The organism is Kingella oralis, from assembly GCF_014054985.1.
GTDB lineage: Bacteria > Pseudomonadota > Gammaproteobacteria > Burkholderiales > Neisseriaceae > Kingella_B > Kingella_B oralis.
The window spans coordinates 228,029-448,728 of sequence record NZ_CP059569.1 but is presented as its reverse complement, the minus strand read 5'-3'; the positions used below and the strand labels follow the sequence as shown (position 1 = coordinate 448,728).

Here is a 220,700-nt window from a genome sequence, read left to right as displayed (position 1 = left end):
GTTCGCAAAGACGATGCCCAAACCCTCGCCCTGCTGAACGACTCGCTCGCCAAAGTGCGCGCCAGCGGCAAATACGCCGAAATCGAAGCCAAATACTTCGCTACAGGCAAATAAGCCCGTTTCCCATTAAAAATCGGCGCGACCGCAAGGCTGGTTTATTCCCGGCCCGCGCAAAAAACAACGCAGCAGCCCTATCAACGAGATAACAATCCATGATAATTGCCGATACGCGTTTTTAAACCCAAACCTTTTGACGGCTTGCCCCCGTCAAAAGGTTTCTGCGTTTCCCCAAGCAAGGGATTTTCAGGCTGCCTAAACAGCCTGTGGGATGAAACAAGCATAAACCCGCGCAGCCGCATACAAGGCAGCCTGAAAACCGCATCCGCCGCCATCCGCTCCTTAGTCTCGCGCGCAAGAAAAATGATAGTGCGTGCAAACACCGCTTCATACCTAACAACCGCAGCCTGAAACGCCAAAAACCTTTTCAGGCTGCCCTTGCAATTCCCAATCCCAACCACCATATCCCCGAAAACTTTTCGCCTGAAAGCCAAATGCGCTATCGCAGGCAAAACCCGCTATCCGCCCCCATTGCTGCACCAAAGAAGCAGAGCATCCCCTATCCAACACGCGGATAAATCACCCTTATCGAGTGCCCCCTATGTCTGAAAAACACCTCCCCGAACAAGAAAACGAAGAAACCCTCAGCAACGACAACCGCCCGCTCACCCCAGAAGAGCAACGCGAACGCCTGCGCCGCTTAATCATCCAAGGCAAAGAGCGCGGCTACATCACCTACGCCGAAATCAACGACGCCCTGCCCGACGACATGTCCGATGCCGAGCAGATTGACAACATCGTCAACATGATTCAAGGCTTGGGCATCCAAGTAACCGAAGAAGCCCCCGATGCCGACAGCCTGCTGATGAACGACAACAGCACCGCCATCACCGACGAAGATGCCGTTGCCGAAGCCGAAGCCGCGCTCTCGCAAGCCGATTCCGAATTCGGGCGCACCACCGACCCCGTGCGCATGTATATGCGCGAAATGGGGCAAGTGGATTTGCTCACCCGCGAAGACGAGATCAAAATCGCCAAAGAAATTGAAAACGCCTTGAAAAACATGATTCAAGCCATTTCAGCCTGCCCCGGTTCAATCGGTGAGATTTTAGATTTAATCAACCAAATCAAAAAAGACGAAATCAAAGTGGACGAAGTGGTGGAAGCCATCATCGACCCCAACGAAGTCTTGCTCAACGAACTGGGCTTAGGGCATCTGGAAAGCAGCCTGAACAGCCATCAAGCCGCATCCGGCGATGAAAGCGACGAAAGCGACGGCGACGAAAGCGGCGATGACGACGACAGCGAAGGCGACAGCGCCGCCATAGAAAGCCAAAACTTGGAAGAACTCAAAGCCCAAGTTTTAGACCACTTCAAACAAATTGAAAAAAGCTACAACCTGATGATTCGCGCGTTAGACAAAAGCGGCAGCAGCAGCGCAAAATACTTGGAACATCGCGGCAACATCGCCAACAAATTGCTTGAAGTGCGCTTTTCCACCCGCCAAATTGAAAAATTGAGCGACAGCCTGCGCTCGCGCGTAGAAAAAATTCGCAAGCTAGAACGCGAAATCCGCGACATCTGCCTAGACCGCGTGAACATGGACAGAGACCATTTCATCGCCCACTTCCTGCCCAACGCCACCAATTTGGACTGGATTGAAGAAGAAATCGCCAAAAAACGCGCATGGAGCGAAACGCTCGACCGCTTCCGCCATGCCATTTTGGAAAAACAAACCGAAATGGCCGAGCTGGAACAGCACGCGCGCGTATCCATCGCCGAGCTGAAAGACATCAGCAAAAACATGGTGAAAAGCGAAAAAGAAACCGCCGCCGCCAAGCAAAAAATGATTCAGGCGAACTTGCGTTTGGTAATTTCCATTGCCAAAAAATACACCAACCGCGGCTTGCAGTTCCTTGATTTGATTCAGGAAGGCAACATCGGCTTGATGAAAGCGGTGGACAAATTCGAGTACCGCCGCGGTTATAAGTTTTCCACTTATGCCACTTGGTGGATTCGCCAAGCGATTACGCGCTCCATCGCCGACCAAGCGCGCACCATCCGCATCCCGGTTCACATGATTGAAACGATTAACAAAATGAACCGCATTTCGCGCCAATATCTGCAAGAAACAGGCGAAGACCCCGATTCTGCAAAACTGGCGGAATTGATGGAAATGCCCGAAGACAAAATCCGCAAAATCATGAAAATCGCCAAAGAGCCGATTTCCATGGAATCACCGATTGGCGACGATGACGACAGCCACTTGGGCGACTTTATCGAAGACGTGAACAATGTTGCGCCTGCCGAAGCGGCGATGTATTCGAGCCTGCGCGAAGTAACCGCCGGCGTATTGGAAAGCCTGACCCCGCGCGAAGCAAAAGTGTTGCGGATGCGCTTTGGCATTGATATGAACACCGACCACACGCTGGAAGAAGTGGGCAAACAGTTTGACGTTACGCGCGAGCGCATCCGCCAAATTGAAGCCAAAGCATTGCGCAAATTGCGCCACCCTACGCGCTCCGATAAGCTGAAAAGCTTCTTGGACAGCGAAGAAGGAAAATAATCGCGCAGGGTTGCGGATTCTCAGAACCTGTATTCATAATGTGAATACAGGTTTTTTGTTTTTCATTCTTACCGAAGGAGCAAACCATGAGCGCATTCACTCAAACGCTGACCCTTGCCAACGGCACCGCCATCCCGCAACTGGGCTTTGGCACATGGATGATTGACAACGCCGATGCCGGCCCTGCCGTTCAGGCTGCCTTAGCGGCGGGCTACCGCCATCTAGACACCGCCCAAGATTACGGCAACGAGCAAGGCGTGGGCGCAGGCATTCGCGCCAGCGGCATCGCGCGGGAAGAGATTTTCCTCACCAGCAAATTGCTCGCACAGCATAAAAATTATGCCGATGCCCAAGCCGCGCTGGCGCAATCGTTTGTGGATTTGGATGTGGATTACATAGATTTGATGCTGATTCACGCGCCGCAGCCGTGGACGGATTTTCGTGAAAGCAATCATTATTTTGAAGGCAACTTAGCGGCATGGCAAGCAATGGAAGAGCTGTATCACGCAGGCAAAATCCGTGCCATCGGCGTGTCTAATTTTGAAGAAGCCGATTTGCAAAACCTGCTAGACCATGCCGAAGTGCAGCCTATGGTGAATCAGGTTTTGGCGCACATCAGCAATATGCCGTTTGCGTTGATTGATTTTTGCCGCGCCCGCCGCATTGCCGTGGAAGCCTATTCGCCGCTGGGACACGGTGTGATGCTGCGCAACCCCGCGCTTGCCGATATCGCCGCGCATTACGGCGTATCCGTTGCCCAGCTGTGCATCCGCTATTGCTTGCAGCACGGCTTAATCGCCCTGCCCAAAACCGCCCATCCCGCTAAGATGCGCGAAAACGCAGCCGTAGATTTTGAGATTAGCGCGGCGGATATGGCGGCGTTGGATGCGCTGCCCGCCATTGAACATTACGGCGAAGTCGCCACCTTTCCCATTTACGGCGGCAAAAAGCATTTGGACGGGACTTATACGGCGCGGTATTTTAATCGGCGGGATTTGTTGAAATAGCGAAAAGGCAGCCTGAAAACACCCAATTCTGTTTTCAGGCTGCCTTTTGCTATGTATCAGTATCAATCCCCCATCGCCGCCAACAATTCCGCCTGATGCTCGGCAATCAGCGCGCTGGTGATTTCGTCCATATCGCCGTCCATCACAAAATCCAGTTTGTGCAGGGTGAGGTTGATGCGGTGGTCGGTAACGCGGCCTTGCGGGTAGTTGTAGGTGCGAATGCGCTCGCTTCTATCGCCGCTGCCGATGAGCGATTTGCGTTCGGCGGCTTCTTTGGCGTGGGCTTCGCGTTTTTGAATGTCGTTGAGCCGCGCGGCGAGCACTTTTAGGGCTTTTTCTTTGTTGGTGTGTTGGCTGCGCCCGTCTTGGCATTCTACGACCAGCCCTGTGGGCAGGTGGGTGATACGCACGGCGGAGTCGGTTTTGTTGATGTGTTGCCCGCCTGCGCCTGATGCGCGGAAGGTGTCTATGCGTAAGTCTTTGTCGTTTAATTCTATTTTGGCGAGTTCATCGGCTTCGGGCATCACGGCAACGGTGCAGGCGGAGGTGTGGATGCGCCCTTGGCTTTCGGTGGCGGGAACGCGCTGCACGCGGTGGCCGCCGCTTTCAAATTTAAGTTTGCTGTACGCGCCCAAGCCGACGAGGCGCACGATGACTTCTTTGTAGCCGCCGAGGTCGCTTTCGCTGGCGGAGACGATTTCGGTTTGCCAACGGTTGCGCTCGGCGTAGCGGGTGTACATGCGCAGCAGGTCGCCTGCGAACAGGGCGGCTTCGTCGCCGCCTGTGCCTGCGCGGATTTCTATAAAGATGTTTTTGTCGTCGTCGGCGTCTTTGGGCAGTAGCAGTTTTTGCAGCTCTAAGTCCAGCCGCTCGATGGTGTCTTTGGCAGCCTGAATTTCCTCAAAGGCAAAGTCTTTCATTTCGGGGTCGGACAGCATTTCTTGTGCGTCTGCCAAGTCGCTTTGCGCTTGGGTGTAGGCGTGGTAGGTGTCCACGATGGGCGTGAGCTCGGCGTGCTCTTGGTTGAGCCGGCGATAGCTGTCCATGTTTGCAGTGGCTTCGGGCGAGCCGAGCAAGGCGGTTACTTCTTCTAGGCGGTGAGATAGGTTTTGCAGTTTGGATTGGATGGATGGTTTCATGATTGGAATCTGGTTTTCAGGCTGCCTGAAAAGGGTTGAAAAAACGGCGAATTATACGGTAAACAGCGGATATTTGCTTTTCAGGCTGCCTATCTCGCGCAGCGCATAACCGCCCTGCCCTGCGGCAGCCTGAAAACGCAGCCCATCACCATGCGCCCATTTTTAGGCTGCCTTTGCCGCTGCTATCAAGGCAGCCTGAAACTCACTATAATAGCCCCCATTTTCAAACGCTTAACACAAACCGAATTCATGAAAACATCTGCCGCTCTGCTGCTCAGCATCGCCCTACTCGCGCCGCAAATCGCCCCCGCCGCCAACGAAACACCCGCCAATGCCAACGCCCAGCTAGACACCGTGCGCGATGCCATCGCCGCCACGCAAAAAGACCTCGCTGCCAAGCAAGCCGCACAACGCCGCGCCGCGCAAATCCTGCGCGAAACCCAAATCGCCATCGCCAAAGCCCGCCGCGAGCTCAACGAGCTTACCCAGCGCGAACAAGCCGAATGGCAAAAACTCACCGCCCTGCAAACCACCCTATCCCAGCTGCAAACCAACATCAGCAACACCAAAGCCCAAGTTGCCCAACTGCTTGCCAACAACTACAAAAACCCCCAGCCCGCCGCCGTAGCCCTGCTGCTCAAAAGCAGCGATGCCAACCAAAAAAGCCGCTTTCTCACCTACACCCGCCACATCAACCAAGCCAACAAAGCCCTGATTGACAAACTGGTACAACAGCAAACCGAGCTCAACACCCAAGAGCAAGCCATCAACACCGAGCTCAAACGCATAGAACAACTCACCGTCCAGCAACGGCAAAAACTCAAAAAACTCGGGCAAACCCAAAGCCAAGCCCAAGCCAACAGCAACCAATTAAGCAAAGACATCACCGCCCGTCGCCAGAAACTTGCCCAACTGCACGCCAACGAACGCCAGCTTAACCAAGTGATTGCCAACATCGTTGCCAAGCAAAACGCCCAACGCAAAGCCGAAGCCGAACAGCGCGCGCAAGAAGCCCGCAAACGCGCCCAAGATGCCGAACAACACGGCGGCAAGCCCAAATCCACGCTCACGCGCGAAGATTTAAACCTGCGCCCCAATCAATCCAGCCGCGCCGAAACCCCAGCCGAAGCCGCCAAACCTGCCGCCCAAAAACCCCTGCGCGGCATCATGCCCGCATCGGGCAACATCATTGGGCGCTTTGGCACCGCCCGCCCCAGCGGAGGTACATGGCGCGGCATTTTCATCGCCACCGCGCCCGCGCCCGTGCGCAGCATCGCCGCAGGCACGGTGGTTTACACCGCCAACCAAGCGGGCTACGGCAATATGATGATTATTGACCACGGCAACGGCTATATGTCGGTGTATGCAGGCTTATCCAGCATCAGCGCCAGCAACGGCAGCCACGTTGGCGCAGGGCAAACCATCGCCACCAGCGGCACGCTGCCCGCAGGCGAGCAAGGCTTGTATTTGGAACTGCGCTATCGCAATAAGATTATGAATCCGCTGGTTTGGCTGCGCTAGGCGCGCATGGCAAAGGCAGCCTAAAACGGGATGAGCGTTTTCAGGCTGCCTTTATTGCGTCGTGTTTTGTGTATCGTTGATTAAAATAGGCGGCAACGAGAGCCGTGTACGAATAGTGCATACGGGCATTGGCAACGCCGTATCATGGTCTGTTTAATCAACTGTATTTCAAGTTTCGTCATAATCAATCGTTACCGTTTGCAGCGTTTCATCAGCAAATTCAACCATCAAATAAGCATCGCCCAAATAAACATCGCCCGCGGTAACGGTGGTAACGATGCGCCCGCCGCCGCAGTCAAACACCAGCGAATACACTTCCAGCGCGTCAAACCAATCTTCATCCGCTTCCTTGTCGCGGTATTCGGCAAAGCTCTGCACCAACGCCAAACACGGGCTGTCGTTATATGCCGCCATCAGTTTTTCCGCAGGATAGTCCGCCAAACGCCGTACCATCTCGGCAACCCGCGCCAAATAGGGCGTGGCAGGTTCATCGGCATGGATAAAAATTTCCACTTCGCTGCCGCGCACGGTTTTGTTGAACACGGTAACGGCGCAGTTCAGATGATAGCTTGCGCCGTTGTCGGCGGTGATGAAGTTGTCCATGCGCGAGCGCACGGCGGGAATGCGGCGGCGCAGGGTGCGGATGTCTTTGTGTAACCGCGCGCTCGTTTTGTCATCATTTTGCATTTATTTTGTCATTGTGGCGTATGCCAAAATAAGTGCAAATTTGATTGATGCAATCACAATAAAAAAGCCCCTTTCGTGGCTTTTATCACAAGAACTTGCTGATTACAATTAATGCTGCTACTGCGGTTATTAAGCCTGTCGCAATCATTATCGGCTAATAATTCATCACCACCAACTCTCCGCGCTTGCCTCTGCTTTCAGCTTGCCTGCCCACCGAATACGCCAGCTCCAATTCCACCACCTTAAATTCAGCAAATAAAGCACGAATATCAGGGTGGTCGTTGATGCTTAACATCATTTTGCCCTGCATACTGCGCATGGCTTGGGCAAGCTGTTCGTATTCTGACCAATCAAACCCGCGCCCATAGTCTGCGGTTTGCCAGTAAGGCGGGTCGGCGTAGAAAAAGGTGTGCGGGCGGTCGTAACGTTTCAAGCAGCTTTGCCATGTTTCGTTTTCCACAAACACTCCGCCGAGCCGTTGCTGCGCGGTGTACAATTTTTGTGCCACGGTGGCGGCATTCCATGCTTTGCTGGTGGTGGCTGTGCCATAGTGTCGCCCAAATGGTTTTTTACCAAATGTATTGTATTGCAGATAAAAGAAACGCGCCGCGCGTTGAATGTCGGTTAAGGTATCGGGCGGCGTGGCTTGCAGTTGAACAAAGATTTGGCGGCTGCTCAACTGCCATGCGAACTGGCGCACAAATTCGTCAAAATGATGCTGCACCACGCGATAAAGATTCACCAAATCGCCGTTGATGTCATTCAACACTTCGCAGCGGGCAGGTTTGTCGCGCAGAAAAAACAAAGCCGCTCCGCCTGCAAACAGCTCCACATAACAACTATGCTCGGGAAATAACGGCAGCAAATGCTTGGCTAAACGGCGTTTGCCGCCCATCCACGCGATAATGGGCATGGGTTTAGTGTCTGTCTGTCTGTCTGTCTGTCTGTAAAAATTGTTGCATGCTGTTTTCCCTTGTCAAACGGTTTTTCTAAATTTTGTTGCATAAATTGCCTTTCTCGTTGCTCAAATTTCCTGATGTCAGGACTTTTCTTTTGTTGTTTCAGGCTGCCTGAAATAAATCCGCCAACGCCTGCGGGCTATACTTTTAAGGCTGCCCCAATGCCTTTTGACGATAACCCTCCAACTGCCAAAGTTTCTCAAACGCATTGTTGTAGGCAATCTCACGCCCGATTTGCGCGTCAAAATTTTCAGGGCTGATACAAGCACTTTCGCCTGTTACCACAAATCCGCTTTTCAACGTCAAAACACAAATCGTCAATGTGGAATTTTCATGGCGGATATATTCTGATTTTTCAATCAAATTTTCCAAATAAGTTTTAGTCAATGTTTTCATGGTTAATCTCCAAATAAAAGTTACTTAAACAAAGTTCAATCTTGCTTGCAAAAAGCAAACGATTGATTTAAAAAGTTTTTACAGTTGCCGAAACACCTTGCTTAAAGACATTCAGCTTTTCCAGGCAGCCTGAAATAAATCCGCCAACGCCTGCGGGCTATACTTTTCAGGCTGTCCCAGCCCCAACGCTTTGGCGCACCACTCCGAGCAAAACCATCTCTGCGCAACCTGCCGCACGGGCAACACCACGCCCAACGCGCCGATATAGTCATATTTCGCCCCTTGCGTGGTTTGATACAGCGCCCACACTTTTTCATGCGTCTCCGCATCGCGGATGGGGATTAAATCCCATTTGTCGGCAGGCAGCAGCATGGTTTTGCTGCGCACGCCGCCGTCGCGCAGGCTGGCGGAATAGCAGTGATAGTCATCGGTAAAACCATGCTTAACGGCAATCTCGCAGTGGCTGTACTGCCCGCGCGTGGCGATCCGCACCGCCCAATCCATCAACCGCTGCCACAACTCGCGCGGCGATGTGCCGCGTTTGCGCCCTTTGTAGAGTGCCAAATAAACTCGCGTCATCGCCTAACCTCCCATTTCAGGCAGCCTGAAAGTCAGCTCAATCGCCGCTAAATCATCCAACGTTTTTGCCTGCTCAATCAGCACTTGCAACGCCTGCCGTTGCCCCGCCACGCCCGCCGCCAGCGTCTCATACTGCTGCGTTTTGCGCAGCGCGGCACGAATTAGCGTGATGCGGTCAATGCCGCGATGCTGGGCGATGCCATCCAACACAGGGGTCGGCGCGTTGTCATCATCTGCCCATGCTCGCGCTTCAGCTCCCTGCATCGCCCACGTTTCCTGCTCAAAGGCGGGGACAATATCGGTTTTGGCGTACTTATCCACAAACGCCTGCGCTGCGTTGGCAAGTTCCGCCAGTTTCGCATTTTGGGCAGCCTGAAACGCCGCTTGAACCGCTTGGGCTTGCTTGGCTTTGTCCACCACCCAAGCCTTGCCGTTCCATGTATGCGCAGGCGATGGGCGGGGAATAATGGATAAATCCGCGCCAATGTGCGCCCCCGTGTTGAGCGCATCCAACAACGCCTGATGCTGTTGCGCATCAATTGCCTGCGCGTCCTCGGGTATCTGCGCCGCGCTGTGGATTTGGTCGTCAAAAAACGCCTGCGCGCTGTGCGAGTAATAAATCATGGTTAATCTCCCGTAAAAACATCAATGTCCGATGGCAAACCAAAACAATTCCTGCTCGCCAAACGTGCCGTTTTCGGAAAAGCCAACATGGATGGAGCTGTTTTCCAGCCAAGCCACATGCGCCGATGCCACGTTATTGCCCTGCACAGCGCCGCCGATGGAAATAGTCGCCTGCGCGTTAAGGTTGGCGTTGGGAAATGAGATGGGCATCCATACCCTGTAAAAGCCGTCGCCCTGCACCCTTAATCTGCCCCATTGCAATATCAGCCCACCCGGCAAACGCTGATAGCCGTTTTGCCCGAACGAATTGCTAGCAAAATGCCCGTCAAACACAAAATCGCCCAAGTCGGTGCTGTCCACCGTGGCTTTGAGCCGGTTACCGCTCCACCCGATTTTGACTTGGTTGCCCGCGTTTTGCCCGATGCCCGCACCGCTGCGCACAAAGCCCTCGTGCAGCCAGCCGTAAGCATTGGTCCACACGGCATGGTTGTACACGCTCAATCCGCTTATCCTGCGGTCGGCGTTGGTCGCACCGGGTGGCGTAACCGAAAAGCGCAGGCTGTATTGCCCGTTGCCGTCGGAAACCACCTGTATGCCCCCGCGCGGAATGTCGCGCACATAAGCGTCAAAAAAGACGTTTTTGCCCTCGGCAGGCTGGTTGGCGATAAAGCCCACCCAGTCGTTGGCGTACTGGACTTTAATCGGCGCGCCCGAGCTAAGCCCCTGTGCGAAATCTTTATAGCCCGTGATGGTTTGATTGGTAGATAAAGTAACGCCGCTGTTGCCGTCCAGCTTGCTCTCGGCAAGCACCTTGCCCTGCGCGGCGGATAAAGCGGCGGTGGTATCATTGCTGTTGAGCGCGTCGATGAGCCTAACCACGCCTGCCAGCGTGTCGGTGGCGCGCTCAATTTTATGGGTATGCCCTGTTGCGCCATTGGCCGTTTGGTTTTCGGTATCGCCCGACAGCGTGGCAGGGTTGGTGGCATCGTTTGTCAGTTTTTTAAGCGCGTTGAGCATTTGGTTGCGCTGCGCCTTATCGGGGGTCAAGCCGCCCGCGCGCACCACCTCCAATATTTCCGCCTGCACTTGGTTGAGCCACCAAGCGGGCAGAATGGTGCCCAACTCGGTCGTGCCGTTGCCGTCATGAAATTCGTTGTCTTGGGTCTCAATTGCTAACATGCTTATCCAATCCTTTGTTTTATAAAATTTAATTAACCTGTATAGGTAAAACGCACGAAACTGTGCGCGGGCTTTAAATCCTCAAACACGCGCTCGATGACGTTGTCGCTAAAACTGCTCAACCGCTCGCCCGCGCAGCTCGCCCCCGCGCAAAACCGCCACACCGTCTGCGTGCTCGCCGCCACATTGACCACCCACACCCACATAATCTCTTCGGGAGCAAGCCGTTCGCCCGCTCGGTTGATGCCCACGCGAAACGGCTGCGGCTCGTCAATCGTAATCGTGTAGCCCGCGCTTTGCGCCAGCTGGATAAAATAGGGAATGCTCAACCCGCCTACCGCGTTGATTTTGAGCAACACCGCCGATAGCCGCGCCGCATAAGGCTTGCCTGCATTGGTTGTCTCCAAGCCCAACACCCGTTCCCAATCCGCCAGCAACGCGCCCGATGTGTCGGGCAAACACGCCCCTACCACCGCTCCCGCGCTGCGTGCCACCCCATCCAACACCTGCGCATCAATCTGCGCCTGCTGTCGCACCCGCGCCCCACCCCGCGCATAAGACACAGGCGGCAGCAAGCCCAGCAACACTTCCTGATAATTCATGCCATCCGCTCCATGTTCAGGCTGCCCAATTTAAACCATTCAATCTTGTTCACCGTGTCGGCGGTCAAATTGGCACGCGGTGCCAGCAACACCCTATCCACCACCCCCGCAGCATTGCTGATTACCGCTTCCAATTGCGACACCACCACGTCGTCGGCGGGTATCAGCGCGTCAAAATAAGCGTCCAAGGCAGCCTGAATTTCGCGCTGCGCCGCCGCCCAATCCGCGCCAGCTAGCTTAACCCGCACGCGCACATCCACCCGCGTAATATCAGGCGCAAGCACGCGCACATTTTTGGCGGTAACAGGGCGCACCGCATCAATATAGTTTTGCACCGCCGCCAAGGTTTCCGCGCTGGGCAATTGATTGGCTGATGTAATCGCCACATCCACCGTGCCCAAGCCGCGCCGCAGCGGGTAAACATAGGCGCTGGATACGCCATCCACACTTAACGCCCAGTTTTTATAATCGTGCCGATTACCACCTGCGGGCGGACGGCGGATGCGCTCCAACAAGCGCGACAACAGCGAAGCATCGTTTTCCACATCCGTGCCGCCTGTCGCCGATAGCATCACATCGCTGCTGATGCCCGCGCTGGCTGCCATCAATTGCCCTGCGGTGGTGTCGCAATTGCCCTGCTCGCCCGCCTCTGCCGCCGCAATCGGCACACGCGCGCTTAAATCGCTGCCAATAGTCGCCTCGGCGGTGGTGGCGTAAAAACGGTTGCCCAGCTTAATCTGCACCCCCGCTGCCAATACCGCGCCCGCTGTGCCCGCCAGTGTTGCCGTGCCGCCTGCGCGGGTTGCCGCACGGCGCGTAATCCCGCGCAATACCGCGTGTCGCTCCAAATAATCGGTGTCTGCCGTGTCGGGGAAGATTTGCCGCGTTATCCACGTTTGATGCGCGTATTGCCCCGCCGCGCAAGAAGCCAAGCGCGAAGCGTGCACATAATGGTCGCTATCGGCGCTGATGTCGGCATCGGGTATCAGCGATTGCGTGTCGCGCAAAATCGCCGCGCGAATGGTGTCAAAATCAGGGGGTGTAAACATGGGTTTAAAATCTTTTTAAAAACGGTTAAACAGGCGTTTTCAGGCTGCCCTACACAATCGGCACACGGTGGTTATAATCAAAGCCGCCTTGTGCCGTCTCCACGCGGATGCGCAGCAGCAACCAGCCATTGTGCGGCTGCGTGGCGGATACGCTGATTTGCCGCGCTCGCCCATCGTCCACAATCGGCTGCAAGGCTTCCATTGCATACTGCTCTGCCAGCAACCCCACCCGCGCCACATCTTTTTCTCGCTGCAAAAGGTGCAACAGCGAGCCAATGCTTTTATCCGCCCACCATGTGCCCAGCGGCGTGCGCAAGCGGATATACACCGCGTTTTGCAGGTTTTTAACGGCGCGCCCCGTGTAATCGCCGGTTAAAGGGTTCAATTCTTTATCCATACTGGCATCATACGACGCAGCAAAGCAGGGCAGGCAGGCGCACCGCTTCGCCCCAAAAAAAGGCAGCCAAAACGAATAAACCGTTTCAGGCTGCCTCTGCTTGTTTCCATCCATGCGCTATTGCGCCGCTCCCGTTGTGCCACCGCTGTCGCCCGGATGCGTGTGTTGCTGCACCGATATATCCCCCGCCACCACATCGCCCGTGGTTTTCAGGCTGCCCTCGATGCGCACCGCATCGCCGCCTTCGCCGCCCGAAATGGCTAAACCGTTTTGCCCTGTGATTTGCCCTTTTGCTAACACCTGCGCACTTGCCTCCACCAGCGGGCTATCAATCCGCACCTTTTGGCTGGCGCGAATCACCAAATTATCGCAGTCCATCTCAATCAACCGCCCCTGCTTCAACACAATGCTGCTGCCCGATTGGTCATACACCGCCACCTCGCCGCCTTGCAAATTTTTCACCCGAAAACTGCCATGCTCGCTGGCAATCACAATGCCATGCGTGGTATCGCCGCCCAAAGGCAACACAATCATCTCGCTGCCAGTAGGCGCATGGCTGGTAAAGCCAAATTGCTGCAATTGCTCCACATCTTGCAGTGTTTCATCGGCTAAACCCTGCACCTGCACGCGCTGAATCGGCTCGCCCGATTGCGTTGCCGCCACCTTGCCGCGAAATGCCTGCCGAATCCCATCTTGCACGCCCCGCGCCACCTGCGCGGTTCGCTTTGCCAATTTTGCCAAACTCATCTGCTTTTCAACTCCTCGCCCTTATCCTTGCCCCGCGCCGTTTTGCGCTTGCCCTTGCGTTTGCGCGCCCGCTCCGCTTTTTTCGCATAGGCATCGGGTGTCCACACGCCATCTTCTTTTAGCCGCAGCTCCGTTTGCGTGCCACCCATGCGGCTCAACATCAAACGCCGCCCCATCACAAAGAAAATCGCATCAATGCCTTCTTCCTCGTCAATCAAATGCACGCGCTGCCCCGCCGCCCACAACACGCCCGCCACCGTTTTGTGGTCGCCCACGGTAACCGTAATCGTCAAGCCTTCCAGCTTCCAATCTGAAAGCTGTTTTTTCGCCTGCCGTTTCAAGGCTTCCAAATTATCCGCATCCGCCACCACCACCGTTTTCGGCTTGTGTAAAGGCATAGACGGGTCTTGCCACACCCATTTCAAATCATGCTTCGCCGCATTGCCGCTTCTGCCGTGCGATTGCGCCAAAAAGGTTACTTCCGAAAAGCGATTGTCCACATCGCGCTCAATATTGATGCGCTCCACATTGCGGCGGTTATCGTTTCTGCTCCAACACAAGGTTGCCACAGGTTCAGACGAATAATCCGCCCCGCCCACCGCCAGCGTGCCATCCGCTTCCAGCCATACATGCAAGCCCACCGAGTTCGCCACATGGCTCAACGCCTGCCACGCGCTTTCGCTCGGCTCAATATCCACCTTATCCAGCGTGGGGTTGTTTTCCGCTTTCAATACCACGCGGGGCAGATATTGCCTCCACGGCGCAACCAGCTTTTGCACCGCCGCCAGCACCGTCATGCCTTTTACATTCACTTGCGGCGCAGAACAATCCACCAGCAAGCAAGCCAAATCGCGCCCTGTTAAGCGCAGCGAGCGGCTGCCCTTGTCTTTCTCATCGCGCTGGTTGCCGATAATGCCTGTGAGCACCGTTTCGCCGTTAATCACCACTTCGCAGCGTTGCCCTGTTAAATCGGGGATTTGCCCCTGTGTTGCCGCCACGCCCAGCTCAAAATCAAAGCCATCGGCAGGAATCAAAAAATCGCTGTCAATATCGTAGCTTTGCCATGTGCGATGCTCCATGCCGCCAATGCGCAGCACAATTTGGTTGTCATACAAATTATTGGGCGTAGCCATTCATGATTTCTCCTGTTTGGATAAAGCAAGGATGGCGCAGCTGCGGATTAAGCCGTATCAGCTCATCCGCGCGATTAATCTCGCCATACCAAGCAAACGCCAATTGATGCACCGTACCGCTTAACGGCGCAGGGCGCGCAATCAACGGCGGTTTTTGGTTCAGCACGGCAATCGCCAGCAGGTTTAAATGCGCCGCCGCATCACGCAGCGTTTCCACCACGGCATACACCGCATCATAAGCCTGTGTCTTGTCGGGCATCGCCGCCAGCGTGGTGCGCAAGCGGGCAATTTCCGCCGCCGTGCGCTGCCGCACCGCGCGGTTGATGTGCCACACATCGGGCGCGGTCATGCGCTCGCCATCGTGTTCCAGCAGCAACAAGGCAGCCTGAAACATCGTGTCCAACGCCATCAAGCGCAACACTTGCCCCACCTGCGCCCGCTCTGCCCAATCGCTGCCACGGCGTGTGTTGCTGTTTGCAGCCACTGCCATGCGCTGCTCCACCGTCGCCACCGCATCCGCCGCGCGCAGCAGCGCATCAAAACGGCTTTTCGCGCTGCGCACATCCGCCGTGTGCACCGCGCCATCTGCGCCAATCGCGGCAGCCTGAAACAAGCCCGCCTGCACCATATTGCGCATATCGCGCCACAGCCTTTTACTGCCTGCGCCATCGCCCGCGCCGCCGCCCTCGTGCCCGCCTAATCCCAAACTCCCCACATCAAACAAATCGCGCAACGCCGCCCACGCGCCCCTTGCCGCGCCGGCAAAGCCAAACGTGCTGCCGATTAGCGCGCCGACGCTTTGTTTTGCCATGGTGAGCGCATCAATCCAGCCATCCAATGCCGCGCGATAAGTGTCAATCCGCGCGATTAGTCGTTCAATCGCCATCAAAAAGGCGTTTTCAAACACAAAAATCTTTTGCGGCTCGCCGCTTTCGCGAAACGTGATGCTCAACGTGGCATAGTCCACATTGTCTGCGTCGTGGTGAAAGTGCCAGCTCGCTGCCATCATGTTTTGCAGCCGCCCCCACACAGGATGCACCAACACCCCCGCGCCGCGTTCCATCAACGCCTCCACCAGCGCATTCAAGCGGCTATGGTAGCCCTTGCCCCAAAACACCGCTTCCACTTGCACCTGCCGCCCCGTGCTGCCCATGTCTTCCAGCCACACGCCATCGGTAAACGGGCGCGCGTGTTCCACCAACGCCTTGCCGTCTTGCTCATCCAATGCCACCACATCAAAGTGCACATCCCGAAACGACGCATCTTGCAACACCGTATGCCACATACTCATTGTCCCGCTCCTCGGTTAAACATATTCACTTGATGGCGCGACACGTTTTCCGCAATCACGCGCCCATCCAGCTGCACATGCACATTGTTTTGAATGGTTTGGTTCAGCCCGCCCAGCGTGCCGTTAATCGCATCCAGCTTGCCGCCCACCGTCGCCGTATCCGCCGCCAAGGCAGCCTGAAAGCTCGCCGTTTGCGCCTGCGTGGCGGTTTGATATGCCGCCGTTTGCTGGCTAATTACCGGCGCAAGTTTTTCCGCAGATTCGGCGCGCGCGGCAGCAGCGTTATTCGGCTGCCCAAAGCGGATCACATTAGGCTGCTTGCCTCGCTGCGCCTGTGCCCGTGCTAACAGCTCGCTTTCGCCCGCGTTCAGGCTGCCTGAATGCAGCAGCAAGCCTGCTGCGCCCCATTTGCCCAGCGTGGTCGGATTGCCCGCCACCGCCCCCGCCAAGCCCTTGCCCGCATTGCCCAGCCAACTGCCCGCGCCGCGCACCACGCCGCCGATTGCCTGCCCTGCGCGTGTTGCTGCCACCGAAGCCTGCGCCCCACGCGCGGCAAACCAACCACCCACGCTTGCCGCCGCCCCGCGTAGCCAGCCGCCCATGCGTCCCATCGCCCCACCTGCGCCGCCGCCACGCCCCAGCATTGCCATTGCCCCTTGCGCCAATGCCGCCGCGCTCGCTGCCGCTGCCAATGCCTTTAACGCCTCGGTGGCAACAGGAAACTGCGCCGTCAATTGCGCCAGCTTGGTTTCGCCCTCGGCAACGGTGGCGAAAAACTGCGAACTTTGCAGGCTCAATTCCTTTTCCGCCTGCGCCTTTTCCTGTTTTGCCGCCTCGCCCAACGCCATAAACTGGTTTTTGCCGCCGATCACATCGGTTTTATTGCCCATCAAGCCGTCAAAATACTGGCGCATCTGCTCGGCATCCATCATCGCATTCAAGCCCGCCCGCGCCTGCATATCAGGCATCAGTTTGCTCACCATAAACGCCTGCATGGTCGCCATTTGCTGCTGCGCCAGCTCGTCGCCCTTATCCGCCCGCGCTTTGACAGCCTGAAAGCCCTTGTCCTTGCTCAACAGCGTTTGGGCAAAATCCGCCAACACCTGCACTGCGTTTTTGCCCTGCTTTTGCCCTTCCAACACCATCTTTTGCCAATCCGCCTTGCTGCCCGACGTTTTCAGCAACTTGTCCATGCGTTTGGTGGTGTCGGCGGATAAGGCTTTTTGCAACACGTTTTTAACATTGTTCGCCGCCTCGTCGGGGCTGCCCGCCTTGTTGGATGCGGATTGCAGGGCGGAGAGCAGATACGCCAAGCCCGCTTCGCCGCCAAAACCCGCCGCCTTGGCATCGGGCAGCAGCGCGGGCAAATCGCGCACCATGTTGGCAATCTCAAACGTGCCCTGCATGCCCGATTGCGCCGCCATTTGCGATGCCTTCGCCACATCCAGCCCGTTATCAGCAAAGGTTTTCGCCAGCTTGGCGGCGGCTGCGCCATCGTATTGCCCGTTTTCGCCTGCCGCGCGTGCCATCGCGTGCGTTGCCGCTGCGTTTTTTTGCACATCCGCCCAGCTCATGCCGTTAGCCAGCATCCCCGATAGCGTATCCAATGCCAAATCGCTGCTGCCACCGTTTTGCTGCACCAATGCCAGCGCAAGGGCTTTGGTTTGCGCCATGCCCTCGCGTTGCAGCCAAGCCGTATCCGCGCCGCGCGTTTCGCCATGCGCCGCCCAAGTAACCTCGCGCAAGCGCATATCCAAAGCCTTATAGCGTTCTACTTCGGGGCGCACCGCCGCATAAGCTGCCGCGCTGCCCGCCGCCACCGTTGCCGCCCCGCGCCCAAGTGCGCCCATTCGGCTGCGCCAGCCGCCCGCGCCCTGCCGCAGCTCATCGTTCAGCTCGCGGATGCGGTTGCGCGTAGCCGTTGCCGCGCGGGCTAAATCGTTGTGCGAAGCGCGCCCTCTGCGGGCAAGGCGGTTATAGGCGGCTTGGGTTTGGGCGATTTCACGGCGAATCTCGCGCTCGGCGCGCACGCCTGCGATTTCATAAGGGCGATTGGCGCGATTGCGGGCAGCTTGCGCCCTGTTAAGCCGCGCCAATTCCTCTTGTGTTTGTTGCAATAAGCGTCTTGCCCCGCCATCGCGCGCCGATAGGGTCAACGACAAATTCATATTGCCATTTGCCATAAAAAATAGCCTTTAAACTTAAATTAACTCATGGTTAATTATCGTTTAAAGGCTAGATAGGGATAGATGGTAAAGGCTTCGCCCCGTGCGCCCAAAGGCTTACGCGCTAGGTTTTGGCAGCCGCCGCGACACAATCACTTCGCCGCCTGTGGGGCTGTGAATGCCCATGCTGGCAAGCAAGTCTTGCAGCCATGCCGTTAGCTCGGCGTGGCACATGGCGCGCACGTCCGCCGCGCCCAGCCCCGCGCGTGCCAGCATAATCACCGCTTGGCGGTATTGTTGATGGGCGGTTTGGCTGCTGCGCGGGGTCTTCAGGCTGCCGCTGCGGGGCGCGCGGGGGCTTCCGTAGCGGCGGTGGATTTTGAGCGCAGGGTTTCCATTTCGTCCACCAATTGGCTGTAATCCGCGCCGCTCAAATGGTTGAGCAGATAATCGGCGGTGATGATGTCTTGCGGGATGCCGTCAATGGATAATTGCTGCGCCCAATAAATCAGCGTCTCTTGCACCGCGCGGCGCGATTGCTGCGCTTCGCTCGGGTTTTCGGGCAGCGCGGGCAGGGCATCAATCGCATCCATCGCGTTCAACTCACCGCCGATGGTCAGCGGCTTTAAGGCAGCCTGAAAATGGGTCTCGCCATTGTATTCCAAGCCGTATTGCAGGGTAAAACTGTGCTTCATGGGTTATCCTTACTCTACAATTTTATGCAGCGCAATCAATTCAATATCAATGCGCGCTTCGTTGTCTGCTTCGTATTGCTCGCTGATTTCGGTGCTGAAACAATCCAAATACGACACGCGCTTGTCTTCCTTGTTGATGGGATAAATGGTGATTTTGGCGCGGGTGATGTTGCCCCAATCAATCTCTGTGCCGTCAATCGGAATGGCGGCGGTCGCGCTCAATTTATGCTCGGTGATACCGTCGGCATAGCCCATCACGCGCCCTTGGCGGTTCATGGTTTTCACGGGCTTGCGCCCTGTGGTGGTTTGCGGTTTCAGGCTGATGATTTCCACATCGCGCCCGTTCACTTCCATAATAATCGCGCCGGCATAGGTGGCATCGCTCATGGTGTTGTCCTTATGTTGGGTTAAGATAAAGGGCAGCAGCGTGCCACCCTTGCTGTTCAAATTTCAGGCTGCCTTATAGGATTAAATCAATCCGCCCTGCGAATACATGCAAGCCATTAACCACATCGGCAGGGATGGCAGCATTCACGCGGTTGGCATCTTGCAAGCTGCGGCTCACCACCAATTTGCCCTTATTGGCTTCGGCGTTTTCAATAATCTCGGCTTGTTCCAGCTTTAACAGCACATCCAAAATCTCGCTTTTCACTTTGGGCAGCAAGCGGTCGCTCAACTTGTCGCGTGGGAAACGCAAGGCAATGCGCTCCTTAATCGCGCGGCGCGTGTAATCCAGCGTGCGGATGGTGGTGATGTCCAACAGCGCGGGGTCATCCACATTCGCCGCCGATTTGGTGTAGGTGGACACCGCCCGCATAATCTGCACCTTGCCCGCCACCACCGTTAGCGGTGTTAAGCCGTTATACAGCGCGTTGTTGCATTCGTTAAACAGCGGCCATTGCGCATCGGGCGTAATGTTCAACCCCTTAATTTCCAGCGTGTTCAAAGGTCGCGCAGGGTCTTCTTCAAACGCCAACACCGCCGCATAGCCCGCCGCAATAATGCCGCACGCTTCGGCTGCGCCCTTATACCAAGCGCAGGTAATGCGCCCGTCGTTTAGCTGGGCGGTCAGGCTTGCGCCCTGCGGCATCGTGCCGCGCTGGGCAATCACGCCGATGCAGCCGCGTTGTTCAATGGCGTTGGACACTTGGGTAATGTGTTGGCTCAACGCCTTGGCATTCGCCGCATCGCTAAACGGCGACACGATAATGTGGTAATGCTTGCCCGCCACCTTATCCAGCGCGGCGGCAATATCGGCATTTTGTGCGCCATTTGTCATAGCCGTAATGCTGCCTGAAAAGCCGCTTGTGCCCATATCGCAGGCAAGGCTGATTTCGTTGCCGATTGCGCCTTTGCTGCGCGCGGTCAATTTCAGGCTGCCTTGCTCGGCGGTGGCGGATACGGGCAAGGTTGCCGCATTCACCGCCGCCGCCAGTTTTTCCACCGCCTCCGCCGCGCTTTGGTTGGCAGACACCGCAACCGCAACCGCCACGCCGCCGATGGTGATGCTGATGCTGGCGGCAGTTTGCGCCGTGCCATCTATTTTCAGGCTGCCTGTGGCGGCTACGCCCGCGCTGTGGTCGGGCAAGCCGATCACGGTTAAATCCAAATACGCATTGTTGTTAAACGCTTGGCGCACCATCAATTGCGCCCACGAGCCGCGCCCAAACAAATCGCCCGCCTGCGCATCGCTAAACAATTGCACAGGGGTTAAAGGCTCGTGCGTGCCGCTTGCCAACATCGGTGCCAGCAGCAGCACCGATTGTGGGTTTTGCGGCAAACCTTGCACCGCATTGCGCGTGTTAAATTCAATATACTGCCCAGGCACGCGGATGCTGCCGGGGATGGTGTCAAAGCTAATGTATTCTGCCATGGTTATTTGCCTTTCTTCGCGTTTTGGCTTTCGCCCAAACCTGCAAGCCCGTTTTCAGGCTGCTGATTAGACTGCTCGGCAGCGCTCGGCGCATCGTTGCTCAAAATCAGCAAATCGCCATCCACAATGGCGCGGCGGTAATACACATCGTCGCCATCCACCGCCACAGGCGTTTGCTCAATATATTCATGCGGGTTATGCGCCAGCGGCACACGCAAGCCCACTTCTGCTACGACCATGATTTTATTCATGCGGTTTCCTTCAAGGTTAAGCGGTTAATCTTGCCAAAATTGCGCCGTTAGCGGGATTTTGGCGTTTTCGGCTTGGGGGTCAAAAATCAAACCGTCCAAATATTCAAACGGCGGATAAGGCGCGCTCGTCTCGCCCTGATAGCGGGTAAACACATAATCAGGATGCGTGCTGTCGCTTTGCGGCTCGGGGAAACGGTCGTTTTCCAAAGCATGGCGGTTCAAGCGCAGGGTGTATTCCAGCGCATACACGCTCACCGCCGCCTGCTGCACCAGCGTGTGGTTGGCAATCGCGCGGATGGCTTTGGGAACTAGCCCCCTGCTGTCGGCAGCGGGCAGCCCCAAGCGTTGCCCATCCAATAAGCGGCGCACCGCATCAATCAAATCGTTGCTGCCAATCTCTTGCAGCACCACGCCGCCTTGCCGCTGCGCCACTTCATTGCGCAAGCTGCGCGTGGCGCACATCACGGCAAACGTGGCGGTGTCTTGATAGCGATTGCCGCCGCTGATGGTTTCCACACGGCTGCCGCCATAGGTAACCCACACCGCAGGCAGGGTTTTGATTTGCGCAGCAAGGTCGTCCGCCTCGCCGTTGTAGCTTTTAACGGTGCGCACCATGCGCCCCAAGCCGCGTTGCAGCCGCAGGCAAATGGCTTGCTCAATTTGGGTGGTTATCATGTGGCATCCCGTGCAAAGATTCGGTTTTTGTTGTTGGTAAACACCACGCCGCTATCCGATGTCGCCACTTGCGCCCCTTCGCTATCCAGTCCAAGTTGCACGTCGCCGCGCGATAAGGCTTTAAGCAGCTCCAACACGTCAATTTTGTAGCGATTGCGGATTTCGTCAGTAATCAACACGCCCGATGTGGCGGTTAAACGATAGCGGGCGATGTCGCACGCCAAGCGGCGCAAAATCGGCGGCGTTTCGGTAAACGGCTGTTTAAACCGCCCCAAATACGCATCAATTTCCGCGCTGGCATCGGCAAGCGCCACCGCCACCACATCTGCGTCAATCACGCCATCGGCATCGCGGTCGGCAATCTGCAACACCTCCAACTCGCCAAAGCGCACAATCATGTCGCCCATATCGGCATAAACAGGGTTATGCGCCATGCTCATCCGCCGCTTTAATGCGCAAGCGCGGCTCGTTCACAATGCGCTGCCAAGCCTCTTCGCCCACCGCGGCGCGCTCAATGCGCTGCCATTCGTGGTTAAACAACACGCCGCCGCGCCAGAATTCCACGCCGTCCGCGCTGCACGCCAAAATGGCTTGGCGTGGGTCGGCATCGGGGTTTTCGGGCTGCGTTGCGCTTGCTTGGGCGGCTACTTGTTGCGCCGCCAATAACGCAGCTTGCGCCGCATTGCGCTCGGCTGTTAAGGCAGCGTTTGCTTCGCGCAGCGCGGTGATTTCTGCCTGCAAGGCGGCGTTTTCCGCTTGCAAGGCAGCCTGCGCTTCCTGCTCAGGGGTAGTTGCGCTTTGCTCAACCTTATCCGCTTCGTTTTCAGGCTGCGTTGGGGTTTGGGGTGTGTTTTTTGCCATAGCTTTTTCCTTATAGTTTAGGGGCGCGGCGGCTGCCGCTTCCCCGCTCGGTTTTCAGGCTGCCTGCGCCATCACGCCAAATGCACGCTCACATGCAGCTTTAAACGCCCTTTAAACGTGTTGGTGGTGCCGTTGATTTTGTCGGCTTCCAACAATTCGCGCGCAGCGTCTTCCAATTGCGGCGGCACAACCAGCAGGCTGGGCTTCACGTTCAGCACATAACCGCCGTCTGCCTTAATCGTCATCATCTGCGCGATGATTTTTGCCAAATTGGCGCGATTCAGCGCGGTTTTTTCCGCCATGTGCGCCAGTTGCCACAAGCCAAAGCCCGCGTTGCAACGGCGGCGGCTGCCGTATAAATACACATCCTCCATAAACACCTTGTCCGATTTGGCAGGGTCAAACTTGGTTTCAAACTCGGGCGCGGTGCGCTCTTGGAAAATCAAAGGCTTCAAGGTTTTGGTGTCATCCACCACATACCAAGTCGGCGCATCGTTGTCTGTGCCCGTGGTGATGTTGCTGGTGGGGGTGTTTGCCCCCGTGCCATCGTTGTTGGCAAACACAGGGTGGTCGGAATCAAAAAAGTTCTGCCCGTCGTAGCACAGCGTGGTTTTGCCCTTGGGCAACAAGCCCCACACCAAATCATCAGCCAGCGTGGCAGCCGATTCGCCCATCGCCTGCATCATCGGGCGATACATGCCCACTTGGTCGTCTTCGATATCGGTGCGCTCCACGCCCACCGTGGCTTCAAATTTCTTGTTTTCCAAGCTCATCGCCTGTTTCGCCATCTTGCCGATTTGGCGGCTGCCCACCCATTCGCGCATTTTCGGGAATTTGCCCAGCCACGCATAAGTGTTGGTGGCGGTGCTGCTGGGGATGGTCATGGCAATGGCAGAAAAACTGGGCTCTACGCTCGCCAAACCATTTTGAAACTCTTTGCGAAACTGCGCGGTCAGCGCGGTTAAAATCGCGGCTTTATCCATGTGGATTTCCTTGTGTTAAAGGTTAAAAATTGCTTATTGTTTTCAGGCTGCTTTATTTTCAGGCTGCCTTATCGCCGTTTGCACCGTGAATCGTTTGGGCAAAATCGGCTTCGCTCATGCCCAGCATCTTGGCGGCGGCTTTTTGCTCCGCCGTTAAAGCGGCGATTTTGTGCGCTTCGCCCGCGCCCGCTGCTTGCGTTTGCGTGTTGCCTGCCAGCGCGGCAATCGGCTGCGCTTGCTCAATAAAGCCAGTCAAAAACGCCAAGCCATTAGGCTGTTTCAAGCAACCCTCTGCCCATTCTTTTTGCGCAGGCAGCAATTTGCCCGCCGCCAGCGCAGCGGTAATCAGCTCCGCGCCCTTGTCGGCATCGCGCTGGGCGGTCAATGCCGCAATCTGGCTTTGCAATTCCTGCACCACGCTCACCGGCGCATATTGGGTTAGGTCGGGCGTGTTGGCAGGCGTGTTTTGCGCCTGCGCCACTTGCGCTGATAACGCTGCAATCTTTTCATCCTTGCTGGCAAGGTCTTGAAACGTTTGCGCGCTCAGGGCGACGGTTTGGGGTTTGGCTGCCAAAAGCGCAGTTAAAGCGTCTTTCAATTGGTCTTCGTTTGCGTTTGGCAAGCCAAAAAGCTGTTGCAATAAGGTATTCATGGGGTTTTGCATCTCCATTGGGGGTAAAAATTGCGCGCTGGCGGCGGCGAGCACCTCGTCCATGCCGTCCAAAGCGGGATAATTGGTTAAAGCGGCGTGCAAAAGTTTGCGCACATAGCCTTGCGTGTCATAAGCAAACACCGCCGAAATGTAGCGATATTCGCGGTTGGCAATCAGGCGTTGGGCGTTGTCGGTCCAGTCCACCTCGGCAAACAAGCCGCGTGGGGTAAACTCCAGCCACGTCATCCAGCCCGCCGCTGGCGCAGGTTGCCCGTTGGTTTCCTTGTGCAAGGTTTGGTGTTCGTAATCCACCACCAACTGCGTGCGCGCTTGATTGGCTAATGCCGCCACATCGTGCCCGTTCTCCTCGGTTAAAAACCAAGCGGGCGCATCGGTCGGTCGTCCGTCAATCGCGCGAAACTCGCCATAAGGCAAAAGCTGGATGCGCTTGCCCATTTGCCCCAACACCTCAAAGCTGCAAGCGGCTAACGCCAAATGCTGATTTTTGCGTTTCATGGGTTGTCCTTTATGGGATGGCGGCATTATGAGCGCATCAAAACAAGACAAAGAGTGGCACGGCTGCGCCCCCGTTTTGCCTGATTGCGCCGCGCAAAAAAGGCAGCCTGAAAGCTATTTTTCAGGCTGCCTTAGATAATGGCGCAGCAATAGTGTTTAAAAGGCGTTTAAAACGCGCGAGAAACGCGATAAGAGAATAAGGATAGGGATAGATAGCACCCGCGCAAAAAAAACGCGCCAAACGCGCGTTTTTGGGGTTATTCAGTTTTAGCTGATTAAGCTGGCAAAATAATCCTGCACATCATCCATCAAATCCTGCTTGTCCTCGTTGGTTAATTGCAAAAACGGACGCGCAGGGATATAGACTTTGCGATTACGCCCCGCCCAGCCGCCAAATTGGTGGATAGCAGCGTAAACCATATTCGTGCCCACCAGCGCGGTGTCGTTATCCGACAGCTCGTCTATGCTTTGCCGCAGCGCGCCCGTGTCGTTCAGCGGAATGCCGCTGCGATACTTCAATGCCAGCCATTCGGGGCGGCCGCCTTGTTTAAAATTCTGCGCCACCGCATAGCGCATCGTACCCGCCAGCCGCCGCATCAGCAAATAGCGGTTGTCGCTCATGCCGCGCGACAAGCGTTCTATTTGGTTTTGCACCATAAAAAGGTTATCTATTTGGATTTCAATCATCTTGTTTCATGGGTTTAAATGGGGTTAAAATGCCAACAGCAAGGGGTAGTTTCCAAATGGTAACGGTTACGGCGCAACAGCTTGCGTTAGTATTATGTGGGTTCGAGTCCCAACGCCCCTTGTAGCGTAAGCAGGAGTTTCCTATGCTCAACCGTAAGGTCAGAGCGAGCCGCGCATCGCGCGGTTGCGGCAAAAGGTTAGCGTTGCTATGGCAGGGCTATGATGTGGGTTCAAGTCCCACCACTGCTTACTTTAAAGCCCGATTAATTCGGGCTTTTTCATTTAAAATTTCTTACCGCTAATATGGGTATAACTTCCCCATTGCATTCCCGACCTATCTATCTTTGTCCCTGTATCCAAAGCATTTAATATTAAATTTTCTCGTTGCCCATTGTTTGGATTTTTGCTGCGCTTAAACCCATCGTAATCCAATGTTAAAACTACTTTGTACAGTTTATTTTTATCATTTGGGTCGGAGTAAAAATACAACAGCGCACCTTTTTCATCATAGTAAACGGCTTCGGGCTCGCGCAAATGGTCGGCAATGTTTGCCCAAAAATCTTCGGGCAGCGTTTTACCTACGCCCGCTTTCACATCCCGCAGCGCATGGCGCAATAAACTATCGGATGAAGCGATAAGCGCGTTTTCAGGCTGCCTTAAATTAGCCGCCGCCATCGCATCCAGTATGGTCAAAGGCAACGCACCCACAAAAATAGGCTGATTGGTAGGGCGATTTTGGGTTCGCAATATTTGATAGGCTTGTGTCAAATAGTCTGACACCGCCTTTCTCAACCGCTCATCTTTCAACGCCTCCTCCACCGCCATGCTCGCCAGCCGCGGCGGCAAATCCACCGCCCGCTCCATCTGCAACTGCCCAAGCTGCGCCAAATGGCTTTTGCCCACATTGTGGTCAAAGCCCCTGTCGGGTGTGAAGCTCCTGCCATCATCCAGCGTGATGCGCGTGCGCGTGTGGCTTTGCCCCTTGCGGTTAGTGATGGTGATTTCGCTAAACTGCTCGGGCTGGCTGTGGGATACAGTCAACCCCGAGCGCGCCACATCGCGTGGTGCTAACGCCACTACATAGCAGCGGCAGCGAAAGCCGTTGGGTGGGTAAAAATAATCCCAAAAGGGGTCGTCAATCGGATACACCACATTATCCAACGCCCGATGCGCGGGGCGCGTGCGCGCATCGTTAATGGCGCTGTATTGCAAATAGGGTCGGGCATCTTTGTTCTCTTGCAGCTTTTGCCAAAGGCTTGCCATGCGTGCGTTGGTCATTTGGGTTTGAAAAATGGTTTGCAAACGATGGCGCGTTAAGCCCGTGCCCACCACTTCGCCTGTGCCTTGTTGCACCATATCGCCCGCTTTGTCCAAAGCCAGCCCGCGCTCGCGCAGCATCGTCAGCATATTTTTGCGCCATGTGGCAAAGGGTGTGCCCTCCGCCGCGCTTTGGCGCAAGCTGTTCAATAAATCGCCCACAATCTCTTGTTGATAAATCCCCGCAATGCTGCGCGCCTTGGTCGCCGCTTGGGCAACGGCTTCGCTGGCGTTGGCGGGTAAGGGCAGGTTTAGGCTATCAAAATAGCGCAATGCGCCCTCGGGCGGCAGGTTTAGGGCTAGGGAAAGATTGGGTTGCATGGTTGTGTTTCATTCAAAAAAGGGTTTCAGGCTGCCTAGGAGTAAAAGATTACGGCTGCGCGCGCCCCCACAAATCCGCCACAAACAGCACCCGCGTTAAAGCCTCCTGCAAGCGGCGTGTGTCCAGCGTGGGATAGGCAGCGATTAAGCGAGTTTCCACTTCCTCATAATCCTCGCCCTCTGCCAGTGCGCGCCCCAAATCTTGCAACATCGGCTCAAGCTGGGCAGCAAACTTCGCCTCGCGCAAATAATCTTCCACGCCGTTTTCAAACGCCACATCCCAAGCAGGGGCAACTTGCCCTTGCGCATTCAGGGCAACATGGCGGTAGTTCAATGCAGCAGGCGGTTTGTTGTTTTCAGGCTGCTTTGGCGCGTCTTTCGCGCCTTTTTTGTCATCTGATGCCCGCCCCAGCAGCATCTCGCCGTCCAGTGCATCAGGAATCGCCAGCTTGTCCCGCGCCCAGCGCTCGGGGATTTGCACGCCCACATCCACCAATTTCGGCAACGCCTCGGCAATCGCCGCCAAATCCGCCGCTTCGCGCGTGTCAAATTCAAACTGCGGCAGGCGGGTATCTTCGTCGATGGCAAAATTCACCCGCAAAAAGGGTTCTAAAATCTGCCGGTTAATCGTTTGCGCCAAACGCCGCGCATCGGCCACCAGCAAATCATGGCGCACTTCGTTGTGAATCTGCCCCAGCGCGTTGGTACTGGCGCGCCCGTCCGCCCCGCTGGTTAGGGTTTGCCCCAAAATCAGCCGCGTGGCGGATTTTTCGCACCATTCAATCATGGTCATAAACGGGTTATTGCCCGCCGTTGTGCCCGATGCCGCTTGGTGCAGCTCAATCATCATGCCCTCGGGCATAATGCCCGCCGCGTTGTGCCCGATTTCGGCAACGGCGCGCAGCAGGGTTTGTTTTTCCTTTTCGGTCGCGCCCGCGCCATATTTGCCGATGCGAATCGGCATGCCGTAAAGCTCCAAAAACTCGGCAAAATCGTGCGCCGAATAGTGCTTAAACATATACAACCAAGCCAGCGTGCGAAACAGCCCGCCCCGCGCCGCCTGCACGCTGCGGTTTTTATGCCGATGCACCACCCAGCCCATCGCCCACAACGGCTCGCCTGTTGGATGGTCGGGGGTTTTGAGCAGCAAGTTGTCGTGGTCGTCCCAGCGAAACCAGCTTTGCGGGGTGGGAGTAAACCGCGCGGGACAATTCAGGCTGCCTTGCAGCTGCCATGCAATTTCCAGCGCGGCAAAGCCATGCCCCACCGCATCCATCAAATCCATCAGCAAATCATCCAAATGGGCAAGGTTGTCAAAATAGCTTTGCGCCGCCTCGGCAAGCTGCTGCTCGGCAGGGTTCGCCCCGCGAGGCTCGGTAACACGCCAGTCCAGCCCCAGCACTGCCATCTTGCGCGTGGCAAGCGCAGCGGCAATCGCACTGTCGCGCTCTTCCATATCGGCAAACAGCTCATGCTGCGCCTGAATGTCGTTGCCCTCGGCATCCTCAAACAGCGCGCGCAGTTTGGCAGGCGTGATAAAGGTGGAAGGATGCTCCGCAATCACCCGCCCGTTGGCGGTAATCCGCGCCTCTTGCGTTTGCCGCTGAGCTTCTGGGGTGGGCTTTTGCGCGGGGGTTTTGGGGTTAAATTTCGCTTTTTTTGCCATGTTTTATGCCGTGTTTAAAAGGGGGGTTAAACACCAAGGGTAAATGCTTTTTCAGGCTGCCTTAACGCGCCCATTTGCTTTTCCATTCCCTATCATCAAAATCATCATCTGCCGTGCTGTGCCATTCAATCGGCGCAGCGTTGCTGGTTGCGCCCGCCCAAAGCATTTGCAGCGCATCCGGTCCATCATCATGCGCCGCCTTGGGGAAATGGCGCAGCTGCTCAATCAGCGTAGCTTGCGTGTCGTGCAGCCAAATCAAGCCGTTTGCCATGTGCGGCTGCAAGGTTTCAATCCGCAGCAGCTTATCCGCAATCGGCTTCACCGCCCGCGCAGGCACAGGGCAGCCCCGCGCCGCGCTGCGTTTCACCAGCTCGTCTTTTAAAAACTCTTGAAACTGCACCGTCTCCACAAACCACAACGCGCAGCGGTATTGCTGATGCAGCCGTATCACATCTTCAATAATCAAATCGGGCAGCCGTTTTTTAATCTGCGCCGCCACCACAAACAGCTTGCCCGTGCTGCGCTGATAGCCGCCCACCAAAATCGCGCTCGGGTCGCGGCTTGCGCCTGCTTTGCCCAAGCTCGGGTCCAGTGCGCCGAAATACACCAAATCAGGCGGCAGCTCCGTCCAAAACTTCATCGCGTTGGCAAAAGGCGCGTTTTCGCTGGACACAGGGTCGTTTTGCAATTCGCTATCAAACGCTTCATGCCCGTCGCGGGCGCGGATTTTCATCAAATCCAACACCCCACGCGCCGCCCAGCTTGTTTGCGCCCCGCGCTCCATCTCCGCCTTATTGGCTTCATAAAACGCCTGCGCCATCGCCGCGCCCGCATTGCCGTTATTGCGCAAAATGGCTTCCCATTCGTCCCACAAATCCATGCGCTCGGGAAACGCCAACATCGCCTTAAATTTCATGCTGTGCCACATCGGATTGTGCAAAGTGCGGTTGAGCACGCTGTCGTAGTGCAAAATCGTGCCGATATACACCACGTCAAACTTCTGTCCCACTCCGCCCAAATGCAGCACCGCCGATTTCAGCCATATTTCCAGCTTGTCGCGCTGGGCAGGGTTGCGCACCTGCTCATCGTTCTCAATATCGTCCAGCACCACCAAATCGGGGCGGAACGCTCCGTGGCGCCTGCCGCGCAGTTTCTTGCCGCTGCCTGCCACCTGCACTTTGATGTCGTTGGCAGTAACCACCGTCCCCGCCTGCCATACACGCCCCTGCCCGCACACATCGGCAAAATCCATCGCCAAGCGTGGGTTAAATTCCAGCTCCGCCTTAATTGCTTCCAGCATCGGATAAGCTTGGTCTATGCTGTCCATCACCAGCAAAATATAGTGTTTGCGATGGGTAACAATGCACCACAGCGTAAAAAGCTGCGTAACCAGCGTAGATTTCGCTTCGCCACGCGGCGCGGCAATTGCTTCTTGCTCGCTTTTTTCCGATGCCAGCATTTGCGGCAGTATGAAAAACAAATACTCATGCAGCTGCGATTTATGCGGACTGCGCACATAGTGCGGAAAATACGTCTGCACAAAAAATTCAAAACCGCCCACAGGGTCAAACACACGCGCCCGCCGCTCGGCAATCGCCGCAGGGTCGTTGGCAAAGCCCATCACTTCGGCTTCAATCGTGCGCTGCAACTGCGCCGCCAGCTGTTTGAGCGACTGGGTAAATTCTTTCAACTTCATGCCAATTTATCCTGCATATACGCGCCAAAAGGCTCCAATAGCTCGCCAATGGCAGCAAGGTGGTTGGGGTATTTTTGCGCGGTAAACTCCGCCAACAGGTTGAGCACGCGCATCGCCGTTGCCAGCTCGCTGGTTTCGGGCAGGATTTTCTTATTCGCTGCCACCATCTTGTTATACGCATCGGCAAGGCTGCCCAAAGCCTGCACCCGCGCAATCGGGTCAATATCCGCACCGCCACCGTTGAGCTGCTCAAACGTGGCTTGGTATTGCACCAAAAAGCCCGCCATAATCAGGCGGTTCACATCTTCCAAGCCGCCGCCCGCCATAAAATGCGCGGCGCGCACCTTGTCCCAATCATCGCCTGTTTCCTTGGCGGCATATTTCCAGCTGCGCGCCGTAGCAACCGGCACTTGGGCAAAAGCCGCCGCCATTTCCAGCGGGCAGTTTTCAAACACATAGCGGCGGCGCACCTCGTCGCGTTTTTCTTGCGGATGCGCCATATCACAGCCCGAACTTCGCTTTAATCAACAAAATGCCGGTGGACACCAAGCCGCCCGCCGCCCCGCCTGTAATCGCCGCCACGCGCCGCGTGTCTTGCCTAATCTCGTCCATCTCGCGCTCCATGCGGTTTTGCTGTTCCAATGCCAAATCTTGCTTGGCTTCAATCCGCGCCAGCGCGGCTAAAATCGGGTCTTTTTCCAGCGTCATGCTTTGTCTGCCTTTTGGTCTAATTTGTCGTTCAATTTGTCTAGTTTAGCTTCCAAGCGCTCCAACGATTTCATCACATTGCTGCTGCTTGCCGTGGCTTCCGCCTTGGTGGCGTAATCCAGCTTCACCTTGTTCAATTCGCCCTGCACGCGCTCGTGCTTGGCTTCAATCGCCTCAAATTTTTCATCCAACACGCGGATAAAATGCCACAGCAGCGCAATCAGAAAGCTGGTCAAGATGCCAAACGCCCATTCCATGGTTAAAAAATTCTGCGTGTTCATTTCAGGCTGCCTTGCTGCTGCCGATACCACGCCTGCCAGCCTGAAACTTGCGCTTGCAGCTTTTGGCAGTAGCCGCCATAGCGCACCGCGTGGTCTAGCAAATGTTGGGGTGAACCGCTGGCGGGACGCTCGGGGCGTTCGTGATTTGCCAGCAGCTCGGTAGACACAGGCGGGATTTCAGGCTGCCTAATCAGCGGCGTAGCCAAAGGCGCGGTTGTAGAGTTGCAGGCTGTGGTTGCCAATGCCGTTGTAAACAGTAGTGCCTTGATTATCTTGATGCGTGGCATGGGGGATTTCCTTGTTCAGTTCGTGTTGCCGTTGTTCTAATTGGGCGCGGGTGGCGGCAAGCTGATCGCCTTGCTGTTGCGCCCATTGCACCGCCGCTTGCTGTTTCGCCAGCGCATCAGCCAGCGCGGCGGCATAGGCTTGCTGGGCTTTCAGTTTTTCGTCGGCGTATTGGTTTTTCAGCAGCAACGTTGCCGCGTGGCACGCGCTTTGCGCCACGGCATAGCCCGCCCACGCGGATAAGGCGCACGCCAGCGCAAAACCCACGCAGGCAGCCTGCAAACGGTATTTACTCCAAAGCATCCGCAGCATCGCTTTGTCCTTTTTTGATTTCTGCCACCTGTGGCACGGCGGCAATGCCGCGCTTAATCAGCGCATAGCCGCCCACCATGCCGCCGTATGCCCACCACAGCCACTCGGGCGCATCAGGTGTTTGGATAAATTTGTAGGTCATGCAGGCGGCGGTGATGTTTGCCCAGAGTTTAGTGTGGCTGATTTGTCCCGTAGCGGGGTTGGCGATTAAGCCCGATAGCCATTTGAGCAGCTTCATTATCGTTTCCCTTTGCGTTTAGCCCGCCGCGCCGCTGCTACGCCGCTGTGGCGATGTTTACGCAGCGCAACACCGCCCAATGGGTGCGGCTGCGGGCGCGGTCGGCTGGGTTTTTTTAAAGTCAGTTCAGGCGATGGCGGCGCAAGACTGGTTAGGCTTAATGCCACCAGCGCACCCAATACAACAGAGTGCCGTTTCATTTTTAGGCGGCCTCCTAGCGTTCGTTGCGCGAAACTTGCCCATTGCTGTCCAACAACGGCAACTCAAAGCGTTCAGGCTTGGGCGCAGATTTGCGTCCATCTGCCCAATCCAGCCACACATAGCCCGCCACGCGGCTCATCGCAAATGGCTTAATGTTCACCGCATTGCCCTGATTGCCGCCCAGCACCATCAAATTGCCCTGCTTGTCCTTGCCCACCACAAAGCCCACATGCCCGCCGCCCGCGCGGTCAAAAACGACTACGCAGCCATAGGCAGGTTTATCCAAGCGCGTGCCTGTGTTCAGCCAGTCTTTGGCGCGATACCAATGCTGCGGCAAAGCGCGTTTCGCTTCGCGTGCGCAATGGGCAACGAATGTGCCGCACCACGGCATTTCGTCATCTTGCCACCATGCGTTTAGGCTAATTAGCCAGTTGCGGATTTTGCTGTTGTGTTCTTTGCCCGCGATTTCGCGCGTGCCGATTTCGCGGCGGGCGATGGCAAGCCATGCCAGTTCGGAAGGTTGTGTATTCATGCTTATTCCTTTTAGGGTTTAATGATGGTTTCAGTAGGTTGCCATCATGCCCAAACCGCAGCCGCACCAGTCAGACGCAAGGCTTCGCCCCACGCAAAAAGGCAGCCTGAAACCCCAAGCAAGGTTTCAGGCTGCCTATTTATTTCACGCCTATTTTGTCATAGCAAAAAACCGCCCAACGCGCTGCCACGTTAAACGGTTTTTAAATACTCTTCAATCAAACAACGCCCCCTGCACCGCCACCTCCTCCCGCTCCGCCAAAATCTTATCCGCCGTGCGATGCGACAGCCCAAATTGTGGGCAAAGCTCGGTTAAAGCCATCGCCTTGCTGGTTTTGCCGCCATCGGTCAAAGCCATAAATGCCGCCCGAAACCGCCGATTGCGCACCTTGCGCAGCTGCACCGTGCAGCGCGGAATATACAACTCATCCCCGCCAAACACCGCCGCCAGCTTGTCCGCGCCCGCCTTGCCCACCGCTTGGCGCAGCAGCTTCATGCGCGCGGTGTTGTGCCGCCCCTTGCCGAACTTAAACCGCGCGCCCCCAACCGCCCGCACCAATCTTTCCGCCCCGTCCAGCCCGATTACCTCCGCAATCTGCTGCATGCTTTCGGGCAAACAATCCCAATCGTCTTTTTGCATCCAACGCTCCGTATTCTGTGTTAAAATTCAAATTGATACTGTTTTTTTGAATACGCCTGCGCCCGATGCGCGGGCTTTTTTTTGCCCGCCTTGTCTGTTTCAGGCTGCCTTGTGCGCCTCGCGCTTCGCCTGATAATTCAGCGCCGCCAGCACCTTGCGCATCTGTTCGCCGTCGCAGCGCTGCACCGTCTCCACGCCAAACATCTTGCGCGCGATGCCGTGCGCGTATGCCCAGCTTTTGCCCATTTGGGTGAGCAGTGCGCCCATTTTGCGCATCATCGCGCCCTGCTCGGCAAAATGCAATGGCGTGCGCTGATAGGCTTTTGCGCCTACATTCGCGCCAAAGCCTTTTTGCTGCAACAGGTTGAGCACCGCTGCCAGCTCGTTGTCCATCATATCCTTGCAACTGCGTTTGCCTGTGGCTTGCGAGAGCAGGTCGCGATACACATCATCGTCTAGCCCCAGTTGTTGTTGGGCAATATGGATTTTGCTTATCATTTTTTGGCGATAGGCGGCATGGCTCACGCGCTTTCTCCTTGAATTTCCAAGTAAAATAAGCCGAATTATACCAACAAAGGTGGCGCAAGCTGAATGTACAGCTTTACCATAAAAACAATAAGTTACAAAATAACCATCTCTATGCAATAAGGCAAAAAAAACGCCCAAAAGCGGAGGGCTTTTGGGCGTATAGGATTTTTGGGTTCTTTTACTTGTATTCGGTTTCTTGGCAAAAAATACAACAAGTATTTATTGTTTAATTGGACGTATTTTGTTTTTGTAAAAACGCTTCGTACAAACATAATCCCTCACGAACAGCATTTTGATAAAGCGTATCCGCTGCCTTTGGCAATAAAGCCTGTTCAAATAAACCTTGAATTTTTATTTTAGCTTTTTCCTTGGCTGCACGAGTTTTATAATTTTCAATTTTGTTCATCAACGCTTGTATTTGCCCTAAATAAAAATGCGTTGCCAATAGCCTAAATTCATGTGCCCCTATTGGGCTATCATTGCCCATCCCTTGATGTTTTAGATAGATAAGGTGGATACGCGATTCCATGGTTTTCTCATTGTGGCTTTCCAAAACAATGCGTATAGATTCCCAAAGTATTTGTTCATCGCGGGATTGATAATTATCAAAGCATTTCTCAAATGCCATATCATAGAGAAACGCTCTTGCTTCGCTGTATCCTTGCAGCGTTTGGCATATTTTTGCCGCTTCGCGATTACGCCATGCCTCACGCTCAGCCCGCTCTTGTTCTATTTTTACAGCTTTCGCACGCAATTGAGCATGAAATATTTTGATTTCTCGCTCTTTTTGTTCATGCTCTAACAACTCTTTTGCTTCTTTATTTTTTACCCAACTGTTCTTTATTTCTTTACACACAAAAATAATCATACAGACTATGACAAATAGCCCAATTCCAATAAGCGAGCCTTCCATATAAAAACACCTCTAAAAAAGTACTGTAAAATATCATACAGTATTCATTATAGAGAATAAATCACAAACTAAAGCGGGCTATCAAATTTGATAGCCCGCTTGGATTTGGGATTTAATGCTTGGTACTGATTTCACTTTCCGCAAACGCCGCCGCAAGCTCAAACTGCTGCGCCGTTTGCTTCACCCCAGCCAGCAATTCAGGCTTATCTTGGGCGGCTGCTTGCGCCGCTGCCAAAAACCACCGCACGCCGTTGCACATCCGCGGCAAGCTCCTGCGCGGTGCGCCTTGCTGAATGGCATCCACAAGGGCAGGCAAGCCTGCGATGGCGAGATTGCACACATTCAGCATATCCACAGCAGGCTGATGCCATCCACGTTTATATCGCCCCCTGCGCTTTGGTTGGCATGCACTTTAATTTCGTTTTCCATGCTCACACCCCGCTCAACTCTTGGTCATGCGGCTCAATCACAAAAAATTCTTTGCCTTCCACAATCTTTAAGCCGGGCACTTGCCCTTGGTCAAACAGCACGCGCTCGTTGAGCACGGCATCTTTGTTAATCTCTTCTTTGGTGCGGATAAACCGCACCAGCTCGGGGTCGGCATTCAGTAGCGCAATCACGGCATCCACGCCTGTTATGCGCACGCTGGGCGGGTTGTTGCGCCATTTCACAATGCCGGTTACCAAATCGGCAAACTTCACGCGCCCATTGTCGGTGAGCGCATCGCGGTTGGCTTCGCACCAAAGCTGCACGGCGTTTTGCAGCTCGTCCAAGCGTTGATTATGCGGGGCGGATTGGTCGGCGTATTGCTGTTGCAAGGCGGCAATGCCGTCGTTCATGGTGGCTTCTAGCCGTTTCACTTCGCGGCTCACATCGCCCATTTCGCGGATAAAGGCAATCACGTCGTCTTTGCTTTGCGCGGCAATTTGCGCGGTGGTTTTAATGCGGGTTTTGGCAGGTTTTGCCATGATGGTCTCCTTAAAGGTGGGTTAAATTAAGTTGAATAGGTTGCTTGCGTTTCAGGCTGCCCCGCGTGCGCGGCAGGCTTGTTTCATCGCTAGGCATAGCTCATGTGCGCGTGCCTTTTGTTCCGCGCTGGGCGCTTTGCCCGCAGGCGGCGGAGTGGGCTTTGGGATTAACTGCGTGCCATCGGGATAGCTGCTGTTTACGGCATGGGGCGCGGGCGATGGGCTGGGCGCATCGGCTTCAAATGCGTTTTCAGGCTGCCGATGGGCTTGCTGCGCCCGAGCAGCGGTTAAATAATCTTCCAAAGGCAAATGGTTGGTCAGCGGCATTTTCAGGCTGCCTGAAACCTTATCCGCCAACATTTGCCGCAAGGCGGCTTTCCACTCGGCTGCCGTGCTGTCGTTAAACATGGCTTGCACGGCGGCGAGATGCGCGGCAATCTGCTCAAAGCTCAATTTGCCATTGGGCGGGGCAAACCAGCCGATGTATTGCATCAACAGCTTGGCAGACTCGCCGCCCATCTGCGCCACCGTCCAGATGGCGCTGCGGGCGTAGCGCAGTTCGGTTTCCAGCTCTTCGGCGCTCATGGCTGCGCCCCTTTGCGCCGCAAGGCAACGGTGAGTAGGCGGATAACGATATCGCGGCGTATCACTTGCAAGCCGTTGGCGGCGGCAAACATGGCCAGCAGGCAGGCGAGCAACAAGGCGACATCGCGTTGGCTGTCAATCTTCATCCCGATAACAAGCCCGCCGTTAAGCATTATCTGCAGCGCATATAAAACTATCTTGGCGCGCTCCTCTGTGCGTGCCAATCGCCATGTGCTTTTAAAACTCATTTTTAGGTTCATATTTACACTCCGCTGCTTTCAGGCAGCCTGAAAAGTTGTTTTCCAACGCCAAATGATGCAAGGCTTGATAAATCGCATCCGCAGGCGAGGCATACGCGGTTTGCGCCTCGGGGCACAGCGACTCGCCCGCCTGATTGCTCACCGCGCAGCCGTAGCGTTTGCTTTGGCGGTCATAATGCACATGGATTTGCACGGTGTAGCGGTTAATCACTTCGCTCATGCTGCCTCCAAAAACGCGTTGGGATACTGCTGTTTTACGCTGTGCATCGCTGCCGCCACGCTGTAAAACGTTTTTTCTTTGCTACCATCCAGCCGCAACACAGCTTGGTTACTGGCGGGGCGGTGCTCAATCGTGCCAATCGGCAAGGCATCGTGCGTGTAGCTGGGCAGGTAAACGGTGTAGCGGGTCATGGCTCGCCCTCCTCACTCGCTGCCGCCCATCTATCCACCAACGCTTCCGCCTCATCGCATTGATAGCGCGCCTCCTGCTCCGCCGCGTTTAAATCCGCATACGGCGTGTTCCACAGCGCATCGCAGTTCTTTTCCACCATCACGGCGGGCTGGGACACGGGCGGTTTGGCGTGCGAAACCGCCGCCGTCATCATCGCGCCTGCGGTCATTCCCGCCGCCAGCATCGCCATATCGCGCCAAAATCCGCGCAGCAAATAATCGTTGTTCATTTTTGTATTTCCTTTTAAATCAAATAGTTACTAAAAACAATAGGCAAAAAAAATATCACCCGCAGCGTTTGGCGCATTTTTGACACGCCAGCCATTGCTGCATTTTCATCGGATTGTGCGTGGGTGCTTTGCCCTGCGCCGTGCTGCGGCATTCATGCAGCGGTATGGTTTTACCTTGATACGGGCACGCCACCGTTTCATACCGCGCCGCCACCGCAGCCGCCACGCGGTCGGTTTTGCCCGCATACTTGCCATGCACAATCAGGCTTAACGTTGTGCCGCTATACCCCAGCTCCGCCGCCACTTGCCGCAAGCTCGCCGCCGCAATCCGCGCTTTAAGCAGGGCAAACCAGCCCTCATTCATATAATCTTTAAACACCTTTTAAACTCCCTGTGTATGCCATCCGCTAATCATAAAATCCGCGCTTTTTCCTTTTTCAGGCGGGGCAATTTTTGCCTGTTTGGGTTTGGTGGGTTTGGTTGTTTTAGCCGCCGTGCGTTTTACTCTGCCCAGCTGCCGATAAATCGGCGCAGCCGCAGGCGCATTCACCGCCAAGCAAAACCGCCCATCGCCCGCCTTGCACAGCAAGCTATGCCGCAATAAAGTGTTCACATAGCTGCCAATCTTCACCCGCCCCACCTTATGCGTCATCGCCACATAAGCGTGCAACTCCGCCTTGCTAAACGCGCCCAGTATCTTCATCGTGCGCCAAATGGTGCATTCAATCGGTTCAGTATTCATGCTTTCACGCTCCGTTTCGGGCTTTCGCCCTTGTAAAACTCAAAGCCGCCTAGGCTTTTCAGGCTGCCCAGCTCCACCGCATCAAGGTTATTCATCGCCGCCGCCTCGGCAAGGTTCACCAAATTCACCGTAACCCGCCGCACGCTGCCGTGCGCCAGCTCCACCAAATGCCGCAGCACATCATCGCCCAGCTGCACATTGGGCGCATAAGCCTCCGCCAGCAGCCGTGCATCCTCCAAGCTCACTGGTTGCGCAGGAATCCAGCTCAACACCCGCCCATGAAACCGCTCAAAGCGTTTCAGCTTATTGGGCATCTGCTCTTCGCCCACCAGCAATATCGGCGATTGGCTGCCCTCATACACATCACGCACCAGCTCCACCATGCCATTTTTGCCCACCAGATAATCCGCCTCGTCCAAAATCAGCGGGCGTTGCGTCGCCGCCAGCTGCTCGCATATCGCATCCAAACACGCCGCCGCCGTTTTCGGCGCAGCCAGCCCCATTTCAAAACACAGCTTTTCCAGCAGCGTTTTTTTGCTCCACGCGCTGCGCAGCTGCACATAATAGGCTTGCGTTTTGTTGGCAATCGCCACCGTTGCCGTGGTTTTGCCAAAGCCGCTCGGACCATACAACACGCCCAAGCCGGGTAAACCATCCTGCCGATTCACCAGCCGCGCCATCGCCACGGCCACCAAAGATAAATTATTGATATTGGCTATTTTCATAGCGTTTACACTCCTGTTTGTTTCATCAAAAACCTCAACCAAATTTCAGCATCTGTTCCAGCTCCGCGCATTCGCGCATCACCAACTGCCCTTTCGGGCTTTCACACCATGCCAAAAAACCTTGCTGCGCCGCGCTCAAAGCCTCATACGGCAAGGCTTTCAGTCGGTTATACGCCGCATACTGCGCATTCGGTAGCGTCGGCACTTGCCAATCCTCCGCCTCCGCTGTTGCTGCCACCTTTTCAGGCTGCCGCCCCAGCTTCAACATCTTGCCATCGCCAGCCGCCCCATCCGATACCCGCACCATCGCCGCCATTGCCGCCTCCCCTTGCGCTTTTAGCTGCGCCCCATCCAGCCGCAAGCCCCCCAAATCCACGCTGCTGGCGTGTTCCAACACCGGCGCACCGCGTGTGCCATCCAACAGCGCAATCTTGCCCTCGTACCGCTTGATTTGCGCGTCCACCCGTTTTTCCTTGTCTTGCAACAACACCGATTTCGGGAAAAAATCGCGCTGATTCGCGTTCCACTCCATCCGCCCGATATACCGCCCATCCTCATCAAACAGCCATACAAACCGCGCATCATGCTCGTTATAAGCCACGCGCACCTCCTTGCCCTCCCAATCCGCCAAAGCAGCATTAAAGTAAATGTTATTGCGCAACCGCACCTCGCAGCGGCTAAATCGGCGCACCACCTGCGGCAAGAATAAATACATCTGCTCATCCGCCGCCACAGGCATAGGGCGTTCCCCCTCAGGCATCAACAGCCACTTCTCCGCCCAGCATTCATTTGGCGTTTTGCGCCGCGCCGCCCCGCTCACATCCAACACCATCTCCATGCTGCGATGCGGCGTGTTGTTATACTCATCAATCGCCTGCGCAATCAGCGCACGGCATTCCGCAAACGTCGGCAGCAAACGCGGCTTCGTGCTCGCAATATTCGCCAAAGCAGGCACCCCCGCCCATTCCGCCGGCACATCCCGCCCCGCCAAAGCCAGCTGCGCCTTTTGCGCCTTGCGCGTCGCCTTATGCACCGCACGGCTCGCCTCCCCATCCATATCCTTGCCAATATAAGTCGGCATCCGCTTCGCCGCCTTTACCAAAATCGTCTTATGCAGCCGCTCAATCACCCCCCGCGCCTGTGAGCTATAAGGCGCAGACAAATGCAACGTCATCCCCACCCGCCCCAGCAAGCCCGTCGCCTCATCATTTAACAGCTTATTGGTATAACCCTTGCCGTTATCCGCATAAAACGCATCCGCCACCCCAAAAGTCGTCATCATCTGCACCATCGCACTGCGCACCGCCCGCCCACTCTCCGCCAAATCCATCCCAAAGCCCACCACCCGCCGCGTGCCCACATCCACAATCAGCGTAATCTCAGGACGAATCGGCGCATGCGGATTATCAGGATGCCCACACTCCGCATCAAAACACTGCCCATCCGCACACACCACCTGCAAAGGCAACAAATGCTTCCACCCCCGCCGCACAAATCCCTGCTTGCTCTTCAACGCCCGCGCCCCCATCCGCCCCTTCTGCCGCGCCAGCTCAGGCATCTTCTCAATCAACCGCCGCACCTGATGCACACTCGGCAGCGCAGCAGCAGGCTCACGCCCCAATTCCCCCCGCGCAAACACCTCATAAGCCGCCTGCACGCTCAACTTCTGCGGCGTTTGCCACACCGCCAAAAACCGCCCAAACCATTCAGGCTGCCCCGCATTCGCTTGCGGCACTTTCGGCATCAAGCTCCCCGCCTTTTCCGCCGCAAACCAACGCATAATCGTCCGACTGCTCGGCAACGCCCCGCCGCCCCCGCGCGCATCATTCGCCAAACGCAGCATCAACCGCGCCTGCGCATAATCATCATTCGGCATCTGCGCCATCGTCAGCAGCGTCGTAATCGCCGCCTCCTTGCCGCAACCACTTTCCGCCATAATCCGCTCCACCAACCGCAACACCCCAATTCGCGCCCCCTCCCGCCCACGCTGCGCCGCCGTGCTACCATTCAAACGCCCCGCATCCAACACCTCGCCCTGATAAGCCGCCCCCGCAACGCAAGGTTCAGGCTGCCCATAAGCCCCCTCCGCCACCGCCGCCGCAGCACGCCGCTGCCAAATCGCATCCAACACCGCAGGCGGCAGCGCATATTCACGCTTCACCCCGCCCTTGCCGCCTTGGCAAGGCGTTTCACGGAATAGCCAGTTTTCTTTTTTTGCCTTGTAATACAAACCCTGCACAGTATTTGGAAGTATTTCCAAACCCATTTCCAAAAGCTCGGAAATAGCAAAATGTGTTTTTCTCATACCGCCGCCTCTTCATATAAATACCGATAGCGCGGGCGTATCCGCCTACCATCTTGTGTCCATCGTTCGGGAAACAGCTCATGCAGCGATTTATTCAAAAACGTTGCAATCGCTTTTTCTCCCGCTAAACTGGGCTGCTTCAATGCCATACTCACCACCTTGGGCGATACGTCATATAGCCTAGCCAAATCTGTTAAGGTCTTACCGCGCATCCTAATTTCCGCGCGAATTAACTCTGGGTGCATATCCATTCCTTTCACATAGAAATCACTCAATCGGCAACCCGAAACGGTTTCAGGCTGCCTGTTCAGTAACCTCCAATCTTGGGGAACAAACCGTCCCCATTTACTCGGCTTTTTTTCCAAATTGTTAAAGAGCGGGTTCAATCGGTATAATGTTTTAAACATTCCGTTTTGAAGTTGTAAACATTATAGCTTTAAAGAAAAAACTTTCAAGCTATTTAGCCCTTGTTTTCGCCTTATTTCAGCTAAACAACTGATTTAAAAGAAAACAAAACTTAAAAGATTTTTAAAAGTTTTCTTTAAAGCTGCGCAGTTTTAGCTTTAAAGATAAAAGCGAGACCAAAATGGAAAAAACATACCGGAAAAGTGCCGCAGAATTAGTTGAATTAGCCAAGACACTGGCAACAGAAAACAGCGAAATACGCCTGCCTACTACACCAGCAGGTATTGCCTATCGTGTTGAGAAAGAAAATTGGGATTATGAAGAAGCCCCCACCCAAGGCGGCAAAGGGGGCATGAAGAAAGTGTATTTTTTACCTGACTATCTTATTGATGAAATTAAAGAAAAAGGCTTGTTGCATCTGCTCACGGGCGAAAAATCCAGCGATGCCACCCAGCTCAAGCCGCGCCGTTCGCCGTCTGCCGCGTCTGCCGTGGGGGTGCCATTTTTCATGCGCGCCATGGTGGCAGAATACGCCGATTGGGCAGCGGCGCAGCATACCGATGCCATTGTGCCCGTGCGTTATCATGTAAACGTGTTTGGCAGCGCAGGCAACGGCTATCAGGTTAATGAGCCAGTGGACACCGAAGCCATGTGGTTTCGCGCCTCGTTCTTTGATTATCTAGGCGTGCCACCCTCGCACTGCTTCTGCACCCGCGTGCGCGGCGACAGCATGCACCCCACGCTGATTGACCGCGGCACCGTGCTGTGGAAAATGCAAAACGGCTACACCCGTGAAGGCATCTACCTGTTCCGCCAAGTGGACGAGCTGCGCATCAAACGCTTGCAGCGCACCAGCCGCAGCGTGTACCGCATCATCAGCGACAACAGCAACAAAGACATCTACCCCGTTGAAACGCTGGATTTAGCGGAGCTAGGGGAATATGACTTTGAGATTTACGGCTTCTACCTATGGGATTGCGGCATAAAAGAATAAGCGCTCATCATTCCTGCTAGGTTTTTAATCGTTCTATGACAAAAACCGCGTGAAAGTGATGGTTTTTTGCTCACTTTTTCGCGGTTTTTCTCATTTTTGGGCGGCGGTGGGATTATGGGGTTTGTGTTTGATTGAATTGGAATTTTTGCGAGTCCGTCCGCTCACGCAGCTATGACAAAACTATCACTCCCCCACACTTTGAGCGCAAATTTGTCTTGCTTGTAGCTGGCGTTGTCGCGCAGTTTAAACAGCTTGGTTTGGTCTTTGCGGTCGGTAGCATCGGCAAACGGCTCAAACGCGCGCAATGCCGACAGATGCAACCCCACCAGGCTGCACACGGCAGACAGCATTTCGGCTGTTTCGCGGTTTTCAGGCTGCCTTTGCAGCGCGGCTTTGAGGTCGTAGAGCTGAGCGATGGCTTCGTGGTTATGCTGGTTGGGGCGGCGGCGGAAAGCGGCGGTGGCTTCTTTGTATTGTTGTTTGATGTCTTTCATATTCGGTTTCCTGTGTCAAAAAGCAGCCTGAAAGCAGGGTTCAATATTATTGCGCTCGTTTATTCTTTGGCAACGAACCATCGCCGCGCCATTTGGGTTTTCAGGCTGCCTATCGCAATGCAAAGGCAGCCTGAAAAACTATTTCGCCGCATTCGCCAACATCTCCGCCGCGTGTTGCCGCGTGGTTTCGGTGATGGTTTCGCCGCCGAGCATGCGGGCGATTTCGTTCACGCGGGTGGCATCGTCCAGCACGCTGATTTCGCTGATGGTTTGCTCGCCCTCGCTGTGTTTGGCGACTTGCCAATGGTGTTCGCCGCAGGCGGCAACTTGCGGCAGGTGGGTGATGGCGAGCACTTGGTGTTGCTTGCCCAGCGTGCGCAGGGCACGCCCGACGGTTTCGGCAACGCCGCCGCCAATGCCTGTGTCCACTTCGTCAAAAATCAGCGTGGGCACTTGGGTGTATTGGCTGGTTACTACTTGAATGGAGAGGCTGATGCGCGCCAATTCGCCGCCTGACGCGACTTTATTGAGCGGACGCAACGGCGTGCCTTTGTTGGCGGCAACTTGGTATTGGATGTGTTCCAAGCCGTGCGCGGTGGGGCTGCTCGGTTGCAGTTCTATGTGGAATTTCGCGCCTTTCATGGCGAGTGTTTGCATGTGTTCGGTGGTTTCGTGAGCGAGCTTGCTGGCGGCTTTGTGCCGTGCGCTGGATAGCTGCTGGGCGATTTGCATATAGGCATCTTGCGCTTGGGCAACGTTTTTTTGCAGCGCTTCAATATCGGCGGCGGCTTCTAGCTGTTGCAAGGCAGCCTGAATTTCTGCCAACTTGTTGGGCAGCTCTTCGGGCCCTATGCGGTATTTGCGGGCGATGCTCATCAGCTCGCTGATGCGCTCTTCTTTGGCGTGCAATTCGTTGGGGTTGATTTCTATGTCGCTTAACACGCCGCTAAGGTTGCGGCTGATTTCGCTTAATTCGGCTTCTATGCTGTCTAGCATTTCTAGGCTTTCGGCAAAGCGCGGTTCTATGTGCGCCAGTTTGCCCAGCGTGCGTTGGCTGCGGCTGATTTGGCGGGCGATGCCGTTGTCGTTGTCTATATAGTCTTGCACTTCGCTGGCGGCTTGCAGCAGTTCGGCGGCGTTGGCAAGGCTGTCGTGGCTTTGGTTTAGGCTTTCCCATTCGCCTGTTTCGGGGGCGATTTGGTCTAGCTCGTTGTATTGCCATTCTAGGCGTTCGCGCTCGATGGCGATGTGTTCGGCTTGGGTTTGCGCTTCGGCAAGCGCTTGCTGCGCAGTTTGCCATGCTTGGTAGGCGGCTTGGGTTTGCTCAACCAGTTTCAGGCTGCCTGAAAAGGCATCTAGCAATTGGCGTTGGGCGGATTCTTGGTTTAGGGAGTGGTGGGCGTTTTGCCCGTGGATGTCTATCAGCTGCGAGCCGATGTGTTTGAGCTGGGCAAGCGTGGCGGCTTGGTTGTTGATATAGCTGCGGCTTTTGCCTTTTATATCAATGGTGCGGCGGATGGCGAGTTCGCTGCTGTCGTCATCCAGCAGGCCTTGTTCGCGCAATTCGGCTTGCAGGGCGGGGTGTTCGCTGATGTCAAACAAGGCGGAGAGCTGCGCTTCGTTTGCGCCTGTGCGGATTTGGCTGTAATCGGCTTTGTCGCCGAGCAATAGAGCGATGGCATCCAACGTGATGGATTTGCCCGCGCCTGTTTCGCCTGTGAGCACGGTGAAGCCGTTTTGGAAGTTTAGGTTGAGTTTTTCTACGATGACGAAGTTTTGCAGGGAAAGGGCGAGGAGCATTTTGGGGATGACCTTTGTGGTGAAATGGTTGGGCGTATTGGGGCGCGATATTACTGCATTTGAGGCAGCCTGAAAACGAGTGAAGCGTGTTTCGGCGAAGCCAAAACGAGTGAAACGCGGTTGGGCAAAGCCAAAACGAGTGAAGCACAGTTGGGCGAAGCCAAAACGAGCGAAACGCGTTTCGTTGGCATAACCCAAAAATCGTATAATCCACCCTTTCCCCTTTTCAGGCTGCCTCTATGCCCCACTACATCGGACGTTTCGCTCCCAGCCCCACAGGTTTGCTGCACATCGGCTCGCTACTTACCGCCGTCGCATCCTACGCCGACGCACGCGCCCACGGCGGCGCATGGCTGGTGCGCATGGAAGACCTAGACCCGCCGCGCGAAATGGCAGGCGCAGCGGATAACATCTTGTTCACATTAGAACAATTCGGCTTTGAATGGGACGGCGCAGTGGTGTATCAAAGCCAACGCCACGCGCTGTATCAAGCCGCATTAGGCAGCCTGAAAACCGCAGGCTTGGCGTATCCCTGCTATTGCAGTCGCAAAGATTGGCACGCCGCCGCGCAAATGGGCGCCGATGGCTTTGTGTACAACGGCGCGTGTCGCCCCAACAGCGTTTTCAGGCTGCCTCATGATGCCCACAAAGCCCCCGCATGGCGCATCATTGTGCCCGATGAAACCATCGCCTTTGCCGATGAAATTGTCGGGCATTACGCGCAAAACCTCGCCCACGACATCGGCGATTTTGTGCTGCTGCGCGCCGATGGCTATTGGGCGTATCAGCTGGCGGTGGTGGTGGACGATGCCGCGCAGGGCATCACGCATATTGTGCGCGGGCAAGATTTGCTGGTTTCCACGCCGCGCCAAATGTATTTGCAACGCAGCCTGAAAATGCCCACGCCGCATTACGCGCATCTGCCGCTGCTGGTGAATGCGCAAGGGCAAAAGTGGAGCAAGCAAACGCTCGCCCCCGCGCTGGATTTAGCCGCCAAAGAAGCCCTGCTGCGCCAAGTGTGCACCTATCTCAACATCCCGCCCGCGCCCGAAGTGAACCGCCCGCGCGATGTGTTGGATTGGGCGGTGGCAAATTGGAACATGGCGCGCGTGCCGAAGCAGGCGATTTGCACGGAGTAGGGGTTTTCAGGCTGCGTTTAGGGGATGCGGTTTTCAGGCTGCATCAATGATTATTAAACAGCTATGCCCTGCCCTATTCCAAAGGCAGCCTGAAAAACAACCCAATAAAGCGTCGGCGGCTCGCCGACATTTCGCATCTTGGCAAACCAGCCATGTTCTATTTAATAAACTGTTGGCAACGAGCCGTCGCCACTCCATACCCGGTTCAGGCTGCCACAAAGCCTAACCTAAAAAAGCAGCCTGAAAAAAGTAGAAATCCCATTTTCAGGCTGCCTTTATTGGTTAATCCATCACAAATGTTTGGCGCTACTACCTTCCCCTACGTCCAGCCGAACGCAGCATTCTTTTTTCGGAAAAAAGCGTGCGCCTGCCCGACGGCGCACGAAGTGCGACTAGTTCGCACGCGCCGAAAAAAGGATGCGGAGTGAGGGAAGTCTGCGAAGCAGACCTGCACGTCGGGGTCGCCTTTCTTTTGCTTACTTTTCTTTGGCGAAGCAAAGAAAAGTAAGTCGCCGCGCCGCGATTAGGCGCAAAGGTAAACACCACACCCAAAGCTAACCACAAAGCGCAACCCCATTTTCAGGCTGCCTGAAAGCTCCCCCAATGGAGCGTCGGCGGCTCGCCGATATCTTGGCAAACCAACCATGCTTTGTTTGAAGCTGTTGGCGACGAGCCGTCGCCGCTCCATACCCATTTCAGGCTGCCTTACCAGTTAGCAAAAATCCACTCCCTACCCTGCCCTCAAAGGCAGCCTGAAAACCAAAATTGCCAAGCAAACCACACCCCCCAAAAAAATCCCACACACAAAAAAGCAGCCTGAAAAAGCAATGCTGCACTTTCAGGCTGCCTCAAAAATCTATTTCACATTACTTCGCAAACTTCTCCAACGCCGCTACGGCTGGCAATTCCTTGCCTTCCAAAAATTCCAAAAACGCGCCGCCGCCTGTTGAGATATAGCTGATTTTATCGGTTACGCCAAACTTAGCAATCGCCGCCAGCGTGTCGCCGCCGCCCGCGATGGAAAACGCATTGCTCGCGGCAATCGCTTCGGCAACGGCTTTGGTGCCGCCTGCAAAGTTGTCAAATTCAAACACGCCCACGGGCCCGTTCCACACAATCGTGCCCGCGTTTTGCAAAATTTCCGCCAAGCGCGCGCGCGATTGTTCGCCGATGTCCAAAATTTGCTCGTCCTTGCCGATTTGGTTCACATCACGCAGCAGCGGCGCGGCGGTTTCGGAAAACTCGGTTGCCACAATGCAATCCACAGGCAGCGGAATCGGATTGCCGCGCTGCGCCATTTTTTCCATAATCGCGCGCGCTTCGTTCACCAAATCGGCTTCCACCAACGATTTGCCCAATTCTTTGCCCTGCGCCAGCAAGCAAGTGTTGGCGATGCCGCCGCCCACAATTAGCTCGTCCACCTTGTCCGCCAAGCTGTTGAGAATGGTGAGCTTGGTGGACACTTTGCTGCCCGCCACAATCGCCACCAGCGGACGGGCGGGGTTTTTCAGGGCTTTGCCCAGCGCGTCCAATTCCGCTGCCATCAAAATACCCGCGCAGGCAAGCGGCGCGGCGGCGGCAACGGCTTCGGTAGATGCTTGGGCGCGGTGCGCGGTGCCAAAGGCATCGTTCACAAAAATATCGCACAAAGCGGCGTAGGCTTTGCCCAGCTCGGGGTCGTTTTTCTTTTCGCCTTTGTTAACGCGCACGTTTTGCAGCAGCGCAACTTCGCCTGCTTTCACACTGGGCGGATTGTCGCGCCAGTCGTTCAACACTTTAACTTCCTTGCCCATCAGTTTGCCCAAATGCGCGGCAACGGGGGCAACGTCGTCTTCAGGGTGGAATTCACCTTCGGTGGGGCGGCCCAGATGCGTCATCACGATGACGGCTGCGCCGTTGTCCAAGCAATATTGGATGGATGGCAGCGAAGCGCGAATGCGGGTGTCGTCCGAAATTTTGCCGTCTTTAAAGGGCACGTTTAAATCGGCGCGGATGAGCACGGTTTTGCCGTTTACGTTTTGGTCGGTGAGTTTGAGGAATGACATGGGGAAGTCCTTTACAAGGGGTTGGGAAAGGGGTTTCAGGCTGCCTCAATTGGAGAAGCGGGCTGATAATAGCTACCGTATTCCTGCTCTATTTGCTGCAATAAGGTTTTAGCAGGCAGCGGCAACCAATCTGAAGAAAGATTAAATTCTGGCTGGCTAAGAAATGCTTTGTGTTCATGTGGCGGGATGTTGGCAAGATACAGCCTGGGGTGTTTGAGTTTAATGGTTAAGCCGTGTGAGCAAGGAAATTCAGAAGACAATCGTATATCGTCAACATCTTGCCATGCGATTGTGCCAAGCTGCGAAGCGGTTAAGCCGTGTTCATCAAGGCGAAACAGATAATAGCTGCCATATTCTTGCGCGATTTGTTTCACTAATTTTTTAGCAGGTATGGGCAACAAGTATCGGGAAATTTGCAAGACAGAAAACTTCTGGAATGATTTGCGCTTGTGCGGTTTGATTTTGGCAGCATAAGGCTCAGGTTTTTTAATTTTGATTTCAATACCATAAACATAAATGAAACCCTTGTTGGATTCCAAATAGGGCTGTATATATTCAATATCTTGCCATGCGATGGTGCCGACGGGGGCGTAGTTTATGCCCTGCTCATCAATCACAAGCAGCGATTCTTGGCGATAAGTCTCTAATACATCAAATACATAACGAAAAGACGTGCCAACCATAAACATAAAGCATAAAACGCAAAAAATCATTACCCCAAGGGACGAAGCGTTGAATGCTTGGTACAAAATAAATAGCGGAATAGATAACCAAACCAGCAATGACAAGGTAATAAGCAAGCGGTTAAACGGTATAACAAGGGGCTGGTGCATGGTTTTTTCCTTTTCAGGCTGCCGAAAAACAGAATAACAAGCCACGCAATGATACCCGAGAACCACGCCAAAAGGCAGCCTGAAAACGGGCGGATACTCGTTTTCAGGCTGCCTTTTTCAGCGCGCCAAACTATGCCGTGATGGCTGTTTAGGCGGCGGCAAACAAATCGTTCAACCCTTCGGCAATGGTGGGATGGGTGAAGATTTGGTTTTTGATGTAGCTGGCGGGGATTTTATGGTCTATCGCCATTTTAAACAGGTTGATGATTTCGTGCGATTCGGCGCAAAACAGGGTTACGCCGAGAATTTCGCCGCTTTCGCTGTCTACAATCGCTTTGAGCAGACCATCGGTTTGTCCCAAAATTTTGGCTTTGGGGATGGCTTCAGTTTTCAGTTTCAACACCTTATAGCTGCGCCCTGATTGCGCAGCAGCGGTTTCGGTCATGCCGATGTGCGACAGCGGCGGCTCGGTGAAGGTGGTGGTGGGGAAGGTGGCGCGGTCGTTGCGGCTGCGCGTGCCGTTGCCAAGCAGTTGGTCGCGCACAATGCGGTAATCATCCAGCGAAATGTAGGTAAACATGGGGCTGCCCGCCACGTCGCCCATCGCCCAAATGTGGTCTTTTCCCAGCACGCGGCATTGGGCATCGGTGGCGATAAAGCCGCGCTCGGTGGTGGCGATGCCTGCGTTTTCCAGCGCGAGCGCAGCGGTGTTGGGCTGCCGTCCAATCGCCACTAACACGGCATCGGCGGCAAAGTCACCCTGATTGGTTTGCACCACCACGCCATCGCCCTGCTCGGCAAAGGCGTTGATGGCAATGCTTTGCACCACATTGATTTGGCGGCTATTTAACACGCGCAGCATTTCTTCGGCGATGTCGCGGTCTTCGCGCGGCAGGAACACGGGGCTGTTGTCTAAAATGGTAACTTGGCTGCCAAATTGTTGATACATAAAGGCAAATTCTAGCGAAATATAACCGCCGCCGATAATCACCAAACGCTCGGGGCGTTCGGCAAGCGACAGCATTTCGGTGCTGTAATGCACGCGCGGATGGTCTGCGCCTGCAACGTTAAGCGGGTTAGATGTTGCGCCCGTGTTGATGAAAATGCGCTCGGCGCGGATAGTTTGCTCGCCTTGTGCGCCGCGCAGGATAACGGTGTGCTCGTCTTGAAACTGGGCTTGGGCATGGATCACTTGCACGTTTGCCATGTTGTCTAGCTTGGCGAAATTGGCGGCGCGCAGCTTGGGGATTAGGTTGTTTTTGGCTTGCATGGCAGCCTGAAAATCGTGCTGCTTTGCGCCCTCTACTAGCAGTTTTTTGCTGGGAATGCAGCCGATGTTGATGCACGTTCCGCCGTACATTTGATCGTTTTGTTCTACTAAAACAACGCTTTGCCCGTGGTTGGCTAAATCGGCGGCAAGCGTTTTGCCTGCTTTGCCAAAGCCGATGATGAGATTTTGTGTGTGCATGGTGGTCTCCAAAATAAAAAAACAAGATGCGGATGATAGGGGCATCTTGTTGGCAAGTATGGTGTAAACGGCGCGTTTTATGGTGAAAAGGGCTGATTTGGGCGCTTGGCGGTTTTCAGGCTGCCTTAATCTACATCGTAGTCGCGCATTTTGCGTTCTAGGCTGTCTAAGCGGCGGTTGGTGTGTTCTATTTGGCGTTGCAGGTTGCTAAGCTGCTGTTGGTAGTCGTTCAGCTGGTGGGCGAGTTGGTTGTATTGTTCTTGATTGATTGGGCTGCTGGGGCTGTTTGCGGCAGCCTGAAAACCGAAAGTTTCAACGGAGTTAGAACGGAAAAATTGCCCGATGTTTTGCAGGGTTTGCCCGATTTGCTGGGCTTTTTGCGCGAGCGCGTGGGCTTGGTCTTCGCCGAAGATGCGTTGCAAGTCTTGCTGCGGCGTGTAGCGCAGCTGGCTGCAACAGGATAGCAGGTTGATGCCGATGGTGGTGTCGCCTTCTATGGCGAGATCGCTGAATTGGGGCATTGCGCCGCGCAGGATGTTGGGCAGGGCGTCGTTGTGCAGAATCAACGTGCTGTCGGGGCGTTGTGTACTGGCTTCTAGCAAGCCTTGGGCGTTGATGCGCGCGATGATGTTCAGGCTGCCTGTTTGCAGGGCGATGGTGATGCCGTTGTAGCCTGCGAGCTGGGCGCAGACTTCGGGGTTGTGCGACAGGAGATGGTTGATGAGTTGGATGGAGAGCATTTGGCTATGGGTTTCAGGCTGCCTAATGGTGCAACAGGGCAGCCTGAAAATAGGATTGGGATGTTTTGAAAAGGAAGGAACTTGGGTTGATGGCGTTTTCAGGCTGCCTTTGGCGGGCGCATTAGGCAGCCTGAAAAGGCGTTGCATGGCTGATGCTGCTAGCCAATGCTAATGCTGCTGCTGATGATGATGCAAAAACCGTTTTCAGGCTGCCTTTGCCGTTCCCAAGGCAGCCTGAAACTTCATACTTCGGATGATTACGCCTTGGCTTGCCAAGTATCTTTCAGCCCCACCGTGCGGTTAAACACAGGCTGTTGCCCTGTTTTATGGTCATAACGGTCGGTAACAAAATAGCCGATGCGCTCAAACTGCCAATGGCTTTCGGGTGGCAAATCGTTCACCGCGCTTTCGGCATAAGCGGTGATTTCGCGCACCGAATCGGGGTTGAGAAAATCGGTAAACGGCAGGTATTCGCCATCGTCGCCGCGCACCGCATCGGGGCGTTCCACCGTAAACAAGCGGTCATACAGCCGCACGGTAATCGGCGTGGCATGCTCGGCAGACACCCAATGAATCACGCCTTTCACTTTGCGCCCTTCGGGATTTTTGCCCAGCGTGTCGTGGTCTATCGTGCATTTGAGTTCCACAATTTTGCCGTTCGCATCTTTCACCACTTCATCGCAGCGCATCACATAGCTGTGGCGCAGGCGCACTTCGCCGCCCAGCGTTAAGCGTTTCCAGCCCTTGGGCGGCTCTTCGGCAAAATCGTCTTGCTCAATATAAATCGTTGCGCCAATCGGCACATCGCGCTCGCCAAACTCGGGATGGTTGGGATGGAACGCGGCGGTGCGGCTTTGGGTAACGCCCGCTTGGTAATTGGTGAGCGTAACTTTCAGCGGGTTTAACACCGCCATCAAGCGCGGCGCGGCGTGTTCCAATTCCTCGCGGATGGCGCCTTCCAGCACGCTCATGTCCACCACGTTTTCCGATTTGGAAATGCCGGCGCGTTTGGCAAACAGGCGCAGCCCCTCGGGCGTGTAGCCGCGGCGGCGCATACCGGAGATGGTGGGCATGCGCGGGTCGTCCCAGCCGCTGACGTGTTTTTCGGTAACCAGTTGGTTGAGCTTGCGTTTGGACGTGATGGAATACAGCAATTCCAAGCGCGAGAACTCGTATTGATGTGGGCGCGTGGCGTGCGGCGCGGGAATGTTGTCCAACACCCAGTCATACAGCGGGCGGTGGGCTTCAAATTCGAGCGTGCACAGCGAGTGGGTGATGCCTTCGATGGCGTCGGAAATGCAGTGGGTGTAGTCGTACATCGGGTAGATGCACCATTTGTCGCCGGTGTTGTGGTGGTGGGCGCGGCGAATGCGGTAGATGACGGGGTCGCGCATGTTTACATTGCCCGAGGCCATGTCAATTTTCAGACGCAGGGTTTTGCTGCCGTCTGGGAACGCGCCGTCGCGCATTTTATAAAACAAATCAAGGTTTTCTTCCACGCTGCGCTCGCGGTAGGGGCTGTTTTTGCCCGCTTCGGTGAGCGTGCCGCGGTATTCGCGCATTTCTTCGGGCGTAAGATCGTCCACATAGGCTTTGCCGTCTTTAATTAAACCAACGGCGTAATCAAACAGTTGGTCGAAATAGTTGGAGGCATATCGCGCTTCGCCCGCCCAATGAAAGCCCAGCCATTCAACGTCTTCTTTGATGGAATTGACGTATTCGTCGTTTTCTTTTTCGGGGTTGGTGTCATCGAAACGCAGGTTGCATTGCCCATCAAACACATACGCCAAGCCGAAATTCAGGCAGATGGATTTGGCGTGTCCGATGTGCAGGTAGCCGTTGGGCTCGGGGGGAAAGCGGGTGTGGATGGCGGCGTGCGCGCCCGTTTTGAGGTCGTCTTCGATGATGGTGCGGATGAAGTGGTTGTCGGCAAATTGGTCTTTGGTCAGCATGGTGGTCTCACAAATGATTTTCAGGCTGCCTTTGAACTGTGATGCAGCCTGAAAACGGTCAATGAAATGGGAGCGAATTGTACCCGAAAGCAGCCGTTTTGTGGGCTTGGCAAACCGCTCTAAAATAATCTGCGCCGGATGCGAAAAACCGCTTGCGTTGCCCCCTGTTTTTGCGTTTAATCGCGCCTGTTTTCCAAGCCTTTTATTGACCCTAGGCGTGCTTAAAACCACGCCCTTTTTATTTAGGAACCAACATGAACAAAACCCTGCTTGCCAGCATGCTCGCCGCCTTATTCTTGGGTGCGTGCAGCGGTTCGGACAACCAAGACCAGTCGGCTGCTGTCGCGTCCGAATCCGCGCAAAAGAACAACGCTGCCACCAGCCAACTGAATCTTTACGTTTGGTCTGATTATGTAGACCCCGACACCATCACCGAATTTGAAAAAAACAATTCAGTTGAAGTAACCCAAGCGTTTTATGACAGCAACGAAGTATTGGAAGCCAAGGTTTTAACCGGCAAATCAGGCTTTGACCTCGTCGCCCCATCCATCGCCAACGTCGGACGGCAAATCAAAGCGGGCGCGTATCAGGAAATCGACAAAAGCCAAATCCCCAACTACAACAACATCGACCCCGAGCTGCTCAAACTGATGGCGCAAGTGGACGCGGGCAACAAATACGCCGTTCCCTATTTCTGGGGCATCAACACTCTGGCCATCAACAAAAAACTCGTCGCCAAAGCCCTCGGCACAGACCAACTGCCCGCCAACGAATGGGATTTGGTTTTCAACCCCGAATACACCGGCAAGCTCAAACACTGCGGCATCAGCTTTTTTGACAGCCCCACCGAACAATTCCCCCTTGTGCTCAAATACATCGGCAAAGACCCCAACAGCAACGACAAAGCCGACCTGGAAGCCGCCGCCGAAACCATGCGTAAAGTACGCCATGACGTGCGCCTGTTCAGCTCGTCTGGCTACATCAACAATCTCGCGCAAGGCAATTTATGCGTTGCCATCGGCTACGGCGGCGATTTGAACATCGCCAAACGCCGCGCCGCCGAAATCGGCAACAACGACATCCAAGTGCTCACCCCCAAAACAGGCGTAGGCATCTGGATAGATTCGTTCATGATTCCCAAAGACGCCAAAAACATTGCCAACGCGCATAAATACATCAACTACACGCTCGACGCCAAAGTCGCCGCCAAAAACGGTAATTTTGTAACCTACGCCCCGGCCAGCCAAGGCGCGCGCGCCCTGATGGACAAAACGCTTGCCGACGACCCGTCCATTTTCCCCAGCCCCGAAACCAAAGCCAACAGCTTTGTGGTGCTGCCCAAAACGCCCGAAACCGTCAAACTGCAAACCCAGCTTTGGCTCAACCTCAAAACCAAACGCTAAACCGGCCCAGCAGGCATCTTGCGACACAGATGCCTGTTTTGCCTGTGTTTAGGCAGCCTGAAAACGGGTTTTGTTCATCTCAACCTCGTCGAACTTCGTTTCAGGCTGCCTCATCCTCCCCAACACCGCCATGAATCCCCTCATCACCCACCTGCGCCCCGCCAAACACGAAGACTGCCACACCATCTACGAACTGCACCGCCTATCCGTGCGCCACACCTGCATCAAAAGCTACAACCAAGAAATCCTAGACGCATGGCTCAGCCAACTCAACCCCAACGGCTACGCCGCCGCGCTGGACAACCCGCACAAAACCATGTGGGTAATCGAATACAAAAACCGCATCGGCGGCTTTTTCCTGCTGGACACCCAAGAAGCCCTGCTGGACGCGCTCTATGTCCATCCCTTCTTACAAAACAACGGATTAGGCACAGCCATGCTGCAACGCGCCGAAAAACTCAGCACCGCCGCCAATTTAAGCGTGCTCAAAGTGTACGCATCCATGAATTCCGTTAATTTCTACGCCCTTAACGGCTACGAAGCGCTTGGCGAAGCCATTATGCCGTTTAACCAAAACATCGCCACACGCTGCATGCTGATGAGAAAATTTCTACAATAAAAACAAACCAATCTTTGCGAACCACAAGCGCCAAGATTGACAAAACCTAACCGCACCTATATCATCGCGTACTTTCCTTCTTGGAGTAATGGCTGAGAGGCTGAAGGCACACCCCTGCTAAGGGTGCATGTGGGCTTAAACCTGCATCGAGGGTTCGAATCCCTCTTACTCCGCCAAATATAAAACGACGCTGGTTTATTCAGCGTCGTTTTTGTTTTGCCTAATCCAAAATTTCGCCCGCGATGCTTTTCAGGCTGCCTCATTGTCATATAGATATAGGCAGCCTGAACCCTTATTTATTATCTTTATTTATTGCATCTGCACCGAGCCGCGCACCGTTTGCCGCACCGTCCGCACGCCCGCATCCAAGTCCATCGGCATCGCCGCATCCATTGCCTTCGCGCTGCGCGCAAAACTTTCCGCCATCATGGGCGCTGCTGCCACGCCCTCCTCCCCATTTTCAAACGACTGATGCAATTCCACGCGCACAATCTTGTAATTTGAAAAACCCAGCGTGCGGCTCACCTTCTGCGCCCGCGTGCGAAACGACCGCAACGCCTGCTCGCTTGCTTCGTCCACCGCCGCCGCATATTTTTTCGGCGACACGCTAAACGACACGCCGCCCAGCATCGCATCTTGCTGGCTATCTGCCACCAGCTTGCTCAACGCCGCAAAATCCGTGCTTTTCACATAAATATCCGCCGAATCCGTCCAGCCCTTAATCCCCACGCGTTTTTCATCGTATTCAGGATAAACGCTGCGGCTGCCCGATTCCACCTCAAACGCGCGATTTGCCTTGGCGCGCGCCAGCACCGCGTTCACACGCTTGGTAACCTTATTGCTCACCGCCTCGCGCGAAGCTCCCGATTCCACCACGCGCAGCGTAACCGACATCGTGTCGTTGGGCACGCGCACGCTCGCGCTTTCCGAAAACTCCGCCACGTTGTAATGCAATTCTTCCGCCATCGCGGGCGCAGCCAAAGCCGCAGCCGCAAGCAAAACCCATTTCTGAAACATCATCAAACACTCCTAATAAAGATACAAAAAAGCCGTTTAGGCAGCCTGAAAAGCACAAAGTTACAACGAAACGCATTATACAAAGCGAAACCGCCAAAAACCATACAGTGCATTCTGAAAACATGATATTATCCGCCGCTTCAAAATTAAGCGCTCCGCTAAAACAAAAGGATAACAACCATGGCAAAGCTCACCGAAAAAGACATTCTCGCATGGGACGGCCCGGAAGAAGACTACATGAACGCGCAGCATCTGGAATTTTTCCGTAACCTGCTCAGCCAGCAGCAAGACGAAATCATCAACAAAGCCGATGCCACCACCGACCGCATGCAACACGACACCGCATCCGCCGCCGACCCCGCCGACCGCGCCAGCCAAGAAGAAGAATACGCCCTAGAACTGCGCGCCCGCGACCGCGAACGCAAACTGCTCGCCAAAATCCAAGCCGCGCTGCGCGAAATCGACGAAGGCGAATACGGCTTCTGCCACGACACCGGCGAACCCATCGGCTTAAAACGCCTGCTCGCCCGCCCCACGGCAACCCTATCCGTTGAAGCGCAAGAACGCCGCGAACGCTTAAAAAAACAATTTGCCGATTAAGCCCACACCCGATAACGCGATTATCGGGTGTTGTGTTTTCGCCTCGCCAAACTGCGTTTCAGGCTGCCGAACCCTGTTTTGATTAAGCCTGAGGCAGCCTGAAAACGAAGTTACAAAGCCAAACCCATCCGCACAACAAAAATCCCAACAACAACCATGACCGCACCCAACCACTACGAAAACTTCCCCGTCGGCTCCATCCTGCTCCCGCGCCACCTGCGCCGCCCCATCCACGCCGTTTACGCCTTTGCCCGCACCGCCGACGACATCGCCGACGAAGGCAACGCCACCCCCGCCGAACGCCAAGCCCAACTCGCCGCGCTCACCGCCGAGCTAGACCGCATCGCCGCCAGTCAAGCCCCGCACACCCCGCTGATGCAACGGCTGCACCGCGAAGCCATCGCCCCCTTCGCCCTGCCGCTCAAACCCTTCTACGACCTACTCTCCGCCTTCCAGCAAGACACCGAAAAAACGCGCTACCAAAACTTCGCCGAGCTGATTGACTACGCGCGCCGCTCTGCCAACCCCATCGGGCGCATCATCCTCCAGCTTAACGGCACCACCGACCCCTATCACCTTGCCCAAAGCGACGGCATCTGCACCGCCCTGCAACTCATCAATTTTTGGCAAGACATCGCGCTAGACTGGCAGAAAAACCGCATTTATCTGCCGCAAGACGACTTGATGAAATTCCAAGTGCGCGAGCAAGACATCGCGCAAGGCAAAATCACCCCGCAACTGCGCCAACTCATCGCCCACCAATGCAGCAAAACGCACAAAATCCTGCACGCAGGCGCGCCGCTGGGCAAAGCACTCACGGGGCGCATCGGCTTTGAAATCCGCATGATTATTTTAGGCGGCAACCGCATTTTGGAAAAAATCGCCGCCAATCAATACGATGTGTTTCAACACCGCCCCACGCTGGATTGGAAAGACTGGCTGCACATTGTGAAACGCGCGTGGCAGAAAAAATAAACCGCCTGCAAAATGGGCTGGATGGCATGACCCAAACGGGCGAAGCTGAAACAGCGTTAAACGGCTGTTCCGGCTTCGCCCGTTTTCAGGCTGCCGCCATGTCGGATAAATATACCCCAAAAGCAAACATTCATGTATGTTGATATATGCCTACACCCCCGCAATCCACGCAACAAAAGCATAAAATATTGTATTTCAATAAAATCAGCAACAAATTTAGCATAATCCACCCCGTTACCAGCTTGACAGATATGAAATAAAAATACATAATACGCCCCATCCAGTCGCACATGCGGTTGGATATTTCTCCTCTATTTTCTCCTTTGTAGATTCGCGCTCGTTGCAAAACGAGCGCATTTTTTGCCTGCATGACAGCAACAAGGCAGCCTGAAAACGGGTTCGCATGCTTCGGCGAAGCAAACCCGTTTTCAGGCTGCCTTGGGCTTTTTGGGCGCAATCCCGCGCCATACCCGTTTTTCAATATCTTGCCATATCAGGCTCAATTTCCTGCGCCCACGCCGCTATGCCGCCCGCCAAGTTATACAGTTCTTCAAATCCTGCGTGTTCCAAAAAGCGGGCAACGTTTAGGCTGCGCAAGCCGTGGTGGCAATAGACGATAATCGTCACGCCGTCGGGCAATTCGTTTTGCCGCAGGGGGACGAGGTTCATGGGGATGTGCGTGCTGTTGGCGATTTGGCAGATTTGCGTTTCGCCCTCTTCGCGCACATCTAGCAGCAGCGTGTCGGGGCGTTGTTGCAATAGGGTTTGGACTTGTTGCGGAGTCAGTTGGATAATCATAAGGCAGCCTGAAAAGCGTAAAAGGGGGCAAGTTTAGCGCAAAAGGGGCGCGAAATCTGCGTTTTTTGGCGTGCGCGATGGTGCGCGGTAACAATGGTTCGGGCTGCGAACCGCCGCTCCGTTTTCGGTTTCAGGCTGCCTTTATATCGCGCGGATTGAGGCAGCCTGAAATGCGTATTTGCATCCCAAAAAACGCTTGCTGCTCTGAAAACAAGGCGATGCCACTTTTTTAGCGCAACATTTGCCTATCCACCATGGTTTAACGGTTTTCAGCGGCAGGATTTGTTGATAACATGCCAGACTACATCGCACTACATTTCAGGCAGCCTGAACCGCCGTACAGCGCAGCCAAACCGAAAACCATCACGCGCAAGGAGCACTTCATGTCTTCATCTACCCTTATCCCCAAACTGCAAGAAATCGTCGGCAGCCAATATGTGCTAACCGACCCCGCGCAAACGCTGCCTTTCCGCGAAGGCTACCGCTTCGGCTCGGGCAACGCGCTCGCCGTAGTGCGCCCCGCCACGCTGCTGGAACAATGGCGCGTGTTGCAAGCCTGCGTGGACGCTGGGGTCATCGTTATCAGCCAAGCCGCCAACACAGGGCTAACAGGCGGCTCCACCCCCAGCGGCAACGATTACGACCGCGACATCGTTATCATCAACACCATGCGCAACGATGCCATTCAGCTTATCAACAACAACGAACAAGCCGTTTGCCTACCGGGTTCAACGCTCAACAAACTGGAATTGCTGCTCAAACCGCTCGGGCGCGAACCGCACAGTGTCATCGGCTCATCGTGCATCGGCGCATCTATTGTGGGCGGCGTGTGCAACAACTCGGGCGGCGCGCTGGTGCAACGCGGCCCTGCCTACACCGAAATGGCGTTGTACGCCCAAATCAACGCAGCAGGCGAATTGGAATTGGTGAACCATTTGGGGATTGATTTGGGCGACACGCCCGAAGAAATTTTAACCAACCTGCAAGGGCATCACTACCAACGCAAAGACATCAGTGCAGGCGGCAAAGGGCACGACCACGCCTATTGCAACCATGTGCGCGAAATTGATGCCGACACGCCCGCTCGCTTCAACGCCGACCCCGCGCGGCATTACGAAGCATCGGGCAGCGCGGGCAAGCTCGCCGTGTTCGCCGTGCGCCTAGACACCTTCCCCGCCGAAACGCAAACCGCCGTGTTCTACATCGGCACCAACGACACCACCGTGCTCACGCAAATCCGCCGCGATATGCTCGGCAGCTTCAAAACGCTGCCCGTGTCGGGCGAATACATCCACCGCGAAGCGTTTAACATCGCCGAAGTGTATGGCAAAGATATGTTTTACGTGATTAAACACGCGGGCACGCACAACCTGCCCAAACTCTTTGCCGCCAAAGAGAAAGCCGACCGCATCGCCAAAAAAATCCCCTTCCTGCCGCAGCATTTTGCCGACCGCTTTTTGCAACTTGCGTCCAAACTCTTGCCGCAGCATCTGCCGCAAATCATGCTGGATTACCGCGACCGCTACGAGCATCATTTAATCGTAAAAGCGGGCGGCGACGGCGTAGCCGAAACGCGCGACTATTTGCGCCAATTTTTCAGCGACCCGAGCAAAGGCGGCTATTTTGAATGCGATGCCGCGCAAGCGCAGGCGGCGATGCTGCACCGTTTTGCCGTAGCCAGCGCAGCCGTGCGCTATCGCGCCGTGCATCACGATGAAGTGGAAGACATTGTTGCGCTGGACATCGCGCTGCGCCGCAACGACCGCGACTGGCTGGAAGTGCTGCCTGAAAGCATCAACAGCAAGCTCAGCCACAAGCTGTATTACGGGCATTTCTTCTGCCACGTTTTCCACCAAGATTACATCGTGAAAAAAGGCAACGACTGCATGGCGCTGGAACACGAAATGTGGCGCTTGCTGGACGAGCGTGGCGCACAATACCCTGCCGAGCATAATGTGGGGCATTTGTATGTGGCCAAACCCGAGCTGAAATCGTTCTATCGCCGGCTTGACCCGACCAACAGCTTTAACGTGGGCATCGGGCAAACCAGCAAGAAAAAGGGCTGGGACGAATAGCGCGATGCGGTTAAAGCAGCCTGAAAACGGTATTTTGTGTTTTCAGGCTGCCTTAGCCCGTTTGAATGATGATGAAAGGCAGCCTGAAACGGCTGCGCCCCACCAACAAAAACAATCCAAACAAAAACAGCCAAAGCGCATTGCCTTGGCTGTTTTTTTAACGAAGATTAATGGGCCGCAGGGGCTTGCGGTGCGGTTTTTACTGCGGGCGCGGCTTGTTGTGGGGCGGGGGCAACGGCGGCGGGCGCAGTTTCCATGGTTTGTGGCGCGTCTTGGACAACAGATTTGCCTTTGGCGGCTTTGCCTTTCAGGGCTTTGCCGTGTGTTTTTGCAACTGCCGGGTTCGCGCCTTTATGCGGTGCTTTGCCTGCGTGTGCGGCAACGGGCGCGGCAACGGCGGCAAAAGAAGCGGTGAGTGCTAAGAGTGCGAGAACTTTTTTCATAAGTACATCCTTAATATGAGTTTTCAAAAACACTTGACCTTGATGAGCATTAATCCCAATCAAGGCCAAGTGCAGGCAGTCTAACAAGGCAAATCCGCGCTGTCAGCCCACTTTAAAAAATCAAACGTTTCTTTTCAGGAATTAATCACTGTAAAGACGGGCGAAGCGCAACAGCTTGTTTACAAGATAACGCATTGAAATACGAGAAACAAAAGGCAGCCTGAAATGTTAGGCCGGGCGCAAAATGCAGTGAGCTTATATAAGATGTGCAAACCGCTGCGTTTTGCCCGCAAAAAAGGGCGGAACAATCCACCCTTTTGCGTTTTCAGGCTGCCTATTTTGCTGTCGGCTGCCCTTTCACAATGCTCAACCCTGCGGAAATCAAGCCGCCCAAATCCGCCACGTTGGCGGGCATGATGACGGTGTTGCTTTCTTTGGCGAGCTTGGCAAACGCTTCCACATATTGCTCCGCCACTTTCAGCTTCACGGCTTCATCGCCGCCCGGTTCTTGGATGGCGGCGGCAACGGTGCGGATGGCATCGGCGCTGGCTTGGGCAACAAGGCGCAGGGCTTGCGCTTCGCCCTCGGCGCGGTTGATTTGCGCCACTTTTTCGCCCTCGGAAGCGTTCATCGCGGCTTGCGCTTCGCCTTCGGATTTTTTGATTTCGGCTTCGCGCTCGCCCGTTGCCAAGTTGATTTGCTCAATTTTCAAGCCTTCGGATTGGGCGATGCGGGCACGTTTTTCGCGCTCGGCGGTGATTTGCGCCTGCATGGAGCGCAGGATTTCTTGCGGTGGCACCAAATCTTTGATTTCGTAGCGCAATACTTTCACGCCCCACGACACAGCGGCTTCGTCCAGCGCGGCGACTACGGTGCGGTTGATGTCGTCGCGCTCTTCAAAGGTTTTGTCCAATTCCATGCGCCCGATAACGGAGCGCAGCGTGGTTTGGGCAAGCTGGGTGATGGCGAGAATGTAGTTGCTTGAACCGTAAGACGCGCGTTCGGGGTCGGTTACTTGGAAATACAAAATGCCGTCCACCGTAAGCTGGGTGTTGTCGCGCGTGATGCAGACTTGGCTGGGCACATCCAGCGGGATTTCTTTGAGCGAATGGCGGTAGGCAACGCGGTCAAGAAAGGGCACGAGGATGTTTAGTCCCGGGGCGAGCGTGGCATGGTATTTGCCCAGCCGCTCAACAATCTGCGCTTCTTGCTGCGGCACAACTTTAAACGCCTTGAAGCCGATGATAATCAGGGCAATCAGGATAATAACGGGGAGCGTGAGGGTGGTGAGTGGCATAAGGTTTCCTTTCTTGGTTGGGGGTTGGGGGATGAGGAGCTGTTTATATGATTTTCAGGCTGCCTTTAAGCCCTGTTTCAATGCCCATAGGCAGCCTGAAAACGCATTGGCGTTGATTAAGAAGCTGTATTCACATTTTCATAGGCAGATTTGATGGCATAAAAGCGCAGCAAGGTTGGACACCTTGCGGGCATTTTTAACGCGGTTGCCGCGTTTTAGGGCACAAAAGATACCTATGAAAATAGTGAATGCAGGTTCTAAGCCAACGGTTCAATCAGCAAAGTGATGCCGTCTTTGCCACAGATGCGCGCGTTGTCGCCCATTTGAAAATCGGCATGCGGGCGCACGGCGCGGGCTTCCCATGTGGTGCCGCGGTAAAACACGCGCCATGCCCCGCCCGACAGCGGCTGCTCAATTTGCACCACGCTGCCGATGTCCAAATCGTTGCCTTGGTGCAATGTTTTGTTTTTGGGCGATTTGCCGCGCAAACGGTAAACATACAGCGTGCCCACCGCCGACAAAAACGCCGCCGCCAGCATGCTCGCCACCGCGCCGGCGTTAAACAGCCAAGCCGTCAGCCCTGCGCCTGCCAACGCGGCGGAGAGCACCAGCAAATACACCGTGCCGCTGAACAGTTCCAACACAAAAACGGCAACGGCGGCAATCAGCCAATAAGTCCAAAGAGCCATGATTTTTTCCTTTTTGGATTGCGTTGAGATGGGGTTTCGCTTGGCAAACGCGGCAAACCCGTTTTCAGGCTGCCCTAGTGCGTAGATATTAGGCTTCCGCCACTTCCACGCTGTGCGTAATCGGCGCGATTTTGCTCATCATCACACACGCCGAGCAATCGTGCGCCAGTGAATCGGCGATGATTTTGTTCACTTGCGCCGCATCCAAGCCGCGCCCCAGCACCTTGTAATGCACATGAATTTTGGTGAACACCTTGGGCGCGGTTGCCGCGCGTTCCGCTTCCACGCTCACGATGCAGTCTGCAAAGCCCGCCTGCACTTGCAACGCGGCGGCAACATCCACGCTGGTGCAGCCCGACATCCCCATCAGCATCACTTCCAACGGGCTTGCCCCGCGCTTCCAGCCCTCTGCCGCCGGCGTGCCGTCCATCACAATGCTGTTGCCGTGTTCGTTGGCGGATACAAATGTTTTGTTGCTTAACCATTGGGTGGTAATTTTCATGATTTTTCCTTTTAAACAAGATGATAAGTGTGAACCATGCGCCGCATAGGCAGCCTGAAACGGCAAATGGTTGATAGCGGGCTATCGTGGCTGCGCGGTTTTCAGGCTGCCTTTTCCGCCGCACTCAGCAACATAAACGTCAGCACTAAGGGGAAAACAGGTCCCACCAAAAACACCAGCAGCCACAGCATCAAATTATCTGCCAGATTGCGCAGCAGCTTGAAATAACCCCACGCATAAAGCCCCGTAATCACGCCGCCAATAATCATCCCCAACAGCGATGTGCCGCCACCAAGCAAAAACGCAATCACACCATAAGCCAACGCCCATTGCCATGTGCGCGAAGTTTCCTGAAATGTGTCTTGCAGCTTACCAAAAATTAACAGAATCAATGCACCAAACATTTCGTTCTCCTTATTCGCTTGACTGCCATCTCAGCCAAGTGTAATTTAACACAAATTCACATAGTTAGGCAGCCTGAAAGCCTAACTTTACAGTATTTTTCAGGCTGCCTCGGCAAACCACAACCCATTGTTCCCATTAGGAGAAAACCATGTCTCAATCATTTGACGTTGCCGTTATCGGCGCAGGGCCGGGCGGCTACATCGCAGCGATTCGCGCCGCGCAGCTGGGCTTCAAAACCGTGTGCATAGACGCGGGCAAAAACAAAGCAGGCGATGCCCCCGCGCTGGGCGGCACTTGCCTGAACGTGGGCTGCATTCCGTCCAAAGCCTTGCTGCAATCGTCCGAGCATTTTCACGCCGCGCAGCACGATTTCGCCGAACACGGCATTTCGTTTTCAGGCAGCCTGAAATTTGATGCCGCCAAAATGATTGAACGCAAAGATGCGATTGTGAACAAGCTCACAGGCGGGATTAAGTTTCTGTTTCAAAAAAACAAAATTGAAAGTATTTTTGGGCGTGCTTCGTTTGCAGGCAAGCAAGGTGATGAATGGCTGTTGAATGTGGACAATGGCGCGCAAATCGCCGCCAAGCACGTTGTGATTGCCACAGGCTCTGCGCCGCGCGGTTTGCCCAATTTGGTCAAAATCAGCAATGTGAACGTGTTGGACAACGAAGGCGCGTTGAACTTAACCGCCGTGCCCAAAAAATTGGGCGTGATTGGCGCGGGCGTGATTGGCTTGGAAATGGGCTCGGTGTGGCAACGCTTGGGCGCAGATGTGCATATTTTGGAAGCCGCGCCCGCGTTTTTGCCCGCCGCCGACCAGCAAATCGCCAAAGAAGCGTTTAAATATTTCACCAAAGAACAAGGGCTGGCGATTGATTTGGGCGTGAAACTCAACCAAATCACCGAATACAAAGACGGCGTTTCGGTGGCATACGAAGTGGCGGGCAAGCAACACACCGCGCAGTTTGACAAACTGATTATCGCCATCGGGCGCGTGCCTGTTACGCAAGGCTTGGGCGCGGAAAACGTGGGCTTGGCGATAGACGAGCGCGGCTTTATTGCGGTGGACGATGAATGCCGCACCAATTTGCCCAATGTGTGGGCGATTGGCGACGTGGTGCGCGGCCCGATGCTGGCGCACAAAGCCAGCGAAGAAGGCGTGGCGGTTGCTGAGCGCATCGCAGGGCAAAAACCGCAGGTGGATTTGGGCAACGTACCGTTTGTGGTGTACACCGACCCCGAAATCGCATGGGTGGGCAAAACCGAAGAGCAGCTAAAAGCCGCAGGCATCGCGTATAAAAAAGGCACATCAGGCTTTGGCGCCAATGGGCGCGCGCTGGGCTTGGGCAAAGCCAAAGGCACGATAAAAGTGTTGGCAGACGCGCAAACCGACCGCATTTTGGGCGTGCACATGATTGGCGCGATGACCAGCGAACTCATCGCCGAAGCCGTTGCCGCGCTGGAATTTAAAGCCAGCAGCGAAGACATCGCGCGCATCATCCACGCGCATCCTACGCTGTCGGAAGTGTTGCACGAAGCGGCGTTGGCGGTGGATAAGCGGGCGTTGCATGGTTAGCGTGGGGTGAATGGAAGGCAGCCTGAAACGGGGAAAACCGATTTTCAGGCTGCCTCATTTGGATTTTGAACAGGGAACAAATATGACAAAAGAGCCCTTGAAAACAATAATTAAGAATTGGTTTTCATCCCGAGAAGGCGTGGGGATTGCCCTTATATCAGTCGTTTCCACATCGTACTATTTTATTGCCTCATCCAATTTCCCATTGACGTTTCCTTTTTTTCAGCCCCGTTTTATCCATGCGCAAGAAATCAAAATAAACCAATGGAGACAAACCAAATCTGGCGACGCGATTGCTTTCGTGCACAACAATCTGCCTTACGCCGTACCCTGCTATCGCGCCGAGAAAAAAGAATTGACCGCTTTGTGCGACACGGTAAGGTTTAACGGAGTGGCAGTCGTGAAAAACATGGTTTTCTTGCAACCTTATTCAGGTGCAACAAATGTTTTGATTACGCAAGGCACATTGTCGCAACCGCAAAGCGAAACGCCGATTGCCATCAGCCAAGACAGGCAGAACAGATTTGTGCGCTTGGAGCAAATTTGGTTTCAAATTTTCCTTGCGCTTGCGCTATGCAGTGTTGCGTATCTAGCCGCGCATATTTACATTGTGGTGCAAGACATACGGCGCGAACGCTTGTGAACGCGCTTGCCCTGCAAAAGGCAGCCTGAAAGCCGCCCCAACAAATTTTCCCCAACCCTAGGAGTTCATCATGAGCAAAACCGTTATCCACACCGACCAAGCTCCCGCCGCCATCGGCGCATACAGCCAAGCCATCCGCACAGGCAACACCGTTTATTTAAGCGGACAAATCCCGCTTGTGCCTGAAACCATGCAGCTGGTAAGCGAAAACTTTGAAGAACAAGCGCACCAAGTTTTCAAAAACTTGCGCGCCGTGTGCGAAACCGCAGGAGGCAGCCTGAACGACATCGTTAAGCTCAACGCCTACCTCACCGATTTGTCCCACTTCGCCACCTTCAACGCCGTGATGGAACAATACTTCGCTGTCCCCTACCCTGCTCGCGCCGCCGTTGGCGTGGCATCGTTGCCACGCGGCGCATTGGTGGAAGCCGAAGCCGTTTTGGTTTTGCCTTGATGTGATGCCAAAGCCGTAAACAAGTAAACAGGCGGATTTTATTTCCGCCTTTTTTGCACCAACACGCAACGGCATGATGGTTTATTTTGTTTTCAGGCTGCCTCAACGCTTTGCCAAATCCAAAGAGGCAGCCTGAAAATCAAAAGCGGAACGACAACGGCTCGCTGCCAAATGGCGTATTTATTTCGCATTAAATAGGGCATGACCGGTTAACGGAATATTGGCAAGCCACCGACACACCATCGATTGCCCATTAAACAAACGTTTCAGGCTGCCCACGATTTTTTCCAAGACCCAACCCCAAAGGCAGCCTGAAAACCAATCTACTCAACAAAAACCGTTTAGCCCAATACCAACCGACTTGGCTTTTTCAGGCTGCCTCTATCCCCCAGCCACAAAAAAACACCGCTATGCCTGTACACATAACGGTGTTTCTTAACATCACCAACAGCGACTAGCCGCCCAATTCATCCAGCAGCTGTTGCGCTTGCGTTTGAATTTCGCCATGGGATTCGGTAACCAATTCGCGCAAGGTTTCGCGCGCTGCCACGGCATCATCAATTTCCAGATACATTTTCGCCAATTCCAATTTCGCTTCCAAAGGCTCGGTCAAGCCCACCGCCTCGGAAACAAAACCTGCATCGTTATGCGCCGTTTCAGGCAATTCTTCAATATCCCAAGAAGCCAAATCGTCCACAGCGTGTTCAACCGCAGGCGCAGCAGGCTCGTCAAATGACAAGTCGTCAAACGAAGGCGCGGACACGGCAGGCTGCTCAAACGACAAATCATCAAATGCAGGCGCAGCAACCGCAGGCTCTTCCAAAGACAAATCGGCAAATGACTGCCCGGCAGGTTCAAACGCGGGCGTTTCAGCAGCAAAATCGACCGCAGCGGGCTCTGCCACAGCAAAATCCAAGCCGTCGTCCAATGCCGCATGAGCCGCAGGCTCGGCAGGCGTTTCAACCGCAAAATCATCTAATGCGAAATCCATTGCATGGTCAACCGCTGGCGCTTCAACGGCAGGCGCATCAACGCTGAAATCATCCAACGCCACTTCGGGCGCGGTAAAGTCCATTGCAGGCTCGGCAATCGCAGGCGCATCTAAATCGGCGGCAAATTCAGGCACTTCGGGCGCATCCAACACAGGCGCAACTTCTTCAACCGCAGGCGTATCCAGCGAGAAATCATCAAACGAAACTTCAGGCGCGGCAACATGGGAAGCGGCTGCGGCAACGGCTGCGGTTGCTGCGGCAGGCGCAACAATATCGCTTGCGTCAAAATCCAAGAAGTCATCGCTTGCAGCGGTTTCTGCCGGCGTATCGACAATATCGGGCAACGCGTTGTTAAATGCGTCCAAATCAAACGTTGTTTCTTCGGCAGGCGCAGGAATAATATCATCCGCCTGAATCGAATCATCAAACGATAAGAAATCATCGGCTGCGCTCACAGCGGTTTCAGGCTGCCCAATCGGCGTATCATCGATAACGAAATCATCGGCGGCAACCGCATCACGGCTGCTGAGCGAATGCGCAGGCTCTGCAACGTCCGGTTCAACTGAAACGATGTCATCCACTTGCCAATCATCCGCGTCAAACGATGTGGCATTTTCTGCCACCAACAACGGATTGGCATGGGCATGCGGTTCTTCTTCAACCGATAGCGCCCATTCATCAGAGCTGTCATCAAACTGCTCGGGTTCAAAGTCATCCAAATCAAATGTTTGGCTGGAAGCGGCAGGCGCAACATCAGTATCGACAGGCGGCAAATCAAAGAAATCATCGCTGCTGTCGTCTGCTTTTGCGACGCCGGTATCCCGCATCCAATCGTCCGTCTCGGGGCTGGCCGTGCCATCAAATTGAATGTCGCTGCCATCAAATTCTTCGTCGCCGGCTGCGTTGTCGTCATCAAATGAATCGGCACGCGATTTTTTGCGGCGGCCCAACAAATAAGCCGCGCCTCCGCCCAATACCGCCACACCGGCCAAGCTTCCGCCAATCAATGTCCAATCTAAGCCTTCGTCTGTGGCCGGTTCTTCCGCAGGCGGTGTGGGTTGCGGCTCGGCAACGGGTTCGGTTTTTTCTTCTGCAACAGATGCGGCTTCAGCGGATGCCGTTTCAGCAGGAGCCGTTTTGCTTTCGGAAGCGGCAACGGTGTTTTCAGGCTGCATCTGTTCAGCTTGCGATGCTTCCGGTTGAACGGGTTTGGTTTCTTCAACCGCAGGTTTGGATGCCTCGGGTTGCGCGGGCGCTACGGGTTTCGCTTTTTCTCCCACCGCTTTTTCTGCAACAGGCGGTTCTTCAGCCGCTTGGTCTTTTGCCTTGGGTTTAATGGGCTCAACAAGTTTTTTAACCGGCTCAACTTTTACAGGAGGCGGCGTAACCACTTTGCTGGGTGTTTCTTTGGGTGTTTCTGCCGTATCGGGTGTGGTATTTTCTGTTACCGCGGGCGCAACAATTGCCGCGCCGCGAGAAATGCGCGGTGTTTGAGATTTGCGTTGCGCCGATTTAGCGTAAGCGTGGAATTGCGATGCGGTGGGGATATACAGCGTTACATTGTGATACATCCTGCCGTTGCGGAATGCGCGTGGGTTGGCTGCCATCAAAGCACGCACGGCACGCTGCACGCTCATGCCCTGCGGGCGGTAACGGGCGGCGATAGAAGCCAAACTTTCGCCCGCTTGCACACGGTGGTAGCGCGGGCTGGTTGCGTATGTTTTTTCTGTGCGCGGGGTTGCTTCACGCGTTTCTTGTTGGATTTCAACATCATCGTTTGCAACGGCATGATGTTGCTGCTGCGGTTTCAGCTCAACCGCTTTACGCGTGTCGCGATTAGAACGCGCCTGTGACGGATTAGGGCGATAGTGCGAAGGATTTATCATGGCGGTATATTGGCGAGTTTGATTGCCCGCGCGGACAGTGAAAGTCAAAATGGGGTCGTTTACAACGGAATTGGAGCGAAGACGAATAATAGCATTGCCATCGCCATGAGGGGCAACGGTGCCGCTGATGCCGTTGCCCGATACGCTTGCGCCGTTTTGCAATACCGCTTTGGCTTCCTGCCCTGTTACCACGATGCTGCCTGAAAAAGGCTCGCCCAGATTAGATTGCACGTTCACGCCGCCAATGCCTGCCACTGCGCTAAACGATGTGATTAGCGACAGCGATACTGCAATCATTTTTGTATTCGTTTTCAAAATTCATCTCCCTATCCGTGCGAACGCCCGCAAGCGGATTGATACAAAGCTTAACAATTCTTAAAGCATTATGATAGCCGTTTATTCTCGTTTCTGCCAAGCAGAACCGCATTAAACCGCCCGGAATATAGCCTACTTACCACAACTTAACGCAACGGCGCGTTCCCGCCCCCTTTTAGGCAACCTGAAAACATATTATGATGCGCTTTTCTTACTCTTTTTAACGAAAGCGAAAACATGAAAGTTTTACTATTGGGCGCACCGGGCGCGGGCAAAGGCACGCAAGCGCAATTTATCACGCGCGAATTTGGCATTCCGCAAATTTCCACGGGCGACATGCTGCGCGCGGCGATTAAAGCGGGCACGCCTTTGGGCTTGGAAGCGAAAAAAATCATGGACGCGGGCGGCTTGGTGCGCGACGACATCATCATCGGCATGGTGAAAGAGCGCATTGCGCAGCCCGATTGCGCCAACGGCTTTTTGTTTGACGGCTTTCCACGCACATTGGCGCAAGCCGAAGCAATGGTGGCGGCAGGCGTGGATTTGGACGCGGTGGTGGAAATCGACGTGCCCGATGCAGCGATTGTGGAGCGCATGAGCGGACGGCGCGTGCATTTGCCGTCAGGGCGCACTTATCATGTGAAATACAATCCGCCCAAAGTGTCCGGCAAGGATGACGAAACAGGCGAAGATTTGGTGCAACGTGATGACGACAAAGAAGAAACGGTGAAAAAACGCCTTGCGGTGTATCACGAGCAAACCGAGGTTTTGGTGGATTTTTACAGCAAATTAACGGGCGAACACGCGCCGCGTTATATCAAGGTGGACGGCACGCAACCTGTTGAAACCGTAAAAGAAAATGTGATTACGGCGTTGCAGCGCTAATTCAGCCATCATGAGGCAGCCTGAAAACACGTTTACCCGTTTCAGACTGCCTTAAACCATAGAAAGGATAGAAAGGACGCAAACGATGAAAAAACTTCTGCTTGCCGCGCTGTTGTGCGGCGGTTTTCAGGCTGCCTTGGCGGATGGCTCGGACTATTTGGACCAACGCCAACAAATTTTTATGCAAAACCTGCCCGAATACAACAAAGAATTCAACGAGATGGATGTGCCGCTGCCTGCCGTGCCCAATCCGAACGAGGGCGATTGGTTTGAGCTGTATATTGACAATCTATATAAAGGCAGCCCGCGCATTTTGTTGAGCAGCATCACGCAAGCGCCCGACGGCAGCGTGCGCTATGTGTTCAATAACCGCTCCGAAGCTGGTTACGACAACATTACCGCCGAGGGGATGCTGTGCGTTACGGGAACGAAGCTGCTGGATTCGGAAGGCTCCAAGCTGAAAACCTACGGCTATGCCGATTTGGTGAACCATCGCTGGATTGAGCCGCGCAACGCGCAGTGGACCACGCTGGGCGGCAAACGCAATGCGACCGACCGCGTGCGCCGCGTGTTGTACGATGCGTTTTGCTTGGATACCAGAGCGCGCAGCAGCGACGAAACACTGCGCGCGCGGATTCGCACCCAAGGGAAAACGGAAAAACGCGAATACGGAAAATGATTTTCAGGCTGCCTATTGCATTGGGCAGCCTGAAATTGCATGATGGTTGCCGAACAGCGTTTCAGGCTGTCCCAAGCCGAGTAAACAAAGCAAACCGCTTCATTTCACAAAGGATTTTATTATGATGGTACACATCGCTCCGCCCAACATCGCCCCCTATCGCGCCCACGCGCAGCAATATTTCCCCAGCCTGCTCAACCCGCGCCCCAACAACAGCCACAAAGGTACGTTTGGCACGGTGGGCGTGGTTGGCGGCGGCGAAGGCATGGCGGGCGCGGCATTGCTGGCAGGGATTGCCGCTTTGCAAACGGGCTGCGGCAAAGTGTTCATCGGCTTCAACCAAGCCACGCCGCCCAGCGCGGCTTATGCCTACCATCCCGAATTGATGCTGGATACCGCCGCGCGAACCGTGCAGCGCGACAACATCAACACATGGGTGGTCGGTTGCGGGTTGGGACAAAACGAATCCGCCGCGCGCGCTTTGCACGCCGTGTGGAACAGCAACCACCCGCAATTGGTGTTAGACGCGGACGCGCTGCATTTGCTGGTGAACCATCCCAAATTGTTCCCGCCCGCCAAACACCCCGATTTAGTGCTCACGCCGCACCCTGGGGAAGCCGCGCATCTGCTGGACGTGAGCACAAGCCGCGTGCAAAGCAACCGCGCATGGGCGGCGCGCGAAATCGCCAACCGTTATCGCGCGTGGTGCATCCTGAAAGGACACGAAACCGTGATTTCATCGGCGCGCGGCTTTTTGCATGTAAACAAAACGGGCAACGCAGGCTTAGCGACCGCAGGCAGCGGTGACGTGTTATCGGGCATTGTGGGCAGCCTGTTGGCGCAAGGGATGGCGGCGGAAGAAGCGGTGCCTGCGGCGGTTTGGTTGCACGGCGCGGCATCGGAAATTCTGGCGTATATGCAAGTGGGGCCGATTGGCTTGCTGGCGGGGGAAATCGCGGAAACGGTGCGCTGGCTTAGAAACCGCCTGACGGCGAATATTTGAACGGCATGCGCCATGGAGGCAGCCTGAAAACGGTCAGGCAGGGATGCCCTTTCTGCGGTAAAGCCATTTTCAGGCTGCCTTACTGCCAAAACAAAAAACCGTATCTCAAAAAGATACGGTTTTCTTCATCAGCAAAACTTAATAAACGTATATCAAGCAGCGAAGGCTTGGTCCACGCGCTCGCGCAATTCCTTGCCGGGTTTGAAATGGGGCACGCGCTTTGCGGGCACTTCCACTCGTTCGCCTGTTTTCGGATTGCGCCCAACGCGCGGCGGGCGGTAGTTCAAATCAAAACTGCCAAATCCACGGATTTCAATACGCTGACCTTTTGCAAGCGAGCGGGTCATGGTGTCCACCAAAACCTTTACGCCGTATTCAATGTCTTTGGCTTGCAGCTCAGTGCCTTCATTGTTTTCAATAAACAATTCGGCCAAGCGAGCCATTAACTCTGATTTGGTCATTGTGTTTTACCTTCAGCTTTTGTTCAAAGATGCTTTGAGCAAATCGCCCAAGCTGGTGGTGCCGGCATTGGCAGCACTTGCGGCGTTGATGGATTTCAACGCATCTTGGTCTTCTTTGCGGTCTTTGGCTTTGATAGACAATTTGATGCTGCGGTTTTTGCGGTCAACCGACAAGATGATGGCTTCTACTTCATCGCCTTCGTTCAGCTTGGTGGTCAAGTCTTCCACACGGTCAGCAGCAAATTCAGATGCAGGCAAGTAGGCTTCCACTTCGTCTGCCAAGGCAACCACTGCGCCTTTGGCTTCAACGGATTTCACTGTGCCTTTTACCAACGCGCCTTTGTCGTTCACAGACAAGAAGTTGTTGAACGGGTCGCCTTCAAGCTGTTTGATGCCCAAAGAAATGCGTTCTTTTTCAACATCAATCGCCAACACAACGGTTTCCACTTCTTCGCCTTTTTTGTATTTGCGAACGGCTTCTTCGCCTGATTCAGTCCAAGACAAATCAGACAAGTGAACCAAACCGTCAATGTTGCCCGGCAAGCCAACAAACACGCCAAAATCGGTGATGGATTTAACTGTGCCTTTAAGTTTGTCGCCTTTGTTGTAGTTGGCTTCAAATTCTAACCAAGGGTTAGCTTGACATTGTTTCATGCCCAAGCTGATGCGGCGTTTGTCTTCATCGATGTCCAAAATCATCACTTCCACTTCGTCGCCCAGTTGCACGACTTTGCTTGGGTGTACATTTTTGTTGGTCCAATCCATTTCGGAAACGTGAACCAAACCTTCGATGCCTTGTTCAATTTCTACGAATGCGCCGTAGTCGGTGAGGTTAGACACTTTGCCGAACAAGCGTGAGCCTTGTGGGTAGCGGCGTGCCAAACCTTCCCATGGGTCTTCACCCAGTTGTTTCAAGCCCAAAGACACGCGTTGTTTGTCTTGGTCAAAGCGCAATACTTTAGCTTCCACTTCTTTGCCCACTTCCAACACTTCGCTTGGGTGTTTTACGCGACGCCATGCAAGGTCGGTGATGTGCAGCAAGCCGTCGATGCCGCCCAAATCTACGAATGCGCCGTAGTCGGTGATGTTTTTCACGATGCCTTTTACGATGGTGCCTTCTTGCAGGGTTTCCATCAGGGCTTTGCGCTCTTCGCCCAAAGTGGCTTCCAGCACGGCGCGGCGTGATACGACTACGTTGTTGCGTTTGCGGTCCAATTTGATGACTTTGAACTCAACTTCTTTGCCTTCAAATTGTGAAGTGTCTTTGATGGGGCGCACGTCCAACAAAGAACCGGGCAGGAAGGCGCGGATGCTGTTCACCATAACGGTTAAGCCGCCTTTTACCTTGCCGTTAATCACGCCTGACAGGATTTCGCCGTCTTCCATGGCTTCTTCCAGAGTAATCCAGTCGGCGGCGCGTTTGGCTTTTTCGCGGGACAGTTTGGTTTCGCCGAAGCCGTTTTCTACGGATTCGATGGTTACGGTTACGAAATCGCCTACTTTAACTTCCAGTTCGCCCAAGGGGTTTTTGAACTCGGCGATGTCAATCAGCGATTCTGATTTCAAGCCTGCGTTCACGATGACAAATTTGTCGGTGATGTCTACCACTTCGGCGGTAATCACTTCGCCATAGTTCATTTCTTGGGTGTTAGAGTATTCTTCCAATAACTGGGCAAAATTTTCCATGTTTGGTTTTGCTTTCTATGCACCGCCAAGGTGTGCGGGGTTGGGTTGGTTGATTTGTTTATGCCCTTGGCTCATAAACAAGGTGATTTCAGGCTGCCTATGCAAGGCTGCACTGGAAAAGGAAAACGGCGCATTATACGCGATTTTTGGCGTTTGGGTAGGGTAGAGGGCTGTTTTTTGTGTGTTTTTTTGCTGTGCGGTTTGCGGGAACTAGGGGCAGCCTGAAAAGGGGTAATGCGAAATGGGGGCAAGGATTTTTGTGAACAGGGGTAAAACACGTTGGCGGTGGATTGAGGCTTGGGCGTTGTCAAACTGCGTTTCAGGCTGCCTTTGGCGTTGGGCGGTTGCGTGTGCGTGAGGCAGCCTGAAAAGGGGGGATGAGCCGCGTGAGTGCTGGCTTCTCTTGCATGGGATTTTTATTTTCAGGCTGCCTTTGGGCTGGCTTGATACCAATCCAATACTTGCTGCACGGTTTCTTCTATGCTGCGATGGGAGGTGTCTAGCAGCTTGGCATCGGGCAGTTGCTGCAAGGGGGCGACGGGGCGGCTGCGGTCGGCTGCGTCTCGGGCTTGGATGTCGGCGAGGATTTGGGCAAATGCTGCGCCATCCAGCGGCACGCCGATTTGTTTGGCGCGGCGTTCGGCGCGGATTTGTGCGCTGGCGGTAAGAAAAATTTTGAGCTGGGCTTCGGGAAACACGGTTGAGCCCATGTCGCGCCCGTCTGCCACCAAGCCTTGCGCGGTTAAAAAATTGCGTTGGCGTTGCAACAGGGCTTGGCGCACAGCGAGCAGTTTGGCGACGGCGGATGCGCCCATGCCGATGCGTTCGCTGCGGATGGCTTGGGTTACGTCTTGCCCGTCTAGCCACACGGTTTGACCGCGAAATTCGGCGGGCAATTCGGCGGCAAGCGCGGCGACAGCGGCTTCGTTTGCCCAATCTATGTTGTGATTTTGCGCGTGCAGCGCGGTAAGGCGGTAGAGCGCGCCTGAGTCTAAATATGCCCAGCCGAGCGCGGCGGCAACGCGGGCGGCGATGGTGCCTTTGCCTGAGGCGGAGGGGCCGTCTAGGGCGATGACTTTTTGCATGGTGGTTTCCTTGTGGTGGGCGATGTTTTTTGAATGTTTAGGCAGCCTGAAAAATAAGAAATGCCGTCATTTCCGCGCAGGCGGGAATCTTGTTTGATATTCAGAAATTATTGTAAAAACAAACTGTTATTTAATATTAACCAAGATTCCCGCCTACGCGGGAATGACGGAACTTTAACTATTTCTTGTTTCATTTTAGGTTGTGCAAAGGTTTCAGGCTGCCTTTAAATGATAGGGCAGCCTGAAACGGTCATTTCATCCACGCACGCAAAGCGTGGGTATGGCGGCGCAACGCCATGAGAACGGTTAAACCACATAAAAGTTTTTTCAGGCTGCCTTAGTGATGATGCAGCCTGAAAACGGATAAACGCGCCAAAACGGTTTGAGCTTCGCAGCAGCGCGTAGCCGCGTTTTCAGGCTGCCAATGGGGCGAGCAGCTTGGCAAAGGCTTCTTCAAACTGCTTCAAGCCGTCGTTTTGCAGGCGCGTTGCCAGCGTTTCCACGTCTATGCCCAATTTTTCGGCTTCGGCAAGCTGAGCGAGCGCGGCGGGGATGTTTTCGGGCAGGGTGCGCGCGGCGGTGCCTGTGGCGATGAAGGCTTTGAGCGTGGCATCGGGCACGGTGTTCACCGTGTGTTCGCCGATTAGCGCGTCCACATACAGCGTGGCGGGGTAGTCGGGATTTTTCACGCCGGTGGATGCCCACAGCAGCGACACGCGGTGCGCGCCTTGCGCGGCGAGGACAGCAAACTCGGGGTGGGCGAAATAATCTTGCCAGTCTTGGTAGGCGGCTTTGGCAAGGGCGATGGCGATTTTGCCGCGCAGGTGTTCGGGCAGCGTGCCATCCAGCGCGTTGTCGATGCGGGAGATAAAGAAGCTGGCGACCACTTGAACTTGCGCCAGATTGCCGCCGTTGGCAGCGAGTTGGGTTAAGCCTGCGGCGTAGGCGGTGTAGGCTTTAAGTGTTTGTTTACGCGAGAATAATAGCGTGAGATTGACGTTGATGCCGCTGGCGACGAGGGCGGTGAGCGCGGTTAAACCTGCGTCGGTGGCAGGGATTTTTATCATGGCGTTGGGGCGATTGATGGCTGCACACAGGCGTTGCGCTTCGGCGATGGTGCGCTCGGCATCGTGCGATAGCTCGGGGGAGACTTCCAAGCTCACAAAGCCTGTTTTACCGCCCGTGCTGTCGTATTCGGCGCGGCACACGTCGCAAGCGGCTTGCACGTCGGCGATGGCGAGGGTTTCGTAGATTTCTTGCGGACTTTTGTGTTGTTGTTTCAGGGTTGCAATTTCGGGAATATAGAGCGCGTCGCCGGAAAAGGCTTTTTGGAAGATGGCGGGGTTGGAGGTTACGCCACATACGCCGTCGGCAAGAAACCGGGCGAGTTCGCCGCTTTGCACCAGGCTGCGCGATAGATTGTCCAGCCAGATTTGTTGTCCGAGTTGTTTGACTTGTTTGATGGTGGTCATGCTGTTTTCCTTTGCTGTGGCGTGAAAAGGGGCAATCGTAAAGGTTTTTTTACAGTTTGGGTAGGGGCGGTTGGGGGAATGTTTTTCAGGCTGCCTCAGTGAGACACAATAGGCAGCCTGAAAACGGTAAAGCGCAAATAAAAAAGCGTTTCGCAATGATTGCAAAACGCTTTTTATGCTGCGGGGTTTAGCGAACGCCTGCGGCTTTCACATCGGCGATGTAGCCGTGGTCGTTGAGGCGGATGTGGCGGAACAGCCAGCCATCGCACATATCCAGCACTTCTTGCAAGGCGGTGATGTCGCCGTTTTCAAAACGCCCTTGCAATTCGCCCATTTTTTTGATGAAGTTGGCGTGCACTTTTTTGTGCGGCTCGGTCATGCGGTAATGCGCTGCTTCCAGCATTTTTTCTTCTTCGCCAAAGTGGAAAATGGTGTAGTCAATCAAATCTTGTAGCTCTTTTTTGGTGGCTTCATAGTCGGCTGATTTGAACGCGTCATCCAGCTTGTTGAAGTGGTCAACCAAGATTTGATGTTGTTCATCTACGTCGGCAAAGCCTGTGTTCAGGTCTTGTGTCCAATATACCAGTGCCATGATTTTGTCCTTTAATATTGTATGGTGAGTTAAACGGTTTCCTATCTCCAAAATTATAGGAAAATCACTGTTTTACGGTGATTTCGTTATTATCATCCAGCCGTTGTATTCATACAATATTATTTTTTAGGCATAGGCTCTAATCTACGCTATATGGTTGTTTTGCTTTTGATTTTTTGCGGGCGAATTTTTGCTAAACTGTTGTGATAAAATCTTGTTTTTAGTCAAATAATTCTCATTTGGAACAGCAGATTGGTGTATAGCAAATGATATTAAGTTTCGCTAACGCTATTTGGTGGTTTTAAACGAATGGATATAAATAGAGGTAGCAATGGTTCATCAGTATCTTTTATGGGCGCGCGAGGCGTTGGCAAGCGAGGCGGCGGCGATTGGGGAAGTATCGGCGGGGCTGGGGGCGGATTTTGTGCGCGCGGCGGAGGCGGTGTTGGCTTGCCGCGGGCGGGTGATTGTAACGGGCATGGGCAAATCGGGGCATATCGGGCGCAAAATGGCGGCAACGCTGGCTTCCACGGGCACGCCTGCGTTTTTTGTGCACCCTGCCGAGGCGGCGCATGGCGATTTGGGGATGATTGTGGATGGCGATGTGGTGCTGGCGTTGTCCAATTCGGGCGAGAGCGATGAGATTTTGGCGATTTTGCCGGCGTTAAAGCGCAAGGACACGGTGTTGATTGGGGTGTCGTCGAACGCGCAATCCAGTTTGGCGCGGTTTGCCGACATTCATATTCGGGCGGCAGTGTCGCACGAGGCTTGCCCGCTCAACCTTGCGCCCACTTCCAGCACCACGGCGGTGTTGGCGCTGGGCGATGCGTTGGCGATTGTGCTGCTGCAAGCGCGGCGTTTTACTTCGGAAGATTTTGCGTTGAGCCATCCTGCGGGCAGCTTGGGGCGGCGTTTGCTGCTCACGGTGGGCGATTTGATGCACTCGGGCGCGGAACTGCCTGCGGTGGCGGAGCGAACGCTGCTGAAATCGGCGATTGTTACCATGAGCGAAAAGGGCTTGGGGATGCTGGCGGTGGTGGACGTTTCAGGCTGCCTGAAAGGCGTGCTAACGGATGGGGATTTGCGCCGTTTGTTTGAACAGCGCGATTCGTTTGCAGGGCTTACGGTGAACGATGTGATGAAGCGCGAGCCGAAATTTATCGCACCCGATAAACTGGCGAGCGAAGCTTTGCGCATGATGCAAGAGAAGCGGATTGGCGGGCTATTGGTGTGCGATGAAGGGATGCATTTGGTGGGCGCGTTGAATATGCACGATTTGCTTAAAGCGCGCGTGGTTTAAGGGTTTTCAGGCTGCCTATGATGAGCATTAAGGCAGCCTAAAAAACGGAATACGATTTCTGTGAACAAGATAGGATGAACGATACAGGCACTGATACTCGGCGCAACGGGCGCAACAGGACAAGCACTCACGCAGCAGCTTTTGGCGGATGCGCGTTTTCAATCGGTAGCGGTTTTTGCACGCCGCGATCTAGCGTTGGCGCACGATAAACTCACCACGCATATTGTGGATTTTCGGCAGCCTGAAACATGGCAAGACAAGGTGCGCGGCGATGTGTTGTTTTCTTGCTTGGGTACAACCATCAAAGCTGCGGGCAGCCAAGAAGCGATGTGGGCGATTGACCACGATTTGCAGCTTGCCTTTGCCCAAGCTGCGCAACGCAACGGCGTGTCGCGTTATGTGTTGGTGTCGGCGCAGATGGCGGATGCCAACGCCCACGCGTTTTATTCGCGCATGAAAGGCGTGTTGGAGCAGGCGGTAACGGCGTTGGGCTTTGCACACACGGCGATTTTGCGCCCGCCTGTGCTGTTGCGCCCCGATAGCGATCGCGCGGGGGAAATTTGGGCGACAAAAGCGTTGGCGGTGTTTAATGCGCTGGGCTTGCTGCGCGCGTATCAACCGCTGCGGGTGGAAGATTTGGCGGCGGCGATGATTGCGGCAAGCCTGCGCGATGAACGGCTGCGGATTTGGGAAGCGCGGGAGATTCGGGACGTGTTGTTGGCACAGGCAGCCTGAAACGCCGTCCCGCCCCGTTCAACCAGCAGCCGCAAAAAAACACGGTCATCATCCGATAACCGTGTTTTTGTGTTGCGCCGCGCCCGACAAACGCGCCAAACGGTGTTTCAGGCTGCCTAAGCGCGCGGTTTTACCACCCGCCACGATAACGGCGAGGGCGGCGGCGATAGCCATCGTCATAATCGCGGTAACGGCGGTAGCCGTTGCCATAGCGCATATCAATGCGGGTGTTGTCGTTGCCCCAGCCGTAGCGGATATTGAAGCCGTTGTCGGAATCGAAGGTGTAGCCGTAATCTCGGTAGCGGCGATTGTCGCGGCGGTAATCATCATAATCGCGGTAACGGCGGTCGTAGCGATCATAACGGTCGTAGCGGCGGTCGTAGCGATAGTCGTCATCGTATCGCCCGCGCCGTTCGTATGCGCGGTCGCTGCGATCAATGCCTATTCTGCTGCGGTCAAGCTCAATTCTGGGGCTGTCGTCGCCGTAATACATTAATTCTGCGCTGGCGGCGGTGGCGAGCGTGCCCAGTAGCAAGGCGAATAGGATTTTTTTCATCGTGCGTCCTTTCGGAAAAATGGGGGTGCTTTGAATAACCACGGCGGGCATTGCGGCGAACTGCGTCTTTATCGCAAAACCTGCGTTTGCAATCATCGTGTGCTTGTAAACGCAGGTTTTAACAGCAAAAGGGGGCAAACAACGCCCGCCAAAGTTATCCAAAAGCGGTTTTATTTTAGCGCAAGCCGTTTTCAGGCTGCCTGAAAATTACATTTCATTACGCGGGATAACGTTCAGCCTTGCGCCATAAACCGCTTGATTGCGCCCATTTGCCGCTACATTTCGCCCTGTTGCAGCCGCGTGAGCAGCACATCGCAGCAGGCGGTAAGAATATCGCGCGTTTCGTTGAAATTGCCTGTGTACCACGGGTCGGGAACGTGGTCGTAGCCGCTGCCTTTGGGCAACAGGTCGGTGATTTTGAAGATTTTTTCAGGCTGCCTGCCGAAGAATTTTTCGGCATCGCGCAAATTGCTGTCGTCCATCACGATTAAGTAATCGTAGTCGTTCAAATCGCTTTTTTTGATTTTGCGGCTGACAAAATCTTGCGAGGCGATGCCCAGTCCGTCCAACACGTCGGCTGTGCCGCAGTGCATCCCTTCGCCGTCGTGCCAGCCTGATGTGCCTGCGCTGGCGGTGTGCACGGGGATGCCGCGCTCGGCCGCCATGCTGCGGAAAAGGTATTCTGCCATCGGCGAGCGGCAGATGTTGCCCAAACAGATAAAGAGGATTTTTTTCATCACGCGGTTTCCTAAATGCAAAATAGTTGGCATAAATTGTAAATGTATTTAAGGCAGCCTGAAAAACCTTTTTGCGCTACAATCGTGGCTTTCTTGCTCAACTTCATAAGGATAAAGCCATGTCTTTGCAACAGATTATTGAAACCGCTTTTGAAAACCGCGCCGAAATCACGCCTGCCAATGTGCAGCCCGAGGTGAAAGAGGCGGTGCTGGAAACCATGCGCCAGCTAGACAACGGCTCGCTGCGCGTGGCAGAACGCCGCGGCGTGGGCGATTGGTTGGTGAACGAATGGGCGAAAAAGGCGGTGTTGCTGTCGTTTCGCATTCAAGACAACGAATTGGCGGATGATGGCGTGAACCGTTATTTTGACAAAGTGCCGACCAAGTTTGCCAACTGGTCGCAGGCGGATTTTCAGGCTGCCGGTTTTCGCGCCGTGCCTGGGGCGATTGCGCGCCGCGGCAGCTTTGTGGCGAAAAATGCGGTGTTGATGCCGTCTTATGTGAATATTGGCGCGTATGTGGACGAAGGCACGATGGTGGACACTTGGGTTACGGTGGGCTCGTGCGCGCAAATCGGCAAAAACGTGCATTTGAGCGGCGGCGTGGGCATTGGCGGCGTGTTGGAGCCGTTGCAAGCTGCGCCCACGATTATTGAGGACAACTGCTTTATCGGCGCGCGCAGCGAGATTGTGGAAGGCGTGGTGGTGGAAGAAGGCAGCGTGATTTCCATGGGCGTGTTCATCGGGCAATCCACCAAAATTTACGACCGCGAAACGGGCGAAATTCATTATGGGCGCGTGCCTGCTGGCTCGGTGGTGGTTTCAGGCAGCCTGCCCAGCAAAGATGGCTCGCATAGCTTGTATTGCGCGGTGATTGTGAAAAAAGTGGACGCGAAAACGCGCGCCAAAACCAGCGTGAATGAATTGTTGCGCGGGGTTTAATCTTTTGCGCTTTGCTGTTTGATTGTTTTCAGGCTGCCTTACCGCGTTGAGGCAGCCTGAAAATTATTTTTACCCCCATTCCCACCATGACCCGCTACGCCCTTACCCTATCCTACAACGGCAGCGCCTTTTTCGGCTTCCAAAAGCAAGCCGCTGGCATCCCCACCATTCAAACCGCGCTGGAACACGCCCTCGCGCAAATCGCGGGCGAGCCTGTCGCCATCACCGCCGCGGGGCGCACCGACACAGGCGTGCACGCCACGGCGCAGGTGGTGCATTTTGACAGCCACGCCACGCGCCCGCTCACGGCTTGGGTGCGCGGCGTGAACGCGCATTTGCCCGATGGCATCGCCGTATTGCACGCCCAAGCCGTTGCGCCCGATTTTCACGCGCGCTTTGATGCCTGCGGACGGCATTACCGCTATCTGCTGCAATCTGCGCCTGTGCGCTCACCGTTGCTGGTGGGGCGGGCGGGCTGGACGCACTATCCGCTGGATATGGCTGCCATGCAAAAAGCGGCGGCTTTGCTGCTAGGCGAACACGATTTTTCCAGCTTCCGCGCCGCCGAGTGTCAAGCCAAATCGCCCGTGAAAACGGTGTATGCGATTGCGTTTTCAGGCTGCCCTAGCTTCATCAAAATAGATTTTCACGCCAATGCGTTTTTGCATCATATGGTGCGCAATATTGTGGGCGCGTTGGTGTATGTGGGCTGCGGGCGGCTGGCGGTGGGCGAGTTTGCCGAAATGTTTGCCGCGCAAAGCCGCTTGACCGCGCCGCCCACGTTTATGGCGGATGGCTTGTATTTCACGGGCGTGGACTATCCTGAAAAATGGGGCATTAGGCAGCCTGAAATGCCTGAATGGTTGTGAAGCGGTTGATGGGTTTTCAGGCTGCCTCACCATTATCCGAATAACCGCGTCCCGCCACGCAAATCGGTTTACAATCGCCCCTTCCCCTTTCAGGCAGCCTGAAAACATGAACTGGACATTCAACCCCGTTAGCATCTTGCTGATTGTGTTTATCGCGCTGGGCTATTTCAGCAAAAACGGCGCAATTTGGATTTCTGCCAGCGTGTTACTGGTGGTGCAACAAACCGTGCTCACGCGCTATTTGCCGCAAGCCGACCGCCCGCTGATTAGCTTGGGCATTTTGATTTTAACCATCGGCATTCTTGCGCCGCTGGTATCGGGCAAAGTGCAATTGCCGCCTGTTTCCCAACTGTTTGACCTGAAACTGCTGGTTGCCGTGCTCACCGGCATTTTTGTGGCGTGGCTGGCGGGGCGCGGCATCGGCGTGATGCAGTCGCAGCCCAACCTGATTATCGGCCTGCTGGTGGGCACGGTGATTGGGGTAACGTTTTTCAACGGCATCCCTGTTGGGCCGCTGATTGCAGGCGGGTTGCTGTCGCTGATTTTTATGAACAACAAATAACCGTTTTCAGGCTGCCTTGTGCCAACAACCCAGAGGCAGCCTGAAAACCTGTAAACAAACTTAAACCCCATCATGCAACTCACCCCCCTATTCCAACCCACTCCGCTCACATCGCTGCCCCCGCTCTCGCTCTACATCCACATCCCGTGGTGCATCCAAAAATGCCCCTATTGCGATTTCAACTCGCACAAAATCAAAACCACGCTAGACGAGCGCAGCTACATCCAAGCGCTGATTGCCGACTTGGAAACCGAGCTGCCGCACATCTGGGGTCGCCCGATAGAAACCATCTTCATCGGCGGCGGCACGCCCAGCGTGTTCAGCGCACAAGCCATCGACAGCCTGCTATCCGCCATCCGCGCGCGCGTGAAAATCCAGCCCGAAGCCGAAATCACACTGGAAGCCAACCCCGGCACCTTTGAGCGCGAAAAATTCCAAGGCTTCAAAGAAGCAGGCATCAACCGCCTGTCCATCGGCGTGCAAAGTTTTAACGATGCCCACCTTGCCGCCATCGGGCGCATCCACAACGCCGCCGAAGCACATGCCGCCATCGCCGCCGCCGTGCAGATTTTTGAGCGCGTGAACATAGATTTAATGTATGCCCTGCCGCATCAAACCCCCGCCCAAGCCCAAGCCGATGCGCAAGCTGCCATCGCCCACGGCACCACCCACATCAGCGCCTACCACCTCACGCTAGAACCCAACACCCCATTCGGGCACACCCCGCCGCAAGGCATCCCCGACAGCGAAAGCGCGCAAGACATCGAAGACGCGGTGCACGCCGCCCTCGCCGCCGCAGGCTACGCCCAATACGAAACCAGCGCGTTTGCCACCGCCCCCAGCCAACGCGCCCGCCACAACCTCAACTACTGGCAATTTGGCGACTACATCGGCATCGGCGCAGGCGCGCACGGCAAAATCAGCTACCACAGCCACATAGAACGCACCAGTCGCAGCCGCCACCCCAGCGAATACCTTGCCGCCATGCAAACGCAGCCTGAGGCAGCCATCCGCCGCCAGCCCATCGCCGCGCAAGATTTAGCAGGCGAATTTATGATGAACGCCCTGCGCCTAATCGACGGCGTGCCCAGCGCTTTCCTGCCCGAGCGCACCGGCATCAACGCCGCCCAAATCAGCCGCGCCATCCAGACCGCGCAACAAAAAGGGCTGCTGGACGGCAACCCGCTGTATTTCCGCCCTACCCCGCTCGGGCAGCGGTTTTTGAATGATTTGATTGGATTGTTTTTGTGAATGGCATGGCGCGGGGATAGTGTTCGCATTGTGAGGCAGCCTGAAAACGAGTGAAGCGCGTTTCAGCGAAGCTAAAACATTGTTAGCGGCTGTTTTTCGCTTTTTCAGGCTGCCTATTGCACTCTGGCAATGTTGCCTAAACGATTTCATCCTTGTAAACACGATGGCGCAGATTAAAGGCAGCCTGAAAACACAGTTCAGCGTAGCCAAATGGAACAGCAACGGCTCGTCGCCACCACATCGCGCGTAGAATTAGGAGTGGCGCATCGTTTTCCCGAAAATGTCGGCGAGCCGCCAACACACCATCTATCGGCTGTTGATAGAATAAACAAAGGCAGCCTGAAAACGAACGCAGCGAGTTTCAGCGAAGCTAAAACGTTTTTTTAACCGCCATTTTAGGTTTTCAGGCTGCCTCACTTGCCCCGCCCCCAAATCCCCAATAAAGCCAACCATGACCCCCCAACCCGCCCCCCACCGCCTGCTCCCCCTGCTCCTTGCCACCGCCGTCTTTATGCACATGCTGGACGCCACCGTGCTCAACACCGCGCTGCCCACCATGGCAGCCGACCTGCACGAATCGCCGCTGCAAATGCAATCCGCCGTGGTTTCCTACGCGCTCACGCTTGCGCTGCTGATGCCGTTAAGCGGCTGGTTGAGCGACCGCTTCGGCATCCGCCAAGTGTTTTTTGGCGCGATGCTGGTTTTTGTGCTCGGCTCCGCCCTGTGCGCCGCCGCCGCCAACTTGCCGTTGCTGGTTGCCGCACGCGTGGTGCAAGGCATTGGCGGCGCGATGATGACCCCCGTGCCGCGCTTGGTGATGGTGCGCGCCTACGACAAAACCCAGTTGATTAACATGATGAATTATGTGGTGATGCCCGCGCTCATCGGCCCAATTATTGGCCCGATTGTGGGCGGCTACTTGGTGGAATACGCTTCTTGGCATTGGATTTTTTTGATTAACCTGCCCGTGGGGCTGGCGGCGGCGTATCTCACGCTCAAAATCATGCCCGTGTTCCCGCCCGTTGCCGCGCCGCGCCAGTTTGATTTGGCGGGGTTTCTGCTATTCGGCATGGGCGCGGTGGGGCTGAGCGTGGCGGTGGAAACGCTGCAACGCGCCGATGAAGCATGGCTGGCGGGCAGCCTGATACTGCTGGGCATCGCCTCGCTGGCGGGCTATGTGTGGCACGCCAAGCGTACCGATGCGCCGTTGTACGACAAAAACCTGCTCAAAGTCCGCACCTACCGCTTGGGGCTGCTGGGCAACCTGTCGGGGCGCATCGGCATGAGTTCGCTGCCGTTTATTCTGCCCCTGCTGCTGCAAGTGGGCTTTGGGCACAGCGCCACCGTGTCGGGCTGGGCGTTAGCGCCGATTGCCGCCGCGTCTATTTTCGCCAAATCGCTGGTAAAACCGCTGGTTACGCGCTTTGGCTACCGCAAAATGCTGATGAGCAACACCGTTATCATCGGCGCGATGATTATGCTGCTGGCTCTGCCCAACGCCCACACGCCGCTTTGGCTGCTCACGCCGCTGCTGCTGCTTTTGGGCGCGTGCAACTCCATTCAGTTTACCGGCATGAACACCATCACGCTGGCGGATGTGCGCCCCTACCAAGCCGCCAGCGGCACAAGCCTGATGTCGGTAAACCAACAGCTTGCCGTGGGATTCGGCACCGCCATCAGCGCGGCTTTGCTGCATTATTTCTCATCGCTGCCCGCCGTTTCGGGCAACGTGCAAACCGCGTTTCGCTGCACCTTTTTGGCGATTGGCGGCTTTACCTTGTTTTCGGGCTTGATTTTCGCGCGACTGCATCGGCTGGATGGCGAAAATTTGATTGAGCGGTAGGCAAGGATGCGAACCAAGGCAGCCTGAAAACGAGCGAAGCGGGTTTCTCGCCATTTGCTCGTTTTCAGGCTGCCTTTGCAACAACCATAGGGAACGTCGGCGTTCGTTGCCAACGCGCCATCATCAGTTCCAACCAGCCGCACACGCCCCAAACCATACAACGGCAGCCTGAAACCGCATCCCCCGTTTTCAGGCTGCCTTTTCCCGTTTCATCTGCAACCCAACGCCATACAAAAACACCAGCACGCCCAGCCACACCAAGCCGTAGCCTATCAGCCGCGCCCCGCTCAATTGCTCGCCAAACGCCAGCCCCAGCAGCAGCTGCGCGGTGGGCGACAAATTTTGCAAAATGCCCAGCAGCGACAGCGTAATCCGCTTGGCGGCGGCGGCAAAGGCAAGCAGCGGCAGCGTGGTGGCGGCGCCCGATGCGAACAGCACGGTTTTTTGCAACGGCGTCAGCTCGCCGAACACCAGCGTGTTTTGCATGCCGCACCATGCCAAATAGCCCAGCGCAAACGGCAGCAGCATCAACGTTTCCAGCGTGAGCCCCGCCAGCGGCGGCATGGGCGCGAGCTTGCGCACCGCGCCGTAAAACCCGAACGAAAACGCCAGAAACAGCGAAATCCACGGGATTTGCCCCGCAGGCACCGCCAGCCAAGCGATGCCCGCCAATGCCAGCGCGATGGCGGCGATTTGCCACGCATTAAGCCGCTCTTTAAACAGCACAAAGCCCAACAGCACGTTAAACAGCGGGTTGATAAAGTAGCCCAAGCTCGCTTCCACCACATGATGGTGCACAATCGCCCAAAGATAAATCAGCCAGTTTGCCGCAATCAGCAGCGACGACAGCGCAAACATCGCCAGAACTTTGGGCTGCCTGAACGCGACAACCAACGCCCTGCCCTGCGAAAACGCCAGCAGCAGCGCCAACGCAAACACGCTGGACCACACAATGCGTTGCGCCAAAATTTGTTCCGCAGGCATGGCGGAATGGTTGAGCGGATACCAAAACAGGGGGAACAAGCCCCAAATGCCGTAGCAAGCCAATGCCAGCCAGATGCCTTTGCGTTGTTCGGATAGGGTGGATAGAGACATAGCCAAATCGCCAAAAAAGCGCAATGGTACGCCTGCGCGGCGATAGCCGTAAAGCGGCAAAATCCGTATAATCCGCGCTTCGCTCTTTAACTGATTTCACTAAATGCGGCAGCCTGAAACCGTTTTCAGGCTGCCTCATCATCTCAATAGGAAACCCCATGGCCCAACAACTCAACCCCGCGCTCAACGTTGCATTCAAAGCCGCCCGCAAGGCAGGCGACATGATGCTGCGCGCCAGCAACAATCTTTCCAGCATCCGCGTCGACAACAAAGCGTTTAACGATTTCGTTTCCGAAGTGGACCGCCAATCCGAAGCCATCATCATCGAAACCTTGCAGGAAGCCTATCCGCACCACCGCATTTTGTCGGAAGAAGCGGGCGTATTGGGCAACGAGCGCGCCGAATTTGAATGGATTATTGACCCGCTGGATGGCACCACCAACTATCTGCACGGGCATCCGCAATACGCCATCAGCATCGCGCTGCTGGAAAAAGGCGTGTTAAAAGAAGCGCTGGTTTACGCGCCCGCCCGCAACGACCTGTACACCGCATCGCGCGGACAAGGCGCATTGCTCAACGACCGCCGTATCCGCGTATCCAGCCGCGTGGAGCTAAGTCAATGCTTGATTGGTACAGGCTTCCCCGTGGTAGAGCAATCCATGCTGGATACATATCTTGCTATTTTAAAAGCCTTTATTGAAAAAACCGCAGGTGCACGCCGCGAAGGCGCAGCATCGCTGGATTTATGCGCCCTCGCCGCTGGGCGCGTGGACGGCTTTTTTGAGTTCAACTTAAAACCGTGGGACATTGCCGCAGGCGCGTTGATTGTGCAAGAAGCGGGCGGCATCGTTACCGATATGCACGGCGAGCAGACTTGGCTGGAAACGGGCGACATTGTGGCGGCGAACCCCAAAGTGCTGGCGCAGATGCTGCGGATTATTGGCGCGCACGTTTAACGCCTTATCCGCCGCCATCGTGCAAACATGTTTTCAGGCTGCCTTATCTCGCGTAGGGCAGCCTGAAATCCGTTATCGCCAACCATGCAGCAAGCTATTTCAGGCTGCCTCATTCTCCGCCGCCACCCCGCGCCCAATCTCCCGCGCCAACGCCACCTCGTTCCACTCGCCCAACTGCGCCCGAAACGCCTCAAACGGCATCAACTGCGAGCCGAAACGCGCCAAATGCGCCGTGTCCTGCTGGCAGTCAATCAGGCGGATGCCGCAGCGCGCCAGAAACGGCACGGCGCAGGCAAAGGCGATTTTGGACGCATCGGCGCGGCGGGCAAACATGGATTCGCCGTAAAACACGCTGCCGATTTGCACGCCGTACAGCCCGCCCGCCAGATGCCACCGCCCCGCCGCGTCGGGCAGCCAGCATTCAAAGCTGTGCGCGTGTCCCAAGCGGTGCAGCGCGGTGTAGGCAGCCTGAAAATCGGGCGTAATCCAAGTGCCGCCCTGCTCGGCGCGGGGGATTTGCGCGCAGGCGGCAATCACTTCGGCAAAACAGGCGTTCACGCTGACGCGGTAGCTTTTGCGGCGCAGGGTTTTGGCGAGCGAACGCCCGATGTGCAGCCGCTCGGGCAACAGCACGGCGCGGGGATGCTGCGCAAACCAGTAAAACAAGCCGTGCTCGCTGAACCACGGGAAAACGCCCTTGCGGTACGCCGCCAGCAGCATTTCAGGCGTGAGCGCGTCGCTGACGCAAACCAAACCGTCGTGCTTGTCGTGCGCGGGGGAATATTCGGGGAAAACGGGGCGGGCGGCGGAAATAAAGGGGATGGGGTTGGGCATGGTTGGCGTTGGGGTGGAATAATGGTTTTCAGGCTGCATTTTAACGTTTTCAGGCTGCCTTAGGATGGGTGGGCAGCCTGAAAATGGAGTGGCAACGGCTCGCCGCCAAGCGGGGGTTGAACTGAATGGTATGGGTTGCCGAGATACCGGCGAGCCGCCAACGCCCCATTGCGGGTTTTCAGGCTGCCTTTGTTCACACGATAAGGCAGCCTGAAAACCAATCTATCCGGCAAAGAACCGTTTGGTAAAACACCGAGCGGTTTTGTTGTTTCAGGCTGCCTCATCCAAACAATAAAGCAGCCTGAAACACCACAATGGCGTACCGGCGATTATCCAATGGCGAACCGCCGCTGCGCCCTTTCGCTTCACTGCACGCCATTTCAGGCTGCCTCACCCCGCCCCGAAACTGCTAAAATCCCCGCACCCCATCACTCCCCACCACCCCGCCATGCTCAACACCGCCGCCCCCTTTTCCCCTTGGCTGCAACGCCAACTCGCCAACCAAACCCTCAACCTAGACATCCTAACCCAATGGCTGCCGCGCCCGCTCACGCCCAACGATTACGCCCAATTTGCCCACTGGCAACAGCTGCAAGCCGATGGCAACGAAGCCGAAATCGCCCGTCAGCTTCGCATCCTGCGCCGCCATGTGCTCGCCCACATCATCGCGCGCGACATCAACCGCCAATCCCCCCTCGCCGAAGTAACCCGCACCATCACCCAATTCGCCGACTTCGCTATCAACACCGCGCTGGATTACGCCCACGCCCACTATCAAGCCCTCTACGGCACACCAATCGGGCGGCACAGCGGCGCGGCGCAGCATTTGACCGTCATCGCCATGGGCAAAGCAGGCGGCTACGAGCTCAACGTCTCCTCCGACATAGACCTCATCTTCATCTACCCCGAAAGCGGCGACACCGACGGCAAACGCGAGCGCAGCAACCAAGAATTCTTCACCAAAGTGGGGCAGAAACTCATCGCCCTGTTGGGCGACATCACCGCCGACGGGCAAGTGTTCCGCGTGGATATGCGCCTGCGCCCCGACGGCGACAGCGGCGCGCTGGTGGCCAGCGAAACCGCGCTGGAACAATACCTCATCACCCAAGGGCGCGAATGGGAACGCTACGCATGGTGCAAAGCTCGCATCGTAACGCCCCATGCCAACGACATCGCCGCGCTGGTGCGCCCCTTCGTGTTCCGCAAATATTTGGACTACAACGCCTACCACGCCATGCGCGAGCTACACCGCCAAATCAAGCAAGAAGTGCAAAAGCGCGGCATGGAACACAACATCAAGCTCGGCGCGGGCGGCATCCGCGAAATCGAATTTATCGCCCAAATTTTCCAAATGATACGCGGCGGGCAAAACCCCGGCCTGCAATTGAAAGGCACGCAAGAGACGCTGGCGAAACTGGGCGAGCTGGGCATCCTGCCCGAAGACACCGTCGCCCGACTGCTCGCCGCCTACCGCTTCCTGCGCGACACGGAACACCGCCTGCAATACTGGGACGACCAGCAAACCCAAACCCTGCCCGACAATCCCGAACAGCAAACCCAACTCGCCATCAGCATGGGCTTTGCCGACTACACCGCCTTTTTAGGCAGCCTGAAAACCCAACGCGATTTTGTAAACCAACAGTTCAACCAAATCCTCAACCCGCCCGAGCAGCCCGACAGCGAAGCGCAACACCCGCTTGCCGAGCTGTGGGACAACGCCGCCCCCAATCGGCAGCCTGAAAACGGGCGTGGCGAATTTCGGCGCAGCCAAAACGAGCTAGCCGCGCTGGGCTACACCGACAGCGCCCGCATCGCCGAACGCCTCGCCCACATTCGCCAAGGCAGCAAATACCGCCAACTCTCCGCCCAAGCCCAGCCGCGCTTTGATGCCATCGTCCCCCGCATGATAGAAGCCGCCGCCCGCCGCCCCAACCCCGATGCCACGCTGCTGCGCCTGCTGGACTTTCTCGACACCGTCAGCCGCCGCTCCGCCTACCTCGCCTTTTTGCAGCAATACCCCGCCGCGCTCAACCAAGTCGCCGAGCTGATGTCGCAAAGCGCGTGGGCAGCCGAATACCTGCGCCAACACCCCATTTTGTTAGACGAACTCCTATCTGCCCAACTGATGCAGCCCTTAGACTGGGCAGCGTTAGAAAACGAACTTTCAGGCAGCTTAAACGCCCAAGACGACACCGAAAGCAAAATGGACACCCTGCGCCGCTTCCAACACGCGCAAACCTTCCGCCTGTTGGTGCAAGACCTCGCCGGGCAGTGGACAGTCGAAGCCCTGAGCGACGAACTCTCGCGCCTTGCCGACATCGTCTTGCGCCAAACCCTGCACCACGCATGGCACAGCATCCCCAAAATCCACCGCCCCGACCCGCAATTCATCATCATCGGCTACGGCAAGCTCGGCGGCAAAGAACTCGGCTACACCTCCGATTTAGACCTCGTGTATCTGTATGACGACCCCCACCCCGAAGCCGCCAGCCTCTACACCAAACTCGCCCGCCGCCTGACCACATGGTTATCCAGCAGCACAGGCGCAGGCAGCCTTTACGAACTGGACCTGCGCCTGCGCCCCAACGGCGACAGCGGCTTCCTGGTCCACAGCCTCGCCGCCTACACCCAATACCAGCAGCAAAACGCATGGACATGGGAACACCAATCGCTCACCCGCGCCCGCTACATCTGCGGCAGCGAAGAGCTCGGCGCACAATTTGAACAACTGCGCCGCCAAATCATCGCCCAACCGCGCAACATAGGCAGCCTGAAAAGCGACATCCTCGCCATGCGCCACAAAATCACCGCCACCCACCCCGCCGATGATGAAAACGTCAAATACGCGCGCGGCGGCGTGGTGGACGTAGAATTTATCGTGCAATACCTCGTGCTGGTCCACAGCCATGAAGCCCCCGAGCTGCTGGAAAACTACGGCAACATCGCCCTGCTGGGCATGGCAGCGCAGCGCGGCTTTATCCCCGCCGAGCAAGCCCGCGCCGCCCAAAACGCCTACCGCCGCTACCGCCAAATCCAACACAACAAAAAACTGCGCGACCTCGCCCGCGCCGCCGTAAACGAAATCCTGCTCGCCGATTATCAGGCGGTGAAAACGCTGTGGGCGGCGGTGTTCGGGGAAGCGGTTTAATTTGTTTTCTATGCCGAAGGCAGCCTGAAACCATCCTCCTATTTTCAGGCTGCCTAACGCTTCACAACTGTTTGATGCTGCTGCCCCTCCCCTACGTCCAGCCGAACGGAGCATCCTTTTTTCGGGAACAAGCGTGCGCTTGTTCGACGACGCACGAAGTGCGGCTAGTTCGCACGCGCCGAAAAAAGGATGCGCAGCGAACCTGCACGTCGGGGTCGCCTTTCTTTGCTTACTTTCTTTGGCGAAGCAAAGAAAGTAAGTCGCCCGCGCCGCGATAAGGTGCAAAGGCAAATGCATCACAAATGTTAGCCGAAGCACAATGAACAGTATATTGGCTTCGCTAAATTGGGTTTTCAGGCTGCCACAAACCACCGCGCGCCAGCCCCGCCCCAAAACTATGCGATAATCGCCCCCGTCACGCTTTTCAGGCTGCCTCATCAACCACACCCAAGGCAGCCTGAAACCTTTGCAAACCGCAGTACCACCCATGGCGCGGCGGCATCGTTCCAACCCATAAAATCCTATTGAACTGCCATTGGGTAACGAGCCTCCGCCGCCGCTCCATATTCAGATTTCAGGCTGCATCAGCGGTTTGGCAAAAATTTCCGCCTGAAACCACCGCACCACAAGGACACCCCATGCTTATCCATCCCCAATTCAACCCCGTCGCCCTGCAACTGGGCCCGCTCGCCATCCGCTGGTATGCCCTCAGCTACATCGTCGCCTTCGCCCTGTTTATCTGGCTGGGGCGGCGGCGCATCAAACAAGGCAACACCGTGTTCACCAAAGAAATGCTGGACGACCTGCTCACTTACGGCGTGCTCGGTGTGATTTTGGGCGGGCGCATCGGCTACATCCTGTTTTACAACCTCGGCGAATACCTTGCCCATCCGCTCAATATGCTCAAAGTGTGGGAAGGCGGCATGTCGTTTCACGGCGGCTTTTTGGGCGTGCTCTTTGCCATGTGGCTGTTTGCCAAGCGGCGCGGCTTGCGCTTTTGGCAAGTGATGGATTTTGTTGCCCCGCTGGTGCCGACAGGCTTGGCATCGGGGCGCATTGGCAACTTTATCAACGGCGAGCTTTTGGGGCGCGTAACCAGCCCTGGCAACTTCTGGGCGATGGGCTTTCCGCAAGCCGCCGAAGCCGACCGCGCCCTTGCCGCGCAAAACCCACAATACGCCGAATGGCTGCTGCAATACGGCAGCCTGCCGCGCCACCCCTCGCAGCTTTACCAATTTGCGCTGGAAGGCATCGCGCTGTTTGCCATTGTGTGGCTGTTTTCCAAGAAAAAACGCCCCGAAGGGCAAGTGGCAATGGTGTTTTTGGGCGGCTACGGCTTGTTCCGCTTTATCGCCGAATACGCGCGCCAGCCCGATGCCCAGCTTGGCTTGCTCACAGGCGGGATGTCTATGGGGCAATGGCTGAGCCTGCCGATGCTGATGCTGGGCATTATTGGTTTTGTGTATTTTGGCAAACGCAATCGCACGGCTTAACCCGCCTTTTTATCCACCCTTATTCAGAAGAACATTCCATGTCTTATTTCAAAACCACCACCGCTTGCGCCGCCTTGCTATTGCTTACCGCCTGCACCAGCCATATCCCCAACACACCGCGCAGCAAAGCGCAAATTCAAGCAGGCACGCGCGCGCAAACCTATAAAACGCTGCTCCACGAAAACACCGCGCCCACCGCAGGCGGCGGCTCCATGCGCGTGGTAACGTATGCCGACAAAGAAACCCCCAATGCCAACCCCTACAACGGCAACCAACTCTATCTTATCCGCCCCTCCGACAGCAGCAAAATCGTTGCCCTAAAAACGCTGAAACTGCTCGCCACGCTCACCTCAGGCGGCTCGTATCAAAGCTCGGACAAGGAAGAGCTGGTGGGCACGCCCACGCAAATCCCCATCCAAGCCAGCCAAACGCTGCACAATTTAATCAAAGACGATTTATTCAAAACCTACCGCACGCTGCCCGCCGCCACCGAACAATACGACTTTATGATTGATTGGAAGCGCGTGTATTTGGTTTACGAAAAATACAACAACCAAGGCGACAAAGGGCTGTATCGCTTGGTGCAAAAAATCCGTTTCAGCAAATATTACGAAAGCGAAGACAACGTAGCCCATCCCCGCGCCTTTACCTACCAATGCGAACAGCGCAGCGCAGTGAAGCCGCTGAGTGAATGGCAAGCCAACCATTATCAAGCCGTGCAAACCGCCGCGCAGGCTTACGCACAAGAATGCGCCCAAGCGTTGTTGCACACCATTGCGCAGCAAGAAAACACCCCGCTTTATTAGCCCCCAGAGGCAGCCTGAAAACGAGTGAAGCGAGTTTCAGCGAAGCTAAAACGCCCTACCCCACTTTCAGGCTGCCTTTCGCCCGCGAGACCAACCCCCATGAACACCCTCCTCGTGCGCCTATCCAGCATGGGCGACCTTATCCACACCCTGCCCGCCATCACCGACCTCGCCCGCCACCGCCCCGACGTGCAACTAGACTGGCTGTGCGAAGCCGCCTTTGCCGACATCGCCCGCCTGCACCCCTTTATCCACCGCGTGCACGAGATGCGCTGGCGACATTGGCGCAAACACCTGTTTCAGGCTGCCACCCGCCAACAAATCCGCAGCCTACAACGCACGCTCAAAGCCGCCCACTACGACCGCGTGTTAGACAGCCAAGGGCTGATTAAATCTGCCCTATTCGCCAACTTCGCCGCCGCCCCCGTGCACGGGCTAGACAAACACAGCGCACGCGAACCCCTCGCCGCCCTGTTCTACCAACACCGCTACCCCGTTGCCAAAGACCAACCCGCCGTAGAACGCAACCGCCAACTGTTCGCCCAAGCCTTCGGCTACACTCCCCAAGGCACGCCCGATTTCGGCATCGCCATCCCCGCCGAAGCCGCAGGCAGCCTGAAAGATTTGCCTCCCTGCTACCACGTCGCCCTGCACGCCACCAGCCGCGATAGCAAACTCTGGGCAAGCGAAAACTGGCACGCCCTGCTCACCCAACTGCACGCCGGCGACAGCCTGCCCGTGCTGCTGCCGTGGGGCAACGAAGCCGAACGCGCCCGTGCCCAAGCCATCGCCGCCCAGCTTCCCTTCGCCCAAGTCTGCCCCCCGCTCACCCTGCTGCAAGCCGCCCACCTGCTCGCCCACGCCCAAGCCGTCATCGGCGTGGACACAGGCTTGCTCCACCTCGCCAACGCCACCAACCGCCCCACCATCGGCATCTACACCGACAGCAACCCCGCCAAAACAGGCGTGCAAGAAAGCCCGTGGGCAGCTAATCTCGGCGGCATCGGGCAACCGCCTAGTGTGGACGAAGTATTCAACGCCTTGCAACGCTGCTTGCAGAATAAAGAGGCAGCCTGAAAATCATTGCTAGCCGTAGGGTGAGCAACTCATTGCCCACCACGTTTGCTAAAACAGCGTTTTCCCATTTTCAGGCTGCCTCTCCTTGTCCCAAAGGCAGCCTGAAATATTTTGTCGGATACGCAAAAAAGAAAACACATCATGCCCAATCAAACCAGCAAAACGGAAACGGTTTTATTCTTTTGCCAAGCAGTTGCAAGAAATCATTAAAAATGGGATGTTTTAATGATTTCAGGCAGAGTGGATTAAAAATAGCAGCAAAAAAGCAGCCTGAAAAACGCCAAACCGCATTTTCAGGCTGCCTTAAAAAATAAAAACAGACTAACGGCGCACGCCGCCAAGTACCGCCATAATCAGCACCGCACCAAATACCGAAGCCACAAAGCCCGCAGGCTCGCCGATGGTGTACCAGCCCAGCTGCTGCCCCAGAAAACCCGCCACCACCGAGCCGAGTATCCCCAACCCCGAAGTCAGCCAAAAGCCCATTTTATTGTTGCCTGGCAAAATGGCACGCGCCACCAAACCGACAAAAAAACCGATAATAATCATACCAATAAAACTCATTTTATGCTCCTGTGCGGTGTGTAGAAACGCACACTATAAAGCAAAGCACCCCCCAGCGCAAAGGTAGCCTGAAAATCCGTCCGCATTGCAGATGCCCCCAAACCATGAAACTCCACCTCCTCTCCGACACCCCGCACCCTGAAGCCGATTTAATCGTCCACGCGGGCGACTTCGGCAACGGGCGCAGCGGCGCACAAGCCTTTCAGGCTGCCTGCCGCCGCGCGAACGGCGCATTGAACCCGCCGACTACATCGTCCGCTACGAAGCACAACTGCGTTTTATTGAACGCTTCCGCCACCAGCTGCGCACCATTGTGCTCACCCACTTCCCGCCGCATCCCGCCTGCATCGCCCCGCAGTATGCCGACTCGCCGCTCAACCCCTATTTCATCAACGATATAGACCTGAACGGCTTTGCCTACTGGCTTGCAGGGCACACCCACCAAGCCTTTGACGGCGAACAAGACGGCTGCCGCATCATCATCAACCCGCTGGGCTACCTGAACGAAATCGGACAAAACGGCTACCGTGACGGCTTGCTGCTGGAACTGCCCGATTAGTCAAAGGCAGCCTGAAAATGGATTTTCCCGTTTTCAGGCTGCCTTTAAGCGTTTTTGTTATAGTCGCTCCACACAGTCTTATACAAGGCGGCGAGCCGCAGATAGTACAAGTAGTACAGCAAGGCGAGCCAACGCTGTATAAGGCTGTGTGGAGCGACTATATTCCCAGCGCAGGCGTTTCGCCGCCTACCACGAGCAGGGGCAAGCCCCTGCACCCCGCGCAACATCAACCTTTGCCGCCATCTTTCCCATAGCCTAAAAGCCACCTGCGTAACACAGCGAAGTTGCCAAGCTAAAACCCCTTTTCAGGCTGCCTCCGCCGCACCAAAAAATCCCGCGCCGCTTCATCTGCCCCTCCGCCCGCTCCGCCGCCGTTGGGCAAGCCGCAATCCGCTCCGCCGCCCGCACCGTCTCCGCCCCCGCGCGATAATCCAACAAGCCCGCCAGCAGCGACACTTTCCAAACCGCATCCTCGCCGCGCAACACCGCCGCCAACTCCGCATCAAACGCCTGCTGATGCGGGCGCAAAACGTCTGCCAGCGGCGCGGCAATCAGCCAGTTGGCATCTTGCAGCCATGCCAACAAGTCGGGCAGCAGCGGGCGCAACGTTGCCCCATCCACGCCCGCCAGCGCCGCAACGGCATCAAGGTCAAATTTATCTCGGGGCGGTTTTATTTCCATTTTCAGGCTGCCTTGTATATTCAAAGCTCCACAAGGGGCATCATATCTGACAGTATCTTAGGCAACAAGCCATCATACGCCGCAAGGCTGATAGCCCCTTACTTAAAAGAGTTAAGGGGCTTTTCTTATGAACATCGACTTATCCGTCCAAATCAAACGCAACGCCGAAAGCCAAAACTATCAGCTAAATATGCTAGTTATTAACGCAACGAATACAGGCGCAATAGAAACCCAAATCTGCCAAACCCTAGCCGAAGTCTGTCAAAAAATCGCCCAATTTGAAGCCAAGCATCTAAACGTTTTTGAACACGCGATTGAGTACGAAAAAACCGACTGGCGACAACTTGCCCGTCAAAACCAACAAGCAGCAAAGAGAGCCGCAAAATGAACACCTGCCAAATCACCCAAAACGAACAAGGCAAGTTTGATTTATACATCAACGGTCAATTCATCCGCAGCTACACCCGTAAAGCCGATGCCAAACGTGGCTTCACACGCCTAGAAAAACAAGCCGCAGATACAGCAGCGAGCGGTTGCGACGACGTGGCGGCAAGCAGCCGTCAGGCGATTGCAGACACGGCGGCGCAAAGCGCCCCCGCTAGTAACACGGGGGGACAAAACGGCGCAGCTTGTGAAACGGCGGACAAAAGCAGCAAAGCCCAAAAACCCACCCTACACGCCCACAGCACTAAAACCAGTCAATTCGTCATGGTAAACGGCAAACTCAAAGAAATTCCACTACGTCAAGGCAACGCAACTGCAGCCCACATAGACACACTCACATTTACCTTTACCCAAGACGTATTAGTTGAACCCGACCTACCCATAGACGGCCAACACCCCGAAAACATCCGCCAGCTTGCCGAAAAACTCTCCGAACTCATGCACACCCTAATGGGCTTCGGCATCTACCAACAAAAAAACGGCATCAACGGCTACAAATACAGCTTTCTAATGGGTACGGAAACAGCCAAATACGGCGTTATCGCCTTTGGCGGTCTCAACCAAAAAGATAGCATCATGATACACCTATACGGCGACGGCTTAACCGCAGCCCAAGACGGCTGGGAAAACCGCCTATATAGCTGGCTAGAAGTATTCGCCCCCTTTGCCAAAATCACCCGCATAGACTTAGCCCACGACTTCATCAACGGCGAATTCACCCCCGACCAAGCCAAAACCGCATGGGAAAGCGGTGGCTTTGACAACAAAGGACAACGCCCAAGAGCAAGGCTACACGGCTACGACTGGCTAGACGACAAACGCACAGGCAAAACCTTTTACGTAGGCACACCCAACAGCAGCCGTATGGTACGCGTTTACGACAAAGGCTGCGAACAAGGCGACAACAGCAGCCCATGGGTACGCTTTGAATTACAGCTCCGTAACCGCGATTACATCATCCCACACGATATTTTAATCAGCGCAGGTAGCTACCTAACCGCCGCCTATCCCATCTGCCAAGACCTATTCAGTCGGTTTCGCGAACAACTCAAAAAAGCCGAGCGCATCAAAAAAACCGAAATGATTAACCTAGAACACGTTTTAAAGTACGCAAGCCAAGCCTGCAGCCCCTGTATTAACGCACTGGAACGGTTTGGCTTTGACGACGAAGAAATCAAAGTTTTGTTGAAAGGGGGCAAAACCAAACTACCCAAACGCCTAGGCGCAGACAAACACGACTGCCGCCAAGCCAACGTCCAATACATCCACCAAATGAAAACCATCGCCAACCAGCATAACAGCGAAGTCAAAAACTACATGAACGAAATAAGCGAAAGAGAGCGGCAAGCCAAATTCCATCAACGAATGGACAAGTTAGCCGAGCAAGCAAAATTATTTCGTATACAACAATCATTTGACAACAGCTGGCAAGCAGCATGGTATGACCAACTTTAACCAACCGCCAAGAAAGGGCAAAACATGAAAAAGCGAACTAAGCATGAAAAGTTTGTAAAAGCAATCAAAGAAGCCGAAAAGCGCGCAAAGCAGTTTATTGAGCATTGCGAAGCCAAAGGTTTAGAGCCGATTGATATTTTTATTCTTTTGGCAGAACAGCAAAAGAACAAAAATGAAAACAAACAACAATCCCGCGTCTATGAAAAAACCGATAGCCAAGAAGCTAACGGCTGGCAACGAATGGAAGTTCGTTTCGGTGCAAGAAAAAACAAACGCAAAAAATCAAAGTAAAGAATAACCGACTAACCTATTTTTAACCTCCGACCTGAAAGGCAAAAACATGAAAGCAAAACTAACACGAATCCGCTGGAACAAAGGCGTAATGGACAACGGCACCGAGTATGACTACACCCGCCTAACGATTGAGCTACCCATTTCCGAAACCAGCGCAAATGAGTTCGGCGTTGACTATCTGGAATGCGAATATGGCGATGAAGCCAAACACGCTGAATTATTGCATTTCAAAGGCAAACTGCCATGTGAAATTGAGTTTGACATGCGGCAGACAATGAAAAAAGGCAAGTTGGTAAATGAAATTTACCAAATCAAACCAGTAGCAGCAGCAAAAGCCACTGCATCTTAAAAACTTTACCGCGTGCGGGCGGTCGCGCGGATAAAAGCCCCAATAACCGCCCATTTTATTAACAACTTTTTAAGGAGTTCATCATGAACAAATTAACCACTCGCTTTAATGCGAAAAAAGCAGCACTCGCATCCGTGATGATGAGCGCAGTTGTAGCCGCACAAGCTGCCATTCCTGAATCTGTAAAAACAGAAATCGGCACAGCAAAAACCGACGTTACAGAGCTAGCAGGTTTGGTTCTGGGCGTATTGGTTGTAGCGTTCGGTTACAAAATGATTAAACGCTTCTTGTAATGACGTTGCATTCAGCATAGTAGCTCTAAGGTAAGTTTTTTACTTTATAGCTGCTATGCTGAAATTAACCTAAGGATAAAAAAAACCATGTTGCAAGAAGCATTAACAGGCGGATTAAGCGAAACGCTTAAAGATGTAAAAGAAATGGCAAGCATTGCTTTACCTATCTTTGTCGTCATGTTCGTCTTTCGTATTGTTGCCGATATTTTAGATAGCAAGAAAAAGAAGCAACGTGAACAAGACAAACAAAAGCATCAACAAATTAGGTTAGAAATAGACGAAATACGCTTAAAACTCGCGCAAATACGTTTAGCAAGAGAAGAAGCCATAGAAAAGGCAAGAGAAGAGCATGAGCAGCGTATAGCACAAATGGAAGCTGAAAAAGATGAACAGGAAGCACAGAAACAAGCCGAATGGGAAACCGATTTAGCTGCCATTGTCCAGGAGCTAGAAGATGAAGAGAAAGCATTAGAACAAAAGTTATTAGACGCACAAAACCAAAATTAATCACCATATGATAAAGGGGCAATCATGGGCTATCAAATCGGCAATCAATGTTTCAGCGATAAAAAAATCGCAGAAAACCATTATTTCTCACAAATCATTCCCACCATAACCGCAGATGGCAAACTATATCAGCCCACCTACACTAAAACGCAAGGTTGGCAATATGAAGGTAAAAGCATACAAATTTCACTACCTGAATGTAGCCCCGAGCAGAATTTTAAAGACGGTTTAGAAGTAGGCTCACTCTTTCTTGTAATTGCAGTTGTACTTTGGGCAACGTCAAACATTGGTGGATTATTAAATAGGCTCACATCATGATGGATTTTTATTTCTTTCTCGGCATCGCACTAATGGCAATGGTTATTTACATCCTCTTTATGAAAAACTGAAACCATGAAACAGCTTATAACACTGATTGCACTATCCTTTTCAATATTGGCTATCAATGCAAGAGCAGAGAACATTGTCCAGTTCACAGGTGGCAATTACATTTACGCAGAAAATGGTCGGCTCACATTCAACCTCAATCCCAGCGTTATTAAAAACAGAAATTGGCAATATAACGCCCAAACCGATTTATTCCGTACCACCTTTACCACTAAGCGATTAGATTTCAAAACCAAGCATGCAAGTGATTTTTATGCCTACGAAAACGCTGCTTTTAATTCTAGCCCTAGTTTTAATCCTTATTATGCTGGAAATTATGTTTACCCCGTCTATCGCCCAAATCAACAACAATTTACTGCTCAACCAGTATTTCTTCCTGCTCTAGCTGGGATAGTGGTTCGGGTGGGGGCGATTGTGTTAAGGAATGTGATTCCGCCACTCGTTACCAAATGTATTACAAATGCGAGATGTGCCGCTACTGTTGGCGGTACTGTAATTGGTGGGGGTGTTCCTATTTGTATGCTTAACTATGCTGGATTAATGAATGCTTTGCCATCTGGCATCTGCTCCCAAGCCGAGCAAGCGGGCTTTGAGAAAGACAAAGATGGCAAATATAAGCGCAAAGTGAAATATCATGCGTATTCTCATGGTGATAATTTAAACAAAGCAAATGTGATTAGTAAATATTTTGTAACAGAATCACAAGCAATAGAAGCAGCAGAGAGAGCTTGTAAAGCAGCTGCACCAAATGCTTATTCTAGCTATAAACCAGAATTTGAAAGTTTTGAAAAATCACAAAATAGTAAAGATGATTTAATTGTTTTTGATTGCAAATGGTCATTTGAAGACTTGGGTACGAAAAAACGTAGTGTAGGGGGTTTTCAATACATTATTAAAAAAATATCAGAGAAAGAAGAAGAGTTAACAATCGTAGATATTTCAAACTTTGCTGCCGAAGATAGCAAAAAAAATCCCAACGACTATATTAATCACCCTGTGATAGGCAAAGATATTTTGGCGACAGCCAAGCCAGACGAAGCCGATTTCCAATGGCAAGCAGGCAGCGGCTTCTCCGTTATCAGCAGTCCATACCGTGATAACAATGGCGAAACCAAGCAAGACGTTGTGAATATAGGCGCACCTAAACCCGAGCCAAATCCCAAAGCAGGTGGCAATGCAGGCAATCCAACAGCAGGCGTATCCAATGTTTACAACAATGTAACGGTAAAAAATTTACCGCGCCCAGACAAAGAAGACGATTCAAAGCCAAGTGAAAACAATAGTCCCAATGGCAATAACAGCCCATTAGGTTCAAATAACGGTTCTGATGATGACAAAAAAGGTAACGGCGGCAACTGTGAAGAGCATCCTAATTCAGTCGGTTGTGTACCAATGGGTGATATAGAGGATAACGGCTCCAATCCGTTTGGCGATGCCATAGGCAAGCATGAAGATAAAACAACGTACTCACCTGATAATTTTTTGCCCGGTGATGGTTCGTGCCCGCCGCCTAAACAAATGGTTTTGATGGGGCGCACCTATGATTTCAGCTATGACTTATTCTGTCGTTATTCAGGAATGATACGCGCCCTTGTGATTGCCGTAGCCTTTATGACAGCAGGGTTTATTATTTTTGGTAAAAAGAACGCATAGAAAGGCTTAATTATGAATGCACTGATACCGTTGTTTCAAAAACTATTGGTATGGGTTGGCTCCCGCGTTCTGCTTGCATTAGGTATTTCACTGATTACCTACACGGGCATTACGCTTTCACTCAACACGCTTAAAAACTACTTTATGAACAGCGTAAACAGCATTCCGTCCGACGTATTTAATTTGCTGATGATGGCAGGGCTAGGGCAAGCAATCGGCATTATCTTCGGTGCATTTGCCTTTAAAGCGGCAATGGCTTCCGCTTCCAAATTGCAAGCAGGAATTATGAACAAAATGTAGTGAAGTAAATCAAAAAGGGGCTTAAATGATTATTCTGCAAACAGGCGTTCCGGGTTCGGGTAAAACCGCATCCATCGTGAATATCCTAATGACGGATGAAACCTATACCCATTTCACAGACAAGGATGGTGTTAAAAAGAAACGTCCATTGTTTGTAAACGGCATCAATGAGCTGCAAATTGAGCATCAAGAATTAACTGATGAGCAAATTAAGGACCAACCCTTTCAAGACTTCTTACCCTATGGCTCGTTGGTAATCATAGATGAAGCACAACGCCTTATGGGCAATCGCCCGGCAGCTAGCAAAGTACCCGCTTTTATTCAGGCATTAGCCACGCATAGACATCATGGATTGGATATTGTGCTGATTACCCAGCATCCCAGCTTTCTTGATCCATTTGTACGTAAGCTGGTTCAACGCCACATGCACATCAGCATCAAACCCATAGGTAGAAAGCTGTATGAGTGGAATGAGTGCGTTGACCAACCTGAAAATCAAATCAATATAGCGCGTGCCATTGAGCGACAGTTCACTTTACCTAAAAAAGTGTTCGGCACATATAAATCCGCAGAGATTCATACCAAGGTAAACCGCCGCATTCCGCGCATTATGATATTCATGCTGTTGTTTGTACCATTTATGCTTTGGTTCGGTTATCACGTTTGGGGCAGAATGAAAGAACGCTATATTTCGCCAAACCAAGAGCAACAAATTAGCCAAAGTGCCAGTGAAGCGGCAACAAGCAATAACGGCAATTATCCAACCAATGCCATAGAGCCCAATCAAACAACAAGCATGAACCCCTCTCTTAACGCGCAAATGTACGTGCCTACGCTACCCGAAAAACCCGAAAGCAAACCACTTTATGACAACGTGAGACAAGTCAAACAATATGAACGCATTGCAGCGTGTATTAAAGGCGGAAAAACAGGCTGCACATGTTACAGCGACCAAGCCACCAAACTCAAAGAGGTACCCAAAGAATTGTGTTTGAAGTATGTAGAAGACGGCTTGCCGTTTGACCCATTCCGAGAGCCAAACGACAACAGGCAGACTGAACATTACAACAGAGCAGCCCGCAATGTAGAGTCGCAACAGCACGCACAATTGGGCAGCGAATAGGCAAAACAATAACCAATCTTAACAAACGGAAAGGATGCAGCTAGAATTGGCATTTTTACGTTTGGAGATTGGAAAATGGCTCTGATTGTTTCGCAAGAATGTACAAATTTTGAGCATAAATTGATTTTTATTGCTGCTCTTGCTGCGCTATCACTTGCGTTATATATATTTTCAACTGATTTAAAGGAAGATAAAGAAACAGGCAAAGTGCATACAGGTAGTTTAATATATAGAAATTTATCTGCGATTGGTTTTTGCACTGTTTCATATATGTTATATAAATTTTGCATATAACCACATAATAGAACAAAGATGCCCACGTCCTTAACTGCACGACACCCGCAAGACTGCCTTGGTTAAACCATTGAGAAAGATTGGTGCGTGCAGTTTTTCTTTTGACACAAAACATAACAGTATCATTGGCAAAAGCCATTATTGCAAGGATTGCAACACATGCACTATCTAGGATTGGACATTTCAAAGCATACGATAGACACTTATTCAGACATCTGCGGGCATTGCAAAATTGATAACACTATTCAAGGTATTCAAGGTTTATTGGGGCATTTGCAAGCAAATGGGTTAGGCAAAGAAAACACGCATATCTGCTGCGAAGCAACAAACGTGTACTACCTGCTTGTAGCGACAACGCTACATCAGAATGGCTATGCTGTATCAGTGGTTAATCCGCTCGCAATCAAAGGCTACGCCAAAATGCAGCTAAAACGCATAAAAACAGACAAACAAGATGCCAAGCTAATCGCAGATTTTGCCAAAAAAGAAAAACCGCAATGCTGGCAACCAAATAACCAAACCGGAAAAGCCATACAATCACTACATCGTCGAACAGAGCAGCTAAATAGCCTACTTGTCGCAGAGAAAAATCGTCAAGAAACAGCCGATGAGTACACCAACGCATCTGTTGAAAAAATGATTGCAGCCTTGGAAGAAGAGCTGGAAAACATCAGAGAGCAAATCCAAGCCATTATTGAAAGCGATGAGCAGCTAAAAGCAAAACAAAAGATACTGGCTACCATTCCCGGAGTAGGCAAAAACACTGCCCAAATCCTGCTATCCGTCCTCGTTGATTTGGACAAATTTCAAACGGCGAAACACTTAATAAGCTACTTAGGTCTATCGCCGATTATCAGAGACAGCGGCAAATACAAAGGCGCGCAAAAAGTGTCCAAGATGGGCGATAAAACCCTACGCAAATCATTATATATGCCCGCAAGGGCTGCCTGTACCCGCAGCAAATTATGGCGCGGTTGGTTTGATGCGCAAGTCGCAAGGGGTAAACATCCAAAGCAAGTTTATGTCATGATGATGTGCAAAATACTACGCTATGCCTACACCTGCCTGAAAACAAACGCGCCCTTTGATGCCACCCTGCACAAAAAGGCGGATAAGGCAGAGCGGAGCTGGAAAACCGTCAAGGGGGAAGCTTTGTAAAGGCGCAGCCTTTACGAATACCCCCTTGACGGTTTGGAAGCGACCCCACACTCTGCCGAAAGGGCAAGGTGAAAGGGCGAAGCCCGCCCCCTTGCCCGCGCGGCGTCGCAAGTGAGACTGGGGGTGTGGGGGCTAGCCCCCGCAAAGCGTCAACCCCACAGCAAAGCCGATTCAAAGCCCAGCAAAAAGCGTGGGTATGGCGGCGCAACGGCATGCATTGGCAAAACATTAACAAAATTTGACGCAACTCAACAATTTTTGTGTTTTAGCCTTGACGTGAAATACAGTATCTTTCTCTATTGTTCTTACCCAATTTTACAAAAGAATCCCCGCCTCCGCTAAAATCCCCCTTTCAGGCAGCCTGAAACGCAGCGAATAGGTAGGGCATTGATGCCCGACAAACAAACTTTTCCCCCACCCCGCAAGAAGCAACCCATGCAACAAACCCTCCGCTACACCGACCCCAAATCCGACAAATTCTGGCGCATAGAAACCCTAGCCAACCAATTCGTCGTGAACTACGGCAAATACGGCACCAACGGGCGTTACGAAATCAAAGAATTTGACAGCCCCGAAGAATGCGAAAAACAAGCTGCCAAACTCGCCGCCGCCAAGCAGAAAAAAGGCTACGCCCCCGCCGAGCTGCCCGCCGGCCATCTCTATTTTGACGACGAAGAATACGGGCTCAACCCGCTCACCAGCCACCCCGTGTTCCACCGATACTTCGCCGACGAAGCCGTCTATTACAGCGAATGCGACGAAGAAACCGCCTTCGGCAGCGACGACGGCGCAGACACCTTGTGCAGCCTGCAAGAAGCCTTCCGCAAAGCCCGCCCCGTGCTGCAAGACTTTATCCGCCATGTGATTGAAGGCGAATGGGGCTTCCCCTGCCTGCCGCCCATTGCAGGTCAAAGCGATGCCGATTTGAAAGCCCAAGCCCAGCAAGAAACCGACGGCTTGGAAGGCGCGCACTACCTGCTCGCCCACGACCGCGCCACCCTCGCCACCGTGCTGGGCGCAATCAAAATCAGCGGGCGCGTGGACAGCCGAACCGACATCGCCGCCGCCCTTGCCGCTCTCAACCGCATCGACCGCCTCGCGCAACTGCTGTGGGACGCGCCGCCCTCCGAAATCCTCGCGCAAATCCGCCAAGACTTAACCCGCTTTGCCGATGAAACCTTTGCGGGGTAAAGCGCAAAAGGCCGTCTGAAAAGCGTAGCGGCGTTGCGAAGCTAAACCCGTTTTCCCGTTTTGGCTGCGCAGAAGCCCGCGAACTCGTTTTCAGGCTGCCTCAAACCGCGCAACAGCCATATCAGCGTTTAAATCCAAAGCAAAGGCAGCCTGAAAAACAAAATCCCGCTTTCAGGCTGCCTAATGCTTCACGGCTGGTTGATATACTGCTGCCCTCTCCCCATCGTGCAGATGGCGAATGCAGGTTCTTATCTTTGGCGAAGCAAAGAAAGTAAGTCGCCCGCCGCGATAAAGCGAAAGGGCAATCCCATCACCCATATCAAACGAAGTACAGCCAACGTTGTTTGAGGATTTTGCAAAGGCAGTCTGAAAACCGTTATTGCTTTTCAGGCTGCCTTTCTCAACGCCCAATCAACACACTTTCAACCCGCCGCCCATTTATCCCGTGCCGCTTCCCCCGTATCATCCGCCCCATCTGTTCACCCCAACCCTAAGGAGCCCACAATGTCCCGCATCCTCATCATTTCAGGACACCCCGATTTATCCGCCTCCGTTGCCAACGCCGCCATTCTGGCGCATGTTGCCCGCGAGCTGCCCGAAGCCGAAATCCGCCGCTTGGACGCGCTGTATCCCGATTACCAATTTGACATCGAGGCCGAACAATCCGCCCTGCTCGCAGCCGACATCATCGTGTTCCAATTTCCGTTTTCATGGTATGCCCTGCCCGGGCTGATGAAACTGTGGCTGGACAAAGTGTTCCTACACGGCTTCTCTCACGGCAGCAAAGGGCGCTTGGGCGGCAAAAAGCTGCTGCTTTCGTTCACCACCGGAGCGCCTGCCGTCGCGTATCAGAAAGACGGCGCGTTCGGGCATACGGTGGAGGACTACCTGCCGCAGTTTGCCACCACCGCCGCGCTGTGCAATCTGGATTACCAGGGCGCGATGTACACCAACGGCGTGAGCTACTCCGCCCGCGACGACGAAGCCAAAATCAACGCGCAACGCGAGCTGGCTGAAAACCACGGCGCGCGTTTGGTGGCGAAACTGAAAGAATTGGCGGCATAGGCCGTTTTCAGGCTGCCCAAACAGGCAAAGGCAGCCTGAAACAGAAAATGCGTTTTCAGGCTGCCGCTCCGCCCAACCCATTTATAGGAAACCGAAAAATGTATCTCATCACCATCACCGTCAATCCTGACCTATCCGCCGAACAACACGAGACCCTGTTCCCCCAACACGTCGAGTGGTTCAAAAAACACTTTGCCGCAGGCACCTTTCTGCTCACCGCGCCGTTTACCGATACCCAAGCGCATCAGGGCATGATTTTCGCCCAAGCCGAAAGCCGCGAAGCCCTGCAAGCGATTTTGGCAGAAGATTGCTATTACCCGAACCACGCGCAATACGACATCCGCGAGTTCGCGCCCAAGCTGATTGCGGCGAACCTGCCCGAGTTTGCGGGGAAATAAAACCGCCGCCTGGATACTGGTTCAGGCAGATTTTTCATTTTCCCTTTTCAGGCTGTCTCAAACCCCATCAAACAAGGACACCCCATGACCGAGCAACAACTGCAAGACTTCCTCCACCGCTGCATCCCCGCCACTGCCGCGCTGCACATCCGTGTCGTTTCCTGCGGCGCAGACGGCGTGGCGCTTTTGATGCCGCACGCGCCCAACCGCAACCACAAAAACACCGTGTTCGGCGGCAGCACCGCGCTGGGCGCGACCGTGTGCGGCTGGGCGCTGGTGCATCTGAACTGCCCCGAAGCAGCGGGCAACATCGTCATCCAAAGCAGCGAAATCCGCTACACCGCGCCCGCGCACGGCGATTTGCTGCTGTCCGTCCGCAGCCCTGATGCCGCCGAATGGGCGCATTGCCGCGAAATGCTGGCTCGGCGCGGCAAGGGCAAAATCAATTTGGCGGTGAGCGGTTTTTCGGACGGCGTATTGGCGGCGGAATGGGCGGGGCGATATGTGGTTTTGGCAGCCTGAAAATCCAAAACGGCAATCCAATCAAACGCATTTCCGCGCTGTTGCAAAGCCCAAATGCCAAACGCCGCTGCAAAATAATCACAGCGGCGTTTTTTTACGCGCAAGCGTTTTAGCTTCGCTAGGCAGGCTGCCTTGGCTGGCGCGGGTTCAGTGTGTAGGTCGGGCATTGATGCCCGACAAATTCTGGCTATTTATCTGCATACAGCACAACTAAAAACGTCGGGCATCAATGCCCGACCTACTTGGTTTTACAAAGGTTTCAGCCTGCCTTCACAAACGTCAGCGCGTAAAACCGTCCGTCCCACAAGATATGCGTCTGCCGTTCGGCGGCGTTGGCGGGCAAGGCGTTTTCTATGGCGGAAACGTCCACCCGCGCGTTCTGATAGGCGGCTTGGGTGAACGCGCTTTTTTGGTATTGCTGCTCCACCAAATCCTGCGTTTCGTCGGCGACCATCAGATTGGTGCGCGGCTTGGCGACGCGCAGCATTTCGGCGAGGGCGCGGGGTTTGTCGGAAAAGAAATTGATGCCGCCCACATGAAACACGATGTCAAAGCTGTTGTCGGCAAAGGGCAAATCTTCGGCGGCGCAGTGCACGAGCGAGAGATTGAGCCGCCGCTGCCAGTTTTTCTGCGCGCGGCGCAGCATGCCGAGCGACAAATCTGCGCCGACGATTTTCAGGCTGCCTGCGTTTACCGTATCGGGGAAATAGCGGAAATCGGTGCCCGTGCCGACGGAGACATACAGCACGCTTGCGCCGTTTTGCCAGTCAAGCAGGCGCATCATTTCGCGGCGCATTTTGGCGATGCCGCCGCCGTATTTGAGCCGCGCGAGCCATTCGCCGAGGTTGTACAGCGGGGCGAGGCGGTCGTAGAGCTTGTTGTATTTGCCGTTGTCGCCGGCCAAATCGGCGGGGTTGAGGTCGGGGCGGAGCAAGGGGGCGAGGTTGGGGTTCATGGTTGTTCTTTCCGATGCTTGGGTGTTGGCAATCACTGTTTTCAGGCTGCCTGAAAACGGTGTGGCTCTTTCAGGCTGCCTTTGGCCGGTGCGGATTCAGGCAGCCTGAAAAACGTCTGGCGCGGTCAAGCGTGTTGGGCGGCAAACGCCTGCATCAGGCCGGACAAGGCGGTGTCGCCCGTATTGACGGCCAAGATTTCCGAAATATGGCTGTGGCCGGCCAGCAGATAGTGCGGCACGCCGAGCCGCTCGGCTTGCTGGCGGAACTCGGGCGGGTCCAGCTCGGCGGCGGCAATCAGCAGCGGCACGCCGCATTGCAGCAACCCCGCTTGGGCGGAGCGGGCGGCGATTTGGGCGCGGTCGCTGCCGAAGTAGGCTTGGCGGGCGGGGCTGTCGCCAAACGCGACGGTGTCGTAAATGCCGGACACCAGTATTGCGCCGCGCACGCCGTCGCTGCCCAGCCGCAGCGTGGGATGGGCGAGGTATTGGGCGATGTGCGCCGCGCCGGCGGAATGCCCGCACAGGATGATGCGCTGCGGATCGCCGCCATATTCTGCGGCGTGGCTCTGCGCCCACAGCAGGGCGGCGGCGATGTCTTGCTGCGCGGCGGGCCAGGGGTGCTCGGGGGCCAGGCGGTAATTGATGTTGATGCCGAGCAGCCCGCTGCCTGCCGCCCACAGCATGATGTTGTCGTAAAACGGGCTGCCTGCGCCGCGCTTGTCGCCACGCACAAAGCCGCCGCCGTGCACAAACAGCAGGATGGGGCGCGGTGCGGCGGCGGGCGGTGCGGGGGCGAAAACGTCCAGGCGTTGCAGCGGGTGGCTGCCGAAGGCTTGGTCGCGGGTAACGGTGGCGTTATCGTAGGGCTCGCGCGGGTGCAGCGGGGCGTACAGCGGCTCGGTGGCAAGCGGATTGATAACCGCGCCGAGTTGGCGCAGCGTGGCGGCGACGGGGGCGGGGATTTGGGCGGGAAGGATGGTGGGTTGCATGGTGATGGCTCGCAATGAAAAGAAAGGAGTGGAGACGGGGCAGTCTGAAAACGGGTTGTGCCGTTTGGGTTGCGCCGAAACGTGCTGTGCGGGGTTTCAGGCTGCCTCTGCCGCCTAGTCCAGCCAACGGAACGCGCGTTTCAATTCGGCGACGGCGTCGCGCTCGTAACAGCGCCCGTGCGCCAGAATAATTTTTTCAGGCTGCCACGCCAGCATCTGCGCGAGGCTGGCGCGGGCGGCGGCTTTGTCTTTAAACGTGGCGCGCCAGTCGGCGGGAGTTTTGCCGTCGGGGTCGGCGATGCCCGCCAGCTTCATCACGCCTGCCCAAAAGCGACCGGGGAACTGCGAGGTTTCAAAGTTTTCAATTAGGTCGGTGAGAATCAGCGTGCGGCTGGGGCGGTGGAAAAACACGGTTTCGGTCATCACGCGGCTGCCTGAAAACGGCATCTGCGCCAAATCGTCTGCCCATGCGCCGGGCGCGGTATCGCCCAAATCGGCATCAAACGCCACGGCGATGCTCTGCGCCGCCGCCCGTTCGCGCACGCCCGTGCTTGCCCACGCCGTTGCCTGCGGGTAGCGCGCTTTCCACGCCGCGATGTGGGCGTAGTGGATTTTGTTGGGCGACACCAAATGGCGCACTTCGCCCAGCGCGTCGATTTGCGCGAACAACTCGGGCGCGGGGGCGACGGGCGAATGGCACCACAAACCGCCGTCTGAAAGCCGCACCACGGTCATGCGCGTGCTGAACGGGATTTTGACGCCGAGCGGAAACGCCATGCGGATTTCGCCGCCGTCGGCAATCCAGATGTTTTCGCCGAAGGGTTTGAGGATGTTGAGCGGGTAGTAGAGGTGGATGGCGGTCATGATGGCTTCTTGCGGGGGGCAGCCTGAAAACATGTTCCCAATGCCGTTTTGGCTTCGCCTGTTTTCAGGCTGCCAGAATGGTAGCGCAGGCAGCCTGAAACGGGCAATAGCGTTTCAGGCTGCCTTTGGGCGATGGGCAGCCTGAAACACCCAAACGCAGAACCAACCCAAACGCTGCTGACACATTCTGACACCCGCCTCGTGTATCATCACGCTTTTCCCAACCGCGAAAGGCAATGCCATGAAAAAACTCACTTTTTACACCTACCCCAAATCGCGCGGCATAAGCGTGGTATGGATGCTCAAAGAATGCGGCGCAACGTTTGACACCGTGCTGCTGTCCTACGGCGACACCACCCAATCCCCCGACCACCTCACCGTAAAATCCGCCGACTATCTCGCCGTCAACCCGATGGGCAAAGTGCCCGCGCTCAAAGCAGACGACACCGTCATCACCGAAGCCGCCGCCATCGTTACCTTCCTTGCCGAGCAGTTTCCCGAACGCGGTCTGATTCCCGCCGCCGACAGCTTGGCGCGGGGCGAATACTACCGCTGGCTCTGCTTCGCCATCAATTTGGAATACGCCGCGTTTGACCGCCGCGACCAAACCACCAGCGATGCCGAACGGCACAAACGCATCGGCTACGGCGATTTGGATACCGCCTTCGGTGTGTTGCGCGAGCATCTGGCGCGGCACGACTTTATCGTCGGCAACCAATTTTCCGCACTGGACATCTACTACACCATGCTGCTGGTGCAGTTCACCCGCGTGATGCCCGTGGAAGGCATCGCCTGCGATGTGTTTGATGCCTACATCGCCCGCCACACCGCCCGCCCCGCCTTTGGCGAAACCATGGCTTGGGTGGAAGCGGAAATGGCGAAAATGGCGTAGAACGGAGTAAGCCGGATAGCAAATAGGCAGCCTGAAAAGCGGAATTTGGCTTTTCAGGCTGCCTTTGCATTTGGCGCAACGTATAATCACACCGCTTTCATTCCAACCCAAACGCAGGCTGCCCTGCCCATAAAGGCAGCCTGAAATCCGACCCCCAACGTAAAAAGGAATCCCCATGAAATCCTTGAAAACCGCCGTTCTAGCCGTTTCCCTAATACTCGCCACCGCCACCCACGCCGAAGGCAATCCCTACCGCCAAAGCTACGGAACATGGGAACAAGACACCCCCGCAGGCGCAGAACGCTTTGTGATTGGCAAACACGGCTTTGAAGCATTTGCCCAAGTCGCGCCCAACTGCCGCAACAAGAAAAACGGCTATGCACACCAAGCCGACTGGATAAACGGCAAAGAACTCGCGCAAAGCATTCGCGCCAGCATAGCAGACGATGCAGGAGACGAAGCCTACGCCCGCCCCTTGCGAAATATGCTGAAAAAAATCAGCCCCAACAAAAAATACCTGCGGATTGGTTTATCGTTAAGCTGCGCGGACGGCTTCACCGCGTTTATCCAAATCACGCCCAACGAAGCGTTGAAACTGGAAGCCGCGCCCGATGATTTTTACACCCCCGTGCGGCGCATGAAATAACGCATTTTGCAACCGCCGTGCAAACCAAAAGCAGCCTGTGCACTTGGCACAACGTATAATGCCAACCTTTCCATCCCCTACCAACGCGAAGGCAGCCCCGCCTCAAAGGCAGCCTGAAAATGCCCACCACCCCCCTTGGCGAATTTGACTTCATCCGCCGCCACCTCGCCCTCCCCCAGCCGCCCGACCCCGACCTCCTGCTCGGCATAGGCGACGATGCCGCCATCATCCGCCCCCGCACAGGCTTTGACCTCTGTTTCAGCAGCGATATGCTGCTCGCCAATCGCCATTTTTTCCCAACCGACCCGCCCGAAGCCATCGCCCACAAAATCCTCGCCACCAATATCTCCGACATCGCCGCCATGGGCGGGCAACCGCGCTGGGTATTATTAAGCGCCGCCCTGCCCGAGCTGAACGAGGCGTGGCTGCAAGCCTTTTCAGGCAGCCTATTTGCCACCCTGCGCCAATACGGCATCACCCTTATCGGCGGTGACACCACCCGAGGCAACCTAGCCTTCAACGTCGCCATCACAGGCGAACTCCCCGCAGGCAAAGCCCTGCGCCGCAGTGGCGCGCAACACGGCGACGACATCTGGGTATCAGGGCAAATCGGGCTGGCAGCCGCCGCCCTGCACCACATCTGGGGCAACATCACCCTGCCCGAACACCTATTCGCCCAATGCGAAGCCGCCCGCCTGCGCCCCACCCCGCGCGTCGCCCTTGGGCAAGCCCTCCTCCCCCTCGCCACCGCCGCCCAAGACATCTCCGACGGGCTTGCCCAAGACCTCGGACACATCCTTGCCGCCTCCCGCGTGGGCGCAGAAATCCATGCCCATGCCGTGCCCACCCTGCCCGAGCTGCGCCAAGCCCTGCCTGAACACATCGTGCACGAGCTCACGCTCGCCGGCGGCGACGACTACGAACTGCTCTTCACCGCCCCGCCAGAAAATCGCCGCCAAATTCAGGCTGCCGCCCAAACCGCGCAAACCCCCGTGCACCGCATCGGCAAAATCAACCATTCAGGCAGCCTGAAAATCCTCAACGCCCAAGGCAACGAAATCCATCTGCCCCACGCAGGGTTTGACCATTTTGCCCAATCTTAATTTTCAGGCTGCCTCAAACCACCAAGGCAGCCTGAAAAACACAAAACAGCCGTTTGTTTATCGCAAACGGCTGTTTCCCATTCAAACAACGATTAATCCTCGCCCCAAACTTCGGCAGCGATTTCTTCCACCAGCTTCACTTTCGCCCATTGCTGCGCTTCGGTCATGATATTGCCCTCTTCGGTGGAAGCGAAACCGCATTGCGGCGACAGCGCCAGTTGTTCCAATGGCACGATTTTTGCCGCTTCGGCGATGCGTGCTTTGACGGCAGCTTTGTCTTCCAGCTCGGGGAATTTGGATGTAATCAAGCCCAGCACGATGCGTCCTTTGTGTGGGTTATCGTTGAAGTATTTGAGCGGTTCAAAGCCGCCTGCGCGGTCGGTGTCGTATTCCAAAAAATAGCCGTCGTAGGCGGTTTGCCCGAATAGCTCGGGGGCAACGGGGTCGTATGCGCCGCTGAGCAGGTAGGATGATTTATAGTTGCCACGGCAAACGTGGGTGGTGATGGTCATGTCGGCGGGTTTGTCTGCCAAAATGGCTTGGATGTTTTCCAGCGCGATTTTTTTGCTGCCTTCAAAATCAAAGTCTGCTTTGCCGTAGTTGTTGCACAGCGTGCCCCAGTACACATCATCGATTTGCAGATAGCGGCAGCCTGCGTTGTAAAACGCGCGGATGGCGTCTTTATAGGTTTGGCGCACGTCTTCGGCAAAGGCTTGCTTGCTGGCATACACGCCTGTGTCCCAGATAAACGGATACATCAGCTGGTTGGGGCTGGGGATGGTGTATTTTACGATGCCGCGGTTGCCGACAATTTTGGCCAGCGATTGATAATGCTGGATAAAGGGGTGGTTTTCGTTCCACGACACTTTGCCGCAGCAGCGCGTGTTGTATTTGCGAACTTCGGTGTTTTTAAAGGCATAGGCTTGCTCGGGGATAAAGCCTTCAATGCCGTTTAGGTTTTCTAGGAAATCTATGTGCCACCACGAGCGGCGAAATTCGCCATCGGTGATGACTTGGATGCCTGCATCTAGCTGGTCTTGCACCAGTTTGGCGATTTCTTGGTCTTCAATTTGGGTGAGCGCGTCGCGGCTGATTTTGCCTGCGGCGAAGTCGGCGCGGGCTTGTTTGAGCGCGGCGGTGCGCAGGTAACTGCCAACGGTGTCGGCGTGCAGGGGCAGGGTTTTGCTCATGCGGCGTTCCTTTTTATGGTTGGGTTGGGTAAACAAATTGAGCCAGAATGTTAAAACAAGTTAAGCCTGTTCGCAAATGGTTAGGCGGAATGGTTTGGGCTTGGAGGCAGCCTGAAAACGCTATGGGGGCGTTTTCGTTAAGCCTAACCGCGCATCTCAAACTGCGTTTTCAGGCTGCCTGATGCTATCGCTGGTACAATCCCATTCGTCTTAGAACCTGTATTCACTATTTTCAGGCTGCCTCAGCCTTTTTCTCCGCTCGCAAAGGAACGCATCATGAAACGCCTCTCCACTCAATCGCCCCAATTTCAGCAAGAATTGCAAGCGCTGCTTGCTTTTGAAACCGTGCAAGACCCCAAAATTGACCAAATCGTTGCCGATATTTGCGCCGATGTGCAACGGCGTGGCGATGCGGCGGTGATTGCATACACCAACCAATTTGACGGCACGCAAGCGCAAACGATGGCAGATTTAACCCTGTCGCAAGACGATTTAAAAGCCGCCTTTTTCAGGCTGCCTGAAAATGTGCAAACCGCGCTGCAAACGGCTGCCGAGCGTGTGCGCAGTTATCATCAACACCAAAAACAAGAATCGTGGCACTACACCGATGCCGATGGCACGCTGCTGGGGCAGCAAGTCACGCCGTTGGATCGCGTGGGGATTTATGTGCCAGGTGGCAAGGCGGCGTATCCCAGCAGCGTGATTATGAACGCCATGCCTGCTCATGTGGCGGGCGTGCCCGAAATCATCATGGTTGTGCCCACGCCGCAGGGCGAGCGCAATGATATTGTGCTGGCGGCGGCGTATATCGCAGGCGTAACCAAAGTGTTCACCATCGGCGGGGCGCAAGCCGTTGCCGCGTTGGCGTATGGCACGCAAACCGTGCCGCAAGTGGACAAAATCACTGGGCCGGGCAATGCCTTTGTTGCCGCCGCCAAACGCCGCGTGTTCGGCGTGGTGGGGATTGATATGGTGGCAGGGCCGAGCGAAATTTTGGTGATTGCCGATGGCAGCACGCCTGCCGATTGGGTGGCGATGGATTTGTTTAGCCAAGCCGAGCACGATGAAATCGCCCAAGCGATTTTAATCGCCACATCGCCCGATTATTTAGACGAAGTTCAGGCTGCCATGCACCGCCTGATGCCCACCATGCCGCGCCGCGCGATTATTGAAGCCAGCCTTGGTAACCGCGGCGCGATGATTCTGGCAAAAGACCTAGACGAAGCCTGCGCCATCGCCAACTACATCGCGCCCGAGCATCTGGAACTTTCCGTGGAAAACGCCGCCGCATGGGCGCAAAAAATCCGCCACGCCGGCGCCATCTTTATGGGGCGCTACACCAGCGAAAGTTTGGGCGACTACTGCGCCGGCCCCAACCATGTGCTGCCCACCAGCCGCACCGCGCGGTTTTCATCGCCACTTGGGACATATGACTTCCAAAAACGCAGCAGCCTGATTCAAGTTTCCGAACAAGGCGCGCAACAATTAGGCAAAATCGCCAGCATTTTGGCGCACGGCGAAAACCTAACCGCCCACGCCCGCTCGGCAGAATTGCGCTTGAAAGACTGATTTTCAGGCTGCATCAATCCACCCCCAAAACTCTTTTCAGGCTGCCTGCGCTACATCAACAAAGGCAGCCTGAAACTTGCCAAGCCTCAACCCAAAGAGTATCTTCACGCTTTTTAACAAACCCTGTTCACAAACCCGAAAGGAACCCACATGGCACGCGAAGTCCCCGCCGTATTTGGCAGCGTATTCCACCCCGAAATGCCCGTTCTCGCCTTTGAAAACGGCGCATGGCAGCCAACCCGTTGGCAATCCAGCAGCGAATTTACCCTCGCCCCTGGCGCGCATAGCTTGCACTACGGCAGCGAATGTTTTGAAGGGCTCAAAGCCTTTCGCCACGCCGACGACAGCATCCACCTATTCCGCCCCGACATGAACATCGCCCGCATGCGCCAAAGCGCGCGCCTGCTGCATTTGCCCGTGCCCGAAACCGAGGCTTTTCAGGCTGCCCTGATTGAACTGGTGCGCCGCGCCGCCGACATCATCCCCGATGCGCCCGCCTCGCTCTATCTGCGCCCCACCCTCATCGGCACCGACCCCGTTATCGGCAAGGCCGCCACGCCATCTGCCAACGCCCTGCTCTATATTCTCGCCTCCCCCGTGGGCGATTATTTTAAAACAGGCGCGCCCATGAAACTCTTGGTGGAAACCGAACACGCCCGCTGCGCACCACACATGGGACGCATCAAATGCGGCGGCAACTACGCCTCCGCTCTCGCATGGGTGCTCAAAGCCAAAGAAGAACACGGCGCAAACCAAGTGCTGTTCTGCCCCAATGGCGACGTGCAAGAAACCGCTGCTTCCAACTTCGCGCTGATTAACGGCAACGAAATCATCACCAAACCGCTCACCAGCGAATTTTTGCACGGCGTAACCCGCGATTCCGTGCTCACCATCGCCAACGATTTGGGCTACACCATCAGCGAGCGCAACTTCACCGTAGCCGAGCTCAAAGCCGCCGTGGAACAAGGCGCGGAAGCCATCCTAACAGGCACCGCCGCCGTGATTTCGCCCGTTACCAGCTTTGTAATCGACGGCAAAGAAATCCCCGTTGCCAGCACTGAACGCGGCACCGCCATCCGCAAAGCCGTTACCGACATTCAATTTGGCTTGGCAGAAGACAAATACGACTGGTTAGTGCGCGTGTAAACCGTTCAACGCCATTAACCAACGCCATAAAGGCAGCCTGAAAACGGAAAACACCGTTTCAGGCTGCCTTTAAGCGCAAAATGGCGAGAAAATTGCTGGAAAACAAACTTTGCTGCGCCCAATAGCAAGCACATTTTTTCACCCCACAACGGCAGATGCCGCCCAATTTTTATAGAAAGGCGATTTCAAAATGTTTACGCACCCATTTTTTAAACCACAAATGAGCGCAATATGGGCGGCATTACTGCTGGCAACCGCCGCGCCTGCTTGGGCGGATAACACAACGCAATTTGAACAAGCTGCGGCAGCTTATCAAGCTGGAAACTATAAGCAAGCGTTTCGCCTATGGCAGCCGCTGGCACAGCAAGGGGATGCTGAGGCGCAATTTAATTTGGGCGTGATGTATGAAAAAGGGCAAGGCGTGGCACAAGACTATCAACAAGCGATAGCATGGTATCAAAAAGCTGCCAATCAAGGAGATGCTGAGGCGCAATTTAATTTGGGCGTGATGTATGAAAAAGGGCAAGGCGTGGCACAAGACTATCAACAAGCGATAGCATGGTATCAAAAAGCTGCCAATCAAGGAGTTGCTGAGGCGCAATTCAATTTAGGCGGAATGTATTACAACGGTCAAGGTGTGGCACAGGACTATCAACAAGCCTTGGTGTGGTATCAAAAAGCAGCGAATCAAGAATATGCCGCGGCGCAATTCAATTTGGGTGTCATGTATTCCAAAGGCCAAGGTGTGGCACAGAGCTACCAACGAGCTTTGGCGTGGTATCAAAAAGCCGCTCATCAAGGACTTGCTGCGGCGCAATACAATTTGAGTAGGATGTATGAAGATGGTCGTGGTGTAGCGCAAGACTACCAACAAGCCTTGGCGTGGTATCAAAAAGCGGCTAATCAGGGGTATTCTGATGCGCAATTCAATTTAGGCGTGATGTATGACGAAGGTCGTGGTGTAGCACAAGACTACCAACAAGCCTTGGCATGGTATCAAAAAGCGGCTAATCAGGGGGATGCTATGGCGCAATACAATTTGGGCGTGATGTATTACGAAGGTCGTGGTGTAGCACAGAACTATCAACAAGCCTTATCATGGTATCAAAAAGCTGCTAATCAAGGAGTTGCTGGGGCGCAATATAATTTGGGTTTGATATACGCTACTGGTCAAGGCGTGGCACAAGATTTCCAACAAGCCAAAGCATGGTGGCAAAAAGTGCTGGCACAACCTGATACAGAAGAAAATGCCGAAGCCAAAACAAATGCCCGCACTGCTTTGCAAACTTTAAAAGAAATAGGCATTCGCTAACCGCCCTCAATATTGAGGCAGCCTGAAAACGGAAAATACGTTTTCAGGCTGCCTTTTTGCGCACGGTTAAACCGCGCGACTAAACCATTTGCCAAACGCCCAATCTCCCCAACCCGCATCATAGCCACCCATGCCATTCCCCACCCAAAACCGCGTGCGTGCCTGCGGCTCACACCCTACTCCCCGCCAACGCAGCCTGAAACCCAGTAGGTCGGGCATTGATGCCCGACAAGCACCGACAAAAAAAGCGTCGGGTATCAATGCCCGACCTACTGCTAACCGCCCCCAATATTAAGGCAGCCTGAAAACGAAAATCCCGTTTTCAGCCTGCCTTTATCTTGTTAACACTACTGCCCCCGCAAAAACAGCCCATCCAAATCCGCCAGCGTCAGTTTCACCCAAGTCGGTCGCCCGTGGTTGCATTGGTTGCTGCGCGGCGTGGCTTCCATATCGCGCAGCAGCGCGTTCATTTCGGGCAGGGTTAATTGCCGCCCCGCGCGGATAGAACCGTGGCACGCCATGGTGCTTAAAATCTGATTTTCTTTGGCTTCAATGGTTTGGCTGCTGCCCACCGCCGCCAATTCGCGCAACACATCGCGCGCCAGCGCGGCAACATCTGCCTTGCCCAGCATCTGCGGCACGGCGCGCACGGCAATTTGCCCGTTGCCCAAATCCGCCAAATCCAAGCCATATTGTGCCAACTCGGCGGCGTAATCCGCGCGCGCGGCAAGCTCGGCATGGCTGGCTTCAAAGGCGACGGGAATCAGCAGCATCTGCGTTTTCAGGCTGCCTTCCGCATCGCGCTGCGCTTTCATTTTTTCGTAGTTCACGCGCTCGGCAGCGGCGTGCATATCCACCAAAATCAAGCTGTCCGCTGCCTGCGCCAACACATAAATGCCCAGCAGCTGGGCAATGGCAAAGCCCAGCGGATAAGCGTTTTCAGGCTGCCGCACCTGCGCCGCCTGCGGTTCAAACGCCGCCAAATCGTCATCCTCTCGGTAGAGCTCGGCATAGGCTTGCAAGGCGGCGCGGTTTTCGTTGAGCGACAGCGGGCGTTGTTGCGGCGCACGCGCGGCGGCTTGGTAGGGCATGGGCGCGGATTTTGGGCTGCCTGAAAAGGCATCCGCTGCGGGGATTGCTGTTGTCATACCATTGAAGCCTTCGGTTTTCAGGCTGCCCAAAAACAGGGTTTCATCAGGCGCGGCAGGCTGAGGCACAAACCGCTGTTGCAAAAGCGCGCCCGCATTGCTCACACTCTCGGTTACATCGGCGCGGGTTTCGGCTAACGCCTTGTTTAGCGCGTGAAAAATCATCTGATGCACCGCTTGGCTGTCGCGGAAACGGATTTCGGTTTTGGTGGGATGCACGTTCACATCCACCTGCTCGGGCGGCAAATCCAAAAACAACACAAACGCCGGCGTGATTTGGTTGTGCAGCACATCGCGATACGCCTGCTTCACCGCGTGCAGCATCACTTTATCGCGCACAAAGCGGTTGTTTACAAAGAAAAACTGCTTGTCGCTCTTGCCCTGCGCAAAGGTGGGCTTGGACACAAAGCCGCGCAACGCCATCTCGCCCGCTTGGCTGTCAATCGGCAATGCGGCAGCCTGAAACGCCGCGCCCATAATCGCCGCCACACGCTCGCTCAGGGGTTGCGCGGGGTAGTCAAACACCGTTTTGCCGTTGTTTTTCAACGAAAAAGATACGGCGGGGTTTGCCAACGCCAGCCGCTCCAACATGGTGGCGCAATGCGCGTATTCGGTGTTTTCCGATTTGAGAAACTTGCGCCGCGCGGGCGTGTTGAAAAACAGCTCGGCGATTTCAATCGTGGTGCCGACGGGGTGCGCGGCGGCGGCAACCTCGCCCAACGCGCCATCCACCGCGCGGATTTGGTGCGCGTGGGCATTGTGCGTGGTGCGACTGGTGAGCGTGAGCCGCGATACCGATGCGATGCTTGCCAGCCCTTCGCCGCGAAAGCCCATGCTTTGCACGCGTTCCAAATCAGATAAGCTCTTGATTTTGCTGGTGGCGTGGCGCGACAGCGCGAGCGGCAAATCGTCCGCTTCCATGCCACAGCCGTTGTCGCACACGCGCAAAAGTTTGATGCCGCCGCCCACGATGTCCACGCTGATTTGCGTTGCGCCCGCGTCTAGGCTGTTTTCCACGATTTCTTTGAGCGCGTTGGCAGGGCGTTCCACCACTTCGCCTGCGGCAATTTGGTTGATGAGATGGCTAGGGAGAAATTGAATGCTGGGCATGGTGAGAATAAGCGTTGAAATAAGTGGGCGGATTATAGCAAAGGCAGCCTGAAACCACCTTTTGGATGCCGTATCGGCTCGGCAAAATCCGTTTCATGCGTTTTCAGGCTGCCTTCGCGGGCAATCTTGTAATTTCATAAAACAAAATCTAATCCTTTTGGCGGTATCACGCTCCACCGATTAGCCATTTTTCACCAATCATTCCGCCTATCCATGCCAACAAACACCCGATTACCATCACAATCTGCCGTAAAATCCGCGCTTTGCAAAAAAATATCCCGCCGTCTTGCCGATTAAAATTCAGTAAACAAAGTCTAACAAACATTAACAAACCATCTTGACAGACTACATGTAACTACAATACATTACCCCGCACGGCATCCCGCCGTTTCTACTATCAAAAAGAAAACAAACCATGAACACAAACACCACCTATCCGCGCGATGTCTATTTCTTTGGCACGTGCATCTTAGATATGTTTATGCCCCAAGCAGGCATGGATGCCATGACGCTGCTGGAATCTCTGGGCATCAACGTTCATTTCCCCATGGAACAAAGCTGCTGCGGGCAGCCCGCTTATTCGTCCGGGCACGAAAAAGAAGCGTTTGCCGTTGCCAAAGCGCAGCTGGATTTATTCCCCGAAGATTGGCCCATTGTGGTGCCGTCGGGCTCATGCGGCGGCATGATGAAGCTGCATTGGCCCACCCTGTTTGCGGGCAGCGAATACGAAGCGCGCGCCAACGAACTCGCCAGCCGCGTGGTGGAATTCACCCATTTTCTGCTCAACATCGGCTATCAGCCAGAAGACAAAGGCGAGCCGATTAAAGTCGCCGTGCACACCTCTTGCACCGCGCGCCGCGAAATGAACGTGCACCTTTCGGGCTGGAAACTGATAGACAGCCTGAAAAACGTGGAGCGCGTGGTACACGACCACGAAAGCGAATGCTGCGGCTTCGGCGGCACGTTCTCGGTGAAACACGCCGACATTTCAGGCGCAATGGTGAGCGACAAAGTTGCCGCGCTCAAAGAAACCGAAGCGGTGGAAATTGTGAGCGCGGATGCAGGCTGCATGATGAACATCGGCGGCAAAATTGAAAAAGACGAACCCGCCATGCCGCGCCCCAAACACATTTCCACCTTCTTGCTGGAACGCACGGGGGTGAAACAATGAGCGCGCGCGAAAACATCTTAGCCAAGCTGCGGCAAGCCAATGCCTATCCGATGGCAGAGCCGCAAACCCATGATTATTACCAAGAAATGTCGCCCACATGGGACAACGAAGTGGCACGCCTGAAACATTGGGCGAAAACCATGCGTGCGGTGAAAACCGAGATTTTTTGGGTACGCGAAAACGATTGGGAAAACACGCTGGTGGAAGTGGCGCAGCAAAAAGGGCTGAAAAATATGCTGCTCTCGCCGCAAACCGCGCACGGCAGTCGCGCCGAAAAAGCCCTAACACAAGCTGGCTTGGCAACGCGCGGTTTTGAGCAAAAAATTGACGATTGGAAAGACGATTTTTTTGCCAACGTGGACGCGGGTTTTACCTCTTCGCTGTGCGGCATTGCGCACACGGGCACGGTGATGCTGGTGTCATCGCCCGAAGAGCCGCGCAGCCAAAGCCTTGTTCCCCCCGTGCATTTTTGCTTGTTTGACACCCGCAAACTGTACGACACGTTTTACGCCGCCTTAACAGGCGAAAAATTGGTTGATGAGATGCCCACCAACATCATCTTGGTTTCGGGGCCGTCCAAAACCGCCGACATCCAGCTCACATTGGCGTTTGGCGCGCACGGGCCGCGCGATTTGGTGGTGCTGGCGGTGTTGCCTGAACACATCAACCCTGCCGATTTGGAGGAACAAGCATGACCACGCAAGTAATCAAAATCCACCCGCGCCCCGAAACCTTCAAGCAAAACACCGAAGCCGCGCTTGCCGACAAACCGCTGCGCAAAAGCCTGCGCACCGCCATGGATATGCTGATGACCAAGCGCAAACTGGTGTTGTCGGACGAAGAGGAATTGCAAATGTTGCGCACGCTGTGCGAGCACGTTCGCCAACACGCGCTGTCTAAACTGCCCGATTTGCTGGAACAGCTGGAAAGCAATCTCACCCGCCTTGGCGTGCGCGTGCATTGGGCGGAAACCGTTGAAGAAGCGCAAAACATCATCTACGGCATCATGGAAACGCACAAAGCCAAGCTGATGGTGAAAGGCAAATCGATGGTGAGCGAGGAAATTGAACTCAATCACCATTTGGAAAGCAAAGGCATGCGCGCGGTTGAAAGCGATTTGGGCGAATTTATCGTGCAAATGGCGGGCGAAAAACCCACCCATATCGTGATGCCCGCCATTCACAAAACCAAAGAGCAAGTGAGCCAGCTTTTCCACGACAACTTGGGCACAGAACTCACCGACGATGTGGACAAGCTCACAGGCTTTGCCCGCCAAGCCCTGCGCGATGTTTACCGCACTGCCGATGTGGGTTTGAGCGGCGTGAACTTTGCCGTTGCCGAAACAGGCACGCTGTGTTTGGTGGAAAACGAAGGCAATGGACGCTTGTCCACCACCGTGCCACCCGTGCACATCGCCATCACGGGTATTGAAAAAGTGGTCGCCAAGCTCACCGATGTTGTGCCGCTATACAGCCAACTGCCGCGCACCGCGATTGGGCAAAACATCACCACCTATTTCAACATGATTACCGGCCCGCGCCGCTGCGAAGAGCTAGACGGTCCGCAAGAAATGCACCTTGTGCTGCTGGATAATGGGCGTACCCAAGCCTACGGCGAAGAGCAAATGCGCCGCACATTGCAATGCATCCGCTGCGGCGCGTGCATGAACCATTGCCCTGTTTACACGCGCGTGGGCGGTGCTGCTTATGGCACAACTTATCCCGGCCCGATTGGCGAGATTATTTCGCCGCATCTGATGGGCTTGGACAAAACGCGCGATTTGCCCACCGCCTGCACCATGTGCGGCGCGTGCGTGGAAGTTTGCCCCGTGAAAATCCCGATTACCGAGCAGATGCAGCGCCTGCGCCAAGAAGCGCAACGCTCGCCCAGCGAGCAGGTACCCTACCCCATCAAAGGGCAAGGCGCGTCGCACAGCTTGGGCGAGAGCATGGCTTGGCGCGTGTTCAGCGGCTCGTTTGGCAAGATTAAGGCATACCGCACGCTGGGCTGGGCGGCGACCACGTTCCGCAGCCTAACGCCGCCTTGGCAAATGGGCTGGACGAGAAACCACGCGCCGATGCGCCCTGCGGCAAAAACCTTGCATCAGATGATGAAGGAAAAGAATGAGCGCAAAGTTTAAATGACCGCGCTAATACGTTGAGGCAGCCTGAAAACGGGAAATACCGTTTTCAGGCTGCCTTATCCTTATTGTTTGCGGCAAAGATTGGCGGCGGCGTGCGATGGCTTTTCAGGCTGCCCTGCCCTGTCTTGCGGTAATCCCTTAGCCCGTTAAACGGAGGCAGCCTGAAAACCCATCCGAACCTTTTGCAAACCTGTAAACCCATGGCGCATCCAAGGCTTGCCGGCATCTTTGCCAACCCGCGAAGCCCTATTGCATGCGCCATTTGGCCACCCGCCGTCGCCGCTCCATTGGCCGATTTCAGGCTGCCGCAAAGCATCAAGGCAGCCTGAAACGCGGTTTCTCGGTTTCAGGCTGCCTTTGGGTGTCGGGATGGGCGTTATCGCGGTTTACAAAGTCGCATTCAACGCTTGGTCCAAATCGGCATAAATGTCGTCCACGTCTTCGATGCCGATGGATAGGCGCAGCAAGCCGATTTTGATGCCCAAGCCTGTTTTCACTTCATGCGCCATGCCGCTGTGCGACTGCGAATAGCAATGGTTCACCAAGCATTCCACGCCGCCCAAGCTGGATGCCAGCGTGAACAGTTTGCTGTGCGCGATAAACCGGTTTACGGCTTCGCGCGTGTCGTTTTTCAGGTAAACGGTTACCACGCCGCCGAAGCCGCGCATTTGGCGTTTGGCTAATTCGTGATGCTCGTGGCTGGGCAGGGCGGGGTAGAACACTTTTTCAATGGCGGGGTGGCGGCACAGTTTTTCGGCGATGATTTGCGCGTTTTCCAAATGCTGTTTCATGCGCACGGCAAGCGTTTTGATGCCGCGCAACACCAGCCAGCAATCCATCGGCCCTGCCACGCCGCCTGTTTCCACCATCATGTTGGCAAAGGGCTTGGCAAGCTGAGCATCTTTTAACACGGCAACGCCCATCAACACATCGGAATGCCCGCACAAATATTTGGTGGCGGAATGGAACACGATGTCGCAGCCCAAATCCAGCGGGGTTTGGCAATAGGGCGTGGCGAAGGTGTTGTCCATGCCAACGATTGCGCCGTGGGCTTTGGCTTTTTGCGCCAGCAATTCAATGTCCACCAAGCGCAACAGCGGGTTGGACGGGGTTTCCAGCCACAGCATTTTGACTTGATGCTCGGCAAGGATGCGGTCTAGGTTTTCAGGCTGCGTTAAGTCGGCAAAGATGACGTTTACGCCCCATTTGGCGTACACATTGGTGAGCAAATCGTAGCTGCCGCCGTAGATGTCGGACACGGCAACGATGGTGTCGCCCTGTTGCAAATAGGTGCGGAAAATGCAGTCTATCGCCGCCATGCCGCTGGCAAAGGCAAAGCCGTGGGTGCCGTGTTCCAGCGCGGCAACGGTGTCTTCCAAAATTTTGCGCGTGGGGTTGGCAAGGCGCGAATAGCGGAAGGGGATGTTTTCGCCCAATTCGTGCATGGCGAACATGCTGTTTTGGTATAGGGGCGGCATCAGCGCGCGGTTGTGCTCATCGGGGTTGTAGGCGGAATGGATGGTTTGGGTGGCGAATTTCATGGCGATTCCTTTGCGATGGGAGATGGGTTTTCAGGCTGCCTGAAAAAGGGAAAATCAAAGGTGGCGATTGTATTTCAAAACAGGGCATAGTGATATACTTGCGCCGCTTTCGGGCAGCCTGAAACCGCCGTTGCAGCCTGACAGTTATTTCAGGCTGCCACAGGGTTCAGCCGCCCGCCTTGCCAAACCAATTTTAAAATTGCCTACACCCATCAAGGATACTTCAATGACTTCTATGCCCGATGTGCAAAGCACCCCCGACGTGCGAAACATCCCCATCGACCAAGTCGGCATCAAAGACTTGCGCTTTCCCGTCCGCATCCGCAGCCAAGCGGGCGAGCAAGCCACCGTTGCCCGCATCAGCATGACCGTATCGCTGCCCGCCGAGCAAAAAGGCACGCACATGTCGCGCTTTGTCGCGCTGATGGAAGAACACCGCGCCGCGCTGGATTTCGCCACGCTCGAAGCGCTCACCGGCAATATGCTGGCGCGGCTGGAAGCCAACGCGGGCAAAATCAGCATTGCCTTTCCCTTTTTCCGCCAAAAAGCCGCGCCCGTTTCAGGCTGCCTCTCGCTGATGGACTACGATGTAACGCTTATCGGCGAAATGCGCGAACACGCCTTTATAGGCAGCCTGAAAATCGTCATCCCCGTAACCAGCCTTTGCCCCTGCTCCAAAGAAATCTCCGATTACGGCGCGCACAACCAACGCTCGCACGTTACCCTCACTCTGCGCTGCCGCGAAGCCGTCGCCATCGAAGAAGCAATCGACTGGGTGGAAAACCAAGCCTCCTGCCAGCTTTATGGTTTGCTCAAACGCCCTGATGAAAAATTTGTAACCGAACACGCCTACGAAAACCCCAAATTTGTGGAAGACATGGTGCGCGACATCGCCACCGTGCTCAAACAAGACCCACGCATCGCCGCGTTCACCGTGGAAAGCGAAAATTTTGAATCCATCCACAACCATTCGGCTTACGCGCTGGTGGCGTTTCCCTAGCCGCACAGCGTTTTCAGGCTGCAGCAGCCCGCGCCGCATTCATCAGCCATCGGCAGCCTGAAATGCCGTTCGGCGCAACCCCAACCCGCCTGCCGACCGTTTTGCAACACCCCGCCCCATTTTCAGGCTGCCTATTTGCCAAGCCGCCCGCGCCTCGTTATATTCCCCACTTTCCCCACTCCACAAAGGAAGCATAATGAAACCCCAACTCAAATGGCTCGCCGCCGCCCTATTGCTCACCAGCAGCCTTGCCGCCACCGCCGAACCCCAACGCATCGCCACCGACGACGAACAAAACGCCATCCGCATGGCAAAACGCATCTCACACGGCGGCCTGCTGGTTTCCACCGATAAAGACTGGTTCAACTGGGACGTGAACATTTTGAGCGGCTGCACCTATTACCGCATAGAAGTGTCGCATTCCACAGGGCAAGTATCGAGCGTTAAAAAAGACAAACTGTGCGGCAATCCCGAAGCCCTGCGCGAATTGCGTGCCCAAGCCGCCGAATTCCGCCGCACTACTAACTATTAACAAGGAACATCCATGACCTACCCCGCTTGCCCACAATGCCGCTCCCATCTCACCTACCACGACGGCAGCCAGCTCGTTTGCCCCGAATGTGCCCATGAATGGCAAGAAGGCGACACCGCCGCCGATGCCGATGAAAACGCCATCGTAAAAGATGCCCACGGCGCAGTGTTGCAAGACGGCGATAGCGTAGTGCTGATTAAAGATTTGAAAGTGAAAGGCAGCAGCCAAGTCATCAAACAAGGCACGAAAGTAAAAAGCATTCGCTTGCAAGAGGGCGACCACAACATCGGTTGCAAAATCGACGGCACGCCGATGAATTTGAAATCGGAATTCGTTAAAAAAGCGTAAAGCGTTTTCAGGCTGCCTAAGAATGCGCAGGCAGCCTGAAAATGCGTATCGCCGCAACAATAAAGGCAGCCTGAAACCGCACCAAACGGTTTTCAGGCTGCCTTTGGCATGGGCGGCTGCCGATTGCACGGCGCTTTTTATAGTCGCTCCAATTAAGCCTTATACAGCGTTGGCTCGTCTTGCTGTACTACTTGTACTATCTGCGACTCGCCGCCTTGTATAAGACTTAATTGGAACGACTATAACACGCAAAACCCGCCGTCTTTTTGAGAGGCGCAGGCTCGTTTGCAGATTTCAGGCTGCCCCCATCACCATAAATCGCCACAACCGCTTACAATCCATTACAATCCAACCTTTCCATCCTACCTTTCCATCCTACCTTTCCATCCGCACAACCACACCATGAATATTCTGACGCAAGCGGCATCCTTTATCGTGAGCCGCAGCATTTTTTTACTTGTTTCGTTTTTAACCGGCATCCGCGCCAAATTTGAAGGCGACATCGCCTTTACCCCCGAGCGCAAAGTCTATTTTGCCAACCACAATAGCCACGCCGATTTCATCATGGTGCAGCTTGCCCTGCCAAAACGCTGGCGCAAAGCCGCCCGACCCGTGGCAGGCGCGGATTACTGGCTTAAAGGCGCGTTTCGCCGTTTTGTGAGCAAACACGTGTTCAACAGCCTGCTGATTATGCGCAATGGCAACGACCCCAAAGCCATCACCCAGCAAATGTCGGATGTGCTCGCCACCCAATCCTCGCTCATCATCTTCCCCGAGGGCACGCGCAACACCGACGACAACACCTTGCTGCTGCCTTTCAAAAGCGGCATCTACCACCTTGCCCGCAGCAATCCCGACGTGGGCTTCGTGCCGATTTGGATTAACAACATCAACCGCGTGCTGCCGAAAAACCAAGTCGTCCCCGTGCCGATTTTGTGCGATGTCATCATCGGCGAGCCGCTGTATGTGCAAGCCAACGAAGAAAAAGAAGAATTTTTGCAACGCGCCCGCCAAGCCATGCTCGCGCTGGTGCCGCCCGCCAAAATCGCCGAATACGCGGAGCAAGCATGATGAACACCGCTTTTTATCTGCCCGCTTTGGTTGGCATCGTGTTTTTTGGCATTTTTTGCGCGCTGGCACTCGCTTCGCTGGCAGGCAAGTATTACGAGCGCAAACAAGGCTTTGACGTGAGCAACATGGTGAAAGAATGGAACGCCCGCGTGGCATCGTGGTGGGTGATTACCATCCTGCTGCTGGTAACGTTTTGGATTGGGCGCGGCGGCATGATTGCGCTGTTTGTTGCCGCCTCGTTTGCCACCCTGCGCGAATTCATCAGCCATGTGTACCGCAATCGCGCCGACCATCTCACCATCGCGCTGTGTTTCTATCTGCTGCTGCCCTTGCAATATTATTTTGTGCTGATTAACTGGTTCAGCATGTTTACCGTGCTGATTCCCGTGTATGCCTTTTTGCTGCTGCCCATCATCCGCAATATGGCGGGCGACAACAGCCAGTTTTTTGACCGCACCGCCAAAATCCAATGGGGCGTGATGATTACCATCTATTGCCTCTCGCACGTGCCCGCCTTGTTGAGCTTGGAAATCAAGGATTACGCCTCGCCCAACATCGTGCTCTTGCTGTTTATGCTGGTGGTGGTGCAAAGCGGCGACGTGTTCGCCTATCTGTGGCGGCGCGCGGGCAGCAAAATTGCCCCGCCGCGCACGCTGCCCAGCGCGTATATCAGCATCCCGCTTTCCACGCTGCTGGCGGCCAGCCTCTATTGGATAACGCCGTTCACCCTGTTTCAGGCTGCCTTAGCGGGCTTGATGATTAGCCTGATGGGCTTTTTCGGCAACGAAGTAATGCGCGCCATCAAACGCAGCCTCGGCATCCGCCATTGGGGGCACGCATTCAGCACCCACAGCGTGTTAGACCGGCTGGACAGCCTGTGCTTTGCCGCGCCCGTGTTTTTCCATGTGGTGCGGTATTATTGGACTTAGGCGGCACAGGCAGCCTGAAAAACCATTCGCAATCCGTTTTCAGGCTGCCTCAACGCAATCAAGGCAGCCTGAAAACACCAAACCCTGCAAACAGCTTCCAATTCTGTTTACAGGGTTTGATTATGTGTTCGGCCCGTCAGCCTTTTTTCGTGTAAATCGCTTCCAAGCGGTGGCGTTGCGGTTCCAAGTCAATATTGGCAAGGCTAGCAGCTTTAATCAGGCTGTTCACTTCCACGCCGCGGCGCGCTTGGTTCAACGCCCAAAGCATGCTGGAACGCGTGCCCGTGCGGCAATATGCCATGATGGGCGCTTCGGAATTGGCAACGGTGGCTTGGAAATGATCCAGCGTTTCGTCGGTGATGCCGTCCATCACCACGGGCATGTAAATCACCTGTTCGATGCCGTTGGCATTGAGCCATGCTTTCACTTGCTCAAAGCTAGGCTGGTCGGGGGCTTCGCCGTCGGGGCGGTTGCAAATCACGGTCTTGATGCCGTATGACGCGGCGCGCTTGGCAAAACGTTCGTCTTTAAGCTGGTCGGACACATACAAATAATCGGCGATTTTTTCTATCATTTTTGGTTTCCTTAATGGGGTGTTGTTTTTGTTAAGAGTGGCTATTTTAAACTGTTTTGCGGCAGCCTGAAAATGGGTAAGGGTTTTTCAGGCTGCCTTTATCGTTGCTTTAACTCCTTGTCATCCATGCTTGTAGCCGTGCGCTGTCCACAATTTTTAAATAGGCAGTGTTGGCAGCAGCGGCTTGCACGGTAAGCGTAGTTTGGTGCAACACGCCGTGGCGGAAGTAGTGGACGGTGTGGCGGTCGCCGATTTGGGTTTCGGTTTGGGCGATGAAGTCGGTGCAGGCGTAGCCGTTGATGGCGATGATGCTGTCGCCTGCTTTGAGCGCGGCGTGTTCTGCGCTGCTGCCTGTAAACACATGGCTGATAGTGGCGCGGTCGGTTTGTTGTTTGGCGCGGCAGCCGATGTCGGGGGCGGGTGTGTTTTCGGGAAACTCGGTTACCAGTTTGCCCAAATCGCTGCGCGGTGTGCTGTACCAGCGCAGTTCTATGCCCAGCGTTTTCAGGCTGCGTTCTAGCGGCAAGTCGTCGGTGCTGTGTAGGGCAGCCTGAAAAAAGTCGGTAAGGTTAAACTGGGCGATGTCTTGCACAAATTTTTGCCACTCGCTAGCGGTGTAGTAGGTGCGGTTGAGGCGCGTTTGCATATAGAGGCTGCGCATCATAAAGTCCAGCGGCGGGCGTTGCTGTTGGCGCAGGTGGGCATCGAGGCAGAGGGCGGCGAGTGCGCCTTGTTGGTAATAGCTGGTGATGGCGTTGGGGCTGTTTTCATCTTGTTTGTAGTATTTGTGCCATGCGGCGAAGCTGGATTGGGCAAGGGTTTGCTGCTTGCGCCCTGCGTTGCGGTGCACGCGGGTGATGGTTTGCGCCAATAGGTTGAGATAGGCTTCGGGGCTGATGACTTGGCTGCGGGCGAGCATCAGGTCGTCATAATAGGATGTGATGCCTTCGTATGCCCAGAGCTGCTCGGTGTAGGCTTCTTGGTCTAAATCGTAGGGCGCGAATTCGGCGGGCTTGATGGTTTTCACGTTCCATGCGTGGAAGTATTCGTGCGAGATTAAGCCCAGCAGCGTGGCGTAGTCGGCGGTGGGCTGCGCCATGTTGCGCGGTGGCATGGCTTTGCGGTCGGCGTGCAGCGCGGTGCTGTTGCTGTGTTCCAAGCCGCCGTAGATGTTGTCGCCCAGATGCAGCAAAAATAGGTATTCGCTAAACGGGGCAAAATCGGCAGAGAACAGGGCAAGCGCGTGTTCGCAGATTTTTTGGCAATCGGCAAGCAGCCGCTGGCGGTCAAAATCGGGGTAGTGTCCGCTTAACGCGATGCGGTGGGGGATGCCGTGCGCGGTAAAGTGCAGCGTTTCAATGTGTGCGCCCAATTCAAACGGGCAATCGGTGAGCTCGGCGTAGTGGGCAGCCTGAAAATGGTTTTTCTGGTTTTCAGGCTGCCTTAATGTGGTTTCAATGCGCCAGCCCTCGGGCAAGTCGTTAAATTGCACTTGGCAGGCTTCGTCGCGCCGCTCGGGCAAATAGAGGAACAAACACGCGCCGTCAATAAAGCCGCGCTCGTTGTCCAGCAAGCTGGCGCGCACCGACAAATCGTTGGCATACACGGTGTATTCAATTTGGTAATCGCCGCTTTGCGCGGGGGTTTGCCATTCGTTTTTGCTGATTTGCGCCAGCGGCACGGGATGGCCGTTGCAGGTGGCTTGGATGCGGATGATGTGTTTGCAAAAATCGCGAATCATATAGCTGCCCGCCACCCAGTTCGCCAGCTTGATGCTTTGTGTGGCATTTTCGCTGTGGTGAAATGTAAAAATGATGTGCCATTGGTGGGCGTTGGGGCGGGGTGTGAGGGTGTAATGCAACATGACTTGGGCTTTCTATTTGATTTTAAAAAAGTATTGAGTATGGCAATAATTGATTTAGCTTTTAGCTATTTACATCTAAAAGTAGATTGTTTGATGCTAATCAGGTAACATTCCGCTGCTTTTGGTAACCTTACGATAAATAAGGTTTTGATGTTTTAAGATGTGTTAATTTATTTTATTTTAACAGCTAGGGACATTAAGAGTAAGACAAGCGATGGCGGTTTTCAGGCTGCCTTAAAGGGTAAGGCAGCCTGAAAAACAGTCAATCGCAGAATAAGAAATATTTTCAACGTATGGAGTTGTTATGGAAACGCAAACCTATAACTATAAAGTGGTGCGCCAATTCGCCATTATGACGGTGATTTGGGGCATCATTGGGATGTTTGTGGGCGTGTATGCCGCCGCAGAATTGCGCTGGCCCGCGCTGAATCTGTCGGACGTTGCGCCTTGGTTTCACTTCGGGCGCATCCGTCCTTTGCACACCAATGCCGTGATTTTCGCCTTTGGCGGCTGCGGCTTGATTGCCACGTCTTATTATGTGGTGCAGCGAACCTGCAATGCGCGGCTGTTTGGCGGCAATTTGCTGCCCGCGTTCACCTTTTGGGGCTGGCAGCTGGTGATTGTGCTGGCGGCGATTACCCTGCCTTTGGGCTACACCCAAGGCAAAGAATACGCCGAGCTGGAATGGCCAATTGATATTTTGATTACCGCCGTGTGGGTGGCTTATGCCATCGTGTTCTTCGGCACCATCGCCAAGCGCAAAATGAAGCATATTTATGTGGCAAACTGGTTTTACGGCGCGTTTATCCTCGCCGTTGCCCTGCTGCACATTGTGAACAACATTTCCATTCCCGCAGGCGGTTTCAAATCCTATTCCGTTTACTACGGCGCGATTGATGCCATGGTGCAATGGTGGTACGGGCACAACGCGGTGGGCTTTTTCCTGACCGCAGGCTTCTTGGGCATGATGTATTACTTCGTGCCCAAACAAGCCAACCGCCCTGTTTACTCTTACCGCCTATCGGTAGTTCACTTTTGGGCGCTGATTTTCACCTATATGTGGGCCGGTCCGCACCATCTGCACTACACCGCCCTGCCCGACTGGACGCAATCTTTGGGCATGGTGTTGTCGTTGATTTTGTTTGCCCCCTCTTGGGGCGGCATGATCAATGGCATCATGACCTTGTCTGGCGCGTGGGATAAATTGCGCACCGACCCCATCTTGAAATTCTTAATCGTGTCGCTGTCGTTTTACGGGATGTCCACCTTTGAAGGCCCAATGATGTCTATCAAAACGGTAAACGCATTGAGCCACTACACCGACTGGACAGTGGGACACGTGCATTCAGGCGCATTGGGCTGGGTGGGCTTTGTAACCATCGGCTCGCTGTATTACCTGATTCCCCGTTTGTATGGCAAAAAAGAAATGTATAGCGTGAAGCTGATTAACGCACACTTCTGGATTGCGACTTTGGGCGTGGTGTTATACATCACATCCATGTGGGCATCAGGTGTGATGCAAGGCTTGATGTGGAGCCAGCTCAACCCCGACGGCACGCTCACGCATTCATTTATCGCATCGGTTAGCCGTTCTATGCCGTTCTATCTCATCCGTTTCTTGGGCGGTCTGCTGTATTTAAGCGGTATGTGCATCATGGCGTATAACGTCTACCGCACTGTTGCCGATGCCCAACCTGTTGAAGCAGAAATCCCTGCTTTGCCCAAAACTGAACACTAATAGAAAGGACGCTAAAAATGAAATTGCAACAATTAGCAGAAGAAAAAGTGGGCTTTCTGATTGTGTTTACGCTTATTGTGGTCAGCGTGGGCTTGATGGTGGAAGTTGTCCCCTTGTTTGGCACCAAAGAAGTGATTACCGCCACCAAAGGCGTGAAACCCTATTCGCCCTTGCAAGTGGCGGGACGCGATATTTTTGTGCGCGAAGGCTGCTACAACTGCCACTCGCAGCAAATCCGCCCTTTCCGCGCCGAAACCGAACGCTATGGGCATTATTCCGTGGCGGGCGAATCGGTGTATGACCACCCATTTCAATGGGGCTCAAAACGCACAGGTCCTGATTTGGCGCGCGTAGGTGGACGCTATTCCGACGCATGGCACCGCATCCACTTGCTCAATCCGCGCGCAGTGGTTCCCGAATCCAATATGCCCGCATTCCCATGGCTGGCACGTAACAAAGTGGACGCAGACGAAGTGGTGCGCCACATGAAAGCTTTGGAAAAAGTGGGCACGCCTTACACCAAAGAAGATTACGACAAAGCCGCCGAAGAGCTCAAAGACAAATCTGAATTAGACGCAGTAGTCGCCTATTTGCAAGGTTTGGGCTTGGCATTGAAAAACAAAAGGTAAGAAATCATGAATATGGCTTGGGCAAATAGCCTGTTTACCATCGGCATCTGCATTAGCTTCGCGGTTATCCTGTTTATTGTGTTAAACAAGCGCAATAAACAAAACTACCAAGACGCGGCACAAAGCATCTTTGATGACGACGACGCGCCAAGCGACAGCGAAGCCGCCCAAACCCATCGTGAACACGGAGCATAAACTATGGAATCACAATTCACATCCCCATTTTGGCACTATTACATCGTTGCCATCGTGGTGGCCAGTTTCATTTATGTAACATGGCTGCTGCTGTCGCAAGACAAAGTGAAGCTGAAAAAAGGCGAAGAAGTTAAAACTACAGGTCATTCTTGGGACGGCATTGAAGAATACAACAACCCCATGCCACGCTGGTGGTTTTGGATGTTTATTATGACCATCTTGTTTGGCATTGGCTATTTGGTTGCCTACCCCGGTATGGGCGACTACAAAGGCACGTTTAACTGGACTAGCCACAACCAATATGAAAGAGAAGTCGCCGCTGCGGATAAAACCGTCAATGCGCTGTATGGCAAATACAGCAAGATGAAAGTGGAAGACGTTGCCAAAGACAAAAATGCCATGACCATCGGCAAAAACTTGTTTGACACCTATTGCATCCAATGCCACGGCTCGGATGCGCAAGGTTCGCGCGGCTTCCCCAACCTTACCGATAGCGACTGGATTTACGGCGGCACGCCCGAAAAAATTCACGAAACCATCACCAATGGGCGCATCGGCATCATGATGCCTTGGGGGCCTAACCTTGGCACAGAAGGCGTGCGCGATGTTGCCAATTATGTGATTTCGCTATCCAAAGACCGCGCCTACGATGAAGACCGCGCCGCACGCGGCAAGGAAATCTTCCAAGCCAACTGCGTTGCCTGCCACGGCGCAAACGGACAAGGCACAATGGGCATCGCCCCTACGCTCAACGACAAGACTTGGCTATGGGGCGGCAGCGAAAAAGCCATCATAGAAACCATTACCAGCGGGCGGCACAACCAAATGCCTGCGTGGAAAGACTTTTTAACCGAGGACAAAATCCACTTGCTGACGGCTTATGTGTGGGGCAAATCGCATCCGAAAAACCAAGCCTTGCCCACCGATAGCACACACGAAACAGGCAAACCTGCGCAACCTGCTGCCGCACCTAGCCCAACTCCCGCTGCCGCGCCTGCCGCCGCCTCTGCTACTGCGCCTGTTGCTGCTAGCTCTGCTGCTGCCAGCACGCCTGCCACCGCTGCCAAAGCCAGCGAACCCGCCGCCGACCAAGCCGATGTGGCGTATAAAGACGCGGTTGCCACCTTCTACTTTGCCACAGGCAAAAGCGATGTGGCCGCCCACGCCGACAAAGTGGTTGCCGACTTGATTGCCGCAGGTAAAAACGGCAAAAAACTGGTGGTGAGCGGTTACACCGACAGCACTGGCAACGCTGCCGCCAATGCCGAGCTATCCAAAAAACGCGCCCAAGCCGTGAAAGCGTTTTTGGAAAAACAAGGCGTGAATGCCAAAAATATTGAGCTGCGCAAACCTGAAAATACCACCGCTGCTGCGGGCAACAACGCCCAAGGTCGCCGCGTAGAAGTGAAAGCGGAATAGGCGTGCGGTTGTTGAAATGATGAAAACCACTCGTTGTTTGGGCGAGTGGTTTTTTTTGGTTTTAGGCTGCCTTGATGATTTGGGGCAGCCTGAAACGCAATACCCGATGGAGCGTCGGCGGCTCGCCAACATCTTGGCAACCATGCCTTTTGGAATATGCCATTTGGCGACGAGCCATCGCCGCTCCATTTTTGTTTTCAGGCTGCCTTTGGGCGCACATCAAAGGCAGCCTGAAAACCAATCCCCCCAACTCAAAACCACTTGCCACACCACCAAGCCTTTCCCATTTTCAGGCTGCCGTTCGCAATAAGGCGCGCAATAAGGCAGCCTGAAAAAGCAAATCGGAGTATAATCCGCCGCGTTCATCCTATCGGCAGATGCCGATTTTTCTTTGTGTTTTTTCTAACTAAAACAAGGACATTTCTCATGGCAAACATTCTCGTTCTCCCCACTTGCGCGCACGTTGATGCCGCAGCCGCCGCCCAAAGCATCGCCGCCGCCCTGCCCGATGCGGTGGTGTTCAACCCGTTAGCCGATGCCAAACGCGCCGCCGATTTAATCGCCGCGGGCAAAGCCGACGACTGGTTTGACGCTTTGGTGGGCGAAGTTGCCGCGCTGGGCAAAAAAAATGTGGTGATTCAAGGCATTCAAGCCGATGCGGAAAACATTTTCCTCGCCGCGCAAAACGTGGCGCTGGCGACTTCGTTTAACGCGCAAATCGTGTTTGCCGCATCCAACGAAGCGGGCGCGGAACAGCGCGTGGCGTTGGCAAAACAAGCGTTTGCAGGCAACACCGTATTCTTTGCGGGCGTGGTGGGCAATGCCGCTGCCGCGCAAGCCAACGAATTGGCGGATTTGGGCGCATCAGGCAGCCTGAAAACGGCTGAATTGGCGCAAATTGCGGCGGCGACTACCGACCGCGTGTCGCCCGCGCAATTCCGTTACAACATGATGGATTCGGCACGCAAAGCCAACAAGCGCATTGTGTTGCCCGAAGGCGCAGAGCCGCGCACCGTGCGCGCCGCTGCGATTTGCCACGAAAAAGGCATCGCCCGCTGCGTGCTGCTGGCAACCCGCGCCGAAGTGGAAGCCGTTGCCAAGGAACATGGCATCGCGCTGCCCGAGAGCTTGGAAATCATTGACCCCGCTTCGTTGGTGGAACAATACGTTGCGCCGATGTGCGAATTGCGCAAATCCAAAGGTTTGACCGAAGAGCAAGCGCGCAGCCAGCTGCAAGATACCGTTGTGCTCGGCACGATGATGATGGCGCAAAACGATGTGGACGGCTTGGTATCTGGCGCGGTGCACACGACTGCCAACACCATCCGCCCTGCGTTGCAACTGATTAAAACCGCGCCTGGCGAAAGCATTGTGTCCAGCGTGTTCTTTATGCTGCTGCCTGGGCAAGTGGTGGTATACGGCGACTGCGCGGTGAACCCCAACCCCACCGCCGAGCAACTGGCTGACATCGCCATCCAATCGGCGAAATCTGCCAAAGCGTTCGGCATTGAACCGCGCGTTGCCATGATTTCTTACTCAACCATCAATTCAGGCAGCGGCCCTGATGTGGATTTGGTGGTGGAAGCCACGCGCCTTGTGAAAGAAAAAGCGCCCGAATTGGCGGTGGATGGCCCGCTGCAATACGACGCGGCGGTGGTGGAAAGCGTGGCGAAATCCAAAGCGCCGGGCAGCCCCGTGGCCGGCAAAGCCAATGTGTTCATCTTCCCGAACCTGACCACCGGCAACTGCACCTACAAAGCGGTGCAACGCAACGCCAATGTGTTGAGCGTGGGCCCGATGCTGCAAGGTTTGCGCAAACCCGTGAACGATTTGTCGCGCGGGGCGTTGGTGGAAGACATTGTGTACACCATTGCACTGACGGCGATTCAAGCCACGCAAAAATAATCGCGTGTTGATTGCGCTGATATAAATAGGCAGCCTGAAAAGGGAGGATTCCGTTTTCAGGCTGCTTTTGTTTTTGGGCGGGATTGTGGGTTTCAGGCTGCCTTAAATGGAACGGCGGCGGCTTGTTATCAAGATGCTGAATCAAGCCCATTATGCCCATCATCCTGCTAAATCCTTTTCAGGCTACCTATTTCACAAAGGCAGCCTGAAACTGTGCAAGAAATGGTGGATAGGACGGCGGGGTGCAGGGGCTTGCCCCTGCTCGTGGTAGGCGGCGAAACGCCTGCTCTGGCAAAAGATTAAGCCATGCTCAAAGGCAGCCTGAAACGCGGTAAACGATTTCAGGCTGCCTCAAACAGCGCAAGCCCATTTTGCCCTGCGCGTTCACAACGTTTTCCCATCAAACCGCCGTTTGCGTTTCCAAAACGCCCATTGTGGCTGGCTGTTTACGGTGCATTGAGCTTGTTCACACACGATGCGCAGCCCTTTGAGGCAGCCTGAAAACAGGTCTTGGCGCAGCGGTTCAAACCAGTTTTGCTCCCATACGGCAAGCTGGGTTTGGTATGCCCAGATGTCGCCTGTTTGCTGGCTGGGCAGGAAGTCATCGGCGAAGATGTGGGTGTGCGCGAGTGGGATTTGGCGTTGGGCGCAGGTGCGTTGCCATGCGGCGTAGTTTTCAGGCTGCTCGGTGGTGGCTTGGCTGCTGTGCGCTGCCCATGCGCTGTTGCTGGCGATGAGTGAGGCAGCCTGAAATGGGACGGCGGCGGGGGCGTTCCACAGCCAGATGCCGTTAATCGGCGGCAGTTGGTTTTGCTGGCGGGCGGCGTTGCGGGGGTGGTTGTGCAGCCACATTTGTAGCTCGGTGGAAAGGGCGAGCCATGGGCGGATGTCGCTGCCGCTTGCGCTTTGGCTGCCATCTAGCTGGCTGGCAAGGTCTAGGATGCTGGCGGCGTGCCATGTGGGCGGGCTGGGCAGGGCAAGCGTCCATAAATCGGGGCGGATGGGGGTAAACGCATATTCGCCGCGGTAAAACTGGTTGAGTTCGTGGCACCAGATGGCGGCTTCGCTGTGCGTGAGCGGCAGGTGTTCGGCGGGGATTTGGCTGGCGGTGTTCATGCCCATTTGTTGCCAAACGGGGCTGGCGTAGATGATGTTTTCAGGCTGCCCGAGCTGGTCGCACAGGTAGCTTTGATAAAGCTGCATTCGGCTGGATGCGGTGGGCTGGATGCGGGCATAGCGCAAGAGTTGGTTGAGCGCGGGGGTGTGCAGTTCGGGCAGGGTTTCGTGGGGTTCGCGCAGGAGGGCGGGGAGGATAAGGGTGAACATGATGTGTGTGAAATGTAGAAAATGGGGGATTGTAGCAGCCTGTGCGGTTTGGGCGATGCTAAATTGCCGCCCGCACGGGAGAGTGATATTTCAGGTTTTCAGGCTGCCTTGGGCGGGCGGTAAAGGTTTGATAAAAACGCCGCCCGTTATGAAAAGTCTCTTTCAGGCAGCCTGAAAATGCTAAAATTGCGGGCTTTCTGATTTGGTTTAACCCGTTGTTCTATGAAAAAAATCAAACCTAACAAACTGATTCTGTTGCCCATTATCGCACTTGCGCTGTTGCTGCTGGCGGTGGCGTTGCGCCCGAAGCAAGCGGCGGTTGCGCCCGATGCGCGTTTGGTGCGCCAAGTGTTGCCCAATCCCAAAATCACCGATTTCGGGCGGTTAAGCTATTGGCGCGACGAGGAAGTGCAAGAGGGCGACACGCTGCCGATGGTGTTGGCGCGCATTGGCGTGAGCGAGCAAAACATTCAAGATTTTGTGCAAAACAGCCCGATTAACCTGAAAGCGTTGAAGCTCAACGAGGGCAAGATTGTGAGCGCGCGCATTGATGAAAACCAAAACGTTACCGATATTCAATTTTTTAACGATGAAGACGGCGAGCGCAATCTGGTGGCGATTGAATACGCCGAGGGCAAATGGCAAATGCGCAAAACCGAAGGCGAAACCACCACCCTGCCCTCGCTGCGTTCGGTGGTGATTACGTCTTCCGTGTCGGGCGCGCTGGGGCAGGCGGGCGTGCCGATTGATGTGCGCATCACGCTCAAAGAAATCTTCGCCGATAAAATCAATTTAGACAAACTGCCCGAAGGTTCCAGCGTGCGCGTGTTGTATGAAAGCCTGTATTTTCGCGGGCAAGAAGTGGCAACGGGCAACGTGCTCGCCGCCGAAGTAACCGCCAACAACCGCACCTACTACGCCTATTATTTTGAAAACGGCGATGCCGACAACGGCGGCAATTATTATGACGAAAACGGCGAACCGCTGCGGCAAGGCTTTGGCGGGCTGCCGATTGAAAGCTACACCCGCATCTCCTCGCCCTTTGGCATTCGCGTGCATCCCATCACCCACACCGTGCGGATGCACACGGGCATAGACTACGCCGCCCCGCAAGGCACGCGCGTGCTCGCCCCCAGCGATGGCGTGGTCAGCTTTCGCGGCTGGAAAGGCGGCTACGGCAACGCCGTGATGCTCACCCACGACAACGGCATGGAAACGCTGTATGGGCATTTGAGCGCGTTTATCAGCGGCGTGGACGTGGGCACGCGCGTGAACTCGGGCGCAGTCATCGGCTTGGTAGGCAGCACAGGGCATTCCACCGGCCCGCATCTGCACTACGAAGTGCGGATTAACGGGCAGCCTGTAAACCCCGCCACCGTTGCCTTGCCCACGCCGCAGCTTGCCACCGCCGACCGCGCCGCCTTGCAAATCTATCGCGGCAAAGTGGACGAAGTGATGCAAGCCGTGCGCGGGTTGCCTGTGATGGTGTCGCAGGTGGATTGATGGTTTTTGATTTTCAGGCTGCCTATGCCATCCCGCCATGTCATCAGGCAGCCTGAAAATGCTGTAAGCCTGTTTCAGGCTGCCTATGTTGTTGATAACACAAGTAGGGTGTGTGCCGCAGGCACGCACACGGTTTACCAGTTCCCGCGTGCGTGCCTGCGGCACACACTCTACACGCTGATTAAACTGGGTATTTCTTGATTTATTTCACTATATTTAAACACTTCAAAAGCAGCCTGAAAACGCCGCAACTCCATTTTCAGGCTGCCCTATTCCACAAAATCCTACGCAAAGGACATCCCATGAAACCCGCCATCCTAGCACTCGCCCTGTTTCCCAGCTTCGCCATCGCCCAAACGCCCAGCCTCTCATCCGCCCCCAGCTCAGACCACACCACCATCCGTCAGCTCATCAACCAACACTACCACCGCCCCCTGCCCGCGCATCAATGCCAACTCACCACCCCACCCGCCAGCAACCCAAAGCAGCCTGAAAACATCGCCTACTGCATGAAGCCCGCTGCCAGCCACGCCGTAACACGCAACGGCAAAACCACGCGCTATATGCTCTACACAGGCTTCGCCTACGACACCCGCGAAAACCGCAAAGATGAAAGCCACGCCGCATCAGGGCTTGCCGAATTGTTCGTCTTAGAAAAAAACGGCAACAAATGGACAATCAAACACCACGGCAAAAGCGAAATCGGCGCATGGGGCAGTCCGCCGCAAGAATGGCGCTTTGTGCAAGTGGGCGCGCAAAACTGGGGCTATCAAGCTGAAAGCGGTTTCACCAACGGCGGCGCAACCGAAACAGGGCAGTTTTTCATCTTCACCGACAACAACCGCGTCGCCGACAGCTACATCCCCAGCGGCAGCGACAACAGCGGCATGTATGGCGATTGCAACGAATACACAGGCGCAGAAAAACGCAACTGCCAAGACAACCAAGTGAGCCTAGACGCCCAAATCGCCTTCAACCGCAGCGCCGAACAAAACGGTGTGTGGGGCATCCAAGCCACGCTCAGCGGACAAGACCGCAAAAAACGCTATGCCAAGCAACCATACGCCATGCCGTATAACAGCCGCCAGCACAGCCACATCGTGCCGAAAAACTATCCGCTTTACGTTGCACCCTAACGCGCGGCATTCCGTTTGAACCGCGCTGCCAGTCGTTTTGCTTCGCGAAAGCCCGTAACCCCGCTTTCAGGCTGCCGCAGCACCACCCAACAGCATATTCATGCCAACCACATCCAAAACTATTTTCAGGCTGCCTAACCTTGTTCACTAAGGCAGCCTGAAACCCCACCCACCCCACAATACATCCAACACACCATGCCCACCCTCTACCTTATCCCCACCCCCCTCGGCGCAGCCGACACCCCCAGCCTGCTGCCCCACGAGCAAGCCCAAATCACCCATCTCACCGACTTTGTCGTAGAAGCCGAAAAAACTGCCCGCGCCCATCTCAAACACATGGGCATCGCCGCCCCCATTCGCGAACTCAACCTGCAAACGCTCAACGAACACACCCCCGCGCACGAAGTCGCCGCCCTGCTGCAACCCCTGCGCGAAGGGCGCGATTTAGGGCTAATCAGCGAAGCAGGCTGCCCCGCCATCGCCGACCCCGGCGCCAACCTTGTTGCCCAAGCCCATGCCGCAGGCTTTGCCGTTCAGCCGCTGGTGGGCGCAAGCAGCATCGTGCTCGCCCTAATGGCATCGGGCGCCAATGGGCAGAGCTTCGCCTTCAAAGGCTACATTCCTGCCAACAAAGACGAGCGCATCAGCAGCCTGAAAACGCTGGAAGCCCGCTCGCGCCAAGCCAACGAAACGCAAATCTTCATTGAAACGCCGTATCGCAACGATGCCCTGCTCGCCGACGCCATCGCCGCCCTGCACGACGAAACCCGCCTGTGCATCGCCTGCGATTTAACCCTGCCCAGCCAGCAAATCATCAGCCAAAGTATCCGCCAATGGCGCAAAATGCCCGCGCTGCCAAGCCTAAAAAAACGCCCCGCGATTTTTGTATTACACGCAGGGCAGTAAACGATTAAGCAACAAGCAGCCTGAAAACAAATGCCGTATCTGTTTCAGGCTGCCAACAATGGGGCGTTGGCGGCTCACCGACATTTCAGCAAACCCCCGCTTGCATTTCTCCGCCACACTCTGGCAACGAGCCGTCGCCACTCCACATCTACGTCATTTGATAGCGAACACTCGCCGTGCCATCTTAGCTTTCAGGCTGCCTAAACGCGGGCGGGATGTTGGGGCAGCCTGAATGGCAAACCGCGCGGGGTGCAGGGGCTTGCCCCTGCTCGTGGTAGGCGGCGAAACGCCTGCGCTGGCAACAAATCTGCCATGCGCCAAGGCAGCCTGAAAACCGAATGTCGCAAGGAATGCGGCGGTGAATGCAAAACCGCTCAGCGCAGTAAAGACGCAAGCCCACGAAACGCAAACGGATGTTGCCACACCATTACCCCCAAAACCAAAGGCAGCCTGAAAACCGTATGACCGATTTTCAGGCTGCCTTGGTTTGCGCCGATGTCTTTTAACTCGTCCTAATATTTTTTGCTTGCGCGAATGCCTAATGGCAAGGCGATTTGCAATTCGTGCTCAGTCAACAAAACACGACATCGGTTCGCCGTCAAAACAACGTTTCACGGCTTATGGCGACGGCTGCCAACAAACAATCCCCGTTCGTTTTTCAGGCTGCCCTACACACCGCGCAGCCTGAATTTTTTTGGATTTTAAACGCCTGCCATGCGCCGCTGAGCGCGTTGTAGCACTTCAACACGCCGTGTTCGCTGGGCAAGCCGATGATGATTTTCAACGCTTCGGCGGCTTGCATCGCGCCGATGATGCCCACCAGCGGCGCAAAAATGCCAAACGTGGCGCAGGCGGCATCGGGGCTGGGCGTGTCGGGCGGGAACAGGCAGGCATAGCAAGGCGTATCGGCAAGGTCGGGGCGGTAAACGGCGAGCTGTCCATCAAAGCGCACTGCCGCGCCCGACACCAGCGGCTTTTTCGCGGCAACGGCGGCGGCGTTAATCGCTTGGCGCGTGGTGAAATTGTCGCTGCAATCCAGTATCACATCGCAGCGCGGCGCAAGCTCTGCTAACGCAGCTGCATCTAGTTTGCCGTGCGTTTCTATGCGGCAGGCTGAATTTTGCTGCTGCAAAAATTGCTGCATGGCTTCGGTTTTCAGGCTGCCGATGTCTTGCTCGCGGTAGCTAATTTGGCGTTGCAAATTGGTTTCGTCCACGCGGTCGTGGTCGGCAATGATGAGCGTGCCGATGCCTGCGGCGGCAAGATAGGGCAAGGCAGCCGCGCCCAAACCGCCGCAGCCGACCACCAGCGCGGTGGCGTTGAGCAGTTTTTGCTGTCCTTCGATGCTGATTTCGTTGAGCAGGATGTGGCGGCTGTATCGCAAAAGTTGGCTGTCGTTCATGGGTGGTGGGGCTAGGGGAAAGTGGTGCGCGGCGTTACGCGCGAAAATGGGGAAAAGGATTTTCAGGCTGCCTATCGTGCGCAACAAAAGGCAGCCTGAAAACGGGTTTCAGCGGAGTTCAAACCGCAGCGAAAAACGCTTTTGGCTACACGAAACGCCGTTTCAGGCTGCCTTAATGTTATTCGGCTTCCAGCGCGTCGTTTAACCTGCGCTCAATCTCGTCGGCATCAAAGGCTTGGGCAATCAGCTCAAAGCGGCTGTCGCGCCGCCATGCGATTTGGTTGGCACCCCATTGCCCGTCTGTCCAATTGAGCCAAACCCATGTGCCCAACACTTGAAACACGCCTTTGGCACGCACCAAGCCTTGCGTAAACTGCGGCAAGTCGTTAAAAAATTGGATGAGTTTTTCGCCATCAAAATCGCGCCCTGCGGGGAAGGTGTAGCCTTGCGATTGGTAGCCAAGCGTGTTTTCAGGCAGGGCTTGGATGCGGTAGCGCGATTTTTCGGCGGTGGGGGTCGCCAGCCATGCGATGTCCAGCTCAGCGTTTTGCACTTCGGCAACCAGCGATTTGGGTGGGAACAACTGGGCGGCTTTGGCGCGAAAGGCGGCGATTTGCTCGCTGGTGCAAAGGTCTAATTTGCTGGCAACCAACACATCGGCAACGCTGATTTGGTCGCGATAGAGCGGGTTTTGCGCGTAGTTGTCGTCAATAAACTGGCGCGGGTCTATCAGCGTGAACACGGCGGCGATGTCTAGCGTGTCGGCAAATTCGGGCGCGCGCAATTCGTCAATGATGCCTGCGGCGTGAGCCAGTCCGCTGGCTTCAATCAAAATGCGCTGCGGCGTGTTTTTTTTCAGCATGGCGCGGATAGTGCTGTCCATTTGCGCGCCCGCGCTGCAACACAAGCAGCCGCCTGATATTTCGGCAACAGGGATGCCGTTTTCTGCCAACACCGCGCCGTCTATGCCAATTTCGCCAAACTCGTTAACGATAATCAGCCATTGCTCGTGTTGCGGTTTTTGCGCGATTAAACTACGGATGGCGCTGGTTTTGCCTGTGCCAAGAAAGCCTGTGAATAGGTGGGTGGGGATTTTTGGGGGCATGGGGGTTCCTTTGGTTTGTAAGTTATAAGGTTGAGGCAGCCTGAAAACCATTCCCCATTTTCAGGCTGCCTTTCATCTGTTGCTGCCGCGTTTTGCTTTACTGCTCCAGCTCAATCGCCGCCGCCAACAGCGACAATCTTGCCATCACACCGTAAACATACAGGCGGTTGCCCGCGCAATCGGGGCAGTCGGGATTGGGGCGCGGAATGCCCAGCTCGTCCCATTGCTCAAACACGCGCTTGCAATGCTCCTCGGTTGCCGCGTCCGATGCGCTGCCTGCGCTGGGAATACTCTCATCCAGCGGCACAAACACCATGCCGCCTGCGTTTAGGTTTTCATCGTTGCCGCGCCCTTCGTGCACACGGAAAAAGCCGCCAATCACAAAACGGTCCATCATGTAAACCACAGGCTCAGATACCGCGCCGCCCAGCGTTTCGTAGGTATAAATCCCTTCCTGCACAATCACTTCGCTCACTTCCAAGCCTTCTTTGATTTTCGCCATTTTGTTGCGGTTTTTGCGGTTCAGGCTGCGCACCTCGTCGGCAGATTTCACGCTCATCACGCCCATGCCATATGTGCCGGCATCGGCTTTCACAATCACAAACGGCTTGTCGCGGATGCCTTTTTCGGCATATTTGGCTTGGGTTTTGGCTAACACGCGCTCCACCGCCGCCGCCAGCGCGTCTTCGCCCTCGCGTTCTTGGAAATCCAGCCCGCTCACTTGCTCAAAATAGGGGTTAATTTGCCATTCATCCAGCCCCAGCAGCGCGGCAAACTCGGCGGCAACTTGGTTATACGCGGCAAAGTGGGCGGTTTTGCGCCGCGTGGTCCAGCCGCCATGCAGCGGAGGCAACACGGTTTGGCTGATGCCTTGCAAAATCTCAGGCACGCCTGCGGATAAATCGTTGTTAAGCAAAATAAAGCAAGGCGAAAAACCGTCCGCCAAGTGAACGCGATCGCGCGTGCGTTGCAAGGGTTCCAGCGTGATGGTGTTGCCCTGCGCGGTTTCTAGCGCGGTGGGCGCGGTGATTTCGGGATTCAGGCTGCCGATGCGCACTTCAAAGCCCGCATCGCGCAAAATGCCCGCCAGCGCGTACACATTTTGCAAATAAAAGGTGTTGCGCGTGTGGTTTTCGGGAATCAGCAGCACCGATTTCGCGCTTTCGCAGGCGCGTTCCACCGCATCTTGCGCGGCAATGGTGCTCAACGGGATAAAATTGGGGTTCAGATTATTGAAGCCACCGGGAAACAAATTCATATCAATGGAAGCCATTTTGTAGCCCGCGTTGCGGATGTCCACAGAGCCGTAAAACGGCGGGCGGTGTTGCTTCCATTGGCTGCGAAACCATGCTTCTATTTTGCTGTGGTTTTGCAGCAGCGTTTTTTCAAAATCAAACAGATATGGGGTATATTCGGGTTGGATAACAGGCAATTGCATGGCGTTTCCTTGTGTGTGTGAAAGGGAAATTATAAACCAATGCGCACGGAAGATTGGGCAGCCTGAAAACGGTTTATCGGCGCAATAGACCGGCACGCGGCAAAGGACAACAAGGCGGCGCGTTCAACCGCCGGCGCAATTTTCAGGCTGCCTTTCAATCCGCATCGCGCGTCATCAAAGGCAGCCTGAAAATCCATCTGCATCATAAACCGTTGGTTACCAACCATTCCAACACCGCCGTGCGCGAAAGCCCCGTTTCCGCCGCCAGCTTATCCAGTTTCTCAATCGTTTCCACTTTCAAGCGGAAAGAGCATTGGCGCACGCCGCGCTGCGCTTCTTTTTCCTTGCGCGACAGGGTAGGTTTTTTCGGTTTTACAGCTTGGTTCATGGTTGATTTCCTTTTATTTTTGTAAATTAAAACTATTGTTCTAAACAGCATTGCGCCCGCCGTTTATAAACGTAGCTTAACACAGATTAGCAAAATACAAATCTGATTATAAAGCAAAATCATATTTTAGGCAGCCTGAAAATCACCGCCCGTTTACATTTTAAAACCATACCCAACCCGCCATAATTTGTTAAACTCGCACCCGTCAAATTAACCCCCGTTTACACGCCATGCCCCACATCAAAGCCCTTGCCGCCCTAGCCCTTGCCACGCTGCTCGCCGCCTGCACCAGCGCGCCGCCCGAAGCCGAGCTGCCCGCCAAACCCGCGCAAGACCCGCTGATGGAAATGCTGAACAACCGCCAAGCCGCAGCCGAGCCGCCATTTTTCAACCAAGCCGCCGCGCCCGTAGCCCAAACAGGCTTTCTTGCCAACCCCAACGTGCAAGCCTTTATCCAATATCAACACCAACACAACGGCTTACCGCTGGATTATCTGAACAACTTTTTCGCCCAAGTAAACTATCGCGGCAACCTCATCAACACCATGAACCGCCCCGCTACCACCCAGCCGTGGTACAAATTTGCTGCCAACAATTCAGGCAGCCTGAAAATCAGCGCAGGGCGAGCGTTCTACGCGCAAAACCGCGCCGCCATCGACCGCGCCGCGCAGCAATACGGCGTGCCCGCCGAGTTAATCGTTGCCATCATCGGCATAGAAACCCAATACGGCAAAAATTCAGGCAGCATCCGCGTTGCCGATTCACTCGCCACGCTGGCGTTTGATTACCCCCGCCGTGGCGCGTTTTTCCAAAAAGAATTAGGCGAATTTTTGCAACTTGCCCGTCAGGAAAACCGCGACCCGTTCAGCTTCACAGGCAGCTTCGCCGGCGCGATGGGCATGCCGCAGTTTATGCCGTCCAGCTTTCGCCAATACGCCGTGGATTTTGACGGCGACCGCCAGCGCAACATTTGGAGCAGCGTGCCCGATGTAGCCGCCTCCGTTGCCAATTACATGAAACAACACGGCTGGCAAACGGGCAAACCCATGCTGATTGGCGCAAACGTTGCCCAAGAAACCCCGCAAATCCAAGCCCTGCTCAACGAAAAAACCGCGCTCAACCACACCGTTGGGCAACTGCGCCAAATGGGCGTACAACCCTTGGGCAGCGTTGCCGACAGCGAACCCGCTCTGCTCTACCGCTTGGAAACCGCGCCCAACCAATACCAATACTACATCGGGCTTAACAACTTCTACACCGTGTGGCACTACAACCACAGCCGAATGTATGTAACCGCCGTGCGCGATATTGCTAACGGCATGGGCGACGGGTTGTGAGCGCAAACAGGTTTGTCGCCCTTGTTATGCGCCAAAGGCAGCCTGAAAACGCCATTTGGCGAAATGAAGCCCAAAAGGTAGCCTGAAAACCAGTTCAGCGTAGCGAAAATGGAACGTCGGCGGCTCGCCGACACCCGCCTGCTAATAGAGGCAGCCTGAAACAACATTCAACGTATAAATCCGTTAAGGCAGCCTGAAACCCCAAAAGGCAGCCTGAAACACCATTCAACATAACCATCACCATGAAACTCAACCGCCCCTTCAACACCCTAACCCTAGCCCAATACCGCCAAATCATCCCGCAACACGCCCGATACGCCGACTTCAACCCGCTCGCGCTCTACCGCTCCATTTTGGAAAACAACAAGCTAAGCGAAGCCGAAAAGCAAGCCGTGTTAGCCTTGGCAAAGCACTATTTCCCCAAGTTCTACGATTTTTTGCTGGTCAAAGATTTCAACACCTACGTCGCGCTTTCCCGCCTCGGCTTGCCGCCGCTTAACCCCGCGCAGCAATGGGATTACAACGCGCAACTGCGCATCCAAGCCGAAAAAATCCTCGCCTGCAAACGCATCCGCAACTGGCGCGTAGGCACGCAAACCAAATCGCCGCGCTTAACCATCAGCCGCAAACACCCAGAGCAAGGCTTGCAGCTCGTGCAAATTATGAACCGCGCCACCTCCAACAAAAACATCTGGCGTTCCAACCAAATCGTCCATCGCCAACACCGCAAGCATCAAGCAGCCAAATTACGCGAAATTTGGCAAGAATACGAATAACCACAAGGCAGCCTGAAAAAGACCACCCCATGATTTACCTAAAAAACATCATCTACTACATCGTCCTCGCCCTCACCCTCCCCATTATGTTTCTCTGCGCCGTGCTTGCCGCGCCGTTCCCCAAAGGCGTGAACCGCGTGGGCAAAGCGTGGACAGCGCTATTGTTGTGGGTGCTAGAACACATTGTCGGGCTGCGCTACGAAGTGCGTGGCAGAGAAAACATCCCCGCTGCGCCCGCCATCATCTGCTCCAAACACCAAAGCGGCTGGGAAACCTTCGCCCTGCAACAAATCTTCCCCTTGCAAACCTATGTTTTAAAGAAAGAATTGTTCCGCATCCCCTTTTTCGGCTGGGCGCTGAAACTGGGCGGCGCCATCGGCATTGACCGCAAAGCAGGCGCAGATGCCATGCGGATGCTGTCCGAACAAGGCTTAAAGCGCAAACAGCAAGGCTTGTGGATTGTCATCTTTCCCGAGGGCACGCGCGTGCCGGCAGGCGAACGCGGGCGCTACAAACTGGGCGGCGCGCGCATGGCAAAACTGTTTGAAATGGACATCGTGCCCGTTGCGCTCAACAGCGGCGAATTTTGGGCGAAAAACGCCATCTGGAAAAAACCAGGGGTGATTCAAGTGGTAATCGGCGAGCCAATTTCCTACCAAGCCGCCGAAAGCGAAGCCGATTTGATGCAGCTTTGCGAAGATTGGATTGAAGCGCGTCAGGCAGAAATTTCCAATGTGAAGCCCAAACAGGCAGCCTGAAAATTGGCGATAGCTCGTCGCCAAATGTGTTATTCAACAGGGCTTTGCTGCTCAGAACGATGTCGGCGAGCCTTTGATGTTCAATCGTTGCAGGTTTGACAACAGTATCAACCTGAAACGAATAAGGCAGCCTGAAAACAAGAAATACCCCGCCCCCGTTTTCAGGCTGCCCTTACCCACCCAACCCATGATTCAAATCCACACCCTAGCCAACCACGCCCCCGTCGCCCTGCACATCAAACGCAACACCCAACGCAACATCATCATCCGCGCCCGCGATGCCAGCAGCCTCAACCTCAGCATCCCCAAATGGTTCAGCCCCGCCCAACTGCAAAACTGGCTGCGCGACAACGAAGCCACGCTTATCCGCATCCTGCAACAAGCCCCCGCCGCGCTGGCAGGGCAGCCTGAAACCCTGCCGCCCAGCATCCTGTTTACAGGCGAACCCTACGCCCTGCGCCCCGCCCCCGTCGCCCAAATAGAACGCTGCGACCGTCAACGCCTTTTCAGGCTGCCGCAGCAATCCAACCCCGCCGAGCAACGCGATTTGCTGCGCCAACACCTGTTTCAGGCTGCCGATGCCACCCTGCTGCCCAAGTTTGCCGCCCACAGCCAACGCCTGCAACTCATCCCCGCCGCCATCAGCCTCACCCACGCCAAAACCTTTTGGGGCGTATGCCGCGCGCGCACGGGCATCAAGCTCAACTGGCGGTTGATTTGCGCCCCCGAAAGCGTGCAGGATTATGTGTGCGTCCACGAGCTTTGTCACCTGCGCCATCCCAACCACAGCCGCGCCTTCTGGCAGCTGGTGCGCCAACACCACCCGCAAAGCCCCGCCGCCCAAGCATGGCTCAAACAACACGGCAAAACATTATTCTCACTCGGTTGATTTTGCGGCGAGTTTCCCCATATAGCACCAACGCGATAACGCCGCCACCGCTTATCGCACGCCCATCCCCATCAATCAAATATCCCAAGGCAGCCTGAAAAGCCTAAAAGGACACCTTAAAAATGAACAAATCTCTTCTCTCCCTACCCATCCTCGCCGCCCTCGCCCTTGCCGCCTGCGGCGACAACACACCCACTCCCCCCGCCGCATCCGAGCCGCCCAGCATCATCAAACAAACCGAGCCGCCCAAAGCCGATGGCACAGTGGGCATGATGCTGCCCGATTTTGCCCAACTGGTTGCCCGCGAAGGCGGCGCAGTCGTTAATATCCAAGCCTCGCGCGAACGCGATGAAGACGACAACAACGGCAACGAAGACCCATTTATGGAATTTTTTAAACGGCTCACCCCCAACGCCCCCGACTTTTCCGAAGACGACAACGCCACCAGCGCCAACTTCGGCTCGGGCTTCATCATCAGCCCCGATGGCTACATCCTCACCAACACCCACGTCATCAAGGGCATGACCAACATCAAAGTAACCCTAAACGACAAACGCCAATACCCTGCCAAACTCATCGGGCAAGACGAAAAATCCGACGTTGCCCTGCTCAAAATTGAAGCCAAAAACCTGCCCACCGTCAAAATCGGCAACCCCGACGAGCTGAGATCAGGCGAATGGGTGGCGGCTATTGGCGCACCGTTTGGCTTTGAAAACAGCGTTACCTCGGGCATCGTGTCCGCCAAAAACCGCACCCTGCCCGATGATGGCTATATGCCGTTTATCCAAACCGACGTTGCCATCAATCCAGGTAATTCAGGCGGGCCTTTGTTTAACCTCAAAGGGCAAGTGGTCGGCATCAATTCGCAAATTTACAGCCGCAGCGGTGGCTTTATGGGCATCTCGTTCGCCATTCCGATTAACGTTGCCATGAACGTTGCCGACCAGCTTAAAGCCACCGGCAAGGTGTCGCGCGGGCAGTTGGGCGTGGTGATTCAAGAAGTGAGCTACGATTTAGCCAAAACCTTTGGGCTAGACAAAGCCACAGGCGCGCTGGTTGCCAAAGTGCTGGCAGGCAGCCCTGCAGAACGCGGCGGCTTAAAAGTGGGCGATATTATTCGCAGCGTGAACGGCAACGAAGTGCGCTCATCCAGCGATTTGCCGATGACCATCAGCTCGCTCAAACCCAACCAAACCGTAAAACTGGGCGTGTGGCGCAAAGGGCAGATGCTGGATGTAGAAATTAAGCTCGGCACGCAAAACGACATCGCCGCCAAATCCGAACGCCAAAGCAACGACCGCGGCGATAATGTGGACGATTTCCAATTTGCCGCCGCAGGCCTAACGCTGATTGTGAACAGCAACGGCAATATTGTGGTGAGCAATGTGAAAGGCATCGCCGCCAACGCAGGCTTGCGCCGTGGCGACATTTTGCTGGAAGTGGCGGGCAAAGAAGTGCACAGCCAAGAAGACTTTAACGCCGCCATCAGCAGCGCAGGCAAAAACATCCCCTTGCTGGTGCAACGCGGCAGCAGCAATTTGTTTATGGCATTGATTTTGCCCTAGCAGGTAAACATCGTTTTCAGGCTGCCTTATCTGTATCACAAGGCAGCCTGAAAACCGTAAAGCCATTCCATTATTCAACATCCAAGAAAGACATCCACCATGACCGAACAAAAACCCCTTATCGCCTTCCCCACCCACTTTGACCTCAAAATCATGGGCGCAGCCCACCCCGATTTTGCCAGCGAAATCCTAAAAACCATCCAGCAACACGCGCCGGACACCACCGAAGAGCACGTCAAAATCCGCCCCAGCTCCAAAGGCAACTATCTGGGCGCAACCGTAACCGTGTATGCCGAAAACCAAGAGCATCTGGACAACATTTATCGCGCCGTAACCTCGCATCCGATGGTGAAAGTGGTGTACTAAATCTCTTTTAGTAGGCAGCCTGAAATATGAAAATCAAGAATCTAGGCATGGTGGACTACGCCCCCACGTTTGAAGCCATGAAACAATTTAACGACCACCGCACGCCCGATACCGAAGACGAACTTTGGCTGGTGGAACACCCCCCCGTGTTCACACAAGGCTTGGCGGGCAAGCCCGAGCATTTGCTGTTTTCAGGCAGCATCCCCGTGGTGCAGATTGACCGCGGCGGGCAAATTACCTACCACGGGCCGGGGCAAGTGGTCGTGTACACCATGATAGACTTCAAACGCCGCAAAACCAGCGTGCGCGCCATCGTTTCCGCGCTGGAAAACGCCATCATCGCCACCCTTGCCGAATACGGCATCGCCTCCGCCAACGACCCCGACCGCCCTGGGGTGTATGTGGGCGCGCGCAAAATCGCTTCGCTTGGGCTGCGGATTAAAAACGGCTCGGTGTATCACGGCTTGGCGTTGAATGTGAACATGGATTTAGAGCCGTTCCACCAAATCAACCCCTGCGGCTATGCAGGGCTGGAAATGGCGCAGATTGCCGACTTTGTGCAGCCCTGCCCAAGCTGTGGCGAAGTGGCGGAGAAATTGGCGGCGCATTTGGTGCGCGAGCTGGCTTAACGATTGAGGCAGCCTGAAAAAACACCCCCCCAGCCCTCACGCTTCATCCACCCCGTCCACACACGCATCAAAAACCATGACCCCCACTAACCACACCGTCCTTATCACCGGCGGCGCAACCGGCATCGGCTTTGCGCTGGCCAAAAAATTCCACAGCGCGGGCAACCGCGTGATACTCGTGGGCAGGCGCGAAGAAGCCTTGCGCCAAGCCGCCGACCAGCTTTCAGGCTGCCTGATTGCCGTTGCCGATGTATCGCAAGAAACCGACCGCGCGCGCCTTGTGCGCGAGTTTCCCGATGTCAGCATTTTGGTGAACAACGCAGGCGTGCAGTTCACCCAGCCTTTTGCCACGCAAACGGCAGACCAAATCGCCCAAGAAATCAACATCAACCTCACCGCCCCCGCCCAGCTCACGCTCGCCTTTCTGCCGATTTTGACCGCGCAGCGCGAAGCCGCCGTGGTCAATGTGTCCTCGGGCTTGGCGATTGTGCCCAAAGAAACCTGCGCCGTGTATTGCGCCAGCAAAGCCGCGCTGCACAGTTTCAGCCAAACCCTGCGCTGGCAGCTGGAAAACAGCCCCGTGCGCGTGTTTGAACTGATGCCGCCGATGGTCGCCACGCCCATGTCGCAAGGCAAAGGGCACGCTCACCTCAAAATCTCGCCCGACGAATTGGCAAACGAATTCTGGTGCGATTTCCAACGCAACCGCTACGAAATCATGGGCGGCAAAACCAAGCTGCTCTATTGGCTCAACCGCCTCTCCAACACGCTGGCGCAACGCATCATGCGAAAAGGTTTATAATCGCCGCTTTTGGTTTAAGGCAGCCTGAAAACAGGTTTACCCAGCCGCAACCCCTTTCACGACAACAAAATCCTTCATTCCCTGTTTTCAGGCAGCCTGAAAACGCCACCCACACAGAAAGCAGAGCCATGTCCACCGAAACCACCAACCCGCTAGACAACGCCAAAGGCGTGAAACACAAAGGTGCAAGCAAAACCGCCCGCATCCCCATCAAAGTCGTTCCGCTGGAAGAAAAAATCAAAAAACCCGCTTGGATTAAAGCCAAAATCCCCACAGGCAAAAAATTCTTTGAAATTAAAGACATTCTGCGCACGCAAAAAATGCACACCGTGTGCGAAGAAGCCAGCTGCCCCAACATCGGCGAATGTTTCAGCTACGGTACCGCCACCTTTATGATTATGGGCGACATCTGCACCCGCCGCTGCCCGTTCTGCGACGTGGGACACGGTCGCCCCAATGAGTTGGACAAAGACGAGCCGAAAAACCTCGCCGAATCCGTTGCCGCCATGGGCTTGCGCTATGTGGTGATTACCTCGGTGGACAGGGACGATTTGCGCGACGGCGGCGCACAGCATTTTGCCGACTGCATCAACGAAATCCGCAAAACCAGCCCCAACACCAAAATTGAAATTCTGGTGCCCGATTTTCGCGGCCGCCTAGACATCGCATTGGACATTCTGGCGAAAAACCCGCCCGATGTGATGAACCACAATCTGGAAACCCACCCCCGCCTTTATAAACAAGCGCGCCCGGGGGCGGACTACAAACACTCGCTGGAACTGTTGCGCCGCTACCGCGAAATGATGCCGCACATCCCCACCAAATCGGGCATCATGGTGGGCTTGGGCGAAACCGACGACGAAATCCGCGAAATCATGCGCGATATGCGTGCCAACAATATTGAGATGATTACCGTGGGGCAATATTTGCAGCCATCCAACAGCCATTTGCCCGTGCTGCGATACGTTACCCCCGAGCAGTTCAAACAGTTTGAAAAAGAAGCCTACGCCATGGGCTTTACCAACGCCGCAATCGGCGCCATGGTGCGCAGTTCATACCACGCCGATATGCAGGCGCATGATGTGCTGGAAGAGCAAAAGCATAAGGGCGGGTGCGGGCATCACTAATCCATCACTAATCTCGCGTGAACACAAAAAGGCAGCCTGAAAACGCTTCAACACGTTTTCAGGCTGCCTATCCGTTCACGCCCTATTTAAACTGCTTGGACACATCCAAAAACACCCGATGGTTGTCGTATTTATAATAAAAATGGTTGCTGTCCACGTGCGACCACCTCCAATTCAAACGCGGCTCAAACCCGCGCCATGCCAGTTTTTTATGCGACAGCGACAAGCGCGTGAAATACTCTTCCTCGCTGCGCTTGATATTGAAAAAATCCGCCCCGCGATACTTGCGCTTTTGCACGCTGTCATGCAGCGCAGTGGTCAGATTATGCCCGCTGCCCCATTGCCGGTTCCAGCCCAAGCCCAAATTGCCAATTTTTCTCATAAGGAAAATTCTAACTTAAACAGAGTTTCCTGAGTTATCTAGGATAGTCTCTTACTATCTTACTAAATTAAGGAAACGTTTCAACATATAGCCGCCCGAAGGTGGCTGCCCATGCCATTAAGCGAAGCCGAGATGTACTACTGGTTTCAACACACAGCCGCCCGAAGGCGGCTGCGCGGGTCGCAATACAAAACCGCGCCTTTCACATCGGTTTCAACACACAGCCGCCCGAAGGCGGCTGCGAGATGCCAAAATGGAACGACTGAAAGAGTATTTGTTTCAACACACAGCCGCCCGAAGGCGGCTGCCGGCCACGAGAAAGTGGTTGGCATTGGCGAATGTGTTTCAACACACAGCCGCCCGAAGGCGGCTGCTCCCTGCCGATATTCAGAAAGCCCTGAACCAATGTTTCAACACACAGCCGCCCGAAGGCGGCTGCGCAGTTTCAGGCTGCCCAAGCAGCAAAACTGGCGGTTTCAACACACAGCCGCCCGAAGGCGGCTGCGCGGTTTTGTTCAAGGGCATCAATCGCCATTGTGTTTCAACACACAGCCGCCCGAAGGCGGCTGCTAAGTGGCTCTGAAAAGACTTCCCTCGAAGTGGAGTTTCAACACACAGCCGCCCGAAGGCGGCTGCAGCCCCTCCCGCAGCCCGCATCCGCAAAGGCTTTCACGCCTCTGTTTCGCCAAGCTGCGGGGAAAGACTGTGGGACGAGTATGGCACAGCCTTGGTTTGCTTTTTCCGCCCCGTTAATTTCCTGATTGTTAAAGAACAAAATGCAATCGCCAACCTGCGGGGGTTTGGATGTGTGCCGCAGGTTGGCGATTTATACGATGAGGGTGTCGCGGAACACGTCGGGGGCGGGTTTCGCGCCGTGGTGTTCTACTTTGCGCCGCCATTTGCTGCCCAGGTGGTAGAAGCGCAGGCTGTCGGTTGCAGGGTTGTAGGTGGCGAGCAGTTTGGCTTTCAGTTTCACCCATTGGTCGGGTGCGATATCGCATTCGAATACGGAATATTGTACGCGCACGCCGTAGTCGAGGCAGTATTGTGCTACGCGCCGCAGCCGCGATGCGCCTTCGGGGTCTTGCAGCGAGATGTCATAGGTAATCAGCATCAGCATGGTTGTTCTCCCTTGGGCAGCCTGGAAAACGGTTTGGTACTCGGAAAGGCAGCCTGAAAAACGGTTTGCGGGGCATTCAGCGCATCAGAAACGCGGGGTATTCCGCCAAGTCGCCGCGCAGGTGGCGGGCGAGCAGCATGGCTTGGATGTGCGGCAGCAGTCCGATTTCCACTTCTTCCTGCAAAAACGGGTGGACGATTTTTTCCTGTTTTTTCGCTTGCAGGGCTTGGAACAGCACTTTGCGCGCTTCGGCTTTCAGGCTGACCGCGCCGCTGCTTTCGGTAACGAAGTCCTGCGGTTTGAGCTGGCTGCGGTTAATCAGGCTGAGGGCGAGGCGGTCGGCCTGCCAGGCGCGGAACTCTTCCAAAATGTCCTGCGCCAGGCTATCGCGCCCAGGGCGGTCGGCGTGCAGAAAGCCCGCCTGCGGGTCGAGTCCCACGCTTTGCAGCGCGCCGCTGATTTCTTTGCCGATGACGCTGTACAGCAGCGAGAGCAGGGCGTTAACGGGGTCGCGCGGCGGGCGGCGGTTGCGTCCGGCAAAGACAAAACCGCTTTTGGCGTTGACCAGCCGTCCGAACACGGCGAAATAGCGTGCCGCTGCGTCGCCTTCGATGCCGCGTACTGTGTCGAGCTTGTCCGCTTGTTTCAGTTGGCGCAGGCTGCCGTTTAGGGCGGCAACGGCTTCGCGCACCGCGCCGTCTTCGTCATCACGGTTGCGGATGTAGCGTTGCAGCACGCGCTTGGATGCCTGGATTTTGGCAGCAATAATGTTGCGGGTGACGGGGACGGGGTGGTTTTCAGACTGCCGGTACTGGGCGCGCCGCAGTAGGATGTTGCCGCTTTGCCGCCCTTGCAGCCGACCGAGATAGCGGCCGTTTTCGCTAAAAAATGCCAGATTGACGCCGTTTTCGCCGCAAAAGCCCATTAGAAACGGCGACACCAGCACGTTGCCGAAACAGAAAATATGGCCGATGGCGTGCACCGGCAGTTGGGCGGCTTTTTGCCCGCCGCGCTCCACCACCAGCGTTTCGCGCTCTTTGTGCAGATAGCTGCCCTGCGTGGTGATGTAGAGCGTGTTTTGCAGTTTGCGCATGGCGGTTTTCTTTCGGACGGGGTGGGGGCAGGTTTTTCAGGTAGTCGTGCTTTTTCAGGTAGCCATTTTGATGTTTTGGGTTGCCTTTCAGACGACATTGAATCTTTTCAGGTTGCCTCTGCTCTTTCGTCATTCCCGCGCAGGCGGGAATCTTGTTGGCGGCTTCGGCGGGGTTGGTTTATCCGCCAAGTGCAGGGATTCGGACAGGATTCCCGCCTGCGCGGGAATGACGGCGATGTGGGCTTTCGGCGGTTTCAGGCTTCCGTGCTTTTCAGGCTGCCTTTTGGATGTTTCAGGCTGCTTTTTAGACGGCGTGTTTGCAAGTTTAAATAAAAGGTCGTCTAAAAACACGGTAGGCAGCCTGAAAACCAAATCGGGCATGGAAAACCTAGTTTGTAGGTTGGGCACTCATGCCCGACGTTTTTAAATTTATCCGTGTTTGTCGGGCATGAATGCCCGACCTACGTGCTCTCCCATATCCGCCGTTCCGTCTTCATCGTCGGCGGCGAATAAGGCGGCAGCGTAGCGGCGGGAGCGGTCTTTTGCCAGCAGTTTGGGCTGGCAGAGGTCGAGCAGCGAGCAGGCTTGGCAGTGTTTGCCGTAGGCGGGCGGCGGGGTGGTGCCGCTGTCGAGCAGACGGCGCACGGCGGCGATGGTGTTCAGGGTTTCTGCCCTGAGGCCGTCTGAAAAGACGACGGGCGCGCGGTGGCGGGTTTGTCCGTACCACAGTGCGCCTTCGCTGATGCGCTGCCCGCTCATTTCTTCGAGGCACAGGGCTTGGGCGCAGAGTTGGATTTCGTCGGCGCGGTTGGGTTTGGGGCGGCCGCGTTTGTATTCGACGGGTTTCAGGCTGCCTGTGGCAAGATCGTGTTCCACCATGTCAAGGATGCCGCTGATGCCGAGCCGTTCGGCGGATACGTGGACGCTGCGCTCGAAGCGGATGCCTTTGCGGGTTTCGGGTTCGCCGGAATCGATGCGCTCGTGCAAGGCTTTGCCCTGTGCGGTGAGGAAATTCTCCGCCCATGCCTGTTCGTTGTGGATTAGGGCGCACTGGCGCGGGCAGAAGGCGTAGTGCTGGAGGGCTGAGAGGGGGATGGGGCGGCTGTCGAATGGCAGGATGCCGCTGTTTTCAGACGGCCTCGGCGGCATGGTTACAGCAGCTCCTGCACTTCTACGCCGCTGATGCTGTCTTTGGCGGGTACATGGATGCGATAGTCGCCGTAGCCTGCAGCGGGGGTGCCGCTCTCGCCGCTGATGCGTTCGACGGTTACGGTTTCAAACAGTTTGTGGGCGGGCTGGCTGCCGAGTGCGCTGTCGTGTTTGAATACGATGAGTTTGCGGGCGGCCATTTCGCCGCGTGCGGCGGAGCGGTCGTGCTCGAACATGAGTTGCAGCGACTGCCAGAGTTTTTGCAGGTCGTCGTCGGAGAAGCCGGTTTTGGCGGCGAGGTGGGCGGAAACAAAGCCGTGCACGCGGTAGAGCGCGTAAGGGACGATGTATTTGCGCCCCATGGTGCGTTCTTTTTCCAAGTCTTTTTCGTTGGTTACCGCCATGCGGGTGATGGAAACTTCCAGCGGCACGATGGGGTCGGCGGATTGGGCGAAGGCAAGTTGCACGGGGCCACGCACTTGTCCGCTGTTGACTTCGGTGGTCATTACCGCGCCGAAGGTGCGGATGTCGAAGAAGTTTTTGCACATCCACGCGGTGATGTCGCGCGCTTTGGCTTCGTCTTTGGGCAGCTTTTTGGCTTCGGATTCGATGCCGAGCGCTTCGTAGGCGCGTTTGTTTTGCAGGTTGAGCACGCTTTTTTCTTTGACGTAGATTTCGCAGCCTGCTTCGTTGGGATAGGCGGTTTCGATAAAGTTGCGGATTTTGCGTTTCAGGCAGACATCGGTTACCAGCCCTTTGCTGGATTCGGGATCGAGGCGCGGCATATTGCCTGCGTCGGGGTCGCCGTTGGGGTTGCCGTTGCTCACGTCGAAAAAGAAGACAAATTCGTAACGGTTTTGGATGGACATGGTTTTATTCTCCTTGGGTTTCGTCGGTTTCTGCGGGTTGCTTGGGGGCGAAATAGCTTTGTTTCTGCTGGTAGTAGCCGATGGCAAAACGGCCTTGCTCTTCGATGCTCAGGTGGCGCGGGAAAGTTTCAGGCAGCCTGCCGATGATTTCGCCCAAGTCTTTGTCGAGATTGACGGCTATGCCCGCTTTGTCTTTGCGCAGGCGCGACAGGTGGTGTTTCGCGCCGGCAAGCAGGCGGGGAAACACGGAAAACGGCACGGCGGAAGCCGAACCGTAGTAGCGGTCGGCAATACCGGCGTTCAATTCGCCCAACGCCTGATACTGGATGCGTTCCAGCACGGCAAACAGCCGCCCCAGCTGATACGCGGTATTGGGGCTTTCGGTATTCAAACTCATCGGAACCTCCTCGTTAATCAAACCTTTTCGGAAACGCCGCTGCAACACGGCCTTAATCATGGCAATTCGCAGGCCGTTGGCATCGCCGTCGGCACGGATGCGGGCAATCAGCTGCGACAGCAGGCTCAGCGGATAGGGCGTGCCGCTGATGACGGCACGGGTCATTTCGCCTGCCAATACGGGCAAGATGTTTTCTGCCTTGGGTTTGTCGTACCGCCCTTCGCCGTTTTTGAATTTCACCGCGGTTTCCAGCAGCAGCCGCCAAACCGAAGGCGGCGTCTTCCACGCTTTGGGCTCAAGTGCCAAATCCTGCCAGTGCTGCGCCAGATGGGCGGCAAGCTGCCCGAAGGAAGTGTCGAGCCAGAAACGGATGGAAATCCGCGCGGCATTGGGTGCCAAGCCCAAAATATAGAAACGGGTGTCGGGGGAAAGCTCGGGCGCAACCTTGTGCAGCGGGCGGCCTTTGGCAACCTGTTCAAGGATATAGAAGACTTTTTGCGCTTCCTGCTCGTCGTCGGGCGAATCGTGGGTGTCCGGCGGATTGACGGCGCAGGAAAACATATTTTCCGCCGCTTGCGCCTGTTCAACGGTAGCGGCTTCCGCCCAAAACACGGTGCTGGCATCGCCGATGTTCAAGCAGTGGTCGTTGTCGCGGCGCAGCAGGTAGTTGAGCGCGGTGGTGTAGGCAAAGGCGGCCTGTTCGGATACGGGGGCGTTTGCGCCCTGTTCTTTGCCGAAGGAGGCGAACGCCTCTTGGTTGAAGGAAATAATCGAGCCGCCCGAACTCTGCCCGCCGTACACGCCTTTGATGGCGGGATGCAGCCGCGCGATGGGCGACTCTTCGCCGCTAATCAAGCACAAGCCCTCAAGTGCTTCGTCGCTTTTCAAGCAGCCTGCCCACAAGCTTTGCGCGGCTTCGCGTTTATGGATAAGTGCGGTCGGTTTTTCAAGAGAAAATGCGATGTTGGCATCGAGCATTTCGGCTGGCAGATTTTCGGTAGCAAAATGTGCAGGCTGCCAGTTTTGCAGAAAACGGCACAAGGCTTGCAAGCCTTCATCGTCGCTGTTTTGCAGTAAATCGAGATGATATTGCTTGAAGGCTTCAAAGGTTTTTTCAGACGGCGTAAACGGTTTTTCTTTCGCTTCGGCTTTGTTTTTATTGGCTTCTACGCCAAGCGCGTAGGCGGTTTTATCCCACAAAAAATTCGGCTTGATACCCGACGTGCGTTTTTCAGGGCGCGGCACGCTCATCAACTTCGGCTGCGACTTTTTATCGGCAGTCAGATTCGGCACAACGGTTTTCAGACGGCCTTCTTTATCCAACACCAAAATCCAGCCGATTTTCTCCTCGCTAAAGCCATAAGGCGGCACTTTCGGGTTGCCCATTTCATCGGTTTCTGCTGCCAAACGGCGGTAATAGCGGGCAAGGGACGCTAGAATCATGCTTTCACCTCCTCGGCGTAAAACGGCGGCACATCAATCACGCCGTCTTTCATTTGTGCGCGGAAAAAATGCGGCGTGTTGCCGTGATCAAAATCAATATCGTGCAGCATCCAGCCCAAATCGCGGTTTGCCTCGCTTTCCGATAACGCTGACGGCGGCAGCGGCTCGCCCTCGTCAATCAACGCAAAATCGGCAGGAAATTCACGCACGCCCAAACAAGGCTGCTGAAAACATTGCCCCTTTTTCGCACGGCGTTTGAACATCTCGATATGCTTGGTAACGGTCTCATCCGCCCCCGCTTTTGGCGTCAGCACCGCATGGGCTTCAATTACATACGCCACGTCTTTAAGCACCGTCGCCGCGCGCTGCTGGCGGTCGTCTTCAATCAGCGTATATAAACCGGCAACGCTCTTGCGCTTCATCGCGCCGCTGACCTTACCCGCCGAAATCTTGCCGCCCAACTCATTGCGACGCACCGACTCAAACCGAATCGGCTTCAACACATAAATCCGGTCAATCACCCACCGAATCGCCGGCTTCCAATGCACCGCCGCCAAAATCCCGCGCGCCGCCGACGGCGTGATGACATCATAAGACACCCGCTCCACCTTCATCTCCGGACGGGTAAAACAGGCATAATCGCCCCAAACGTGTAGGCGGATTTGGTTCATTTGGTTCTCCTTTTGGTTAGGAAGTGCGGTTTCAGACGACGTTTAAAAACGTTGGAAGAATTGACCGCACTTTTTACTCCTTCAACTATAACAATCTAATCATTTCCTCAATAGATTGTTTAAGTTCATCTTCTGTATAAAGTGTATTTTGTCGATTTTCAGGATGATGAATATGGTTGCGGATAAATGTTTGCAAACTTACTGGATATGGTTGTCTAACCGTGCCATCACTATTTACTCTAGCCCAATGTTTACTGAATTGGATTCCTTGAGCATTAATCCATTGTTCAAAATCTCTCTCACTAAATTTTCCATTCATATCTTGTAATCTTCCATATAATTCATTATGTAATTCCACGGTAGGCAATTTATACGCTTTAAAATTAATCTCTCCCCAAGTTGGACTCCAAGGAAACATTGGCTCCAATGAAGCATCTTCAACAATATTGCTGATTCCGTCCTTTCTAAAAATAAACAGACCGACATTGCTTAAGTGTGGCGTAACCAAAAAATATGGGGAATGCGTAGTCAAAAATACTTGTTTCGTTTTTGAAATTTCTAATAACGCCTCAAGTAATTTAGTTTGCCCTTTTGGATGTAAACAAAGCTCAGGTTCATCAATAAACAAATAAAACGGCTTAGTTTGACCTCGCTCTTCATCATGTGCCAATTCTTCTGCATAGACTTGAAGTAAAGCTAATGCGACTGAACGCTGCATTCCATTACCTTTTTCAGACATCGGGATATCCACGCCATCGTCAATGAAGATAGATGCACTTTTAAAAAATGAATCTATCTTTAGTTCATCGAATCTAAAATGAATATCTGCTTGTCCAAACTGTTCTGTAAAAATACGCTGAACTTTCTGTTCAACGACTGCAATTTTTTGACGTAACTCTGAATCAGGATTATTAAAAACACTGTTAAAACTATCTTGGAACTCCCTATATTCAGAAGTTGTAATGTGAGCCTGTGCAATTTCTTTTAATAACATTCCACAAAGAGTTGTCGAACCAAAAGTTGCCTCATCATTAGGATTTGTATCTGCCCAGATAAAATTTGTCTCAAAGAGTTTTTTGAATGGTGCATCAATGCCATTTGGGTTGGAATATCCTTGTGAATTTTCATTCCATAAATCTAATTGTTTACAATCTAATGTACTTCTTCTTGCTCTAAGCTCATTATTTCTTGTGATTGAACTGGTAAAAACGGCTTGTTTATTAGACTGAACAAAGTGATTAATTGAGTTTTGAATATCACCAAAAAAAGTGAGTTCAATGCAGGCTTGAACGTCTTCTGTGTTATCCTCACTCTTGCTTATAATTCGATCAATTTCTCCTTTGATTCCGTTTCGTAAAAAATCCACCGCCTCAAAAATAGATGACTTACCAGAGTTGTTCTCTCCAACAAATATATTTAAACCACTACCAGCCGTAGTACCATCAGGAATCTTAAAGTTAATCTGATGGTTCTCACCAATAAACCCTTTAAAATTAGATAAACAAATACTTTTTATAAACATAACGGTTTCCTTTTCTTAGGTTAAAAATAGAGATCGAGTTAAAACACCAAACTCTCTCCCTTCAAAAACTCTGTATCCTCCCAACTCAACCCCGCCACCTCATCATACAAATCTAGCCCAATCAGCGTATAAAATTGTTTGCCGAGGTTTTTCTCGTTAATCGGTTCGATACGCCCTGCTTTATACAAAGCGGCAAGGGCTTTTTCGGGAATTTGGACGGTGTAGAGTTGCAGTTTGCGTAGCAGTCCGCCGATGTGGTCGGTGTGGTGCAGGCTGTTAATGAGGTTTTCGGCATCAACGTCGAACGGAATAATCAGCGGCTGCATATGGCTTTCGATCATACGGAACTTGTCAGCGATGGTTTGGAATGGGAAATCGAGGCTTTGCCCTGTATCGTTGTGCATTTTCAGAATTTTTTTATTGTCCAGTTCACTGCCTTTCAATTGATAAAGCTCGGCGAAGTAGGCGGCAACGGCTTGGGTGGATAAGAGGTCGTCTGAAAAGCTGTCAGCGGTCAGGCGCATAACGGCGGCTTGGGCGGCAAGTTCAGGCGGGGCTTTCCATTTATCTTCTGGTGCGAATATCCATACCAAGCTGCTTTCAGACGGCCTTTTGCCTTCGCGGTTGCAGCGGCCTGCGGCTTGGGCAACGGAATCCAGCCCCGCTTCGGCACGCATCACAAACGGGAAATCCACGTCCACGCCCGCCTCAATCAAAGAAGTGGCAATCACGCGGCAAGGGCAGCCTGAAAACAGTTTGGCGCGGATTTCGTCCAGCACCTGCGAGCGGTGTTCGGCGCACATCAGCGTGGTCAGGTGGCACACACCGCCCAGATGTTTGGCGGCGTCATACAGGCTGCGGGCGTGGCGGCGGTTGTTCACGATAACGAGCATCTGTTCGTGCTGCGACAGGATGCCCAGCAGCTCCGCATCGGTTTGCACGCCGACGTGCTGCACGCTGGTGCGGCGCAATGCGTCAAACAGCGCGGGCGGGTTGGGTGCCAGCTCGCGTACGTTTTGCAGGCCTTTGTAGAAACCGTGTTCGGACTGCACGGCGGGCTGGGTGGCGGTGCACAGCACCACCGAGCAGCCGTAATTGCGCGCCAGCTCTTTTACCGCCTGCATAATCGGGCGCAGCAGGTTCAGCGGCAGCAGCTGCGCTTCGTCGAGAATAATCACGCTGCCTGAAATATTGTGCAGCTTGCGGCAGCGCGAGGAGCGGTCGGCAAACAGGCTTTCGAAAAACTGCACGGCGGTAGTTACCACCACGGGCATATCCCAGTTTTCCGATGCCAGCCGCAGCTTGTCTTTGCTGTTTTCGCCTTGCAGCCTGGCATCGTCGAAGCTGCTGTGGTGTTCCAGCACCGCCGCTTCGCCCAGCGCTCCAAACGCTTTGCGAAACTCGGCGGCGTTCTGCTCGATGATGCTGGTGAACGGAATCACATAAATCACGCGGCGCAAACCGTGCGCCTTGGCGTGTTCCAGCGCGAACGCCATCGACGTGAAGGTTTTGCCGCCGCCGGTGGGCACGGTGAGGCTGAACAGCCCCGTGTCCTGCTGCGCCTGCGCCACGGCATAATCCAGAATTTCGCCGCGCAGGCGGTTCAGTGCGGCATTGCGCTGCTGCTCTTCCGTTTCCTTCGGGGCTTGGGTGGCACGCCGTCTGAACGCGTTGATAAAATCAAAAAAAACCGGCCGCAGCGTCTCCAAATCGGGATGGCCGCCGCGCACGGTTTCGCGCTGTTCCAGCTTGGCGTAAAAGGCTTCGGTGTCGAGAAAATCGGCATCGACCAAACAGGAATACAGCATACGGATGAAAAAAGCGCAGGTGAAATGCGGATGGTCGCCAGCATCGGGTTTCACCGACGGCGCAGGCAGCGTTTCGGGCAAATCGATTTCCTGCCGCCAAACTTCATCGAGCTTGGGAATATCCGCACCAAACTGCCAGTCCAGCCGCTGCTGCAAAGTGCCGCGCCCGTCACCCGCGCCTGCGCCGTTTGCCAGCCCGGCATGGTGCCCCGCAATGCAGAACGCCATCATCTTGCCCAGCCGCACGCCCCAGCGTTCAACCGCGATTTTCGCGCCCGCCGTGGAATGGTCCACCCGCTTCGGGTCGCCGTGCAGACGTTTGTCAAACAGCGGCGAATACTTGCCCACGTCGTGCAGCAGCCCCGTGGCGCGGGCAATTTCCTGCGCGCCGAAATACGCGGCAAAGCCCGCCGCCATCCCGCCCACATTGCGCGCGTGGCTTTCCATCGTCTGCCAATGTTCGTAGGGCAGGTTTCCGGCGGAGTGGGCGTAGTAGGTTTTTGAGGTCATGGTTGGATTCCTTTCGTTGCCGGCGGGTGCGGGATGCGGATAAGGCTAGGTGCGGATACTTGGCTGGATAGTCAGATAAGGCAGCCTGAAACCGCATCTGCACGTTTTCAGGCTGCCTCATCCTTCGCCCATCATCACTTTTCAGGCTGCCTATTGTTCACATACAAAGGCAGCCTGAAACCCATCACGCCCCCAAAAACCAAAATTTCGCCAGCCAAGCCACCGCCACAAACCACACCATCGGCGGCACATCCTTGGCGCGGCGGCACAGCAGCTTCACCGCTGCATAGCTGATAAAGCCCATCGCAATGCCGTCGGCAATGGAATAAGTAAACGGCATAAACGCGATGGTGAGAAACGCGGGCGCGGCTTCGGTGATGTCTTTCCAGTTGATTTCAATAGCAGAGCGCATCATCTGCACGCCGATATACAACAGCGCGGGTGCGGTGGCAAAGGCGGGCACGGCTTTGGCCAGCGGCGAAAACCACAAGCACGCCAGCATCAGCACGCCCACGGTGATTGCCGTTAAGCCCGTACGCCCGCCCGCTGCCACGCCCGACGCGCTTTCAATATACGGCGTGGTGGACGATGTGCCCAAGCCCGCGCCCGCCACGATGGCGATGCTATCGGCAAACAACGCCTTTTTCAGGCGCGGCAAATGCCCGTTTTCATCCAGCAGCCCCGCGCGGTGCGACACGCCCACCAGCGTGCCCGTGCTGTCAAACAAGTCCACCAAGAAAAACACAAACACCACCGCAATCAGGCTGCCTGAAAACAAGTGGCTAAAATCCATTTGCATAAAAGTAGGCGCGATGCTGGGCACGCTGGACACCACGCCGTCTATCTGCGTTAAGCCCAAGCCAGCGGCAATGGCGGTAATCACAAAAATGCTGATGATAATCGCCCCACGCACGCGGTAATAATCCAGCGCGATGGTTAAAAACAAGCCCGCCAGCGTGAGCAAAACGGGGTAGTTCGGCAGCTTCGCGCCGTCGTGTTCAATGTACAGATTGCCCATTTTCAGCAGCGTGGCTTCGCTGGCGACCACCACGCCCGAGCCTTTGAGCGCAATCAGCGCGAGAAACAGCCCGATGCCCGCCGCAATCGCCATTTTTAAGCTCATCGGCAGCGCATTCACCAGCATTTCGCGCACTTTGAACAAGCTAAACGCAATAAAAATGCAGCCTGAAACGAATACGGCTGCGAGTGCGACTTGCCACGATACGCCCATGCCCATCACCACGCTGTATGTGAAATAGGCATTTAAGCCCATCCCAGGGGCGAGCGCGATGGGATAGTTCGCCAAGCCGCCCATCACAAAGCAGCCGATGGCGGAAGCGATGCAGGTGGCGACAAACACCGCGCCAAAATCCATGCCCGCTTGCGAGAGCACGCTGGGATTGACGATAGTGATGTAGCACAGGGTGAGAAAGGTGGTGAAGCCCGCCAAGAGTTCGGTGCGGACGGTGGTGCCTTTTTCGGCGAGCTTGAACCAGCGTTCAAGTAAAGAAGTGTTGGGATGGCTCATGGTTTTGTTAAGACGAGTGAAAAACGGGGCGGATTATAGCGGGATTTGGATGCGGGCGGGGGGAGTTTTGGCTTCGCTGAACACCGTTTCAGGCTGCCTTGGGGCGGGATAAGGTGTAGGAAATCTTCGCGTTGTTTACATCACAGGTTGGGAAAAATAGGCCTGCAAGACCTCAAACGGCGTATCGCCGTTCAAACTGCGGTGCGACTTCACAGTGTTATAGAAATTAACAAAGCAACACAGCTCCTTTTGCCGATGTTCCGGACTGTCAAACGACTGTTTCTCATGCCACATCTCCATCAGGGTGCGGATAACCCGCTCCGCTTTGCCGTTGGTCTGCGGACGGGCAACCCGGGTAAACTTTTGACCAATCCCGTTCTCATAACAGGCTACACCGAAAGCATGGTTGGCCGAGCCTTTGTATTCCGTACCGTTGTCGGAGTAAACGCACTCGATCAGGTATGGGCAGGGATCAATCAGGTGTTCGGTCAGAAACTTGTTTGAAACGATTGTTGGTACTGGTTTGGGGTTTGAGCAGCCTGCCCCTTGCGGCTTTAAAGTGCGCGGTAGATGGTGACGCGGCTGACTTGGTAACGGCGTGCCAATGAGCTTACGCTTTCCTTCTCCTGCGTGTAGGCCAGCCAAATGGCTTGGCGGTGGTGCGGGGTGAGCATGATGGATTGGCGGGGCATGAAAAAGGGAGAGGCTACCTGAAAAATAGATTTTCAGGTAGCCTCAAACCGGTTTGGCATGCATCCGAAACGGAAAATTTGAGCGGTTACATACCTTGGGTTGGTGGCAGTGTTATTTCAACTTGGCTGCCAATTTGTCGAATTTTTGTTTGATGTCGGCCTTGAAGGCTTCCACTTTCTCTTTGCGCTCGGCTTTGCGCTGTTTTTTCCACGCTTCGTGTGCCTGACGTGCCACTTCTTCCTGCGCTTCTATTGCTGCCAATACGTCCTGTTGGGCAACGGCTGCATCTTGCCGGAGAATAACGGTTTTGAAACGGTGGAAGAAGGCATCCAATACAGCTTCGTCGGATTCTTGCGCCAAAATAATGATTGCAGTACTGCCGTTATCCAGTTTTTTGGCTGTATTTTCCAGCAACAACCCCTCTCCCAATGTTTGGGCAGTGCCTGCATCACTGCCGATGAGTGCGCCAGTAGCTCCACCCAACAGAACACCGATAGGACCGCCGAGAATGCCGACCAGTGAACCAATGAGGCCGCCCGTCCATGTGCCTTCGACCGTATTGGCGGTAAAGTCGGTGCTTTCTGCTGGGATAATCAGACCATTTTCCTTTTTAATCAAAACGGCTTGTGCCACCAAAGCATCTGTTATCTGCGAGTAAGCTTTCAATTCAGAAAAGGCTTGATAAGCTTCGCTGGAGATGTTGAATAAGACAACGATGATGTTTTGTTTCATAAGTCTACTCCTGTGGGTTGAAAGATTTAAGAACATACAAGTTGTATGCGGTGTCAGTGTAAATTGCAAGAGGGGGGGGGAGCAATGCGGCAAACAAAACTTTACCTATGTAAAGCCTGAACACTGTGAAGCCGCACCGCAGTTTGAACGGCGATACGCCGTTTGAGGTCTTGCAGGCTTCACTCTCAACCTGTGGTGTAAACAACGCGACGATTTCCTACAGATTAAGGCAGCCTGAAACGAAGTTCAGCGTAGCCAAACCGCATCCGCATTTTCAGGCTGCCTGTATCCCCAATTCCGCCAGCACCCAATCCGCCAAGTCGGGGGTAATTTGCGCGTCAATTGGCAGCACCCAGATGTTGCTTGGGGCGTGCGGCGGCGGGGGCAGCTTGGCGGCATCTTTTTCGGTAACGAAAATATAGTCGGCAGCGGGCAGCGCGGTTCTATCCAGCGCGGCGTGGTCGGGCAGGGCGATGGTGTGCGCAAGGGGGACGCCCAGCGCGGTTAGGCTGTCAAAAAACCGCTGCGGGCGGGCGATGGCGGCGATGGCGATGCAGCGGGCGTGGGTTTTCAGGCTGCCTATATCCAGTTTTTCGCTGGGCTGGGCATAGCGATAGGGCGCGGTGGCGACAACTTGGCTGGTGAACAGGGCGATGCTTTGGGGCAGCCTGAAATGTTGTTGCGCGGCGGGGGCGATGGCGGGCGCAGCTTGGCTGAACACGATGGCGTTCACGTCGCGCAGGCGGGCGATGGGTTCGCGTAGTCCGCCGTTGGGCAGCACGTCTAAATCGCGGCGGGCGGCATCGGCAGCGGGGAATACGCAGATTTCTAAGTCGCGGGCGAGCGCGTAATGTTGCAGGCCGTCGTCGGCGATGATGAGTTGCACTTCGGGGTGGGTGGCGAGCAAGGCGCGGGCAGCTTCAATGCGGCGACTGGCAACAGCGGTGGGGGCGTGGGTGCGGCGGTAGAGCAGCAGGGGTTCGTCGCCTGCTTCGGCGGCGCTGCTGTTGGTGGTTAAAACGTGAGGCGTTTTCAGGCTGCGTCCGTAGCCTCGGCTGATGATGCCCACGGCGATGCCGCGCGTTTGCAAGGCGGCAACCAGCGCGGCGGTGATGGGTGTTTTGCCTGTGCCGCCTGCGTGGATGTTGCCCACGATTACAACGGGAACGGGCAGTTTTTCGCTTTTCAGGCTGCCTGCCAGATAGCGCGCGCGGCGGCGGGCGGCAATTTTGCCAAACAAGATGGCAAGCGGGCGCAGCAATAGGCGCAGGATGGAGTTGGGGCTTTGCCAATGGCGTTCTAGGATGGCGTGGAGCATTTTCAGGCTGCCTGTGGGGATGGGGGTGGGATTTTAGCAAATGGGTGGCGGGCGTAAAAAAGGGCGTATGGGATACGCCTTTTCATGGTTGGATTTTTAGAGTTTATTGGCTATTTTGTTTGCGAGTAAAAATAAAGCATGATACCTACAGCTGCGATAATGAGTGTCCAATATTTATTGGGAATACCATAGAGTGATGAATTATCTTTGTAAACAAATTCCTGTCCCGTCTCTTCATCTACCAATATACGTTCTCCTTCTGGAATCAGTAGTTTCGTCGCAATAAAATTAAGCGCAGCTCCGATAAGAAAAGGCATACAGTTGCTCATAAATGCAGAAGTTTCTGTCCCTGTAAATTCTATTAAATATTTGCCCAATGCCAAACCAAGAAATAAAGATGCTAAAACAGCAATGCCTTTTCCTCTCCAAAAAATCATTATTCTCTCCTTATATTGAAACAAAATAATCTTTTATTTCAAAAAAAGCTCCAAGCAACCCCACAGCTAAAAAAATAAATGTCCAATATTTATTTTGAATAAAAAACAACGACGACTTATCTTCAAAAACTATTCTTTTTCCCGTTTGCTTATCAACAAACACTTGCCTATTGCTAGGAGGAACAAGTTTTTTGGTAAAAATATGATTGATTCCAGCTGATACAAGAAAAATCATTACCATGAACCAGCCATCTGATTGCACGAAGTAATCATGTGTAACCAATAATCCTTTTATTATGAAATAAGACATCAAGCCAAGAAAATATGCAAGAGCAACTAATAATCCATACCCAGACCAAATAATCATTTCTAATCCTAATACATTGATGTTTTGATGATTATACCGCTTCATAATAGTAAACGCTATTATTCTGTATATTTTGCTGCATTCAATGCGTTTATTTTGTTTTCAAGCTGCCTGAATATGGCTGCGGATGATGGTTTGCAATGCTTCGCGCTGTTTGGGGGCGAGCAGAAACAGGTTGATGCGCAGGGCGGGCTGGTCGGTGTTGCTGTGCACCAGCAGGCAGGGCAGCCTGAAAACGGGCGAAGGTTGGATTTCAATGCGGCTGATGTCGCGCCATGCGAGAAACTGCCGGCCGCCTGCCACCACGATGCCGTTTGGGATGCAGGTTACTTGGCGGCGTTGCCGCACAACCGTGAACACCATGGCAAGCGGCACGAAGTAGGAAATAAAGGTTTTGGCATACGCTTTGATGCCGCCCACGCCCAACAGCCATAACACCGCCGTTTGGGCAAGCAAAACCAGCACGCCCAGCGTCAGCACAAACGCCGCCCAGCGCGGCAAAGACAGGTTGAAGCCGCGAATCGGCTGCCCCATCCCCTGCTCTGCTTCGGCAACGCTTGCGGCGGCGGGCAGTGGGCTGCCGTTCACCACTTACCCGTTTGCCACGTCAATCCGAATGCGGCTGCCGATGGCGTAAGGCGCGTAATCAAGCTGGTGGCGCGCAACGGGATATTGCCCGCCGCTGTCGGTTTGGGCGATGCCCTGTTTGCCTTTCCATTGGATAAGGGTGGCGGTGTGGCGGGTGGTGGTCATGGCGGTGTCCTTGTAAACAAAAGCGGTGGGAATCGGCAATAATCGGCAGCCTGAAACCTAAAACGGAGCGGCGACGGCTCGTCGCCAAACGGTTTATTCAACAGGGCTTTATTAATGGCAACATCGGTGAGCCGCCGACGCGCCACAGATTGCAGGTTTTGCAATAATAGACAGCCTGAAAACCGGTTGGCGGGCTTCTGCGAAGCGAACGCCCAACCCGATTTCAGGCTGCTTTTTCGGTTTTCAGGCTGCCCAAATAAATCGCCAGCAGCGTTATCGCCGCGCCCAGCCATTGCAGCGCGGAAATCGGTTTGCCCAAAAAGGCGAAATCGATGAACAGCGCGGCAACCGGCTCGGTGAGCAGCAGCAAGCCCGTTACGCCCAGCGACAGCAGCGGAATGCAATAGGCAATCAGCCCCCATGCGAAGCATTGCATCGCCGCACCGTAAACCAGCAGCCAGCCGATTTGCGCGGCGGTGGTGGGCAGCGCGTTGCTGGCGTTGAGCGTGAGCGCAGGGGCAACCAACGCCGCCATGCCGCCGATGCTCACCAGCAGCATCAGAGCAAAGAGGGCGGTGGGCTCGGCTTGGTGCGTTTTGCGGATAAACACCATAGACAGCGACAGCATCAGCCCCGATGCAATGCCCGACACAAAGCCCCACAGCGCGTGGCTGTTGTGCCCAAATTCGGGGCTGCCGATGACGGCGATGCCAACCAGCGCCAGCGCAAAGCTGGCAATTTGCCGGCGGCCGAGCTTTTCTTGAAACCACAGCACGCCCATCATGCTGAGCCAAAAGATTTGCAGACAGTTGAGCAGCGTGGAAATGCCCGGCCCCACGGCATAAATGCTTTCGTGCCACAGCGCCAAATCAAACGCGAGAAACACGCCCGACAGCAGGGCAAAGCCGACGGCGCGCGGGTTTTTGGGCAATTTTTGCGCGAAAAAACGCATCAGCAGCGCAAAAATCACGGCGGCGACGGCAAGCCGCCAAAAGGCAACCGCGTAGGCGCCCATGTGCAAACGGGCAACAATCACGCTGCCCAGTCCAAAGACAATGCAGCCGATAATCAAACCGAGGGAAGCGGTTTTGGAAGAGAGGGTGGGCATAAGCGGCAGCCTGAAAACAAAGGGGTTAAAAATCGAGCGTATTTTCAGGCGGAACCCTTCGCCAAAGCGCTGAGGCAGCCTGAAAGCTAAAATGGCGCGGCAACGGCTTGCCGTCAAATAGCGCAGTCAATCGGTTTTACGGTGGGCGCGACACTGATGGTGCAAAGGTTTCAGGCTGCCTTTTCGCGCGCGCACACGCAAAGGCAGCCTGAAAACAGATGCGGGGCTATGCCGCCCACTCGCGCCGCACGCGGTCCAAATCTGCGGGCGTGTCCACGCCGGCGGGCGGGGCTTCGGCAAGCACTTCCACCGCGATGGGATAGCCGTGCCATAACACGCGCAGTTGTTCCAAACTTTCGCAGGTTTCCAGCGGCGAGGCGCTCATGGCGGCGTATTGCTGCAAAAAGCCTGCGCGGTAGGCATAGATGCCGATGTGGCGCAGCGGCGCGGGCACAGGCAGCCTGAAATCGCCCGATTGCATGATGTCGCGCGGATAGGCGATGGGGGCGCGGCTGAAATAGAGCGCGTTGTGCGCTTGGCTGAGCACCACTTTCACGCAGTTGGGGTTTTGGAATTCGGCAAAATCGTGCACGGGATGGGCGGCGGTTGCCATCGGCGCGTCGCTGTCGGCAAGCTTTTGGGCAACGCGGTCAATCAGCGCGCTGGGAATCATCGGTTCGTCGCCTTGCACGTTCACGATGATTTCGTTTTCAGGCAGCCCCAAGATTTGCACGGCTTCGGCAAGGCGGGTGCTGCCGCTTTGGTGCGCGCTGTCGGTGAGGATGCTGTCGATGCCGTGCGCGGTGCAGGCAGCCTGAATGTCGGTGTGGTCGGTGGCGACAATCACGCGGTCGGCGGCGCTTTGCCGGGCGCGTTCGGCAACGCGGACCACCATCGGCTTGCCGTGGATGTCGGCCAGGGCTTTGCTGGGCAGGCGGGTGGACGACAGCCGCGAGGGGATGATAACGGTGAAGGCGGGCGCGCTCATGATTTGGCTTCCAAGTCGCTCAGTTCGCGCGCTTCGTTTTCCAGCAGGATGGGAATGCCGTCGCGGATGGGGAAGGCGAGGCGGGCGGCTTTGCTCCACAGCTCTTGTTTGTCGGCGTGGTATTCCAGCGGCTTTTTGGTAAGCGGGCAAACGAGTTTGGCTAGGTATTTGGGTTGCATGGGATGTCCTTTGGAGAAATGAAAAGGTTGGATGGGTGTTTGGCGTTTTCAGGCTGCCTTGGGGGCAATGCGCATCAAGGCAGCCTGAAAACAGGGCTAGTGTATGTTTTCCTGCTGCACCGCTGCGGCCGCCTGAGGCGTTTCAGGCTGCCCTGCCTCTTGCCGCAACTGCTGAAATTCGGGCGACTGCTTCACCAGAATCTTCGCCGCCTCTTTCAAATCGTTGATGCTCTCGCGCGGCAGGTAATATGTGGTCGGGATGTTGAGCGCGCGCGTCCGTAACGGAGACGGCGGCAAATCATGCAGACTCAAGCTCACAAAATGCATCAGAATCGGCTTGTCCGCATCCTTTTGCGACGCATTCCAAGCATCCACCATCGCGCGAAATTGCCGCAGCGATTCTTGCGAAGCCCGCGCAATCGGCACATCAATCGTCGCGTTCACCATATCGCGAAACGACGGAATCGCCGCCTGTTGGCTAATCGTTTCGCTAATCTGGTTTTGCGCGTTCACGCTCACAACAATCACGCGGTTGATGTTTTTGGCTTCCAGCATCGCCTGCAACGAGCTGTTCGGATAAATCTCCTGCCGGTCCAGCAGGCTGCGCAGCCCCAAATTATCCGTTAAACCGCCGTCCACCAAATGCAAAAACGGGCGCGCCTTGCTGTCGGCATAATAAGCATTGTGCAGCATCTCGCGCCGCGTTTTTTGTTGCAACGCATCCGCATCATGGTCTAAGGCAGCCTGAAAACGCGCAGGCACGGTGTAGCCGCAGTTGCCGCTGTTGTTGTTCAACGTAAGCGGCGAAAAAATCACAGGCACGGCACTAGACGAAGCCACCGCCCGCGCCACGCGCAAATCCGACAAATTTAAACAGAACTGGTCAAAATTCTCCTGCGTAAAATCAATGCGCTGCCCCGAAGCCATATCCGTAGCACTAATCACCGCAAACGGGCCTCTGCGATATTTATTCAAATCACCAAACGTCATGTTGCCAAACAGCGTGTTCTCAAATTGCTCTTGCAGCAAATCGCCGCGCCCATATTCAGGCGAAGCCAAGCGCGGCATATTGGAAAACGACAACGCCTGCTTAAACATCAGCCGCTGGAAATTCTGCTTTAAAAACCGCTCCTCAAAACGCGGAATCACCTGTTCACCATGCAGCGCATAATACGCCGCCAGCACCGAGCCACCCGACACACCAAACACCACATCGCTGCTTGCCGTCAGCGTGGTGCGCTTGCCATTGAGCAGCAGCGGATAATCATTAAACGCCTTCAACACACCATAGCCCAACGCCGCCGCCCGCGTACCACCGCCCGAAAACATCATAATTACCAACGTGTTATCCTGATTACTGCGCTGGATGCTTTGCTCCAAACGATAGCCCTCGTTCTCGTGCACACGGTCAATCGTTGCAGTGGGCTGATACGCCACCAGCGAACACGCCGATAGCCACACCGCGCTCGCCGCTAGCATCGCCCGTTTTAGGCAGCCTGAAAACCATACAAAATCACTCATAAGCTATACCAAAAGCAGCCTGAAAACCGTTTTCAGGCTGCCTAATCATTGAAACTTTAACTGTTGATGCAACGATTGCGCAATGCGATAAGCCTCGTCCGCCGAATCCGCCAACACCGTAAAATGCCCCATCTTGCGCCCCTTGCGCGGTTCAGCCTTGCCATACAAATGCAAATGCGCCTGCGGATGATTCAGCACCGCCGCCCAGTTCGGCTCCTCCCCCTGCTCGCCCCACACATCGCCCAAAATATTCGCCATGCAACACGCCGAAAGCAAGCGCGTATCCGCAGGCGGCAAGCCACACATCAAGCGCACCTGCTGCTGAAACTGGCTACTCGCACACGCATCCATCGTATGATGCCCGCTGTTGTGCGGGCGCGGTGCCATCTCGTTTACCACCAATCGCTGCTCATCCCCCACCACAAACATCTCCACCGCCAGCACGCCCACATAATTCAGCGCGTTTGCCAAACGAACCGCCATCTGCTTCGCCGCGGACAACAGATTTTCAGGCAGCCGCGCAGGCACAACCGAATATGCCAAAATCCCATTCTCATGATGATTTTCCGCAGGATCAAACGTTGCAATCCGCTCATCATCCAAGCGACACGCAATCACCGAAATTTCCGCCCGCAAATCCACCAATTGCTCCAACACGCAGGGCACATTGCCCAACGTTGCAAACGCCGCTTGCAGTTGCGCCAGCGTTTTGACTCGGATTTGTCCCTTGCCGTCATAGCCCAGCATAGCCGTTTTCAACACCGCGGGAAACAGCGGTTCACACTCCGACGAAATATCCGAGGCAGCCTGAATCACACGATAAGGCGCGGTTTCCAACCCCGCCTTGCGAATCCACGATTTTTCCAAAATCCGATTCTGTGCAATCGCCACACAATCGCTGCTGGGCGAAACTTGCATTGCAGCCGCCAAATCACGCATCGCATCCGCGTTCACATTTTCAAATTCTGTCGTAACCGCCGCACATTGCGCTAACTCTGCCAACGCGTTTTTATCATCAAACGGCGCACAAAGATGCTTATCGGCAAACCGAGCAGCGGGCGCACGACCATCCGGTTCAAGCACCACCACCGAATAGCCCATTGTTTTCGCCGCCAACGTAAACATACTGCCAAGCTGACCGCCACCTAAAATAGCCAATGCTTTGGGAGGATAAATGGCATCCATCAAATAATCACCAAAAATAAAACGTAAATTATAGCTTTAAACCATATAAATCCCAAGACTAAACCCCTTTGGCTGTGATGGCAACCAAAGGGGTTTTGCATAAGGAGTTTGGCGATGACCTACTTTCGCATGGGAATCCATACTATCATCGGCGCTGGTTCGTTTCACTGTCCTGTTCGGGATGGGAAGGAGTGGGACCAAACCGCTATGGTCGCCAAACATAAACTGTCAAATTGGCAAGCCGTTTATCAACTTTTTATTTATTACTTTATTTTGTCTTATTTCGGTGATGAATGTATTCATCAGTAAGCTTTATCTTTGCTTCACTTTGTTTTATTGCAAAGTTCTTCAAATGATAGAGTCAAGCCTCACGAGCAATTAGTACAGGTTAGCTTCACACGTTACCGTGCTTCCACACCCTGCCTATCAACGTCCTGGTCTCGAACGACTCTTTAGGAGGATTAAATCCTCAGGGAAGTCTCATCTTCAGGCGAGTTTCGCGCTTAGATGCTTTCAGCGCTTATCTCTTCCGAACTTAGCTACCCGGCGATGCGACTGGCGTCACAACCGGTACACCAGAGGTTCGTCCACTCCGGTCCTCTCGTACTAGGAGCAGCCCCCGTCAAACTTCCAACGCCCACTGCAGATAGGGACCAAACTGTCTCACGACGTTTTAAACCCAGCTCACGTACCACTTTAAATGGCGAACAGCCATACCCTTGGGACCGACTACAGCCCCAGGATGTGATGAGCCGACATCGAGGTGCCAAACTCCGCCGTCGATATGGACTCTTGGGCGGAATCAGCCTGTTATCCCCGGAGTACCTTTTATCCGTTGAGCGATGGCCCTTCCATTCAGAACCACCGGATCACTATGTCCTGCTTTCGCACCTGCTCGACTTGTCGGTCTCGCAGTTAAGCTACCTTTTGCCATTGCACTATCAGTCCGATTTCCGACCGGACCTAGGTAACCTTCGAACTCCTCCGTTACTCTTTGGGAGGAGACCGCCCCAGTCAAACTGCCTACCATGCACGGTCCCCGACCCGGATTACGGGTCTGGGTTAGAACCTCAAAGCCACCAGGGTGGTATTTCAAGGACGGCTCCACAGAAACTGGCGTTTCTGCTTCTAAGCCTCCCACCTATCCTACACAAGTGACTTCAAAGTCCAATGCAAAGCTACAGTAAAGGTTCACGGGGTCTTTCCGTCTAGCAGCGGGGAGATTGCATCTTCACAACCATTTCAACTTCGCTGAGTCTCGGGAGGAGACAGTGTGGCCATCGTTACGCCATTCGTGCGGGTCGGAACTTACCCGACAAGGAATTTCGCTACCTTAGGACCGTTATAGTTACGGCCGCCGTTTACTGGGGCTTCGATCCGATGCGCTAACATCTTCAATTAACCTTCCAGCACCGGGCAGGCGTCACACTCTATACGTCCACTTTCGTGTTAGCAGAGTGCTGTGTTTTTAATAAACAGTCGCAGCCACCGATTCTCTGCGACCCTCAGATGCTTCCGGAGCAAGTCCTTTACATTAGAGGGCATACCTTCTCCCGAAGTTACGGTATCAATTTGCCGAGTTCCTTCTCCCGAGTTCTCTCAAGCGCCTTAGAATTCTCATCCTGCCCACCTGTGTCGGTTTGCGGTACGGTTCAATTCAAACTGAAGCTTAGTGGCTTTTCCTGGAAGCGTGGTATTTGCTGCTTCATGTCCGTAGACACTCGTCATCACGTCTCGATATTAAAGAAGCGGATTTGCCTACTCCTTCTACCTACCGGCTTAAACAATCTATTCCAACAGATTGCCAGCATAACCTTCTCCGTCCCCACATCGCATTTGAATCAAGTACGGGAATATTAACCCGTTTCCCATCGACTACGCATCTCTGCCTCGCCTTAGGGGCCGACTCACCCTACGCCGATGAACGTTGCGTAGGAAACCTTGGGCTTTCGGCGAGCGGGCTTTTCACCCGCTTTATCGCTACTCATGTCAACATTCGCACTTCTGATACCTCCAGCATACCTTACGATACACCTTCTCAGGCCTACAGAACGCTCCCCTACCATGCACTAAAAGTGCATCCGCAGCTTCGGTTACAGATTTGAGCCCCGTTACATCTTCCGCGCAGGAAGACTCGACCAGTGAGCTATTACGCTTTCTTTAAATGATGGCTGCTTCTAAGCCAACATCCTGGCTGTCTGTGCCTTCCCACTTCGTTTACCACTTAATCTGTCATTTGGGACCTTAGCTGGCGGTCTGGGTTGTTTCCCTCTTGACACCGGACGTTAGCACCCGATGTCTGTCTCCCGAGGAGCAACTTGATGGTATTCTTAGTTTGCCATGGGTTGGTAAGTTGCAATAACCCCCTAGCCATAACAGTGCTTTACCCCCATCAGTCTCATACTCGAGGCACTACCTAAATAGTTTTCGGGGAGAACCAGCTATCTCCGAGTTTGTTTAGCCTTTCACCCCTATCCACAGCTCATCCCCGCATTTTGCAACATGCGTGGGTTCGGACCTCCAGTACCTGTTACGGCACCTTCATCCTGGCCATGGATAGATCACTCGGTTTCGGGTCTACACCCAGCAACTATGTCGCCCTATTAAGACTCGGTTTCCCTACGCCTCCCCTATCCGGTTAAGCTCGCTACTGAATGTAAGTCGTTGACCCATTATACAAAAGGTACGCAGTCACGGAATTATTCCGCTCCCACTGTATGTATGCATCAGGTTTCAGGTTCTATTTCACTCCCCTCCCGGGGTTCTTTTCGCCTTTCCCTCACGGTACTGGTTCACTATCGGTCGATGATGAGTATTTAGCCTTGGAGGATGGTCCCCCCATCTTCAGACAGGATTTCTCGTGTCCCGCCCTACTTGTCGTATACCTAGTACCACCAATCTGTTTTCGAATACGGGGCTATCACCCACTATGGCAGAAGTTTCCAATTCCTTCTTCTAACAGTTTGGCTATCTTATACAGGCTCCTCCGCGTTCGCTCGCCACTACTTGCGGAATCTCGGTTGATTTCTTTTCCTCCGGGTACTTAGATGGTTCAGTTCTCCGGGTTCGCTTCTCTTGTCCTATGTATTCAGACAAGGATACTTAGTAAACTAAGTGGGTTTCCCCATTCGGACATCACCGGGTCATTGCTTTATTGCCAGCTCTCCGATGCTTTTCGCAGGCTTACACGTCCTTCGTCGCCTATCATCGCCAAGGCATCCACCTGATGCACTTATTCACTTGACTCTATCATTTGAAGAACCTTTTGACTTCGTTATAACCAGCGTTGACTACCGCTATAACTTAGATTCCCTACTTTGATAAAGCTTACTGCTTTGTTGTGTCTTAATCCTGCCTTTTGTGTTTCAGGATTAAGTCGATACAATCATCACCCAAATTCTTTTGTTTGTTTCTTTTTTGCCTGTTTGCTTTTTAACTTGCGTTAAATGGCATTTCAGGCTGCCTGAAATGCTGTTGCACCAGCATTTCAAACCAATCCAAACTTTTGTCTTTGTTTGTTGATTTCGGCTTTCCAATTTGTTAAAGATCGATGCGTTGTTTTCGCAAATTAAAATAGCCTAACATGCTTTCAGGCTGCTTTGATTTGGGAAATCTTGGTGGAGGCAAACGGGATCGAACCGATGACCCCCTGCTTGCAAAGCAGGTGCTCTACCAACTGAGCTATGCCCCCAGTATTCTCTTTTCCTCTCATGAGGTTTTTTACTTGCGGCTTGCTTCTCTTGGTGGGTCTGGTAGGACTTGAACCTACGACCCCACGCTTATCAAGCGTGTGCTCTAACCACCTGAGCTACAAACCCTATGTGTCGCATCTTTATGTACAGTTTACCGATAAGTGTGAGTGCCTAATCGTCTCTTTTTCTCTAGAAAGGAGGTGATCCAGCCGCAGGTTCCCCTACGGCTACCTTGTTACGACTTCACCCCAGTCATGAAACATACCGTGGTAAGCGGCCTCCTTGCGGTTAGCCTACCTACTTCTGGTATCCCCCACTCCCATGGTGTGACGGGCGGTGTGTACAAGACCCGGGAACGTATTCACCGCAGTATGCTGACCTGCGATTACTAGCGATTCCGACTTCATGCACTCGAGTTGCAGAGTGCAATCCGGACTACGATCGGTTTTCTGAGATTGGCTCCACCTCGCGGCTTGGCTACCCTCTGTACCGACCATTGTATGACGTGTGAAGCCCTGGTCATAAGGGCCATGAGGACTTGACGTCATCCCCACCTTCCTCCGGTTTGTCACCGGCAGTCTCATTAGAGTGCCCAACTGAATGGTGGCAACTAATGACAAGGGTTGCGCTCGTTGCGGGACTTAACCCAACATCTCACGACACGAGCTGACGACAGCCATGCAGCACCTGTGTTACGGCTCCCGAAGGCACTCTTCCGTCTCTGGAAGATTCCGTACATGTCAAGACCAGGTAAGGTTCTTCGCGTTGCATCGAATTAATCCACATCATCCACCGCTTGTGCGGGTCCCCGTCAATTCCTTTGAGTTTTAATCTTGCGACCGTACTCCCCAGGCGGTCAATTTCACGCGTTAGCTACGCTACTAAGCAATCATGTTGCCCAACAGCTAATTGACATCGTTTAGGGCGTGGACTACCAGGGTATCTAATCCTGTTTGCTACCCACGCTTTCGAGCATGAACGTCAGTATTATCCCAGGGGGCTGCCTTCGCCATCGGTATTCCTCCACATCTCTACGCATTTCACTGCTACACGTGGAATTCTACCCCCCTCTGACATACTCTAGCTTACCAGTTCAAAACGCAGTTCCCAAGTTAAGCTCGGGGATTTCACATCTTGCTTAATAAACCGTCTGCGCTCGCTTTACGCCCAGTAATTCCGATTAACGCTCGCACCCTACGTATTACCGCGGCTGCTGGCACGTAGTTAGCCGGTGCTTATTCTTTAGGTACCGTCAGCAGATAATGGTATTAACACTATCCTTTTCTTCCCTAACAAAAGTCCTTTACAACCCGAAGGCCTTCTTCAGACACGCGGCATGGCTGGATCAGGCTTGCGCCCATTGTCCAAAATTCCCCACTGCTGCCTCCCGTAGGAGTCTGGGCCGTGTCTCAGTCCCAGTGTGGCGGATCATCCTCTCAGACCCGCTACTGATCGTCGCCTTGGTAGGCCTTTACCCCACCAACTAGCTAATCAGACATCGGCCGCTCGAATAACGTGAGGTCCGAAGAGCCCCCACTTTCCTTCTCAAAGCGTATGCGGTATTAGCTATCCTTTCGGATAGTTATCCCCCATTACTCGGTACGTTCCGATGCATTACTCACCCGTTCGCCACTCGCCACCAAAAGAGCAAGCTCTTTCGTGCTGCCGTTCGACTTGCATGTGTAAAGCATGCCGCCAGCGTTCAATCTGAGCCAGGATCAAACTCTTATGTTTAATCTCTAACTTACTTTATTCTGGTCTGCTTCAAAGAAACTGACAAGGCAATCAATAACAATTCAAACTAAAAGCCTAAATCATCATTAATCCTTCTTGTCTGTTTTTGTCGCAGTGTGAGACCATCAGGCACTCACACTTATCGGTAATCTGTCTTCTTAAAGAACAAAACTTAAGCTTCTTTACAGAAGCTTTGACTGCCGTAGCAGCGAAAGATGCGAACTATACCCGCCCCCACCCAATATTGTCAACTCATACGTGGGAAATTATTTACCACCAACCGGCAAATATCTGCCCGGTAACGGTTTTTTTGTAATGATTTTTTTGTTCGGTTGGCTTTTGCGGTAACCAACAAAGGCGGCTTTGCCTGCTGAAAATGGTCGGGATGGACAGCATGAAATTGGGAGTGGGGTTTTAAGGCTGCCTTTGGCATATCCTAATTCACTCTACTTTTTATTTTTTCTCTTTCGGCGCGGGTGCTTCCAACTGCTCTTTCCAGCCGCATTCTTTTTGTGGGCAGACGCGTTGCACGCCCCAGCGTTTGGTTACTTTGCGCATGGTAATTGCCCAGCCGCATTGGGGGCAGGGTTGCGCGAGCGGTTCGCTGTTGATGGCGTATTTGCATTCGGGGTAGGTGTTGCAGCTGTAAAAGGTTGTGCCGAAACGGGATTTTCGTTCCACCAAATGCCCTTTGCCGCATTGCGGGCAGGTTACGCCTGTGTCTTTGGGTTTTTCCAGCGGTTCAACGTATTTGCATTTGGGGTAGTTGGCGCAGCCGATGAATTTTTTGCCTGTGCGGCTGTTTTTGTAAACGAGTTGTCCGCTGCATTGCGGGCATTGCCGTCCGTTGAGCTCGGCTTGCATGGCTTCGTCTTGGGCGATGCGGGCGGCGGCTTGCTCGGCGGTTTCGTTTACATTGCGCGTGTAGTCGCATTCGGGATAGCCTGCGCAGGCGATGAAGCGTCCTGCGCGCCCGAATTTGATTTGCAGCTTGTGATTGCCGCATTTGGGGCAGGTTTCGTCTAGCTCTTCGGTGGTGAATTTGGCGCGTTCTATGCCTTCTTTTTCTTCTACTTGTTTGTGGAAGCCTTGCCAGAAGGTGTCCATAACGGGAATCCATTGGCGTTTGCCGCCTGCAATTTCGTCGAGCTGGTCTTCCAATTTGGCGGTGAAGTCGTAGTCCACATATTGTTGGAAGTGTTCGGTGAGAAATTTGTTGACCACTTCGCCTGTGTCGGTGGGCAGGAAACGGCGTTGTTCCACAATCACATATTCGCGGTCTTTGAGCGTTTTGATGATGCTAGCGTAGGTGGAGGGGCGGCCAATGCCGTATTCTTCTAGGGCTTTAACGAGCGTGGCTTCGTTGAAGCGTGGCGGTGGCTGGGTGAAGTGTTGTTCGCCGTATAGGTTGTCCACGGGGAGCGCATCGCCTACTGTCATTTCGGGCAGTTTTTTGTTGTTTTCGTCGGCGTTGTCGTCTTCGTCTGCGCCTTCTTGATAAACGCTTAAAAAGCCTGCAAACACCAGCACTTGCCCTGTGGCGCGGAATATGCCGTCGCCCACGGCAATATCCACGGTGGTGGCATCAAATTTGGCTTCTACCATTTGGCAGGCGACGGTGCGCTGCCAAATCATTTGGTAGAGCTTGAATTGGTCGGCAGAAAGAAACGGTTTGACGCTTTCGGGCGTGCGGTAAACGGAGGTGGGGCGGATGGCTTCGTGCGCTTCTTGGGCGTTTTTGGATTTGGTTTTGTACACGCGGGGGCTGTTGGGCAGGTAGTCCGCGCCGATTTTGTTGTCAATATAGTGGCGGATTTCGGTAACGGCATCTTGCGACAGGGTTACGCTGTCGGTACGCATATAGGTAATCAGACCGACTGCGCCCTGCCCCACGTCAATCCCTTCAAATAGCTGCTGGGCGGTGCGCATGGTGCGGTCGGTGGTGAAACCGAGTTTGCGCACGGCATCTTGTTGCATGGTGGAAGTGGTGTACGGCGCGGCGGGCTTGCGCGTGGCTTTCTTTTTGATGACTTCGGACACGCGCGCTTCTTTGCCTTGCAAGGCGGTGAGAATGGCGGCTTGGCTGGCTTCATTGGGCAGGGAGAATTGTTCCAGCTTGGCGTTTTGCCATTGGGTGAGCTTGGCGCTGAATTTGGTGCGCCCTTTGTGGCTGTCCATGTGGATAGACCAGTATTCTTGGGTTTCAAAGGCGCGGATTTCGTTTTCGCGTTCGCAAATCAGGCGCAAGGCGGGGCTTTGCACGCGCCCTGCGGATAAGCCACGGCGGATTTTTTTCCACAGCAAGGGCGATAGGTTGAAACCAACCAGATAATCCAAGGCGCGGCGGGCTTGTTGCGCGTCCACAAGGTTGATGTCTAGCCCGCGCGGGTGTTGGATGGCTTCTTGCACGCCTTTGGGGGTGACTTCGTGGAACACCACGCGTTGCAGCTTGTCGCCGATGTTTGCCATGCCGCGTTTGGATTTGAGAATTTCGGCGATGTGCCATGAAATCGCCTCGCCCTCTCTATCAGGGTCGGTAGCGAGATAGATGGTGTCGGCTTGTTTGGCGGCTTTGACGATTTCGTCCACGTGTTTGGCGGATTTGGCGGGGATTTCGTATTTCATGGCGAAGTTGTCTTCGGGATTGACTGCGCCGTTTTTCTTGATGAGGTCGCGCACGTGCCCAAACGAAGCGAGTACTTCATAATCACTGCCGAGGTATTTTTTGATGGATTTGATTTTGTTGGGAGATTCGACGATAAGGAGATTCTTTGCCATGATGTTGTTCTGCTTGCGAAGTGGATAGATAAGGATTCAGGCTGCTTTTGTGCGGTAATCGGTTTCTTGTTAAGGCAGCCTGAAAACGGATTTTTGGTTTTCAGGCTGCCTTTTATTTATAGCGGCTGCCTGAATGTTCTTTTTTTATTATTCTTAAAATAGATAGGTTTTGGCAAGGGGTTGGCGGAAATTGTTTTTCAGGCTGCCTATGGGCAGCAGGATAGGCAGCCTGAAAACGCTTTCCCTTTCTTTTATAATTTGTTTTTTTATCCGCCGATTTTGCCATGCCCACCATTCGTCATTTTGCCTGCGCCCAATATTTAGAAACGGGCAGCGTGTTGCAGCATAAAAAACTTTCATTCGCCCAATCGCAGTTTGCCCAGCCGATGATTGTGCGCGTGTTGCATGGGCGTAAAACGTTGCGCTACGCGGGCGGCGAATTGACTGCAACGACAGGACAATGGCTGCTGATTGCGGGCGGGCAGTCGTTTGACGTGTTGAACGAACCCGATGCGGCGCAGGGTTATCGCTCGGAGTGGCTGATGTTGGGCGATGAATGGGTGGCGCAGTTTTTCGCGCAACACCCTTCGCGCGAAACGCTGGATTTGGCGCGTGTGTTGCGCCCCGATGCGGCGTGGGATGAAGCGTTTTTGCGCGTGGTGCAGGGCGTGCAGACGCGGCTGCCTGAAACGGTTTTGGCAGCGCGGACAATGGAACTGCTGGCTTGGCTGGCGCAAGCTGGGGCGGTGTTCAATCCGCATTCGGCGCAGCGTTTAAGCAAGCAGATACGCCAACTGATTGCGCAGGACATGGCGGCAAGCTGGCAGATAGCGGATGTGGCGCAACGGCTTGGCATGAGCGAGGCAACGCTGCGGCGGCGGTTGGCAAACGAAGGCGCGTCTTTCCGCGAACTGTTGGGCAACATCAAAATGATGCGCGCCCTCACGCTGTTGCAAACGTCGCCGTTGGGCGTGGCGCAGGTGGCGTATGCAGTGGGCTATGAAAGCCCTGCGCGGTTTGCGGCGAAGTTTCGCGCGCATTTTGGCTGCACGCCAAGCGATGTGCGCAAGGCAGCCTGAAACCGTTTTTAGCGGTGCGTTTTAGCTTCGCTCGTTTTCAGGCTGCCTCAAATGCCAAAGGACGCATCTTACTGCGTCCTTTTTGCTGCTTCATCAAACCGCTATCGCGCTTGGCGCACGGTAACTTTGGCTTTGCCCAGCGCGTGTGCGTTGGCGAAAAAGCCCACCAGCGCGGGCGTGGCGTCGGCGGTGATATTGGGCAAGGTTGCCACATCCACGGCGGTAACGGTGATTTCATAGCGGTGGTTCTGCCCTTTGGGCGGACATGCGCCCATAAAACCCGCTGTGCCGCCATCGGTGCGCGTTTGCAGCGCGCCTTGTGGCAAAGGTTGGTTTTCAGGCAGCGTATGCACATGGGCGGGAATATTGGCAACCACCCAATGCATCCAGCCCAAGCCTGTGGGCGCGTCTTTGTCGTACATCGTCAGCACGAAACTTTTTGTGCCTTTGGGCGCATTTTTCCACGAAATAGTGGGCGCGATATTACCGCCCGTGCAGCCAAAACCATAGGCTTCGCTTAACAAATGGCGTTGGGCGAAATGCCCGTTTTGCAAGCCGCCCACTTGCACCGAAAATTTGCCTTCCGCAGAGGCTGCGATGGGAAGCACGGTCAAACCCATCAGCATAGCGATATAGAACCTTGTTTTCATAGTGTTTCCTTGTTAAAGCATGAAAACGTGAATTATAGAGACGAGCCGCGCGCCGCATGATGCAGAAACGCGCAAATATTGTGCGGATTAGGGCAGCCTGAAAAACGGATTACCCGCGTTGAAAGCAGCAAACGGTGGAAATTTAGCGGATTCAAGCGTGGGCAGGGCGGCGGAACAAACTGGACAAACTGGACTGTTTGAGGCAGTCTGAAACAGGCAATAGCATTTTCAGGCTGCCTATCGCGCACAAAAAACCGCAAACGCCCAAACATTTGCGGTTTCGTGTTTGTTCAAATCAATCCTCGTAGCGCTTAAACACCAGCGTGCCGTTGGTGCCGCCGAAGCCGAACGAGCTGGATGCCGCCACGCGGATATTGGCTTTGCGCGCTGCGTTGGCGCAATAATCCAAATCGCAGCCTGCTTCAAAGTCTTGATTAACCAAGTTAATCGTAGGCGGCGCGATTTGGTCGCGAATCGCCAACACGCTGTAAACGGCTTCCACGCCGCCCGCTGCGCCGAGCAAATGTCCTGTCATGGATTTGGTAGAGCTAATCAGCACTTTTTTCGCGTGTTCGCCCAACACCGATTTAATCGCGTTAGTTTCGTTGGCATCGCCCAATGGCGTGGATGTGCCGTGCGCGTTGATGTAATCCACTTCGCTCGGTTGCAGCTTGGCATCTTTGAACGCGCGGGATAACGCCAGCGCGGGGCCTTCCATATTGGGCGCGGTGATGTGGTAGGCATCCGAGCTTGCGCCAAAACCCACGATTTCGGCGTAAATGGTTGCGCCGCGCCGTTTGGCGTGTTCCAGCTCTTCCAGCACCAACACGCCTGCGCCTTCGCCCATCACAAAACCATCGCGGTCTTTGTCCCACGGGCGGGACGCGGCGGCAGGGTCATCATTGCGGGTGGACAAGGCTTTCATGGCGGCAAATCCGCCGATGCCCAGTGTGCACACCGCGCCTTCTGCGCCGCCCGCAATCATCACGTCGGCATCGCCGTATTGAATCATCCGCATGGAATCGCCGATGGCGTGCGCGCTGGTGGTGCAGGCAGACACAATGCCGTAGCTGGGGCCGCGATAGCCTTTTAGGATGGTAACGTGCCCCGCAATCAGGTTAATCAACGAGCTGGGGATGAAAAAGGGGTTGATTTTGCGCGCGCCGCCTGCGGCAACGGTGTTGGCGGTGGCTTCAATCGCGGGCAAACCACCGATGCCCGAACCAATGTTTACGCCCACGCGGTCTTTATCCAACTCGGCAAACTCGTCCAAACGGGCATCAGCGATGGCTTGCATCGCACCTGCGATGCCGTAGTGGATAAAGGCATCCATGCGACGGGCCTCTTTGGGCGGGATGTATTGGGTTACATCAAAATCTTTCACTTCGCCTGCAATTTGGCAAGCGATGTCGCCAGCGTCAAATCGGGTGATTTTGCCGATGCCGCTTTTGCCTGCCAGCAGGTTTTGCCACGCGCTGGGCACGTCATTGCCCACGGGCGATACTTGTCCTAAACCTGTGATAACAACGCGTCGTTGAGTCATGGGATTCTCTTTTTGTAATGTAGGTTTAGCCAAACAGCCCCTGATTTGGGCAGGGCTGCCTGAAAATCAGAGGCTGTTTTGCCAAAAATGGCTTACGCTTGTTTGGAATTAACGTAATCAATCGCAGCTTGAACGGTGGTGAGTTTTTCTGCGTCTTCATCGGGGATTTCGCAACCAAAGGCTTCTTCCAAAGCCATGACCAGTTCTACGGTGTCCAGCGAATCTGCGCCCAAGTCGTCTTGGAATGATGATTCGTTTTTCACTTCGCTTTCGGCCACGCCTAGTTGCTCGGCTACGATGCTTTTAACTTTTTGTTCAACTGACATTATGTTCGTCCTTAAAAAAATGCCTTGCGGCGGTTTGAATAATCTCTATCAAGTGTTGTATAGAGTGGTTTCTCTACTTTTGAGTTTGCGAATTTTAACCGCATTTTTGCTGTTTTGACTACTCTTTGCGTGAAAATTCGTGCAAAGAGTTTTCAGGCTGCTTATTTTTTCAGGCTGCCTATTTGGGTTCTTCAATGGGAACGTAGCCTTGCACTTTGTCTGCGCCATCGCCAAAGAAATAGCTTTCCATTTGTTGTGTGAGGTATTCGCGGGCGCGGGGGTCGGCGAGGCTGAGTCGGTTTTCGTTGATGAGCATGGTTTGATGGCGCGTCCATGCGTCCCATGCTTCTTGGGAGATGTTTTCAAAAATGCGTTTGCCCAGCGCGTTGGGCAGCGGGGGGAATTTCATGCCTTCGGCTTCTTTGCCGAGTTTGATGCAATGAACCATGCGAGCCATTTTGTTCTCCTTGTTGTGTGGTGTGAAATGGGCGGCATATTAGCAAATTTCAGGCTGCCTGAATAGTTGAGAACCTGTTTAGGCAGCCTGAAAATATTATTTAAACAACGATGCCAGCTTACCAAACAAACCTTTGGGTTGGGCTTGGTTGTCGGCGTTGTGGGCGACAGCGTTGTCAGCAGTATTGTCCTCTGGCGCGGTTTTGCGCGTTACGGTGTGGGCGGCAAAGGTTTGGGCAACGGGCATGATTTCTATGGCGTTGACGTTCATGTGCGCAGGGCATTGGTAGAGCCATAGCGCGGTGTGGGCGATGTCTTCGGCGCGCAGGTAATCCACGTTTTCATAGAGTTTGTTCACGCGCTCTTCGTCGCCTTTGAAGCGGACGTTGGAAAATTCGGTGCCGCCGCATAAGCCTGGTTCAACATTGGTTACGCGGATGTTTTTGCCTGCTAAATCGGCGCGTAGATTAAGGCTGAATTGGCGCACGAAGGCTTTGGTTGCGCCGTACACGTTGCCGCCTGCGTAGGGGTAGGTGCCTGCGATGGAGCCGATGTTGATGATGTAGCCGCGGTTGCGTTCCACCATTTGCGGCAGCACTTGGCGGGTTAGGTAAATCAGCCCGAGCACGTTGGTTTGCACCATGGTTTCCCAGTCTTCAAAGCTGGCTTGGTGGGCGGGGTCTAGCCCGAGGGCAAGCCCTGCGTTGTTGATTAGGCAGTCTATGCTGTGGAAGGCTTCGGGAAGCTGGGCAAGGCTGGCGAGGGCGATATTGACGGAATTTTTGTCGCTCACGTCCATTTCTAGCGGCTGGAACATAAAGCCAAGTTCGCTTTGCAAGGCGGCGAGTTTGTCTGCGCGGCGGGCTGCGCCGATAACGGGATAACCTGCTTGCACGAATGCGCGGCACATGGCTGCGCCAAAGCCTGCGGATGCGCCTGTAATCAGAATTGCCATGACGTTTTGTCCTTTCTGGGGTGGTGGGGTATGATTCGGTTGATTTTAATGGTTTTCAGGCTGCCTTGGGTAGTGTTGTCGCATTAGGCAGCCTGAAAACGGGTTCACAAGGATAAGGCTTTATGGCAAAACAAAAACCTGCTTTTGCGGTTACTTGGACATGGCTGTGGCAACGCCCTGTGTGTTTCGTTGGATTTGGCTTTGGCACGGGGCTTGCTCCCAAAGCGCCGGGCACGGTGGGCACGCTGCCTGCGGTGTTGATTGCGGGGCTGCTGTTGGGCTGCGGGATGAGCAAGCTGATGCTGGGCTGGCTGTGTGTTGCGTTGTTTTTCATCGGCATTTGGATTTGCGATGCTACCGAGCGCGCGCTGGGGGTGCATGATTATGGCGGGATTGTGTGGGATGAGATTGTGGCGATGATGCTGATTTATGCGTGCGTGCCGCAGGGATTGGGCTGGTGGGCGGTTTCGTTTGCGGTGTTTCGCTTTTTTGATGCGGTGAAGCCGCCGCCGATTAAGTGGTTTGACCAGCGCGTGAGCGGGGGGCTGGGCGTGATGCTGGATGATTTGATTGCGGCGGTGTTGAGCATTGCGGTGGTTTGGCTGTTGGTTTGGCTGTGTTGATGGAGGCAGCCTGAAACGGGGTTTTATCGGTTTTCAGGCTGCCTGTTGTGATGCGAACGGTTGTACCCGTTTGTATGTATTCAAGCAAACAAAGGATGGGCGGATAACCGCGCCCTATTCTTCTTTAATTTTGTGTTTTAGAGCGATTTGCCATGACGGAAAGCATTATTGAACTGCGCCATTTGCGCACTTTGCTGGCGTTGGAAGAAACGGGCAGCGTTTCCCTTGCCGCGCAACGGGTGTTTTTAACCCAATCGGCGCTGTCGCACCAGCTTCGCGTGTTGGAGATTTATTTTGACACGCCGCTGTTTGAGCGCAAAACCTCGCCGATTCGTTTCACGCCGGCGGGCGAGCGGCTGCTGAAACTGGGGCATGAACTGCTGCCGCGCGTGGCGGCGGCGGAGCGGGATTTGATGCAGATTGTGCAAGGCGAGGCGGGCGAATTGCGCATTGCAGTGGAATGCCACACTTGTTTTGATTGGCTGATGCCTGCGATGGGCGTGTTTCGCCCGCAATGGCCGCAGGTGGAATTGGATATTGTGTCGGGCTTTCAGGCCGACCCTGTTGCGCTGCTGTTATCCCATCGCGCAGATTTTGCCATTGTGTCGGAAGCTGCGCCGCAAGCGGGGGTGGCGTATCAGCCGTTGTTTGCTTACGAAATGGTGGGTATTTGCGCGCCCGACCATCCGCTTGCCAACAAGCCTGTGTGGCAGGCGGAGGATTTTATGGATGAAACGTTGATTACCTATCCCGTGCCCGATGATATGCTGGATTTGTTGAAAAAAGTGCTGCTGCCGCGTGGCATCAACCCCAAGCGGCGCAACAGCGAGCTCACGATTACCATTGTGCAACTGGTTGCCAGCAAGCGTGGCGTGGCGGCGTTGCCTTATTGGGCGGTGATGCCGTATGTGGAGAAAAATTATGTGGTGCATCGCCCGATTGGCGAAAAGCCTTTGCAAAGCGAGCTTTACGCGGCGATGCGCGAGGAAGACAGTGAGCGCGCGTATATCAACGATTTTTGCACGATTATTCGGCAAGAGAGTTTTGCCAATTTGCCTGCGTTGAGCGTGTTGGCGATGTGAGCGTTTTCAGGCTGCCTTTGGGGGATAGAGGCAGCCTGAAAATGATTGGGCAGCCTGAAACAAATTCAAAAAAACAGATTCAAAACCGTATGGAATCTTCCGCTTCTGCTTTGGCGAGAAAATAATCTTGCAAACATCCTTGAATTTCCGCCCCTTCGTATATCAGCGCATAATCGCCGTCTGCCCCTGCCAAAAAAGTTGTTCCATCAATCGCTCCCAGTATGGTTGAAGCCGTGTCAATGATGACTATTTTCAGCAAATTCATCATTGCGCTTTGCTGATTGCCATCCAACGTGTTGAATATTTTTCGGATTGCGTCATACGCCGTTCCTGCGTCGCTCATTTCTTGGTTGCGCAAACTCTGTTGATAGTGCGCAAGGTTTTGATGGATAAGCGCGTTGTAGATGGCTTCGCTAATGGCTTTGTCTTTCATGGATGTTGTCCTTTCTTTAATCAATCTGTATTTAACCCGATTTTCGCCCCAAAGGCAGCCTGAAAATATTTCGGTATAATTTCCCCCTTTTCCATCCATTGCAAAACCCCCGTGAAAATCCTGATTTTAGGCTGCGGACAAGTCGGCTCCGCCATTGCCGAAGAACTCGCCACCATGCCCAACAACGACGTAACCATCGTTGATACCAATGAACAAGCGTTGAAAAACATCGCCAGCCGCTTGGATGTGCAAACGCTGGTGGGCAACGCCGCCTCGCCCGTGCTGCTAGAACAAGCAGGCGCGCCCGACACCGATATGCTGCTCGCGCTCACCCGCAGCGACGAAACCAACCTTGTTGCCTGCAAACTTGCCGCCACGCTGTTCAACATCCCGCAGCGCATCGCCCGCGTGCGCAATTCCGCCTACCAAGAATACGGCGAAACCGACCAAGACCCCGACACCCTATCCGCCAGCCTCAAAGCCTTTGACATCACCGATTCCATCCACCCCGAGCATCTGCTCACCGAACACATCGCAGGCTTATTAAGCTATGTACGCGCCCTGCAAGTGCTGCCCTTTGCCCACGACAAAGTGCGCATGGTGGTCGCCGAAGCCAAAGCCGAAGACTGGCTGGTGGGCAAAAGCCTCGTGCAAATCAACGCCCAGCTGGGCGAAACCCTCGACTGCCAAATCTCCGCCATCTACCGCAACACGCGCCTGATTGTGCCGCAGCCTGAAACCGTCATCGAAGAAGGCGACGAAATCGCCTTTATGGTTGATTCCAAACACATGGCGGCGGTGATGTATGTGCTGTTTGAATACAACCAATCCAATCATCGCGTGATGATTGCGGGCGGCGGCAACGTGGGCTTTCGGCTGGCAAAAAAAATGGAACACAAGTTCAACATCAAAATCATTGAAGAAGATGCCCAACGCGCCGAATGGCTTGCCGAGCAGCTAGACAACACGCTGGTATTGTACGGCTCTGCCACCGATGAAAGCCTGCTCACGCGCGAATACATCAACGAAATTGACGTGTTTTGCGCCCTAACCAACGACGATGAAAACAACATCATGGCAGGCCTGCTCGCCAAAAACCTCGGCGCAAAACGCGTCATCAGCGTCATCAACCGCGCCCGCTATGTGGATTTGCTCACCGGCAACCAGCTGGACATCATCGTTTCGCCGCACCAAATCACCATCGGCAGCGTGCTCGCCCATGTGCGCCGCGGCGACATCGCCGCCATCTATCCCCTGCGGCGCGGCGCGGCGGAAGTCATCGAAGCCGTTGTGCACGGCGACCGCGCCACCTCATCGCTGGTGGGACGGCGCGTGGACGAAGTCAAATGGCCCTCCACCTGCCACATCGCCGCCATCGTGCGCGGCGACGAAGTCATCATGGGGCGGCACCACGACCAAATCCTTGCCGACGGCGATAGGCTGGTGCTGTTCGTTTCCCGCCGCCGCATCTCGCGCGAGTTGGAAAAGCTCATCCAAGTGAAAATGGGCTTTTTCGGCTGAACACGTTTTCAGGCTGCCTTTGGAACGCGCATCAAGGCAGCCTGAAAAACGCAAACCAAGCCCATCCCAATATTCCATCCCGTTTTCGTTTCACAAAAATCCGCCAACCCTTTTGAGCTTCGCCAAGCCCGCCAACCCGATTTCAGGCTGCCTCTTGCCACCCATTCCCAACACCATGCCGCCCATCCAATCCCCGCAAAACCCCCAGCTCAAACACCTCGCCAAAATCCTAACCGCCACTAAGCACCGCCGCGAACACCGGCAAGCCGCGCTGGAAGGCGCGCACCTGCTCGCCGCCTATTTAGATGCAGGCAACACGCCGCAGCAGGTATACATCCCCGAGCCGAAATTGCGGCAGCCTGAAACCGCCACGCTCGCCGCAAGGCTGCCTGAAAACCGCATCACCCCCGTCGCCCCCCATTTGTTGCAAAAAATCAGCAGTCTGGACCACGCCGACGACATCATCAGCCTCATCGCCCTGCCCTGCCCCGCGCCGCCCGCCCGCGAAGACTGCATCGTGTTAGACGCGGTGCAAGACGCAGGCAACGTGGGCACGGTGCTGCGCAGCGCGGCGGCGGCAGGCATCCGCCATGTGGTGCTGGGCGCGGGCTGCGCCGATGCCTATTCGCCCAAAGTGTTGCGCGCGGGCATGGGCGCGCATTTTGCGCTCACGCTGCACGAGCGCGTGAATTTGCGCGACTGGCTGGCAGGCTACCCCCACCGCACGCTCGCCACCGCGCTGACGGAACACAACAATTTTTCGTTGTACGAATTGGATTTGCGCCCACCATCCGCATGGATTTTCGGCAACGAAGGCAGCGGCGTGTCGCCAGACATTCTTGCCGCCGCCGATGCCACGGTCAAAATCCCCATGCAAGGCGCGGTGGAATCGCTCAACATCGCCCAAGCCGCCACCATCTGCCTGTTTGAACAAATGCGGCAACGCTTGGCATCCTGAAAAACCCAATCTTTGAATCGGCCGCGCCCACGTTATTTTCAGGCTGCCCTCGGCGGCGCAAAAGCCTCGGCCGTCAACGCCGTTGCGCCAAACCGCAAACCTGCCCAAAAGTTGCCCCCGCCCGCAATACTCTCTACAATGCCCGTGTGCCGCCCGCTGCGGACTATTTTTATAACGAACGAAAGGACAACCCTATGAAACAAAAATTCACCTTAGCCGCGCTTACGATTGCCCTGTTTACCGCCCCCGCGCTTGCTGCGCCCACCGCGCAACAAGAGCAGCTCAACGAAGACTGCGCCATTGTTGCCAACATCGCCTTGGATTCTATGGGGCAGTTTCAAGCAGGCAAAAACCAATTTACCGCGCTGAAAATGCTGCAACAAAAATACGTTAAGCCCGCCAAGCCCGAAGCGCAAAAATTGGTGGGCAACATCGTGGAAGGCATCAACAATATGCTCTACAAACAACCCAAAGGCACGATTGAAATCGGCAAAACCGATGCCGAACGCCAAGACCACATGCAAGCATGGGCGGCGGCGGTTTACACCACTTGCATCAACAACGGCAAATAACACGGCTGCCCGACATCAAAAAACGCCCGTCAAATGGTTTGACGGGCGTTTTTTTGGTTTTCAGGCTGCCTTATAGCTGGCGGAATGCAAACAAATAGGCAGCCTGAAAATGCCTAATCTTTATTTTCAGGCTGCTTTGAACCGCTATTTTGCCTTTTCCATCGCCAGCCGCGCTTGGTACAAATCAAACAAAAACGCCACGCGCTCGGTATCGTTGTCTGCGCCGGTGTAGCCGTAGGCGGCATCAACGGCTTTGTTTAATTTTTTGTGCGCTTTCACCAATTCGGGGTAAGGGTGGACGGTGTAACCGTTGTAGAACTGGGCTAGGGTGGGCGGGGTGCGTCCTTTTTGGATAGCGGCTTGGCGGTATTGTTCGCGCACGTTTAGCACGGCTTGGGCGGCGGCTTCTATTTTGCTGCGGGCTTGGTTTTCGGCAGTGTTTTCAGGCTGCCTTTGCGCGGCAAAGGGGAAGGGGAAGTTGTTGTACACGATGCCTGCGGAGTAGCGGTAACGGCTTTCCAAGCGCCCTGCCACGGTACGCATAAAGGCGTTGTGCATGGTGGAGCTGAGAATACCGAAGTGGTAAAGCGTGGCGTTTGGCAGGCTGAATGCGAGATTGCTGACAATGATGTTGCAGTCCATAAAGCCAATGGGGATATATTGGCGGTTTTCAGACGATACACTGGGAATCAACAGATAGTTGCCGCTTTCAGGCTGGCTAATAAAACCGAACAGATGCGGCACGGTGGCGAGTTCATTGGTGGCGGGGCGTTTGCTTTCTTTTCGGGTGATTTTTACGTTTTCAATGCGCTGCGCCACTTGCGGCATTTTTTTCAGATCATCGTTCAATTCTGTCAAATCGCAGCCTGAAAACCACAAGCACCAGCGTTCTCTGCCGTTAAGAAATTCATCTGCGCCCAAAAAGGGACGGATATATTTTTTCACCAAGGGTTCGGCAGCAAGCAGCGCGTCTTTTTCTTCGGGTGAAAGCAGCAGATACCCGCCATCGTTGGGCATTGAGCCAAAGCGGATTTCGGTTTCCCCGGAAATGGGTTTGCCGCGCCTTTCAACGGCAGGATTGTCGCTGTCCAGCAAATAGGCATTGATGTTTTGGGCGGCGCGGGCTTTGGGTTCGCCTGCAATATCGGCGTAATGGAAGATTAGGGGATTTTCAGGCTGCCTGTATGCAAAGGCGATAATCACGCAATGCACGGCGGCGACGTCTTTGCCTTCGTTTTGCCATTTGAAGGTGTGGTGGGCAAACTGGATGTGTATGCCGCGCGCAAACAAGGGCTGCCACAGCACGGCGGCCTGTTCGCCTTGGGTGATGCTGTTGGTGGAAACGAGCGCGGCGGCGATTTGGCGGTTGTGCGCCATATAGTCGGCCGCCTTTAAATACCATGCGGCAACATAATCCAACACGCCGCCGTTTTTCAGGCTGCCTGCAATCGCTGCCATTTCCTGTTTTTGCGCGGGCGTTTGTTTGTTTTTTCCGACAAACGGCGGATTGCCGATGATGTAGTGGCAGTCTTGCGGCGGCAAAACCGTTGCCCAGTCGGTGGTGAGTGCGTTGGCGCAGGTGATATGCGGGATGTCGTGCAGCGGAATGGTGGGGCGTGCTTTGCCGAAGCGGCTTTCGGCTTCGCGGTTCATTTGGTGGTCGGTGATATACAGCGCGGTTTTGGCGATTTCGCAGGCGTGTTCTTCAATCTCTATGCCGAAAAACTGGTTGATGCTGACTTTTTGGTAAGTGGCGATTGCACCCAAAGTATCGCGCAAATTGGTTTTGTAGAGTTTGGCGATTAAGTCCATTTCCAGGCGGCGTAGTTCGCGGTAGGCAATCACAAGGAAATTGCCGCAGCCGCAGGCGGGGTCAAAAAAGTGCAGCGCGGCGATTTTTTCGTGAAGCGCAAATTGTGCGGCGCGGCTGGTGGCGGATTTCAGGCTGCTGCGCAATTCGTCCATAAACAGGGTGTTGATGGCTTTCAGGATGTTTTTTTCGCTGGTGTAGTGCGCACCCAATTCGCTGCGGGATTTTTTGCGCGAGCTATTGGGGTCGTTTTCTTCCAAAATGCCTTGAAACATGGAGCCGAAAATGGCGGGGGAAATTTCGCTCCAATCCATTGCGGAGCAGGCTAAAAGCAAATGGCGCAGCTTGCCGTCAAATTCTGGCAGGGCGATGCGTTCGGCAAACAGGCCGCCGTTTACATAGCCGAATTGCGCCAAATCTTCGTTGAGATTTTTCTGGCGGCTTGGGATTGGGGTGCTGAGTGTTTCAAACAGGCGGCTGATGCGGCTGCCCAAATCGTCGCCGTCTTCGCGCGAAGCTGCCAGCCAGCGGTGAACCATGCCGGCTTCGTTGAAAATCAGCGTATCGTCTGCAAAAAAGCAAAACAGCAGCCGCGTTAAAAACAGTTCCAAATCATGCCCCGCATAGCCCGCTGCCAAAAGCTCCGCGTGCAGGCGCGAAATCTGATAGGCGGCTTCGCGGTTAATTGGGTTTTCTTCAAGGACAACCGTGCTGCGTTCCTGATACAGAAATGAAAAGGCTTTGGCGTGGTCGGGTAGTTCTACCAAGGTGCAACGCAGTTCTTTGTCTTCTTCCAAATCACACAACACAAAATTTTGGAAATCATGCAGCAAAATGTAGCGCGGCTGCTGTGCAACGGGAATGCCCCAGCGGTAGTCTTCCGCCTGCTCGCGCGCCCGCGCCAAATTTTTGCCTGCGCTTTTGGCTTCAACCAGCAGTATTTGCGGAATAAACGCATCGGCGTAGCCTGTTTTGCCGTCAAGTAGGGTGATTTTTTGTTCGCGGTTATATTGGTGCGCTTCAATGCCAAAGCATTTCATAAGTTCTTTGGTGAAGAGCTTTTCATCGGCTTTTTCTCTGGTCATTTGCCGGTAAAACGGGTCTGCGGCAAAGGCTTTCAGGCGGGAGGAGACTTCGCGGGTGGTTAGGGGCATGACGTGCCTTTCAGATTCAATTCAATCGGTTATCGCAAATATTAATGCGGAGCAAGGGCGGAGTTTGGGTAATCTGGTTTGTTGATGGTGTGGCAAAGGCAGCCTGAAATCGGTTTCACCTTGGCTTTCAGGCTGCCTTGCTGTTTCAGGCTGCCTTCCCACTCAACTGTTTCAACACCGCCCTTACGGTTCTCACCCGCGCTTCCACATCTTCCATCACCACGCTCACCCGCAATTTGTCCGCCCCCGCCATGCGGTAATTCTTGTTGGACTGCATCAGCAAAATAATATCGGTGGGCTCGACTGTGGTGTGTTTGCCGAAGGTGAGCGTGAGTGCATCGGATGACGCGTCGATGGCGGTGATGCCCAAGGCTTTGGCGGCCAGGCGCAGGCGGTGGCTTTCCAGCAGGGTGGTTACGGGCTGTTCGGGCAGTCCGAAGCGGTCAACGAGTTCTTCGTGCACGGCGTTGATTTGGGCTTCGGTTTCGCAGGTGGCGAGGCGTTTGTAGAGCACCAATCGTTCGTGGATGTCGGGGCAGTAGCCTTCGGGCAGCAGGGCGGGGCTGTGGAGTTTGATTTCGGTGGTAACGCCCAATGGCGCGTCCAAATCGGGCTGGCGGCCTTTTTTGAGGTCGCGCACGGCTTGTTTGAGCATTTCGGTGTAGAGCGTGAAGCCGACCTGCACCATTTCGCCCGACTGCCCTTCGCCGAGGATTTCGCCCGCGCCTCGGATTTCAAGGTCTTGCATGGCAAGGGAAAATCCTGCGCCCAGTTCGTCGGCGGCGGCGATGGCGTCCAGTCGTTTTTCTGCGTCTTTGCTGATGTATTCGGGCGTGAGCAGATAGGCGTAGGCTTGGTGGTGGCTGCGCCCGACGCGCCCGCGCAGCTGGTGGAGCTGGGCGATGCCGAATTTGTCGGCGCGATTGATGATGATGGTGTTGGCGTTGGGAATGTCTATGCCCGTTTCAATGATGGTGGAACAGAGTAAGACGTTGAACCGCTGTTGCAAAAAGTCGCGCATCACTTGTTCCAGCTCGCGCTCGCGCAGTTGCCCGTGCGCCACGCCGATGCGTGCTTCGGGCAACAGGGTTTCCAACCGCTCGCGCATGTTTTCAATCGTATCTACTTCATTGTGCAGGAAAAATACTTGCCCACCGCGTTTGAGTTCGCGCAACACGGCTTCGCGCACGCTGCCTTCGCTAAACGGTTTGACGAAGGTTTTCACGGCAAGGCGGCGGCTGGGGGCGGTGGTAATCAGCGAGAAGTCGCGCAAGCCTTCCAATGCCATGCTTAATGTGCGCGGAATGGGGGTGGCGGTGAGCGTGAGGATGTCCACGTTGGCGCGCAGTTTTTTCAGCTGCTCTTTTTGGCGCACACCGAAGCGGTGTTCTTCGTCGATGATGACCAAGCCCAAGTTTTTAAAAGAAATGTCGTCCTGCACCAGCTTGTGCGTGCCGATGACGATGTCCACGGTGCCGTCTGCCATGCCCGCGAGCGCGGCGCGGGTTTCTTTGCTGCTGTTGAAGCGCGATAGCTGGGCGACTTTGACGGGAAAATCGGCGAAACGGTCGGCAAAATTCTGCGCGTGCTGCTCCACCAAAAGCGTGGTGGGCGCGAGCACGGCGACTTGTTTGCCGCCCATCACGGCAACGAATGCGGCGCGCAGAGCGACTTCGGTTTTGCCGAACCCCACATCGCCGCACACCAGCCTGTCCATCGGGCGGGCTTGGGTTAAATCGGCAATCACGGCGGCAATGGCGGCGGCCTGGTCTTCGGTTTCTTCGTAGCCGAAGCCGTCGGCAAAGGCGCGGTAGCCTTCTTCGTCAAACTGGAATTTGTAGCCTTCCTGCGCGGCGCGGCGGGCGTAGAGATTGAGCAGCTCGGCGGCAGTGTCGCGTGCTTTTTCGGCGGCCTTACGCTTGGCTTTGCTCCATGCTGCGCTGCCGAGTTTGTGCAACTGCACGTTTTCATGCGCCGCGCCCGAGTAGCGGCTGATTAAATGCAGTTGCGAAACAGGCACATACAGCTGCGCTTCGCCGGCGTATTCCAGCAACATCATCTCCTGCGCTTCGCCGCCCAAGTCCATAGACACCAAGCCTATATAGCGCCCGATGCCGTGTTCTTCGTGGACGACGGGGTCGCCGATGCTGATTTCGGCAAGGTCGCGGAGCAAACCGTCGGACACGGCAGCGTGTTTTTTGCGGCGCGTGCTGCTGCGGCTTTTGGCGACGTATTGGTAGAGGTCGGATTCGGTGATGACGGCGATTTTCAGGCTGCCTGAAAGGTCTGCCGCTGCGGGAATGTCGGATTCAATAATCTGACCTACGTTGTTTACAGGCTGCCCCAGCCTAAACCCATACGCCAGCGGCGTTACCGTAATGCACAGCCGCTCTTTACTCTGCAAAAACGCCTGCCAGCCGTCCACGCTTTTCGGTTTCAAACCGTGTTGCGCGAAAAAGCCCAGCATCGTTTCGCGCCTGCCCGCACTTTCGGCGGTGAGCAGAATCCGCCCGTCAAAGGCCGTCTGAAAATCCTGCAGCGCCTGCAAAGGCTGCTCGGCTTGGCGGTTCACTGCCACATTCGGCAAGGCAAACGCCGCGCCGCCCAGCTCGGGATGAATCTGCGGATAGGCTTTCAGGCAGCCTGAAAACTGGTCTGCCGCCAAATACAGATGCTGCGGCGGCAGCGGCGGATAGGTTTCGTCGCCCTGCGCCATTTGAAAACGCGATTTCACTTCCGCCTCAAACCGCCGTGCCTCGGCGTGCACATCGCCCACGCACACCGCCAGCGCGTCCGCGCCCAGATAGTCAAACAGCGTCGCGCAGCCGTCTTCAAAAAACAGCGGCAGATAATATTCCACCCCCGCGCCAAACTGACCGTTGCTCACCGCCTTATACACCGCCGCATCGTTCGGATTGCCGTTCACTTCCTCGCGGAAACGGCTGCGGAAGATTTTTTGCGCCGCGTCGTCGGTGGGGAACTCGTGCGCCGGCAGTAGGCGGATTTCCGATACAGGCGCGATGGTGCGCTGGCTGTCGGGGTCAAACGTCTTAATGCTGTCGATTTCATCGTCAAACAAATCAATGCGGTACGGCGTGTCGCTGCCCGTGGGGAACAAATCCACAATCCCGCCGCGCACGGCAAATTCGCCGCCCGCCACCACGTTGGACACCGCGCTGTAACCCGCTTCCACCAGATTCTGCCGCAGCGCCGCAATATCCAGCCGCTGCCCCGTTTTCAGCCAAAACGTGCGCCCCAACAGAAACGGCGCGGGCGCAAGACGCTGCATCGCCGTGGCAACGGGCACAAACAGCGCGTCCGCCAGCCCGTTTTTCAGCTGCCACAACACCGACAGCCGCTCGGACACCAAATCCTGATGCGGCGAAAAACGCTCGTAGGGCAGCGTTTCCCAGTCGGGCAGAAACAGCGCGTTGTCCTCTGGGCGGAAAAACTGCCACGCCGTTTGCAGCCGCAACGCGGTTTCCGCGTCGGGCGTGAACACGATTTTCAGCGTTTCAGGCGGCAGGTTTTGGGTTAAGAAATATGGCAGGCTGCCGGCGGTAAGATTGAGCCAGCGCACGCGCGGGGCGGATGGGGTGGGGAGGGGGAGGGTCATGGTTTAGGTTTTGTGTTTGGGGTTGAAAATGTAGGTCAGGCATGGATGCCCGACGTTGTTGAATGGGTCGGTGTTTTGTCGGGCATGAATGCCCGACCTACGGCGTTTTCAGGCTGCTTTTGGGTATCGCTTCGGGTTGTGCCGATCTTTATCACATACTGATGGATAACCGAATACTGTTTTTGATGTCTTCAATAATGGCATCGGGTGCAATTTGAAATAACAGCATTTCGGTTTCATACGGTTTGTTTGCATTTTGAAAAAGTTCTTGTGAAAAGTGCCGCATCAGCGAGCAGTATTCGTGATAGGCGTCTTCGCCGTTATGGTATTCCACTTTTTTTCCCGATAATTCAAAAACAGTATCCAGATGATATTTGGCTAAGTTGGTATTTCTGCCAACAGGCTGGGGAAACAGCTTTTTACTGTTGCCATAGTTTTTGAAAATCAGCCAGTTCAAAGAAAAAATTACGCGGGAATCATAAATGGCATACAGCTTTGGATTAAGGAAAGAAGCCACTTTTGAAAACGATGAAATCCGCTCAAATACTTCTTTTGGCAGCTTCCCGTCTGCAAGAAAATCAGGCAGCTGCTTTAACAGAGCATCGTTTTCGGGATTTTTGCGAAACCCTTTAATTCCGCCCCAATCCCTGATAATCCAGTAATCTGTCTCCAAACTTCTTTCATGTGCCATCTTTTCTGAAAGTTTATGTTTGAGCATGATTTGTTTCTCTTTTCTGCTCAGAGTGTCATCAGAGATGGTTACAGGAGAGTTTGCAAGGATATTCTCCCATTTTGAATCTATGTTTATAGCTAAAAAATTTTCTTTAATTTGTTGAATCACTTTTTCCATCATATTTCCTTTATCAGTAAACCGTAGAGTGTGTGGCTTTGCCACGCACGCGGTTTTTTGTCTCAACCTTGTAAACCGCGTGTGCAGCAAGCTGCACACCCTACGCTTGTTTTCAGGCTGCCTTTGGGTTAATCGGGCAGTTCCAGCAAAAAGCCGTCGCGGTAGCCGTTTTGTCCGTATTCGTTGGGATAACCCAGCGGGTTGATGATGATGCGGCAGTCGTCTTGTATGGTATCGACGGCGTGGTGGGTGTGGCCGGCAATCCAGTGCTCAAAGCCCGCTACGTCAATCTGGTTGATGAAATAGGGGTTGAGCGGCGAGTCGGCATAGGGTGGCGCGATGCAAACAGGGTGCGGCGGAAAATGGGTGAGCACGATGGTGCGCGCGCGGTGGCGGAATTGTTCAATGAAATCCAGTTGGGCGTTGAAGCGTTCGATGTAGTCTTCGGGTTCGGCACGGCGCTCGTGCGGCGGAGTGCCTGCGGCGATATAGAAAAAGTCGGCGATGTTGTTGCGGGCAAGGGCGACGTTTTCGCGAAACTGTTTTTTGCCATCGCAATGCTGCCTGAAATTGCTCCACAGCGTGCCGCCAACGAAGGTGTAGCCGCCAAATTCCAAGGGGCGGTTTGCGGTGAGCAGCGGCGCGCCGGCGGCGATGAGTTCGCGCGGTAGCTCGTCGAGGTGTTCGCCGTAAAAATCGTGGTTGCCCAGCACGAACACGCAGGGCTTGCCCGCGGCGGCGCAGGCAGCCTGAAACGCTTCCGCGCCGCGCCGCCCGTTGCCGAAGTCGCCGGCGTGGACGATTAAATCGGCATCGGGATGCGGGGTGACGGTTTGGCCGTGGGTGTCGGAGAGGATGTGGAGTTTCATGGCTGGCGGGCGGTGGTTTTCAGGCTGCCTGTGCCGCGGGCGGTTATTTTCTTTTCAACACCAGCGTAAACACGCCGTTTGCTTCGCTGCTTTGCAGCAATTCGTGCCCCGTGTGGTGGCAGAATGCGGCAAAGTCGGCGGGTGCGCCGGGGTCGGTGGCGAGGATGGTGAGGGTAGCGCCGCTGTCTAAGGTGGCGAGGGCTTTTTTGGCGCGGAGGATGGGGAGCGGGCATTTTAAGCCTGTTAAATCTAGGGTTTGCATGGGGTTTCCTTAGTGAATGATGTGCCGATGGCAGCCTGAAACGGGGTTTGCGCTTGACCAAACGGTGTTTCAGGCTGCCGCAAGATGGCGGAACGAAAGGGGGCGATTTTAGCAAAGTTTAGGGCGGGCGTTGGCGAGGGCGTTTGACGGCATGGTGCGCGAAGGCAGCCTGAAAACAAGCGAAGCGGGTGAACCGCGCCTCTAACTTGTTTTCAGGCTGCCTTTTGCGATGGGCGAAGGTTTAGGCGGTGCGATTGGGCGCGGGCGGGATGGCGGCGCAACGGCAAAAGCTCCCCGCGCGGGTACGCCGCGATGCGCGGCGTGATAGGGCAAAAGATTGGGCTGAGGCAGCCTGAAAATGGGTTCATCAATCGGCAACCGCCATAATGGGCATACAGCGCGGCGGGGGTGATTGGGCTGCGGCTGACGGTTTCAGGCTGCCTTGTATATTTGTGCTTCCACAATTTGCAGCCTGAAAACCCGCTCAACCCAGCGCAGGATAATCAATATATCCCGCTTCGCCGCCGCCAAACATGGTTGCGTGGTCGGGCGCGTTCAAATCTGCGCCCAGTTCAAAACGGAGCGGCAGGTCGGGGTTGGCTAAAAACGCTGCGCCGTAGGCGATGAGTTCGGCGGTGCCTTTTTCCAGCTCGGCTTCGCCCGTTGCGGCGGTGTAGCCCGTGCCGGCAACCACGGTTTTGCCTTGCACCATGCGCCCGAACAGCTCGATTTCGTTGTCCTGCGGGTAGTGCGGCAATAATGGGAACATCGGTGCGCGCTGCATGATTTCCACAAAGGCGAAATCCAGTTTGTTCAACTCGTTGATTAAATATTGATAAGTGGCGACGGGATTGTTGAACGCGATGCCGGCGTAGGAGTGCAGCGGGCTGATTTTGATGCCGACGCGCCCGCCGCCCACTGCGTCGATAATCGCACGCATGGCTTCCAGCGTGAAGCGGGCTTTGGCTGCGATGCTGCCGCCGTATTGGTCTTGGCACAGGTTGGCGGAGTCGGACAAAAACTGCTGCGGCAGATAGCCGTTGGCGACGTGCAGCTCTACGCCGTCGAAGCCTGCGGCGATGGCGTTTTTGGCGGCTTGGGCGTAGTCGGCGATGATTTGGCGGATTTCGGCGGCGGTGAGTTCGCGCGGTGTCTCAAAATCTTTCACGCCTTGTGAAGTGAAGTGCTGCATGCCTTCAATTTTCACCGCGCTGGGGGCGGCGGGCAGAACGCCGCCACGGTCAACCGAGTGCGCCACGCGCCCCGTGTGCCAGAGTTGGGCGAAAATCAGCCCGCCTTTTGCGTGCACAGCGGCGGTTACTTGTTTCCACGCGGCAATCTGCGCGGCGGTGAACAAACCGGGCGTGAGCGGGCTGCCGAGCGCATCGACGGAAATATTGACGGCTTCGGACAAAATCAGCCCGGCGGAGGCGCGTTGGGTGTAATACTCGGCGGTTATCGCGCCGACGATGCCGTCTGAATCGGCCCTGCTGCGCGTCATCGCCGCCATCACCATGCGGTTTTTCAGTTTCAGGCTGCCTAGGGTGTAGGGTTGGAGGAGTTTCATGGTGGGTCTCCTATGTAGTCGGACATTGATGCCCGACTTTTATTAAACGGGATTTGTCGGGCATAAATGCCCAACCTACTTGGCTTGTCTGTTAAAGTGTTGCCAGTATAGTTTCGGTTTAGATTTGGATAAATGGGGTAAAATGGATAACATTTATCCGAATATGAAATAAAGCAGCCTGAAAATGCTATTTCAGGCTGCTTCTGCCATGCCAAGCACGGTTTTACCCCACCGCCGTAAACCGCTTCTCCTGCAGCCGCGTTTCGCTGTAAAAATCGTGGGCAAACTGGGTAATTGTGGGTTTGCGGCGGCACAGTTCGCGCATTTTGGTGGTGGACTCGTGGTGTTGTTTGCCGTCGATGCACACGCCGTCGATGTCGCCGTTGAGCATATATTGTTCGCAATAGGAAGCGTCGCCGCCAATCAAAACGTAATAATCGCCCATATCCACAATCACGATTTGATGCCCGAGCGTATGCCCCGGCGTGGGCACAAGGCGGATTTTGCCGTCTTGGGTGAGTTTTTGGCTTTTTTCAAAGGTTTCAAATGCGCCGTCTGAAAACGGCACGGTTTGGATTTGTTTGGAAAACCAGTCGGGATAGTGCATGGTCAGATAGCCGTTGAACACCGCGTCTTTGGCTTCGATGGCATGTTTTTCGGTTTCGGTGAGCAAAAAAGTGCTGTTGGGAAAATTGGGAATGCCGCCCGCGTGGTCGCCGTGCATATGGGTCATCACCACCCATTTCACGTTGAGCGGGTCAAAGCCGCGCGAGCGCAAAACCGCGCCGACTTCTTCTTCGGCTTTCACGCCGCGCCGTTCGCAAAACTGCATAAACGGATGCCACCACGGCTGATAGCCCGCATCGTTGGCGCGGCTGCTTTCGCCCGTGTCCACCACCATAATCAAGCCTTCGGGATGCTCAATCAGCCAGCAGCCGATGGGCAGATGCGGCGACCATTTATGGTCGGTGAGTACGTCCATCACGCTCAAAGGCCGTCTGAAAAAGCGGGCGAGCTGGTGGTGGATTTTGATTTGCACCCAACCTGTTGTCAGGCAATGGATTTTGATGTTGTTCATGATGTGTCTCTCTGTGTGTTGATTGGATAAAACAGATTGTATAGAGGCAGCCTGAAACGCGATACCGACAAAATCGTGCAAAAAATCAGCGTAAACAGATAAAATCGTCCGCGTGTATGCTTATTTCTGAAAACTGCCATGAAAGTTGATTTAAGAGTGGTCAAAACCCACCAAGCCATCCGCAACGCACTGCTCAACCTGCTTGCCGAGCGCGATTACGACGACATCGCCGCGCAGGACATCATTGCCACCGCGCAAGTGAACCGCGCCACATTTTACAAATACTATTCGGGCAAAAACGCCGTCGCCGCCGCGATGATTGCCGAATTCAAACAAGACTACGCCGCCAATCTTGCCGAACGCTTGGCGGCGGACAACCTGCCCGACTTTTTGCAGCAGTCTGCCGACGCTCTGTTCAAACAACACGCGCTGCTGCTGGCATTGTGGAAAATCCAAACGCCGAAGCTGCATCTGTATGACGATATGCGCGCCATGCTGCAAACGCATTTTGCCGCGATGCTGCCCGAAACTGCGCCCGACGACTACCGCGTGAAAATCATGGCGACGCTGCTGCTGGAAACCGTGCGACACTTTTTTGAACGCAGGCAGGCGGTGCCCGTGGCGCGGGTGTTGGAGGAGATGGCGGCGGTGATGCGGCTGGTACGCGCAGAGGCCGTCTGAAAAGGAACAACATGGACTACCTAAACGAAATGGCGCTCTTCGTCGAAGTCGCCCAAGCCAACGGCTTCAGCCGCGCCGCCGCCAAGCTCGGCATGCCGCAGTCCACCCTGTCGCGGCGCATTGCCGCGCTGGAAGACGCGCTCGGCTTGCGGCTGTTTAACCGCAGCACGCGGCGGCTGGAGCTGACGGGCGCGGGCGCGTATTACTTAGAACGCGCGCTGCCGATTGTCGCCGAAGCGCGGCTGTTGCACGGCGCTTTGGACGAAATGCGCGAAACCGTGCGCGGCGCCTTGCGCGTGTCGCTGCCGGTGGACATGGCGTACAACATGGTCGCGCCGCTGCTACCCGAATTTGCCGCGCGTTACCCGGATTTGCGCGTCGATTTTGACGTAACCCCGCGCAAGGTGGACTTGATTGGCGAGCCGTTTGACTTGGCGGTGCGCACCGGCAAACTGCCCGATTCCGATTACATCGCCACCCCGCTGGCAGAATTTTCAGGCTGCCTTTACGCCGCGCCGGGCTATCTGGCGCAGCGGGGCGAACCGCAGTCGCCCGACGATTTGGCGGCACACGAATGCCTGCGCTTTTCAGACGGCCTCTGGACTGTGCAGCGCGGCAGCGAACGGGTAACGGTGCAGCCGCAAAGCCGCTTCGGCGCCAACAGCCCCGGCATGCTGCGGCAGATGGCGGCGGTCGGACTGGGCATCGCGCTGTTGCCCGAAATCCTGGTGCGCGACGACGTGGCGCAAGACCGTCTGAAAGCCGTATTGCCCGACTGGCAAAGCGAAAAAACACCCGTCCACGCCCTCACCGCCACCCGTCTGCTCACGGCGAACGTGCGGGCGTTTATTGGGTTTTTGCGGGAGAAATGGGCAGAATAGGCAAAAAACCCGCTGACGGTCTGTCGGCGCACAGGTTACAATAAGCGATACCGTTTTATTAAACAGACAAACAGGCGTTGATGCCGTTTGAAACGCGTTTCAGGCTGCCTTTGGGCGATTGGCAAGGCAGCCTGAAACTGCAAACGTCATCTGAAACCCCAACCCACCCAAAGGACATCCCATGCGCTTTTTCCCAACCGCCCTTGCCGCGCTCGCCCTTGCCCTCGCCGCCTGCACCGCCCTGCCCCATCCGCAAACCCTGCCCGAGCTGCCGCAGCAGGCGCAATGGTTCAAATTGGAGCAGACCGATGCCGCAGGGCAAACCGTGCAAACCAGCCTGTTGGCGGTGGAACGGCTTTCAGACGGCATCCGCTTTGTGCAAACCGACGCGCTCGGCGCGCCCGTTTCGCGCCAAACCGTCAGCACGCGCGGTTGGCAAAACGACGGCTTCATCATGCCCAACGCCCAATCGCGCCGCCTGTTTGCCGCGCTCTTGCCGCTGATTGCCGCCGACCGCGCCGCAACGCTTTATCCCGATGTGAAGCAGGCGCAGCCTGAAACGCCATCCGAACGCCATCCGACATTTTGCCCCGAAGGCAGCGGCGCACTGTTCCGCTACCGCAGCCGCGATTTGTGGTGCGCCGCCCGCAACGGCAGGCAGTTCAGCCTCTCGTTCCCCGACCAAACCCGCTGGACTGCCAGCCCGATTGAAGAATAAAACATGAACACACCCGTTTACCTAAGCCGCCCCGCCGTAACCAGCGCGCTCGGCAGCGGCCTGCAAACCCATATCGACGCGCTGCTCAACCCGAATGCCGCCAACCCGCTTGTTTTTTCCGAACAGTGGGTAAACGGCAAAACCTACGCGTTCGGCGCAGTCGGCGAAACCCTGCGCCCGCTGCCGCACGACCTGCCTCCCCAACACGCCAGCCGCAATAACCAACTGCTCTGGCACGCCCTCGCGCAAATCGAATCCGACATTCACGCTGCCGTTGCGCGCTACGGCAGCCACCGCATCGCCGTCGTTATCGGCACGTCCACCAGCGGCGCAGACGAAAACATCCCGCTGTTTGAACACGTTGCCCGAGGCGGCGGCTGGGCAGACAAACCGTTCAAATATTTCCAAAACACCATGTCTGCGCCCGCGGGGTTTGTTGCCGAAGCCTACGGCCTGCACGGCCTGCGCTACGCCGTCTCCACTGCCTGCACCTCTGGCGCGCGCGCCCTAATCAGCGCGGCAAGGCTGCTGCGCGCCAACCTTGCCGATGCCGTGATTTGCGGCGGCGCAGACACCCTGTCGCCGCTCACGATTAACGGCTTCGCCTCGCTCGACGTGCTTTCAGACGGCATCGCCAACCCCTTTTCGGCAAACCGCAACGGCATCAATATCGGCGAAGCCGCCGCCGCATTCGTGATGACGCGCGACCCCGATTTCAGCAGCACCATGCAGCTTTTGGGCTGCGGCGCAAGCAGCGATGCCTACCATATGTCGTCGCCCCGACCCGACGGGCTGGGCGCGGCGCAGGCGTTTCAGGCTGCCTTAAACCATGCCGGATTAAGCCCGCACGACATCGGCTGGATTAACCTGCACGGCACGGGCACCCAACACAACGACAGCATGGAAAGCCGCGCCGTTGCCGAAGTGTTCGGCTGCCAAACGCCCTGCACCTCAACCAAGCCGTCCACAGGGCACACCCTCGGCGCGGCGGGCGCGCTGGAAGCGGCATTCGCATGGGGCGTTGCCAGCCGCGAAACCAATCCGCAAGGCAAACTCCCGCCGCAGCTTTGGGACGGCACGCCCGACCCGGAACTACCTGAGATTGCGCTGACAGACAGCGGCAGCGCATGGCCGGACGGACGGCGGATTGCGGCCAGCTCGTCGTTTGCCTTTGGCGGCAGCAATGCGGTGCTGGTGATTGGGGAAACTGCGAACAGCGCGCAAAAGGCAGCCTGAAACTTATGACCCCGAGGCAGCCTGCATAGTAAAGCTAAAAACAAAACCGTTTGGTATCGCGCCAAACGGTTTTTTGTCGGATAGATTGAAATCTTTGCGAGACCCAAGTAGCTCGGGCATTTGTGCCCGACAATTTTAGTCCGTATTTGTCGGACATAAACACCCGACCTAGTGATAACAACAGTTTGTTTTCAGCTTCGCCACGCCGCGTCGCTACGCAGACCGCCCCAAGGCTTTTGCAAAAATTTCAGCCTGAAACCCAAAACGGAGCGGCGGCTCGCCGCCAAAGGGCGTATTCAACAGAATTTTACAGGTTCGTCAGATACAGCGAGTCTTCAACGCACCATCGGTTGCAGGTTTTGCAGAGGTTATCCAATGCGTATTTGCGGCAGCCTGAAAGTGGAAAATCCGTGTTCGCCATCATCGTTCTGCGGAACACAACACGATTGCAAACACGGGCTTTCGTTTCAGGCTGCCTTGGCGGGCGGCTTATTTGGCTTTGGCGACTTTGTTCACAAAACGCGCGCCTAGGCTGCGAACGGGTTTGGCGGCTGCGGGGGCTTTCATGCCGCGTTCGTCGCGCACTTTTTGCACCAAGTCGTCGATGACTTTCATGCCCGCGTCAAAGCCTATTTGCTGGAAGTTCACTTTGTATTTGCCGCCCACGATAACGGTGGGCGTGCCTGTGATTTCGTATTGCTCGGTCCATTTTTTCATTTGTTCCGCCATGTTTTTGTTGCTGAACGAATCGTAGGCGGCCAACACTTTTTTGCCGTCAAACGCCGATTGGGCGGGCAGCCATTGGCGCAACACGTCGTCTTTGCCCAAATCGATGCGTTGCGAAGCAAAGGCTTCAAAAATCACGGGGTCGGCTTGGTCGCGCAAGCCTGCTTGTTTTACTGCTGCGGCAAGGCGGGCAAAGCCAAAGTCGCGCCCTTCGTCCCACACGATGTGTTCGGTGCGCAACACGGTGTCCTTTTTGAACGTTTTGGCGTGTTTGAGCAAGATGGGTTCAAGGTCTTTGCAATGCGGGCACCAGTAAGCAAAGAATTCGGTTACTTCGATTTTGTCTTTTTGCAAGGGGGCAACTTCGGCTTTCACGACTTCGTAATCCGTGCCTTCGGTGGCGGCGGAGGCAGGCAGGGCGGTTGCCAAGGCTAAAAAGGCGGCAAATGCGGTGGTTTTTAGGGTTGTTTTCATGGCTTTTCCTTATATGAAGATTATTGTTTGCGAGGGATGCTGTTTATGCCGTTTTGTTGCAGGGTTTCGCGCACTTGGTTGGCGCGGTTGCTGTCCATGCCGCGCGTTTGCACGCGGTAGAGCGTTTTGCCGTTGCTTTGCACTTCCACGATTTGGGTGTTGACACCCATAAGCGCGAGTTTGGCGCGCTGCGCTTCGGCGGCTTGGCGGCTGTTGTAAGCGCCTGCTTGCACGGTGGTGCGGTCTGTTTTGTTGCCGGTTTTGTTTTGCGCGGCGGCGGGCTGGTCGCTTTTGCTTTCTCTGGCTTGGGCGGGCGCGCGGTCGGCTTTGTTGGCTTGGGCTTCTTCGGCGGCGCGTTGTTTGGCGCGTTTGGCCTGCGCTTCTTGGCGGGCGACTTCGCGGGCTTTTTCTATGCTGCCGCTGTTGAGAATTTGCTCGGCGGTGGGCTTGGCGTTGCGGTCGGCAAGGTCTTCTTGCTGGCGGCGGCGTTTTTCGGCTTCGCTGAGTTTGGCTTTTTCAGGCTGCCGATTGTCGGCTTTGCTGTCGGCGGGTTTGGTTTCGGGTTTGCGCGGCTTGGTGTCGCGCGGGGTTTCGGTTTCGGTGCTGTCGCCCAACACAGGGTCGTCCATCATGTCGGGCGGGCGGCGGGCGGTTTCGGTTTTTTTGGATTTGTCTTTGTTTGCATTGGGTTGTTCATCAATCAGTGCGGGTTCGGTTTCTTCGCGCGGTTTGGGGGGGCGCGCACGTGGGGCGGAGGCGACGAGGGGTTCGTTGTCTTCCAATGCGGGCGTGGTGCGGGTATTGTCGGTTGGCTTGGCGGCGCTGGCGGGCACGTTGCCGGGCAGCAGCACTTCGGTTTGGCTGCTTGCGGCGGCGGGCTGCTGTCTGCTGGTGGCGGGGTCTTTGAAGTCGCGCGCTTTGTTGTTGTTTAATGTGAACAATACGCCTGCAATGGCAATCAATGCGGCGATTGAGCCTGCCATAAAGCTAAATAAGCCTTTGCCTTGTTGATGTTTTGCGTGCATAAAATTCCTTGGTTGCATAATGGTGTTTTCAGGCTGCCTCGGTGGCTAAAATAGCCGTGCATTGTAGCAAAATTTGTTTTGCTTGGCGGTTGTTTTTGAGGCTGTTCGGCGTGGTTGGGCGTTAAATTTTGTGTGATTGCATTAAGAAGCTGTATTCGCTTTGCCTATGCAAATTTAAAGTTTGGCTTGGATTTGGGGTTGTTGCAAACGCGGATTCTGAGGCAGCCTGAAAACGGATGCAGCCCAAATTTTCGCCTGCTTTGCGGGCAAATGGCTTAAAATCGGCGGTTTAACATTTTCTTTACAGACCGATGATATGACTTTTTCCGTGGTAAACAGCCGTGCGCTTAGCGGCATGGATGCGCCGTTGGTGGAGGTGGAAACGCATCTTGCCAATGGCTTGCCGCAATTTAACATTGTGGGGCTGCCCGACACCGAAGTGAAAGAAAGCCGCGACCGCGTGCGCGCGGCGATTTTGCAAAGCGGTTTTGCCTTTCCCGCGCAAAAAATCACGGTGAACCTTGCGCCTGCCGATTTGCCCAAAGAGTCGGGGCGGTTTGATTTGCCGATTGCGATTGGCATTTTGGCGGCAAGCGGGCAAGTGAACCCTGATGATTTGGCGCGTTATGAATTTGCGGGCGAATTGGCTTTGTCGGGCAGTTTGCGCCCAATTCGCGGCGCGTTGGCGATGGCTTGGCAGGGGCAGCAAGCGGGGCGGGCGTTTGTGTTGCCCGAGGATAACGCGGAGCAGGTTGCCATGATGCCGAATATTGAAGCCTATGGCGCGGGCAGCCTGAATGCGGTGGCGGCGCATTTAAACCGCCTTGAACCGCTGCCGCGCGCGCAAAGCCGCCAGAGGCAGCCTGAAAACCGCAACACGCTGGATTTGAAAGACGTGAAAGGGCAGCACACGGCACGTTTGGCGTTGGAAATCGCGGCGGCGGGCGGGCACAGCCTGCTGATGGTCGGCCCGCCGGGCACGGGCAAATCCATGCTGGCGCAGCGTTTGCCCACGATTTTGCCACCGCTCACCGCCGATGAGCAGATTGAAGTGTGGGCGTTGCGCTCGCTTTTGCCGCAGCACGCGCACGATTTCAGCCGCGAACGCCCGATGCGGATGGTGCACAATTCCGCCAGCTCCGCCGCGCTGGTGGGCGGCGGCTCCGACCCGCGGCCGGGAGAAATATCGTTGGCAACGCACGGCGTGCTGTTTTTAGACGAGCTGCCCGAGTTTGACCGCAAAGTCTTGGAAATGCTGCGCGACCCGTTGGAAAGCGGGCAAATCCATATCTCCCGCGCCGCGCGCCAAGTAACCTATCCCGCGAAATTCCAACTGGTTGCCGCCATGAACCCTTGCCCCTGCGGCTATTTGGGGCATCCCACCAAGCCTTGCCGCTGCACGCCCGATGCGGTGAAACGCTACCGCGACAAAATTTCTGGCCCGCTGTTGGACCGCATCGATTTAACGATTGAAGTGCCCGTGCTGCCCGCGGCGGATTTGACCAGCAGCCAAGCGGGCGAAAGCAGCGCGGCCGTGCGCCAGCGGGTGATACGCGCGCGCGACATCCAATATCAACGGCAGGGCAAAACCAACGCCAAACTGCTGCCCAGCGAATTGGACACGCTGGCGCAAATCGACGATGAAGCCAAGCAAGCTTTGGCGCAGATGCTGGAAAAATTATCGCTGTCGGCGCGTAGCTTCCACCGCATTTTGCGCGTGTCGCGCACGCTGGCGGATTTGGCGGGCGACACGGTGGTAACGCGCGGGCATGTTTTGCAGGCAATCGGCTTTCGGCGCGCGATTTGAGGCAACCTTTCCCATCTGTTGCCCTACATGGTACAATTTCCGCTCTATTTACAACTGGAAGCACTAAAAATGCCCAACTTTATGCCCGCCCTATCCCGTTTTCAGGCTGCCAAAGTACTGGTGGCAGGCGATGTGATGCTGGACCAATACTGGTTTGGCGACGTGTCGCGCATCTCGCCCGAAGCCCCCGTGCCGGTTGCCAAAATCGGGCAAACCGAACACCGCGCAGGCGGGGCAGCGAACGTGGCGCGCAACATCGCCGCGTTGGGCGGGCAAGCTGCGCTGTTGGCGGTGGTGGGCGAAGACGAAGCCGCCGACACGCTGTCCGAGCTGCTGGCGCAAGACAACATCGCCGGCCATCTGATTCGCAGCTCCGCCGCGCCCACCACGCTCAAACTGCGCGTGTTGGCGCGCAACCAACAGCTTATCCGCTTGGATTTTGAAGCCGCGCCCGATTTGGGCAGCCTGAAAACCGTGCGGCAACAATACGCCGAACTCGTGTCCCAATACGATGCCGTGATTTTGTCGGACTACGGCAAAGGCGTGCTAAACGAAGTCGCCGCCATGATTGCCGCCGCCCGCGCCGCGGGCAAGCCCGTGTTAATCGACCCCAAAGGTACGGATTTCAGCAAATATGCAGGCGCCACGCTGCTTACCCCCAACCGCGCCGAGTTGCGCGATGCCGCAGGCGGCTGGGAAAACGAAGCGGGCCTAACCGCCAAAGCGCAAGGCTTGCGCGAAACGCTGGGCTTGGACGCGCTGCTGGTAACGCGCAGCGAAGAAGGCATGACGCTCTACCGCGCCGACGGGCAAACCCACCAGCCCACCCGCGCCCAAGAGGTGTACGACGTATCGGGCGCAGGCGACACCGTCATCGCCGCGATGGGGCTGAGCCTTGCCGCAGGCTACACGCTGCCCGAAGCCATGCACACGGCAAACGCCGCGGCGGGCGTGGTCGTAGCCAAGCTGGGCACGGCGGTGTGTTCGTTTGCCGAGCTGGAACAGGCGTTGGCAGTATAAAACCCCGTTTTCAGGCTGCCTTTTCAGCACGCATAGGCAGCCTGAAAACCACGAAACGCTTAAAAACAACGTTTTACTCACACAGTTCAGCCACACATAAAGGAATCCCAACATGACCATCATCGTAACAGGCGCAGCCGGCTTTATCGGCAGCAACATCGTCAAAGCGCTCAACCGGCGCGGCGAAACCGACATCATCGCCGTGGACAACCTGACCAACGGGCACAAATTCCGCAACCTTGCCGATTGCGACATCGCACATTATCTCGACAAACACGAATTCATCCGCCAAGTGCGCGAACACCTCGTTCCGCACGACATCCGCGCCGTGTTCCACCAAGGCGCGTGCAGCAACACCATGGAACACAACGGGCAATACATGATGGAAAACAACTACCAATACAGCCTGGACCTGCTGGATTGGTGCCAAGACGAGCGCATCCCCTTTTTATACGCCAGCAGCGCGGCGGTTTACGGCAAAGGCACAGCGTTCCGCGAAGAGCGCGCGCTGGAAAAGCCGCTCAACGTTTACGGCTATTCCAAATTTTTGTTTGACCAAGTGGTCCGCCGGCGCATCGCGCAAGGTTTGACCGCCCAAGTTGTCGGCTTCCGCTATTTCAACGTGTACGGCATGCGCGAGCAGCACAAAGGACGCATGGCATCCGTCGCCTACCACCATTTCAACCAATACCGCAGCCAAGGCTATGTGAACCTGTTTGGCGCATACGAAAACTACGGCAACGGCGAACACAGCCGCGATTTCGTCAGCGTGGAAGACGTCGCCAAAGTGAACCTGTATTTCTTTGACAATTTTGAAAAATCAGGCATTTTCAACCTTGGCACGGGGCGCAGCCAGCCGTTTAACGACCTCGCCGCCGCCACCGTGAACGCCTGCCGCGCCGCCGAGGGCAAGCCCAAGCTGTCGTTGGCGGAATTGGTGGAGCAGCAGCTTATCCGCTATATCCCCTTCCCCGAAGATTTGGCGGGCAAATACCAATCGTTCACCCAAGCCGATACCGAGAAACTGCGTGCCGCCGGCTACGCCGATGATTTTTACACCGTAGAGCAAGGCGTGGAACGCTATGTGGCTTGGCTGCTGGAACAGGCAGAATAGGCAATAGCGTTGATTGAAATCGCAATTTGGTTTTAACCAACGATAACAAAAGGCAGCCTGAAAACGGATTAACCCGTTTCAGGCTGCCTTTGTGCGTATTTGCAGAACCCGCCGCGTTGTTTACCCTTTCGGCATCGTATCAACGGGCAATCCGCCCGCTGCCGCCGCGCTTGGCTGCAACGCAAACGCTTTTCAGGCTGCCTGAATCCGAATGGTTTGAGGCAGCCTGAAAAGCATGGCGGGTTGGCTTGCGGGCAAGTCTTAATACCGAACCAGCATCGCGCCCCAAGCGAAGCCGCCGCCGATGCCTTCCATCATCAGATGTTGCCCGCGCCGGATGCGCCCGTCTTTAATGCCTGCATCCAGCGCGAGCGGGATGGAGGCTGCGGAGGTGTTGGCGTGTTCCTGCACGGTGAGGATGATTTTTTCTTCGGGCAAGCCCAGATGCTTGGCGGTGGCATCGATAATGCGCTTGTTGGCTTGGTGCGGCACCAGCCAATCGATTTGTTCGGCGGTGTAGCCCGCTTCCTGCAACACTTCGTCGGCAACAGCGGCCAGCTGTTTCACCGCGAATTTGAACACGCCTTGCCCGTCCATTTGCAAAAACGGCGTGCCGCATATTGCGCCATCGGCGATTTGCGCGGGCGTGTTGAGCAGCGATAAATAGTTGCCGTCGGCGTGCAATTTGCTGTGGATGATGCCCGCTTCGTCGCTTGCGCCCAGCACCACCGCGCCTGCGCCGTCGCCGAAGAGCACGCAGGTGCGGCGGTCGCTCCAATCCATGATGCGGCTGAACGTGTCCGCGCCAATCACCAGAGCTTTCTTTGCCATGCCGCTTTTGATGTAGGCGTTGGCGGTTGCCATCGCGTATACAAAGCCCGCGCACACGGCTTGCACGTCAAACGCGGGGCAGCCTGAAACGCCGAGCTTTTGCTGCACGATGGTCGCAGTGGCGGGGAACTGCATATCGGGCGTGGCGGTGGCCACGATGATTAAGTCAATCTCGCCGGCGGCAATGCCGGCATCGTCTAATGCGCGGAGGGCGGCGGCGTGTGCCAAGTCGCTGGTTTTTTCGTGTTCGGCGGCGATGTGGCGGGCTTTGATGCCCGTGCGCGTGGTTATCCATTCGTCGGATGTGTCAACGCGCCGGGCGAGTTCTTCGTTGGTAACGCGTTGGGCAGGCAGGTAGCTGCCGGTGCCGAGGATTTTGGCGTGTTTCATGGGCGGTTCTCGCAGGGAAAAATGGCGGCATTGTATGCAATCTTGTGGGTTTGCTCAATTTATAGTTGATTAAAATCGCAATGATACGGCGTTGCCAACGCCCTGATGTACTGTTCGTATACGGCGGACGCTGGCGCCTTGTCTCATTTTTATTTTAGTCAACTATAGTTTTCCTATGTTTGCATAGCGGGGGCAGTCTGAATATTTGCCATGTGCACGGCTTGCAAGCAAGCCGTAGGAGGCGCGGGTTGATGTTTCAGGCTGCCCAAGCCTTTGCGCTCGCGTTTAGGCAGCCTGAAACTGTTGCAAAACCCCAGTAGATCGGACATTTATGCCCGACGTTTTTAGTTGTGCGTTGTGTCGTATTTAAGATAAATATGCCCGTGTTTGTCGGGCATAAATGCCCGACCTACGGATAAACTTTGCGCGTCGTCGGACAAGCTCACGCTTGTTTCCGAAAAAAGGACGCTGCGTTCGGCTGGACGTAGGGGAATGGGTGGCAGTATTAAACAGTTGCGAAGGGTTGAGGCAGCCTGAAATCCAATCTATCCAGCAAAAAACCGCATGGCTCAACACCAAGCGGTTTTGGTTTTCAGGCTGCCTCTACAATGCCCAAAGGCAGCCCGAAACGCTTGCGCCACAGCAACGCCAAGAGTGGGTATGGCGGCGATACGCCATGTTCTGTTGCAAACTACGCGAAGGGTTGAGGCAGCCTGAAAAGAAGGGCAACAAGATTTGCCCGCCACCGCTCGTTTTCGCTTCGCCACCCCGCTTTGCTACGCCGCCCGCCTCGCGCGTATAATTTGCCCTTTCTGCAACTCGTCCACAAAGGAAACCCCATGCAATTTACCCTTGCCGCCGCCGCGCAGCCCGAAGCCGCGCAATTGTTTGTCTGCACCGAAGCGGGCCAGCTAAACGATGAAACCGCCCAGCTTTTGTGCCACAGCTTGGAAGAAAAAGACAGCTTTGCCGAAACCAAACTGCCCGTTTCAGGCAGCCTGAAAAGCATTGCCGTGCTGCGTTTTGCCGATTTGGCCACCGAAACCTTGCAAAAAGCCGCCAAAGAAGCCGCCGCGTGGGCGCAAAAGCAAGCGGCGGTGGCGGTGGATTTAAGCCCGTTCTGCGCCGAAAACGCGCCGCGCGTGGTGGCCGCGTTGGTGGCGGCGATTGGCGAGGCGGTGTACCGTTTTGACCGCTTCAAAAAAGAAGCCAGCCCCGCCAAATTGGCGCAGGTGCAGTTTGTGCACGCGCAGCACGGCGATGAAATTCAGGCTGCCTTAAACCGCGCCGAAGCCTTGTTATACGGCGTGAACCTGTGCAAAGACTTGGGCAACACAGGCTCCAACATCTGCACGCCCACCTATCTTGCCGAAACCGCCGCGCGCGAAGCGCAAGCCTTGGGCGCGGAAGCCAAAATTTTGGGCGGCGACTACATCCGCGAAAATATGCCCTCGTTCTGGGGCGTGGCCAAAGGCAGCAAGGAAGAGCCGAAATTGCTGGAATTGCGCTATTTTGGCGCAGCAGATAAATCCGCCGAGCCGATTGTGTTGGTGGGCAAGGGTTTGACCTTTGACAGCGGCGGCATCTCGTTGAAACCAGGCGAAGGCATGGACGAGATGAAATACGATATGTGCGGCGCGGCGGCGATGATTGGCACGTTTATCGCCGCCGCCAAAGCCAAGCTGCCGATTAACTTGGTAACCGTGGTCGCTACTTGCGAAAATATGCCCGATGGCGGCGCGTCCAAGCCGGGCGATGTGGTCAAAGCCATGAACGGCACCACCATTGAAAACCTGAACACCGATGCCGAGGGGCGTTTGGTGCTGTGCGACGCGCTCACTTATGTGGAGCAAAACTTCAAACCGCAAGCCGTGATTGATGCCGCCACGCTCACCGGCGCGTGCATCATCGCGCTGGGACAC

Annotated in this window: 238 protein-coding genes, 3 tRNA genes, 3 rRNA genes, 2 pseudogenes and 1 CRISPR repeat array (2 of these 247 running past the window's edge); of the genes and pseudogenes, 102 read left to right on the top strand and 144 right to left on the bottom strand. The window is 55.0% G+C overall.

The features are described from left to right. From H3L93_RS02395 to H3L93_RS02385, 3 genes are all read left to right on the top strand, one after another. Window positions 1-114 carry the end of a basic amino acid ABC transporter substrate-binding protein gene (locus H3L93_RS02395; RefSeq protein WP_003797383.1) on the top strand. It extends 726 nt beyond the left edge of the window, so the window shows 114 of its 840 coding nt (coding positions 727-840); its start codon lies off the left edge, out of view; it ends in the stop codon at window positions 112-114. Window positions 115-658: 544 nt separating this feature from the next. Then, window positions 659-2,623 carry an RNA polymerase sigma factor RpoD gene (gene rpoD, locus H3L93_RS02390; RefSeq protein ID WP_003797385.1) on the top strand — a complete coding sequence of 655 codons (1,965 nt, stop codon included), beginning with the start codon at window positions 659-661 and terminating at the stop codon, window positions 2,621-2,623. A gap of 86 nt (window positions 2,624-2,709) precedes the next feature. Continuing rightward, window positions 2,710-3,630, top strand: coding sequence for an aldo/keto reductase (locus H3L93_RS02385; RefSeq protein ID WP_003797386.1), 921 nt, complete (start codon window positions 2,710-2,712; stop codon window positions 3,628-3,630). Between the two features lie 62 nt (window positions 3,631-3,692). On the opposite strand, the gene prfA is transcribed toward H3L93_RS02385, so the two are convergent. After that, complete coding sequence (prfA, locus tag H3L93_RS02380) at window positions 3,693-4,769, bottom strand: peptide chain release factor 1 (RefSeq protein WP_003797387.1); 1,077 nt, start codon at window positions 4,767-4,769, stop codon at window positions 3,693-3,695. A gap of 150 nt (window positions 4,770-4,919) precedes the next feature. Between prfA and H3L93_RS02375 the strand changes: the two genes are divergently transcribed. Beyond that, window positions 4,920-6,290: a peptidoglycan DD-metalloendopeptidase family protein gene (locus tag H3L93_RS02375; RefSeq protein ID WP_155803173.1), complete on the top strand. Its 1,371-nt coding sequence runs from the start codon at window positions 4,920-4,922 to the stop codon at window positions 6,288-6,290. Window positions 6,291-6,458: 168 nt separating this feature from the next. Here H3L93_RS02375 and H3L93_RS02370 read toward each other — a convergent pair whose 3' ends face one another. The 49 genes from H3L93_RS02370 to H3L93_RS13080 all read right to left on the bottom strand — a co-directional run bounded on the left by H3L93_RS02370 (window position 6,459) and on the right by H3L93_RS13080 (window position 41,579). Beyond that, a complete protein-coding gene (locus tag H3L93_RS02370) occupies window positions 6,459-6,977 on the bottom strand; it encodes a hypothetical protein (RefSeq protein ID WP_003797389.1) in 519 nt (172 codons plus the stop codon). A 154-nt stretch (window positions 6,978-7,131) separates the two neighbouring features. Next, complete coding sequence (locus tag H3L93_RS02365; protein ID WP_003797393.1) at window positions 7,132-7,890, bottom strand: DNA adenine methylase; 759 nt, start codon at window positions 7,888-7,890, stop codon at window positions 7,132-7,134. A 193-nt stretch (window positions 7,891-8,083) separates the two neighbouring features. Then, the gene (locus H3L93_RS02360; RefSeq protein WP_003797395.1) at window positions 8,084-8,332 is read right to left on the bottom strand and encodes a Gp49 family protein; all 249 of its coding nucleotides are present in this window, start codon (window positions 8,330-8,332) and stop codon (window positions 8,084-8,086) included. A 111-nt stretch (window positions 8,333-8,443) separates the two neighbouring features. After that, window positions 8,444-8,911, bottom strand: a complete 468-nt coding sequence (locus tag H3L93_RS02355; RefSeq protein ID WP_003797396.1) for a hypothetical protein — start codon at window positions 8,909-8,911, stop codon at window positions 8,444-8,446. 3 nt (window positions 8,912-8,914) lie between these two features. After that, window positions 8,915-9,535: a hypothetical protein gene (locus tag H3L93_RS02350; RefSeq protein ID WP_003797397.1), complete on the bottom strand. Its 621-nt coding sequence runs from the start codon at window positions 9,533-9,535 to the stop codon at window positions 8,915-8,917. Between the two features lie 21 nt (window positions 9,536-9,556). Beyond that, the gene (locus H3L93_RS02345; RefSeq protein ID WP_003797398.1) at window positions 9,557-10,714 is read right to left on the bottom strand and encodes a gp53-like domain-containing protein; all 1,158 of its coding nucleotides are present in this window, start codon (window positions 10,712-10,714) and stop codon (window positions 9,557-9,559) included. A 32-nt stretch (window positions 10,715-10,746) separates the two neighbouring features. Then, window positions 10,747-11,316: a YmfQ family protein gene (locus H3L93_RS02340; protein ID WP_003797399.1), complete on the bottom strand. Its 570-nt coding sequence runs from the start codon at window positions 11,314-11,316 to the stop codon at window positions 10,747-10,749. After that, window positions 11,313-12,365: a baseplate J/gp47 family protein gene (locus H3L93_RS02335; protein ID WP_003797400.1), complete on the bottom strand. Its 1,053-nt coding sequence runs from the start codon at window positions 12,363-12,365 to the stop codon at window positions 11,313-11,315. The genes H3L93_RS02340 and H3L93_RS02335 overlap by 4 nt, the downstream gene beginning before the upstream one ends. A gap of 49 nt (window positions 12,366-12,414) precedes the next feature. Beyond that, window positions 12,415-12,762 (bottom strand): phage GP46 family protein, encoded by a 348-nt coding sequence (locus tag H3L93_RS02330; protein ID WP_040558768.1) that lies wholly within the window; start codon window positions 12,760-12,762, stop codon window positions 12,415-12,417. Window positions 12,763-12,879: 117 nt separating this feature from the next. Beyond that, window positions 12,880-13,509 (bottom strand): phage baseplate assembly protein V, encoded by a 630-nt coding sequence (locus tag H3L93_RS02325; RefSeq protein WP_003797402.1) that lies wholly within the window; start codon window positions 13,507-13,509, stop codon window positions 12,880-12,882. Further along, the gene (locus H3L93_RS02320) at window positions 13,506-14,642 is read right to left on the bottom strand and encodes a phage baseplate assembly protein (protein ID WP_003797403.1); all 1,137 of its coding nucleotides are present in this window, start codon (window positions 14,640-14,642) and stop codon (window positions 13,506-13,508) included. Before H3L93_RS02320 ends, H3L93_RS02325 begins: the two co-directional genes overlap by 4 nt. Next, window positions 14,626-15,933 (bottom strand): DNA circularization protein, encoded by a 1,308-nt coding sequence (locus tag H3L93_RS02315; RefSeq protein ID WP_003797405.1) that lies wholly within the window; start codon window positions 15,931-15,933, stop codon window positions 14,626-14,628. The genes H3L93_RS02320 and H3L93_RS02315 overlap by 17 nt, the downstream gene beginning before the upstream one ends. Further along, entirely contained in the window at window positions 15,930-18,116 is a 2,187-nt protein-coding gene (locus H3L93_RS02310; RefSeq protein WP_003797406.1) for a phage tail tape measure protein, read from the bottom strand. The genes H3L93_RS02315 and H3L93_RS02310 overlap by 4 nt, the downstream gene beginning before the upstream one ends. A gap of 99 nt (window positions 18,117-18,215) precedes the next feature. Next, window positions 18,216-18,374, bottom strand: coding sequence for a hypothetical protein (locus H3L93_RS02305; RefSeq protein ID WP_003797407.1), 159 nt, complete (start codon window positions 18,372-18,374; stop codon window positions 18,216-18,218). A 53-nt stretch (window positions 18,375-18,427) separates the two neighbouring features. Continuing rightward, window positions 18,428-18,793, bottom strand: coding sequence for a hypothetical protein (locus H3L93_RS02300; protein WP_003797408.1), 366 nt, complete (start codon window positions 18,791-18,793; stop codon window positions 18,428-18,430). A 9-nt stretch (window positions 18,794-18,802) separates the two neighbouring features. Continuing rightward, the gene (locus H3L93_RS02295) at window positions 18,803-19,180 is read right to left on the bottom strand and encodes a hypothetical protein (RefSeq protein ID WP_040558933.1); all 378 of its coding nucleotides are present in this window, start codon (window positions 19,178-19,180) and stop codon (window positions 18,803-18,805) included. A gap of 73 nt (window positions 19,181-19,253) precedes the next feature. After that, window positions 19,254-20,666, bottom strand: a complete 1,413-nt coding sequence (locus H3L93_RS02290; protein WP_003797410.1) for a phage tail sheath subtilisin-like domain-containing protein — start codon at window positions 20,664-20,666, stop codon at window positions 19,254-19,256. Between the two features lie 2 nt (window positions 20,667-20,668). Then, complete coding sequence (locus H3L93_RS02285) at window positions 20,669-20,917, bottom strand: hypothetical protein (RefSeq protein WP_003797411.1); 249 nt, start codon at window positions 20,915-20,917, stop codon at window positions 20,669-20,671. A gap of 24 nt (window positions 20,918-20,941) precedes the next feature. Further along, window positions 20,942-21,589 (bottom strand): phage protein Gp37, encoded by a 648-nt coding sequence (locus tag H3L93_RS02280; RefSeq protein WP_040558935.1) that lies wholly within the window; start codon window positions 21,587-21,589, stop codon window positions 20,942-20,944. After that, the gene (locus H3L93_RS02275) at window positions 21,589-22,026 is read right to left on the bottom strand and encodes a gp436 family protein (protein WP_003797413.1); all 438 of its coding nucleotides are present in this window, start codon (window positions 22,024-22,026) and stop codon (window positions 21,589-21,591) included. Before H3L93_RS02275 ends, H3L93_RS02280 begins: the two co-directional genes overlap by 1 nt. Continuing rightward, the gene (locus H3L93_RS02270) at window positions 22,016-22,453 is read right to left on the bottom strand and encodes a hypothetical protein (RefSeq protein WP_003797414.1); all 438 of its coding nucleotides are present in this window, start codon (window positions 22,451-22,453) and stop codon (window positions 22,016-22,018) included. The genes H3L93_RS02275 and H3L93_RS02270 overlap by 11 nt, the downstream gene beginning before the upstream one ends. Window positions 22,454-22,524: 71 nt before the next feature. After that, window positions 22,525-23,436, bottom strand: a complete 912-nt coding sequence (locus tag H3L93_RS02265; RefSeq protein WP_003797415.1) for a Mu-like prophage major head subunit gpT family protein — start codon at window positions 23,434-23,436, stop codon at window positions 22,525-22,527. Window positions 23,437-23,494: 58 nt separating this feature from the next. Further along, the gene (locus H3L93_RS02260; protein WP_003797416.1) at window positions 23,495-24,604 is read right to left on the bottom strand and encodes a phage protease; all 1,110 of its coding nucleotides are present in this window, start codon (window positions 24,602-24,604) and stop codon (window positions 23,495-23,497) included. Window positions 24,605-24,871: 267 nt separating this feature from the next. Beyond that, window positions 24,872-25,291, bottom strand: coding sequence for a phage virion morphogenesis protein (locus tag H3L93_RS02255; protein ID WP_003797417.1), 420 nt, complete (start codon window positions 25,289-25,291; stop codon window positions 24,872-24,874). A 282-nt stretch (window positions 25,292-25,573) separates the two neighbouring features. Beyond that, the gene (locus H3L93_RS02250; protein WP_003797419.1) at window positions 25,574-26,929 is read right to left on the bottom strand and encodes a phage head morphogenesis protein; all 1,356 of its coding nucleotides are present in this window, start codon (window positions 26,927-26,929) and stop codon (window positions 25,574-25,576) included. Window positions 26,930-26,978: 49 nt separating this feature from the next. Continuing rightward, window positions 26,979-28,595 carry a DUF935 domain-containing protein gene (locus H3L93_RS02245; RefSeq protein WP_003797420.1) on the bottom strand — a complete coding sequence of 539 codons (1,617 nt, stop codon included), beginning with the start codon at window positions 28,593-28,595 and terminating at the stop codon, window positions 26,979-26,981. Window positions 28,596-28,656: 61 nt separating this feature from the next. Continuing rightward, on the bottom strand, window positions 28,657-30,291 hold the full coding sequence (gene terL, locus H3L93_RS02240) for a phage terminase large subunit (RefSeq protein WP_003797421.1): 1,635 nt from the start codon (window positions 30,289-30,291) through the stop codon (window positions 28,657-28,659). After that, entirely contained in the window at window positions 30,288-30,791 is a 504-nt protein-coding gene (locus tag H3L93_RS02235; protein ID WP_003797422.1) for a DUF1804 family protein, read from the bottom strand. The genes terL and H3L93_RS02235 overlap by 4 nt, the downstream gene beginning before the upstream one ends. Before the next feature lies 1 nt (window position 30,792). Beyond that, window positions 30,793-30,999, bottom strand: a complete 207-nt coding sequence (locus H3L93_RS02230) for a hypothetical protein (protein ID WP_003797423.1) — start codon at window positions 30,997-30,999, stop codon at window positions 30,793-30,795. Continuing rightward, the gene (locus H3L93_RS02225; protein WP_003797424.1) at window positions 30,996-31,280 is read right to left on the bottom strand and encodes a hypothetical protein; all 285 of its coding nucleotides are present in this window, start codon (window positions 31,278-31,280) and stop codon (window positions 30,996-30,998) included. Before H3L93_RS02225 ends, H3L93_RS02230 begins: the two co-directional genes overlap by 4 nt. Further along, window positions 31,277-31,486 (bottom strand): hypothetical protein, encoded by a 210-nt coding sequence (locus H3L93_RS02220; protein WP_003797425.1) that lies wholly within the window; start codon window positions 31,484-31,486, stop codon window positions 31,277-31,279. Before H3L93_RS02220 ends, H3L93_RS02225 begins: the two co-directional genes overlap by 4 nt. Further along, a complete protein-coding gene (locus tag H3L93_RS02215) occupies window positions 31,467-31,877 on the bottom strand; it encodes a hypothetical protein (RefSeq protein WP_155803174.1) in 411 nt (136 codons plus the stop codon). The genes H3L93_RS02220 and H3L93_RS02215 overlap by 20 nt, the downstream gene beginning before the upstream one ends. Beyond that, entirely contained in the window at window positions 31,855-32,115 is a 261-nt protein-coding gene (locus H3L93_RS02210; protein ID WP_003797427.1) for a hypothetical protein, read from the bottom strand. Before H3L93_RS02210 ends, H3L93_RS02215 begins: the two co-directional genes overlap by 23 nt. A gap of 214 nt (window positions 32,116-32,329) precedes the next feature. Next, a complete protein-coding gene (locus H3L93_RS02205; protein ID WP_003797429.1) occupies window positions 32,330-32,848 on the bottom strand; it encodes a TIGR02594 family protein in 519 nt (172 codons plus the stop codon). A 213-nt stretch (window positions 32,849-33,061) separates the two neighbouring features. Beyond that, window positions 33,062-33,487: a Mor transcription activator family protein gene (locus tag H3L93_RS02200; RefSeq protein ID WP_003797431.1), complete on the bottom strand. Its 426-nt coding sequence runs from the start codon at window positions 33,485-33,487 to the stop codon at window positions 33,062-33,064. Window positions 33,488-33,586: 99 nt separating this feature from the next. Beyond that, window positions 33,587-34,012 carry a gp16 family protein gene (locus H3L93_RS02195; RefSeq protein ID WP_081446113.1) on the bottom strand — a complete coding sequence of 142 codons (426 nt, stop codon included), beginning with the start codon at window positions 34,010-34,012 and terminating at the stop codon, window positions 33,587-33,589. A gap of 229 nt (window positions 34,013-34,241) precedes the next feature. Then, window positions 34,242-34,928 (bottom strand): hypothetical protein, encoded by a 687-nt coding sequence (locus H3L93_RS02190; protein WP_003797435.1) that lies wholly within the window; start codon window positions 34,926-34,928, stop codon window positions 34,242-34,244. Between the two features lie 112 nt (window positions 34,929-35,040). After that, the gene (locus H3L93_RS02185) at window positions 35,041-35,283 is read right to left on the bottom strand and encodes a hypothetical protein (protein WP_155803175.1); all 243 of its coding nucleotides are present in this window, start codon (window positions 35,281-35,283) and stop codon (window positions 35,041-35,043) included. A gap of 76 nt (window positions 35,284-35,359) precedes the next feature. Then, the gene (locus H3L93_RS02180; RefSeq protein ID WP_003797437.1) at window positions 35,360-35,896 is read right to left on the bottom strand and encodes a host-nuclease inhibitor Gam family protein; all 537 of its coding nucleotides are present in this window, start codon (window positions 35,894-35,896) and stop codon (window positions 35,360-35,362) included. Window positions 35,897-35,947: 51 nt separating this feature from the next. After that, the gene (locus tag H3L93_RS02175) at window positions 35,948-36,481 is read right to left on the bottom strand and encodes a hypothetical protein (protein WP_003797438.1); all 534 of its coding nucleotides are present in this window, start codon (window positions 36,479-36,481) and stop codon (window positions 35,948-35,950) included. Next, window positions 36,478-36,627 carry a hypothetical protein gene (locus H3L93_RS02170; protein WP_155803176.1) on the bottom strand — a complete coding sequence of 50 codons (150 nt, stop codon included), beginning with the start codon at window positions 36,625-36,627 and terminating at the stop codon, window positions 36,478-36,480. The genes H3L93_RS02175 and H3L93_RS02170 overlap by 4 nt, the downstream gene beginning before the upstream one ends. A 91-nt stretch (window positions 36,628-36,718) precedes the next feature. After that, complete coding sequence (locus H3L93_RS02165) at window positions 36,719-36,961, bottom strand: hypothetical protein (RefSeq protein ID WP_003797441.1); 243 nt, start codon at window positions 36,959-36,961, stop codon at window positions 36,719-36,721. Then, on the bottom strand, window positions 36,958-37,152 hold the full coding sequence (locus tag H3L93_RS02160) for a hypothetical protein (protein WP_003797442.1): 195 nt from the start codon (window positions 37,150-37,152) through the stop codon (window positions 36,958-36,960). The genes H3L93_RS02165 and H3L93_RS02160 overlap by 4 nt, the downstream gene beginning before the upstream one ends. Continuing rightward, window positions 37,149-37,421, bottom strand: coding sequence for a hypothetical protein (locus H3L93_RS02155; RefSeq protein ID WP_003797445.1), 273 nt, complete (start codon window positions 37,419-37,421; stop codon window positions 37,149-37,151). Before H3L93_RS02155 ends, H3L93_RS02160 begins: the two co-directional genes overlap by 4 nt. 55 nt (window positions 37,422-37,476) lie before the next feature. Continuing rightward, on the bottom strand, window positions 37,477-37,800 hold the full coding sequence (locus H3L93_RS02150) for an XRE family transcriptional regulator (RefSeq protein WP_246313991.1): 324 nt from the start codon (window positions 37,798-37,800) through the stop codon (window positions 37,477-37,479). 3 nt (window positions 37,801-37,803) lie between these two features. Next, on the bottom strand, window positions 37,804-38,163 hold the full coding sequence (locus H3L93_RS02145) for a hypothetical protein (RefSeq protein WP_003797449.1): 360 nt from the start codon (window positions 38,161-38,163) through the stop codon (window positions 37,804-37,806). Beyond that, entirely contained in the window at window positions 38,160-38,888 is a 729-nt protein-coding gene (locus H3L93_RS02140) for an AAA family ATPase (RefSeq protein WP_040558771.1), read from the bottom strand. The genes H3L93_RS02145 and H3L93_RS02140 overlap by 4 nt, the downstream gene beginning before the upstream one ends. A gap of 34 nt (window positions 38,889-38,922) precedes the next feature. Then, window positions 38,923-41,193: a Mu transposase C-terminal domain-containing protein gene (locus H3L93_RS02135; protein WP_003797451.1), complete on the bottom strand. Its 2,271-nt coding sequence runs from the start codon at window positions 41,191-41,193 to the stop codon at window positions 38,923-38,925. After that, the gene (locus H3L93_RS13080; protein ID WP_235965506.1) at window positions 41,190-41,579 is read right to left on the bottom strand and encodes a helix-turn-helix domain-containing protein; all 390 of its coding nucleotides are present in this window, start codon (window positions 41,577-41,579) and stop codon (window positions 41,190-41,192) included. The genes H3L93_RS02135 and H3L93_RS13080 overlap by 4 nt, the downstream gene beginning before the upstream one ends. A 200-nt stretch (window positions 41,580-41,779) precedes the next feature. Between H3L93_RS13080 and H3L93_RS02125 the strand changes: the two genes are divergently transcribed. After that, the gene (locus tag H3L93_RS02125) at window positions 41,780-42,592 is read left to right on the top strand and encodes a S24 family peptidase (RefSeq protein ID WP_003797453.1); all 813 of its coding nucleotides are present in this window, start codon (window positions 41,780-41,782) and stop codon (window positions 42,590-42,592) included. A gap of 161 nt (window positions 42,593-42,753) precedes the next feature. On the opposite strand, the gene H3L93_RS02120 is transcribed toward H3L93_RS02125, so the two are convergent. After that, entirely contained in the window at window positions 42,754-43,086 is a 333-nt protein-coding gene (locus H3L93_RS02120) for a hypothetical protein (RefSeq protein WP_003797455.1), read from the bottom strand. Window positions 43,087-43,224: 138 nt separating this feature from the next. After that, entirely contained in the window at window positions 43,225-44,886 is a 1,662-nt protein-coding gene (gene recN, locus H3L93_RS02115) for a DNA repair protein RecN (protein ID WP_003797456.1), read from the bottom strand. Between the two features lie 239 nt (window positions 44,887-45,125). Between recN and gluQRS the strand changes: the two genes are divergently transcribed. Continuing rightward, the gene (gene gluQRS / locus H3L93_RS02110; protein WP_003797458.1) at window positions 45,126-46,025 is read left to right on the top strand and encodes a tRNA glutamyl-Q(34) synthetase GluQRS; all 900 of its coding nucleotides are present in this window, start codon (window positions 45,126-45,128) and stop codon (window positions 46,023-46,025) included. 46 nt (window positions 46,026-46,071) lie between these two features. Further along, complete coding sequence (locus tag H3L93_RS02105) at window positions 46,072-46,251, top strand: hypothetical protein (RefSeq protein WP_003797460.1); 180 nt, start codon at window positions 46,072-46,074, stop codon at window positions 46,249-46,251. Between the two features lie 297 nt (window positions 46,252-46,548). Here the strand turns inward: H3L93_RS02105 and H3L93_RS02100 are convergent, their stop codons facing one another. From H3L93_RS02100 to H3L93_RS02075, 6 genes are all read right to left on the bottom strand, one after another. After that, on the bottom strand, window positions 46,549-46,719 hold the full coding sequence (locus tag H3L93_RS02100; protein ID WP_003797461.1) for a hypothetical protein: 171 nt from the start codon (window positions 46,717-46,719) through the stop codon (window positions 46,549-46,551). Between the two features lie 172 nt (window positions 46,720-46,891). After that, a complete protein-coding gene (locus tag H3L93_RS02095) occupies window positions 46,892-48,070 on the bottom strand; it encodes a phosphoglycerate kinase (RefSeq protein ID WP_003797462.1) in 1,179 nt (392 codons plus the stop codon). A gap of 35 nt (window positions 48,071-48,105) precedes the next feature. Further along, a complete protein-coding gene (locus H3L93_RS02090; RefSeq protein ID WP_003797463.1) occupies window positions 48,106-48,903 on the bottom strand; it encodes an STM3941 family protein in 798 nt (265 codons plus the stop codon). A 148-nt stretch (window positions 48,904-49,051) separates the two neighbouring features. Further along, window positions 49,052-50,371, bottom strand: coding sequence for an FAD-dependent oxidoreductase (locus tag H3L93_RS02085; protein WP_003797464.1), 1,320 nt, complete (start codon window positions 50,369-50,371; stop codon window positions 49,052-49,054). Between the two features lie 125 nt (window positions 50,372-50,496). Next, window positions 50,497-51,258: a hypothetical protein gene (locus H3L93_RS02080; protein WP_155803177.1), complete on the bottom strand. Its 762-nt coding sequence runs from the start codon at window positions 51,256-51,258 to the stop codon at window positions 50,497-50,499. A 110-nt stretch (window positions 51,259-51,368) separates the two neighbouring features. Continuing rightward, window positions 51,369-53,063, bottom strand: a complete 1,695-nt coding sequence (locus tag H3L93_RS02075) for a glutamine--tRNA ligase/YqeY domain fusion protein (RefSeq protein WP_040558774.1) — start codon at window positions 53,061-53,063, stop codon at window positions 51,369-51,371. 254 nt (window positions 53,064-53,317) lie between these two features. Between H3L93_RS02075 and H3L93_RS02070 the strand changes: the two genes are divergently transcribed. From H3L93_RS02070 to H3L93_RS02060, 3 genes are all read left to right on the top strand, one after another. Beyond that, window positions 53,318-54,466: a polyamine ABC transporter substrate-binding protein gene (locus H3L93_RS02070; protein ID WP_003797467.1), complete on the top strand. Its 1,149-nt coding sequence runs from the start codon at window positions 53,318-53,320 to the stop codon at window positions 54,464-54,466. A 130-nt stretch (window positions 54,467-54,596) separates the two neighbouring features. Further along, window positions 54,597-55,085, top strand: coding sequence for a GNAT family N-acetyltransferase (locus H3L93_RS02065; RefSeq protein WP_003797469.1), 489 nt, complete (start codon window positions 54,597-54,599; stop codon window positions 55,083-55,085). 82 nt (window positions 55,086-55,167) lie between these two features. Then, window positions 55,168-55,261 (top strand) — tRNA-Ser (locus tag H3L93_RS02060). Between the two features lie 133 nt (window positions 55,262-55,394). Here H3L93_RS02060 and H3L93_RS02055 read toward each other — a convergent pair. Continuing rightward, window positions 55,395-56,105: an SIMPL domain-containing protein gene (locus H3L93_RS02055; RefSeq protein ID WP_003797471.1), complete on the bottom strand. Its 711-nt coding sequence runs from the start codon at window positions 56,103-56,105 to the stop codon at window positions 55,395-55,397. A 177-nt stretch (window positions 56,106-56,282) separates the two neighbouring features. Between H3L93_RS02055 and dksA the strand changes: the two genes are divergently transcribed. From dksA to H3L93_RS02040, 3 genes are all read left to right on the top strand, one after another. Beyond that, window positions 56,283-56,702, top strand: coding sequence for an RNA polymerase-binding protein DksA (gene dksA / locus H3L93_RS02050; protein WP_003797475.1), 420 nt, complete (start codon window positions 56,283-56,285; stop codon window positions 56,700-56,702). 156 nt (window positions 56,703-56,858) lie between these two features. Further along, on the top strand, window positions 56,859-57,677 hold the full coding sequence (hpnC, locus tag H3L93_RS02045; RefSeq protein WP_003797480.1) for a squalene synthase HpnC: 819 nt from the start codon (window positions 56,859-56,861) through the stop codon (window positions 57,675-57,677). Further along, the gene (locus tag H3L93_RS02040; protein WP_003797482.1) at window positions 57,662-57,820 is read left to right on the top strand and encodes a hypothetical protein; all 159 of its coding nucleotides are present in this window, start codon (window positions 57,662-57,664) and stop codon (window positions 57,818-57,820) included. Before hpnC ends, H3L93_RS02040 begins: the two co-directional genes overlap by 16 nt. A 334-nt stretch (window positions 57,821-58,154) precedes the next feature. On the opposite strand, the gene H3L93_RS02035 is transcribed toward H3L93_RS02040, so the two are convergent. Further along, window positions 58,155-58,475, bottom strand: coding sequence for a rhodanese-like domain-containing protein (locus H3L93_RS02035; protein WP_003797486.1), 321 nt, complete (start codon window positions 58,473-58,475; stop codon window positions 58,155-58,157). 383 nt (window positions 58,476-58,858) lie between these two features. On the opposite strand from H3L93_RS02035, the gene dld reads away from it, so the two are divergent. Continuing rightward, on the top strand, window positions 58,859-60,550 hold the full coding sequence (dld, locus tag H3L93_RS02030) for a D-lactate dehydrogenase (protein WP_040558948.1): 1,692 nt from the start codon (window positions 58,859-58,861) through the stop codon (window positions 60,548-60,550). 167 nt (window positions 60,551-60,717) lie between these two features. On the opposite strand, the gene H3L93_RS02025 is transcribed toward dld, so the two are convergent. The 5 genes from H3L93_RS02025 to H3L93_RS02005 all read right to left on the bottom strand — a co-directional run bounded on the left by H3L93_RS02025 (window position 60,718) and on the right by H3L93_RS02005 (window position 63,885). Continuing rightward, window positions 60,718-60,993, bottom strand: a complete 276-nt coding sequence (locus H3L93_RS02025; RefSeq protein ID WP_040558776.1) for a hypothetical protein — start codon at window positions 60,991-60,993, stop codon at window positions 60,718-60,720. Between the two features lie 334 nt (window positions 60,994-61,327). Further along, entirely contained in the window at window positions 61,328-62,290 is a 963-nt protein-coding gene (locus H3L93_RS02020; RefSeq protein ID WP_003797496.1) for an SPFH domain-containing protein, read from the bottom strand. Window positions 62,291-62,547: 257 nt separating this feature from the next. Continuing rightward, window positions 62,548-62,979: an NfeD family protein gene (locus H3L93_RS02015; RefSeq protein WP_003797500.1), complete on the bottom strand. Its 432-nt coding sequence runs from the start codon at window positions 62,977-62,979 to the stop codon at window positions 62,548-62,550. A gap of 88 nt (window positions 62,980-63,067) precedes the next feature. Next, window positions 63,068-63,481, bottom strand: a complete 414-nt coding sequence (locus H3L93_RS02010; RefSeq protein WP_003797501.1) for an OsmC family protein — start codon at window positions 63,479-63,481, stop codon at window positions 63,068-63,070. Window positions 63,482-63,582: 101 nt separating this feature from the next. Beyond that, a complete protein-coding gene (locus H3L93_RS02005) occupies window positions 63,583-63,885 on the bottom strand; it encodes a hypothetical protein (protein WP_003797503.1) in 303 nt (100 codons plus the stop codon). 149 nt (window positions 63,886-64,034) lie between these two features. Here H3L93_RS02005 and lpdA point away from each other — a divergent pair, with 149 nt between their 5' ends. The 3 genes from lpdA (at window position 64,035) to H3L93_RS01990 (ending at window position 66,562) form a co-directional block, all read left to right on the top strand. Next, window positions 64,035-65,465, top strand: coding sequence for a dihydrolipoyl dehydrogenase (gene lpdA, locus H3L93_RS02000; protein ID WP_003797505.1), 1,431 nt, complete (start codon window positions 64,035-64,037; stop codon window positions 65,463-65,465). Window positions 65,466-65,547: 82 nt separating this feature from the next. After that, window positions 65,548-66,108 carry a hypothetical protein gene (locus H3L93_RS01995; RefSeq protein ID WP_155803179.1) on the top strand — a complete coding sequence of 187 codons (561 nt, stop codon included), beginning with the start codon at window positions 65,548-65,550 and terminating at the stop codon, window positions 66,106-66,108. 70 nt (window positions 66,109-66,178) lie between these two features. Beyond that, entirely contained in the window at window positions 66,179-66,562 is a 384-nt protein-coding gene (locus H3L93_RS01990; protein WP_003797509.1) for a RidA family protein, read from the top strand. A gap of 454 nt (window positions 66,563-67,016) precedes the next feature. On the opposite strand, the gene H3L93_RS01985 is transcribed toward H3L93_RS01990, so the two are convergent. Then, window positions 67,017-69,737, bottom strand: coding sequence for a FimV/HubP family polar landmark protein (locus H3L93_RS01985; RefSeq protein ID WP_003797513.1), 2,721 nt, complete (start codon window positions 69,735-69,737; stop codon window positions 67,017-67,019). A 255-nt stretch (window positions 69,738-69,992) separates the two neighbouring features. On the opposite strand from H3L93_RS01985, the gene adk reads away from it, so the two are divergent. The 3 genes from adk to H3L93_RS01970 all read left to right on the top strand — a co-directional run bounded on the left by adk (window position 69,993) and on the right by H3L93_RS01970 (window position 72,322). Continuing rightward, a complete protein-coding gene (adk, locus tag H3L93_RS01980; RefSeq protein ID WP_003797515.1) occupies window positions 69,993-70,640 on the top strand; it encodes an adenylate kinase in 648 nt (215 codons plus the stop codon). Window positions 70,641-70,725: 85 nt separating this feature from the next. Beyond that, window positions 70,726-71,319 (top strand): CNP1-like family protein, encoded by a 594-nt coding sequence (locus H3L93_RS01975; RefSeq protein WP_003797517.1) that lies wholly within the window; start codon window positions 70,726-70,728, stop codon window positions 71,317-71,319. A gap of 121 nt (window positions 71,320-71,440) precedes the next feature. Continuing rightward, window positions 71,441-72,322: an NAD(P)H-hydrate dehydratase gene (locus tag H3L93_RS01970; protein WP_003797522.1), complete on the top strand. Its 882-nt coding sequence runs from the start codon at window positions 71,441-71,443 to the stop codon at window positions 72,320-72,322. Between the two features lie 152 nt (window positions 72,323-72,474). Here H3L93_RS01970 and H3L93_RS01965 read toward each other — a convergent pair whose 3' ends face one another. The 6 genes from H3L93_RS01965 to H3L93_RS01940 all read right to left on the bottom strand — a co-directional run bounded on the left by H3L93_RS01965 (window position 72,475) and on the right by H3L93_RS01940 (window position 77,618). Further along, window positions 72,475-72,783 carry an integration host factor subunit beta gene (locus H3L93_RS01965; RefSeq protein WP_003797524.1) on the bottom strand — a complete coding sequence of 103 codons (309 nt, stop codon included), beginning with the start codon at window positions 72,781-72,783 and terminating at the stop codon, window positions 72,475-72,477. Window positions 72,784-72,795: 12 nt separating this feature from the next. Then, a complete protein-coding gene (gene rpsA / locus H3L93_RS01960; protein WP_003797525.1) occupies window positions 72,796-74,469 on the bottom strand; it encodes a 30S ribosomal protein S1 in 1,674 nt (557 codons plus the stop codon). 210 nt (window positions 74,470-74,679) lie between these two features. Beyond that, a complete protein-coding gene (locus H3L93_RS01955; RefSeq protein ID WP_155803180.1) occupies window positions 74,680-74,922 on the bottom strand; it encodes a hypothetical protein in 243 nt (80 codons plus the stop codon). Continuing rightward, on the bottom strand, window positions 74,892-75,554 hold the full coding sequence (gene cmk / locus H3L93_RS01950) for a (d)CMP kinase (RefSeq protein WP_003797529.1): 663 nt from the start codon (window positions 75,552-75,554) through the stop codon (window positions 74,892-74,894). The genes H3L93_RS01955 and cmk overlap by 31 nt, the downstream gene beginning before the upstream one ends. Window positions 75,555-75,967: 413 nt before the next feature. Further along, the gene (tal, locus tag H3L93_RS01945; protein ID WP_003797532.1) at window positions 75,968-77,026 is read right to left on the bottom strand and encodes a transaldolase; all 1,059 of its coding nucleotides are present in this window, start codon (window positions 77,024-77,026) and stop codon (window positions 75,968-75,970) included. A 187-nt stretch (window positions 77,027-77,213) separates the two neighbouring features. Continuing rightward, the gene (locus H3L93_RS01940; protein WP_003797534.1) at window positions 77,214-77,618 is read right to left on the bottom strand and encodes a bacteriohemerythrin; all 405 of its coding nucleotides are present in this window, start codon (window positions 77,616-77,618) and stop codon (window positions 77,214-77,216) included. A gap of 331 nt (window positions 77,619-77,949) precedes the next feature. Here H3L93_RS01940 and H3L93_RS01935 point away from each other — a divergent pair, with 331 nt between their 5' ends. Together H3L93_RS01935 and H3L93_RS01930 are read left to right on the top strand one after the other, a co-directional pair. Next, the gene (locus H3L93_RS01935) at window positions 77,950-78,918 is read left to right on the top strand and encodes a KpsF/GutQ family sugar-phosphate isomerase (RefSeq protein WP_003797536.1); all 969 of its coding nucleotides are present in this window, start codon (window positions 77,950-77,952) and stop codon (window positions 78,916-78,918) included. A 141-nt stretch (window positions 78,919-79,059) separates the two neighbouring features. Further along, window positions 79,060-79,653, top strand: coding sequence for a Rossmann-fold NAD(P)-binding domain-containing protein (locus H3L93_RS01930; RefSeq protein WP_003797539.1), 594 nt, complete (start codon window positions 79,060-79,062; stop codon window positions 79,651-79,653). Between the two features lie 48 nt (window positions 79,654-79,701). Here H3L93_RS01930 and H3L93_RS13270 read toward each other — a convergent pair whose 3' ends face one another. From H3L93_RS13270 to H3L93_RS01920, 3 genes are all read right to left on the bottom strand, one after another. After that, entirely contained in the window at window positions 79,702-79,827 is a 126-nt protein-coding gene (locus tag H3L93_RS13270; RefSeq protein WP_281365022.1) for a hypothetical protein, read from the bottom strand. Beyond that, window positions 79,784-80,209 (bottom strand): hypothetical protein, encoded by a 426-nt coding sequence (locus tag H3L93_RS01925; protein WP_182077697.1) that lies wholly within the window; start codon window positions 80,207-80,209, stop codon window positions 79,784-79,786. Before H3L93_RS01925 ends, H3L93_RS13270 begins: the two co-directional genes overlap by 44 nt. Before the next feature lie 275 nt (window positions 80,210-80,484). Beyond that, a complete protein-coding gene (locus tag H3L93_RS01920; RefSeq protein ID WP_003797545.1) occupies window positions 80,485-80,946 on the bottom strand; it encodes a low molecular weight protein-tyrosine-phosphatase in 462 nt (153 codons plus the stop codon). A gap of 119 nt (window positions 80,947-81,065) precedes the next feature. Between H3L93_RS01920 and dapD the strand changes: the two genes are divergently transcribed. The 6 genes from dapD (at window position 81,066) to H3L93_RS01890 (ending at window position 86,412) form a co-directional block, all read left to right on the top strand. Further along, window positions 81,066-81,887 carry a 2,3,4,5-tetrahydropyridine-2,6-dicarboxylate N-succinyltransferase gene (gene dapD / locus H3L93_RS01915; RefSeq protein ID WP_003797550.1) on the top strand — a complete coding sequence of 274 codons (822 nt, stop codon included), beginning with the start codon at window positions 81,066-81,068 and terminating at the stop codon, window positions 81,885-81,887. Between the two features lie 86 nt (window positions 81,888-81,973). After that, window positions 81,974-82,756: a tRNA pseudouridine(38-40) synthase TruA gene (gene truA, locus H3L93_RS01910; RefSeq protein WP_003797552.1), complete on the top strand. Its 783-nt coding sequence runs from the start codon at window positions 81,974-81,976 to the stop codon at window positions 82,754-82,756. A gap of 106 nt (window positions 82,757-82,862) precedes the next feature. After that, window positions 82,863-83,318, top strand: a complete 456-nt coding sequence (locus tag H3L93_RS01905) for a DUF441 domain-containing protein (protein ID WP_003797555.1) — start codon at window positions 82,863-82,865, stop codon at window positions 83,316-83,318. A gap of 72 nt (window positions 83,319-83,390) precedes the next feature. Continuing rightward, window positions 83,391-84,569, top strand: a complete 1,179-nt coding sequence (gene hemW, locus H3L93_RS01900; protein ID WP_003797557.1) for a radical SAM family heme chaperone HemW — start codon at window positions 83,391-83,393, stop codon at window positions 84,567-84,569. Window positions 84,570-84,779: 210 nt separating this feature from the next. Next, the gene (locus H3L93_RS01895) at window positions 84,780-84,956 is read left to right on the top strand and encodes a hypothetical protein (protein ID WP_155803182.1); all 177 of its coding nucleotides are present in this window, start codon (window positions 84,780-84,782) and stop codon (window positions 84,954-84,956) included. Between the two features lie 64 nt (window positions 84,957-85,020). Then, window positions 85,021-86,412: a DHA2 family efflux MFS transporter permease subunit gene (locus H3L93_RS01890; protein WP_182077696.1), complete on the top strand. Its 1,392-nt coding sequence runs from the start codon at window positions 85,021-85,023 to the stop codon at window positions 86,410-86,412. Between the two features lie 189 nt (window positions 86,413-86,601). On the opposite strand, the gene rarD is transcribed toward H3L93_RS01890, so the two are convergent. Further along, window positions 86,602-87,507 carry an EamA family transporter RarD gene (rarD, locus tag H3L93_RS01885; protein ID WP_003797562.1) on the bottom strand — a complete coding sequence of 302 codons (906 nt, stop codon included), beginning with the start codon at window positions 87,505-87,507 and terminating at the stop codon, window positions 86,602-86,604. 158 nt (window positions 87,508-87,665) lie between these two features. On the opposite strand from rarD, the gene H3L93_RS01880 reads away from it, so the two are divergent. Further along, window positions 87,666-88,463, top strand: coding sequence for an inositol monophosphatase family protein (locus H3L93_RS01880; protein WP_003797563.1), 798 nt, complete (start codon window positions 87,666-87,668; stop codon window positions 88,461-88,463). Between the two features lie 99 nt (window positions 88,464-88,562). Here H3L93_RS01880 and aat read toward each other — a convergent pair whose 3' ends face one another. Beyond that, window positions 88,563-89,297, bottom strand: coding sequence for a leucyl/phenylalanyl-tRNA--protein transferase (aat, locus tag H3L93_RS01875; protein ID WP_003797564.1), 735 nt, complete (start codon window positions 89,295-89,297; stop codon window positions 88,563-88,565). Window positions 89,298-89,356: 59 nt separating this feature from the next. Beyond that, a complete protein-coding gene (locus H3L93_RS01870; protein ID WP_155803183.1) occupies window positions 89,357-89,530 on the bottom strand; it encodes a hypothetical protein in 174 nt (57 codons plus the stop codon). A gap of 215 nt (window positions 89,531-89,745) precedes the next feature. Here H3L93_RS01870 and glnE point away from each other — a divergent pair, with 215 nt between their 5' ends. The 4 genes from glnE to waaC all read left to right on the top strand — a co-directional run bounded on the left by glnE (window position 89,746) and on the right by waaC (window position 95,821). Next, window positions 89,746-92,445 (top strand): bifunctional [glutamate--ammonia ligase]-adenylyl-L-tyrosine phosphorylase/[glutamate--ammonia-ligase] adenylyltransferase, encoded by a 2,700-nt coding sequence (gene glnE / locus H3L93_RS01865; RefSeq protein ID WP_003797566.1) that lies wholly within the window; start codon window positions 89,746-89,748, stop codon window positions 92,443-92,445. Window positions 92,446-93,083: 638 nt separating this feature from the next. After that, a complete protein-coding gene (gene lgt, locus H3L93_RS01860; protein WP_003797570.1) occupies window positions 93,084-93,938 on the top strand; it encodes a prolipoprotein diacylglyceryl transferase in 855 nt (284 codons plus the stop codon). Between the two features lie 38 nt (window positions 93,939-93,976). Next, the gene (locus H3L93_RS01855) at window positions 93,977-94,744 is read left to right on the top strand and encodes a hypothetical protein (protein WP_003797571.1); all 768 of its coding nucleotides are present in this window, start codon (window positions 93,977-93,979) and stop codon (window positions 94,742-94,744) included. A gap of 99 nt (window positions 94,745-94,843) precedes the next feature. After that, window positions 94,844-95,821 (top strand): lipopolysaccharide heptosyltransferase I, encoded by a 978-nt coding sequence (gene waaC / locus H3L93_RS01850; RefSeq protein ID WP_003797572.1) that lies wholly within the window; start codon window positions 94,844-94,846, stop codon window positions 95,819-95,821. A gap of 321 nt (window positions 95,822-96,142) precedes the next feature. Here the strand turns inward: waaC and H3L93_RS01845 are convergent, their stop codons facing one another. After that, on the bottom strand, window positions 96,143-96,385 hold the full coding sequence (locus tag H3L93_RS01845) for a GlsB/YeaQ/YmgE family stress response membrane protein (RefSeq protein WP_003797574.1): 243 nt from the start codon (window positions 96,383-96,385) through the stop codon (window positions 96,143-96,145). Window positions 96,386-96,698: 313 nt separating this feature from the next. Between H3L93_RS01845 and H3L93_RS13075 the strand changes: the two genes are divergently transcribed. Beyond that, window positions 96,699-96,944: a metallophosphoesterase family protein gene (locus H3L93_RS13075; RefSeq protein WP_050755581.1), complete on the top strand. Its 246-nt coding sequence runs from the start codon at window positions 96,699-96,701 to the stop codon at window positions 96,942-96,944. 255 nt (window positions 96,945-97,199) lie between these two features. On the opposite strand, the gene H3L93_RS01835 is transcribed toward H3L93_RS13075, so the two are convergent. Next, window positions 97,200-97,625, bottom strand: a complete 426-nt coding sequence (locus H3L93_RS01835; protein WP_003797577.1) for a DUF5071 domain-containing protein — start codon at window positions 97,623-97,625, stop codon at window positions 97,200-97,202. A gap of 127 nt (window positions 97,626-97,752) precedes the next feature. Between H3L93_RS01835 and H3L93_RS01830 the strand changes: the two genes are divergently transcribed. The 16 genes from H3L93_RS01830 to H3L93_RS01755 all read left to right on the top strand — a co-directional run bounded on the left by H3L93_RS01830 (window position 97,753) and on the right by H3L93_RS01755 (window position 109,058). Then, window positions 97,753-98,013 carry a hypothetical protein gene (locus H3L93_RS01830; protein WP_003797578.1) on the top strand — a complete coding sequence of 87 codons (261 nt, stop codon included), beginning with the start codon at window positions 97,753-97,755 and terminating at the stop codon, window positions 98,011-98,013. Further along, on the top strand, window positions 98,010-99,524 hold the full coding sequence (locus H3L93_RS01825) for a replication initiation factor domain-containing protein (protein WP_003797579.1): 1,515 nt from the start codon (window positions 98,010-98,012) through the stop codon (window positions 99,522-99,524). Before H3L93_RS01830 ends, H3L93_RS01825 begins: the two co-directional genes overlap by 4 nt. Before the next feature lie 24 nt (window positions 99,525-99,548). Next, window positions 99,549-99,815, top strand: coding sequence for a hypothetical protein (locus tag H3L93_RS01820; RefSeq protein ID WP_003797581.1), 267 nt, complete (start codon window positions 99,549-99,551; stop codon window positions 99,813-99,815). A 49-nt stretch (window positions 99,816-99,864) separates the two neighbouring features. Then, entirely contained in the window at window positions 99,865-100,167 is a 303-nt protein-coding gene (locus tag H3L93_RS01815) for a hypothetical protein (protein WP_003797582.1), read from the top strand. 83 nt (window positions 100,168-100,250) lie between these two features. After that, the gene (locus H3L93_RS01810; protein ID WP_003797583.1) at window positions 100,251-100,460 is read left to right on the top strand and encodes a major capsid protein; all 210 of its coding nucleotides are present in this window, start codon (window positions 100,251-100,253) and stop codon (window positions 100,458-100,460) included. An 87-nt stretch (window positions 100,461-100,547) separates the two neighbouring features. Continuing rightward, window positions 100,548-100,967 carry a hypothetical protein gene (locus H3L93_RS01805; RefSeq protein WP_003797584.1) on the top strand — a complete coding sequence of 140 codons (420 nt, stop codon included), beginning with the start codon at window positions 100,548-100,550 and terminating at the stop codon, window positions 100,965-100,967. Between the two features lie 24 nt (window positions 100,968-100,991). Then, window positions 100,992-101,285, top strand: a complete 294-nt coding sequence (locus tag H3L93_RS01800; protein WP_003797585.1) for a hypothetical protein — start codon at window positions 100,992-100,994, stop codon at window positions 101,283-101,285. A 75-nt stretch (window positions 101,286-101,360) separates the two neighbouring features. Beyond that, on the top strand, window positions 101,361-103,007 hold the full coding sequence (locus tag H3L93_RS01795) for a virulence factor TspB C-terminal domain-related protein (protein WP_081446114.1): 1,647 nt from the start codon (window positions 101,361-101,363) through the stop codon (window positions 103,005-103,007). 12 nt (window positions 103,008-103,019) lie between these two features. Then, window positions 103,020-103,307: a DUF2523 domain-containing protein gene (locus tag H3L93_RS01790; protein WP_003797588.1), complete on the top strand. Its 288-nt coding sequence runs from the start codon at window positions 103,020-103,022 to the stop codon at window positions 103,305-103,307. Between the two features lie 25 nt (window positions 103,308-103,332). Continuing rightward, complete coding sequence (locus H3L93_RS01785) at window positions 103,333-104,430, top strand: zonular occludens toxin family protein (RefSeq protein ID WP_003797589.1); 1,098 nt, start codon at window positions 103,333-103,335, stop codon at window positions 104,428-104,430. A 75-nt stretch (window positions 104,431-104,505) separates the two neighbouring features. Next, the gene (locus H3L93_RS01780; protein ID WP_155803185.1) at window positions 104,506-104,724 is read left to right on the top strand and encodes a hypothetical protein; all 219 of its coding nucleotides are present in this window, start codon (window positions 104,506-104,508) and stop codon (window positions 104,722-104,724) included. Window positions 104,725-104,883: 159 nt separating this feature from the next. Next, complete coding sequence (locus tag H3L93_RS01775; protein WP_003797591.1) at window positions 104,884-105,882, top strand: IS110 family RNA-guided transposase; 999 nt, start codon at window positions 104,884-104,886, stop codon at window positions 105,880-105,882. Between the two features lie 435 nt (window positions 105,883-106,317). Then, a complete protein-coding gene (locus H3L93_RS01770; protein WP_040558956.1) occupies window positions 106,318-107,073 on the top strand; it encodes a WGR domain-containing protein in 756 nt (251 codons plus the stop codon). Between the two features lie 504 nt (window positions 107,074-107,577). After that, window positions 107,578-108,138 (top strand): NAD(P)H-dependent oxidoreductase, encoded by a 561-nt coding sequence (locus tag H3L93_RS01765; RefSeq protein ID WP_003797597.1) that lies wholly within the window; start codon window positions 107,578-107,580, stop codon window positions 108,136-108,138. A gap of 98 nt (window positions 108,139-108,236) precedes the next feature. After that, complete coding sequence (locus H3L93_RS01760; RefSeq protein WP_040558790.1) at window positions 108,237-108,536, top strand: YciI family protein; 300 nt, start codon at window positions 108,237-108,239, stop codon at window positions 108,534-108,536. A gap of 84 nt (window positions 108,537-108,620) precedes the next feature. Then, window positions 108,621-109,058 carry a YiiD C-terminal domain-containing protein gene (locus H3L93_RS01755; RefSeq protein WP_003797602.1) on the top strand — a complete coding sequence of 146 codons (438 nt, stop codon included), beginning with the start codon at window positions 108,621-108,623 and terminating at the stop codon, window positions 109,056-109,058. Window positions 109,059-109,317: 259 nt separating this feature from the next. On the opposite strand, the gene H3L93_RS01750 is transcribed toward H3L93_RS01755, so the two are convergent. The 4 genes from H3L93_RS01750 to H3L93_RS01735 all read right to left on the bottom strand — a co-directional run bounded on the left by H3L93_RS01750 (window position 109,318) and on the right by H3L93_RS01735 (window position 112,060). Next, a complete protein-coding gene (locus H3L93_RS01750) occupies window positions 109,318-110,013 on the bottom strand; it encodes a class I SAM-dependent methyltransferase (protein ID WP_003797605.1) in 696 nt (231 codons plus the stop codon). Between the two features lie 125 nt (window positions 110,014-110,138). After that, window positions 110,139-111,002, bottom strand: a complete 864-nt coding sequence (locus H3L93_RS01745) for an alpha/beta hydrolase (RefSeq protein ID WP_003797607.1) — start codon at window positions 111,000-111,002, stop codon at window positions 110,139-110,141. Window positions 111,003-111,116: 114 nt separating this feature from the next. After that, the gene (locus tag H3L93_RS01740) at window positions 111,117-111,866 is read right to left on the bottom strand and encodes a DUF4336 domain-containing protein (protein WP_040558958.1); all 750 of its coding nucleotides are present in this window, start codon (window positions 111,864-111,866) and stop codon (window positions 111,117-111,119) included. Then, complete coding sequence (locus H3L93_RS01735; protein ID WP_003797612.1) at window positions 111,863-112,060, bottom strand: hypothetical protein; 198 nt, start codon at window positions 112,058-112,060, stop codon at window positions 111,863-111,865. The genes H3L93_RS01740 and H3L93_RS01735 overlap by 4 nt, the downstream gene beginning before the upstream one ends. Before the next feature lie 47 nt (window positions 112,061-112,107). Here H3L93_RS01735 and H3L93_RS01730 point away from each other — a divergent pair, with 47 nt between their 5' ends. The 3 genes from H3L93_RS01730 to thiL all read left to right on the top strand — a co-directional run bounded on the left by H3L93_RS01730 (window position 112,108) and on the right by thiL (window position 114,507). Next, on the top strand, window positions 112,108-112,758 hold the full coding sequence (locus tag H3L93_RS01730) for a glutathione S-transferase family protein (protein ID WP_003797614.1): 651 nt from the start codon (window positions 112,108-112,110) through the stop codon (window positions 112,756-112,758). 175 nt (window positions 112,759-112,933) lie between these two features. Then, window positions 112,934-113,404, top strand: a complete 471-nt coding sequence (locus H3L93_RS01725; RefSeq protein WP_003797616.1) for a hypothetical protein — start codon at window positions 112,934-112,936, stop codon at window positions 113,402-113,404. Between the two features lie 119 nt (window positions 113,405-113,523). Continuing rightward, entirely contained in the window at window positions 113,524-114,507 is a 984-nt protein-coding gene (gene thiL / locus H3L93_RS01720; RefSeq protein WP_003797618.1) for a thiamine-phosphate kinase, read from the top strand. A 92-nt stretch (window positions 114,508-114,599) separates the two neighbouring features. Here the strand turns inward: thiL and H3L93_RS01715 are convergent, their stop codons facing one another. Beyond that, on the bottom strand, window positions 114,600-115,697 hold the full coding sequence (locus tag H3L93_RS01715; RefSeq protein ID WP_003797620.1) for a 5-methyltetrahydropteroyltriglutamate--homocysteine S-methyltransferase: 1,098 nt from the start codon (window positions 115,695-115,697) through the stop codon (window positions 114,600-114,602). A 276-nt stretch (window positions 115,698-115,973) separates the two neighbouring features. Between H3L93_RS01715 and hisD the strand changes: the two genes are divergently transcribed. The 3 genes from hisD (at window position 115,974) to H3L93_RS01700 (ending at window position 119,724) form a co-directional block, all read left to right on the top strand. Continuing rightward, complete coding sequence (hisD, locus tag H3L93_RS01710) at window positions 115,974-117,266, top strand: histidinol dehydrogenase (RefSeq protein WP_003797623.1); 1,293 nt, start codon at window positions 115,974-115,976, stop codon at window positions 117,264-117,266. A gap of 150 nt (window positions 117,267-117,416) precedes the next feature. Continuing rightward, window positions 117,417-118,412 carry a branched-chain-amino-acid transaminase gene (ilvE, locus tag H3L93_RS01705; protein ID WP_040558793.1) on the top strand — a complete coding sequence of 332 codons (996 nt, stop codon included), beginning with the start codon at window positions 117,417-117,419 and terminating at the stop codon, window positions 118,410-118,412. Window positions 118,413-118,602: 190 nt separating this feature from the next. Then, entirely contained in the window at window positions 118,603-119,724 is a 1,122-nt protein-coding gene (locus H3L93_RS01700; RefSeq protein WP_155803186.1) for an SEL1-like repeat protein, read from the top strand. On the opposite strand, the gene H3L93_RS13265 is transcribed toward H3L93_RS01700, so the two are convergent. After that, window positions 119,721-119,846 (bottom strand): hypothetical protein, encoded by a 126-nt coding sequence (locus H3L93_RS13265; protein WP_281365021.1) that lies wholly within the window; start codon window positions 119,844-119,846, stop codon window positions 119,721-119,723. The two genes, H3L93_RS01700 and H3L93_RS13265, sit on opposite strands and share 4 nt — an antisense overlap. Before the next feature lie 8 nt (window positions 119,847-119,854). On the opposite strand from H3L93_RS13265, the gene H3L93_RS01695 reads away from it, so the two are divergent. After that, on the top strand, window positions 119,855-120,019 hold the full coding sequence (locus H3L93_RS01695) for a hypothetical protein (protein WP_003797635.1): 165 nt from the start codon (window positions 119,855-119,857) through the stop codon (window positions 120,017-120,019). A 52-nt stretch (window positions 120,020-120,071) separates the two neighbouring features. On the opposite strand, the gene mutL is transcribed toward H3L93_RS01695, so the two are convergent. Beyond that, the gene (mutL, locus tag H3L93_RS01690) at window positions 120,072-121,982 is read right to left on the bottom strand and encodes a DNA mismatch repair endonuclease MutL (RefSeq protein WP_003797637.1); all 1,911 of its coding nucleotides are present in this window, start codon (window positions 121,980-121,982) and stop codon (window positions 120,072-120,074) included. Window positions 121,983-122,397: 415 nt separating this feature from the next. On the opposite strand from mutL, the gene H3L93_RS01685 reads away from it, so the two are divergent. Genes H3L93_RS01685 through H3L93_RS01675 form a run of 3 tightly spaced genes read left to right on the top strand, consistent with a single transcriptional unit; the run spans window position 122,398 to window position 125,293 of the window. Then, a complete protein-coding gene (locus tag H3L93_RS01685) occupies window positions 122,398-123,153 on the top strand; it encodes a (Fe-S)-binding protein (RefSeq protein ID WP_003797640.1) in 756 nt (251 codons plus the stop codon). After that, window positions 123,150-123,848 carry a LutC/YkgG family protein gene (locus H3L93_RS01680; RefSeq protein WP_003797642.1) on the top strand — a complete coding sequence of 233 codons (699 nt, stop codon included), beginning with the start codon at window positions 123,150-123,152 and terminating at the stop codon, window positions 123,846-123,848. Before H3L93_RS01685 ends, H3L93_RS01680 begins: the two co-directional genes overlap by 4 nt. Then, window positions 123,845-125,293, top strand: a complete 1,449-nt coding sequence (locus tag H3L93_RS01675; RefSeq protein WP_003797643.1) for a LutB/LldF family L-lactate oxidation iron-sulfur protein — start codon at window positions 123,845-123,847, stop codon at window positions 125,291-125,293. The genes H3L93_RS01680 and H3L93_RS01675 overlap by 4 nt, the downstream gene beginning before the upstream one ends. Before the next feature lie 389 nt (window positions 125,294-125,682). On the opposite strand, the gene H3L93_RS01670 is transcribed toward H3L93_RS01675, so the two are convergent. Continuing rightward, window positions 125,683-126,837 (bottom strand): trans-sulfuration enzyme family protein, encoded by a 1,155-nt coding sequence (locus H3L93_RS01670; protein ID WP_003797648.1) that lies wholly within the window; start codon window positions 126,835-126,837, stop codon window positions 125,683-125,685. 226 nt (window positions 126,838-127,063) lie between these two features. On the opposite strand from H3L93_RS01670, the gene folE2 reads away from it, so the two are divergent. The 5 genes from folE2 (at window position 127,064) to H3L93_RS01645 (ending at window position 130,717) form a co-directional block, all read left to right on the top strand. Beyond that, window positions 127,064-127,837 carry a GTP cyclohydrolase FolE2 gene (gene folE2 / locus H3L93_RS01665; protein ID WP_040558795.1) on the top strand — a complete coding sequence of 258 codons (774 nt, stop codon included), beginning with the start codon at window positions 127,064-127,066 and terminating at the stop codon, window positions 127,835-127,837. Window positions 127,838-128,033: 196 nt separating this feature from the next. Then, window positions 128,034-128,369 carry a hypothetical protein gene (locus H3L93_RS01660; RefSeq protein WP_003797651.1) on the top strand — a complete coding sequence of 112 codons (336 nt, stop codon included), beginning with the start codon at window positions 128,034-128,036 and terminating at the stop codon, window positions 128,367-128,369. Between the two features lie 12 nt (window positions 128,370-128,381). After that, on the top strand, window positions 128,382-128,717 hold the full coding sequence (locus H3L93_RS01655) for a zinc ribbon domain-containing protein YjdM (RefSeq protein ID WP_003797653.1): 336 nt from the start codon (window positions 128,382-128,384) through the stop codon (window positions 128,715-128,717). A gap of 402 nt (window positions 128,718-129,119) precedes the next feature. Beyond that, entirely contained in the window at window positions 129,120-129,788 is a 669-nt protein-coding gene (locus tag H3L93_RS01650) for a lysophospholipid acyltransferase family protein (protein WP_003797657.1), read from the top strand. Beyond that, a complete protein-coding gene (locus H3L93_RS01645; protein WP_003797659.1) occupies window positions 129,785-130,717 on the top strand; it encodes a phosphatidate cytidylyltransferase in 933 nt (310 codons plus the stop codon). The genes H3L93_RS01650 and H3L93_RS01645 overlap by 4 nt, the downstream gene beginning before the upstream one ends. A 136-nt stretch (window positions 130,718-130,853) precedes the next feature. Here H3L93_RS01645 and H3L93_RS01640 read toward each other — a convergent pair whose 3' ends face one another. Further along, window positions 130,854-131,291: a protein tyrosine phosphatase family protein gene (locus H3L93_RS01640; RefSeq protein WP_003797664.1), complete on the bottom strand. Its 438-nt coding sequence runs from the start codon at window positions 131,289-131,291 to the stop codon at window positions 130,854-130,856. A 109-nt stretch (window positions 131,292-131,400) separates the two neighbouring features. Further along, entirely contained in the window at window positions 131,401-133,155 is a 1,755-nt protein-coding gene (locus tag H3L93_RS01635; protein ID WP_003797665.1) for a M61 family metallopeptidase, read from the bottom strand. A 304-nt stretch (window positions 133,156-133,459) separates the two neighbouring features. Here H3L93_RS01635 and ccoN point away from each other — a divergent pair, with 304 nt between their 5' ends. The 6 genes from ccoN to pta all read left to right on the top strand — a co-directional run bounded on the left by ccoN (window position 133,460) and on the right by pta (window position 139,041). Beyond that, window positions 133,460-134,893 (top strand): cytochrome-c oxidase, cbb3-type subunit I, encoded by a 1,434-nt coding sequence (gene ccoN, locus H3L93_RS01630; RefSeq protein WP_003797667.1) that lies wholly within the window; start codon window positions 133,460-133,462, stop codon window positions 134,891-134,893. Window positions 134,894-134,910: 17 nt separating this feature from the next. After that, on the top strand, window positions 134,911-135,522 hold the full coding sequence (ccoO, locus tag H3L93_RS01625; RefSeq protein WP_003797669.1) for a cytochrome-c oxidase, cbb3-type subunit II: 612 nt from the start codon (window positions 134,911-134,913) through the stop codon (window positions 135,520-135,522). A gap of 6 nt (window positions 135,523-135,528) precedes the next feature. Continuing rightward, window positions 135,529-135,717 carry a cbb3-type cytochrome oxidase subunit 3 gene (locus tag H3L93_RS01620; protein WP_003797671.1) on the top strand — a complete coding sequence of 63 codons (189 nt, stop codon included), beginning with the start codon at window positions 135,529-135,531 and terminating at the stop codon, window positions 135,715-135,717. Between the two features lie 3 nt (window positions 135,718-135,720). Beyond that, window positions 135,721-137,136: a cytochrome-c oxidase, cbb3-type subunit III gene (ccoP, locus tag H3L93_RS01615; RefSeq protein WP_003797673.1), complete on the top strand. Its 1,416-nt coding sequence runs from the start codon at window positions 135,721-135,723 to the stop codon at window positions 137,134-137,136. A gap of 16 nt (window positions 137,137-137,152) precedes the next feature. After that, complete coding sequence (locus H3L93_RS01610) at window positions 137,153-137,446, top strand: hypothetical protein (protein WP_003797675.1); 294 nt, start codon at window positions 137,153-137,155, stop codon at window positions 137,444-137,446. 116 nt (window positions 137,447-137,562) lie between these two features. Further along, window positions 137,563-139,041, top strand: coding sequence for a phosphate acetyltransferase (gene pta / locus H3L93_RS01605; RefSeq protein WP_003797677.1), 1,479 nt, complete (start codon window positions 137,563-137,565; stop codon window positions 139,039-139,041). A gap of 384 nt (window positions 139,042-139,425) precedes the next feature. Here the strand turns inward: pta and H3L93_RS01600 are convergent, their stop codons facing one another. Then, window positions 139,426-140,367 carry a hypothetical protein gene (locus tag H3L93_RS01600; protein WP_003797682.1) on the bottom strand — a complete coding sequence of 314 codons (942 nt, stop codon included), beginning with the start codon at window positions 140,365-140,367 and terminating at the stop codon, window positions 139,426-139,428. Between the two features lie 222 nt (window positions 140,368-140,589). Here H3L93_RS01600 and H3L93_RS01595 point away from each other — a divergent pair, with 222 nt between their 5' ends. Genes H3L93_RS01595 through H3L93_RS01580 form a run of 5 tightly spaced genes read left to right on the top strand, consistent with a single transcriptional unit; the run spans window position 140,590 to window position 143,912 of the window. Next, entirely contained in the window at window positions 140,590-141,870 is a 1,281-nt protein-coding gene (locus H3L93_RS01595; protein ID WP_003797686.1) for a M23 family metallopeptidase, read from the top strand. A 24-nt stretch (window positions 141,871-141,894) separates the two neighbouring features. Further along, the gene (locus tag H3L93_RS01590) at window positions 141,895-142,071 is read left to right on the top strand and encodes a hypothetical protein (RefSeq protein WP_155803187.1); all 177 of its coding nucleotides are present in this window, start codon (window positions 141,895-141,897) and stop codon (window positions 142,069-142,071) included. Continuing rightward, a complete protein-coding gene (locus H3L93_RS01585; RefSeq protein WP_003797691.1) occupies window positions 142,068-143,006 on the top strand; it encodes a hypothetical protein in 939 nt (312 codons plus the stop codon). The genes H3L93_RS01590 and H3L93_RS01585 overlap by 4 nt, the downstream gene beginning before the upstream one ends. Before the next feature lie 15 nt (window positions 143,007-143,021). Further along, window positions 143,022-143,144, top strand: coding sequence for a hypothetical protein (locus tag H3L93_RS13260; protein ID WP_003797693.1), 123 nt, complete (start codon window positions 143,022-143,024; stop codon window positions 143,142-143,144). A 57-nt stretch (window positions 143,145-143,201) separates the two neighbouring features. Beyond that, complete coding sequence (locus H3L93_RS01580; protein WP_040558797.1) at window positions 143,202-143,912, top strand: SAM-dependent methyltransferase; 711 nt, start codon at window positions 143,202-143,204, stop codon at window positions 143,910-143,912. Between the two features lie 184 nt (window positions 143,913-144,096). Here the strand turns inward: H3L93_RS01580 and H3L93_RS01575 are convergent, their stop codons facing one another. From H3L93_RS01575 to H3L93_RS01550, 6 genes are all read right to left on the bottom strand, one after another. Continuing rightward, on the bottom strand, window positions 144,097-144,321 hold the full coding sequence (locus H3L93_RS01575; RefSeq protein WP_155803188.1) for a hypothetical protein: 225 nt from the start codon (window positions 144,319-144,321) through the stop codon (window positions 144,097-144,099). A 249-nt stretch (window positions 144,322-144,570) separates the two neighbouring features. Next, a complete protein-coding gene (locus H3L93_RS01570; protein WP_003797703.1) occupies window positions 144,571-145,314 on the bottom strand; it encodes a HesA/MoeB/ThiF family protein in 744 nt (247 codons plus the stop codon). A 178-nt stretch (window positions 145,315-145,492) separates the two neighbouring features. After that, window positions 145,493-146,419: a CobW family GTP-binding protein gene (locus tag H3L93_RS01565; protein ID WP_040558799.1), complete on the bottom strand. Its 927-nt coding sequence runs from the start codon at window positions 146,417-146,419 to the stop codon at window positions 145,493-145,495. Between the two features lie 97 nt (window positions 146,420-146,516). Continuing rightward, window positions 146,517-147,857 (bottom strand): glutamate--cysteine ligase, encoded by a 1,341-nt coding sequence (gene gshA / locus H3L93_RS01560; RefSeq protein WP_003797709.1) that lies wholly within the window; start codon window positions 147,855-147,857, stop codon window positions 146,517-146,519. A 29-nt stretch (window positions 147,858-147,886) separates the two neighbouring features. After that, window positions 147,887-148,084 (bottom strand): hypothetical protein, encoded by a 198-nt coding sequence (locus H3L93_RS01555; RefSeq protein ID WP_155803189.1) that lies wholly within the window; start codon window positions 148,082-148,084, stop codon window positions 147,887-147,889. Continuing rightward, complete coding sequence (locus tag H3L93_RS01550) at window positions 148,060-148,245, bottom strand: ribbon-helix-helix protein, CopG family (RefSeq protein ID WP_040558801.1); 186 nt, start codon at window positions 148,243-148,245, stop codon at window positions 148,060-148,062. Before H3L93_RS01550 ends, H3L93_RS01555 begins: the two co-directional genes overlap by 25 nt. Window positions 148,246-148,475: 230 nt before the next feature. Here H3L93_RS01550 and mltB point away from each other — a divergent pair, with 230 nt between their 5' ends. The 9 genes from mltB to lipA all read left to right on the top strand — a co-directional run bounded on the left by mltB (window position 148,476) and on the right by lipA (window position 156,494). Next, entirely contained in the window at window positions 148,476-149,582 is a 1,107-nt protein-coding gene (gene mltB / locus H3L93_RS01545) for a lytic murein transglycosylase B (protein WP_003797714.1), read from the top strand. A gap of 242 nt (window positions 149,583-149,824) precedes the next feature. Further along, complete coding sequence (locus tag H3L93_RS01540; protein ID WP_003797718.1) at window positions 149,825-150,358, top strand: hypothetical protein; 534 nt, start codon at window positions 149,825-149,827, stop codon at window positions 150,356-150,358. A 29-nt stretch (window positions 150,359-150,387) separates the two neighbouring features. Further along, entirely contained in the window at window positions 150,388-151,116 is a 729-nt protein-coding gene (locus tag H3L93_RS01535; protein WP_003797719.1) for a lysophospholipid acyltransferase family protein, read from the top strand. A 76-nt stretch (window positions 151,117-151,192) separates the two neighbouring features. Beyond that, complete coding sequence (locus H3L93_RS01530; RefSeq protein ID WP_003797721.1) at window positions 151,193-152,005, top strand: M48 family metallopeptidase; 813 nt, start codon at window positions 151,193-151,195, stop codon at window positions 152,003-152,005. A 122-nt stretch (window positions 152,006-152,127) separates the two neighbouring features. Beyond that, window positions 152,128-153,570, top strand: a complete 1,443-nt coding sequence (locus H3L93_RS01525) for a DegQ family serine endoprotease (RefSeq protein WP_003797722.1) — start codon at window positions 152,128-152,130, stop codon at window positions 153,568-153,570. 99 nt (window positions 153,571-153,669) lie between these two features. Continuing rightward, window positions 153,670-153,936: a YbeD family protein gene (locus H3L93_RS01520; protein ID WP_003797724.1), complete on the top strand. Its 267-nt coding sequence runs from the start codon at window positions 153,670-153,672 to the stop codon at window positions 153,934-153,936. Between the two features lie 26 nt (window positions 153,937-153,962). Beyond that, window positions 153,963-154,565, top strand: a complete 603-nt coding sequence (gene lipB / locus H3L93_RS01515; protein WP_003797725.1) for a lipoyl(octanoyl) transferase LipB — start codon at window positions 153,963-153,965, stop codon at window positions 154,563-154,565. A gap of 76 nt (window positions 154,566-154,641) precedes the next feature. Then, window positions 154,642-155,367 carry an SDR family oxidoreductase gene (locus H3L93_RS01510; RefSeq protein ID WP_003797727.1) on the top strand — a complete coding sequence of 242 codons (726 nt, stop codon included), beginning with the start codon at window positions 154,642-154,644 and terminating at the stop codon, window positions 155,365-155,367. Between the two features lie 128 nt (window positions 155,368-155,495). After that, entirely contained in the window at window positions 155,496-156,494 is a 999-nt protein-coding gene (gene lipA, locus H3L93_RS01505; RefSeq protein ID WP_003797728.1) for a lipoyl synthase, read from the top strand. 82 nt (window positions 156,495-156,576) lie between these two features. Here lipA and H3L93_RS01500 read toward each other — a convergent pair whose 3' ends face one another. From H3L93_RS01500 to H3L93_RS01440, 13 genes and pseudogenes are all read right to left on the bottom strand, one after another. Then, a complete protein-coding gene (locus tag H3L93_RS01500) occupies window positions 156,577-156,876 on the bottom strand; it encodes a surface lipoprotein assembly modifier (protein ID WP_003797731.1) in 300 nt (99 codons plus the stop codon). 77 nt (window positions 156,877-156,953) lie between these two features. Then, window positions 156,954-157,512: a CRISPR direct-repeat array (repeat unit 32 nt; unit sequence GTTTCAACACACAGCCGCCCGAAGGCGGCTGC). Between the two features lie 190 nt (window positions 157,513-157,702). Next, window positions 157,703-157,996, bottom strand: a complete 294-nt coding sequence (gene cas2, locus H3L93_RS01495) for a CRISPR-associated endonuclease Cas2 (RefSeq protein WP_003797736.1) — start codon at window positions 157,994-157,996, stop codon at window positions 157,703-157,705. Between the two features lie 76 nt (window positions 157,997-158,072). Then, a complete protein-coding gene (gene cas1c / locus H3L93_RS01490) occupies window positions 158,073-159,089 on the bottom strand; it encodes a type I-C CRISPR-associated endonuclease Cas1c (protein WP_003797738.1) in 1,017 nt (338 codons plus the stop codon). A 129-nt stretch (window positions 159,090-159,218) separates the two neighbouring features. Continuing rightward, window positions 159,219-159,497: a hypothetical protein gene (locus tag H3L93_RS01485; protein ID WP_155803190.1), complete on the bottom strand. Its 279-nt coding sequence runs from the start codon at window positions 159,495-159,497 to the stop codon at window positions 159,219-159,221. 21 nt (window positions 159,498-159,518) lie between these two features. After that, the gene (gene cas4 / locus H3L93_RS01480) at window positions 159,519-160,238 is read right to left on the bottom strand and encodes a CRISPR-associated protein Cas4 (protein WP_003797742.1); all 720 of its coding nucleotides are present in this window, start codon (window positions 160,236-160,238) and stop codon (window positions 159,519-159,521) included. 2 nt (window positions 160,239-160,240) lie between these two features. Then, entirely contained in the window at window positions 160,241-161,107 is an 867-nt protein-coding gene (gene cas7c, locus H3L93_RS01475; RefSeq protein WP_003797744.1) for a type I-C CRISPR-associated protein Cas7/Csd2, read from the bottom strand. Window positions 161,108-161,111: 4 nt separating this feature from the next. Next, the gene (cas8c, locus tag H3L93_RS01470) at window positions 161,112-162,947 is read right to left on the bottom strand and encodes a type I-C CRISPR-associated protein Cas8c/Csd1 (RefSeq protein WP_003797746.1); all 1,836 of its coding nucleotides are present in this window, start codon (window positions 162,945-162,947) and stop codon (window positions 161,112-161,114) included. Further along, on the bottom strand, window positions 162,944-163,618 hold the full coding sequence (cas5c, locus tag H3L93_RS01465) for a type I-C CRISPR-associated protein Cas5c (RefSeq protein WP_003797748.1): 675 nt from the start codon (window positions 163,616-163,618) through the stop codon (window positions 162,944-162,946). The genes cas8c and cas5c overlap by 4 nt, the downstream gene beginning before the upstream one ends. Window positions 163,619-163,703: 85 nt before the next feature. After that, window positions 163,704-165,140 (bottom strand): ATP-dependent nuclease, encoded by a 1,437-nt coding sequence (locus tag H3L93_RS01460; RefSeq protein WP_003797749.1) that lies wholly within the window; start codon window positions 165,138-165,140, stop codon window positions 163,704-163,706. A gap of 38 nt (window positions 165,141-165,178) precedes the next feature. Further along, window positions 165,179-167,458 carry a CRISPR-associated helicase/endonuclease Cas3 gene (locus H3L93_RS01455; RefSeq protein ID WP_003797752.1) on the bottom strand — a complete coding sequence of 760 codons (2,280 nt, stop codon included), beginning with the start codon at window positions 167,456-167,458 and terminating at the stop codon, window positions 165,179-165,181. Between the two features lie 184 nt (window positions 167,459-167,642). Continuing rightward, window positions 167,643-168,986, bottom strand: coding sequence for an NCS2 family permease (locus H3L93_RS01450; protein ID WP_003797754.1), 1,344 nt, complete (start codon window positions 168,984-168,986; stop codon window positions 167,643-167,645). An 88-nt stretch (window positions 168,987-169,074) separates the two neighbouring features. Further along, window positions 169,075-169,678: pseudogene (locus H3L93_RS13440) on the bottom strand (integrase core domain-containing protein). A 112-nt stretch (window positions 169,679-169,790) separates the two neighbouring features. Further along, a complete protein-coding gene (locus H3L93_RS01440; protein ID WP_003797759.1) occupies window positions 169,791-170,411 on the bottom strand; it encodes a DUF1269 domain-containing protein in 621 nt (206 codons plus the stop codon). Window positions 170,412-170,530: 119 nt separating this feature from the next. Between H3L93_RS01440 and H3L93_RS13435 the strand changes: the two are divergent. Next, window positions 170,531-170,632 (top strand): annotated as a pseudogene (locus H3L93_RS13435) (IS481 family transposase); the annotation flags it as partial. 53 nt (window positions 170,633-170,685) lie between these two features. On the opposite strand, the gene lpxK reads toward H3L93_RS13435, so the two are convergent. The 16 genes from lpxK to topA form a co-directional block, all read right to left on the bottom strand. Further along, window positions 170,686-171,729, bottom strand: coding sequence for a tetraacyldisaccharide 4'-kinase (lpxK, locus tag H3L93_RS01435; RefSeq protein ID WP_003797761.1), 1,044 nt, complete (start codon window positions 171,727-171,729; stop codon window positions 170,686-170,688). Between the two features lie 110 nt (window positions 171,730-171,839). Then, a complete protein-coding gene (locus H3L93_RS01430; RefSeq protein WP_003797762.1) occupies window positions 171,840-172,166 on the bottom strand; it encodes a hypothetical protein in 327 nt (108 codons plus the stop codon). Window positions 172,167-172,176: 10 nt separating this feature from the next. Continuing rightward, the gene (locus tag H3L93_RS01425; RefSeq protein WP_040558806.1) at window positions 172,177-172,533 is read right to left on the bottom strand and encodes a hypothetical protein; all 357 of its coding nucleotides are present in this window, start codon (window positions 172,531-172,533) and stop codon (window positions 172,177-172,179) included. 102 nt (window positions 172,534-172,635) lie between these two features. Beyond that, window positions 172,636-173,121, bottom strand: a complete 486-nt coding sequence (locus tag H3L93_RS01420; RefSeq protein WP_155803191.1) for a hypothetical protein — start codon at window positions 173,119-173,121, stop codon at window positions 172,636-172,638. Window positions 173,122-173,124: 3 nt separating this feature from the next. Further along, complete coding sequence (locus H3L93_RS01415; protein WP_155803192.1) at window positions 173,125-173,286, bottom strand: hypothetical protein; 162 nt, start codon at window positions 173,284-173,286, stop codon at window positions 173,125-173,127. A 223-nt stretch (window positions 173,287-173,509) separates the two neighbouring features. Next, a complete protein-coding gene (locus H3L93_RS01410; protein ID WP_040558807.1) occupies window positions 173,510-174,394 on the bottom strand; it encodes a DMT family transporter in 885 nt (294 codons plus the stop codon). A gap of 226 nt (window positions 174,395-174,620) precedes the next feature. Beyond that, window positions 174,621-175,382, bottom strand: a complete 762-nt coding sequence (gene kdsB / locus H3L93_RS01405; RefSeq protein WP_003797775.1) for a 3-deoxy-manno-octulosonate cytidylyltransferase — start codon at window positions 175,380-175,382, stop codon at window positions 174,621-174,623. Next, entirely contained in the window at window positions 175,379-175,561 is a 183-nt protein-coding gene (locus H3L93_RS01400) for a Trm112 family protein (RefSeq protein WP_003797777.1), read from the bottom strand. Before H3L93_RS01400 ends, kdsB begins: the two co-directional genes overlap by 4 nt. Before the next feature lie 96 nt (window positions 175,562-175,657). Then, complete coding sequence (locus H3L93_RS01395; protein WP_155803193.1) at window positions 175,658-177,082, bottom strand: patatin-like phospholipase family protein; 1,425 nt, start codon at window positions 177,080-177,082, stop codon at window positions 175,658-175,660. Between the two features lie 45 nt (window positions 177,083-177,127). Beyond that, window positions 177,128-178,267: a 5-(carboxyamino)imidazole ribonucleotide synthase gene (locus H3L93_RS01390; RefSeq protein WP_003797781.1), complete on the bottom strand. Its 1,140-nt coding sequence runs from the start codon at window positions 178,265-178,267 to the stop codon at window positions 177,128-177,130. Between the two features lie 106 nt (window positions 178,268-178,373). Continuing rightward, window positions 178,374-178,486, bottom strand: a 5S ribosomal RNA gene (gene rrf / locus H3L93_RS01385). Window positions 178,487-178,624: 138 nt separating this feature from the next. After that, window positions 178,625-181,513, bottom strand: a 23S ribosomal RNA gene (locus tag H3L93_RS01380). 369 nt (window positions 181,514-181,882) lie between these two features. After that, window positions 181,883-181,958: transfer RNA gene (locus H3L93_RS01375), tRNA-Ala, on the bottom strand. A 50-nt stretch (window positions 181,959-182,008) separates the two neighbouring features. Continuing rightward, window positions 182,009-182,085: transfer RNA gene (locus H3L93_RS01370), tRNA-Ile, on the bottom strand. A gap of 67 nt (window positions 182,086-182,152) precedes the next feature. Next, window positions 182,153-183,693: ribosomal RNA gene (locus H3L93_RS01365) — 16S ribosomal RNA — on the bottom strand. The 16S, 23S and 5S rRNA genes sit together here with 2 tRNA genes alongside, the layout of an rRNA operon. A 453-nt stretch (window positions 183,694-184,146) precedes the next feature. Further along, on the bottom strand, window positions 184,147-186,471 hold the full coding sequence (topA, locus tag H3L93_RS01360; protein ID WP_003797825.1) for a type I DNA topoisomerase: 2,325 nt from the start codon (window positions 186,469-186,471) through the stop codon (window positions 184,147-184,149). Between the two features lie 284 nt (window positions 186,472-186,755). On the opposite strand from topA, the gene H3L93_RS01355 reads away from it, so the two are divergent. Beyond that, the gene (locus H3L93_RS01355) at window positions 186,756-187,550 is read left to right on the top strand and encodes a helix-turn-helix transcriptional regulator (RefSeq protein ID WP_003797828.1); all 795 of its coding nucleotides are present in this window, start codon (window positions 186,756-186,758) and stop codon (window positions 187,548-187,550) included. 101 nt (window positions 187,551-187,651) lie between these two features. Here H3L93_RS01355 and H3L93_RS01350 read toward each other — a convergent pair whose 3' ends face one another. From H3L93_RS01350 to H3L93_RS01330, 5 genes are all read right to left on the bottom strand, one after another. Further along, the gene (locus tag H3L93_RS01350) at window positions 187,652-188,200 is read right to left on the bottom strand and encodes a YbhB/YbcL family Raf kinase inhibitor-like protein (RefSeq protein ID WP_003797830.1); all 549 of its coding nucleotides are present in this window, start codon (window positions 188,198-188,200) and stop codon (window positions 187,652-187,654) included. Window positions 188,201-188,495: 295 nt separating this feature from the next. After that, a complete protein-coding gene (gene fabF / locus H3L93_RS01345) occupies window positions 188,496-189,743 on the bottom strand; it encodes a beta-ketoacyl-ACP synthase II (RefSeq protein ID WP_003797834.1) in 1,248 nt (415 codons plus the stop codon). A 92-nt stretch (window positions 189,744-189,835) separates the two neighbouring features. Continuing rightward, window positions 189,836-190,069 carry an acyl carrier protein gene (acpP, locus tag H3L93_RS01340; protein WP_003797836.1) on the bottom strand — a complete coding sequence of 78 codons (234 nt, stop codon included), beginning with the start codon at window positions 190,067-190,069 and terminating at the stop codon, window positions 189,836-189,838. A gap of 178 nt (window positions 190,070-190,247) precedes the next feature. Continuing rightward, the gene (locus H3L93_RS01335; protein WP_003797841.1) at window positions 190,248-190,526 is read right to left on the bottom strand and encodes an oxidative damage protection protein; all 279 of its coding nucleotides are present in this window, start codon (window positions 190,524-190,526) and stop codon (window positions 190,248-190,250) included. 96 nt (window positions 190,527-190,622) lie between these two features. Next, window positions 190,623-191,480, bottom strand: coding sequence for an SDR family oxidoreductase (locus H3L93_RS01330; protein ID WP_003797845.1), 858 nt, complete (start codon window positions 191,478-191,480; stop codon window positions 190,623-190,625). Window positions 191,481-191,602: 122 nt separating this feature from the next. On the opposite strand from H3L93_RS01330, the gene H3L93_RS01325 reads away from it, so the two are divergent. Further along, entirely contained in the window at window positions 191,603-192,103 is a 501-nt protein-coding gene (locus H3L93_RS01325; RefSeq protein WP_003797847.1) for a phosphatidylglycerophosphatase A family protein, read from the top strand. Between the two features lie 152 nt (window positions 192,104-192,255). Beyond that, window positions 192,256-193,185, top strand: a complete 930-nt coding sequence (locus tag H3L93_RS01320) for a LysR family transcriptional regulator (RefSeq protein WP_003797848.1) — start codon at window positions 192,256-192,258, stop codon at window positions 193,183-193,185. Between the two features lie 79 nt (window positions 193,186-193,264). Here H3L93_RS01320 and H3L93_RS01315 read toward each other — a convergent pair whose 3' ends face one another. After that, window positions 193,265-193,618 carry a hypothetical protein gene (locus H3L93_RS01315; RefSeq protein WP_040559013.1) on the bottom strand — a complete coding sequence of 118 codons (354 nt, stop codon included), beginning with the start codon at window positions 193,616-193,618 and terminating at the stop codon, window positions 193,265-193,267. A 111-nt stretch (window positions 193,619-193,729) separates the two neighbouring features. Here H3L93_RS01315 and trkA point away from each other — a divergent pair, with 111 nt between their 5' ends. The 3 genes from trkA to H3L93_RS01300 all read left to right on the top strand — a co-directional run bounded on the left by trkA (window position 193,730) and on the right by H3L93_RS01300 (window position 196,669). Further along, entirely contained in the window at window positions 193,730-195,139 is a 1,410-nt protein-coding gene (gene trkA, locus H3L93_RS01310; protein WP_003797852.1) for a Trk system potassium transporter TrkA, read from the top strand. Window positions 195,140-195,314: 175 nt separating this feature from the next. Then, the gene (locus H3L93_RS01305) at window positions 195,315-196,097 is read left to right on the top strand and encodes a TrmH family RNA methyltransferase (RefSeq protein WP_182077717.1); all 783 of its coding nucleotides are present in this window, start codon (window positions 195,315-195,317) and stop codon (window positions 196,095-196,097) included. Window positions 196,098-196,291: 194 nt separating this feature from the next. Continuing rightward, window positions 196,292-196,669 carry a hypothetical protein gene (locus tag H3L93_RS01300; RefSeq protein ID WP_003797860.1) on the top strand — a complete coding sequence of 126 codons (378 nt, stop codon included), beginning with the start codon at window positions 196,292-196,294 and terminating at the stop codon, window positions 196,667-196,669. 144 nt (window positions 196,670-196,813) lie between these two features. On the opposite strand, the gene H3L93_RS01295 is transcribed toward H3L93_RS01300, so the two are convergent. The 8 genes from H3L93_RS01295 to H3L93_RS01260 all read right to left on the bottom strand — a co-directional run bounded on the left by H3L93_RS01295 (window position 196,814) and on the right by H3L93_RS01260 (window position 207,875). Then, window positions 196,814-199,633, bottom strand: coding sequence for a class I SAM-dependent DNA methyltransferase (locus tag H3L93_RS01295; RefSeq protein ID WP_003797864.1), 2,820 nt, complete (start codon window positions 199,631-199,633; stop codon window positions 196,814-196,816). Window positions 199,634-199,778: 145 nt separating this feature from the next. After that, complete coding sequence (mfd, locus tag H3L93_RS01290) at window positions 199,779-203,249, bottom strand: transcription-repair coupling factor (RefSeq protein ID WP_003797868.1); 3,471 nt, start codon at window positions 203,247-203,249, stop codon at window positions 199,779-199,781. A gap of 151 nt (window positions 203,250-203,400) precedes the next feature. Beyond that, window positions 203,401-204,099 (bottom strand): hypothetical protein, encoded by a 699-nt coding sequence (locus tag H3L93_RS12995; RefSeq protein ID WP_040559015.1) that lies wholly within the window; start codon window positions 204,097-204,099, stop codon window positions 203,401-203,403. 128 nt (window positions 204,100-204,227) lie between these two features. After that, window positions 204,228-204,968 (bottom strand): metallophosphoesterase, encoded by a 741-nt coding sequence (locus H3L93_RS01280; protein WP_003797873.1) that lies wholly within the window; start codon window positions 204,966-204,968, stop codon window positions 204,228-204,230. Between the two features lie 43 nt (window positions 204,969-205,011). Then, window positions 205,012-205,230 (bottom strand): sulfurtransferase TusA family protein, encoded by a 219-nt coding sequence (locus H3L93_RS01275; RefSeq protein WP_003797876.1) that lies wholly within the window; start codon window positions 205,228-205,230, stop codon window positions 205,012-205,014. Between the two features lie 212 nt (window positions 205,231-205,442). Continuing rightward, complete coding sequence (locus H3L93_RS01270) at window positions 205,443-205,694, bottom strand: hypothetical protein (RefSeq protein ID WP_040559017.1); 252 nt, start codon at window positions 205,692-205,694, stop codon at window positions 205,443-205,445. 20 nt (window positions 205,695-205,714) lie between these two features. After that, window positions 205,715-206,797: an alkene reductase gene (locus H3L93_RS01265; protein ID WP_003797880.1), complete on the bottom strand. Its 1,083-nt coding sequence runs from the start codon at window positions 206,795-206,797 to the stop codon at window positions 205,715-205,717. A gap of 223 nt (window positions 206,798-207,020) precedes the next feature. Continuing rightward, a complete protein-coding gene (locus H3L93_RS01260) occupies window positions 207,021-207,875 on the bottom strand; it encodes an N-acyl homoserine lactonase family protein (RefSeq protein WP_003797886.1) in 855 nt (284 codons plus the stop codon). Window positions 207,876-208,013: 138 nt separating this feature from the next. Here H3L93_RS01260 and H3L93_RS01255 point away from each other — a divergent pair, with 138 nt between their 5' ends. The 4 genes from H3L93_RS01255 to H3L93_RS01240 all read left to right on the top strand — a co-directional run bounded on the left by H3L93_RS01255 (window position 208,014) and on the right by H3L93_RS01240 (window position 211,391). Further along, the gene (locus H3L93_RS01255) at window positions 208,014-208,556 is read left to right on the top strand and encodes a TetR/AcrR family transcriptional regulator (RefSeq protein ID WP_003797888.1); all 543 of its coding nucleotides are present in this window, start codon (window positions 208,014-208,016) and stop codon (window positions 208,554-208,556) included. A gap of 11 nt (window positions 208,557-208,567) precedes the next feature. Continuing rightward, window positions 208,568-209,437: a LysR family transcriptional regulator gene (locus H3L93_RS01250; protein ID WP_003797890.1), complete on the top strand. Its 870-nt coding sequence runs from the start codon at window positions 208,568-208,570 to the stop codon at window positions 209,435-209,437. A gap of 181 nt (window positions 209,438-209,618) precedes the next feature. Then, window positions 209,619-210,155 carry a hypothetical protein gene (locus H3L93_RS01245; protein WP_003797894.1) on the top strand — a complete coding sequence of 179 codons (537 nt, stop codon included), beginning with the start codon at window positions 209,619-209,621 and terminating at the stop codon, window positions 210,153-210,155. Window positions 210,156-210,158: 3 nt separating this feature from the next. Further along, on the top strand, window positions 210,159-211,391 hold the full coding sequence (locus tag H3L93_RS01240; RefSeq protein ID WP_003797896.1) for a beta-ketoacyl-ACP synthase: 1,233 nt from the start codon (window positions 210,159-210,161) through the stop codon (window positions 211,389-211,391). Window positions 211,392-211,880: 489 nt separating this feature from the next. Here H3L93_RS01240 and H3L93_RS01235 read toward each other — a convergent pair whose 3' ends face one another. Both H3L93_RS01235 and H3L93_RS01230 read right to left on the bottom strand, forming a co-directional pair. Next, window positions 211,881-212,591 carry a thiol:disulfide interchange protein DsbA/DsbL gene (locus tag H3L93_RS01235; RefSeq protein ID WP_003797898.1) on the bottom strand — a complete coding sequence of 237 codons (711 nt, stop codon included), beginning with the start codon at window positions 212,589-212,591 and terminating at the stop codon, window positions 211,881-211,883. A 20-nt stretch (window positions 212,592-212,611) separates the two neighbouring features. Beyond that, a complete protein-coding gene (locus H3L93_RS01230) occupies window positions 212,612-213,616 on the bottom strand; it encodes an SPOR domain-containing protein (RefSeq protein WP_040559020.1) in 1,005 nt (334 codons plus the stop codon). A 316-nt stretch (window positions 213,617-213,932) separates the two neighbouring features. On the opposite strand from H3L93_RS01230, the gene H3L93_RS01225 reads away from it, so the two are divergent. The 4 genes from H3L93_RS01225 to H3L93_RS01210 all read left to right on the top strand — a co-directional run bounded on the left by H3L93_RS01225 (window position 213,933) and on the right by H3L93_RS01210 (window position 217,787). Beyond that, window positions 213,933-215,423, top strand: coding sequence for a YifB family Mg chelatase-like AAA ATPase (locus H3L93_RS01225; RefSeq protein WP_003797903.1), 1,491 nt, complete (start codon window positions 213,933-213,935; stop codon window positions 215,421-215,423). Window positions 215,424-215,492: 69 nt separating this feature from the next. Next, window positions 215,493-216,443, top strand: coding sequence for a D-glycero-beta-D-manno-heptose-7-phosphate kinase (gene rfaE1 / locus H3L93_RS01220; protein WP_155803212.1), 951 nt, complete (start codon window positions 215,493-215,495; stop codon window positions 216,441-216,443). Between the two features lie 112 nt (window positions 216,444-216,555). Further along, complete coding sequence (gene rfaD / locus H3L93_RS01215) at window positions 216,556-217,557, top strand: ADP-glyceromanno-heptose 6-epimerase (protein ID WP_003797907.1); 1,002 nt, start codon at window positions 216,556-216,558, stop codon at window positions 217,555-217,557. Between the two features lie 26 nt (window positions 217,558-217,583). Beyond that, window positions 217,584-217,787, top strand: a complete 204-nt coding sequence (locus tag H3L93_RS01210; protein WP_003797910.1) for a hypothetical protein — start codon at window positions 217,584-217,586, stop codon at window positions 217,785-217,787. Between the two features lie 31 nt (window positions 217,788-217,818). On the opposite strand, the gene H3L93_RS01205 is transcribed toward H3L93_RS01210, so the two are convergent. Next, entirely contained in the window at window positions 217,819-218,778 is a 960-nt protein-coding gene (locus H3L93_RS01205; RefSeq protein ID WP_003797912.1) for a beta-ketoacyl-ACP synthase III, read from the bottom strand. Between the two features lie 173 nt (window positions 218,779-218,951). After that, window positions 218,952-219,107 carry a hypothetical protein gene (locus H3L93_RS01200; protein WP_003797913.1) on the bottom strand — a complete coding sequence of 52 codons (156 nt, stop codon included), beginning with the start codon at window positions 219,105-219,107 and terminating at the stop codon, window positions 218,952-218,954. Window positions 219,108-219,274: 167 nt separating this feature from the next. On the opposite strand from H3L93_RS01200, the gene H3L93_RS01195 reads away from it, so the two are divergent. Next, window positions 219,275-219,580: a hypothetical protein gene (locus H3L93_RS01195; protein ID WP_003797915.1), complete on the top strand. Its 306-nt coding sequence runs from the start codon at window positions 219,275-219,277 to the stop codon at window positions 219,578-219,580. A 37-nt stretch (window positions 219,581-219,617) separates the two neighbouring features. Next, window positions 219,618-220,700, top strand: partial view of a leucyl aminopeptidase gene (locus tag H3L93_RS01190; RefSeq protein WP_003797916.1) — the 5' portion only. It continues 327 nt past the right edge of the window; 1,083 of the gene's 1,410 nt are visible here — the first part of the coding sequence; it begins with the start codon at window positions 219,618-219,620; its stop codon lies beyond the right edge, outside the window.

Bases quoted from the DNA above. Each gene is read 5' to 3' on its own strand.
- rpoD (WP_003797385.1), top strand. From the start codon at position 659: ATGTCTGAAAAACACCTCCCCGAACAAGAAAACGAAGAAACCCTCAGC.
- H3L93_RS02385 (WP_003797386.1), top strand. From the start codon at position 2,710: ATGAGCGCATTCACTCAAACGCTGACCCTTGCCAACGGCACCGCCATC.
- prfA (WP_003797387.1), bottom strand. From the start codon at position 4,769: ATGAAACCATCCATCCAATCCAAACTGCAAAACCTATCTCACCGCCTA.
- H3L93_RS02375 (WP_155803173.1), top strand. From the start codon at position 4,920: ATGCGCCCATTTTTAGGCTGCCTTTGCCGCTGCTATCAAGGCAGCCTG.
- H3L93_RS02370 (WP_003797389.1), bottom strand. From the start codon at position 6,977: ATGCAAAATGATGACAAAACGAGCGCGCGGTTACACAAAGACATCCGC.
- H3L93_RS02365 (WP_003797393.1), bottom strand. From the start codon at position 7,890: ATGCCCATTATCGCGTGGATGGGCGGCAAACGCCGTTTAGCCAAGCAT.
- H3L93_RS02360 (WP_003797395.1), bottom strand. From the start codon at position 8,332: ATGAAAACATTGACTAAAACTTATTTGGAAAATTTGATTGAAAAATCA.
- H3L93_RS02355 (WP_003797396.1), bottom strand. From the start codon at position 8,911: ATGACGCGAGTTTATTTGGCACTCTACAAAGGGCGCAAACGCGGCACA.
- H3L93_RS02350 (WP_003797397.1), bottom strand. From the start codon at position 9,535: ATGATTTATTACTCGCACAGCGCGCAGGCGTTTTTTGACGACCAAATC.
- H3L93_RS02345 (WP_003797398.1), bottom strand. From the start codon at position 10,714: ATGTTAGCAATTGAGACCCAAGACAACGAATTTCATGACGGCAACGGC.
- H3L93_RS02340 (WP_003797399.1), bottom strand. From the start codon at position 11,316: ATGAATTATCAGGAAGTGTTGCTGGGCTTGCTGCCGCCTGTGTCTTAT.
- H3L93_RS02335 (WP_003797400.1), bottom strand. From the start codon at position 12,365: ATGTTTACACCCCCTGATTTTGACACCATTCGCGCGGCGATTTTGCGC.
- H3L93_RS02330 (WP_040558768.1), bottom strand. From the start codon at position 12,762: ATGGATAAAGAATTGAACCCTTTAACCGGCGATTACACGGGGCGCGCC.
- H3L93_RS02325 (WP_003797402.1), bottom strand. From the start codon at position 13,509: ATGAGTTTGGCAAAATTGGCAAAGCGAACCGCGCAGGTGGCGCGGGGC.
- H3L93_RS02320 (WP_003797403.1), bottom strand. From the start codon at position 14,642: ATGGCTACGCCCAATAATTTGTATGACAACCAAATTGTGCTGCGCATT.
- H3L93_RS02315 (WP_003797405.1), bottom strand. From the start codon at position 15,933: ATGAGTATGTGGCATACGGTGTTGCAAGATGCGTCGTTTCGGGATGTG.
- H3L93_RS02310 (WP_003797406.1), bottom strand. From the start codon at position 18,116: ATGGCAAATGGCAATATGAATTTGTCGTTGACCCTATCGGCGCGCGAT.
- H3L93_RS02305 (WP_003797407.1), bottom strand. From the start codon at position 18,374: ATGCTGGCACGCGCGGGGCTGGGCGCGGCGGACGTGCGCGCCATGTGC.
- H3L93_RS02300 (WP_003797408.1), bottom strand. From the start codon at position 18,793: ATGAAGCACAGTTTTACCCTGCAATACGGCTTGGAATACAATGGCGAG.
- H3L93_RS02295 (WP_040558933.1), bottom strand. From the start codon at position 19,180: ATGAGCGATGCCACCTATGCCGGCGCGATTATTATGGAAGTGAACGGG.
- H3L93_RS02290 (WP_003797410.1), bottom strand. From the start codon at position 20,666: ATGGCAGAATACATTAGCTTTGACACCATCCCCGGCAGCATCCGCGTG.
- H3L93_RS02285 (WP_003797411.1), bottom strand. From the start codon at position 20,917: ATGAATAAAATCATGGTCGTAGCAGAAGTGGGCTTGCGTGTGCCGCTG.
- H3L93_RS02275 (WP_003797413.1), bottom strand. From the start codon at position 22,026: ATGGCGCATAACCCTGTTTATGCCGATATGGGCGACATGATTGTGCGC.
- H3L93_RS02270 (WP_003797414.1), bottom strand. From the start codon at position 22,453: ATGGCAAAAAACACACCCCAAACCCCAACGCAGCCTGAAAACGAAGCG.
- H3L93_RS02265 (WP_003797415.1), bottom strand. From the start codon at position 23,436: ATGGATAAAGCCGCGATTTTAACCGCGCTGACCGCGCAGTTTCGCAAA.
- H3L93_RS02260 (WP_003797416.1), bottom strand. From the start codon at position 24,604: ATGAAACGCAAAAATCAGCATTTGGCGTTAGCCGCTTGCAGCTTTGAG.
- H3L93_RS02255 (WP_003797417.1), bottom strand. From the start codon at position 25,291: ATGATTGAAATCCAAATAGATAACCTTTTTATGGTGCAAAACCAAATA.
- H3L93_RS02250 (WP_003797419.1), bottom strand. From the start codon at position 26,929: ATGCAACCCAATCTTTCCCTAGCCCTAAACCTGCCGCCCGAGGGCGCA.
- H3L93_RS02245 (WP_003797420.1), bottom strand. From the start codon at position 28,595: ATGGCAAAAAAAGCGAAATTTAACCCCAAAACCCCCGCGCAAAAGCCC.
- terL (WP_003797421.1), bottom strand. From the start codon at position 30,291: ATGAAGTTGAAAGAATTTACCCAGTCGCTCAAACAGCTGGCGGCGCAG.
- H3L93_RS02235 (WP_003797422.1), bottom strand. From the start codon at position 30,791: ATGGCGCATCCGCAAGAAAAACGCGACGAGGTGCGCCGCCGCTATGTG.
- H3L93_RS02230 (WP_003797423.1), bottom strand. From the start codon at position 30,999: ATGACGCTGGAAAAAGACCCGATTTTAGCCGCGCTGGCGCGGATTGAA.
- H3L93_RS02225 (WP_003797424.1), bottom strand. From the start codon at position 31,280: ATGAACACGCAGAATTTTTTAACCATGGAATGGGCGTTTGGCATCTTG.
- H3L93_RS02215 (WP_155803174.1), bottom strand. From the start codon at position 31,877: ATGCTGCGGATGCTTTGGAGTAAATACCGTTTGCAGGCTGCCTGCGTG.
- H3L93_RS02210 (WP_003797427.1), bottom strand. From the start codon at position 32,115: ATGAAGCTGCTCAAATGGCTATCGGGCTTAATCGCCAACCCCGCTACG.
- H3L93_RS02205 (WP_003797429.1), bottom strand. From the start codon at position 32,848: ATGAATACACAACCTTCCGAACTGGCATGGCTTGCCATCGCCCGCCGC.
- H3L93_RS02200 (WP_003797431.1), bottom strand. From the start codon at position 33,487: ATGCAAAAAGACGATTGGGATTGTTTGCCCGAAAGCATGCAGCAGATT.
- H3L93_RS02190 (WP_003797435.1), bottom strand. From the start codon at position 34,928: ATGGAAGGCTCGCTTATTGGAATTGGGCTATTTGTCATAGTCTGTATG.
- H3L93_RS02180 (WP_003797437.1), bottom strand. From the start codon at position 35,896: ATGGCAAAACCTGCCAAAACCCGCATTAAAACCACCGCGCAAATTGCC.
- H3L93_RS02175 (WP_003797438.1), bottom strand. From the start codon at position 36,481: ATGAGCGCCGAAGAGCTGGAAACCGAACTGCGCTACGCCCGCAGCGCC.
- H3L93_RS02170 (WP_155803176.1), bottom strand. From the start codon at position 36,627: ATGAAGATTGACAGCCAACGCGATGTCGCCTTGTTGCTCGCCTGCCTG.
- H3L93_RS02165 (WP_003797441.1), bottom strand. From the start codon at position 36,961: ATGAGCGAAGTGATTAACCGCTACACCGTGCAAATCCATGTGCATTAT.
- H3L93_RS02160 (WP_003797442.1), bottom strand. From the start codon at position 37,152: ATGACCCGCTACACCGTTTACCTGCCCAGCTACACGCACGATGCCTTG.
- H3L93_RS02155 (WP_003797445.1), bottom strand. From the start codon at position 37,421: ATGAACAACGATTATTTGCTGCGCGGATTTTGGCGCGATATGGCGATG.
- H3L93_RS02145 (WP_003797449.1), bottom strand. From the start codon at position 38,163: ATGAATACTGAACCGATTGAATGCACCATTTGGCGCACGATGAAGATA.
- H3L93_RS02140 (WP_040558771.1), bottom strand. From the start codon at position 38,888: ATGAAAATAGCCAATATCAATAATTTATCTTTGGTGGCCGTGGCGATG.
- H3L93_RS02135 (WP_003797451.1), bottom strand. From the start codon at position 41,193: ATGAGAAAAACACATTTTGCTATTTCCGAGCTTTTGGAAATGGGTTTG.
- H3L93_RS02125 (WP_003797453.1), top strand. From the start codon at position 41,780: ATGGAAAAAACATACCGGAAAAGTGCCGCAGAATTAGTTGAATTAGCC.
- H3L93_RS02120 (WP_003797455.1), bottom strand. From the start codon at position 43,086: ATGAAAGACATCAAACAACAATACAAAGAAGCCACCGCCGCTTTCCGC.
- recN (WP_003797456.1), bottom strand. From the start codon at position 44,886: ATGCTCCTCGCCCTTTCCCTGCAAAACTTCGTCATCGTAGAAAAACTC.
- gluQRS (WP_003797458.1), top strand. From the start codon at position 45,126: ATGCCCCACTACATCGGACGTTTCGCTCCCAGCCCCACAGGTTTGCTG.
- H3L93_RS02105 (WP_003797460.1), top strand. From the start codon at position 46,072: ATGATTATTAAACAGCTATGCCCTGCCCTATTCCAAAGGCAGCCTGAA.
- H3L93_RS02100 (WP_003797461.1), bottom strand. From the start codon at position 46,719: ATGGGTATGGAGCGGCGACGGCTCGTCGCCAACAGCTTCAAACAAAGC.
- H3L93_RS02095 (WP_003797462.1), bottom strand. From the start codon at position 48,070: ATGTCATTCCTCAAACTCACCGACCAAAACGTAAACGGCAAAACCGTG.
- H3L93_RS02090 (WP_003797463.1), bottom strand. From the start codon at position 48,903: ATGCACCAGCCCCTTGTTATACCGTTTAACCGCTTGCTTATTACCTTG.
- H3L93_RS02085 (WP_003797464.1), bottom strand. From the start codon at position 50,371: ATGCACACACAAAATCTCATCATCGGCTTTGGCAAAGCAGGCAAAACG.
- H3L93_RS02080 (WP_155803177.1), bottom strand. From the start codon at position 51,258: ATGCAACGCCTTTTCAGGCTGCCTAATGCGCCCGCCAAAGGCAGCCTG.
- H3L93_RS02075 (WP_040558774.1), bottom strand. From the start codon at position 53,063: ATGCTGACCAAAGACCAATTTGCCGACAACCACTTCATCCGCACCATC.
- H3L93_RS02070 (WP_003797467.1), top strand. From the start codon at position 53,318: ATGAACAAAACCCTGCTTGCCAGCATGCTCGCCGCCTTATTCTTGGGT.
- H3L93_RS02065 (WP_003797469.1), top strand. From the start codon at position 54,597: ATGAATCCCCTCATCACCCACCTGCGCCCCGCCAAACACGAAGACTGC.
- H3L93_RS02055 (WP_003797471.1), bottom strand. From the start codon at position 56,105: ATGATGTTTCAGAAATGGGTTTTGCTTGCGGCTGCGGCTTTGGCTGCG.
- dksA (WP_003797475.1), top strand. From the start codon at position 56,283: ATGGCAAAGCTCACCGAAAAAGACATTCTCGCATGGGACGGCCCGGAA.
- hpnC (WP_003797480.1), top strand. From the start codon at position 56,859: ATGACCGCACCCAACCACTACGAAAACTTCCCCGTCGGCTCCATCCTG.
- H3L93_RS02035 (WP_003797486.1), bottom strand. From the start codon at position 58,475: ATGATTATCCAACTGACTCCGCAACAAGTCCAAACCCTATTGCAACAA.
- dld (WP_040558948.1), top strand. From the start codon at position 58,859: ATGTCTTCATCTACCCTTATCCCCAAACTGCAAGAAATCGTCGGCAGC.
- H3L93_RS02025 (WP_040558776.1), bottom strand. From the start codon at position 60,993: ATGAAAAAAGTTCTCGCACTCTTAGCACTCACCGCTTCTTTTGCCGCC.
- H3L93_RS02020 (WP_003797496.1), bottom strand. From the start codon at position 62,290: ATGCCACTCACCACCCTCACGCTCCCCGTTATTATCCTGATTGCCCTG.
- H3L93_RS02015 (WP_003797500.1), bottom strand. From the start codon at position 62,979: ATGGCTCTTTGGACTTATTGGCTGATTGCCGCCGTTGCCGTTTTTGTG.
- H3L93_RS02010 (WP_003797501.1), bottom strand. From the start codon at position 63,481: ATGAAAATTACCACCCAATGGTTAAGCAACAAAACATTTGTATCCGCC.
- H3L93_RS02005 (WP_003797503.1), bottom strand. From the start codon at position 63,885: ATGTTTGGTGCATTGATTCTGTTAATTTTTGGTAAGCTGCAAGACACA.
- lpdA (WP_003797505.1), top strand. From the start codon at position 64,035: ATGTCTCAATCATTTGACGTTGCCGTTATCGGCGCAGGGCCGGGCGGC.
- H3L93_RS01995 (WP_155803179.1), top strand. From the start codon at position 65,548: ATGACAAAAGAGCCCTTGAAAACAATAATTAAGAATTGGTTTTCATCC.
- H3L93_RS01990 (WP_003797509.1), top strand. From the start codon at position 66,179: ATGAGCAAAACCGTTATCCACACCGACCAAGCTCCCGCCGCCATCGGC.
- H3L93_RS01985 (WP_003797513.1), bottom strand. From the start codon at position 69,737: ATGATTGCAGTATCGCTGTCGCTAATCACATCGTTTAGCGCAGTGGCA.
- adk (WP_003797515.1), top strand. From the start codon at position 69,993: ATGAAAGTTTTACTATTGGGCGCACCGGGCGCGGGCAAAGGCACGCAA.
- H3L93_RS01975 (WP_003797517.1), top strand. From the start codon at position 70,726: ATGAAAAAACTTCTGCTTGCCGCGCTGTTGTGCGGCGGTTTTCAGGCT.
- H3L93_RS01970 (WP_003797522.1), top strand. From the start codon at position 71,441: ATGATGGTACACATCGCTCCGCCCAACATCGCCCCCTATCGCGCCCAC.
- H3L93_RS01965 (WP_003797524.1), bottom strand. From the start codon at position 72,783: ATGACCAAATCAGAGTTAATGGCTCGCTTGGCCGAATTGTTTATTGAA.
- rpsA (WP_003797525.1), bottom strand. From the start codon at position 74,469: ATGGAAAATTTTGCCCAGTTATTGGAAGAATACTCTAACACCCAAGAA.
- cmk (WP_003797529.1), bottom strand. From the start codon at position 75,554: ATGCAAAAAGTCATCGCCCTAGACGGCCCCTCCGCCTCAGGCAAAGGC.
- tal (WP_003797532.1), bottom strand. From the start codon at position 77,026: ATGACCACCATCAAACAAGTCAAACAACTCGGACAACAAATCTGGCTG.
- H3L93_RS01940 (WP_003797534.1), bottom strand. From the start codon at position 77,618: ATGGCACTGGTATATTGGACACAAGACCTGAACACAGGCTTTGCCGAC.
- H3L93_RS01935 (WP_003797536.1), top strand. From the start codon at position 77,950: ATGGTTCATCAGTATCTTTTATGGGCGCGCGAGGCGTTGGCAAGCGAG.
- H3L93_RS13270 (WP_281365022.1), bottom strand. From the start codon at position 79,827: ATGGCTATCGCCGCCGCCCTCGCCGTTATCGTGGCGGGTGGTAAAACC.
- H3L93_RS01925 (WP_182077697.1), bottom strand. From the start codon at position 80,209: ATGAAAAAAATCCTATTCGCCTTGCTACTGGGCACGCTCGCCACCGCC.
- H3L93_RS01920 (WP_003797545.1), bottom strand. From the start codon at position 80,946: ATGAAAAAAATCCTCTTTATCTGTTTGGGCAACATCTGCCGCTCGCCG.
- dapD (WP_003797550.1), top strand. From the start codon at position 81,066: ATGTCTTTGCAACAGATTATTGAAACCGCTTTTGAAAACCGCGCCGAA.
- truA (WP_003797552.1), top strand. From the start codon at position 81,974: ATGACCCGCTACGCCCTTACCCTATCCTACAACGGCAGCGCCTTTTTC.
- H3L93_RS01905 (WP_003797555.1), top strand. From the start codon at position 82,863: ATGAACTGGACATTCAACCCCGTTAGCATCTTGCTGATTGTGTTTATC.
- hemW (WP_003797557.1), top strand. From the start codon at position 83,391: ATGCAACTCACCCCCCTATTCCAACCCACTCCGCTCACATCGCTGCCC.
- H3L93_RS01895 (WP_155803182.1), top strand. From the start codon at position 84,780: ATGGAACAGCAACGGCTCGTCGCCACCACATCGCGCGTAGAATTAGGA.
- H3L93_RS01890 (WP_182077696.1), top strand. From the start codon at position 85,021: ATGACCCCCCAACCCGCCCCCCACCGCCTGCTCCCCCTGCTCCTTGCC.
- rarD (WP_003797562.1), bottom strand. From the start codon at position 87,507: ATGTCTCTATCCACCCTATCCGAACAACGCAAAGGCATCTGGCTGGCA.
- H3L93_RS01880 (WP_003797563.1), top strand. From the start codon at position 87,666: ATGGCCCAACAACTCAACCCCGCGCTCAACGTTGCATTCAAAGCCGCC.
- aat (WP_003797564.1), bottom strand. From the start codon at position 89,297: ATGCCCAACCCCATCCCCTTTATTTCCGCCGCCCGCCCCGTTTTCCCC.
- glnE (WP_003797566.1), top strand. From the start codon at position 89,746: ATGCTCAACACCGCCGCCCCCTTTTCCCCTTGGCTGCAACGCCAACTC.
- lgt (WP_003797570.1), top strand. From the start codon at position 93,084: ATGCTTATCCATCCCCAATTCAACCCCGTCGCCCTGCAACTGGGCCCG.
- H3L93_RS01855 (WP_003797571.1), top strand. From the start codon at position 93,977: ATGTCTTATTTCAAAACCACCACCGCTTGCGCCGCCTTGCTATTGCTT.
- waaC (WP_003797572.1), top strand. From the start codon at position 94,844: ATGAACACCCTCCTCGTGCGCCTATCCAGCATGGGCGACCTTATCCAC.
- H3L93_RS01845 (WP_003797574.1), bottom strand. From the start codon at position 96,385: ATGAGTTTTATTGGTATGATTATTATCGGTTTTTTTGTCGGTTTGGTG.
- H3L93_RS01835 (WP_003797577.1), bottom strand. From the start codon at position 97,625: ATGGAAATAAAACCGCCCCGAGATAAATTTGACCTTGATGCCGTTGCG.
- H3L93_RS01830 (WP_003797578.1), top strand. From the start codon at position 97,753: ATGAACATCGACTTATCCGTCCAAATCAAACGCAACGCCGAAAGCCAA.
- H3L93_RS01825 (WP_003797579.1), top strand. From the start codon at position 98,010: ATGAACACCTGCCAAATCACCCAAAACGAACAAGGCAAGTTTGATTTA.
- H3L93_RS01820 (WP_003797581.1), top strand. From the start codon at position 99,549: ATGAAAAAGCGAACTAAGCATGAAAAGTTTGTAAAAGCAATCAAAGAA.
- H3L93_RS01815 (WP_003797582.1), top strand. From the start codon at position 99,865: ATGAAAGCAAAACTAACACGAATCCGCTGGAACAAAGGCGTAATGGAC.
- H3L93_RS01810 (WP_003797583.1), top strand. From the start codon at position 100,251: ATGAACAAATTAACCACTCGCTTTAATGCGAAAAAAGCAGCACTCGCA.
- H3L93_RS01805 (WP_003797584.1), top strand. From the start codon at position 100,548: ATGTTGCAAGAAGCATTAACAGGCGGATTAAGCGAAACGCTTAAAGAT.
- H3L93_RS01800 (WP_003797585.1), top strand. From the start codon at position 100,992: ATGGGCTATCAAATCGGCAATCAATGTTTCAGCGATAAAAAAATCGCA.
- H3L93_RS01795 (WP_081446114.1), top strand. From the start codon at position 101,361: ATGAAACAGCTTATAACACTGATTGCACTATCCTTTTCAATATTGGCT.
- H3L93_RS01790 (WP_003797588.1), top strand. From the start codon at position 103,020: ATGAATGCACTGATACCGTTGTTTCAAAAACTATTGGTATGGGTTGGC.
- H3L93_RS01785 (WP_003797589.1), top strand. From the start codon at position 103,333: ATGATTATTCTGCAAACAGGCGTTCCGGGTTCGGGTAAAACCGCATCC.
- H3L93_RS01780 (WP_155803185.1), top strand. From the start codon at position 104,506: ATGGCTCTGATTGTTTCGCAAGAATGTACAAATTTTGAGCATAAATTG.
- H3L93_RS01775 (WP_003797591.1), top strand. From the start codon at position 104,884: ATGCACTATCTAGGATTGGACATTTCAAAGCATACGATAGACACTTAT.
- H3L93_RS01770 (WP_040558956.1), top strand. From the start codon at position 106,318: ATGCAACAAACCCTCCGCTACACCGACCCCAAATCCGACAAATTCTGG.
- H3L93_RS01765 (WP_003797597.1), top strand. From the start codon at position 107,578: ATGTCCCGCATCCTCATCATTTCAGGACACCCCGATTTATCCGCCTCC.
- H3L93_RS01760 (WP_040558790.1), top strand. From the start codon at position 108,237: ATGTATCTCATCACCATCACCGTCAATCCTGACCTATCCGCCGAACAA.
- H3L93_RS01755 (WP_003797602.1), top strand. From the start codon at position 108,621: ATGACCGAGCAACAACTGCAAGACTTCCTCCACCGCTGCATCCCCGCC.
- H3L93_RS01750 (WP_003797605.1), bottom strand. From the start codon at position 110,013: ATGAACCCCAACCTCGCCCCCTTGCTCCGCCCCGACCTCAACCCCGCC.
- H3L93_RS01745 (WP_003797607.1), bottom strand. From the start codon at position 111,002: ATGCAACCCACCATCCTTCCCGCCCAAATCCCCGCCCCCGTCGCCGCC.
- H3L93_RS01740 (WP_040558958.1), bottom strand. From the start codon at position 111,866: ATGACCGCCATCCACCTCTACTACCCGCTCAACATCCTCAAACCCTTC.
- H3L93_RS01730 (WP_003797614.1), top strand. From the start codon at position 112,108: ATGAAAAAACTCACTTTTTACACCTACCCCAAATCGCGCGGCATAAGC.
- H3L93_RS01725 (WP_003797616.1), top strand. From the start codon at position 112,934: ATGAAATCCTTGAAAACCGCCGTTCTAGCCGTTTCCCTAATACTCGCC.
- thiL (WP_003797618.1), top strand. From the start codon at position 113,524: ATGCCCACCACCCCCCTTGGCGAATTTGACTTCATCCGCCGCCACCTC.
- H3L93_RS01715 (WP_003797620.1), bottom strand. From the start codon at position 115,697: ATGAGCAAAACCCTGCCCCTGCACGCCGACACCGTTGGCAGTTACCTG.
- hisD (WP_003797623.1), top strand. From the start codon at position 115,974: ATGAAACGCCTCTCCACTCAATCGCCCCAATTTCAGCAAGAATTGCAA.
- ilvE (WP_040558793.1), top strand. From the start codon at position 117,417: ATGGCACGCGAAGTCCCCGCCGTATTTGGCAGCGTATTCCACCCCGAA.
- H3L93_RS01700 (WP_155803186.1), top strand. From the start codon at position 118,603: ATGTTTACGCACCCATTTTTTAAACCACAAATGAGCGCAATATGGGCG.
- H3L93_RS13265 (WP_281365021.1), bottom strand. From the start codon at position 119,846: ATGATGCGGGTTGGGGAGATTGGGCGTTTGGCAAATGGTTTAGTCGCG.
- H3L93_RS01695 (WP_003797635.1), top strand. From the start codon at position 119,855: ATGCCATTCCCCACCCAAAACCGCGTGCGTGCCTGCGGCTCACACCCT.
- mutL (WP_003797637.1), bottom strand. From the start codon at position 121,982: ATGCCCAGCATTCAATTTCTCCCTAGCCATCTCATCAACCAAATTGCC.
- H3L93_RS01685 (WP_003797640.1), top strand. From the start codon at position 122,398: ATGAACACAAACACCACCTATCCGCGCGATGTCTATTTCTTTGGCACG.
- H3L93_RS01680 (WP_003797642.1), top strand. From the start codon at position 123,150: ATGAGCGCGCGCGAAAACATCTTAGCCAAGCTGCGGCAAGCCAATGCC.
- H3L93_RS01675 (WP_003797643.1), top strand. From the start codon at position 123,845: ATGACCACGCAAGTAATCAAAATCCACCCGCGCCCCGAAACCTTCAAG.
- H3L93_RS01670 (WP_003797648.1), bottom strand. From the start codon at position 126,837: ATGAAATTCGCCACCCAAACCATCCATTCCGCCTACAACCCCGATGAG.
- folE2 (WP_040558795.1), top strand. From the start codon at position 127,064: ATGACTTCTATGCCCGATGTGCAAAGCACCCCCGACGTGCGAAACATC.
- H3L93_RS01660 (WP_003797651.1), top strand. From the start codon at position 128,034: ATGAAACCCCAACTCAAATGGCTCGCCGCCGCCCTATTGCTCACCAGC.
- H3L93_RS01655 (WP_003797653.1), top strand. From the start codon at position 128,382: ATGACCTACCCCGCTTGCCCACAATGCCGCTCCCATCTCACCTACCAC.
- H3L93_RS01650 (WP_003797657.1), top strand. From the start codon at position 129,120: ATGAATATTCTGACGCAAGCGGCATCCTTTATCGTGAGCCGCAGCATT.
- H3L93_RS01645 (WP_003797659.1), top strand. From the start codon at position 129,785: ATGATGAACACCGCTTTTTATCTGCCCGCTTTGGTTGGCATCGTGTTT.
- H3L93_RS01640 (WP_003797664.1), bottom strand. From the start codon at position 131,291: ATGATAGAAAAAATCGCCGATTATTTGTATGTGTCCGACCAGCTTAAA.
- H3L93_RS01635 (WP_003797665.1), bottom strand. From the start codon at position 133,155: ATGTTGCATTACACCCTCACACCCCGCCCCAACGCCCACCAATGGCAC.
- ccoN (WP_003797667.1), top strand. From the start codon at position 133,460: ATGGAAACGCAAACCTATAACTATAAAGTGGTGCGCCAATTCGCCATT.
- ccoO (WP_003797669.1), top strand. From the start codon at position 134,911: ATGAAATTGCAACAATTAGCAGAAGAAAAAGTGGGCTTTCTGATTGTG.
- H3L93_RS01620 (WP_003797671.1), top strand. From the start codon at position 135,529: ATGAATATGGCTTGGGCAAATAGCCTGTTTACCATCGGCATCTGCATT.
- ccoP (WP_003797673.1), top strand. From the start codon at position 135,721: ATGGAATCACAATTCACATCCCCATTTTGGCACTATTACATCGTTGCC.
- H3L93_RS01610 (WP_003797675.1), top strand. From the start codon at position 137,153: ATGATGAAAACCACTCGTTGTTTGGGCGAGTGGTTTTTTTTGGTTTTA.
- pta (WP_003797677.1), top strand. From the start codon at position 137,563: ATGGCAAACATTCTCGTTCTCCCCACTTGCGCGCACGTTGATGCCGCA.
- H3L93_RS01600 (WP_003797682.1), bottom strand. From the start codon at position 140,367: ATGTTCACCCTTATCCTCCCCGCCCTCCTGCGCGAACCCCACGAAACC.
- H3L93_RS01595 (WP_003797686.1), top strand. From the start codon at position 140,590: ATGAAAAAAATCAAACCTAACAAACTGATTCTGTTGCCCATTATCGCA.
- H3L93_RS01590 (WP_155803187.1), top strand. From the start codon at position 141,895: ATGCCATCCCGCCATGTCATCAGGCAGCCTGAAAATGCTGTAAGCCTG.
- H3L93_RS01580 (WP_040558797.1), top strand. From the start codon at position 143,202: ATGCCCACCCTCTACCTTATCCCCACCCCCCTCGGCGCAGCCGACACC.
- H3L93_RS01570 (WP_003797703.1), bottom strand. From the start codon at position 145,314: ATGAACGACAGCCAACTTTTGCGATACAGCCGCCACATCCTGCTCAAC.
- H3L93_RS01565 (WP_040558799.1), bottom strand. From the start codon at position 146,419: ATGCCCCCAAAAATCCCCACCCACCTATTCACAGGCTTTCTTGGCACA.
- gshA (WP_003797709.1), bottom strand. From the start codon at position 147,857: ATGCAATTGCCTGTTATCCAACCCGAATATACCCCATATCTGTTTGAT.
- H3L93_RS01555 (WP_155803189.1), bottom strand. From the start codon at position 148,084: ATGGTTGGTAACCAACGGTTTATGATGCAGATGGATTTTCAGGCTGCC.
- H3L93_RS01550 (WP_040558801.1), bottom strand. From the start codon at position 148,245: ATGAACCAAGCTGTAAAACCGAAAAAACCTACCCTGTCGCGCAAGGAA.
- mltB (WP_003797714.1), top strand. From the start codon at position 148,476: ATGCCCCACATCAAAGCCCTTGCCGCCCTAGCCCTTGCCACGCTGCTC.
- H3L93_RS01540 (WP_003797718.1), top strand. From the start codon at position 149,825: ATGAAACTCAACCGCCCCTTCAACACCCTAACCCTAGCCCAATACCGC.
- H3L93_RS01535 (WP_003797719.1), top strand. From the start codon at position 150,388: ATGATTTACCTAAAAAACATCATCTACTACATCGTCCTCGCCCTCACC.
- H3L93_RS01530 (WP_003797721.1), top strand. From the start codon at position 151,193: ATGTTCAATCGTTGCAGGTTTGACAACAGTATCAACCTGAAACGAATA.
- H3L93_RS01525 (WP_003797722.1), top strand. From the start codon at position 152,128: ATGAACAAATCTCTTCTCTCCCTACCCATCCTCGCCGCCCTCGCCCTT.
- H3L93_RS01520 (WP_003797724.1), top strand. From the start codon at position 153,670: ATGACCGAACAAAAACCCCTTATCGCCTTCCCCACCCACTTTGACCTC.
- lipB (WP_003797725.1), top strand. From the start codon at position 153,963: ATGAAAATCAAGAATCTAGGCATGGTGGACTACGCCCCCACGTTTGAA.
- H3L93_RS01510 (WP_003797727.1), top strand. From the start codon at position 154,642: ATGACCCCCACTAACCACACCGTCCTTATCACCGGCGGCGCAACCGGC.
- lipA (WP_003797728.1), top strand. From the start codon at position 155,496: ATGTCCACCGAAACCACCAACCCGCTAGACAACGCCAAAGGCGTGAAA.
- H3L93_RS01500 (WP_003797731.1), bottom strand. From the start codon at position 156,876: ATGAGAAAAATTGGCAATTTGGGCTTGGGCTGGAACCGGCAATGGGGC.
- cas2 (WP_003797736.1), bottom strand. From the start codon at position 157,996: ATGCTGATGCTGATTACCTATGACATCTCGCTGCAAGACCCCGAAGGC.
- cas1c (WP_003797738.1), bottom strand. From the start codon at position 159,089: ATGCGCAAACTGCAAAACACGCTCTACATCACCACGCAGGGCAGCTAT.
- cas4 (WP_003797742.1), bottom strand. From the start codon at position 160,238: ATGCCGCCGAGGCCGTCTGAAAACAGCGGCATCCTGCCATTCGACAGC.
- cas7c (WP_003797744.1), bottom strand. From the start codon at position 161,107: ATGTCCATCCAAAACCGTTACGAATTTGTCTTCTTTTTCGACGTGAGC.
- cas8c (WP_003797746.1), bottom strand. From the start codon at position 162,947: ATGATTCTAGCGTCCCTTGCCCGCTATTACCGCCGTTTGGCAGCAGAA.
- cas5c (WP_003797748.1), bottom strand. From the start codon at position 163,618: ATGAACCAAATCCGCCTACACGTTTGGGGCGATTATGCCTGTTTTACC.
- H3L93_RS01460 (WP_003797749.1), bottom strand. From the start codon at position 165,140: ATGTTTATAAAAAGTATTTGTTTATCTAATTTTAAAGGGTTTATTGGT.
- H3L93_RS01455 (WP_003797752.1), bottom strand. From the start codon at position 167,458: ATGACCTCAAAAACCTACTACGCCCACTCCGCCGGAAACCTGCCCTAC.
- H3L93_RS01450 (WP_003797754.1), bottom strand. From the start codon at position 168,986: ATGAGCCATCCCAACACTTCTTTACTTGAACGCTGGTTCAAGCTCGCC.
- H3L93_RS01440 (WP_003797759.1), bottom strand. From the start codon at position 170,411: ATGAAACAAAACATCATCGTTGTCTTATTCAACATCTCCAGCGAAGCT.
- lpxK (WP_003797761.1), bottom strand. From the start codon at position 171,729: ATGCTCCACGCCATCCTAGAACGCCATTGGCAAAGCCCCAACTCCATC.
- H3L93_RS01430 (WP_003797762.1), bottom strand. From the start codon at position 172,166: ATGATTTTTTGGAGAGGAAAAGGCATTGCTGTTTTAGCATCTTTATTT.
- H3L93_RS01425 (WP_040558806.1), bottom strand. From the start codon at position 172,533: ATGATTATTTGGTCTGGGTATGGATTATTAGTTGCTCTTGCATATTTT.
- H3L93_RS01415 (WP_155803192.1), bottom strand. From the start codon at position 173,286: ATGACCACCACCCGCCACACCGCCACCCTTATCCAATGGAAAGGCAAA.
- H3L93_RS01410 (WP_040558807.1), bottom strand. From the start codon at position 174,394: ATGCCCACCCTCTCTTCCAAAACCGCTTCCCTCGGTTTGATTATCGGC.
- kdsB (WP_003797775.1), bottom strand. From the start codon at position 175,382: ATGAGCGCGCCCGCCTTCACCGTTATCATCCCCTCGCGGCTGTCGTCC.
- H3L93_RS01400 (WP_003797777.1), bottom strand. From the start codon at position 175,561: ATGCAACCCAAATACCTAGCCAAACTCGTTTGCCCGCTTACCAAAAAG.
- H3L93_RS01395 (WP_155803193.1), bottom strand. From the start codon at position 177,082: ATGAGTGATTTTGTATGGTTTTCAGGCTGCCTAAAACGGGCGATGCTA.
- H3L93_RS01390 (WP_003797781.1), bottom strand. From the start codon at position 178,267: ATGGATGCCATTTATCCTCCCAAAGCATTGGCTATTTTAGGTGGCGGT.
- topA (WP_003797825.1), bottom strand. From the start codon at position 186,471: ATGGCAAAGAATCTCCTTATCGTCGAATCTCCCAACAAAATCAAATCC.
- H3L93_RS01355 (WP_003797828.1), top strand. From the start codon at position 186,756: ATGCCCACCATTCGTCATTTTGCCTGCGCCCAATATTTAGAAACGGGC.
- H3L93_RS01350 (WP_003797830.1), bottom strand. From the start codon at position 188,200: ATGAAAACAAGGTTCTATATCGCTATGCTGATGGGTTTGACCGTGCTT.
- fabF (WP_003797834.1), bottom strand. From the start codon at position 189,743: ATGACTCAACGACGCGTTGTTATCACAGGTTTAGGACAAGTATCGCCC.
- acpP (WP_003797836.1), bottom strand. From the start codon at position 190,069: ATGTCAGTTGAACAAAAAGTTAAAAGCATCGTAGCCGAGCAACTAGGC.
- H3L93_RS01335 (WP_003797841.1), bottom strand. From the start codon at position 190,526: ATGGCTCGCATGGTTCATTGCATCAAACTCGGCAAAGAAGCCGAAGGC.
- H3L93_RS01330 (WP_003797845.1), bottom strand. From the start codon at position 191,480: ATGGCAATTCTGATTACAGGCGCATCCGCAGGCTTTGGCGCAGCCATG.
- H3L93_RS01325 (WP_003797847.1), top strand. From the start codon at position 191,603: ATGGCAAAACAAAAACCTGCTTTTGCGGTTACTTGGACATGGCTGTGG.
- H3L93_RS01320 (WP_003797848.1), top strand. From the start codon at position 192,256: ATGACGGAAAGCATTATTGAACTGCGCCATTTGCGCACTTTGCTGGCG.
- H3L93_RS01315 (WP_040559013.1), bottom strand. From the start codon at position 193,618: ATGAAAGACAAAGCCATTAGCGAAGCCATCTACAACGCGCTTATCCAT.
- H3L93_RS01305 (WP_182077717.1), top strand. From the start codon at position 195,315: ATGCCGCCCATCCAATCCCCGCAAAACCCCCAGCTCAAACACCTCGCC.
- H3L93_RS01300 (WP_003797860.1), top strand. From the start codon at position 196,292: ATGAAACAAAAATTCACCTTAGCCGCGCTTACGATTGCCCTGTTTACC.
- H3L93_RS01295 (WP_003797864.1), bottom strand. From the start codon at position 199,633: ATGCCCCTAACCACCCGCGAAGTCTCCTCCCGCCTGAAAGCCTTTGCC.
- mfd (WP_003797868.1), bottom strand. From the start codon at position 203,249: ATGACCCTCCCCCTCCCCACCCCATCCGCCCCGCGCGTGCGCTGGCTC.
- H3L93_RS12995 (WP_040559015.1), bottom strand. From the start codon at position 204,099: ATGGAAAAAGTGATTCAACAAATTAAAGAAAATTTTTTAGCTATAAAC.
- H3L93_RS01280 (WP_003797873.1), bottom strand. From the start codon at position 204,968: ATGAAACTCCACATCCTCTCCGACACCCACGGCCAAACCGTCACCCCG.
- H3L93_RS01275 (WP_003797876.1), bottom strand. From the start codon at position 205,230: ATGCAAACCCTAGATTTAACAGGCTTAAAATGCCCGCTCCCCATCCTC.
- H3L93_RS01265 (WP_003797880.1), bottom strand. From the start codon at position 206,797: ATGAAACTCCTCCAACCCTACACCCTAGGCAGCCTGAAACTGAAAAAC.
- H3L93_RS01260 (WP_003797886.1), bottom strand. From the start codon at position 207,875: ATGAACAACATCAAAATCCATTGCCTGACAACAGGTTGGGTGCAAATC.
- H3L93_RS01255 (WP_003797888.1), top strand. From the start codon at position 208,014: ATGAAAGTTGATTTAAGAGTGGTCAAAACCCACCAAGCCATCCGCAAC.
- H3L93_RS01250 (WP_003797890.1), top strand. From the start codon at position 208,568: ATGGACTACCTAAACGAAATGGCGCTCTTCGTCGAAGTCGCCCAAGCC.
- H3L93_RS01245 (WP_003797894.1), top strand. From the start codon at position 209,619: ATGCGCTTTTTCCCAACCGCCCTTGCCGCGCTCGCCCTTGCCCTCGCC.
- H3L93_RS01240 (WP_003797896.1), top strand. From the start codon at position 210,159: ATGAACACACCCGTTTACCTAAGCCGCCCCGCCGTAACCAGCGCGCTC.
- H3L93_RS01235 (WP_003797898.1), bottom strand. From the start codon at position 212,591: ATGAAAACAACCCTAAAAACCACCGCATTTGCCGCCTTTTTAGCCTTG.
- H3L93_RS01230 (WP_040559020.1), bottom strand. From the start codon at position 213,616: ATGCACGCAAAACATCAACAAGGCAAAGGCTTATTTAGCTTTATGGCA.
- H3L93_RS01225 (WP_003797903.1), top strand. From the start codon at position 213,933: ATGACTTTTTCCGTGGTAAACAGCCGTGCGCTTAGCGGCATGGATGCG.
- rfaE1 (WP_155803212.1), top strand. From the start codon at position 215,493: ATGCCCAACTTTATGCCCGCCCTATCCCGTTTTCAGGCTGCCAAAGTA.
- rfaD (WP_003797907.1), top strand. From the start codon at position 216,556: ATGACCATCATCGTAACAGGCGCAGCCGGCTTTATCGGCAGCAACATC.
- H3L93_RS01205 (WP_003797912.1), bottom strand. From the start codon at position 218,778: ATGAAACACGCCAAAATCCTCGGCACCGGCAGCTACCTGCCTGCCCAA.
- H3L93_RS01200 (WP_003797913.1), bottom strand. From the start codon at position 219,107: ATGTCCGATCTACTGGGGTTTTGCAACAGTTTCAGGCTGCCTAAACGC.